209 protein-coding genes and 4 tRNA genes are annotated in these 223390 nt (G+C 68.6%); 88 read left to right on the top strand and 125 right to left on the bottom strand.

Going from position 1 to position 223390, the window contains the following annotated elements:
• Nucleotides 1-185 precede the first annotated feature (185 nt).
• Genes LHU95_RS02140 through LHU95_RS02125 form a run of 4 tightly spaced genes read left to right on the top strand, consistent with a single transcriptional unit; the run spans nucleotide 186 to nucleotide 6335 of the window.
• Complete coding sequence (locus LHU95_RS02140) at nucleotides 186-836, top strand: efflux RND transporter periplasmic adaptor subunit (protein ID WP_248709732.1); 651 nt, start codon at nucleotides 186-188, stop codon at nucleotides 834-836.
• On the top strand, nucleotides 823-1293 hold the full coding sequence (locus LHU95_RS02135; RefSeq protein ID WP_248709731.1) for a hypothetical protein: 471 nt from the start codon (nucleotides 823-825) through the stop codon (nucleotides 1291-1293). The genes LHU95_RS02140 and LHU95_RS02135 overlap by 14 nt, the downstream gene beginning before the upstream one ends.
• 3 nt (nucleotides 1294-1296) lie before the next feature.
• Nucleotides 1297-5556, top strand: a complete 4260-nt coding sequence (locus tag LHU95_RS02130; RefSeq protein ID WP_248709730.1) for a CusA/CzcA family heavy metal efflux RND transporter — start codon at nucleotides 1297-1299, stop codon at nucleotides 5554-5556.
• A 5-nt stretch (nucleotides 5557-5561) separates the two neighbouring features.
• The gene (locus tag LHU95_RS02125) at nucleotides 5562-6335 is read left to right on the top strand and encodes a hypothetical protein (RefSeq protein WP_248709729.1); all 774 of its coding nucleotides are present in this window, start codon (nucleotides 5562-5564) and stop codon (nucleotides 6333-6335) included.
• Nucleotides 6336-6425: 90 nt separating this feature from the next.
• Here LHU95_RS02125 and LHU95_RS02120 read toward each other — a convergent pair whose 3' ends face one another.
• The 12 genes from LHU95_RS02120 to LHU95_RS02065 all read right to left on the bottom strand — a co-directional run bounded on the left by LHU95_RS02120 (nucleotide 6426) and on the right by LHU95_RS02065 (nucleotide 18796).
• Nucleotides 6426-7409 carry an amino acid ABC transporter substrate-binding protein gene (locus tag LHU95_RS02120; RefSeq protein ID WP_248709728.1) on the bottom strand — a complete coding sequence of 328 codons (984 nt, stop codon included), beginning with the start codon at nucleotides 7407-7409 and terminating at the stop codon, nucleotides 6426-6428.
• A 159-nt stretch (nucleotides 7410-7568) separates the two neighbouring features.
• Nucleotides 7569-8396 carry a DMT family transporter gene (locus tag LHU95_RS02115; RefSeq protein WP_248711634.1) on the bottom strand — a complete coding sequence of 276 codons (828 nt, stop codon included), beginning with the start codon at nucleotides 8394-8396 and terminating at the stop codon, nucleotides 7569-7571.
• A 5-nt stretch (nucleotides 8397-8401) separates the two neighbouring features.
• Entirely contained in the window at nucleotides 8402-8788 is a 387-nt protein-coding gene (locus LHU95_RS02110; RefSeq protein ID WP_248709727.1) for a carboxymuconolactone decarboxylase family protein, read from the bottom strand.
• Nucleotides 8785-9420: a YciI family protein gene (locus tag LHU95_RS02105; protein ID WP_248709726.1), complete on the bottom strand. Its 636-nt coding sequence runs from the start codon at nucleotides 9418-9420 to the stop codon at nucleotides 8785-8787. Before LHU95_RS02105 ends, LHU95_RS02110 begins: the two co-directional genes overlap by 4 nt.
• A gap of 126 nt (nucleotides 9421-9546) precedes the next feature.
• Entirely contained in the window at nucleotides 9547-10323 is a 777-nt protein-coding gene (locus LHU95_RS02100; protein ID WP_248709725.1) for an ATP-binding cassette domain-containing protein, read from the bottom strand.
• Entirely contained in the window at nucleotides 10320-11105 is a 786-nt protein-coding gene (locus tag LHU95_RS02095) for an ABC transporter permease (RefSeq protein WP_248709724.1), read from the bottom strand. Before LHU95_RS02095 ends, LHU95_RS02100 begins: the two co-directional genes overlap by 4 nt.
• On the bottom strand, nucleotides 11102-12142 hold the full coding sequence (gene alr / locus LHU95_RS02090) for an alanine racemase (protein WP_248709723.1): 1041 nt from the start codon (nucleotides 12140-12142) through the stop codon (nucleotides 11102-11104). The genes LHU95_RS02095 and alr overlap by 4 nt, the downstream gene beginning before the upstream one ends.
• Nucleotides 12143-13648 carry a replicative DNA helicase gene (locus tag LHU95_RS02085; RefSeq protein ID WP_248709722.1) on the bottom strand — a complete coding sequence of 502 codons (1506 nt, stop codon included), beginning with the start codon at nucleotides 13646-13648 and terminating at the stop codon, nucleotides 12143-12145. It lies immediately after the preceding gene.
• A gap of 107 nt (nucleotides 13649-13755) precedes the next feature.
• Nucleotides 13756-15969, bottom strand: a complete 2214-nt coding sequence (locus LHU95_RS02080; RefSeq protein WP_248709721.1) for a tetratricopeptide repeat protein — start codon at nucleotides 15967-15969, stop codon at nucleotides 13756-13758.
• Between the two features lie 90 nt (nucleotides 15970-16059).
• Complete coding sequence (locus LHU95_RS02075; RefSeq protein ID WP_248709720.1) at nucleotides 16060-17055, bottom strand: GDP-mannose 4,6-dehydratase; 996 nt, start codon at nucleotides 17053-17055, stop codon at nucleotides 16060-16062.
• Between the two features lie 158 nt (nucleotides 17056-17213).
• Nucleotides 17214-18047: a cytochrome c oxidase subunit 3 gene (locus LHU95_RS02070; protein WP_248709719.1), complete on the bottom strand. Its 834-nt coding sequence runs from the start codon at nucleotides 18045-18047 to the stop codon at nucleotides 17214-17216.
• A gap of 149 nt (nucleotides 18048-18196) precedes the next feature.
• On the bottom strand, nucleotides 18197-18796 hold the full coding sequence (locus LHU95_RS02065; protein WP_248709718.1) for a cytochrome c oxidase assembly protein: 600 nt from the start codon (nucleotides 18794-18796) through the stop codon (nucleotides 18197-18199).
• A gap of 133 nt (nucleotides 18797-18929) precedes the next feature.
• Here LHU95_RS02065 and fliF point away from each other — a divergent pair, with 133 nt between their 5' ends.
• The 8 genes from fliF to LHU95_RS02025 are packed head-to-tail and all read left to right on the top strand — an operon-like array spanning nucleotide 18930 to nucleotide 27980.
• A complete protein-coding gene (fliF, locus tag LHU95_RS02060; protein WP_248709717.1) occupies nucleotides 18930-20627 on the top strand; it encodes a flagellar basal-body MS-ring/collar protein FliF in 1698 nt (565 codons plus the stop codon).
• Nucleotides 20624-21628: a flagellar motor switch protein FliG gene (gene fliG / locus LHU95_RS02055; RefSeq protein ID WP_283094284.1), complete on the top strand. Its 1005-nt coding sequence runs from the start codon at nucleotides 20624-20626 to the stop codon at nucleotides 21626-21628. The genes fliF and fliG overlap by 4 nt, the downstream gene beginning before the upstream one ends.
• A gap of 24 nt (nucleotides 21629-21652) precedes the next feature.
• Nucleotides 21653-21979: a flagellar motor switch protein FliN gene (fliN, locus tag LHU95_RS02050; protein ID WP_248709716.1), complete on the top strand. Its 327-nt coding sequence runs from the start codon at nucleotides 21653-21655 to the stop codon at nucleotides 21977-21979.
• The gene (locus LHU95_RS02045; RefSeq protein WP_248709715.1) at nucleotides 21976-23364 is read left to right on the top strand and encodes a sigma-54 dependent transcriptional regulator; all 1389 of its coding nucleotides are present in this window, start codon (nucleotides 21976-21978) and stop codon (nucleotides 23362-23364) included. Before fliN ends, LHU95_RS02045 begins: the two co-directional genes overlap by 4 nt.
• A complete protein-coding gene (gene flhA, locus LHU95_RS02040; protein ID WP_248709714.1) occupies nucleotides 23361-25421 on the top strand; it encodes a flagellar biosynthesis protein FlhA in 2061 nt (686 codons plus the stop codon). The genes LHU95_RS02045 and flhA overlap by 4 nt, the downstream gene beginning before the upstream one ends.
• Before the next feature lie 3 nt (nucleotides 25422-25424).
• Entirely contained in the window at nucleotides 25425-26351 is a 927-nt protein-coding gene (locus LHU95_RS02035) for a GTPase (RefSeq protein ID WP_248709713.1), read from the top strand.
• On the top strand, nucleotides 26348-27097 hold the full coding sequence (locus LHU95_RS02030) for a P-loop NTPase (RefSeq protein ID WP_248709712.1): 750 nt from the start codon (nucleotides 26348-26350) through the stop codon (nucleotides 27095-27097). The genes LHU95_RS02035 and LHU95_RS02030 overlap by 4 nt, the downstream gene beginning before the upstream one ends.
• 19 nt (nucleotides 27098-27116) lie before the next feature.
• Nucleotides 27117-27980: a methyltransferase domain-containing protein gene (locus tag LHU95_RS02025; RefSeq protein ID WP_248709711.1), complete on the top strand. Its 864-nt coding sequence runs from the start codon at nucleotides 27117-27119 to the stop codon at nucleotides 27978-27980.
• Between the two features lie 80 nt (nucleotides 27981-28060).
• Here LHU95_RS02025 and LHU95_RS23320 read toward each other — a convergent pair whose 3' ends face one another.
• From LHU95_RS23320 to LHU95_RS01995, 5 genes are all read right to left on the bottom strand, one after another.
• Nucleotides 28061-28987 carry an energy transducer TonB gene (locus tag LHU95_RS23320; RefSeq protein ID WP_283094283.1) on the bottom strand — a complete coding sequence of 309 codons (927 nt, stop codon included), beginning with the start codon at nucleotides 28985-28987 and terminating at the stop codon, nucleotides 28061-28063.
• Nucleotides 28984-29871 carry a cation diffusion facilitator family transporter gene (locus tag LHU95_RS02010; protein WP_248709710.1) on the bottom strand — a complete coding sequence of 296 codons (888 nt, stop codon included), beginning with the start codon at nucleotides 29869-29871 and terminating at the stop codon, nucleotides 28984-28986. Before LHU95_RS02010 ends, LHU95_RS23320 begins: the two co-directional genes overlap by 4 nt.
• 123 nt (nucleotides 29872-29994) lie before the next feature.
• Nucleotides 29995-30939, bottom strand: coding sequence for a hypothetical protein (locus LHU95_RS02005; protein WP_248709709.1), 945 nt, complete (start codon nucleotides 30937-30939; stop codon nucleotides 29995-29997).
• 2 nt (nucleotides 30940-30941) lie between these two features.
• On the bottom strand, nucleotides 30942-34439 hold the full coding sequence (gene metH / locus LHU95_RS02000; RefSeq protein WP_248709708.1) for a methionine synthase: 3498 nt from the start codon (nucleotides 34437-34439) through the stop codon (nucleotides 30942-30944).
• 20 nt (nucleotides 34440-34459) lie between these two features.
• Nucleotides 34460-35398, bottom strand: a complete 939-nt coding sequence (locus LHU95_RS01995) for a metalloregulator ArsR/SmtB family transcription factor (protein ID WP_248709707.1) — start codon at nucleotides 35396-35398, stop codon at nucleotides 34460-34462.
• A gap of 39 nt (nucleotides 35399-35437) precedes the next feature.
• On the opposite strand from LHU95_RS01995, the gene LHU95_RS01990 reads away from it, so the two are divergent.
• The 3 genes from LHU95_RS01990 to LHU95_RS01980 all read left to right on the top strand — a co-directional run bounded on the left by LHU95_RS01990 (nucleotide 35438) and on the right by LHU95_RS01980 (nucleotide 38169).
• Entirely contained in the window at nucleotides 35438-35821 is a 384-nt protein-coding gene (locus LHU95_RS01990) for a hypothetical protein (RefSeq protein WP_248709706.1), read from the top strand.
• 96 nt (nucleotides 35822-35917) lie between these two features.
• On the top strand, nucleotides 35918-36904 hold the full coding sequence (locus tag LHU95_RS01985) for a tripartite tricarboxylate transporter substrate-binding protein (RefSeq protein WP_248709705.1): 987 nt from the start codon (nucleotides 35918-35920) through the stop codon (nucleotides 36902-36904).
• Nucleotides 36905-36960: 56 nt separating this feature from the next.
• On the top strand, nucleotides 36961-38169 hold the full coding sequence (locus LHU95_RS01980) for an aminotransferase class V-fold PLP-dependent enzyme (protein WP_248709704.1): 1209 nt from the start codon (nucleotides 36961-36963) through the stop codon (nucleotides 38167-38169).
• A gap of 323 nt (nucleotides 38170-38492) precedes the next feature.
• Here LHU95_RS01980 and LHU95_RS01975 read toward each other — a convergent pair whose 3' ends face one another.
• Together LHU95_RS01975 and LHU95_RS01970 are read right to left on the bottom strand one after the other, a co-directional pair.
• Entirely contained in the window at nucleotides 38493-38798 is a 306-nt protein-coding gene (locus LHU95_RS01975) for a hypothetical protein (RefSeq protein WP_248709703.1), read from the bottom strand.
• A complete protein-coding gene (locus LHU95_RS01970; protein WP_248709702.1) occupies nucleotides 38795-39790 on the bottom strand; it encodes a sodium-dependent bicarbonate transport family permease in 996 nt (331 codons plus the stop codon). Before LHU95_RS01970 ends, LHU95_RS01975 begins: the two co-directional genes overlap by 4 nt.
• 141 nt (nucleotides 39791-39931) lie before the next feature.
• On the opposite strand from LHU95_RS01970, the gene LHU95_RS01965 reads away from it, so the two are divergent.
• Nucleotides 39932-40309, top strand: coding sequence for a hypothetical protein (locus LHU95_RS01965; protein WP_248709701.1), 378 nt, complete (start codon nucleotides 39932-39934; stop codon nucleotides 40307-40309).
• A gap of 15 nt (nucleotides 40310-40324) precedes the next feature.
• On the opposite strand, the gene LHU95_RS01960 is transcribed toward LHU95_RS01965, so the two are convergent.
• The 5 genes from LHU95_RS01960 to LHU95_RS01940 form a co-directional block, all read right to left on the bottom strand.
• Nucleotides 40325-43186: a glycosyltransferase family 25 protein gene (locus LHU95_RS01960; RefSeq protein ID WP_248709700.1), complete on the bottom strand. Its 2862-nt coding sequence runs from the start codon at nucleotides 43184-43186 to the stop codon at nucleotides 40325-40327.
• Entirely contained in the window at nucleotides 43183-44841 is a 1659-nt protein-coding gene (locus tag LHU95_RS01955; protein WP_248709699.1) for a glycosyltransferase family 2 protein, read from the bottom strand. The genes LHU95_RS01960 and LHU95_RS01955 overlap by 4 nt, the downstream gene beginning before the upstream one ends.
• A gap of 39 nt (nucleotides 44842-44880) precedes the next feature.
• Complete coding sequence (locus tag LHU95_RS01950; RefSeq protein ID WP_248709698.1) at nucleotides 44881-45870, bottom strand: alginate lyase family protein; 990 nt, start codon at nucleotides 45868-45870, stop codon at nucleotides 44881-44883.
• A 553-nt stretch (nucleotides 45871-46423) separates the two neighbouring features.
• Entirely contained in the window at nucleotides 46424-47050 is a 627-nt protein-coding gene (locus LHU95_RS01945) for an ABC transporter substrate-binding protein (protein WP_248709697.1), read from the bottom strand.
• 11 nt (nucleotides 47051-47061) lie between these two features.
• Nucleotides 47062-47874, bottom strand: coding sequence for a VacJ family lipoprotein (locus LHU95_RS01940; RefSeq protein ID WP_248709696.1), 813 nt, complete (start codon nucleotides 47872-47874; stop codon nucleotides 47062-47064).
• A gap of 183 nt (nucleotides 47875-48057) precedes the next feature.
• On the opposite strand from LHU95_RS01940, the gene metF reads away from it, so the two are divergent.
• Nucleotides 48058-48993, top strand: a complete 936-nt coding sequence (gene metF, locus LHU95_RS01935) for a methylenetetrahydrofolate reductase [NAD(P)H] (RefSeq protein ID WP_248709695.1) — start codon at nucleotides 48058-48060, stop codon at nucleotides 48991-48993.
• 356 nt (nucleotides 48994-49349) lie between these two features.
• Here the strand turns inward: metF and LHU95_RS01930 are convergent, their stop codons facing one another.
• From LHU95_RS01930 to pdxA, 3 genes are all read right to left on the bottom strand, one after another.
• Entirely contained in the window at nucleotides 49350-49490 is a 141-nt protein-coding gene (locus LHU95_RS01930) for a hypothetical protein (protein WP_248709694.1), read from the bottom strand.
• A gap of 91 nt (nucleotides 49491-49581) precedes the next feature.
• A complete protein-coding gene (locus tag LHU95_RS01925) occupies nucleotides 49582-50301 on the bottom strand; it encodes a pyridoxine 5'-phosphate synthase (protein WP_248709693.1) in 720 nt (239 codons plus the stop codon).
• Nucleotides 50301-51263, bottom strand: a complete 963-nt coding sequence (pdxA, locus tag LHU95_RS01920; protein WP_248709692.1) for a 4-hydroxythreonine-4-phosphate dehydrogenase PdxA — start codon at nucleotides 51261-51263, stop codon at nucleotides 50301-50303. The genes LHU95_RS01925 and pdxA overlap by 1 nt, the downstream gene beginning before the upstream one ends.
• Before the next feature lie 135 nt (nucleotides 51264-51398).
• On the opposite strand from pdxA, the gene LHU95_RS01915 reads away from it, so the two are divergent.
• The gene (locus LHU95_RS01915) at nucleotides 51399-52130 is read left to right on the top strand and encodes a sulfite exporter TauE/SafE family protein (protein ID WP_248709691.1); all 732 of its coding nucleotides are present in this window, start codon (nucleotides 51399-51401) and stop codon (nucleotides 52128-52130) included.
• Between the two features lie 81 nt (nucleotides 52131-52211).
• Nucleotides 52212-53795, top strand: a complete 1584-nt coding sequence (locus LHU95_RS01910) for a hypothetical protein (protein WP_248709690.1) — start codon at nucleotides 52212-52214, stop codon at nucleotides 53793-53795.
• Between the two features lie 29 nt (nucleotides 53796-53824).
• On the opposite strand, the gene LHU95_RS01905 is transcribed toward LHU95_RS01910, so the two are convergent.
• Nucleotides 53825-54625, bottom strand: a complete 801-nt coding sequence (locus LHU95_RS01905; RefSeq protein WP_248709689.1) for a DUF2189 domain-containing protein — start codon at nucleotides 54623-54625, stop codon at nucleotides 53825-53827.
• 158 nt (nucleotides 54626-54783) lie between these two features.
• Between LHU95_RS01905 and ccoN the strand changes: the two genes are divergently transcribed.
• The 11 genes from ccoN to LHU95_RS01850 all read left to right on the top strand — a co-directional run bounded on the left by ccoN (nucleotide 54784) and on the right by LHU95_RS01850 (nucleotide 64261).
• A complete protein-coding gene (gene ccoN, locus LHU95_RS01900; protein ID WP_248709688.1) occupies nucleotides 54784-56280 on the top strand; it encodes a cytochrome-c oxidase, cbb3-type subunit I in 1497 nt (498 codons plus the stop codon).
• Nucleotides 56281-56291: 11 nt separating this feature from the next.
• Nucleotides 56292-57023 (top strand): cytochrome-c oxidase, cbb3-type subunit II, encoded by a 732-nt coding sequence (gene ccoO / locus LHU95_RS01895; RefSeq protein ID WP_248709687.1) that lies wholly within the window; start codon nucleotides 56292-56294, stop codon nucleotides 57021-57023.
• Nucleotides 57024-57035: 12 nt separating this feature from the next.
• Nucleotides 57036-57194, top strand: coding sequence for a cbb3-type cytochrome c oxidase subunit 3 (locus LHU95_RS01890; protein WP_248709686.1), 159 nt, complete (start codon nucleotides 57036-57038; stop codon nucleotides 57192-57194).
• A gap of 3 nt (nucleotides 57195-57197) precedes the next feature.
• Nucleotides 57198-58067, top strand: a complete 870-nt coding sequence (ccoP, locus tag LHU95_RS01885; protein ID WP_248709685.1) for a cytochrome-c oxidase, cbb3-type subunit III — start codon at nucleotides 57198-57200, stop codon at nucleotides 58065-58067.
• Between the two features lie 8 nt (nucleotides 58068-58075).
• On the top strand, nucleotides 58076-59557 hold the full coding sequence (ccoG, locus tag LHU95_RS01880; protein WP_248709684.1) for a cytochrome c oxidase accessory protein CcoG: 1482 nt from the start codon (nucleotides 58076-58078) through the stop codon (nucleotides 59555-59557).
• Complete coding sequence (locus LHU95_RS01875; protein WP_248709683.1) at nucleotides 59554-60024, top strand: FixH family protein; 471 nt, start codon at nucleotides 59554-59556, stop codon at nucleotides 60022-60024. The genes ccoG and LHU95_RS01875 overlap by 4 nt, the downstream gene beginning before the upstream one ends.
• Complete coding sequence (locus tag LHU95_RS01870; protein WP_248709682.1) at nucleotides 60021-62336, top strand: copper-translocating P-type ATPase; 2316 nt, start codon at nucleotides 60021-60023, stop codon at nucleotides 62334-62336. Before LHU95_RS01875 ends, LHU95_RS01870 begins: the two co-directional genes overlap by 4 nt.
• The gene (gene ccoS / locus LHU95_RS01865) at nucleotides 62336-62491 is read left to right on the top strand and encodes a cbb3-type cytochrome oxidase assembly protein CcoS (protein WP_248709681.1); all 156 of its coding nucleotides are present in this window, start codon (nucleotides 62336-62338) and stop codon (nucleotides 62489-62491) included. Before LHU95_RS01870 ends, ccoS begins: the two co-directional genes overlap by 1 nt.
• A gap of 2 nt (nucleotides 62492-62493) precedes the next feature.
• Nucleotides 62494-62679: a hypothetical protein gene (locus LHU95_RS01860; RefSeq protein ID WP_248709680.1), complete on the top strand. Its 186-nt coding sequence runs from the start codon at nucleotides 62494-62496 to the stop codon at nucleotides 62677-62679.
• A 311-nt stretch (nucleotides 62680-62990) separates the two neighbouring features.
• Entirely contained in the window at nucleotides 62991-63194 is a 204-nt protein-coding gene (locus LHU95_RS01855) for a cold-shock protein (RefSeq protein WP_248709679.1), read from the top strand.
• 332 nt (nucleotides 63195-63526) lie between these two features.
• The gene (locus LHU95_RS01850; RefSeq protein ID WP_248709678.1) at nucleotides 63527-64261 is read left to right on the top strand and encodes a VIT1/CCC1 transporter family protein; all 735 of its coding nucleotides are present in this window, start codon (nucleotides 63527-63529) and stop codon (nucleotides 64259-64261) included.
• Nucleotides 64262-64368: 107 nt separating this feature from the next.
• Here the strand turns inward: LHU95_RS01850 and LHU95_RS01845 are convergent, their stop codons facing one another.
• On the bottom strand, nucleotides 64369-64626 hold the full coding sequence (locus tag LHU95_RS01845; protein WP_248709677.1) for a hypothetical protein: 258 nt from the start codon (nucleotides 64624-64626) through the stop codon (nucleotides 64369-64371).
• Here LHU95_RS01845 and LHU95_RS01840 point away from each other — a divergent pair.
• Nucleotides 64625-66622 carry an EAL domain-containing protein gene (locus tag LHU95_RS01840; protein WP_248709676.1) on the top strand — a complete coding sequence of 666 codons (1998 nt, stop codon included), beginning with the start codon at nucleotides 64625-64627 and terminating at the stop codon, nucleotides 66620-66622. The two genes, LHU95_RS01845 and LHU95_RS01840, sit on opposite strands and share 2 nt — an antisense overlap.
• Nucleotides 66623-66807: 185 nt before the next feature.
• Here LHU95_RS01840 and LHU95_RS01835 read toward each other — a convergent pair whose 3' ends face one another.
• The gene (locus LHU95_RS01835; RefSeq protein WP_248709675.1) at nucleotides 66808-66993 is read right to left on the bottom strand and encodes a DUF4169 family protein; all 186 of its coding nucleotides are present in this window, start codon (nucleotides 66991-66993) and stop codon (nucleotides 66808-66810) included.
• A gap of 133 nt (nucleotides 66994-67126) precedes the next feature.
• Here LHU95_RS01835 and LHU95_RS01830 point away from each other — a divergent pair, with 133 nt between their 5' ends.
• The gene (locus LHU95_RS01830) at nucleotides 67127-67786 is read left to right on the top strand and encodes a dienelactone hydrolase family protein (RefSeq protein ID WP_248709674.1); all 660 of its coding nucleotides are present in this window, start codon (nucleotides 67127-67129) and stop codon (nucleotides 67784-67786) included.
• Nucleotides 67787-67850: 64 nt separating this feature from the next.
• Here LHU95_RS01830 and LHU95_RS01825 read toward each other — a convergent pair whose 3' ends face one another.
• A complete protein-coding gene (locus tag LHU95_RS01825) occupies nucleotides 67851-69122 on the bottom strand; it encodes an MFS transporter (protein ID WP_248709673.1) in 1272 nt (423 codons plus the stop codon).
• Nucleotides 69123-69209: 87 nt separating this feature from the next.
• On the opposite strand from LHU95_RS01825, the gene LHU95_RS01820 reads away from it, so the two are divergent.
• On the top strand, nucleotides 69210-70037 hold the full coding sequence (locus tag LHU95_RS01820) for a sulfotransferase family 2 domain-containing protein (RefSeq protein ID WP_248709672.1): 828 nt from the start codon (nucleotides 69210-69212) through the stop codon (nucleotides 70035-70037).
• On the opposite strand, the gene LHU95_RS01815 is transcribed toward LHU95_RS01820, so the two are convergent.
• Nucleotides 70003-74643, bottom strand: coding sequence for an NAD-glutamate dehydrogenase domain-containing protein (locus tag LHU95_RS01815; RefSeq protein ID WP_283094282.1), 4641 nt, complete (start codon nucleotides 74641-74643; stop codon nucleotides 70003-70005). The genes LHU95_RS01820 and LHU95_RS01815 overlap by 35 nt on opposite strands.
• A 111-nt stretch (nucleotides 74644-74754) precedes the next feature.
• Here LHU95_RS01815 and LHU95_RS01810 point away from each other — a divergent pair, with 111 nt between their 5' ends.
• The 3 genes from LHU95_RS01810 to LHU95_RS01800 are packed head-to-tail and all read left to right on the top strand — an operon-like array spanning nucleotide 74755 to nucleotide 77518.
• On the top strand, nucleotides 74755-75969 hold the full coding sequence (locus LHU95_RS01810; protein WP_248709671.1) for a cupin domain-containing protein: 1215 nt from the start codon (nucleotides 74755-74757) through the stop codon (nucleotides 75967-75969).
• Nucleotides 75966-76394 (top strand): OmpA family protein, encoded by a 429-nt coding sequence (locus tag LHU95_RS01805; protein WP_248709670.1) that lies wholly within the window; start codon nucleotides 75966-75968, stop codon nucleotides 76392-76394. The genes LHU95_RS01810 and LHU95_RS01805 overlap by 4 nt, the downstream gene beginning before the upstream one ends.
• A gap of 8 nt (nucleotides 76395-76402) precedes the next feature.
• Nucleotides 76403-77518 carry a hypothetical protein gene (locus LHU95_RS01800; protein ID WP_248709669.1) on the top strand — a complete coding sequence of 372 codons (1116 nt, stop codon included), beginning with the start codon at nucleotides 76403-76405 and terminating at the stop codon, nucleotides 77516-77518.
• A 31-nt stretch (nucleotides 77519-77549) separates the two neighbouring features.
• Here LHU95_RS01800 and LHU95_RS01795 read toward each other — a convergent pair.
• Both LHU95_RS01795 and LHU95_RS01790 read right to left on the bottom strand, forming a co-directional pair.
• Nucleotides 77550-77632, bottom strand: a tRNA-Leu gene (locus LHU95_RS01795).
• A 103-nt stretch (nucleotides 77633-77735) separates the two neighbouring features.
• Nucleotides 77736-79052 carry an NtaA/DmoA family FMN-dependent monooxygenase gene (locus LHU95_RS01790; protein WP_248709668.1) on the bottom strand — a complete coding sequence of 439 codons (1317 nt, stop codon included), beginning with the start codon at nucleotides 79050-79052 and terminating at the stop codon, nucleotides 77736-77738.
• A gap of 338 nt (nucleotides 79053-79390) precedes the next feature.
• Between LHU95_RS01790 and LHU95_RS01785 the strand changes: the two genes are divergently transcribed.
• The 6 genes from LHU95_RS01785 to LHU95_RS01760 are packed head-to-tail and all read left to right on the top strand — an operon-like array spanning nucleotide 79391 to nucleotide 84957.
• On the top strand, nucleotides 79391-80497 hold the full coding sequence (locus tag LHU95_RS01785) for an extracellular solute-binding protein (RefSeq protein WP_248709667.1): 1107 nt from the start codon (nucleotides 79391-79393) through the stop codon (nucleotides 80495-80497).
• Between the two features lie 7 nt (nucleotides 80498-80504).
• Nucleotides 80505-81443, top strand: a complete 939-nt coding sequence (locus LHU95_RS01780; RefSeq protein WP_248709666.1) for a glyoxylate/hydroxypyruvate reductase A — start codon at nucleotides 80505-80507, stop codon at nucleotides 81441-81443.
• Nucleotides 81443-82213, top strand: coding sequence for a class II aldolase/adducin family protein (locus tag LHU95_RS01775; protein WP_248709665.1), 771 nt, complete (start codon nucleotides 81443-81445; stop codon nucleotides 82211-82213). Before LHU95_RS01780 ends, LHU95_RS01775 begins: the two co-directional genes overlap by 1 nt.
• A complete protein-coding gene (locus tag LHU95_RS01770; protein WP_248709664.1) occupies nucleotides 82210-83334 on the top strand; it encodes an ABC transporter ATP-binding protein in 1125 nt (374 codons plus the stop codon). The genes LHU95_RS01775 and LHU95_RS01770 overlap by 4 nt, the downstream gene beginning before the upstream one ends.
• Nucleotides 83331-84161 (top strand): ABC transporter permease, encoded by an 831-nt coding sequence (locus tag LHU95_RS01765; RefSeq protein ID WP_248709663.1) that lies wholly within the window; start codon nucleotides 83331-83333, stop codon nucleotides 84159-84161. Before LHU95_RS01770 ends, LHU95_RS01765 begins: the two co-directional genes overlap by 4 nt.
• A gap of 4 nt (nucleotides 84162-84165) precedes the next feature.
• Entirely contained in the window at nucleotides 84166-84957 is a 792-nt protein-coding gene (locus tag LHU95_RS01760; RefSeq protein WP_248709662.1) for an ABC transporter permease, read from the top strand.
• 81 nt (nucleotides 84958-85038) lie between these two features.
• Here the strand turns inward: LHU95_RS01760 and LHU95_RS01755 are convergent, their stop codons facing one another.
• The 15 genes from LHU95_RS01755 to proB form a co-directional block, all read right to left on the bottom strand.
• On the bottom strand, nucleotides 85039-86241 hold the full coding sequence (locus LHU95_RS01755) for a TIGR00180 family glycosyltransferase (RefSeq protein WP_248709661.1): 1203 nt from the start codon (nucleotides 86239-86241) through the stop codon (nucleotides 85039-85041).
• Nucleotides 86238-87317 (bottom strand): class I SAM-dependent methyltransferase, encoded by a 1080-nt coding sequence (locus LHU95_RS01750; RefSeq protein ID WP_248709660.1) that lies wholly within the window; start codon nucleotides 87315-87317, stop codon nucleotides 86238-86240. The genes LHU95_RS01755 and LHU95_RS01750 overlap by 4 nt, the downstream gene beginning before the upstream one ends.
• Nucleotides 87318-87573: 256 nt before the next feature.
• On the bottom strand, nucleotides 87574-88227 hold the full coding sequence (locus tag LHU95_RS01745; protein ID WP_248709659.1) for a hypothetical protein: 654 nt from the start codon (nucleotides 88225-88227) through the stop codon (nucleotides 87574-87576).
• Nucleotides 88228-88364: 137 nt separating this feature from the next.
• A complete protein-coding gene (locus tag LHU95_RS01740; RefSeq protein ID WP_248709658.1) occupies nucleotides 88365-89258 on the bottom strand; it encodes an NAD-dependent epimerase/dehydratase family protein in 894 nt (297 codons plus the stop codon).
• 3 nt (nucleotides 89259-89261) lie between these two features.
• Entirely contained in the window at nucleotides 89262-90017 is a 756-nt protein-coding gene (locus LHU95_RS01735; protein ID WP_248709657.1) for a CmcI family methyltransferase, read from the bottom strand.
• Nucleotides 90014-90556 carry a dTDP-4-dehydrorhamnose 3,5-epimerase gene (gene rfbC, locus LHU95_RS01730; RefSeq protein WP_248709656.1) on the bottom strand — a complete coding sequence of 181 codons (543 nt, stop codon included), beginning with the start codon at nucleotides 90554-90556 and terminating at the stop codon, nucleotides 90014-90016. Before rfbC ends, LHU95_RS01735 begins: the two co-directional genes overlap by 4 nt.
• On the bottom strand, nucleotides 90556-91779 hold the full coding sequence (locus LHU95_RS01725; RefSeq protein WP_248709655.1) for a class I SAM-dependent methyltransferase: 1224 nt from the start codon (nucleotides 91777-91779) through the stop codon (nucleotides 90556-90558). Before LHU95_RS01725 ends, rfbC begins: the two co-directional genes overlap by 1 nt.
• A complete protein-coding gene (gene rfbG / locus LHU95_RS01720; protein ID WP_248709654.1) occupies nucleotides 91776-92831 on the bottom strand; it encodes a CDP-glucose 4,6-dehydratase in 1056 nt (351 codons plus the stop codon). The genes LHU95_RS01725 and rfbG overlap by 4 nt, the downstream gene beginning before the upstream one ends.
• A 1-nt stretch (nucleotide 92832) precedes the next feature.
• The gene (gene rfbF / locus LHU95_RS01715; RefSeq protein WP_248709653.1) at nucleotides 92833-93606 is read right to left on the bottom strand and encodes a glucose-1-phosphate cytidylyltransferase; all 774 of its coding nucleotides are present in this window, start codon (nucleotides 93604-93606) and stop codon (nucleotides 92833-92835) included.
• A gap of 97 nt (nucleotides 93607-93703) precedes the next feature.
• Nucleotides 93704-94891 carry a glycosyltransferase gene (locus LHU95_RS01710; RefSeq protein WP_248709652.1) on the bottom strand — a complete coding sequence of 396 codons (1188 nt, stop codon included), beginning with the start codon at nucleotides 94889-94891 and terminating at the stop codon, nucleotides 93704-93706.
• Entirely contained in the window at nucleotides 94888-95910 is a 1023-nt protein-coding gene (locus tag LHU95_RS01705) for a glycosyltransferase family A protein (RefSeq protein WP_248709651.1), read from the bottom strand. The genes LHU95_RS01710 and LHU95_RS01705 overlap by 4 nt, the downstream gene beginning before the upstream one ends.
• Nucleotides 95911-96481: 571 nt before the next feature.
• Complete coding sequence (locus LHU95_RS01700; RefSeq protein WP_248709650.1) at nucleotides 96482-96919, bottom strand: hypothetical protein; 438 nt, start codon at nucleotides 96917-96919, stop codon at nucleotides 96482-96484.
• Nucleotides 96920-96934: 15 nt separating this feature from the next.
• Entirely contained in the window at nucleotides 96935-97102 is a 168-nt protein-coding gene (locus LHU95_RS01695; RefSeq protein WP_248709649.1) for a hypothetical protein, read from the bottom strand.
• A 183-nt stretch (nucleotides 97103-97285) separates the two neighbouring features.
• The gene (locus LHU95_RS01690; RefSeq protein ID WP_248709648.1) at nucleotides 97286-98077 is read right to left on the bottom strand and encodes an undecaprenyl-diphosphate phosphatase; all 792 of its coding nucleotides are present in this window, start codon (nucleotides 98075-98077) and stop codon (nucleotides 97286-97288) included.
• A gap of 34 nt (nucleotides 98078-98111) precedes the next feature.
• Nucleotides 98112-99245: a glutamate 5-kinase gene (gene proB, locus LHU95_RS01685; protein ID WP_248709647.1), complete on the bottom strand. Its 1134-nt coding sequence runs from the start codon at nucleotides 99243-99245 to the stop codon at nucleotides 98112-98114.
• Between the two features lie 81 nt (nucleotides 99246-99326).
• On the opposite strand from proB, the gene LHU95_RS01680 reads away from it, so the two are divergent.
• Both LHU95_RS01680 and LHU95_RS01675 read left to right on the top strand, forming a co-directional pair.
• A complete protein-coding gene (locus LHU95_RS01680; RefSeq protein WP_248709646.1) occupies nucleotides 99327-99953 on the top strand; it encodes a YjbF family lipoprotein in 627 nt (208 codons plus the stop codon).
• 114 nt (nucleotides 99954-100067) lie between these two features.
• Complete coding sequence (locus LHU95_RS01675) at nucleotides 100068-100556, top strand: CHAP domain-containing protein (protein ID WP_248709645.1); 489 nt, start codon at nucleotides 100068-100070, stop codon at nucleotides 100554-100556.
• Between the two features lie 500 nt (nucleotides 100557-101056).
• Here the strand turns inward: LHU95_RS01675 and LHU95_RS01670 are convergent.
• The 8 genes from LHU95_RS01670 to LHU95_RS01635 all read right to left on the bottom strand — a co-directional run bounded on the left by LHU95_RS01670 (nucleotide 101057) and on the right by LHU95_RS01635 (nucleotide 109340).
• Nucleotides 101057-101133 (bottom strand) — tRNA-Met (locus tag LHU95_RS01670).
• A gap of 293 nt (nucleotides 101134-101426) precedes the next feature.
• Nucleotides 101427-102407: a tetraacyldisaccharide 4'-kinase gene (gene lpxK, locus LHU95_RS01665; RefSeq protein WP_248711631.1), complete on the bottom strand. Its 981-nt coding sequence runs from the start codon at nucleotides 102405-102407 to the stop codon at nucleotides 101427-101429.
• Nucleotides 102408-102467: 60 nt separating this feature from the next.
• The gene (locus LHU95_RS01660; protein WP_248709644.1) at nucleotides 102468-103733 is read right to left on the bottom strand and encodes a 3-deoxy-D-manno-octulosonic acid transferase; all 1266 of its coding nucleotides are present in this window, start codon (nucleotides 103731-103733) and stop codon (nucleotides 102468-102470) included.
• A complete protein-coding gene (locus tag LHU95_RS01655; RefSeq protein WP_248709643.1) occupies nucleotides 103730-104413 on the bottom strand; it encodes a lysophospholipid acyltransferase family protein in 684 nt (227 codons plus the stop codon). Before LHU95_RS01655 ends, LHU95_RS01660 begins: the two co-directional genes overlap by 4 nt.
• Before the next feature lie 66 nt (nucleotides 104414-104479).
• Nucleotides 104480-105472, bottom strand: coding sequence for a glycosyltransferase family 1 protein (locus LHU95_RS01650; protein ID WP_248709642.1), 993 nt, complete (start codon nucleotides 105470-105472; stop codon nucleotides 104480-104482).
• On the bottom strand, nucleotides 105472-106263 hold the full coding sequence (locus LHU95_RS01645; protein ID WP_248709641.1) for a UDP-2,3-diacylglucosamine diphosphatase: 792 nt from the start codon (nucleotides 106261-106263) through the stop codon (nucleotides 105472-105474). The genes LHU95_RS01650 and LHU95_RS01645 overlap by 1 nt, the downstream gene beginning before the upstream one ends.
• 274 nt (nucleotides 106264-106537) lie before the next feature.
• Entirely contained in the window at nucleotides 106538-107788 is a 1251-nt protein-coding gene (gene fahA, locus LHU95_RS01640) for a fumarylacetoacetase (protein WP_248709640.1), read from the bottom strand.
• Nucleotides 107789-108278: 490 nt separating this feature from the next.
• The gene (locus LHU95_RS01635) at nucleotides 108279-109340 is read right to left on the bottom strand and encodes a hypothetical protein (RefSeq protein ID WP_248709639.1); all 1062 of its coding nucleotides are present in this window, start codon (nucleotides 109338-109340) and stop codon (nucleotides 108279-108281) included.
• A 192-nt stretch (nucleotides 109341-109532) separates the two neighbouring features.
• Here LHU95_RS01635 and LHU95_RS01630 point away from each other — a divergent pair, with 192 nt between their 5' ends.
• Complete coding sequence (locus LHU95_RS01630; protein WP_248709638.1) at nucleotides 109533-109949, top strand: DUF1622 domain-containing protein; 417 nt, start codon at nucleotides 109533-109535, stop codon at nucleotides 109947-109949.
• Here LHU95_RS01630 and LHU95_RS01625 read toward each other — a convergent pair.
• Nucleotides 109891-111126, bottom strand: a complete 1236-nt coding sequence (locus tag LHU95_RS01625; RefSeq protein WP_248709637.1) for an amidohydrolase family protein — start codon at nucleotides 111124-111126, stop codon at nucleotides 109891-109893. The genes LHU95_RS01630 and LHU95_RS01625 overlap by 59 nt on opposite strands.
• A 77-nt stretch (nucleotides 111127-111203) precedes the next feature.
• Here LHU95_RS01625 and LHU95_RS01620 point away from each other — a divergent pair, with 77 nt between their 5' ends.
• The 3 genes from LHU95_RS01620 (at nucleotide 111204) to LHU95_RS01610 (ending at nucleotide 113687) form a co-directional block, all read left to right on the top strand.
• The gene (locus tag LHU95_RS01620) at nucleotides 111204-112184 is read left to right on the top strand and encodes a tripartite tricarboxylate transporter substrate binding protein (RefSeq protein ID WP_248709636.1); all 981 of its coding nucleotides are present in this window, start codon (nucleotides 111204-111206) and stop codon (nucleotides 112182-112184) included.
• Nucleotides 112185-112520: 336 nt separating this feature from the next.
• Nucleotides 112521-113162, top strand: a complete 642-nt coding sequence (locus LHU95_RS01615) for a TetR family transcriptional regulator (RefSeq protein ID WP_248709635.1) — start codon at nucleotides 112521-112523, stop codon at nucleotides 113160-113162.
• Nucleotides 113163-113264: 102 nt separating this feature from the next.
• A complete protein-coding gene (locus LHU95_RS01610) occupies nucleotides 113265-113687 on the top strand; it encodes a phasin family protein (protein WP_248709634.1) in 423 nt (140 codons plus the stop codon).
• Between the two features lie 21 nt (nucleotides 113688-113708).
• Here LHU95_RS01610 and LHU95_RS01605 read toward each other — a convergent pair whose 3' ends face one another.
• The 7 genes from LHU95_RS01605 to LHU95_RS01575 form a co-directional block, all read right to left on the bottom strand.
• Nucleotides 113709-114875, bottom strand: a complete 1167-nt coding sequence (locus LHU95_RS01605) for a M20 aminoacylase family protein (RefSeq protein WP_248709633.1) — start codon at nucleotides 114873-114875, stop codon at nucleotides 113709-113711.
• 7 nt (nucleotides 114876-114882) lie between these two features.
• Nucleotides 114883-115086: a DUF2783 domain-containing protein gene (locus LHU95_RS01600; protein ID WP_248709632.1), complete on the bottom strand. Its 204-nt coding sequence runs from the start codon at nucleotides 115084-115086 to the stop codon at nucleotides 114883-114885.
• On the bottom strand, nucleotides 115083-116678 hold the full coding sequence (locus LHU95_RS01595; RefSeq protein ID WP_248709631.1) for an FAD-dependent oxidoreductase: 1596 nt from the start codon (nucleotides 116676-116678) through the stop codon (nucleotides 115083-115085). The genes LHU95_RS01600 and LHU95_RS01595 overlap by 4 nt, the downstream gene beginning before the upstream one ends.
• A 15-nt stretch (nucleotides 116679-116693) precedes the next feature.
• Complete coding sequence (locus LHU95_RS01590; RefSeq protein WP_248709630.1) at nucleotides 116694-117668, bottom strand: MBL fold metallo-hydrolase; 975 nt, start codon at nucleotides 117666-117668, stop codon at nucleotides 116694-116696.
• Between the two features lie 213 nt (nucleotides 117669-117881).
• The gene (gene tldD / locus LHU95_RS01585; RefSeq protein WP_248709629.1) at nucleotides 117882-119357 is read right to left on the bottom strand and encodes a metalloprotease TldD; all 1476 of its coding nucleotides are present in this window, start codon (nucleotides 119355-119357) and stop codon (nucleotides 117882-117884) included.
• Nucleotides 119358-119368: 11 nt separating this feature from the next.
• Nucleotides 119369-124258: a PAS-domain containing protein gene (locus LHU95_RS01580; RefSeq protein WP_248709628.1), complete on the bottom strand. Its 4890-nt coding sequence runs from the start codon at nucleotides 124256-124258 to the stop codon at nucleotides 119369-119371.
• A 2-nt stretch (nucleotides 124259-124260) separates the two neighbouring features.
• A complete protein-coding gene (locus LHU95_RS01575) occupies nucleotides 124261-125385 on the bottom strand; it encodes a COX15/CtaA family protein (protein WP_248709627.1) in 1125 nt (374 codons plus the stop codon).
• Between the two features lie 80 nt (nucleotides 125386-125465).
• Here LHU95_RS01575 and LHU95_RS01570 point away from each other — a divergent pair, with 80 nt between their 5' ends.
• Nucleotides 125466-126173, top strand: coding sequence for a glycosyltransferase family 2 protein (locus LHU95_RS01570; protein WP_248709626.1), 708 nt, complete (start codon nucleotides 125466-125468; stop codon nucleotides 126171-126173).
• A gap of 164 nt (nucleotides 126174-126337) precedes the next feature.
• Nucleotides 126338-127009, top strand: a complete 672-nt coding sequence (locus LHU95_RS01565) for a VTT domain-containing protein (RefSeq protein WP_248709625.1) — start codon at nucleotides 126338-126340, stop codon at nucleotides 127007-127009.
• An 86-nt stretch (nucleotides 127010-127095) separates the two neighbouring features.
• Here the strand turns inward: LHU95_RS01565 and LHU95_RS01560 are convergent, their stop codons facing one another.
• A complete protein-coding gene (locus tag LHU95_RS01560) occupies nucleotides 127096-127491 on the bottom strand; it encodes a BLUF domain-containing protein (RefSeq protein ID WP_248709624.1) in 396 nt (131 codons plus the stop codon).
• Nucleotides 127492-127553: 62 nt separating this feature from the next.
• Nucleotides 127554-128405, bottom strand: a complete 852-nt coding sequence (locus LHU95_RS01555; RefSeq protein ID WP_248709623.1) for a transglutaminase-like domain-containing protein — start codon at nucleotides 128403-128405, stop codon at nucleotides 127554-127556.
• 111 nt (nucleotides 128406-128516) lie between these two features.
• Here LHU95_RS01555 and LHU95_RS01550 point away from each other — a divergent pair, with 111 nt between their 5' ends.
• Both LHU95_RS01550 and LHU95_RS01545 read left to right on the top strand, forming a co-directional pair.
• Nucleotides 128517-129131 carry a MarR family transcriptional regulator gene (locus tag LHU95_RS01550; protein WP_248709622.1) on the top strand — a complete coding sequence of 205 codons (615 nt, stop codon included), beginning with the start codon at nucleotides 128517-128519 and terminating at the stop codon, nucleotides 129129-129131.
• Nucleotides 129035-129997, top strand: coding sequence for a tripartite tricarboxylate transporter substrate binding protein (locus LHU95_RS01545; protein WP_248709621.1), 963 nt, complete (start codon nucleotides 129035-129037; stop codon nucleotides 129995-129997). Before LHU95_RS01550 ends, LHU95_RS01545 begins: the two co-directional genes overlap by 97 nt.
• A gap of 33 nt (nucleotides 129998-130030) precedes the next feature.
• Here the strand turns inward: LHU95_RS01545 and LHU95_RS01540 are convergent, their stop codons facing one another.
• Nucleotides 130031-131605, bottom strand: coding sequence for an ABC transporter substrate-binding protein (locus LHU95_RS01540; protein WP_248709620.1), 1575 nt, complete (start codon nucleotides 131603-131605; stop codon nucleotides 130031-130033).
• Nucleotides 131606-132100: 495 nt separating this feature from the next.
• Here LHU95_RS01540 and LHU95_RS01535 point away from each other — a divergent pair, with 495 nt between their 5' ends.
• From LHU95_RS01535 to LHU95_RS01520, 4 genes are all read left to right on the top strand, one after another.
• Complete coding sequence (locus LHU95_RS01535; protein ID WP_248709619.1) at nucleotides 132101-133240, top strand: hypothetical protein; 1140 nt, start codon at nucleotides 132101-132103, stop codon at nucleotides 133238-133240.
• Nucleotides 133240-133677 (top strand): MarR family winged helix-turn-helix transcriptional regulator, encoded by a 438-nt coding sequence (locus LHU95_RS01530; protein ID WP_248709618.1) that lies wholly within the window; start codon nucleotides 133240-133242, stop codon nucleotides 133675-133677. Before LHU95_RS01535 ends, LHU95_RS01530 begins: the two co-directional genes overlap by 1 nt.
• A 69-nt stretch (nucleotides 133678-133746) precedes the next feature.
• A complete protein-coding gene (locus LHU95_RS01525) occupies nucleotides 133747-134298 on the top strand; it encodes a TRAP transporter small permease (RefSeq protein WP_248709617.1) in 552 nt (183 codons plus the stop codon).
• Between the two features lie 199 nt (nucleotides 134299-134497).
• A complete protein-coding gene (locus LHU95_RS01520; RefSeq protein ID WP_248709616.1) occupies nucleotides 134498-135778 on the top strand; it encodes a TRAP transporter large permease in 1281 nt (426 codons plus the stop codon).
• On the opposite strand, the gene LHU95_RS01515 is transcribed toward LHU95_RS01520, so the two are convergent.
• The 4 genes from LHU95_RS01515 to secB all read right to left on the bottom strand — a co-directional run bounded on the left by LHU95_RS01515 (nucleotide 135693) and on the right by secB (nucleotide 140065).
• Nucleotides 135693-136886: a glycosyltransferase gene (locus LHU95_RS01515; RefSeq protein WP_248709615.1), complete on the bottom strand. Its 1194-nt coding sequence runs from the start codon at nucleotides 136884-136886 to the stop codon at nucleotides 135693-135695. The two genes, LHU95_RS01520 and LHU95_RS01515, sit on opposite strands and share 86 nt — an antisense overlap.
• Nucleotides 136883-138130 (bottom strand): glycosyltransferase family 4 protein, encoded by a 1248-nt coding sequence (locus LHU95_RS01510; protein ID WP_248709614.1) that lies wholly within the window; start codon nucleotides 138128-138130, stop codon nucleotides 136883-136885. Before LHU95_RS01510 ends, LHU95_RS01515 begins: the two co-directional genes overlap by 4 nt.
• Before the next feature lie 9 nt (nucleotides 138131-138139).
• The gene (locus tag LHU95_RS01505; protein WP_248709613.1) at nucleotides 138140-139216 is read right to left on the bottom strand and encodes a DegT/DnrJ/EryC1/StrS family aminotransferase; all 1077 of its coding nucleotides are present in this window, start codon (nucleotides 139214-139216) and stop codon (nucleotides 138140-138142) included.
• Nucleotides 139217-139585: 369 nt separating this feature from the next.
• Nucleotides 139586-140065: a protein-export chaperone SecB gene (secB, locus tag LHU95_RS01500; RefSeq protein WP_248709612.1), complete on the bottom strand. Its 480-nt coding sequence runs from the start codon at nucleotides 140063-140065 to the stop codon at nucleotides 139586-139588.
• On the opposite strand from secB, the gene LHU95_RS01495 reads away from it, so the two are divergent.
• Nucleotides 139995-140786 carry a DUF2889 domain-containing protein gene (locus LHU95_RS01495; RefSeq protein WP_248709611.1) on the top strand — a complete coding sequence of 264 codons (792 nt, stop codon included), beginning with the start codon at nucleotides 139995-139997 and terminating at the stop codon, nucleotides 140784-140786. The genes secB and LHU95_RS01495 overlap by 71 nt on opposite strands.
• A 70-nt stretch (nucleotides 140787-140856) precedes the next feature.
• On the opposite strand, the gene LHU95_RS01490 is transcribed toward LHU95_RS01495, so the two are convergent.
• The 8 genes from LHU95_RS01490 to LHU95_RS01455 form a co-directional block, all read right to left on the bottom strand.
• Entirely contained in the window at nucleotides 140857-144000 is a 3144-nt protein-coding gene (locus LHU95_RS01490; RefSeq protein WP_248709610.1) for a multidrug efflux RND transporter permease subunit, read from the bottom strand.
• Between the two features lie 6 nt (nucleotides 144001-144006).
• Nucleotides 144007-145191 (bottom strand): efflux RND transporter periplasmic adaptor subunit, encoded by a 1185-nt coding sequence (locus LHU95_RS01485; protein ID WP_248709609.1) that lies wholly within the window; start codon nucleotides 145189-145191, stop codon nucleotides 144007-144009.
• A gap of 111 nt (nucleotides 145192-145302) precedes the next feature.
• A complete protein-coding gene (locus tag LHU95_RS01480; RefSeq protein ID WP_248709608.1) occupies nucleotides 145303-147060 on the bottom strand; it encodes a polysaccharide biosynthesis/export family protein in 1758 nt (585 codons plus the stop codon).
• Nucleotides 147050-148132 carry a capsule biosynthesis protein gene (locus tag LHU95_RS01475; RefSeq protein ID WP_248709607.1) on the bottom strand — a complete coding sequence of 361 codons (1083 nt, stop codon included), beginning with the start codon at nucleotides 148130-148132 and terminating at the stop codon, nucleotides 147050-147052. The genes LHU95_RS01480 and LHU95_RS01475 overlap by 11 nt, the downstream gene beginning before the upstream one ends.
• A 178-nt stretch (nucleotides 148133-148310) precedes the next feature.
• Nucleotides 148311-148958: an ABC transporter ATP-binding protein gene (locus tag LHU95_RS01470; protein ID WP_248709606.1), complete on the bottom strand. Its 648-nt coding sequence runs from the start codon at nucleotides 148956-148958 to the stop codon at nucleotides 148311-148313.
• Nucleotides 148959-148966: 8 nt separating this feature from the next.
• A complete protein-coding gene (locus LHU95_RS01465) occupies nucleotides 148967-149770 on the bottom strand; it encodes an ABC transporter permease (protein WP_248709605.1) in 804 nt (267 codons plus the stop codon).
• A gap of 559 nt (nucleotides 149771-150329) precedes the next feature.
• Complete coding sequence (locus LHU95_RS01460; RefSeq protein ID WP_248709604.1) at nucleotides 150330-151682, bottom strand: tetratricopeptide repeat protein; 1353 nt, start codon at nucleotides 151680-151682, stop codon at nucleotides 150330-150332.
• A gap of 2 nt (nucleotides 151683-151684) precedes the next feature.
• Nucleotides 151685-152821 carry a CoA transferase gene (locus LHU95_RS01455; protein WP_248709603.1) on the bottom strand — a complete coding sequence of 379 codons (1137 nt, stop codon included), beginning with the start codon at nucleotides 152819-152821 and terminating at the stop codon, nucleotides 151685-151687.
• Between the two features lie 60 nt (nucleotides 152822-152881).
• Between LHU95_RS01455 and LHU95_RS01450 the strand changes: the two genes are divergently transcribed.
• Together LHU95_RS01450 and LHU95_RS01445 are read left to right on the top strand one after the other, a co-directional pair.
• The gene (locus LHU95_RS01450; RefSeq protein WP_248709602.1) at nucleotides 152882-153826 is read left to right on the top strand and encodes a tripartite tricarboxylate transporter substrate binding protein; all 945 of its coding nucleotides are present in this window, start codon (nucleotides 152882-152884) and stop codon (nucleotides 153824-153826) included.
• Nucleotides 153826-154803, top strand: coding sequence for an NADPH:quinone oxidoreductase family protein (locus LHU95_RS01445; protein ID WP_248709601.1), 978 nt, complete (start codon nucleotides 153826-153828; stop codon nucleotides 154801-154803). Before LHU95_RS01450 ends, LHU95_RS01445 begins: the two co-directional genes overlap by 1 nt.
• Nucleotides 154804-154844: 41 nt before the next feature.
• On the opposite strand, the gene LHU95_RS01440 is transcribed toward LHU95_RS01445, so the two are convergent.
• From LHU95_RS01440 to LHU95_RS01430, 3 genes are all read right to left on the bottom strand, one after another.
• Nucleotides 154845-155252, bottom strand: a complete 408-nt coding sequence (locus LHU95_RS01440; protein WP_248709600.1) for an ATP-binding protein — start codon at nucleotides 155250-155252, stop codon at nucleotides 154845-154847.
• Complete coding sequence (locus tag LHU95_RS01435; protein WP_248709599.1) at nucleotides 155249-155587, bottom strand: STAS domain-containing protein; 339 nt, start codon at nucleotides 155585-155587, stop codon at nucleotides 155249-155251. Before LHU95_RS01435 ends, LHU95_RS01440 begins: the two co-directional genes overlap by 4 nt.
• Before the next feature lie 275 nt (nucleotides 155588-155862).
• Nucleotides 155863-155937 (bottom strand) — tRNA-Val (locus LHU95_RS01430).
• A gap of 83 nt (nucleotides 155938-156020) precedes the next feature.
• Between LHU95_RS01430 and LHU95_RS01425 the strand changes: the two genes are divergently transcribed.
• Entirely contained in the window at nucleotides 156021-156779 is a 759-nt protein-coding gene (locus tag LHU95_RS01425) for a DUF3108 domain-containing protein (protein ID WP_248709598.1), read from the top strand.
• On the opposite strand, the gene gph is transcribed toward LHU95_RS01425, so the two are convergent.
• Nucleotides 156768-157463 (bottom strand): phosphoglycolate phosphatase, encoded by a 696-nt coding sequence (gene gph / locus LHU95_RS01420; protein ID WP_248709597.1) that lies wholly within the window; start codon nucleotides 157461-157463, stop codon nucleotides 156768-156770. The two genes, LHU95_RS01425 and gph, sit on opposite strands and share 12 nt — an antisense overlap.
• Before the next feature lie 19 nt (nucleotides 157464-157482).
• Here gph and glmU point away from each other — a divergent pair, with 19 nt between their 5' ends.
• Nucleotides 157483-158778 (top strand): bifunctional UDP-N-acetylglucosamine diphosphorylase/glucosamine-1-phosphate N-acetyltransferase GlmU, encoded by a 1296-nt coding sequence (gene glmU / locus LHU95_RS01415; protein ID WP_248709596.1) that lies wholly within the window; start codon nucleotides 157483-157485, stop codon nucleotides 158776-158778.
• A gap of 18 nt (nucleotides 158779-158796) precedes the next feature.
• Here glmU and LHU95_RS01410 read toward each other — a convergent pair whose 3' ends face one another.
• Complete coding sequence (locus tag LHU95_RS01410) at nucleotides 158797-159165, bottom strand: hypothetical protein (RefSeq protein ID WP_248709595.1); 369 nt, start codon at nucleotides 159163-159165, stop codon at nucleotides 158797-158799.
• A gap of 277 nt (nucleotides 159166-159442) precedes the next feature.
• On the opposite strand from LHU95_RS01410, the gene LHU95_RS01405 reads away from it, so the two are divergent.
• Nucleotides 159443-160819: a transglycosylase SLT domain-containing protein gene (locus LHU95_RS01405; protein WP_248709594.1), complete on the top strand. Its 1377-nt coding sequence runs from the start codon at nucleotides 159443-159445 to the stop codon at nucleotides 160817-160819.
• Nucleotides 160820-161094: 275 nt separating this feature from the next.
• On the opposite strand, the gene LHU95_RS01400 is transcribed toward LHU95_RS01405, so the two are convergent.
• From LHU95_RS01400 to LHU95_RS01370, 7 genes are all read right to left on the bottom strand, one after another.
• Nucleotides 161095-161424 (bottom strand): thiosulfate oxidation carrier complex protein SoxZ, encoded by a 330-nt coding sequence (locus LHU95_RS01400; RefSeq protein ID WP_248709593.1) that lies wholly within the window; start codon nucleotides 161422-161424, stop codon nucleotides 161095-161097.
• Entirely contained in the window at nucleotides 161421-161849 is a 429-nt protein-coding gene (locus LHU95_RS01395; protein ID WP_248709592.1) for a thiosulfate oxidation carrier protein SoxY, read from the bottom strand. Before LHU95_RS01395 ends, LHU95_RS01400 begins: the two co-directional genes overlap by 4 nt.
• Complete coding sequence (locus LHU95_RS01390; RefSeq protein WP_248709591.1) at nucleotides 161846-163114, bottom strand: NAD(P)/FAD-dependent oxidoreductase; 1269 nt, start codon at nucleotides 163112-163114, stop codon at nucleotides 161846-161848. The genes LHU95_RS01395 and LHU95_RS01390 overlap by 4 nt, the downstream gene beginning before the upstream one ends.
• 11 nt (nucleotides 163115-163125) lie before the next feature.
• The gene (locus LHU95_RS01385; protein ID WP_248709590.1) at nucleotides 163126-163422 is read right to left on the bottom strand and encodes a c-type cytochrome; all 297 of its coding nucleotides are present in this window, start codon (nucleotides 163420-163422) and stop codon (nucleotides 163126-163128) included.
• A 74-nt stretch (nucleotides 163423-163496) separates the two neighbouring features.
• The gene (locus tag LHU95_RS01380; RefSeq protein ID WP_248709589.1) at nucleotides 163497-164648 is read right to left on the bottom strand and encodes a YeeE/YedE family protein; all 1152 of its coding nucleotides are present in this window, start codon (nucleotides 164646-164648) and stop codon (nucleotides 163497-163499) included.
• Nucleotides 164649-164692: 44 nt separating this feature from the next.
• The gene (locus tag LHU95_RS01375; protein WP_248709588.1) at nucleotides 164693-166057 is read right to left on the bottom strand and encodes a cytochrome P450; all 1365 of its coding nucleotides are present in this window, start codon (nucleotides 166055-166057) and stop codon (nucleotides 164693-164695) included.
• A gap of 134 nt (nucleotides 166058-166191) precedes the next feature.
• Complete coding sequence (locus LHU95_RS01370) at nucleotides 166192-166944, bottom strand: hypothetical protein (RefSeq protein ID WP_248709587.1); 753 nt, start codon at nucleotides 166942-166944, stop codon at nucleotides 166192-166194.
• Between the two features lie 103 nt (nucleotides 166945-167047).
• Between LHU95_RS01370 and LHU95_RS01365 the strand changes: the two genes are divergently transcribed.
• The 3 genes from LHU95_RS01365 (at nucleotide 167048) to LHU95_RS01355 (ending at nucleotide 169075) form a co-directional block, all read left to right on the top strand.
• Entirely contained in the window at nucleotides 167048-167923 is an 876-nt protein-coding gene (locus LHU95_RS01365; RefSeq protein WP_248709586.1) for a polysaccharide deacetylase, read from the top strand.
• Nucleotides 167924-167946: 23 nt separating this feature from the next.
• Complete coding sequence (locus LHU95_RS01360) at nucleotides 167947-168297, top strand: hypothetical protein (protein WP_248709585.1); 351 nt, start codon at nucleotides 167947-167949, stop codon at nucleotides 168295-168297.
• A 373-nt stretch (nucleotides 168298-168670) separates the two neighbouring features.
• Entirely contained in the window at nucleotides 168671-169075 is a 405-nt protein-coding gene (locus LHU95_RS01355; protein WP_248709584.1) for a hypothetical protein, read from the top strand.
• 7 nt (nucleotides 169076-169082) lie between these two features.
• Here LHU95_RS01355 and LHU95_RS01350 read toward each other — a convergent pair whose 3' ends face one another.
• Nucleotides 169083-170888, bottom strand: coding sequence for an ABC-F family ATP-binding cassette domain-containing protein (locus LHU95_RS01350; protein WP_248711630.1), 1806 nt, complete (start codon nucleotides 170886-170888; stop codon nucleotides 169083-169085).
• 90 nt (nucleotides 170889-170978) lie between these two features.
• On the opposite strand from LHU95_RS01350, the gene LHU95_RS01345 reads away from it, so the two are divergent.
• The 5 genes from LHU95_RS01345 (at nucleotide 170979) to LHU95_RS01325 (ending at nucleotide 176083) form a co-directional block, all read left to right on the top strand.
• Nucleotides 170979-172154, top strand: coding sequence for a TMEM43 family protein (locus LHU95_RS01345; RefSeq protein ID WP_248709583.1), 1176 nt, complete (start codon nucleotides 170979-170981; stop codon nucleotides 172152-172154).
• Nucleotides 172151-172891 carry an SDR family oxidoreductase gene (locus LHU95_RS01340; protein WP_248709582.1) on the top strand — a complete coding sequence of 247 codons (741 nt, stop codon included), beginning with the start codon at nucleotides 172151-172153 and terminating at the stop codon, nucleotides 172889-172891. The genes LHU95_RS01345 and LHU95_RS01340 overlap by 4 nt, the downstream gene beginning before the upstream one ends.
• Before the next feature lie 112 nt (nucleotides 172892-173003).
• On the top strand, nucleotides 173004-173681 hold the full coding sequence (locus tag LHU95_RS23315) for an OmpA family protein (protein WP_283094281.1): 678 nt from the start codon (nucleotides 173004-173006) through the stop codon (nucleotides 173679-173681).
• Between the two features lie 74 nt (nucleotides 173682-173755).
• Complete coding sequence (locus tag LHU95_RS01330; RefSeq protein ID WP_248709580.1) at nucleotides 173756-174646, top strand: hypothetical protein; 891 nt, start codon at nucleotides 173756-173758, stop codon at nucleotides 174644-174646.
• Nucleotides 174647-174754: 108 nt separating this feature from the next.
• A complete protein-coding gene (locus LHU95_RS01325) occupies nucleotides 174755-176083 on the top strand; it encodes a glycosyltransferase family 61 protein (protein ID WP_248709579.1) in 1329 nt (442 codons plus the stop codon).
• Between the two features lie 87 nt (nucleotides 176084-176170).
• On the opposite strand, the gene LHU95_RS01320 is transcribed toward LHU95_RS01325, so the two are convergent.
• The 3 genes from LHU95_RS01320 to LHU95_RS01310 all read right to left on the bottom strand — a co-directional run bounded on the left by LHU95_RS01320 (nucleotide 176171) and on the right by LHU95_RS01310 (nucleotide 180400).
• A complete protein-coding gene (locus tag LHU95_RS01320) occupies nucleotides 176171-177943 on the bottom strand; it encodes a serine/threonine-protein kinase (protein ID WP_248709578.1) in 1773 nt (590 codons plus the stop codon).
• 176 nt (nucleotides 177944-178119) lie between these two features.
• Nucleotides 178120-179517, bottom strand: a complete 1398-nt coding sequence (locus LHU95_RS01315; RefSeq protein WP_248709577.1) for a serine/threonine-protein kinase — start codon at nucleotides 179515-179517, stop codon at nucleotides 178120-178122.
• Nucleotides 179518-179524: 7 nt separating this feature from the next.
• Nucleotides 179525-180400, bottom strand: coding sequence for a DUF3365 domain-containing protein (locus LHU95_RS01310; protein ID WP_248709576.1), 876 nt, complete (start codon nucleotides 180398-180400; stop codon nucleotides 179525-179527).
• Between the two features lie 142 nt (nucleotides 180401-180542).
• Between LHU95_RS01310 and LHU95_RS01305 the strand changes: the two genes are divergently transcribed.
• From LHU95_RS01305 to LHU95_RS01290, 4 genes are all read left to right on the top strand, one after another.
• Nucleotides 180543-181367: an SH3 domain-containing protein gene (locus LHU95_RS01305; protein ID WP_248709575.1), complete on the top strand. Its 825-nt coding sequence runs from the start codon at nucleotides 180543-180545 to the stop codon at nucleotides 181365-181367.
• Between the two features lie 9 nt (nucleotides 181368-181376).
• A complete protein-coding gene (locus LHU95_RS01300; protein WP_248709574.1) occupies nucleotides 181377-182060 on the top strand; it encodes a response regulator transcription factor in 684 nt (227 codons plus the stop codon).
• Nucleotides 182057-183382, top strand: coding sequence for a HAMP domain-containing sensor histidine kinase (locus LHU95_RS01295; protein ID WP_248709573.1), 1326 nt, complete (start codon nucleotides 182057-182059; stop codon nucleotides 183380-183382). The genes LHU95_RS01300 and LHU95_RS01295 overlap by 4 nt, the downstream gene beginning before the upstream one ends.
• A 176-nt stretch (nucleotides 183383-183558) precedes the next feature.
• Nucleotides 183559-185061, top strand: coding sequence for a DegQ family serine endoprotease (locus tag LHU95_RS01290; RefSeq protein WP_248709572.1), 1503 nt, complete (start codon nucleotides 183559-183561; stop codon nucleotides 185059-185061).
• 385 nt (nucleotides 185062-185446) lie between these two features.
• On the opposite strand, the gene LHU95_RS01285 is transcribed toward LHU95_RS01290, so the two are convergent.
• On the bottom strand, nucleotides 185447-186055 hold the full coding sequence (locus LHU95_RS01285) for a hypothetical protein (protein ID WP_248709571.1): 609 nt from the start codon (nucleotides 186053-186055) through the stop codon (nucleotides 185447-185449).
• 136 nt (nucleotides 186056-186191) lie between these two features.
• Here LHU95_RS01285 and LHU95_RS01280 point away from each other — a divergent pair, with 136 nt between their 5' ends.
• Nucleotides 186192-187358 (top strand): acyl-CoA dehydrogenase family protein, encoded by a 1167-nt coding sequence (locus LHU95_RS01280; protein WP_248709570.1) that lies wholly within the window; start codon nucleotides 186192-186194, stop codon nucleotides 187356-187358.
• A 28-nt stretch (nucleotides 187359-187386) separates the two neighbouring features.
• Here LHU95_RS01280 and LHU95_RS01275 read toward each other — a convergent pair whose 3' ends face one another.
• Genes LHU95_RS01275 through LHU95_RS01245 form a run of 7 tightly spaced genes read right to left on the bottom strand, consistent with a single transcriptional unit; the run spans nucleotide 187387 to nucleotide 195216 of the window.
• Complete coding sequence (locus tag LHU95_RS01275; protein ID WP_248709569.1) at nucleotides 187387-188397, bottom strand: hypothetical protein; 1011 nt, start codon at nucleotides 188395-188397, stop codon at nucleotides 187387-187389.
• Between the two features lie 7 nt (nucleotides 188398-188404).
• Nucleotides 188405-189724 carry a TRAP transporter large permease gene (locus tag LHU95_RS01270; protein ID WP_248709568.1) on the bottom strand — a complete coding sequence of 440 codons (1320 nt, stop codon included), beginning with the start codon at nucleotides 189722-189724 and terminating at the stop codon, nucleotides 188405-188407.
• Nucleotides 189717-190271: a TRAP transporter small permease gene (locus LHU95_RS01265; RefSeq protein ID WP_248709567.1), complete on the bottom strand. Its 555-nt coding sequence runs from the start codon at nucleotides 190269-190271 to the stop codon at nucleotides 189717-189719. The genes LHU95_RS01270 and LHU95_RS01265 overlap by 8 nt, the downstream gene beginning before the upstream one ends.
• Nucleotides 190272-190291: 20 nt before the next feature.
• Nucleotides 190292-191377, bottom strand: coding sequence for a C4-dicarboxylate TRAP transporter substrate-binding protein (locus tag LHU95_RS01260; protein ID WP_248709566.1), 1086 nt, complete (start codon nucleotides 191375-191377; stop codon nucleotides 190292-190294).
• 49 nt (nucleotides 191378-191426) lie between these two features.
• A complete protein-coding gene (locus LHU95_RS01255; protein ID WP_248709565.1) occupies nucleotides 191427-193823 on the bottom strand; it encodes a xanthine dehydrogenase family protein molybdopterin-binding subunit in 2397 nt (798 codons plus the stop codon).
• Nucleotides 193820-194353 (bottom strand): (2Fe-2S)-binding protein, encoded by a 534-nt coding sequence (locus LHU95_RS01250; RefSeq protein ID WP_248709564.1) that lies wholly within the window; start codon nucleotides 194351-194353, stop codon nucleotides 193820-193822. Before LHU95_RS01250 ends, LHU95_RS01255 begins: the two co-directional genes overlap by 4 nt.
• Nucleotides 194350-195216 (bottom strand): xanthine dehydrogenase family protein subunit M, encoded by an 867-nt coding sequence (locus LHU95_RS01245; RefSeq protein WP_248709563.1) that lies wholly within the window; start codon nucleotides 195214-195216, stop codon nucleotides 194350-194352. Before LHU95_RS01245 ends, LHU95_RS01250 begins: the two co-directional genes overlap by 4 nt.
• A gap of 82 nt (nucleotides 195217-195298) precedes the next feature.
• On the opposite strand from LHU95_RS01245, the gene LHU95_RS01240 reads away from it, so the two are divergent.
• Nucleotides 195299-195925: a TetR/AcrR family transcriptional regulator gene (locus LHU95_RS01240; protein ID WP_248709562.1), complete on the top strand. Its 627-nt coding sequence runs from the start codon at nucleotides 195299-195301 to the stop codon at nucleotides 195923-195925.
• A 48-nt stretch (nucleotides 195926-195973) separates the two neighbouring features.
• Here LHU95_RS01240 and LHU95_RS01235 read toward each other — a convergent pair whose 3' ends face one another.
• The 8 genes from LHU95_RS01235 to LHU95_RS01200 form a co-directional block, all read right to left on the bottom strand.
• Entirely contained in the window at nucleotides 195974-196240 is a 267-nt protein-coding gene (locus tag LHU95_RS01235) for a chaperone modulator CbpM (RefSeq protein WP_248709561.1), read from the bottom strand.
• Nucleotides 196237-197157: a DnaJ C-terminal domain-containing protein gene (locus LHU95_RS01230; RefSeq protein WP_248709560.1), complete on the bottom strand. Its 921-nt coding sequence runs from the start codon at nucleotides 197155-197157 to the stop codon at nucleotides 196237-196239. The genes LHU95_RS01235 and LHU95_RS01230 overlap by 4 nt, the downstream gene beginning before the upstream one ends.
• 27 nt (nucleotides 197158-197184) lie before the next feature.
• Nucleotides 197185-197679 (bottom strand): DUF1178 family protein, encoded by a 495-nt coding sequence (locus LHU95_RS01225; RefSeq protein WP_248709559.1) that lies wholly within the window; start codon nucleotides 197677-197679, stop codon nucleotides 197185-197187.
• Nucleotides 197680-197785: 106 nt separating this feature from the next.
• Nucleotides 197786-198043: a glutaredoxin 3 gene (grxC, locus tag LHU95_RS01220; RefSeq protein WP_248709558.1), complete on the bottom strand. Its 258-nt coding sequence runs from the start codon at nucleotides 198041-198043 to the stop codon at nucleotides 197786-197788.
• A gap of 40 nt (nucleotides 198044-198083) precedes the next feature.
• Entirely contained in the window at nucleotides 198084-198290 is a 207-nt protein-coding gene (locus LHU95_RS01215; RefSeq protein ID WP_248709557.1) for a hypothetical protein, read from the bottom strand.
• Nucleotides 198291-198374: 84 nt separating this feature from the next.
• Nucleotides 198375-199109, bottom strand: a complete 735-nt coding sequence (locus LHU95_RS01210; protein WP_248709556.1) for a ComF family protein — start codon at nucleotides 199107-199109, stop codon at nucleotides 198375-198377.
• Between the two features lie 80 nt (nucleotides 199110-199189).
• Complete coding sequence (locus LHU95_RS01205; RefSeq protein ID WP_248709555.1) at nucleotides 199190-200740, bottom strand: rhodanese-like domain-containing protein; 1551 nt, start codon at nucleotides 200738-200740, stop codon at nucleotides 199190-199192.
• Nucleotides 200740-201354 (bottom strand): cysteine dioxygenase family protein, encoded by a 615-nt coding sequence (locus tag LHU95_RS01200; protein WP_248709554.1) that lies wholly within the window; start codon nucleotides 201352-201354, stop codon nucleotides 200740-200742. Before LHU95_RS01200 ends, LHU95_RS01205 begins: the two co-directional genes overlap by 1 nt.
• 74 nt (nucleotides 201355-201428) lie before the next feature.
• On the opposite strand from LHU95_RS01200, the gene LHU95_RS01195 reads away from it, so the two are divergent.
• The 3 genes from LHU95_RS01195 (at nucleotide 201429) to radC (ending at nucleotide 203954) form a co-directional block, all read left to right on the top strand.
• Nucleotides 201429-202298 (top strand): class I SAM-dependent methyltransferase, encoded by an 870-nt coding sequence (locus LHU95_RS01195; protein WP_248709553.1) that lies wholly within the window; start codon nucleotides 201429-201431, stop codon nucleotides 202296-202298.
• Nucleotides 202299-202361: 63 nt separating this feature from the next.
• Nucleotides 202362-203174 (top strand): type I methionyl aminopeptidase, encoded by an 813-nt coding sequence (gene map / locus LHU95_RS01190; RefSeq protein ID WP_248709552.1) that lies wholly within the window; start codon nucleotides 202362-202364, stop codon nucleotides 203172-203174.
• A 75-nt stretch (nucleotides 203175-203249) separates the two neighbouring features.
• Nucleotides 203250-203954 carry a DNA repair protein RadC gene (radC, locus tag LHU95_RS01185; protein WP_248711629.1) on the top strand — a complete coding sequence of 235 codons (705 nt, stop codon included), beginning with the start codon at nucleotides 203250-203252 and terminating at the stop codon, nucleotides 203952-203954.
• Between the two features lie 19 nt (nucleotides 203955-203973).
• Here radC and LHU95_RS01180 read toward each other — a convergent pair.
• Nucleotides 203974-204049 (bottom strand) — tRNA-Ala (locus LHU95_RS01180).
• A gap of 191 nt (nucleotides 204050-204240) precedes the next feature.
• Here LHU95_RS01180 and LHU95_RS01175 point away from each other — a divergent pair.
• The 3 genes from LHU95_RS01175 to LHU95_RS01165 are packed head-to-tail and all read left to right on the top strand — an operon-like array spanning nucleotide 204241 to nucleotide 205661.
• On the top strand, nucleotides 204241-204552 hold the full coding sequence (locus LHU95_RS01175) for a YggT family protein (RefSeq protein WP_248709551.1): 312 nt from the start codon (nucleotides 204241-204243) through the stop codon (nucleotides 204550-204552).
• A gap of 3 nt (nucleotides 204553-204555) precedes the next feature.
• Entirely contained in the window at nucleotides 204556-205428 is an 873-nt protein-coding gene (gene folD, locus LHU95_RS01170) for a bifunctional methylenetetrahydrofolate dehydrogenase/methenyltetrahydrofolate cyclohydrolase FolD (RefSeq protein WP_248709550.1), read from the top strand.
• Complete coding sequence (locus LHU95_RS01165) at nucleotides 205425-205661, top strand: hypothetical protein (protein WP_248709549.1); 237 nt, start codon at nucleotides 205425-205427, stop codon at nucleotides 205659-205661. The genes folD and LHU95_RS01165 overlap by 4 nt, the downstream gene beginning before the upstream one ends.
• Nucleotides 205662-205756: 95 nt before the next feature.
• On the opposite strand, the gene LHU95_RS01160 is transcribed toward LHU95_RS01165, so the two are convergent.
• Nucleotides 205757-206656: a DUF6282 family protein gene (locus LHU95_RS01160; RefSeq protein WP_248709548.1), complete on the bottom strand. Its 900-nt coding sequence runs from the start codon at nucleotides 206654-206656 to the stop codon at nucleotides 205757-205759.
• 11 nt (nucleotides 206657-206667) lie between these two features.
• Nucleotides 206668-207408 carry an amino acid ABC transporter ATP-binding protein gene (locus tag LHU95_RS01155; RefSeq protein ID WP_248709547.1) on the bottom strand — a complete coding sequence of 247 codons (741 nt, stop codon included), beginning with the start codon at nucleotides 207406-207408 and terminating at the stop codon, nucleotides 206668-206670.
• An 84-nt stretch (nucleotides 207409-207492) separates the two neighbouring features.
• On the opposite strand from LHU95_RS01155, the gene LHU95_RS01150 reads away from it, so the two are divergent.
• From LHU95_RS01150 to LHU95_RS01135, 4 genes are all read left to right on the top strand, one after another.
• Nucleotides 207493-207765, top strand: coding sequence for a (2Fe-2S)-binding protein (locus tag LHU95_RS01150; protein ID WP_248709546.1), 273 nt, complete (start codon nucleotides 207493-207495; stop codon nucleotides 207763-207765).
• Complete coding sequence (locus LHU95_RS01145) at nucleotides 207762-209201, top strand: NAD(P)/FAD-dependent oxidoreductase (RefSeq protein ID WP_248709545.1); 1440 nt, start codon at nucleotides 207762-207764, stop codon at nucleotides 209199-209201. Before LHU95_RS01150 ends, LHU95_RS01145 begins: the two co-directional genes overlap by 4 nt.
• A 62-nt stretch (nucleotides 209202-209263) precedes the next feature.
• Nucleotides 209264-210355 carry an FAD-binding oxidoreductase gene (locus LHU95_RS01140; protein ID WP_248709544.1) on the top strand — a complete coding sequence of 364 codons (1092 nt, stop codon included), beginning with the start codon at nucleotides 209264-209266 and terminating at the stop codon, nucleotides 210353-210355.
• Nucleotides 210352-211272: a dihydrodipicolinate synthase family protein gene (locus tag LHU95_RS01135; RefSeq protein ID WP_248709543.1), complete on the top strand. Its 921-nt coding sequence runs from the start codon at nucleotides 210352-210354 to the stop codon at nucleotides 211270-211272. The genes LHU95_RS01140 and LHU95_RS01135 overlap by 4 nt, the downstream gene beginning before the upstream one ends.
• Here LHU95_RS01135 and LHU95_RS01130 read toward each other — a convergent pair.
• The 4 genes from LHU95_RS01130 to ggt all read right to left on the bottom strand — a co-directional run bounded on the left by LHU95_RS01130 (nucleotide 211247) and on the right by ggt (nucleotide 215390).
• Entirely contained in the window at nucleotides 211247-211951 is a 705-nt protein-coding gene (locus tag LHU95_RS01130) for an ABC transporter permease subunit (RefSeq protein WP_248709542.1), read from the bottom strand. The genes LHU95_RS01135 and LHU95_RS01130 overlap by 26 nt on opposite strands.
• A 10-nt stretch (nucleotides 211952-211961) precedes the next feature.
• Nucleotides 211962-212630, bottom strand: coding sequence for an amino acid ABC transporter permease (locus tag LHU95_RS01125; RefSeq protein WP_248709541.1), 669 nt, complete (start codon nucleotides 212628-212630; stop codon nucleotides 211962-211964).
• Nucleotides 212631-212688: 58 nt separating this feature from the next.
• On the bottom strand, nucleotides 212689-213504 hold the full coding sequence (locus LHU95_RS01120; protein ID WP_248709540.1) for a transporter substrate-binding domain-containing protein: 816 nt from the start codon (nucleotides 213502-213504) through the stop codon (nucleotides 212689-212691).
• Nucleotides 213505-213755: 251 nt separating this feature from the next.
• Nucleotides 213756-215390: a gamma-glutamyltransferase gene (ggt, locus tag LHU95_RS01115; protein ID WP_248709539.1), complete on the bottom strand. Its 1635-nt coding sequence runs from the start codon at nucleotides 215388-215390 to the stop codon at nucleotides 213756-213758.
• Nucleotides 215391-215572: 182 nt separating this feature from the next.
• Between ggt and LHU95_RS01110 the strand changes: the two genes are divergently transcribed.
• A complete protein-coding gene (locus tag LHU95_RS01110; RefSeq protein ID WP_248709538.1) occupies nucleotides 215573-217168 on the top strand; it encodes an ABC transporter substrate-binding protein in 1596 nt (531 codons plus the stop codon).
• 23 nt (nucleotides 217169-217191) lie between these two features.
• Here LHU95_RS01110 and LHU95_RS01105 read toward each other — a convergent pair whose 3' ends face one another.
• The 5 genes from LHU95_RS01105 to LHU95_RS01085 form a co-directional block, all read right to left on the bottom strand.
• A complete protein-coding gene (locus LHU95_RS01105) occupies nucleotides 217192-218166 on the bottom strand; it encodes a tripartite tricarboxylate transporter substrate binding protein (protein ID WP_248709537.1) in 975 nt (324 codons plus the stop codon).
• The gene (locus tag LHU95_RS01100; protein WP_248709536.1) at nucleotides 218163-218651 is read right to left on the bottom strand and encodes a GAF domain-containing protein; all 489 of its coding nucleotides are present in this window, start codon (nucleotides 218649-218651) and stop codon (nucleotides 218163-218165) included. The genes LHU95_RS01105 and LHU95_RS01100 overlap by 4 nt, the downstream gene beginning before the upstream one ends.
• 514 nt (nucleotides 218652-219165) lie before the next feature.
• Nucleotides 219166-219879 carry a 2OG-Fe dioxygenase family protein gene (locus tag LHU95_RS01095; RefSeq protein ID WP_248709535.1) on the bottom strand — a complete coding sequence of 238 codons (714 nt, stop codon included), beginning with the start codon at nucleotides 219877-219879 and terminating at the stop codon, nucleotides 219166-219168.
• On the bottom strand, nucleotides 219876-220637 hold the full coding sequence (locus tag LHU95_RS01090; protein WP_248709534.1) for a (Fe-S)-binding protein: 762 nt from the start codon (nucleotides 220635-220637) through the stop codon (nucleotides 219876-219878). Before LHU95_RS01090 ends, LHU95_RS01095 begins: the two co-directional genes overlap by 4 nt.
• A gap of 69 nt (nucleotides 220638-220706) precedes the next feature.
• The gene (locus LHU95_RS01085) at nucleotides 220707-221375 is read right to left on the bottom strand and encodes a Tim44/TimA family putative adaptor protein (RefSeq protein ID WP_248709533.1); all 669 of its coding nucleotides are present in this window, start codon (nucleotides 221373-221375) and stop codon (nucleotides 220707-220709) included.
• Between the two features lie 124 nt (nucleotides 221376-221499).
• Between LHU95_RS01085 and LHU95_RS01080 the strand changes: the two genes are divergently transcribed.
• A complete protein-coding gene (locus tag LHU95_RS01080; protein ID WP_248709532.1) occupies nucleotides 221500-222054 on the top strand; it encodes a histidine phosphatase family protein in 555 nt (184 codons plus the stop codon).
• 142 nt (nucleotides 222055-222196) lie between these two features.
• Here the strand turns inward: LHU95_RS01080 and LHU95_RS01075 are convergent, their stop codons facing one another.
• Entirely contained in the window at nucleotides 222197-223363 is a 1167-nt protein-coding gene (locus tag LHU95_RS01075; RefSeq protein ID WP_248709531.1) for an alpha-hydroxy acid oxidase, read from the bottom strand.
• Nucleotides 223364-223390: the final 27 nt, after the last annotated feature.

Raw genomic sequence — 223390 nt, 5'->3', positions numbered from 1 at the left:
AAACCTCACCGAAGATGAACCAAATGTCATCCGTCGGCCGGCGCTGGAGATCGCAGGCATGCGACGCGCCCTGACCCATGCTCCGCATGGGCCAAAGGGCCTGTTGAGCCGACTCCCGGATGTTTCCCGGGAACCAGGGCGCTGAGCCGTGCGCTCTCCAGATTTCGCATGTTTGGAGAGTTGTGATGATCGCCGTCATCGCGCGCAGCTTCTGCGCGCCCTTGTTTCTGCTTGCCCTTGCTGTGGCCCAGCCGGGCCTTGCCCAACCGGCGCCATCCCCACCCGCCACGACAGACGTCACCATCCGCCTGGATGACCGGCAGTTCCGCGCCGGCGGCTTCGAGCTTGGGCGGGTGGAGCCGGAGACCGGCCCGTCGGAAATCCTGCTGCCCGCCCAGGTGGTGGTTCCGCCGACTCAATTGCGCATCATCGCCGCCCCCGCCGCCGGGCTGATCGAAAGCCTGTTCGTGGCGCCCGATGAGCGGGTGCGCGCGGGCCAGGCCGTCGCCCGGCTGCGCAGCACGGAGCTGGTGGAAGCGCAGCGCCTGTTCCTGGAAGCAGCGACCGCCCAGGAACTCGCCCAGGAAAAGCTGCGCCGCGATGAGCAGCTGTTCCGCGAACGCGTGATCGCCGAGCGCCGCCTCATCGTCACGCGCGCCGAAGCGACCGGCGCCGCCGCCGCGCTGGATGAGCGCACGCAATTGCTCAACTTGTTCGGCCTCAGTGAACCCGAGGTGACGGAGCTGCGCCGCACCCGCCGCATCCAGCAGGGGCTGACGGTGACCAGCCCGGTCTCCGGCATCGTGCTGGGCCGCGCCGCTGATGACCATTGGTGATCTCAACACGCTCTGGATCAATATCCAGGTGCCGCTCTCCCGCGCGCCGGCGCTGGAGGCGAACGCCCGCGTGCTGGTTCCCGCCCAGGGGGCCGAGGGCTTCGTGCTGCGCATCGGCCGCACCGCCGATGCCGCCACGCAAAGTGTGACCGCAGTGGCCGAGATGAATCGTGGGGCCGAGGGGCTGCGCCCCGGCCAGGCCGTCACGGTCGCGCTCCAGCTGCGCGCCAATGGCATGCCACAATACCGCGTGCCCGCCGGCAGCGTGGTGCGCCACCGCGAGCGAAGCTGGGTCTTCATCCGGACGCCCACGGGCTTCACCGCCCGGCCGGTGACGGTGCTGAACGAGACGGCGCAATTCACCTCGATCCGCGGCGGCCTTGCCCCCACGGACCAGATCGCCACGCGCGGCATCCTGGCGCTGCTGGCCGAGCTCTCCGAAGCGGATGGGGGCTGAACCATGCTCGGCAAACTTCTCGATGCGGCGCTGCGGCAGCGCCTGCTGGTGATCATCGGCGCCCTCGGCCTGGCGCTCTGGGGCTTCCAATCCTACCGCACCCTGCCGATCGACGCCTTCCCCGACGTCGCACCGACGCAGGTGCTCGTCTCCATGCGCGCCCCGGGCCTGACACCGGAGGAGCTGGAACGCCGCGTCACCAACCCGGTCGAAGTCGCGATGCGCGGCATTCCGAACCTGGTCTTCATGCGCTCGGTCACGCGCTTCTCGGTCACGCTGATGACCTTCGAATTCGCCGAGGGCACCGATATCTACTGGGCCCGTGCCCAGGTGAATGAGCGGCTGAACGAGCTGGAGGACCAGCTTCCCTCCGGCGTCTCGGGCGGCCTTGCCCCCATCATCACGCCGCTGGCCGAGATGCTGATGTTCACGCTGGAAGGCGAAAATCTCTCCCCCACCGAGGCGCGCACGCTGATGGACTGGGTGGTGCGGCCGCAACTGCGCGCCGTGCCCGGGGTGGCCGACATCAACGTGCTGGGCGGCTTCGTCCGCACCTATGAGGTGGTGCCCGACCCCGCGGCCATGGCCGCGCGCGGCATCAGCACCGCGATGCTGGAGGAGGCGCTGGAGCGCAACAACCGCAACGACGGCGCGGGCCGCATCCGCGATGGCGAGGAAGCGCTGCTGGTGCGCGCCGAAGGCCGCATCCAGACGCTGGAGGATGTGCGTGCCATCGTGCTGCTGGCGCGGAGTGCCGGCGTGGTGCGCGTGGCCGATGTGGCGGATGTGCGCTTCGGCGCCCTGCCCCGCAACGGCGTCGTGACGCGCGATGGCGAGGGCGAGGCCGTCTGGGGCATCGTGCTGGGGCTGCGTGGCGCCAATGCGCGCTCGGTCGTGGAGGGTGCGCGCGCGCGTTTCCCGGCCATCCAGAGCGCCCTGCCGGAGGGGGTGAACCTCGTCGTGTTCTATGACCGCGCGGATCTCATCGGCAAGGCGGTCTGGACGGTGCAGAAGGTGCTGCTGGAGGCCATCGCGCTGGTGGTGGTGCTGCTGATCCTGTTCCTCGGGAATTGGCGGGCCGCGCTGGTGGTCTCGCTCAGCCTGCCGCTGGCGGTGCTGGTGACCTTTGGCTTGATGCGGCAGTTCGGGCTTTCGGCGAACATCATGTCGCTCGGCGGGCTTGCCATCGCCATCGGCCTGCTGGTGGATTGCGCGGTGGTGGTGGTGGAGAACGCGGCGCATCGCTTCGGCACGCATGCGGTGGCGAAGATGAGCATGGCGCAGCGCCTCCGCTTCACGGCGGAAGCCACGCGGGAGGTGATGGTGCCCCTGGTCTCGGGCGTCATCATCATCATCGCGGTCTTTGTGCCGCTGCTCTCGCTGCAAGGGCTGGAGGGGCGGCTGTTTGGCCCGGTGGCCTTGACCATCGCCTTCGCGCTGATCTCGGCGCTGACCCTGGCGCTGACCGTGGTGCCGGTGATGTGCGCCTTCCTGCTCAAGGGCGGCCACACGCAGGAGCCCTGGCTCGTGCGCAAGCTGCATGCGGGCTACGACCCTTTCCTGGAATGGGCCATGCAGCGGCCCTTCCGCGTCGCGGGGACGGCGGGCATCGGGTTGGTGCTGGCGGCACTCGCCTTCACGCAGATCGGCAGCATCTTCATCCCCGTGATGGATGAAGGCACGCCCGTGGTGACGGTGCGCAAGCACCCGACCATCGGCGTCGAGGAAGCGGCCGAGACGGATCAGCGCATCGCGCGGGAGATCATGGCCCGCGTGCCCGAAATCCGCGGCATCATGGCCCGCGCCGGTGCTGATGAGCTGGGCATCGACCCCGTCGGCCTGAACGAGACGGACATGTTCTTCACCCTGGCGCCGCCCGAAGCCTGGCGGGCCGAGGCCACGGCCGGCGGCACGCCCTGGATCCTGGAGCAGGTGCGCCAGGTGCTGGACGGTTTCCCGGGCACCAGCTTCTCCTTCAGCCAGCCGATCGACATGCGCGTGCAGGAGATGATCATCGGCGCGCGCGGCGATGTGGTCATCAAGGTCTTAGGGCCGGATATCCCCGAGCTGAACCGCATCGGCCGTGAGGTGGCCGAGGCAGTGCGCGGCATCTCCGGCAGCGCCGATGTCTTCGCCTTGCGCAATGAGGGGATGAAATACCTCACCGTCCGCGTGGACCGCCTGGCCGCCGGCCGGCTGGGCCTCAATGCCAGCGATGTGCAGGAGGCGCTGCGCGTCTGGGTGGATGGGCGCGGCGTCGGCACCGTGCTCGAGGGCGACCGCCGCATCCCGCTGCTGCTGCGTGGCGAGGAAGGGCTGCGGCGTTCGGCCGCGGATCTGGCGCGGGTGCAGATCGCCCTGCCCGCCGGCGGCACCGTGCTGCTCAGCCAGGTCGCTGAGATCCGTGAGGAGGAAGGTGCCGTGCAGGTGATCCGCGAGCAGGCCGAACGCTTCGCGACCGTGCTGAGCAATGTGCGTGGCCGCGATATCGGCGGCTTCGTCGCGGAGGCGCAGGCCCGCGTGGCGGAGCGTGTGCAGATCCCGCAGGGCTACCGTCTCGCCTGGGGCGGGCAATTCGAGAACCAGCAGCGCGCCCAGGCGCGGCTGGCCATCGTGGTGCCCATCGCCCTGGGGATGATCTTCCTGCTGCTCTACCTGACCTTCGGCAGTGCGCGGCAGGCGACGCTGGTCTTCTGCAACGTGCCCTTCGCCCTGATCGGCGGGGTCATCGCCCTCTGGGCCTCGGGGGAATTCATCTCGGTGCCGGCTTCGGTCGGGTTCCTGACGTTGATCGGCATCGCCGTGCTCAATGGCGTCGTGCTGATCAGCTACATCAACCGGCTGATCGCCGAGGAAGGCCTCTCGCTGGAGCAGGCCGTGCGCGAAGGTGCCAAGCGCCGGATGACGCCGGTGGTGCTGACGGCGATGATCGCGGCCCTCGCCCTTGTCCCCTTCCTGTTTGCGACCGGCCCGGGCAGCGAGATCCAGCGGCCGCTGGCCATCGTGGTGATTGGCGGGCTGGTGACGGCGACGGTGCTGACGCTGGTGCTGCTGCCCATCCTCTATGAGCGTTTCGCCTTGCCGCGGGTGCGGGCCCTGGCCACGGCCGCCCTGATGGCGGCCCTGCTGATGCCCGGCATGGCCGAGGCCCAGCTCTCGCGCCATCTGGATGCGGCACTGGCGCTCGATGCCGGGCATCGCACGCTGGAAGCGCAGCGTGACGCGGCGGCGGCGCGCGGTGCCACGGCGCGCTCGCCCATCGCGGGATCGCCCGCGCTGGGGGGGTCGCTGCGTTCCGGGACGCGCGGCCCTGGCGAAGTGCGGGAGCTGGACCTCGAATTCGCGGCGCCGATCTGGCTGCCCGGGCAGCGCGGCGCGCTGATGGGCACGGTGGAAACCGCCGTGGCGGAATTCGAGAGCCGCCTGATCCTGCGCCGCCTCGAAGTGGCGGGGCTGCTGCGGGAGGCCTGGTGGGACGCGGCCGAGGCGCGGCGCGCCGCGCAACTGGCGCGCGAGCGTCTGAACACCGCGCGGGAAATCGCACGCGATGTGACGCGGCGCTCTGAGCTGGGCGATATCCCGCCGACCGAGGCGCTGCTGGCGCGAAACGAAACGCTGGGCGCCGAGCTGGCCTTGGCCCAGGCGGACGCAGCAGCCGCACAGACGCTTGCCGCCTATCGCACCCTGACCGGCGGGCTGGAGCCGAACCTGCCTGTGGAAGCCCTGCGACGGGGCGGGCGCCACCCCAGCCTGCTGACGGCCGAGGCTGCCCTGGCCAATGCCGAATCCCGCCAGCGCCTGGTCGGCGCCACCCCGCGTGACAATCCGGAGCTTGGCCTCTTTGGCCGGCAGGAAGCAGGTTCCGGCATGAACGAGACCACCAGCCTGGGCCTGCGCTTCCGCATCCCGCTCGGCACGGAGGGGCGCAATGCGCCACGCCGTGCCGAAGCGGAGAGCGAGGTGACGCGCGCCACCGCGGAATTGGCCCAGGCCCAGCGCGCGGTGGAAGCCGGCACCGCCCGCGCCCAGGCCGCTCTGCGCGCGGCCGAGGCTGCCCAGCGCATCGCGCGCCAGCGCCTCTCCGTCGCGAATGAGCAGGAGGGCATCGCGCTCCGCGCCTTCCGCGCCGGTGAGACCGGCACTTTCGACCTGTTCCGCGTGCGGCAATTGCGCCTGGAAGCGGCGAATGACGAAGGCCAGGCGACCATCGCGGCCAGCCGGGCGCGCTCCCGGGTGAACCAGGCGGCCGGTGTGCTACCGTAGCGCCCATGGATGAGATCAACCCACGCGATACATTGGGCTATCGCTGCATCATGGGCGTGGTCGCCCCCGCGACCAACACGGCGGTCCAGGCCGAGATGGACGGGCTGCGGCCCGGCGGCGCGTCCGGGGGCGTGGTCAATGCCCATGCGCGCATCGCCAACCCCGAGCAGCGCGTCGCGGCGGACGCGGATACGCTGGCGGTCCGCGCCGCCATGGTCTCGGGCCTGATGGGGGCGGTGGACACGCTGGCCCCCTGCCGGCCGGATCATGTGATCCTGGGCGTGATGGTGGAGAATTTCGTCGGCGGCGGCACGGCCGGCGCGGCGCTGATCCGCAATGTGGCGGAGCGCCTGGGCTGCGGCGTCACGGATTATTCCTCCGCGATTCTTGCCGCGCTGGATGCGCTGTTCGGGCGCCCCGTGCGCATCGGATTGCTGACGCCCTTCCTGCCGGTGGGCGATGCCGCCGCGCGCCGGCTTTTCGAGGAAGCCGGGCATGATGTGGTGCGCCTCATCGGGCTGCGCGCGCCAAGCCCCGCCTCGATCGGGCGGATGCCGCTGGACCGGCTGCGCGGGGCGTTGACGGAGCTGAACACGGCCGAGGTGGAGGTGATCATCCAGGTCGGCACCGGGCTGCCCTTTGCGGGCGTGGCGCGGGCCGCGGAGCAGGAGATCGGCAAGCCGGTGCTGGCCAGCAATCCGGTGAGCTATTGGCGCGCGCTGCGCCAATTCGGGATCCAGGACCGGATGCCGCAGGAAGGCCGCCTCTTCACGCTGTAGCCTGGCGGCCCCAACGAAAAGCCCCTCCGGCCTTGCGGGCGGAGGGGCTGTATTCGGCTGGCGCCTTGCGGGGCGCCAGGGGTGGTCAGGTCAACGCATGGGCAGGGCGTACATCAGCCCGCCATTGGTCCAGAGGTTGTTCGGCCCGCGCGGCAGCGCCACCGGCGTGGCTTCGCCCATGGTGCGCTCATAGAGTTCACCATAATTGCCGATGGCGCGGATCACATTATAGGCCCAGGCCGGATCAAGCTTCAGCGCCTGACCCAGTTCCGGTGTCACGCCGAGCAGGCGGCGCGTGTTGGGGTTGGTGCTGGTGCGGCGCATCTGCTCGGCATTGGCGGAGGTGATGCCCTGCTCCTCGGCTTCGATGACGGCGGTGGTGTACCAGCGAACCAGCTCGAACCAGTCATCATCGCCGCGGCGGACATAGGCCGCGTAGGGCTCCTTGCTGAACCGCTCCGGCAGCACTGTCCAGTCGCGCGGGTTCTGCATGGTGGAGCGCACGGCGGCAAGCTGCGAGGCATCGGAGCCGAAGCTGTCGCAACGGCCGGCCTGCAGCGCGGCCGCAGCCTGGTCTGTGCGCTCGAACACCACCGGGCGGAAGGGCACGTTCACGCTGCGGAAGTAATCCGCCGTGACCTGCTCATTGGTGGTGCCCTGGATGAGGCAGATGGTGGCGCCGTTCATCTCACGCACCTGACGCACGCCGAGGCTGTTGCGCACGAGGAAGCCGTGGCCGTCATAGAAATAAGTCGTCACATGGCGCAGGCCGAGCGTGGTGTCGCGCAGCATGGTCTGGGTCGAGGTGCGGAACAGCACGTCAATCTCGCCCGAGCCGAGCGCGGTGAAGCGCGTCGAGGACGACATCGGCACGAAGCGCACCTTGGTGACATCGTTGAAGATCGCAACCGCAAGACCGCGGCAGAGATCCACGTCGAAGCCCTGCCAGGTGCCGCGGCTGTCCGGCAGCGCGAAACCGGCGACGCCGGTGTGGATGCCGCAAACCAGGGTGCCCCGCGCGCGGATCTGATCCAGGGTCGGGCCGGCCTGCGCCGCCGTTCCAAAGAGGGACACGCATGCAGCCAGCAACGCGGCTCGGATGGGCCGATTCCAAATCATGTTTTGCCTACCTCAGCCTTGCTTTTGAGACGCGGATGGTCCGTCGGGAGCGCGCCGGGAGTCAACCGATCTGTTCGCGGGGTGACCGTAATGTAATGTCGTCGTTCCATCGCGTCAGCGCGCGGTGGCGGCCAGCCAGCCGCCCCCCGCCACCAGCAGCAATGCGAGGCCAAGCTGCCAGGTGAAGCCGCCCGCCCCCGCCATGATCAGCAGCAGCGTGGAGGCCACCGGCACCGCATAGGCCAGCGTGCCGAGCAGGCGCGGATCGCCCCGCTTCATGCCGAGGTCCCATAGGAAAAACGCGGCCCCCACCGGGCCCAGGCCGAGCAGCAGCACGGCCAGCGCCTGCCGCGCATCCGGCATCACGCTCGGCTCGAAGGCCAGATGCGCCAGCAGCGCCAGCAGCGCGGCGCCGGCGCAGAAGCCGGCCACCGCCCCGGTCGGCACATCCGCGAGGCGCTTGGCGATGACCGAATACAGCGCCCAGACCAGGGCCGCCGCCAGGGCGCAGAGAAAGCCGAACCACGCCTCAGCGGGGAAGCGGGCGCCACCACCCAGCAGCAGCGCGCAACCGGCAAAGCCCAGCGCCACGCCGGCCAGGCGGCGCGATCCCAGCCGCAGCCCGAGGAGCGGCGCGGAAAGCAGCACGATGAGCAGCGGCCAAAGGTAGTTCAGCAGATTGGCCTCCACCGCCGGCGCATGCGCCAGGGCAGCGAAATACAGCGCGTGATAGCCAAACAGCCCGCCCACGCCATGCGCCCAGACCAGCGGCCTTTGATGCAGCGCCTGCCACTCCCCGCGCAGCGCCACGACCAGTAGGCCGATCGCCGCGGCCACCGCGAAGCTCATCGCCGTCAATTGCAGCGGCGGCAGGCCCTGCGCCAGCGTCGAGAGCAATGCCAGAAATGCCCAGAGCAGCAGCGCGCCGAGGCCCGCCAGCATGGCCGTCACTGGAATTGCGGATCCACCGGAACGCGCAGCGCCTCCGCGAGGCGATTGGTCTCGGCGGCCATGGCGATGACCGCGAGCAGCTCGCCATGCATCGCCGCATCCATCCCCTTGGCCCGCGCCGCCGCCGTGTGCGAGGCGACGCAATACTGGCAGCCGGCCGTCGCACTCACCGCGAGATACAGCATCTCCTTGGTGAGCGGATCGAGCGCGCCGGGCGCCATCACCTCCTGCAGATTGGCCCAGACCCGCGCCAGCGTGGGCGGGTGCACCGCCAAGGCCTTCCAGAAGTTGTTCACATCCGCGACGCCGCGCTTCGCCTTGATGTCGTCGAACACCGCGCGCACCTCGGCCGGGGCTTCGGCATATTCGACCAGGCGGCTCATGCGGGGCGCGGCAGCGGCACGTAGGGCAAGGGCGCGAAGCGCGTCGGGAAGAAGCGCAGATTGTGCCAGACGCCATGCTGCACATAAGGGTCATCCGCCCACCAGGCGCGCGCAGCCGCCTCCGTCGGGTGGCGGGTGATGGCGATGGAGCCGATCATCCCGCCCTTGGGGCCCAGCAGCGCCCCGCCGCAGGCCATGGTGCCATCCTCGGCAAAGCCCTGCACGCGCCGCATATGCGGCTCGCGCACGGCCATGCGGCGTTCGAGGGAATTCTCCGCATCCTCGGCGATGACGACGCAATGCGTCATGGCACTCGGCGCCGGGCCGGAGGGCAAGGGCTGATAGTTCATGGGCGCGATGCGATAGGGCCGCATCTGGTAGCTGAGCCAGACGCCCTCCCGCGCGAAGGGCTCCTCCAGCAGATATTCGCGCGCCCCCACCTCATCCTCGTCATTGAGGATCATGATGGAGCCGGCGGCGCTGCCATCGGCGCGGAACAGCGGCACGGCCAGGTTGAGGCGCCCGGCCGCCGCCCAGGCGGTGATGACCTTGAGGTGGCGTTCACGCACAGCGGCGCGGCGGGCCGGCGCCTCGGCATCCTCACCATCCCAACCCAGAATCACATAGCCCATGCGGAATGCCCCCAGACGCCGATGGCCCGCGCCCGTCAGCTTCACCAGCGCGTGCGGATGCGCGATTCTGAAGGCTGGCCGATCATCCTGCAATGCCGGGCGATGCGCGGCATCCAGGCGGCAGGCTTACCGGCGCAATTCCATCTGGATCGGGCCCTCACGCTCGCCCCGCGCGAATTGATCCACCATGGCATTGCCCGTTTCACCCAGCCGCTCGGCGGCGCCGGTCCAGATGATGCGGCCCTTGTGGATCATCGCGGCGTCATCGCCGATGCGGCGGGCACTCGCCATGTCATGCGTGATGGAAAAGGCGGTGGCGCCCAGGCGCTCCACGCAATCCACGATCAGCCCGTCAATCACCGCACCCATGATGGGATCGAGCCCGGTGGTGGGTTCGTCGAAAAAGATGATGTCCGGCTGCGCGGCCACGGCGCGGGCCAGGGCCACGCGCTTCTGCATGCCGCCCGAAAGCTCCGCGGGCGAAAGATCACCCACGCTGGCCGCCAGCCCCACCTGGGCCAGCACCTCGGCCGCCTTGTCGCGCGCGGCGGCGCGGGTGATGCGCTTCTGCGCCAGCAGCTTGAAGCAGACATTTTCCCAGACCGGCAGGCTGTCGAACAGCGCGCCATTCTGGAACAGCATGCCGATGCGGTCGCGCATCGCCATGCGGTCCCGGCGCGAGAGCTTCGACACATCCTGCCCGTCAATCTCGATCAAGCCCTCATCGGGCGTGATCAGCCCCAGGATGCATTTGATCGTGACCGATTTGCCCGAGCCCGAGCCGCCCAGCAGCACCATGGAATGCCCGGCGCGGACATCGAGGTCCACGCCATCCAGCACGCGCTTGCTGCCGAAGGATTTCGTAAGCCCGCGGAGCCGGATCTTGCTGGTGGTGGCGCTCATCGGGAGAAGAACGCCTCTGTGATCACGTAGTCCAGCGCGAGGATCAGGATGGAGGAGGCGACGACGGCCGAGGTCGTCGCCTGGCCGACACCCTGCGCGCCGCCCTTGCTGTTATAGCCGCACCAGCTGCCCATCAGCGCGATGACGAAGCCAAAGACGGCGGCCTTCACCAGCCCGCTGACCACGTCCATCACCTCCAGCACGTCCCAGGTGTTGTCCAGATAGGTCTGCGCCACGAAGCCGAGCTTCACCGTGCCGATCAGGAAGCCGCCCAGCACGCCCAGGATATTGGCCACGATCACCAGCAGCGGCATGGCCAGAGTGGCCGCCAGGAGGCGCGGCGCCACTAGGTATTTCATCGGGTCGGTGCTGAGCGTGGTCAACGCATCCACTTGGTCGGTCACGCGCATGGTGCCGATCTCGGCCGCCATCGCGGCACCGATGCGCCCGGCCACCATGAGGGCCGCCAGCACCGGCCCCAGTTCTCGGGTGACGGAGAGAACAACGACACTGGCGATGGCGCTTTCCGCATTGAAGCGCGAAAACCCGGTGAAGCTTTGCAGCGCCAGCACCATGCCGGTGAACAGCGCCGTCAGCGCGACCACAGGCAGGGAGAAATACGCGATCTCCACGAAATGCCGCCAGAACTGCCGGGGCTGAAAGGGCGGACGCACCAGATGGGAGACGCCGATGGCCGCGAAGATCGCCACATCCCCCAGCGTGCGGCAGGCCGAGATCAGCCCGCGCCCGAGCAGCGCCATAACGTCAAGAACACGATTCATGCGGGAAGATATTCCCGGCGGTAACGCCGCCCCAGCGAGGTCAGGATTTCATAGCCGATGGTGCCCGCCATCTCCGCCACGGCATCCACATCCTGCCCGGAATGGATCAGCTCCACCCAGCGGCCGGGCCGAAGGCCGGGCAGGTCGGTCACGTCAAAGGTCATGAGGTCCATCGAGACGCGGCCCACCATGGGGAAGCTCTGCCCACGGTAGCGGCCCTGCAGCTTGCCCTCCACCGCGCGGGGAATCCCGTCGGCATAGCCCAGGCCGAGTGTGGCGATGCGGCTGGGGCGGGTGGCCAGCCAGGCGCCGCCATAGCCCACCGTCTGGCCAGCGGGAATGTCACGCAATTGCAGCACCTGCCCCGCAAGGGTGAAAACGGGCTCCATCGGATTGGGCCGGCCGGGTGTGGGGTTGATGCCGTAAAGCGCCGCCCCCGGCCGCGCCAATTCGCTGGCGAAGCGCGGCCCCAGGAAAATGCCCGAGGAATTGGCGATGCTGCGCCGGGCGCGCGGCAAGCGCAGGCACGCCTCATTGAAGCGGGCGAGCTGCGCCGCGTTCAACGGATGGCGCACATCCTCGGCCGCCGCCAGATGGGTCATGACAAAGAGCGTCTCGAGATGCGCGAGCCGGCCCGGATCGCGCGCCAGGGCTTCCAGCTCGTCCACGGGCAGGCCCAGGCGGGACATGCCGCTATCCACATGCAGGATGACCTGCCCCGCATGGGCCTCGATCTGTTCCAGGCTATTGAGCACGGGCGTCAGGCGCGGGTGGCGGCCGGCCCGGAAGCCATCCAGCACGGCAATCATCGGGCCGTCATCCAGCACCTTGCGCAGGGCCTCGCCCTCATCCACCGTGGCGACGAAGAAATGGCGGCAGCCGGCGTCGCGCAGCGCGGTCGCGATGGGCGCGGCGCCCAGCCCATAGGCATTGGCCTTCACCACCGCCGCGACGGCGCCGCCCGCATGGATCTCGCACAGGCGGCGCCAGTTGCGCACCACCGCGCCGCAATCAATCGTCAGGAGGCCATGCGCCATTCAGTCGCCATAGCTTTGCTCATGCGTGGTGTCGAGGTCGCCGAAGCGGGTGAATTCAGCCTCGAAGAAGAGCGGGATGGTGCCGGTGGGGCCATGGCGCTGCTTCGCGATGATCAGATCGGCCTTGCTGTGCGCGCGTTCCATGTCCTGTTGCCACCGCGTCATGGCGTCCTGGAACTTTGAATCATCAGGGAAGTTCGTGATTTTTGGTTCTTTTTGTTTCAAATAATACTCATCGCGATAGATGAAGCTGACGCTGTCCGCATCCTGCTCGATCGAGCCGGATTCACGCAGGTCGCTCAGCTGCGGGCGCTTGTCCTCGCGCTGCTCGACGGCGCGCGAAAGCTGGGACAGCGCCATGACCGGAATGGCGAGTTCCTTGGCGATGGCCTTCAACCCCTGGGTGATCATGCTGATTTCCAGCACGCGCGATTCCGGCCGCGTGCCGGCCGCGGGGCGCATCAGCTGCAGGTAGTCCACCACCAGGAAGCGCAGCCCCTTGGTGCGCTGGATCCGCCGGCAGCGCGTGCGCAACGCCGAGAGCGTGATGGCGGGCGTATCGTCAATCAGGATGGGCAATTGCGACAATTCGCGGCTGACGCCGACGAAATGGTCGAATTCGCGCTGGCTGATCTCGCCGCGCCTGATCCGGTCGCCCTGGATGCGGCTGGCTTCCGAAAGCAGGCGGTTGGCCAGCTGGTCGGCGCTCATTTCCAGCGAAAATATCGCCACCTGGCCTGGCTTGCCGCCGGTTTCCTCGGCTTCCCGCAGGAGGGCCTTGGCGGCGCCGAAGGCGATCTTGGTGGCGAGCGCCGTCTTCCCCATGCCCGGGCGCCCGGCCAGGATCATCAGATCCGAATCATGCAGCCCGCCCATCTTGGCATCGAGGTCCCGCAGGCCCGTCGCAAGGCCCGAGACGCCACCACCGCTTTCCTTCGCCTTGGCCGCCACCTCTACAGCGCGGATCAGCGCGCGTTCGAAGCTGATCGCCCCGCCCTCGCTGGCCTTTTCGGTGGCGAGGTCGAAAAGCTGCTGTTCGGCCGCCTCGATCTGATGCTTGCCCTCCAGCTCGGGCTCGGCGCCGAAGGCGCGGTTCACCACCTGCTCGCCGAGATCAATCAGCTGGCGACGGATGTAGCAATCATGGATCAGCTTGCCGTATTCGCCAGCATTGACGATGCCGACCATCGCACCCAGCAATTGCGCCAGATAGGCGGGGCCGCCCACCTCGGCCAATTCGCCCGTGTGCTCAAACTCGTGGCGCAGGGTCACCGCATCGGCGAGCTGGCCATTTTCCACCCGGCGGCGAATGGCGCTGTAGATGCGGCCATGGATGGCATCCGCGAAATGTTCGGCCTCAAGGAACTCACTGACCCGCTCATAAGCCTTGTTATTGGCCAGAAGCGCGCCGAGCAGGGCCTGCTCCGCCTCCAGGCTGGCCGGCGGCAGGCGGGAGCCGAGGCCGAAAAGGCCCCGGTCGTCTTGCGGCGGATGGATGCTGTTCATGTGGCAATCACCCTAGCCTGGACCGCATGCCGCCGCCATGGTGAAGCCCCTGTGGATAGCGGGGGTCGTTTGCCCCGGCGGCCATGATCCGGCCCGGCGAGGCAGCCTCAGCCGCACCACTCCAGCACGACGCCCGGCGCCTCCGCCCGGCCCTGACGCGCGGCGTCGCGGTGCAGCGCCGCCAGCCAGCCGGCATCCCCCGCGGGCGGCATCTCGACCAATGCGAGCCAACCCGTGGCCGAAGCCGCGCCGGCCGGCAGGATACGCAGACGTGGATCCTGCGCGGCCAGGGCGTGCAGCGTCCGGATCAGCGATTCCGGCCATCCGGGCTCCAGCGTCACCACGCATTCGAAGGCGGCGGCGGTGCCCTCCAGGATACGGCGGATGGTCTGCGTCATGGCCTCCGGCACGGCGAGAATGCTGATGGAGGTGAAGGGGCAGGCCAGTTCCATCAATTCCGGGTCCGCCGGCTCTGCGGGCGGAATGGGCAGGGCCATGAAGGGTGTCTCGAAGCCGATCTCGGCCGTCTGGGGAGTTGCCAGCCGGGCCAGGGCGCGCGGCGGATGAAGCTGCAGCACCCCCGGCGTTTCAAGACGCAGCACCAGATCCAGACCGGCGGCACGCAACAGCCGGCCCTCCGCCTCGGTCAGCTGGAGGTCGAAGCGATGCAGCCTCGGCCGGGCCTCGGCCCTGATCTGCCGCAGCAAGCGTGGCTCCGGCCCATCCGCCACGGAAGCCTGGAGCAGGATGGAGACGTCCAGCCCGGCGGCGGCGTGCGGCGCATGCATCTCCAGCGCCATCCGGATCGGGCCCGCCCCCGCATCGGCCGAGAGGGCGAAGCCGATTTCCGCGCCATCGCCCTCGGCCCGGAGGTAAAGCCCGTATTCGGGCAACTCCCCGGGCGAGCGCTGCTGCGGGGTAATCGGTGTCACGAAAAGGCGCCCACCCATTCCCTGCGGGTCCAGGCTGCGCAGCCTCAGCCCCGGGGCGGGCCAGACCGGATCGGTTCCCGCAGACTCCTCCAGCGGGCCACGCCAATCGCGCAGATCAGGATTGGCGAGGGGGGAAAGCGAAGGTGGTGCGGGGGCGGCCGAAAGCTGCGCCTGCAAGGCGGCCAGCCGCTCCTGCGCGCCCCGGTCCTGCGGGGCCAGCGCCAGCAGGCGGCGCCAATGGGACCGGGCCGCGCGCAACGCGCCGGCGGCCTCGGCGGCCTCGGCCATGTGGCGCAGCGCTTCCTGGTCCTCGGGCCGGGCCTTGCGGGCCAGGGCCCATTCCGCGAGCCCCTCGGCCGAGCGGCCAAGCATGGCGAGGCTGCGCGCGCGCTTGGCCAGCCGCTCGCGAAAGGCCGAATCGCCGGGTCCGATTCCGGCCCAGAACTCCACCGCCTCATCATGGCGGCCCAGCGCCGTGGCGATGCGCGCCAGGATCACGAGGGCGCGGGGATGGCCAGGACTGCGCCGCAACGCCATGCGGGCGAGCCGTTCGGCAGGTTCCATCTCCTGCAACGCCAGATGTACGCGCGCGCGCAGTGACAGCAGGTCAAAATCATCCGGATTCGCCAGGATCCCCGCATCCAGCACGCGGGCCGCCTCGGGATAGTTCCGCTCGCCCTCGGCTTTGCGGGCGGCGGCCAGACATTCCCGCCGGGACAGGCGCGGCGGCGGCGCAACCGGCAGGGGGGATAGCGTGCGCTGCGGCCCGGCCGCGCCCGGCATCACCACTTCGCCAAGCGGCCATTCCCCGAAGGCCGCCGTGCAGCGCAATTCGAGGGTCGCGCCTGCCGGCGGCATCGGCTCAAGCGCCCGCAGATCGAAGGCGAAGCCATGCCTGCCATCGCCGATCCGGGCGCGGGCGAGGTCGGCCCGGGGCAGATCGGCCAGCTGGCGCGCGATGACGCGGCCGCCATGCAGCAATTCAACCAGCACGGCCTGGTCGGGGCGGGCCTGGTCCCAGGCCCAGCCCAGGCATTGTCCGGCCTGCACGCGCTCGGCCCGGCCGCGCAGCATGTGGAGCCGGCGCGGCAGCACGAGGGAGAGCTGGTCCAGCACCAGCATCAGCCCCTCCTGCTCGGCCTGCAGCAGGATGTCATGCGCGGTGCCATCCTGTGCCGCGATGGGCAGGGGAAATTCCAGGCCGCAGCCGCCGCCGGTCAGGCCGGTCAGTTCCAGATCCGGCCGCGGGCGGTCCGCGCGCTGGCGCATGGCCGGCTGGCCATCCAGCAGCAGATGACCGAAAAACCGCTCGGAGGGCCGGTCCGGATCCCAAAGCCAGGCGCGCAGCACGCCTTCGAAAACCCCATCAATCCGTCCGCGCAGAGCCATCAAGCATTCCCTCGCTGGCCGAGGAACTCCCTGGCAGGGGATGGCTGGCAAAAACGTGGAATGGCACCCCCGCCCCCCGGCATGGCAAACCTATCGGGAACGCACAAGTTCAGCGAGCCCCTCCTCAAGGGTGATGCTCGGCTGCCAGCCCAACTCGGCGCGCGCCTTCGTCGAGTCCCCCAAGGCGGTCTGCGCGCCCGGTGCCGCAGGATCGAGTTGGACCAGAAGGCGGCCCGTTGCCTGGCAATGCCCGGCCTCAAGGCGCCCCGCGCCGCGCCAGCCCAGTTCCGTGCCGAAATGGGCGAAGACGCGCCGCACCATCTCCCGCAGGGGATGGACCATGCCGCTGGCCAGGACGAAATCGCCCGGCTGCTCCTGCTGGAGCATCCGCCACATCGCCTCGGCATAGTCGCGCGGATGCCCCCAATCCCGCTTTGCATCGAGATCGGCGAGAAGCACGGGGCCAGCGCTGCCCTCGGCCAAAGCGGCCACACCCTGCAGGATGTACTGGCTGAGCGCGTGCGGCGCGCTCCGGGCGCTGTCATGCGGAAAAAGGATGCCGCTGGAGGCATGCATCCCATGCCTCTCGCGGGCCTGGGCCACCATCCAGCGGGCCTGCAGACGCGCCACGCCCAGCGCCGAATCCGGCCGCGGCGCGGTCGCTTCAGTGACCGGCGCATCACCGCCGCTGCCGAACATCTCATGGCCCGAGGCCTGGAACAGCCGCAGGCGCCCCGTTGCGTCATGCAGGCGGACAGCGTCCAGCAGCCGCTGCGTGCCCAGCGCCACAAGATCAGCCACCTGGTGCGGAATGCTCGACGGGGGCAGGCTCGGCCCGGCCAGGTTGTAAACCTCGTTCGGCTGAGCGCGCTGCAACACGCGCAGCAGGCTGCCCAACTCGGTCAGATCACCCTGATGGAGATGCAGATTTGTGCCTGCGCGAAGGGCCTTGAGGTGATCCGTGCTCGGCAGCGAGATGCGTCGGCTCACCCCATGCACGACATAGCCCCGAGCCAGGAGAAATCGCGCGAGACTGGTGCCGTCCTGACCCGCGATGCCGATGATCAAAGCGACTGGGGCAGTCATCTCAGCTCCCATGGACACTCCTGGCAGGAGCGTCGCTGTAGGAATAGCGGAGGATTTCGGTCATTGCCAGCGCAAGAAAGGCGAGCAGGGAAGGATCTCTCCCCGCCCATGCCCTGGCGATCGGGCGGCCCCCTTAACCCAAGGCCGCCACGCAAGCTTCAGTGATGGGCGATCTCGCCTGCGCCGGCGACATAGATCGACACGAAGAGGAAGAGCCACACCACGTCCACGAAATGCCAGTACCAGGCGGCGGCCTCGAAGCCGAAATGCCGTTCCGGCGTGAATTGCCCGGCCATGGCGCGGAACAGGCAGACAGCCAGGAAAATGGTGCCGACGATGACGTGGAACCCGTGGAAACCCGTCGCCAGGAAGAACACCGAAGGGTAGACGCCGCCGGTAAAGGCGAAGGGCGCCATGCTGTATTCCCAGGCCTGAAGCCCGGTGAAGGCCATGCCGAGCACCACCGTCAGCGCGAGGCCGATGATCAGGTTCTTGCGATCATTCTCCAGCAGCGCGTGATGTGCCCAGGTCACCGTGCAGCCCGAGAGCAGCAGGATCATGGTATTCAGGAAGGGCAGGCCCCAGGGGTCAAAGGTCTTGACGCCAGCCGGCGGCCAGATCGCGGTGGCGGCGCCGGAGACATGGTCCGGATAGAGTGCGAAGTGGAAATAGGCCCAGAAGAAGGCCACGAAGAACATGACCTCGGAGGCGATGAAAAGGATCATGCCGTAACGCAGACCCAGGCGCACCACCGGGGTATGCAGCCCGGCCGTCCGGCTCTCCTTCAGCACATCGCGCCACCAGCCGAACATGCAGACCAGGACGCTGGTGCCACCCAGCGCCAACACCCAGTTTCCGCCGCCATGCGCCAGCACGATGATGCCAAGCAGCATGGTACCGGCGGCGAAAGCGGCCAGGATCGGCCAGAAAGACGGCTCGACCAGGTGGTATGGGTGCTTGTAGGGGCTCGCGCCCTCGGCGTTGCTGGCCATCACTCGTCCTGCGATTGATCCCCCGGGGGCCGAGAGGGCGCCGGGGCGTTGCGGCGCACAATCCCGGAAAACGGCCCCGTGATCAAGGGTGGCCAGCCAGAACCGGGCGATCCGCCATCGGCGTTCAGCGATGGGCCGGCATGGATCCGCTAGCGCGGCCGGCCCACATGCGGCCCCGCATTGGCCAGGGCGCCCGCGCGCTCCGCGTCATTCAGGCTGCGGAAGAAGGTATAATTGATGCTGATGGTGCGGATGCCGCGCGTCGCCGGGTCCTCGGCGATTCGCGGATCCACCCAGAAGGCGAGCGGCATGTCCACCGACTGGCCGGGCTCCAGCGTCTGTTCCTCGAAGCAGAAGCAGGCCGTCTTGTGGAAGTATTTCGCGGCCACATCCGGCGTCACATTATAGGTCGAGATGCCCGTGACCGGCGTCGCGCCCAGGTTGCGCGCCACGTAGAAGGCCAGCGCCTCCTCCCCCACGCGCAACTGCACGGAGGGCTGCTGCGCCTCGAAGCGCCAGGGCAGGTTCGGCTGCGTCTGGGCGTTGAACCGCACCGTGACGGTGGCGGTGCCAGGTGCCACCGGCGCGGCCTGGCCGATCATCGGCGTGCCGCCAAAGCCCGTGGCACGGCAGAACAGGTCATATAGCGGCACGGCGGCGAAGCTGACCCCCACCATCAGCGCGACAAAGCCGAAGGCCGCGAAGCCGATGCGGCGATTTTTCCGGGCGAGGACCTCTTGCGGCGTCATGCCGGTGATCTGGCCCCTCGGGCGGAGGGACGCAAGCCTCTGGCCGGGTGTCGCCGCGTTAAGCCTTTCGCAACGCGGCATGCGGCACTTTCTGCCCAGGGCGCAGGATGGGCCCCCGGGAGATTTGGATGTCTTGTTGCAGCGCGCCGTGCCGGATGGTGCCATGCAGGATCTGATCGCACAGCTGCGCGGGCTGGGCCGGATCCAGATGCTGGCCCTGGCGGGCACGGCCATCGGCGTTCTCGGCCTGATCATCTTCCTGGTGATGCGTGCGGGCACCCCGGCGATGGGCCTGCTGTATGGGGAGCTCGAAAGCCGCGATGCGGGTGCGGTGGTGGCCGCGCTGGAGCGTCAGCGCGTGCCCTACCGGCTGGCGGCGGGCGGCATGCAGGTGCTGGTGCCGGCCGAGGATGTGCCACGGCTGCGCCTTTCCCTCGCCCGCGAGGGGCTGCCGGCCGGCGGCTCCATCGGCAATGAGCTGTTCGACCGCAATGAGAGCCTGACCACCACGCCGTTCCAGCAGGAGATGAACCGCCTGCGCGCCATGGAGGGTGAGCTGGCGCGCAGCATCCGCGGCCTGAGCGGCGTGCGCGCCGCCCGCGTCCATCTGGTACTGCCCCGCCGCGAGGCCTTCTCGCGCGAGCGGGCGGAAGCCCAGGCCAGCGTGCTGCTGACCATGCAGGGCGCGCAGCGCCTGGATCGGGAGGGGGTGCAATCCGTGCTCCACCTCGTCGTCACCGCCGTTCCGGGGCTGCGCGCCCAGAACGTCTCCATCGTGGACAGCCGCGGCGAATTGCTGGCGCGCGGCGGCCAGGCGCTGAGCGGGCCGGCCGGTGCCCAGACCCAGGAGGAGTTGCGCCGCGGCCAGGAAGCCCGCCTCTCCCGCGCTGTCGAGGAAATGCTGGAGCGCGTGCTGGGCCACGGCCGCGTCCGCGCCGAAGTCGCCCTCGACATGGATTTCGACCGGGTGGAAACCCGGGAGGAGCGCTTCGACCCCGAGAACCAGGTGGCCCGCAGCACGCAGTCCAGCAACGAAACCAGCCGCACGCTGGATAGCGCTGCCGTCGGCGTGGCGAACAACCTGCCGGGCGCGGAAGCCGCATCGGGCGGCGGCGGCAACCAGGAGAGCCGCCAGGAGGAGACCTCCAATTTCGAGATCGGCCGCACCATCCGCAACGTCCTGCGCGAGCATCCCGTCACCCGGCGCCTGACCGTCGCCGTCCTGGTGGATGGCGTGACCGAGACGCGCCCCGACGGCTCCGCAACCAGGCGCGAGCGCACGCCCGAGGAGCTGGCCCGCATCGCGGCCCTGGTGCGCAACGCCGTGGGTTTCAGCGAGCCGCGCGGAGACCGGGTCGAAGTCGTTTCCATGCCCTTCGCCGAGCCCGGCGATGGTTCGCGCGAAACCGGGCCGCTCGGCCTGGATATCCCGCCGGCGGTGCTGGCACGGCTGCTGGAAACGGCGGTGATTGGCCTGCTGATCCTGCTGACGCTGCTGCTGGTGGCCCGCCCGGTGGCCCGCAAGCTTTCGCTCTCGCTCAACCCGACGCCCGCCCTGGCGGGCATGGGTGGCGCGGCGCTGGAGGGTGGCGGCGATCAGGCCGCCATCCCGGGTCAGCCCGGCGATCCCAGCCTGCCGGGCGGGGAACGCCCCGCCGGTCTCCTGGCCGGCCAGGATGGCGCCGATGATGAAGCCATGGTCCATCTGGCCCATGTCCAGGGGCAATTGCGGGCCTCCTATATCAGCCGCATCACCTCGCTGGTGGACAGCCACCCGGAAGAGGCGCTGGCGGCCGTGCGCCGCTGGCTGGCGCCGGAGGAAGAGGCGTGAGCGCCCGGACCAAGCTGCGCGGAACGCAGAAGGCCGCGATCCTGATGCTCGCCCTGGGCGAGGAGCATGCCACGCGCTTCTTCGCCCGGCTGCATGAGGATGAAATCCGCGACCTCTCCCACGCCATGTCCCAGCTCGGCTCGGTCTCCGCCGAGACGGTGGCGGCGATCTGCGATGAATTCGCCGCCCAGATCGGCCAGGCGGGCAGCCTCATCGGCTCCTATGAGAACACGGAACGGCTGCTGCTGCGGACCCTGCCGCCCGAAAGGGTGAACCAGATCATGGAGGAAATCCGGGGTCCGGCCGGCCGCACCATCTTCGACAAGCTCGGCAATGTGAATGAGACGGTGCTGGCGAACTACCTGAAGAATGAATACCCGCAGACCGTCGCCGTCGTGCTGACCAAGGTGAAGCCCGATCACGCGGCGCGCGTCCTCTCCCTGCTGCCCGATGGCTTCGCCATGGAGGTCGTGATGCGGATGCTGCGCATCGACAATGTGCAGAAGGAGGCGCTGGAAGGCGTCGAGCGCACGCTCAAGATGGAGTTCATGTCGAACCTCGCACGCTCCACGCGGCGGGACGCGCATGAGATGATGGCCGATATCTTCAACGGCCTGGATCGCCAGGCCGAGAGCCGCATCATGGCCGCGCTGGAAGAGCGCAACTTCGAATCGGCCGAGCGTATCCGCGCGCTGATGTTCACCTTCGATGACCTCAAGCGCCTCGATCCGGCCGGGCTGCAGACGCTGCTGCGCTCGGTCGAGAAGGAACGCCTCACCCTCGCGCTGAAGGGCGCGGCCGAGGAGATGCGGGACCTCTTCTTCCGCAACATGACCGAGCGTGCCGCCAAGCTGCTGCGCGATGACATCACCGCCCTCGGCCCGGTGCGGCTGAAGGATGTGGATGAGGCGCAGGCGGCCGTCGTCGCCGCCGCGAAGGACCTCGCCGCCCAGGGGCAGATCCAGCTTTCGGAGGGCAAGGATGACCAGCTCGTTGAATGACCATGACACTCGGCAGGAGGCCGCATGAGCGACGCCACGGATGATTTCGAACCGGCGACACCCGGCACGCCGCTGGGCGGCGAGCGCGCGGCCAGCCTGCCGCGTGACCTGGAGGCGGTCTATGACATTCCCGTGCAGGTCAGCGCCGTGCTGGGACGTGCCACGATGCAGGTGAGCCAGCTGCTCAAGCTCGGCCGTGGCGCCGTGGTGGAGCTGGACCGCAAGCTGGGCGAGGCGGTGGATATCTACGTCAATAACCGCCTGGTCGCGCGCGGCGAGGTGGTGATGGTGGAGGATAACCGCCTTGGCATCACCATGACGGAAATCGTCAAGGCGGATCGCGGGATATGACGCGGCTGCTGATCATCGGCTCGCTCTCAGGCGAATTGGGGCATGCGGCGCGGATCGCTTGCGCCCGCGGCGCGCAACTGACCCAGGTGGAGGGGGTGACGGCCGGCCTCGAAAGGCTGCGTGGCGCGGGCGCCGACCTGATCCTGGCCGATGCCGCGCATGATCTGCCCTGGCTGCTGGAGCGTCTGGCGGAGGAGCGCATCGCCACCCCCCTTATCGCCTGCGGGCGCAATGCCGATGCCGATGCGGTGCTGCGCGCCATTCGGGCCGGCGCGCGGGAATTCCTGCCGCTGCCGCCCGAGGCCGAGCTGATCGCCGCCATGCTGGAGGCGGTCACGGCGGCGCATGACGCGCCGGTCTGCCGGGATCCGGTGATGCGCGCGCTGCTGGCCCGCGCCGAGCAATTGGCGCGGGCCGAAGCCTCGGTGCTGATCACCGGTGAGAGCGGCACCGGCAAGGAGGTGCTGGCGCGGCACATCCATACGGCGTCCAGGCGCGCGCGCGGCCCCTTCGTGGCCCTCAACTGCGCGGCCCTGCCCGAGGCGCTGCTGGAAAGCGAATTGTTCGGCCATGAGCGCGGCGCCTTCAGTGGCGCGGTCGCCGCGCGCAAGGGAAAATTCGAGCAGGCCGAGCGCGGCACGTTGCTGCTGGACGAGATCGGCGAGATGGAACTGCGCCTGCAATCCAAGCTGCTGCGCGCCATCCAGGAGCGCGAGGTGGACAAGCTCGGCGGCACGCAGCCAGTGAAGGTGGATGTGCGCATCCTGGCTGCTACCAACCGCGACCTGCAGGCCGAAGTGCGCGCCGGGCGCTTCCGCGAGGATCTCTATTTCCGCCTGAATGTGGTGCAGCTGCGCATCCCCCCCCTGCGCGAGCGCAGCGAGGACATCCTCCCGCTCGCCGAGCATTTCGCCGAACGCTACGCGACCGCCAATGGCCTGCCCGCGCGGCGATTGGCGCCCGCCGCCGCCGCGCGGCTCATGGCACACCCCTGGCCCGGCAATGTGCGGGAGTTGGAAAATGCCCTGCACCGCGCCGTGCTGCTCGCCTCCGGGCATGAGATCGGCACGGACGCCATCGAGCTTGGCGGTGGGCCGGAAGCAAGCCCCGAAAGCCTGGCCATCGGGCCAGCGGCGGCACCAGCGCCGCTCCATCCGCCGGCCGCCCATCCCATCGCCGCGCTGGTGGGCCGCCGCATGGAGGAGGTGGAGCGCGAACTCATCCTGGAGACCCTGGGCCGGTGCCTGGGTAATCGCACACGGGCGGCGGAAATCCTGGGCATCTCCATCCGCACGCTGCGCAACAAGCTCGCCGAATATCGCGGCCAGGGCGTGAATGTCCCGCTGGCGCCGGGGCAGCTGCCGGATAGTTGGCGCGTCGCGTGAACAGCCTCAGCATCCCCCCCTGGCTGCGCCATCTGCGCCTCTCCTCCGAGGCTGTGCTGGTGGCGGGCGTCGTGCTGGTCATGATCATCCTGATCGTGCCCTTGCCGGCCGTGCTGCTGGATGCGGCGCTGGCGCTGAACATCGTCGCCTCCGTGCTGATGCTCATGGTGGCGCTGCTGCTGACGCGGCCGCTGGATTTCCAGTCCTTCCCGCAATTGCTGCTGATCACCACGCTGTTCCGGCTGGGCCTCAATGTCGCCACCACGCGCGCCATCCTCGCCAATGGGCATGAGGGGCCACAGGCGGCGGGCGGCGTGATCGCGGCCTTCGGCAATTTCCTGATGAGCGGCGATATCCTGGTGGGGATGATCGTCTTTGCCATCCTGCTCATCGTGAACCACGTCGTCGTCTCCAAGGGTGCTGGCCGCATTGCAGAAGTCGCCGCGCGCTTCCACCTGGACGCCATGCCCGGCAAGCAGATGGCGATCGACGCCGACCTCTCCGCCGGCACGATCGACGAGAACCAGGCACGCCAGCGCCGCCGCGAACTCCAGGAGGAAAGCGGCTTTCACGGCGCCATGGATGGTGCCTCGAAATTCGTGAAGGGCGATGCCATCGCCGGGCTGATTTCCACCTTCATCAATCTGCTGGGCGGCCTGGCCATCGGCATCGGGCGCCACGGGCTGAGCTTCGGCGACGCGGTGGAAACCTATTCCATCCTGACCGTGGGCGATGGGTTGGTGGGCCAGATTCCGGCCCTGCTGGTCAGCGTTGCCGCCGCCATCGTCGTCACCAAGGCGGCGCGGGATGAGCAGGCTGACCAGATCATGGCGCGCGAATTGACCGGCTGGAAGCCGCTCGCCATCGCCTCCGGCTCCTCGGTGGTCATGGGGGCCATGCCGGGCATGCCGATGCTGCCCTTCCTGGCCATCGCCGGCGCCACCGGCGCTGCCGCCTGGTTGCAGCGCAAGGCCAGCCTGGCGGAGCCGGTCCTGCCGGAGGAACCACCCCAGCTGCCGACCGAGCCCGCCGTCTCGGAGGCGCTGCGGATGGATCTGCTGCGGCTCGAACTGGGCTATGGCCTGCTCGCCCTTGCCTCGGGTGAGGCGCCGCGCCTGACCGAGCAGATTCGCGGGCTGCGCCGCTCCATCGCGCAGGAGATGGGCTTCGTCCTGCCCTCCGTCCGCATCCAGGACAATCTGGACCTGGCGCCGGACACCTACATCCTGCGCGTCAAGGAGATCGAGGCCGCGCGCGGCACGCTGCGGCCGCCCCTGCACCTGGCCATCAACCCCGAAGGCGGCCTGCCCGATCTGCCGGGCGAAAAAACCAGCGAGCCGGCCTTTGGGCTCCCGGCGCTCTGGATCGAGGAAACCCTGCGCGAGGAGGCGCTGGCGCGTGGCTGCACCGTGGTGGATTGCGCCGGCGTGCTGGCCACGCATCTGACCGAGGTGGTGCGCGAAAACATGAGCGAGCTGCTCTCCTACAGCGAGACGGTGAAGCTGCTGGATGAACTGCCGCGCGAACAGCAGAAGCTGGTGCAGGATCTGATCCCGAGCCAGGTGAGCATCGGCCTGCTGCAACGCCTGCTCCAGGCTCTCCTGGCCGAGCGCGTCTCCATCCGCGACCTGCCGACCATCCTGGAAGGCCTGCAGGAGGCGGCGGCGGCCAATATGCGTTCGCTCCCGCAAATGCTCGGCATCGTGCGGATGCGGTTGAGCCGGCAACTCTCCGAGGCGTCGCGCGGGGCACAGGGCTATGTGCCCATCATCATGCTCTCGCCCGAATGGGAGGTAGCCTTCACCGAATGCCTGGCCGGTCCGCCCGAGGACCGGCAATTGGCCATGGAGCCCGCCCGCCTGCAGGCCTTCATGCAGCGGCTGCGCGACGTGCTGGATGCGCAGGCGGCACAGGGTGAGCATCCGGCGCTGCTCTGCTCGGGCGCGCTGCGCCCGCATCTGCGCGCCATCGTGGAACGCTTCCGGCCGAGCATGGCCGTGCTCTCCCAGGCGGAGATCCACCCGCGGGTGCGCATCCGCAGCCTGGCCAGCGTCTAGGCCATGCGGCTTCGGGTGTTTCACGCGCGCAACGCGACCCTCGCCCTCTCCGCCGTGCGCGACGCGCTGGGCGAGGATGCGGTGGTGCTCAGCACGCGCCGCGTGGGCGGCGGCGTGGAAGTCACCGCCGCACTCGACCTCGCGGAACCCGAGCTGATCCCGCCGGAGCCGGAGGCGGCGCCGCCTGAGCTGGCGCGGCACAATCTTTCGCCCGGGCTGGGTGAATCCTTCGCGGGGCTGGATCTGGCGGCCGCGCTGGGGGCGCGGCTTGTCTTCGAAGCTCTGCCCGAGGATCGGCCGATCCTGCTGGTCGGCCCGCCCGGCGCCGGCAAGACATTGACCTGCGCCAAGCTCGCCGCCCGCGCGACGATGGCCGGGCAGCCGCCCATCGTCGTCACGGCGGATGGCGCCCGGGCCGGCGCGGTGGAGCAATTGGCCGCCTTCACCCGGCTGCTGCGGCTGACACTCGCCGTGGCCGCCGTGCCGGAAGCCCTGGCCAAGGCCGTGCAAGCGCGTGAGCCCGGCCAGCTGGCCCTGGTGGATGGCTTCGGCTGTGACCCCTTCGACGATGCCCAGGCCGAGCGGCTGCACCGGCTGATCCGCGCCGCCGACGCCACCCCCGTCCTGGTCCTGCCCGCCGGGCTGGATGCCGAGGAAAGTGCGGAGATCGCCCGCGCCTTCCATATGCTCGGCGCCCGGCATCTGCTGCCGACCCGGCTCGACATGGCGCGCCGGCTGGGGGGCGTGCTCTCGGCCGCCTGTGTCGGCCTCGCACTGACCGAGGCGGGCATCGGTCCGCAGGTGGCGCATGGGCTGCAACCGCTTTCCGCTGACTGGCTGGCTGCGCGGCTGGCCCAAGGACGGATGGCGCAAGGGCGGATGGCGCAAGGGCGGATGGCACAGGGCCTGCACCGGGAGAATACCGCATGAATTCCCCAAAGCTGATCGCCTTCGCTTCCGGCAAGGGCGGCGTGGGCAAGACCTGCCTCGCCATCGGCCTCACCCAGGCCCTGGCGGAAGCGGGCAGACGCGTGGCGCTGGTGGATGGCGATCTCGGCCTCGCCAATGTGGATGTGCAGCTGGGTCTCGACCCACCTTGCGATCTGGGCGATGTCCTGGCTGGCCGTTGCCCGGCCGCGGCCGCTCTGCTGCCCCATGCCGGCGGCTTCGCCGTGCTGCCCGGGCGCTCAGGCTCGGCCGCGCTGGCCGGGCTGGATGGCGCGGCGCTGCGCGGCTTCGCCGCCATGCTGCGGGACCTGCCGCTGGATTGGGTGGTGCTTGATCTGGGGGCGGGCATCGGCGCGGCGCAGCGCGGGCTGGCAGCAGCCGCCGATCTGCTCATCGTCGTCGCCACGGAGGAGCCGACCTCGCTCACCGATGCCTATGCCGTGCTGAAGCTGCACCGGCGTGATGCGCCAGAGGGCAAGGCCGGGCTGCTGGTCAATATGGCGGCCCAGCCGGGCCGCGTGCATGCGGCGCTCGACGCGGCCTGCCGCGGCTTCCTTGGCCAGGGGCTGCCCTTGCTCGGCGCGGTGCGGCGCGACCCGCGCGTGCCGGCGGCCATCCGCGCCCAGGCGCCGCTGCTGACGCGCCACCCCAACACCCACGCCGCCGAAGATTTGCGACGCCTGGCGGCGGCGCTGCCCCGCCTGATGGGAGAGCGACAAGCCGCGTGATCTCGCGTAAACGCCGCCCATGTCCACCGAATCCGAACGCCAGGCGCGGCGCGTGCAGCGCTATTACCGCTGGCTTGATGGCCTCTCCTTCTACCGCGAGAGACGGGCGGCGGGGGAGGCGGTTCATCCGGTACACCGCGCGCTGGCCGATCCGGATGGCGGCCCGCCCTCCCCCCTGGTGATCCATCGCCTGATGCTGGAGGGCGTGGCCCTTCCTGACGCGCCGCGCGTGCTCGATGCCGGCTGCGGCTACGGCGCCACCATGCTGGATCTGGCGCCGAAGCTGGGTGGGGACTGGACCGGCCTCACCCTCTCGCCCGAGCAGGCGGCGCGCGGCAATGCGGCCATCGCCGAAGCGGGGCTGAGCGATCGGGTCCGGGTGGTGGTGCGCTCCTATGACGTCCCGCCCGATGGGCCATTTGACCTGATCTACGGCATCGAGAGCCTGATCCACAGCGCCGATCCGGCGGCGACCCTGGCTGGCCTGGCACGGCAATTGGCGCCTGGTGGGCATGTGCTGGTGGTGGATGACATGCCGGAAGCAGCCCTGCCGCCCGAGCCGGCCGGGCGCCTCGCTGAGTTCAAGCGCTTCTGGCGCTGCCCGGTGGCGCCGGAGCGCGCTGGCTGGATCGCAGCCCTGCAGGCATCCGGGCTGGAACTGGTGGCCGAGCAGGATCTGAACCCCCTTCTCCAGGTGCGCGGCATGCCGGCGGTGGCGCCCCGGCTTGCGGAGCTGCGCCGCAAGGCCTGGCTGCCACACCTGCTGGGCCTGGGCGTGCGGGCCGAAGCCGAAATCGGCGGCCTGCTGCTGGAGACGCTGCAAACCGAAGGCTGGGTGCGCTATCGGCTGCTGGTGGCACGGCGCGCGCCCAGCCCGCCTTGAGCGCCGCTGGCCCGAAGCGCGTTTGACCGCAGGGTTGCGTCATCCCCACAGCAGACACGCCCGCCCGATCGCGTGGCGCGTCATTGCAGCCGGAAATGCACCGAGGTGCGAATGGTGCCCGCCACCGCATCGCCATCCCGCATGGCCGGCCGGAAGCGCCAGTCCTGGACAGCCCGGCGCGCCGCCGCGTCCAGCATGGGCGAGCCCGAGCTGCGGGCCACGGTCACGCTGACGACCTTCCCATCCGCACCGATGGCAAGCTCAAGCCCCACCGTGCCCTGCTCACCCCGCAACCGCGCGGCCTCGGGATAGGGCGGGGCCGCGTTCTGGTAGCGTGCGTCGGGCCCCGGCGGGACCACGGCGCCCGTGGCGCGGCCAATGCCGGCGACGCTTTGCGCCGCATTCTGCTCACCCTGGCTGCTGGCCTCACTGGGTGGCTGGCTGCGTGACGCCGGGCGTGGCGGCGGCGCCGGCCTTGGCCGGGGGGGCGGCGGGCGTGGTGGCTCCGGGCGTGGTGGCTCAGGCGGTGGCGGCTCGGGTGGTGGCGGCTCAGGCGGCGGCGGCTCGGGCGGCGGCGGCTCGGGCGGAGCCACGGGGGGCGGCGCCACCTGTAGATCCGGCGTGGGAAGTTCGAGCGGCGCGAGGTCGATCGGCGGGGGAACCGGCGCCTGCGCCATCATCTGCGGCACCGGCGGCGGAACGCTGGGCACCGAAGGGGGCGCCACGGGGGAGGGCGGCTCCGGCGGTGCCTCAGCGGTCGCGGGGGCCGCGACCTCGGGCGGGGCGCCGGGCGCCGCGGGGGCTTCGGCATCACTGACCGCTTCCGCGGCGGCCTGGTCCCAGACGATTTCCACGCCACGTTCGGGCGGCGCATCCTCCGGCGGCGGGCGATGGACCAGCCAGACCAGCCCGGCCAGGGAGGCCCCGTGCAGCAGGAACGAGGCCAGCGCGGCAGCGCTGAAACGCGCGCTCCGCCTGGGAACGGCCCAAGGCTTGCCCGGCGTCACAGAACCAGCACCCCGCTGTGCTTCGCCTTGGTGTCGGGTTCCACATGGATGGTGATGATGGCGCTGCCGAGCTCGGCCTTCAGCGCCGCCTCCACCCGGTCGCAGATCGCATGCGCCTCCACCACGCGCATTTCACCGGGCACCACCAGATGGAACTCGATGAAGGTGGAGCGCCCCGCCTGGCGTGAGCGGATGTCATGCGCCTCGATCGCGCCTTCGGCCTCGGCTGCGACGGTGGCGCGGATGCGGGCCAGAAGCTCGGGCGAGAGCGCCTCATCCATCAGGCCGCCGACACTCTCGCGCACCAGCCGCGCGCCGCTGAACAGGATGTTCACCGCCGTCAGCGCCGCCAGCAGCGGATCCAGCCAGAGCAGCCCCGTGGCGAGCGCCAGCGCAACGCCGATCAGAACGCCAACGGAGGTGACGACATCCGCCAGCAAATGCCGCGCATCAGCCAACAGCGCGGGCGAACGAAGGCGCCGGCCCTGCTTGAACAGCACGGCGCACCAGGCTGCATTCACCGCCGTCGCGGTCATCGCAACGCCGAAGGCGATCAGCGAAAGGACGGGCGTGCGCGGCGCATTCCAGACCGACCAGCATTCGTGCAAAATCACGAAGGCCGCGACCAGGATCAGCGCGCCTTCCAGCACCGCGGAAAAATACTCGGCCTTGTCATGGCCATAGGGGTGGTTCGCATCAGCTGGCTGGGCCGCGTAATGCACCGCTACCAGGGCGGCGATGGCGGCAGCCACATTGACCACGCTTTCCAGCGCATCGGCGAACAGGGCCACGCTGCCGGTCAGCCACCAGGCGACCAGCTTCATCGCCAGGACGGCGAGGGCAATGGCAACACTGCCTGCCGCGAGGGGCACGGCGCGGGTCAAACTCTTCCTCATCGCTGCGGCGGGAGAACACCCTCTAGCCCATTCCGTCCAGCCCGCGAAGCGGCGGGGCCGTGACGGGCAACTCCGCAACTTCCGCCCTCATCCGGCATGGCTGGCGCCGGATCACGGGGGCCCTGCGCGCCGGCCGCGCCCATAGGTCGGGACCGGCCTGGCCGTGACCTCCTCGAGCAATTGCCGAAGGTCCCTGCTCATCAGCGCGATGCGCGCCTCGGTCAGGTCCAGCATGGCATCGCGCCGCTCCAGATCTTCAATGGCGAGGCGCGCCTCGCCGAGAAACAGCGGGTCCAGCTCCGGCTCCCCGTCCAGCAGGCCGGCGGCGCGCCATTCGGCCACGATCTCCTCGGCGATATTGGGCTCGCCCGGCGCATCACGGCGCGTCAGATAGCGCCAGACCGTGGGCGGAAACAGGCTGGATTGGGCAGGCTGCCGATGAATTTCGGCCAGCAGGTTGGTGCGCGTGCGCAAGAGGCCACTGGTGCTGCCGAACAGCAAGGTGCTCGCCACCGCCGCCTCCGCCGAGCCACCGATGATACCCACCGTATCGCCCGCCGCGGCTGCCCCCGCGAGCGAGAGCCCACCGGTCAAGGCGGCGGTGCCAGCGCCGATGAGGATGCCGGCCAGGCCCAGATTGCGCGCGCGCCGCGTCTCATTGCGCTGCAGCTGCCCGCGCAGCTGGTCGGCGCGCTCGCCCTCGCAATCAATCGTCGCGAGTGTCGCCTGGACATCGAGCAAAGCGAGCAGCACGCGGTCCGTCACCGCCTGCCGCGCCAGGATGACCGGCACGCCATTGCCGGGCCGGCGTTCCGTGTCGATGAGCGCCTGCATCCGGCCCAGAACGCCGATGGCCTCGGCCGTCTCGATCGCATCGGCGGAAAATCCGCCGGCCAGCAAGCGGCTGGCTTCGCCAGGGCCGGGCGGCGGCAGGCTTGGCACCGCCTGGCGCAGCCGAGCCGCGCAGAAACTGTCGCTCACATCCACGATCCGGCGCTCCCCCAGCCCGCAGCCCAGAAGCGGCAGCGTGCAGACCAGGAGAAGCGCCGGACGCACCGTCAGACCGAGAAGTACTTCGCGCGCGGATGGTGCAGCACGATGGCGCTGGTGCTCTGCTCCGGATGGAGCTGCCATTCATCGCTGATGTCCACACCGATGCGCTTGGCGTCCAGCAGTTCCAGGATGGGCGCCTGGTCCTCCAGCTTCGGGCAGGCGGGATAGCCGAAGGAATAGCGGCCGCCACGATAGCCCTGGCTCAGCATCTTCTCGATGTCACGCTCATCTTCGGAGGAGAAGCCGAGTTCGGCGCGGATGCGCTTATGCGTCACCTCGGCCAGCGCCTCGGCCATCTCCACCGAGAGCCCGTGCAGGTAGAGGTAATCCTGGTAGCGGTTTTCCTCGAACCATTCGCGCGCCATGTCGGAGGCCTTCTGGCCGACCGTCACCACCTGGAGGCCGATCACGTCACGCTCGGCATCGTCAATGTCGCGCACGAAATCGGCGATGCAGTCGCCATCCTCCTTGGGCTGGCGCGGCATGTTGAAGCGCGCCACCTCCGTCGTCCCGTCCTGCTCGAACAGGATCAGATCATTGCCCTGGCCCGCGCATTTCCAGTAGCCGTAAATCGCCTGCGGCTTGAGGATCTTCTGCTCCTCCGTCAGGGCCAGCATGCGCTTGAGCACGGGGCGCAGCTCCTGCTTGGCCCACCCCAGGAAATCCTCGAGGCTGCGGCCGGCTTTGCGGAAGCCCCACTGGAATTGATACAGGCTGCGCTCATTGATGAAGGGCACCAGCGCCTTGGGGTCCGTCTCGATCACCTTGGCCCCCCAGAAGGGCGGCACGGGAACCGGAAGATTGGCCGTCTCGCGCCGGCGGCGCGTCTGCGCATAGGCCACATCGACGGGCGCGAAGCCGCGCGGATCGGCTGCGCCGAGCGTGCGCTTCTCATTGCGCGTCTTGCCCACGCGCTTGGACTGGATGGTGCCGAGATAGCCCTCGAAATCATTGCCCATCACCTTGTCCATCAGGTGCAGGCCGTCGAAGGCATCCCGCGCATAGACCACCTTGCCGCAGGCATAGGCCTGCACGCAGTCATCCTCCACATAGTTGCGCGTCAGCGCGGCACCGCCGAGCAGCACCGGAATGTCGATCCCCTGGCGGCTCATCTCCTCCAGGTTCTCGCGCATGACGACGGTGGATTTCACCAGCAGGCCGGACATGCCGATGGCATGGGCCTTGTGCTCCTTCGCCGCGGCGACAATGTCGTTCAGCGGCACCTTGATGCCGAGATTGACGACCTTGTAGCCGTTATTGGTGAGAATGATGTCCACCAGGTTCTTGCCGATATCGTGCACATCGCCGCGCACCGTACCGAGCACGATGGTGCCTTTCTCCTGGCCCTCGACGCGCACCATGTGGGGTTCGAGATAGGCCACGGCCGCCTTCATCGTCTCGGCCGATTGGAGCACGAAGGGCAGCTGCATCTTGCCGGCACCGAACAGCTCACCCACCACCTTCATGCCGTCCAGCAGCACGTCATTGATGATGGCGAGTGGCTCCATCCCCTCGGCCATGGCGGCGGCGAGCTCATCATCGAGGCCCTTGCGGTCGCCATCCACGATGCGGTCCTTCAGGCGGCCCTGCACGGTCGCCGCCTTCACCTTGGCGACATTGTCGGCGGCCTTGCGGCCGGAGAACATCTCCAGCAGCACCTGCAACGGGTCATACCCCTCGGTACGGCGGTCATAGATGAGGTCCTCCATGACCTTCACCTCCTCCGCCGGAATCTTGTGCAGCGGCTTGATCTTGGAGACGTGCACGATGGCGCCCGTCATGCCCGCCTTTACCGCGTGATCCAGGAAGACGCTGTTCAGCACATGCCGCGCGGCCGGGTTCAGGCCGAAGGAGATGTTGGAGAGCCCCAGCATGATCTGGATATCCGGGAACTTGTCCCGGATCATCCGGATGCCTTCGAGCGTCCAGAGGCCGAGCTTGCGGTCATCCTCATTGCCGGTCGCGATGGTGAAGGTCAGCGGGTCGATCATCAGGTCGGATTGCGGCAGGCCGTATTTGTTGCAGGCGAAATCCACCAGGCGCTCGGCGATGCGCAGCTTGTCCTCGGCCGTCTTGGCCATGCCGACTTCGTCAATGGTGAGCGCGATGACGGCGGCGCCGAATTTCTTGGCGAGCTTCATGCGGTCATGCGCCGCACCCTCACCTTCCTCGAAATTGATCGAGTTGATGATGGGCTTGCCGCCATGCAGCTTCAGCGAAGCCTCGATGACATTGGTTTCGGTGCTGTCGATCACCAGCGGGCTGTTCACGCTGGAGGTGAAGCGGGTGATCACCTCGCTCATCTCGAACATCTCGTTGCGGCCGACGAAGGCGGTGCAGATGTCCAGGGAGTTCGAGCCCTCGGCCACCTGCTCGCGGCCGATGGCGAGGCAGCCATCCCAGTCATTGGCTTCCTGCACGGCGCGCCATGCCTTGGAGCCATTGGCGTTGCAGCGCTCGCCGATGGAGAAATAGGAATTCTCCTGCCGCAGCGACGTCGCGGAATAGAGTGAGGCGACCGAAGGCACCCAATGATACTTGCGCTTCACCGGCGTCGGCCGGTGCTTCGCCCCGCCCAGGCGACGCAGCATGGCATCCTGGGCCGCGATATGCGGTGTCGAGGTGCCGCAGCAGCCGCCGATCAGGTTGAAGCCGTCTTCCACGACGAAGCGCTCCATCCAGACGGCCATTTCCTCCGCACCCAGCGGATAATGCGTCTTGCCATCCACCAGCTCCGGCAGGCCGGCATTGGGCTGCACGCTGAGCAGGCCGGGCCAGTTCTGGCTGAGCCAGCGCAGATGCTCCGCCATCTCCTGCGGGCCGCTGGCGCAATTCAGCCCCAGCAGCGGCACATCGAGCGAATGGATCACGGCGGCGGCGGCGGCGATGTCAGGCCCCACCAGCAGCGTGCCGGTGGTTTCCACCGTCACCTGCACGAAGATGGGGATGTCGCTCTTGGTCTTGGCCTTGGCAATCTTTGCCGCATTCACGGCGGCCTTGATGTAGAGCGTGTCCTGGTTCGTCTCGGTCAGGATGGCGTCGCAGCCGCCGGCGATCAGGCCAAGGCATTGCTCGGTCAGCGCCTCTTCCAGCGCGTCATAGGTGATATGGCCGAGGCTGGGCAGCTTGGTGCCCGGGCCGATATCGCCCACCACCCAGCGGTGACGGCCATCGGCGAAGCTCTCCGCCGCCTCGCGCGCCAGCTCCACGCCGAGCTTGTTGATCTCGAAGGCACGGTTGCCGAGCTCGAATTCCTCCAGCGTGATCGGGCTGCCGCCGAAGGTATTGGTCAGCACCATGTCGGCGCCCGCCTCGTAATAGCCGCGATGGATCTCGCGAATCAGCTCGGGGCGGGAGAGGGTCAGCACTTCGGTGCAATTCTCCTTGTCCCAGAAGTCCTTGATGATATCGAGGGTAAGCGCCTGCACACGGCTGCCCATGCCGCCATCACACAGCAACACGCGGTCATTCAGGGCATCGAGGAGGTGCGGACGAGCAGCCATGGGTCGGGTTCTTCTTCGGTTCAGGCGTGGGTCAGGGCGTCAGCGGCGAGCTTTTCGGCACGCCAGACGCGGACGGGAAGTCGGCCGGGAATATCCTGCATCGCGGCCATGGCACAGCCGGCCTGGCCAAGCCAGCCGGCCAGTGCCGCATCATCGAAGCCCGGCCAGCGATGGGCGAAACGGGAGAGAATCTCCGCCTGGCCATGCGGCGCGAGATCAGCGACGAGCATCACGCCGCCCGGCCGCAACACGCGGGCGGCCTCGGCCAGGGCGGCGGCGGGATCTTCGGCGTAATGCAGCACCATCTGTAGCGTGACGGCATCGAAGCTGCGATCCGCCAAAGGCAGGCGGTACATGTCGGCCTGGCGGACGGTGCAGCTCTCGGTCAGGCCGCGCTCCGAAAGGCGCGCGCGGGCGAGTGCCAGCATCTCTCGGCTGGCATCCACGCCCAGCGCGCGGCGCGTGCGCGGCGCCAGGATTTCCAGCAGCCGGCCCGTGCCGGTGCCGATATCCAGCAGCGCCTCGATCCGCTCGGGGAGTGCGCGCAGCAGCGCGGCCTCGATGGCCAGGGCATCCAGGTCCAGGGCACGCAGCTCGTCCCAATCCATCCCGTCCCGCTGGAAGGTGTCCGAAGCGGCGCGGGCGCGTTCGGCGGCGATGCGCGCGGCCTGGCGGCGGTCCGATTGCAGCACCGGCTCATCTTCCGGCATGCGGGCCAGGATCACGCGGGCCAGTTCGGCCTGGGCGGGGACCTGGAAATAGGCGTTGGAGCCCTCCGGCAGGCGCTCCAGCAGGCCCGCCTCGGTCAGCAGCTTGAGGTGGCGGGAGAGGCGCGGCTGGGACTGGCCCAGCACGGCGCAAAGCTCCGTCACGCAAAAGGCGCCCCGCGCGCAAAGCGCCAGCAGCCGCAGCCGGGTCGGCTCGGCCGTCGCGCGCAATTGGGAGAGGAGCGAATCCATGGCTTGCAAATGGCATAAAGATATCCTTATGTCTAGCCTATGGCTTGGTCTCTCGACGCCCGCATTCCGGTCTGCCTCCTGCCCGACCCGGCCGCCCTGGCCGGGGCGCTGGCCATGGGCAAGCCGGCCGCGCTGCTCACCGCGGAACACCCCGGGCCTTTGCCGGAGGGTGCGGTCGCCACCGCCTCCTTCACGCCGGCCATCACCACCCACCTGGCCGCCTGCGCGTGCTGCCAGGGGCGCAGCCCGGCCGCCCAGGCGCTGGATCAGCTGTTCCAGGCCCGGGCGCGCGGCCAGAGCAAATGGTTCGACCGCGTCCTGGTCCTGGCGGAGGGCCTGGCGGGCGAAGCCGTGCAGGCCGCATTGCGGGAGGATTCCATGGCTTCGGCACGCTTCCGGCTCGCGGTACCCGTGGCAGGCTGAGGCACCCTTGGCGATGCAGCCCGCCCCCATGGCGGAGAGCTTCGCTGATCGCGCTGGCTGTCCTATAGCTTTCTGCAAAGAAACCGGAGGCCGCCCATGATACGTCATCTCGCGCTTGTCGCATCCTGCCTGCTTGCCGCGCTGTCACCGCTGGCGGCGCAGAGCTTCCCGCAACGCCCCATCACCCTCGCGGTCGGTTTCGCGCCGGGCGGCAGCACGGACATCGTCTCGCGCCTCATCTCCGAGCGGTTCGGCGCCAATCTGGGCCCCGAGGCCCGCGTCGTGGTGGAAAATCGCCCCGGCGCCTCGGGCATCGTGGCGGGTGACTGGCTGCGGCGCCAGGCGCCCGATGGCCATACGCTGATGCTGATCGAAGTCAGCTCCCACGCCATCGCCCCCGCGGCGCTGGTGGGCGGGACGCCCTTTGATCCGCTCGCGGATTTCACGCAGATCGCCATGATCGGCACGGCGCCGATGATCCTGATCGCCTCGCCCAGCTTCCCGGCGGCCAATGCGCAGGAGGCTGTGGCCCGGCTGCGCGCCTCGCGCCCCGAGGAATTCGCCTATGCGACCTCGGGCGTCGGTTCCATCCCGCATCTGGGCGTGGAAATGCTGGCAGCACAGCTGGGGGCGCGCTTCACCCATGTGCCCTATCGCAGCGGCGGCCTGATGCTGACGGCGATCCATCAGGGCGAGGGGCAATTCGGCATCGCGGTGCTGGCCTCGGCCGCCGGCCAGGTGCGGGGCGGGCTGGTACGCGGCCTGGCGGTGACCAGCCGCGAGCGCTTTCCCTCCTTCCCGGAGATTCCCACGCTGAATGAAGCCGCCATGCCCGGCTTCGAGCTGACGACCTGGAACATGATCATCGGCCCGCCCAACATGCCCCCCGCGGTGCTGGCGCAGCTCAATCGCGCGCTGCTCGGCGCGGTCGCCGATGCGCCCCTGCGTGAGCGCCTGCTCCAGGCCGGCGTGCTGCCCTGGGCTGGCGAGAATACGCCCGAGACGACGCGCGCCTTCCTGACCGCCGAGGTGCAGAAATACCGCGAGGTCGTGGCGCGCACGGGAATTCGCCTGGAGCGTTGATGCCAGCGCCTTTACGCCCGATACTGCCCGCAACGACGCTCAGGAAAGCCAGCATAATGGACGGTTCGATCAGCCCCAAGCCCGCACGCCCCATGGCGCGCGGCCGCCTCTTCTTCGCCAATCCGGGGCCGACCAACATCCCCGATTCCGTGCTGGCCGCGACGGCCCGCGCCAGCATTGATTTCAACGATCCGGCGTTCCTCGCCGTCTATGATGCCTGCTTCGAAGGCCTGAAGAAGGTGCTGAAAACCAAGCAGCATCTGTTCATGTACACCGCCTCCGGCCATGGCGCCTGGGAAGCCTCGCTGGTGAACACCCTCAACCCCGGTGATCTCGTGCTGATCCCCGAGACCGGGCATTTCTCGGATAGCTGGGCCAAGATGTGCGGGACGCTCGGCTTCGCCGTGCAGCAGGTCCCCGCAGATTGGCGGCGCGGCGTGGAAATCTCCGCCATCGAGGCGGCACTGGCCGCCGATACCGGCCACAAGATCAAGGCCGTCTGCTGCGTGCACAACGAGACGGCGGCCGGCACGCGCATGCCGCTGGATCAGGTGCGCGCCGCGATGGACCGCGTGGGCCATCCGGCGCTGCTGATGTCGGACACCATCTCCTCCCTCGGCTGCTATGATTTCCGGATGGATGAGTGGGGCGTGGATGTCTGCGTGGGCGGCAGCCAGAAGGGGCTGATGCTGCCCACCGGCTTCAGCTTCACCGGCGCCTCGGAGAAGGCAATGGCGGCGCATCGCGCCAGCACCCATCCGCGCCATTATTTCGACTGGACGGAGATGCTGGCGCGCCGCCAGAAAAGCTTCGTCGGCACCGTGCCCACCACGCTGTTCTATGGCCTGCAGGAAGCGCTGCGGCTGATGCTGGTGGAGGAAGGGCTGGACAATGTCTTCGCCCGCCATGCCCGCCTGGCCCGCGCCGTGCGCGCCTGCGTGCAGCATTGGTCCGGCAATAACGGCCCGCAGCTGTTCTGCCAGAACCCCGAGCGCTGGTCGGACAGCGTGACCGCGGTGCTGATGCCCGAAGGCTTCGATGCCGAACCCGTGCGCAAGATCGCGCTGGAGCGGTTCAACGTCTCCACCGGCGGCGGCCTCGCGAAGCTGTCCGGCAAGGTGTTCCGCATCGGCCATCTGGGTGATCTGAACGAGCCGATGATCATTGGCACGCTGGGCGCCATCGAGATGGCGCTGGGCCTGGCTGGCGTGCCGCATGCCAAGGGCGGCGTGCAGGCGGCGCTGGACAGCCTCGCCGCAGCGTAGCAGGCGGCTGAAAAGGGTTGGATCGCGATAGGGCTTTGCCCTCTCGCGTCGTCTTCGCTTTGCGGCCAACCGCACCAGGAAACCCGTTTCTTGGATCTTCTTGTATACAGATGCACCCCGGCCCTGACGAAGGTGCAGGAAACCGGTTTCCTGCCGGGGAGTTCGAGGGGCTGGCCCCTCGACCCCATCGCCGGGGTTTCCGCAGCAGGCTGGGGCGATTGCGCCGTCTTGGCTTTCGGTGAAGCCACTCCGGTCAAGGAATGTCTTGCGGCGCACGCGCCGATCATCCGCGCCCCGCGCCCGGACGGGGCCGGGCTGCCCTTTCAGAAGTGCTCGGCCCGCAGCACCTGGCAATCCGTGATGTTCACGATGGCCGGGCGCGCGCCGAGCAGTTCCTCCTTCGCTTCGACCACGCGCTCGGCCACGGCCGGGCCGCAGATGCAGATGATCACCACATTATCCAGCACGCCGGAGAGATCCCCGCCGCGCCGCACGCCCTGGCGGCCGCGCCCGGAGAGCACCGGCAGCAAGGTCCAGCCCGTCGCGCCCAGGCGGTCCAGCAGGCCGGTCACCTCCTCGGCGCGGACCGCTTCCACCACGATCTCGATGCGTTTGCGCGAATGCATCATGAGCCTATCCCGGCGAGGCGAATCCAGAGCGGAATGCCGATCAGGATATTGAAGGGGAAGGTGATGGCCACGGATAGGGTCACGTAGATGCCCGCATCGGCGCGTGGCAAAGCGAGCCGCATCGCCGCTGGAACCGCAATATAGCTGGCTGAGCCCGCCAGCACCGCCATCAGCGCCGCACCACCCGGCGAAAGCCCGATCAGCCCCCCCGCGAGAAGCCCAGCGGCTCCGCCGATCAACGGCATGGTCAGCCCGAAGGCGATCAGGATCAGCGGCAGGCCCTTGCCGCTCGCGCGCAATTGCCGCACCGCCATCAGCCCCATTTCCAGCAGGAACAGGCAGAGCGCGCCGGGGAACAGCGCCTCGGTGAAGGGCGCCAATTGCCGGCGCCCGGGCTCACCCGCCAGATAGCCGATGAGGAAGCTGCCCATCAGCAGTACCACCGGCCCGTTCAGCAGCACCTCCCGCGCCAGCTTGCGGGCATTCAGCTTGGGCGAATCGCCCGCCCCACCCAGCCGCGCGAGGAGAATCGCGGTCAGGATGGCCGGTGTTTCCATCACCGCCAGCACGGCCGGCATGAAGCCCTCCTGCGCGACACCCAGCGTCACCAGCGTGCCCGAGGCCGCGGCGAAGGTGACCACGCTGACCGAGCCATAATGCCCCGAGACCGCCGCGGCCGTCTCACGGTCCAGCCGGGAGACCAGGCGCAGCAGCAGGAAGGCCGGCAGCGGCAACAGGAAGGAGAGCAGGACGCCGGTGCCCAGCGCGGCCCAGAGCCCCTCCGCCGCACCCGGCATCGCCAGGGCCGCGCCGCCCTTCAGACCGATCGCCACCATCAGGTAGAGCGAGAGGCTTCGCGCCAGGGCTTCCGGCACGGAAAGCTCGGCCCGCAACGCGCCGGCGCCGAAGCCGAGCGCGAAGAACATGACCGGCGGCGGGATCAGGGTCAGGAAGCTGGACACAGCGCCGCTGTAGCCGGAACGACGCGGCACGGGAACATTCCCCGCCGAAAATTGCGCGTCCGGAAACATCGCCCCACGGAACATGCGGGTGAGCGAGGTTGACCAAATCGTGACGCTGAAGTGAGCATGCGGCCGGGCGTCTGGCGCCCGCGTCCAAACCGGAGGATCCCCATGCCCGAAGCGGGCCTTTCGCTCTCGCCCGAAGCCATGCGCCAGCGTGCCCTGGAAACCCTGGCCTCGCTGGTCGGCGGCACCTTCTGGGAGAAGATGCGCATCGAGGCCGCGGCGCGCATCATCGTCACCGCGCGGCGGGTGGCACTTCTGGCCGCCAGCGATGCGCTGGAAGGCAATCCCCCCCAGGGCCTGATCCTGCCCATCGCCGCGCGCTGGGACGCGACCGCCATGACTGCCATCGAATTCGCGGAAACCCTGCAGACGGCCGAGATCGTCGCCCTCCTGGAGGAGGCGCCCGGCTGGGCGGAGGCGATCTGGGGCGAGCAGACGCGCCTGCCCGATGCGGAAAAGGCGCGGCTGCTGCACCGCCTGTAACCGCCCGCCCGCCCCCTATAATTCGTAATCCGGCAGATGCCAGCGATAGGTCCGTGCCGCCGTGGCCAGGGTGCGGGTTTTCTGGAATTCCGAGCTGCCGATATCACTATCCTCAAGCACCTGGATGGCGGCGTTGGGCGTGACCACGAAGCAGCGCTCGCGAAAGGCCAGGGTCGCCGCCGCGAGGGCGCCGATATCGAAGGGCAGGTCCCGCCGCTTCACCAATTCCAGCAGGAAGGGAAACACCTCGAAGCGCAGCCCCACGGCGTGCGAGCCGATGGCCGCGCCATCGCTGCGGTAGAGATGCCGCCCCGCCGGGGTGATCGCCTCACGGTCCCAGTTGTATTGCAGGGTGCCGAGTTGCAGCACCAGCCAATCGGCCGGCAACTCCGCCCGCGCCGCGGCCAGAAGTGCTGCGAAATCCCGATGGAAGGCCACGTCATCATCCAGGACGAGCAGGGTCTCCACCCCATCCCGGAGGGCACGCTCCAGGATCTCCTGCCAGGTGATGAGGTAGCCCAGCGCGCCGGCGGAGGCGATGGCCTTGCGCTGCGTCCGTGCCTCCTCAAAGGCGATGCGCGCCTGCTGGCTGTCATGGTCGCGGTAGAATTGCCAGGATGACGTCACCGGGCGGACGCCCGTGGGGCGCGGCAGCAGCGGCTGCGCGGCATAGGCCTCGAACTCCGCCGCGACGCCGGGCAGGCGGCCATCCACCGCGGCCACGCGCGTGGCGTGAATGCCGGCCCGGGCCAGGCGATCCTGCATGGCCACCCACCGGTCCGGGCGGCGATCCAGGTTGATCACGCAGACCCGCTGAAAGACGTCATTCACCGCATCGCCGCCGCGCCTTGGCGGCGGGATGGCCCGCCAGCCCACCTTGGCGCGCACCGCGTCGGGTTCCGGCACGGGCTGTGGCGGTGGGCGGTGATCCGGCGCGCAGAACATGGAGGCGCCGAGATCGGGCAGGCTGGGCAGCTTGCCGGAGCCCGAAGCGGATTGCGCCAAGGCAAGGCGCGCCAGCCATTCCGCCAGGGCGTCGGGCTGCTGCGGATCAACATCCCCCGCCGCCAGGAGGAGGGCGGGCGGGGCCAGCACGAGGCAGGGCGCCATGCCGTCCTCATCCGCCGCGGCGCGGCCCACCCGCAGCCGGTCATCCGCGCCGCGATGCGCCAGCAGGGCAGCCCCCGGATAGGCCTCCAGCAGGTCCAGCGCGGCCTTCACCCATTCGCCCCCGGCGAAGCGGATTTCCTCGGTCGCGAGGCAGAGCAGCCGCCCACCCAGACGGCCGGCCAGGTTGATCGCCCGGGCCAGGCGCATCGCCGGCGTGTCCGATGCCTCGGCCAGCAGATGCAACTCCACCGGCAGGCGCAATTCGTCCAGCCAATCGGCCAGCGCGGCATCGCCCGAGAGGTTGCAGAGGATCACCACCCAGTCGGTCTCCGTCCAGGCTTGCGCCTGCCAGGTTTCCAGCGCGGCCTGTGCCGCATCCCGGGTTTCGGCCAGCAGCAGGAAGATGACCTTGGGGCGTGGTGTGGGCTGCAGGGTCAGCGGCCAGGCACGGCGAATCAGCGCGTCCTGCACCAGCGATGAATCAAAGCGCGAGCGCGTGGCCTTGGCCGAGTGATCATAGATGGTGTCGAAGCCACCTTCCTTCTCGTTCTGCCAGGCCAGATGCCGCGGACGTTCGAGGGCGACCATCGGGATGCCGCGCTTCTGGGCCAGGAGCGCCACGTAGATGTCAGCCATGTTGCGATGGCCGAAATCGGCCCAGCGCAGTTTCAGCGTGTCGCTGTGCGCGCAGAAGGCATTGGTGCCCAGCACATGCACGGTGCGGTCGCCACGCAACGGGTTGCCGAAATGGAAGGTGCTGCGCGATGCCGCCGCGTAATAGCCGGCAATCGGCTGGCGCAGCAGCACGCCATGCAACGCGACGAAGGCCTGGTTTCCGTAGCGGCGCAGCCCTTCCACCATCACCCGCGTGAAATGCGGCGCGAAAACGAGGTCATCATCCACGATGATCCGGTAGCCGGGCTCCTCCAGCGCATCCACCCAGCCGAATTTCCCCGCATCGCCCTTGTCGTCCCAATCCTGCGAGCGGCGGAATTCCACGCGCGGGTGGTGCAGGAATTCCGGCACATCGGCATAGCCGTTGAGGAAGACGCGCACGCGGTCGCATTGCGGGAGCAGGCTGGCCACCGCCTCGGCCAGCATCTCCCGCCGATCGGGGATCGAGGCCATGGAAGCGATGACCGGCGCGCCCAGATCATGCCGCAGCCGGGCCTGGTGGCTCCCGGGGTCCAGGGCCAGGGCTTCGATCCGCTGCACGGCGAAGCTGATGCCAGCCTCCGGCGCCAGCGCGATCAGGTAGCCGCGCAGCCTTTGTGTCCGCGCCGGCACATGGATGACATGCTCCGAGGTGCCGGGCGGGCAAGACAGATCAGGGCCCAGGGGGGCGCCGCGCTCATTCACCACGCGCAGGAACAGACCCGGATCGCGCGCCGGATCCGGCAGGCTGAGGGTCACGCGGATGCACAGCAAAGGCGCGCCAGAGGCCGGCCAATACTCCGAGGCAATGCCCGGCGTGCCGCCCCCCTGGCGCAGCTCCACAACCCCGCCTTCCCGCAAGGTGACCGCCTCATGGTCTTTCCAGCCGGTCCAGCTGGTGGCGGTTTCGTCATGGCGCAGCGGCGTCAGCTGGAGCGCCGGGCGGGGGAAGGTGTCACTGGGCGGGACGGCGCTGGGCGGGGCGGGCTGTTCCCCGCCACGCCGCATCAGCGCGCCACCCCAGGCATCGAGCCGGGCTTCCATCTCGGCCAGATGCACCCCGAGCAGCGCGGCCAGCGCGGCCTCGGTCAATGGCCCGCCCTGCCCGGTCATGACAGCGCCGCCGGCAGCTCGATCGCGGCGCGGGAAAACAGCACCACATCCTCCGAACTCAGCGGCAGCTGGGGCAGGACGGCCGCCACGATCTCAGGCAGCAGGCCGATGATGGCGGCGATGGCCGCGCGGTCACTCGCCTCGGGGATCAGCGCCATCACCTTGGCGCGCGGCCCGCCCGGCCCCACGCGGAACACCGGGCCGAAGTGATCGGCCTCCTCGCCCGGCCAGGCGCGGGCAAAGAGCGGCCAGCTCGGCCCGGGGCGAAACTCCAGACGCGGCGCAACGCCGCTCAGCCCCAGCTTGAAGCGCACCGCCGCGCGCGAGGCATCCTCCAGCGGCAGATCGGGGATGGTGAGGTCGAGATGACGGTAATGCGGCGGCTTGGAGCGATATTCATTCACGGTGACGATGAAGCGCCCATCACGCGCGCGGGCCACCGGCTCCTTCGGGCGGATGGTCGTCGCCTCCGAACTGGCCGGAGTGGCGAGTGGCCGGGGCGGCGCCACGCTGACCCGCCCGGCCGGGGGCAGGGGCTTGGCCGGCGGTGGGATGGGGGGTGGCAAGCCGGGCAAGGGCTCGGGTTCTGCGGCTGAGGCCGGGACCGGCTGGAAGGGCAGGCAGCCACCGAGCGCCGCGCGATGGGCGCGCGCCGCCGCAAGCAGGGCATGCCCGGGCGTCGCGCCACGCGGCCAGTCCATCCGGGCGATCAGCCCCTCATCCACCAGCCGCTCGGGCGAGACATAGCGCGTGCTGACGGCGCCGTGCAGCGTCAGATCGGGCGTGTTGCTCAGCACCTCGTGATAATTCCGGTACTCGGCGCTGCCGCCCCAGTAGTTCCGGCGTTCCAGCGCCTCGCGAATCCGCTCCGCCACATGGGGCAGGAATTTGAAATGCAGAATGGCCAGATGGCGGGGCGAGAGGAAATTCGCGTCATAGGGCCAGATATGGTGCGGGTTCGCCATGAACTCGCCGGGCTTCAGGCGAAACAGCGGGTACTTCACCATCTCCGGATTGAAGGCCGGATCGGCGGCGGAAAAGACACGGCGGCGGGGCCCGCCCTTGACCGAGAGCACCTCCCGGTAGCGGCTCTCCACATAGCCGGTGCGGTCATGGAAGGGGTAGCTGTCCAGCAGTCGCTCGCCGGCGCGGTAGCCGGTGTTCAGCAGCGGGCCCTGCGCATACATGTCGAGCAGGAAGCCGCGCACCCGCCAGATGCCGCGCCGCTCCATCTCGGCCGCCAATTCCTCGAAGCCGCGCTGCGCGCTCTCCTCGAAGACGACATGCTCATCCGCATCCACATAAAGGAACCAGCGCTCCAGCCCGTAGCTGGCGATGGCGCGGTTGATCCAGCCCTGCTTGAGCTTCCAGTCAAAGACGCCGGGGCGCTGATAGAGGTCCACATCCGGCTGGGCCGCGAGGTATCCGAGCGAACCATCGGTCGAGCCATTGTCAATGAAACAGAAGCGCCGGATGCCCCCCGCGCGGTAATGCCGCAGAAAATCCGCCAGCCGGTCCCCCTCATTGCGGATCACCGAGATCAGGATGGGTGAGATGCGCGATGGCAGGGGCTGGACGGAGAGGCTCAGCGGCGCCAGCGAAACGCTGGCGAATTCGCGCTTCACCTCCTGCACATAGCCGGGTTCTTCTGCCATCCACCCTTCCTGCATGAGGGGGGGACGGGTTTCAAGACCTCATCGCGCCGGCGCGGTCCGCGCCAGGAGGCTTTGCGTCAGGTCGAGCCGCCCGCCGAGCTGCGGCTGGTTGAAATGCGTGGGCACGGGCGCGCAGCGGCGATACTCCTCCGTCAGCAGGCTGCCCCCCATGGCGGTGGGAATGCGCTGGTTCGGCTGGGCCGGGATTTCCTGGGCGATATTGCCCGCGGCGGCGGCAAAGCGGCGCGGATCGCAAAACCCCTCGCCCACGCGGCGGGCGAGGAGAGCGAGCTTCGCACGCTCCGCCGGGGTGGTGGGCAGGCCGCGCGCCTCACGGAAGCGCTGCGTCATGATGAGGGCAGCCAGGAAATACTGGTGATAGACCAGTGTACGCTGGCCGCGCTCGGCCTCCGTCGCGATCAACCCATCCTCACGGATGGCGGAGAGCGAGCGCTCCCAGGCGCGTTGTTCATGCTGGGCGAGCTGTGCATCGGGGGCCAGGATCAGGAAGCTCGCGGCATTCACCGCCGACCAGGCGTAGAGGTTATCCACCCGCCCACGCCGCGCGAAATCCGCGGTGGTGGCGAGGCTGAGGCGGCGCAGCCATGCCAGGGTGGCGGCTTCGGGCGGCGTGCCACGGGCGTTCAGCTTGAACGCCACGATATTCAGCCCGCGGGCATGGACCGCGCGCTCCACCACGCCATTGAAGTTGGCCGGGGTTTGCAGCAGGGCGCCGGCGGCAGCCCAGCCGCGCAGCAGGCCGAGCGCGCATGCGGGGCCGGGCGCGCCGGCCGCGCCATCGGCGATGCGGCCGAGATCGAGCATGAGGTCCGTCAACGGCTTCAGCATCGCGTCATGCTGGCGCCGGCGCTCGGGGTCCACGATGGAGAAATGCTCGCGATCCGCATACCAGGACACGCCGCCGAGCTGGGCCACGGGCGCATGGGCGGGGCAGGCCGCCGCCTGGCCCGAGGCGTGGCGCGGCACCACGCCCAGCAGGATGGCCGCAACCCTGATCCAGCCCCGCATCCACCGACCCTCCCGCCCCTGTCCCGGGCCAGGATAGGGCCTGATCCGCCCTGGTGGAATCGGGCCGCGTCCGGAGCTGGTGCGGCGAGATCATGGGCGGCGCGGCATCTCATGTGATCCGGCAGGTGGCAGCCTGGCCCAGCACGCCCTCGGAGCGGAGGAAGCCCTGCTGCCTCGGCGCTTGGGCGGGGCAGGCTCGATCGCCGGGACGCGGCAGCCGCCGACGGCGGCGAGGAGGGGCGTGTGTTTGCCCCGTATTGCGCACGCGATCATCGGGCCTGAGGCGCGTCGCCAGGCTTTCCAGCACGTCCGGCTCTTGGAATTGGCCGGTGCGGCGGATCACCAGGAAGAAGTGATCAGGCCCGAAAGGCCGGGCGATCGTGGCTTATGCCTGAGATGGAGCCGGCTTGCGGGTCGGGGGCATGGCGCCGGACCCTGGCGGATCAGGCTGCTGTGCCACGCGGAATATGGGCTGGCACAGCCAGGCACGCCTCCGGGGCGATACGCCCGCCGCGACCAATGCGGGGAGCCATCGAACCCTGGCGGGGAGGCCCTATTGCCGCGCCTGCATCTGCTGCAACTGCCCGCGCATCGCGGTCAGCAGGGCGGCGACCTGGTTGCCGCCGCGCTGGACGACGGCGCTGTATTCGCTGCGCTGCGTGAGCCGCAGAGACGTGCCCTCGGCCACCAGATCCACCACCCGGGGCTGGCCATTCACATCGGCCACGCGCCAATCCAGGTTGAAGGCCTCGGTGCCGGGGCGCTCCACGACGGTGGTCACCAGGACGTCATCCTCGGTGCGCTGCTGGCTGCGCCCGAGCGCGAAGCGCACGCCCTGGTAGTTGCCGAAGCGGCTGGCGAGGCTGCGGACCACGGTTTCCTCAAAGAGGCGGAGATATTCCTGCTGCTCTGCCGGGCTCGCCACGCGCCACCAGCGGCCCAGGATGAAGCGGCCGATACCCTCGATGTCGAGCGCCTGGCGCAGCAGCGTTGCCACCCGCTCCTGACGCTGCGGCGCAGTCAGCGTGGTGCTGTTCACCGCCGCGACGATGGCGTTCCCGGTGGTCTGGATGAAGGTGATGGCGCGGGTCGCATCCATCTGCGCGGCGGCGGGGCGCGGAAGGGCAAGACCCAGCCCCGCCAGAAGGGCGCCGCGACGCCCGATCGAGATCATCTGCATGTTGTCGTCACTCAGCGCGGGGTTTGGGGCGTGGCCGGGGGGAGGGTGACACCGACGCCCACGCCAAAGCCGGTGCTGCCCGCGGCATCGGGTGCCGCCTGGCCGGAATTGCGGATCTCCGCCTCACGCCGCTGACGATAGGCGCTGCGCAGCGTGGAATAGGGATCGAGCGAGGTGGCATACAGCGTATCCAGCACATCCAGCACGCCCTCACGCGCGTCCAGGATGGTCATGCCGGTGCGGACCCAGCGCAGGATTTCCACCACCTCGCCCTGGCCGAACCAGAACCAGGGGCTGGCCACCGCATCAACGCCAGCGCCGGTGAGGTCCCGCACATTGGAAGGCCCGAGGAGCGGCAGAAAGAGATAGGGCCCCTCACCCACGCCCCAGGTGGCCAGGGTCTGGCCGAAATCCTCGCCATGGCCGCGAATGCCGAATTGCCATTCCGCGACATCCACGAGGCCACCCAGCCCCAGCGTGGAATTGATCAGGAAGCGGCTCGCCGTGCGCCCGGCGCGGTCCATATCGCCCTGCAGGAGGTCATTCATCAGGATCGTCGGCGCCCGCAGATTGCCGAGGGCATTGCGAACGCCCTCCCGGACCGGGCCCGGAACCAGGGTGCGATAGGCCACGGCAGCCGGCCGCAGAACAACCGTATCCAGTGCGTTGTTCACTTCGTAGAGGCCGCGGTTCAACGGCTCGAGCGGGTCGTTATTGGCCTCATATTCAGCCAGGGCCTCCGGATCGGAAGCGGGCGGACGCGTCGCGCAGCCGGCGAGGCCGATGACGATCAGAGCGGTAGCCAAAAGAGGGCCGAAGCGCATGGGTGGAACCCGACCTTTCTGAATACGGCCGGTAAAGCCGCAGCGACGCCAGCCTTGCCAAGGCCTTCACGCTTTAAAAGCACAATCAACCCCTGTCCGGCAAGTTGCTGGCGTGTCACGAAAAGTCACCGCCACAATTCAAGCCCCTTGCGAAAACGCGACTCCGACGCCAAAACCACCATCATGGACAACGCTGTGCAGAACACCTTGGAACGCTGGCTCACGGGACCGCGTGTCGGCACCTTGCCGTCACCGAACAGTCTTCCCGCGCCCAAACTCTCCTTTGAATTCTTCCCGCCGAAGAATGAAAAGTTGGAAGCGGACCTCTGGGCCTGCATCCGCCGGCTGGAACCCCTGGCACCGCGCTTCGTCTCCGTCACCTATGGCGCGGGCGGCTCCACCCGGGCCCGCACGCACGACACCGTCTCGAAGCTGGCCAGTGAAACGACGCTGACGCCCGCCGCCCATCTGACCTGCGTGGGCGCCACGCGGGAAGAAGTGGACGAGGTGGCGCGCGAATACTGGGCTGCCGGCGTGCGCAACATCGTGGCCCTGCGGGGCGATCCGCCGGCCGGCGCCAGCCAGTACACGCCGCATCCGGGCGGCTATGCCCAGGCCGAGGACCTCGTTCGTGGCCTGCGCCGCATCGCGGATTTCGACATCAGCGTGGGCGCCTACCCGGAGACGCACCCGGCCGCGCTCTCGGCCGATGCGGATCTGGATTTCTTCAAGCGCAAGATGGATGCGGGCGCCAACCGGGCCATCACGCAGTATTTCTTCGATACCGATGTCTATCTGCGCTTCCTCGACCGCTGCCACGCGGCCGGGATCACCCTGCCCATCGTGCCGGGCATCCTGCCGGTCTCCAATTTCGCGCAGGTGAAGCGCTTCTCCGCCATGTGCGGCGCCTCGGTTCCGGCCTGGCTGGAAAAGCTCTTTGAAGGGCTGGATGATGATGAAGCCACGCGCCGCATGGTGGCCGCGACGGTCGCCGCCGAGCAGGTGCGCATCCTGCAGGCCAATGGCGTGGATGAGTTCCACTTCTACACGCTGAACCGCCCGGACCTGACCTACGCCATCGCCCATATCCTCGGCGCGCGGCCGGTGGCTGCGGCATAGAGCGGCTTCGCCGAAAGGTCAGAGGGCAAACGGCTCCGGCCTTCTGTCTTCGCTTAGTTTCCGGGCCGCCTTGCAATGAGGCGGCTGCTTCGGCAGGTGGCTGAACCGGCCACACCGGACACGGACCGCGCGGATCACGCGGCGGGCACCCCGCATCTCGATGCGTACGCCCGATCCATACGTGAATTCATGGAGCCCGGAAGCAGCGCGTTCTGGCGCCCTGGAGGCGCGAGGGAGGCGCCATTTCGCATCCTCCGCTCTTCCCGCCGGCCTATGGGACGGCGTCCAGCTCGCAAGCCCCTGCCACTGGCGGCGCGGCGGACCGTCAAGGCGAATACAGCGCCGCCCCGCCAGGATCAGAACTTCATCCCGGCCAGCCAGAACACGAAGATCAGAAAGCTGAGGCAAGCCAGGCCCGTGCCCCAATAAGCCAGGGCCGAGGGCGTTTCATCCTCAAAGCGCTGGCGGCGGGCGGCGACGTAATCATTGGTGTTCATGGCCAACTCCTGTTCGGTTCCGGTCGTGCCCCGAACCGTGACAGGGTTCGGGATCTGCACCCCACGGAGCAACCCCCGTGCCAACCCGAATTCAGCCCCGCGCGTCGGCAATCAGCCCCTTCATGCGGGCGATGACGGCGGGAAGCCCCTCGAAGACCGAGGCCGAAATGAGGAAATGACCGATGGAAACCTCGCTGATTTCTGCGATGGCGGCGATGGGCGTGATCGTCTCATAGCTCAGGCCATGGCCGGCATGGCATTGAAGATCAAGGGTTTTCGCGTAGCGCGCCGCTTCCGCCAACCGCGCGGCCAAGGCTGGACGCGCTTCGGCCGACGCATCCGCATAGGTGCCGGTGTGCAGTTCGATCGCCTGGGCGCCCAGTTCGGCGGTTCTTGCAATTTGCAATGCATCCGGCTCCACAAAAAGCGAGACCTCGATGCCAAGCCCGGCCAGGCGGCGGATCGCCTCCGCCAGGAAGGGGCCGGCGCGCAGCACATCCAGCCCGCCTTCGGTGGTGAGTTCGGCGCGCTTCTCGGGGACGATGCAGACTGCTGGCGGGCGCAGCCGCTCGGCCAGGGCCACCATCTCCTCCGTCGCGGCCATCTCGAAGTTCAGGCGGGTCTGCACCTCGGTGGCGACGCGCTCCAGGTCACGGTCCCGGATGTGGCGCCGATCCTCGCGCAGATGCATGGTCACGCCATCGGCACCGGATGCCATGGCGAGGCGCGCCGCCTCCACCGGGCAGGGAAACGCCCCGCCGCGGGCGTTCCGCAGCGTTGCCACATGATCCACATTGACGGAAAGGCGCATCAGACCCGTGTCCTTCGGTGTTCGGCGAGTTGAGCCGCCAGGCGAATCGCCGCGATCAGGCTTTCCGCACTGGCGATGCCCTGCCCCGCGATGTCCAGCGCCGTGCCGTGGTCCGGGCTGGTGCGGATGATGGAGAGGCCGAGCGTCACATTCACGCCGCCCGCCATGTCGAGCGTCTTGATCGGGATCAGCGCCTGGTCGTGATACAGGCAAATGGCGGCGTCATAGGTGGGGCGCGCATGGGCGGTGAACATCGTATCCGGCGGCCAGGGGCCGGTGGCGGCGATGCCCAGGGCCCGCAGCGCCGCCACGGCCGGCGCCACGATGGCCTGGTCCTCCCGGCCGAGCGTGCCGGCCTCGCCCGCATGCGGATTGAGCCCGGCAATGGCGAGGCGCGGTGCGGCGATGCCGAAATCCCGGCGCAGCGCGTCATGCGTGATGCGCGCATGCTCGATGATCAGCGCCGGGGTCAGCCGCGCAATGGCGCGCGCCAGCGGTTCATGCACGGTGACGGGCACGACGCGCAGTTGCGGGCAGGCCAGCATCATGACGGGCGGCACGCCGGTGCCGGCCAGTTCGCCCAGGAATTCCGTATGGCCCGGATGTGCGAAACCGGCGGCGGTGAGGACGGATTTCTGAATGGGATTCGTCACCACGCCATCCACTGCGCCGCTGAGCGCCAGCGCCACCGCCTCGCGGATCGCCGCGATCACGGCCTCGGCCGTCGCGACATTCGGCTGTCCCGGGACGGCCGGCACCGCCAGCTTGCGGTGCAGCACCGGCAGGGCCGCGGCGAAATTCGCCTCATCCGGATGGGCGATGCGCTGGATGGGCGCGCCGGTAAGGCGGTCCGCATCATCCAGCAGCAGGAAGGCCGGCCCCGTCGCGCGCAAGGCGTGCCAAGCCTTCACGGCGATCTCGGCGCCGATGCCGGCGGGCTCCCCCATGGTCAATGCAAGCATCCCTGACCCATAGCAGAGCCGGGCGCGGCGGACGATAGGTGCCGGCCGCCTCGCAGGGCCAAAACCGTCATCCGCGGCAGCATGGGCGCCATCACGGCGATGGCCATGACGGTGCCGGTGGGATAGGAAAATCCGGTGCTTGCCAATTGCCTCCATGACCTGGCCGCGCTGGGGCCGGCCGGCCTTCCGGCGCTGATGGGCGCGTTGTTCCTGGCGGGCTTCGCGGGCGGCCTGACGCATTGCAGCGCCATGTGCGGCCCCTTCGTCCTGGCGCAAGCCGCGGCGACAGCGCCGTCGAGCCTCGGCGGCGGCGTGCTGCGGCGCCTCAGCGGCGGGATGCTGCTGCCCTATCACCTGGGGCGCGGGCTGGGTTACGCGGCACTCGGCACGCTCGCGGGTGGCGCCGGCGCTGTGCTGGCCCAGGCCAGCGGGTTGCGCTGGGTCGCCGCCTTCCTGCTGCTCTGCGCCGCGCTTTTGATGCTGGCACAGGCCTCGGCGCGGTTTTCCGCACTGCTGCCGCGGCTGGCGCTGCCGCGACTGCCGCGCTTCCTCGAAGCGCGGCTGGGCGGCCTGCTGGCGGCCCCTGGCGGCTGGGGCGGTGTGCGGCTGGGCTTGCTGCTCTCGGCCCTGCCCTGCGGCCTGCTCTATGCCGCCCTGGCGGCGGCGGCGGGTGCGGGCAGCGCTTTGGCCGGCGGGCTCGCCATGCTGGCCTTCGTCGCCGGCACCATGCCCGGATTGATCGGTGTCGCGCTGCTCGGCCGGTTTTTCGGCAAGGCGATCGGCCCTTCCTGGCGCGTGCTGGGTGGCTTGCTCTTCCTGCTCAACGCCGCCGTGCTGGCGGGCCTGGCCGTCAACCTCCTGCGCTGAATTCGGGCCGCGGGGCTTTACGCTTGCTTCATGGGGCATCTGCCAAACCCCTCGCTCTGGATCAGTCGAGGCCGCTGCGCGATGAGTACCATCCAACTGACGGGGTCCCTGCCGGACACCATCCGTGAGGATACCCCGTTATGGGAATGGATCGGGCAGCTGCGCCTCAGCATCGACCCGGCGTTGATCCGCTTCGTGGATCTGGAGGGCTTCGGCGCCAATTTCTTCGATGTCGTGCTGGACCGACGCACCGGGCTGATGACCATCACCCCCCTGGCCATGGCGGATTTCGAATGGTTTTCCATCAATAATCTCTCACCGACGATCGGTTTCAGCTTTCGCTTCTTCATGACGGACGGCTCCATCTGGACCAGCCTGAACAGCTATTCCGTGGCGCTGCAGAATGTGGATGACACGCCACCCCAGGGCCTCAGCTTTTCCAGCGGCGGCACGATCGCGGCGGGTGCCGCGGGGGCGAATATCGGCCGCCTTCTCGTCTCCGACCCCGATACCCTGACCGGCTTCACCTTCACGATCCGCGAAGATGATCAATGGATGTTCGAGATCGTGAGCGGCATGCTCAAGCTGCGCTCCGGCATTTCCATCCCCCTCGCCGATGGGCCGGAGCGCCCGATCGTCATCACGGTCTCCGACGGCTTTCAGTCGGCCGCCTTCACGCTGAAGATCGGCCTCACAGCGGCAGGTATCAACAACGGCGGAACCGTGGACCTGATGGAGCTGCACGAAACCGGCGGCGGCTTCCGCTGGACCGGCCAGCGCAACCTGTTCTCGCTGAACAGCTCCGCCGATATCGCCGCCATGCGGGATTACGGCTCGCTGATCCATATCCAGATGCGCGACGGCTCGGCCATCACGGTGGAGCAACCCTCGGTGATCGAGCTTCTGGATGGCTACATCACCTTCTCGGGCGACGGTCTCGCGGGACGCGTCTGGGCGATCTACGAGACCGTGCTCAACCGTGAGCCGCGCCACATGGAAATGGCCGCTGGCGTGGCGCGCCTGGCCGCCGGGGCCACGACATCAACCCTGGTGGGCGAGTTGCTGGGCGGCAGCGAGTTCAACGCCAATTTCGGCGGCCGCAGCAATGCGGGCTTCGCCGAGATGATTTTCCGCAACAGTGTCAATTGGAACGATCAGAACGGCATCAGCCAGCACACCGCCCGGCTGGATCAAGGCCAGAGCCGCGTCACCTTCGCGACCAATTTCGTCAATTGGCGGCTCGATTCCCTGAATCACGCGGATCAAAGGGCCGAGAATGGTGGATTCTTCGTGCCGCGAACCTGGTTGACCGCGCTGGATGCACAACAGCCGGGCGCGCCCGACCCCATCAGTTTCGGCTTCTGGCGGGCAGAGCAGGTCATCACCGGCACAACCCTCTCCGCCCAGGGGGACCTCGTCGTCTACAAGCAAGGCATTCTGGCGGAGCTGGGCAGCATCGGCACCGCCAGCCGGCTGGAACGCCTCTTCAGCGACATGACAGGCGCCCCGGTGGAATCCACCTGGGCGACCAGCTTCGCCCAGGCATTGACAAAAACCGGGACCATTCCCGTGCGGTTCCTGCAGGAATTCGTCAGGGATTATGACCTGGACCACAGCGATACCAGCCTGTTGCCGACGGGCACCACCTTCCAGTCAGGCTGGTAGCCGCATTCCGCTCTTGGCTTCGCAGGCCATCAGCCCACCACCATATCCCGATACGCGTGCCAGGTCGCATGTCCGATCAGGGGCAGCGCGATGACCAGGCCCAGGAAAAACGGCACCAGCGCCAGTCCGATAAAGACCACGATCAGCCCGGCCCAGAGCGCCATGGCGCGCCAGTTCTCCATGACCGCCTGGATCGAGACGGTGACGGCCTCCAGGAAGCTCAGCTCCTGCCGGTCCACCAGCATGGGCACGGACACGGCCGAGGCCGCGAAGGTGACGCAGGCCAGCACGAAGCCAAAGCCCGTGCCGATGATGAGAAAGGGCAGCAGGTCATCGCTGCGCAGCAGCGCGATGGGCAGTTCCGCGAGCGAGGGGGCGAAGTTCAGGCCAAAGAACAGCGCGAAGAGCAGCCCCGCGATCCGTACCCAGAACAGGTGCAGCACCAGCAGCAGAACGCCCATCATGGCGATCTGCGTCGGGTTGCGGCGAAAGGCGCCCATGGCCTCGGCCAGGGTCGTCGCCTGGCCCGCTTCGCGGCGGCGGCTGGTTTCGTAGAGGCCGGCTGCCAGCAGCGGCGCCAGGATGAAGAACCCCGCCGTGGCCGGCAGGATGGCCCAGGCGGTGCCGACTTCGAACATCAGCAGCGCGAAGACCCAGCCGCCCAGCGTCAGCACCGCGCCATAGGCAAGGCTGACGGGCTTGTTGGCCATCATGTCCCGCCAGCCCAGGGTCAGCCAGGTCCAGGGCCGATCCGTCGTGACCCGCCGCACGCGGCTGGCGCGCATCGGTGGTTCGTCGGCTTGCGACGTTGTGGTGGTTTCGCTGCTCATGCCATGCCCTCCCGCTTGGATGCGGCCCGGGCAAGCTAGCACCCCTTTCCGCATTTCGCGCCTTGATCCTGATCAAGGACCATACCCTTCTGGGATGCTTTCATGCGACGATATTGAGGCGAGGCGCCCGTAGCGCCGGCACGAGGAAGGACAAAGACATGGCTCTGGCAAGCGCGGCCCCGGCGGGCGCGATTCCCGTGCGCAGCTCCCCCGAATATGTGGAGGCGCCCATCCGCGCCTTCACCATCGCCACCATGTTCTGGGGTGTGGTCGGCTTTCTGATGGGGGTGCTGATCGCCTCGCAGCTCGCCTTTCCGCTGCTGAACCTCGATCTGGAATGGACCAGCTTCGGCCGGCTGAGGCCCGTGCACACCAGCGCCGTGATCTTCGCCTTCGGCGGCAATGCGCTGATCGGCACCAGCCTCTTCATCGTCCAGCGCACCAGCCGCGCGCGGCTCTTTGGCGGCGAGGAAATGGGCTGGTTCCTGTTCTGGGGCTACCAGTTCTTCATCGTCACGGCCGCCTTGGGCTACGTGCTGGGCGTGACACAGGGCAAGGAATACGCGGAGCCCGAGTGGTTCGTGGACCTGTTCCTGACCGTGGTCTGGGTGATCTACCTCATCGCCTTCGGCGGCACGCTGGTCCGGCGCGAGGAGCCGCATATCTATGTGGCCAACTGGTTCCTGCTCGCCTTCATCATCACCGTCGCGGTTCTGCATATCGGCAACAACATCTCGCTGCCGGTGAGCTGGGGCAACAGCTTCTCCTACTCGGCGCCGGCTGGCGTGCAGGGGGCGATGATCCAGTGGTGGTATGGCCACAACGCGGTGGGCTTTTTCCTGACGGCCGGCTTCCTGGGCATGATGTACTACTTCATCCCCAAGCAGGCTGAGCGGCCGGTCTATTCGTACCGGCTCTCCATCGTGCATTTCTGGTCGGTCATCTTCCTCTATATCTGGGCCGGCCCGCACCACCTCCACTACACCGCGCTGCCCGACTGGGCGCAAACGCTGGGCATGGTGTTCTCGGTGATGCTCTGGATGCCGAGCTGGGGCGGGATGATCAACGGAATCATGACGCTCTCCGGTGCCTGGGACAAGCTGCGCACCAACCCTGGCCTGCGCTTCTCGGTCACCGCCGTCGCCTTCTACGGCATGTCCACCTTCGAGGGGCCGGTGATGTCCATCAAGGCGGTGAACAGCCTCTCCCACTACACCGACTGGACCATCGGCCATGTGCATTCCGGCGCCCTGGGCTGGAACGGCTTCATCACCTTCGGCGCGCTGTACTGGCTCGTCCCGGTGCTGTGGAAGAAGCGCGAGATGTTCAGCGCGCGGCTGATCGAGTGGCATTTCTGGTTGGCCACCCTTGGCATCGTTCTCTACATCACGGCGATGTGGGTCTCGGGCATCATGCAGGGCCTCATGTGGCGCGCCTTCGATGAGCTGGGCTTCCTGCAATACAGCTTCGTCGAGACCGTGGCCGCCATGCACCCCTACTACGTGATCCGCATGACGGGCGGCCTGCTCTATCTGACGGGCGCGCTGCTGATGGCCTGGAACATGTTCAAGACCATCACCAGCGAGGAGCTCCTCGTACCCGCCGTGCCCTCGACCTCCGGGTCGGTCCCTGCCCGCGCCGTTGCAGCCGAGTAAAGGAGGCTCCCATGCTCAAGAAATTCACCCATGGCATGATCGAGCGGAATGTCGTGCTGCTCGGCGTGCTGACGCTCATTACCATCTCCATCGGCGGGCTCGCGCAGGTGGTGCCGCTCTTTACCATCGAGAGCACGATCGAGCGTGTGGAGGGTGTGCGGCCCTACACCCCGCTCGAACTGCTCGGCCGCAACATCTATGTGCGGGAGGGCTGCTACGCCTGCCACAGCCAGATGATCCGTCCCTTCCGTGACGAGGCGGAGCGCTACGGCCATTTCAGCCTGGCGGCCGAAAGCATGTATGACCGCCCCTTCCAATGGGGCAGCAAGCGCACGGGCCCGGACCTCGCGCGCGTAGGCGGCAAATACTCGGATGACTGGCAGGCGGCGCATCTGCGCAGCCCGCGCGCCCTCGTGCCCGAGAGCATCATGCCGCCCTATTCCTTCCTCGACCGGCCGCTGGATTATCGCAACATCCAGCAGCATCTGCGGGCGCAGCGGGCGCTGGGCGTCCCCTATTCCGACGAGATGCTGGCCAATGCCCGCGCCGATCTGGAAGCGCAGGCGCGGCCGGACGCGGATGGCACGGCCTTCTCCTCGCGCTACGCCCGCGCCCGCCAATCGGCCTTCGATGGCAATGCGGCGGTGGTGACGGAGATGGACGCGCTGGTCGCCTATCTGCAGATGCTCGGCACGCTCGTGCAGTTCCGCGACGTGACGCCTGCCCAGCTTCGGCAGCAGTGAGGGGGGCGCGCCATGCTTGAGTTTCAATCCCTCTTCAGCACGCTCTGGGTGATCTGGTTCTTCCTGCTCTTTGGCGGAATCCTGATCTGGACGCTGCGGCCCTCCAAGCGGGCCGAATGGCAACAACGCGGAAGCATGATCTTCCAGGATGACGAGAGCGGGAGGCGCTGAGACATGCCCACGAAGATCGAAAAGGACAGCATCACCGGCCAGATGACCACGGGCCATGAGTGGGACGGCATCAAGGAACTCAACACGCCGATGCCGCGGTGGTGGCTCTACACATTCTATGCCTGCATCGGCTTCGCGCTGGTCTGGGTGGTGCTCTATCCCGCGCTGCCGATCACCGGTGCCACCGGCCTGCTGGGCTGGACCGCGCGCGGCGCCCTGCCGGCGCAACAGGCGGCCGAGCGCGCGCGGATCGAGCCCATGCTGGCCAGGCTGCGCGCAGCCACGCCGGAGCAGATTGCGGCTGACCCCGAATTGCGTGGCTTCGCGCTCGCTGGCGGGCGTGTCGCCTTCGCCAATAACTGCGCGGGCTGTCACGGCGCGGGCGGCCAGGGCGCTGTTGGCGGTTTCCCGAGCCTTGCCGATGACGACTGGATCTATGGCGGCAGTTTCGAGGCGATTCAGCACACCATCCGCCACGGCGTCCGCGCGAATGAGAGCGATGAGCAGCGCGGCATCGCCATGCCGGCCTTCCAGGCGACGGGCATGCTGAACGCCACCCAGGTGAGCGATACGGCGGAATTCGTACTGAGCCTGTCCGGCCGCAGCACTGACGCCGCCGCCGCAACCCGCGGCGAGGCGCTCTACGCCGAGAATTGCGCGAGCTGCCACGCCGAGCGCGGCGAAGGCAATCGTGAACTCGGCGCGCCACGGCTGAATGACCGCATCTGGCTCTATGGCGGCGACAAGGCCGCCGTGATGCGCAGCATCGCCTATAGCCGTGCCGGCGTGATGCCCTCCTGGCAGGGCCGGCTCGACCCCGCGATGATCAACATGCTGACCATCTATGTGCATGCGCTGGGCGGGGGGGAATAGGCCCCGCCATGTCCGTGATCCCGCCCCGCGCACCGGATGTCGAGGAAGCCTCGCTCTACGCCTCGCACCAGAAGGTCTATCCACGCGCGGTGCAGGGCGTGGTGCGGCGCGTGAAATGGGCGGCGCTGATCCTGCTGCTCGGCCTCTATTACCTGGTGCCCTGGCTCCGCTGGGATCGCGGGCCGAATGCACCGGACCAGGCGGTGCTGGTGGATATGGGCCACGCGCGGCTGTTCTTCTTCTGGTTCGAGCTCTGGCCGCAGGAGATCTATTTCCTGACGGGCGTGCTGGTGCTCTGCGCCATCGGGCTCTTTGCCGTCACCTCGCTGTTCGGCCGGGTCTGGTGTGGCTTCACCTGCCCGCAAACCGTCTGGACCGACCTGTTCATGTGGGTGGAGCGCCGGATCGAAGGCGACCGCAACGCCCGCATCAAGCTGGATCACGGCCCGCGTGACCGTGCCTGGTGGCGCGCCAAGGTGATCAAGCACGGCGCCTGGCTGGCTATCGCCATGGCGACCGGCGGCGCATGGATCATGTATTTCAACGACACACCTAGCACGAGCTGGGCCATGCTGACCGGCCAGGCCAGCCTGACGGTCTATGGCTTCTTCGCGCTGTTCACCGCCACGACCTATGTGCTGGCGGGTGCCGCGCGGGAGCAGGTCTGCACCTATATGTGCCCCTGGCCGCGCTTTCAGGGCGCCATGCTCGATGAGAACAGCCTCGTCGTCACCTATCGGGACTGGCGGGGCGAGCCGCGCGGCAAGCCGACCGATCCGGATGCCGGCGATTGCGTGGATTGCAAGGCCTGCGTGCATGTCTGCCCCACCGGCATTGATATCCGCGACGGCCAGCAGCTGGAATGCATCGGCTGCGGCTTGTGCGTGGATGCCTGCGACGACGTGATGAAGCGCCTCAACCGGCCAACCGGGCTCGTCGCCTTCGAGACGCTGAAGAACCTGGCCGCCAGCGAGGCCGCGACCAAGGGCATGGCGCCCGGACCCGCGCGGCTGGAACGCGGCATGTCGGTGCGTGTGGCGCAGAAGATCATCCGGCCGCGCATGCTGGTCTATGTCGGCGTTCTCGGCGCCGCCATCCTGCTGATGATGGGCGCCTGGCTGATGCGGCAGACGCTGACCCTGACCGTGCTGCGGGACCGCGCGCCGCTTTACGTGCAGCTCGCCGATGGCGGGGTGCGCAACGCCTATACCCTGAAGCTGGCCAACAAGCTGCGCGGCGAATTGGCGCTTTCCCTCGTGCTGGAGGGGCCGCAGGGCTTGCGCCTGCTGGTGCAGGATGCGGGCCTGGATGCGCAGGGCCGGCCCGTGCTGACCACGCGTGAGGATGGCATCACGCAATGGCGCGCCCTGATCACCGCACCCGAGGGGCTGCGGCTGCGCGGCAGCACGGCCATCACCTTCCGCCTGCTGGATGCGCAGGGCACCAGCGTGGCCCGCCAGTCCAGCGTCTTCCTGGGGCCCGAGCGATGAAAAGCCAGGCGCATGACCCCAACCGCAGCGGCTGGATCCCCTGGGTCTTCGTCGGCGGGATGCTGGTGGTGATCCTGGTGAACGGCGTGCTGATCTTCTCGGCGCTGTCCACCTTCACCGGCGTCAGCGTCGGCCAGGCCTATGATCGCGGCCGCGACTACAACCGCGTGCTGGAGGAAGCCGCGCGCCAGGATGCGCTGGGCTGGTCGCTCCGCGTGGCGCGGGAGGCGGATCGCCTGGCCATCACCGCCCGTGATCGTGACGGCGCGCCCGTGGCGGGCGTGGTCGAGGCGCATCTGCTGCGGCCGCTCGATGGGCAGCGCGTGGCCCTGCCGGATGCGTCCGGTGCGGGCCGCTTCGTGCTGGACCTGCCCGAATTGCGCGCCGGCCAATGGGAGTTCCGCGGCCTGCTGATTTCTGCCGCAGGTGAGCGCCATGACCTGCGGCAGAGATTCACGCTGCCATGAGCCTGATCGGCCACCCCCGCTGCGCCCATTGCGGCGCACCAAGCACCGCCCGCTTCTGCTGCGTGGGCTGCGAGGGCGCGCATGCGCTGGTGCAGGGCCTGGGGCTGGATGCCTTCTACCAGCGGCGGGAGGGGGCGCTCGGCCTGCTCAAGCCGCTCGATCCGCCGAGCGCCGATTTCGCCAGCCTCGCCCGCAGCGATGCGGCAGGCGGCCAGACGCTGGAGCTGATGGTTTCAGGCCTGACCTGCGGCGCCTGCATCTGGCTGGTGGAACAGGCCCTGGCGGCCGAGCCCGACGTGACCCGCGCCCGCGCCAATCTCTCGACACGACGGCTGACCGTGGCCTGGCGTGGGGCGGCTGAACGCGGCAACGACCTCGCTGCGCTGATCGCCCGGCTGGGCTTTCGCGTCGCTCCCTTCTCGCCCGCCTGCCTGCGCGCCAGCGAGGATGCAGAAGGCCGCGAACTGACCCGGGCGCTGGGAATCGCCAGCTTCGGGGCGATGAATGTGATGCTCGTCTCCGTCGCCGTCTGGGCCGGCGGCGACATGGGCGAGCAGACGCGCCACATGATGCATTGGCTGGCCGCGCTGATCGGCTTGCCGACCATCGCCTATGCCGGGATGCCGCTGTTCCGTTCCGCCTGGCGCGGCCTTCGCATGGGCCGGCTCAACATGGATTGCGCGGTCTCGCTCGGCATTCTGGCCACCGCGGCGATGTCCCTCAGCGAGACCATCCGCAACGGCGCCTTCACCTGGTTTGATGGCGCGACGGCGCTGCTGGCGCTGATGCTCGCCGGCCGCGTGCTGGACCGCGCCGCCCGCCGCCGCGCGCGCCAGAGCGCCGCCGAATTGCTGGCCCTGCAGGAAGGCCCGGTGACCGTGCTGGGCGAGACGCATCCGGTCGCGGTGGAGCGGGTCGTGGCCGGCGCGCAGATCCTGGTCGCGAGCGGGGAGCGCCTGCGGCTGGATGCCGTGCTGGAAGACCCGCAGGCCATGCTCGATACGGCCGCCACCACGGGCGAGAGCCAGCCGCGCCGCTTCGCGGCTGGTGAGGCGCTGGCCGCCGGCGCGATCAACATGGGCGCGCCCTTCATCGCCCGCGTCACCGCCACCGCGCGGGATGGCTCGCTGGCCGCCATGGGGCGGCTGCTGGAACAGGCCGAGCAGGCGCGCGGGCGCTACACCTCGATCGCCGATATCGCGGCGCGCATCTATGTGCCCGTGGCGCATGTCATCGCGCTGCTGACCTTCCTGGGCTGGTGGGGGCTGGCCGGGCTCTCCTGGGAGGCGGCGCTGGTGCCCGCGGTAGCGGCGCTGATCATCACCTGCCCCTGTGGCCTCGCCATCGCCGTGCCGGCCGTGCAGGTGGTGGCCAGCGGCGCGTTGTTCCGGCGTGGCGTGCTGGTCGCCTCGCCCACGGCGCTGGAGCGGCTGGCCTCGGCGGATCATGTGGTGCTGGACAAGACCGGCACCCTGACCGAAGGCCGGCCCCGCCTGCTGCCGGGCGCCTGGACCGAGGCTGATCTGCGCGCCGCGGCCGCGCTGGCCGCCGGCAGCCGGCACCCCCTGGCACGCGCCCTCTCGCGCGCCTGCCCCGAGGTGCAACCCGCCTCCGGATTGCTGGAAGTGCCGGGCGAAGGGCTGCTCCTGGGTGAGACGCGGCTCGGTTCCGCCCGCTTCGTCGGGCACGCGGATGACGCCGGTTTGAGCCTGCATCTGGCCCGCCCAGATGCGGCGCCCATCGCCTTTCGCTTCGCGGATTCGCTGCGGGCGGATGCGCTCGCCGCCATGCGGGAGTTTCAGCTTGCGGGGCTGACCGTCGAGTTGCTCTCGGGCGACGCGCCGGATGTTGTGGGCCGCATCGCGGCTGAAGCCGGCATCACGCATTTCACCGCCCGCGCGACGCCCGAGGCCAAGGCCGCCCGCATCGCCGCCCTGGCGGCCGAAGGGCGGCGCGTGCTGATGGTGGGGGACGGCATCAATGACGCCGCCGCCCTGGCCAGTGCCCATGTCTCGGCCGCACCCGCCGAGGGCACGGATCTGGCCCAGGCGGCGAGTGATTTCATCCTCATGGGGGGCGGCCTGCTGCCGCTGGCCGAGGCGGTGCAGCGCGCGCGATTGGCCCAGCGCGTGGCGGTGCAGAACATCGCGCTGGCCTTCGGCTACAACATCATCGCCGTGCCGGTCGCCATCGCGGGCTTCGCCACGCCGCTGATCGCGGCGCTGGTGATGGCGACCTCCTCGCTGGCGGTGATCACCAATGCGCTGCGGGTGGGCCGTGGCCCCCTTCTGCGCCAATCAGGGCCTCGCTGATGGACACGCTGGTCTGGCTGATCCCGCTGGCGCTGTTCCTGGGTGGCCTCGGCCTCTGGGCCTTCATCTGGGCGCTGCGCTCGGGCCAATACGATGATCTGGATGGCGCAGCCGCGCGCATCCTGTTCGACGACGACCTCAAGAAAGGAGGCTGACCATGCCCATCTCCTCGGGCTTCTTCATGGTGCTTGCGGGCATCTTCGCGCTGATCGGACTGTTCGGCGCCGCCGTGGCGGAGGGCTATCTCTATGCCTATTCGCTGATGCTCATCGGCTTCGGGCTGTTCTATGGCTACGGCATCATCAAGCGCCATTTCGACGCGCAGGATGCGGCAAACCACTGACTTCGCGGCCCTCGCCCGCCGGGCCGCGCGGCCCGGCTTCGGGTTGCAGGGGCTTTGCGCCAAACGCATGGCAGAACGTCTTCCGGATTTATTTGACTTCCCGCGGCTAATCTGCGCTTTTGCTCTCACCTTCGTCTTGCCGTGCCGACCCCAGAAGCTCTTCTCAGACCAACTGGATGTGTACCCGCTGGACAGCGCTCACCCTTGCCGGGAAAGGTTCGGGTGAAGAACGCGCGTCCCGCGAAGTCCGGCTGGAGTGGGTGATATGCGTCGGACATTCCCGCACGCACGAGATTATGGAGAATAAGCGGATGGCTTCAGGCACCGTTAAGTGGTTCAACGCAACCAAGGGCTACGGCTTCATTTCGCCGGCCGGTGGTGGTTCCGATGTGTTCGTGCACATCACGGCCGTTCAGGCCGCTGGCCTTCAGGGCCTCAATGATGGTCAGCAGATTTCCTACGACCTGACGGAAGAGCGCGGCAAGACGTCCGCGGTCAACCTCAAGGCGGGCTGATTTCGGCGGCCCTCCCGGGCTGCTGACAGAGAAGGGCGCCCCTGCAAGGGGGCGCCCTTTTTGTTTGGGAAAGCGCCGCCTCCAGCAGGCGATGCAAGCGGCCCGTCAGCTTCATCCCTCGCCGCATCAGCCGGCGCAGCGGCGATGCATCTCCGCCCTCTCCATCGCCTCCGCGGAGATCCGGCATTGGGGCGGGCACGGGAATGTCTTCGCCCTTTCGCATGCCATCCTCGCCGGGGGCCACCCTTCCGAAGGGAACGGCCCTGACCCGGGAGGGCTTCAGCCGAACGCGGAGGTTTCGCCGCACCCCCTGGATGCGTTAGACAGGTGCCATGGATCAAACCGCCCCGCACCCCTACCGCGACGGCCTGCCGCCCGCCCCGCCCGGCCCGCCGGAGGGCGAGCAGCACGCCCTGCTGAGCCGCGCCGAGGTGCCCTTCCTCACTGGCCTCACCCAGGGGCCGGTCCTGCCGCTTGCCGTCGTCATCGGGATGATGGCGCTCGGGATTTCCGGCCCGGCCCTGCTGGCTGGGGGTATCGCAGCACTTGGCGCGGGCGCGGTGGTCGCCGCCCTCTCCCGCTATTTTGCCGTGCTGGGCGCCACTGAACGCTATGCCGCCGAGCGCGCGCGCGAACTCATCGAGACCGAAACCTATCCCGAGCGTGAGCGCTGGGAGGTGGCGGCCGTGCTGCATCGCTACGGCCTGCGCGGCGACACGCTGGCCCGTGCCGTCGAGGCGATTGCCGCCGACCAGCGCCGCTGGGTGGATTTCATGATGCGCTTCGAGCTCGATCTGATCGAGCCACAACCAGCCCGCGCCGCGCAGGAAGCGGTGGCGCTGGCGGTCGGCCAGGCTCTGGGGGGGCTGCTGCCGCTTCTGCCGCTGATGCTGCTGCCCATGCCCAGCGCGTTCTGGCCGCTGATCATCGCGCTGTGCGCCATGGCACCGGCCGGCTGGCTGCTGGCCCGCGCGGAGGGACAGGTGGCCCCGGGCGGTGCCTTGCGGGCCCTGCTTCTCGCTGGCGCCGGCGCGCTGGCCGCCCTGGCCCTGATCGCCTTGATGTGATTCGCCTTTCGGTGGTGCGCGCAAGAAACGATTAACCCGATCAAGCGAAGCTGGGCTCCGGAAGAGAGTCCCATGCACCATCTGCCGCGCCTGAAGTCGCCGATGCTCTACCTGGGAGTGGCCCTGACCGGGGCGCTCACCTTGTTGATATTCTGGCTCCCGTTCTTGTGGTTGCCAGTCGCATGGTCTCCCATCGCCTGGATGCCCATCGCCTGGTTGCCGATCACCTGGCCGCCGGTCATCTGGTTTCCAGCCTCCGGATGGCCGCTGACACCCTGGCTGATCTTGCTGGTGCCGCCTTTGGCCGCGCTGGGCTGGCACGGCTCCAGATTGCGACGGGAATTGCAGCTCTGGCGCGCTGTCATGGCCGTGACACCCTATCGAACGGCCATCTACGGGGCCGATGACCGGCTGGTCTGGCATAATGGCAAGCCGGGGCAGAGCTGGACGCAACTGGTCAACTCCGCCGGACCCCGCCCGCGCGTGCAGGAGGTGTTGGACGCCCTCCTGCAGCACCTTCCGCCCGCCGAGCGCGCCGCCGAAATGGAGCGCCGCCTGGCCAAGCACCGCAAGGCCAATGGCGAAGCGTTTGAGGTCCTCGCCGCATCCGGCGCCTGGGAACGCATGCGCCAGATGCGCCTGCCAGGCGGTGAGATCGCGACTTTTTCGGTGGATATTTCGGCCGTCAAGCAAGGTGAGCTGGCACTCGCGGAATCCGAGGGTCAGTTGCGAAATCTGCTGGAAATGGCGCCGGTGGGGATCTGGCAGCTGGATGCGCAGGGGCGGACCGTCTTCGCCAACCGCCGGCTGATCCACCTCTTTGGCGCGGAAGCACCTTTGAGCCTCGCGGAGGCCGGGCTTGTGCTGGCCGGTCCCGCCGCGCCGGACGGTCCTTTCGGCTTCGCCACGGAGACCGAGAACGAGGTCCGCCTCAACCTGCCCGGCAAGCCGGAGCAGCGGCTCCTCGTCACGGCCTCGCCCTGGATTTGCTCGGCCCGGGGCGCGCGTGGCTGCGTGCTCTCCATCCTCGATGTCACGCCGCTCCGGGCCGCGCAGGAGCGTATCGAACATCTCGTCGAACGCGATCCGCTGACCGGCCTTGCCAACCGCGCCACCTTTCGCGCGGCGCTGGAGGGCATGGTGCAGGACCCGCAGGGGGGCGTGCTGGTGCTTGTGGATCTCGACCAATTCAAGGCCGCCAATGACCGGCACGGCCATGCCGTCGGCGATGCGTTGCTGATCGAGGCGGCGCGCCGGCTCCAGGAGGCAGTGCGTCCAGCCGATCTGGTGAGCCGCCTTGGCGGCGATGAATACGCCATCCTGGCCTTCGGCGCCTCCGCCGAGCGCGCGCAACCCCTGGCCGATCGCCTGCGCCAGGCCTTGCGGCAGCCGTTGGAGATCGGCGGGCTCGACATGCCACTCTCAGCCAGCCTCGGCGTTGCCTGCGCGCCCGAGCATGGGCTGGACCCCGACGCGCTGCTCCGCGCGGCCGACCTCGCTCTCCTGGAAGCCCGCAGCGCGGGGCGGGACACGGCGGCCCTGTTCCAGCCGGCGCTCCGCGAAAGGGCGGAGCAGCGGGCCGAGCTGCGTGAGGCCTTCGCCGAGGCGCTGGATGGCGGTGAACTGGAACTTCATCTGCAGCCGCAACAGGATCTGGAAACCCAGACCATGATCGGCGCCGAAGCGCTGATCCGGTGGAACAGTGCGCGGCTTGGCCGCTGGGTTTCCCCTGCCGAGCTGATTCCCGCCGCGGCCGAGGCCGGTTTGCTGCTGCAGCTGGACCGCTTTGTGCTGCGCCGTTCGGTGGAGCTTCTGGCCGGTTGGGGCACGCGGCCGGACGCGCCGCGCCATCTGGGGATCAATATTTCGATCTCGACGCTGCACGATCCGGGCTTTGCCCGCGAAGTGGCGGAGGCGCTGAGCGCTGGTGGCGTGGAGCCGGGGCAGCTGGAAATCGAAATCCCGGAGGATCTCGCCATCCGGGACCTGCCTTCCGTCGCGCGGACCCTGGCTGCCCTGCGTGAGATCGGCGTGCCGCTCTCGCTGGATGATTTCGGTGGCGGGCATTCGGGGCTGCCGCATGTGGTGCGGTTGCCGGTGCAGCGCCTCAAGCTGGACCGTTCCATCACCGCGGGCCTGCCGGATGATCCCAAATCCTTTGCCGTGCTGCGCGCCACCATGGCCCTCGCCCGCGGCATGGGGATCGAGGTGATCGGCGAGGGAGTGGAAACCGAGGGCCAGGCCTTCGCCCTGCGCCGGGCCGGCTGCCATATCATCCAGGGCTGGCTGGTCTCGCGCCCCATGGCGCCAGAGGAACTCGTGCCGCCGATCCTGCCGGAAAAGCGGCGCGCCCTGGCCTGAGAAGCCGGCTGGCAACCCGGCAAGGCGCCACCTGCTGCGCATGGCTCTTGAACCATCCCAGCCGGCCGGATGGCTGATGAGGCTGGGGCATCATCCGTTCAAACGGGATCGTTTGGACGGATAAAGATGCCGGAAAATCAATGATCTGGAGGTTGTGTGGTGAGCCCTTGCGAACGGAACAAGCTCTAGGTCCGGGGCTTCTGCTCCGGCGGCTCCATCAGGCTGCCCTCCAGCAGGGCACGCCGTTGCGCCGCCTCGGCTGCGTCCTGCGCTTTTTGCCCGCGGGTGCGGCCAAAGGCCTCGCGGTTGGCCGCGGCCTGGGCGGCCTCGCTCGCCTTGTCCCGGGCGCGGCGCCACTTTCGAAGATTCACAACCTCGCCCATGCTGCGCCTCCCGGATCACGCGCCATCACCATGGCGCATGGACCGGCCTTTGCCGAGGGGATGCGTCACCGCCGCGGTGATCCAATCTCAGCCTCCAACAGCCTGCCCAGGGGTTTCATCCATGCAGATCACACTCACCGCCGCCGATGGCCACAGCCTCGCCGCCTATCGGGCCGGTCCCGCCGATGCCAAGGCGGGCCTCGTCATCGTCCAGGAGATTTTCGGCGTGAACCGCCACATGCGCCGGGTGGCCGACAGCTTCGCCCAGGCTGGCTACGCGGTGATCTGCCCTGCCCTGTTCGACCGCACCGAGCGCGGTGTGGAACTGGGCTACACCAGCGATGATGTGGCCCGCGGCCGCGGCCTGCGCGGCAAGATTGACGAGCATCTCACCCTGCTCGATGTGCTGGCAGCCGCCGGCGCCCTGCCGGCAGGCTTGCCGCGCGGCATCGTCGGCTATTGCTGGGGTGGCAGCGTCGCCTGGCATGGCGCCACGCGCAGCTCGGCCTTTCGCGCCTCGGTCGGCTGGTATGGCGGCGGCATCGCGGCCGCCCGGGAGGAGGCGCCGCGCTGCCCCGTCCAGCTCCATTTCGGCGAGGTGGATGGCTCGATCCCACTCAGCGATGTGGCTGCCATCCAGGCCGCACGGCCCGAGGTCGAGGTCTTCGTCTATCCGGGTGCCGGGCATGGATTCGGCTGCGAGGAACGCGGGAGCTACGTCGCCAAGGATGCCGAGGTGGCCCAAACACGGACGCTCGAATTCTTCGCCAGGCATTTGTGAACAATCTTCGCCCCGGGCGGGAGGCGGCTGCCCGGACTGGGCTTGACCACCGCATCCACCATGCTCAGCCCACACGCTCCTGCCCGCCCTGGGGAGGCGTCCGGGGCAGGCTGGCGAGGATCGCGGCACCGGTGGCCAGCAGCAGAATGACCACGGCCATGCCGGCGCGCTGGCTTTTGGTGAGATCCGTCACCAGCGCCAGGGCGGCGGGGCCGAGGAAGCCCGTGGCCCGTCCCGAGAGGGCGAACAAGCCGAAATAGGCGGCGATCTCGGCCGGTGGCGCCAGCTGCGCCATCAGGCTGCGGCTGGCCGCCTGGGCCGGGCCGAAAAACAGGCCGAGCAGGACGCCAAGCACCCAGAAGGCGGATTTGCTGTCCACCACCAGCATGCCGCCGCCCAGGGCCATCAGCGCCAGCAGCGCGCAAAGGATGGTGGTGCGCGCGCCCAGCCTCTCCTCCACCCAGCCGCCAGCGAAGGCGCCGAGGCCACCCGTGACGTTCAGCGCGATACCAAAAAGCAGGATCTCTTCGAAACCCATGCCAAAGACGCCCGCCGCATAGATCGCCCCAAAGGCAAAGAGCACGTTCAATCCATCGGTGTAGAAAAGCCGCGCCAGCAGGAAGCGCGCGATGACGCGCTGGCGGGGCAGCCCACGCAGCAGCCGCAGCAGCTCCGCAACCCCCTGGGTGGCCGCGATGCCCCAGGGCGTCCGGCTGGCGCTTTTTTCCGGCAGAAAGACCAGCACGGGCCAGGCGAAGATGAGCAACCAGGCCGCGACCAGCAGCGCCGTGGCGCGCACATGCTCGGCCGAATCGCGATCCAGCCCGAAGAATGAGGGGTTGGGCTGCACCAGCAGCGCCAGGCACAGCACGAGGCAAGCCAACCCGCCCGCATAGCCCAACGCCCAGCCAATGCCCGAGAGGCGGCCCAGCCGCTCGCGCGTGGTCGCCTCGGGCAGCATGGCGTTGTAGAAGACCGTGCCGAGTTCGAAGCACAAGGTAGCCAGCGCGACGCAGAGCAGTGCCCAGGCCGCGTAGCCGGGCTCGGGCCGCGCGAACCAGATGCCGGCGGTGAAAAGCGCGGTCAGCAGCGTGCAGATCAGCAGCATCAGCCGGCGCCGGCCGCCCGCATCGGCGATGGCGCCCAGCAGCGGTGAGAGCAGGCCGATGGACAGCCCCACCAGCGCCTGCATCCAGCCCCACATCACCTGGCCGGAGACAGGGTCGGGGGCGATACCCCGGGTGAAATAGGCGGCGATGACGAAGGTGGAGACCACCGTCGGGAAGGCGCTATTGGCCCAATCATAGCTGGCCCAAGCCCATTCGCGGCGCGTCATCGGCTACTCCCTCCCTCGGCCCGCCTGGATTGACCATCGGGCCGGCGCATAGCCACCCTCGTCTCGATTCACGGTGCAGGATGCAGCATGCCAGTTTCACCCAATGGTGAAACCTCACAGCCAAGGCTGGTCTTCCTGCATGTCCCGCGCAGTGGCGGGACGACGCTGCATGAGGCCTTCGCCGCGAAGTTCACGGACTCCGAGATTTGCCGCGAAAGGATGAACCGGCTGGAGCGTGTCGGCAGCGCTGAATTGGGCACATACCACCTCTTTTCAGGCCATTACCGCTTCGAACACCTCGCCCTGATCCCGCCACCGCGCTTGGCCGTCACCGTGCTCCGCGAACCGCGCGCCAGGTTGTTTTCGCTGTATCATCACTGGCGGCGGCATTGGGCGGATCTGGCCAGGGAGGATCGTGGCCTGCGCCACGCACAGCAGCTGGACCTGATCGATTTCCTGCGCTCCCCGGACATCGCGGTGGTGGAGGCCTTTGACAATGCCATGGCCCGCCAATTGGCCGGCGACAGCCGCGCACGAGCGCCCGGCACCTATACCCGCTGGGCCTGGGCGGACCAACGCCCACTGGCCGAAGCGGAGATCGTGGCGGCGGCCTGCCGCAACCTGATGGCCCTGGATGCCATCGGCTTCACGCGCTCGCTCGATGCCCTGCACGGCTTCGTCTGCAGGCGGATGGGATGGCCCCTCCCGCAACCCCTGCCGCGCCGTAACGCGATGATGGAGGCCGCCTGGGGCGTGCACCCGGCAAAGCCGGAGCGGCTGAGTGATGAGGTCGTCGAGGCCCTCAATCACCTCACCCGGCTTGACCGGCAGGTGTGGGATTTCGCTCGCATTCAGGCGGGCGCGGAGGGCCTGTTCCGCCCTACAGCGCCGCCAGCGCCCGCGTGGCCACGGTGACCGAGGCGAAATCGGCCTGGATCGCCGCCTCGCGCACAAGCTTTTGCTGCGCCTCGCTGGCCTCCGCCGGGCCGCCGGCCAGCCGCGCGGCCGCCAGCCTTGCCTGGGTGGCCCGCAAATCCGCCAGCAGCGCCGCCCGTGCACGGTCGCCATAAGGGCCATCGGCCGGCATGCGCCGCGCCGCCTCCGCCAGGGCATCGAGGTGGAAGCCAGCGCCAATTTCGGCCCAGGCCGTCGCCGCCGCTTCCGGCGTGGCCTGGCTCCGGCCCGCCAGCGTGACGATCGAAGGGGCGGCCGCCAGCCGTGGGGCGGCGGCCATGAAGGCAGCGAGATCGGCCGGCAGCGCCGGATCGCCGGCATTGCCTTCCATCGCCGAGAGTGTCAGTGCCGCGATGCCCGCCCCGAGGCTGGCGCGCGCCGAAGCCAGGCCATCACGCGCTGGCAGCAGAAGCTCGACGGCGGCAGCCTCCAGCAACTCGCGCAGGACCCCCTGGGCCGCGAGGCGTGGCTCGGGCAAGGCGGTTTCCGCCGCCTCGAAACGCTCTTCCAGGCCGAAGAGTTCCGAGGCGAGCCAGACAGCGCCCACCACCTCAGCCGGCTCAGCCTCGGCGACCAGCCGCGCGAGGCCCGCGCAGCCCAGCCGGTTGGCCACCATATTGGCGAGAGCCGTCGCGACCAGGTCGCGGCGCAGGCGGTGCCGGGCGACGAAGACCGCGAAACTCTCGGCCTGCAGCGCGGTCGGGAAATAGGCGCGCAGCAGCGGCGCGAAAATCGGCTCATCGGGCAAGGTGGAGGCATGGATCACCTCGCCCAGCCAGAGCTTGGCGAAGGGCAGCAGCGCCACGACCTCCGGCCGGGTCAGCGCATCGCCGGATTTGGCGCGGGCCGCCATGGTAGCCGCATCGGGCAGCCCGGCCTGGGCGCGGTCCAGCAGGCCCTCCGCCTCCAGCCGCGCCATCAGCGCGGCCTGGGCGGGCAGCGCCGCGGCACCGGCGCGGGTCTCCAGCGTGACGGCGACGGATTGCAGCGCATTGTCCCGCAGGACGAGTGCCGCGACCTCATCGGTCATGCTGACCAGGAGTTCGTCGCGCTGGCGGCGGGTCATCACGCCCGAGGCCTCGGCATCGGTCAGCAGGATCTTGATGTTCACCTCATGGTCGGAGGTGCTGACGCCGGCGGAATTGTCCAGCGCGTCGGTGTTGATGCGTCCCCCCACTCCTGATGGGCCCGCGCGGGAAATCTCGATGCGGCCCGCCTGCGTCACGCCGAGGTTGGCGCCTTCCCCCACCACCCGCGCGCGGATGTCGCGGCCATCCACGCGGATCGCGTCATTGGCGCGGTCCCCCGCCTCGGCCTGGGTCTCGGTGCTGGCCTTCACATAGGTGCCGATGCCGCCGAAATAGAGCAGGTCCGTGTCCAGCTTCAGGATGGCTTGCAGAATGGCCGCCGGCTCCGCGCGTTCGGCGTTGATGCCGAGCAGCGCGCGGACCTGGGGGCTCAGCGGGATGGTCTTGAGGTTGCGGGCAAACACCCCACCCCCTGCCGAGATCAGCGCCGCATCGTAATCCGCCCAGGAGGAACGCGGCAGGGCAAAGAGCCGCGCGCGCTCGGCATGGCTGCGCGCCGGATCGGGATCGGGGTCGAGGAAGATGTGCCGGTGGTCGAAGGCAGCGACGAGCTTCGATTGCTTGGAGATCAGCAGCCCATTGCCGAAGACGTCGCCCGACATGTCGCCCACGCCGGCCACCGTGAAGGGCGCATCATGGATGGAGCGGCCGAGGGTTTCGACGAAATGCCGCTCGATCATCACCCAGGCGCCGCGGGCCGTGATGCCCATGATCTTGTGGTCATAGCCCGCCGAACCGCCCGAGGCGAAGGCATCGCCCAGCCAGAAGCCGTATTCGGCGGAGAGCCCGTTGGCGATGTCGCTGAAGGTGGCCGTGCCCTTGTCGGCGGCGGCCACGATATAGGGGTCATCGCCATCGCGGCGGCGGATGCCGGGCGGGGTGACGACCGCGATGCCGTGCAGATTATCGGTCAGGTCCAGCATGCCGCGCACCAGCGTGCGATAGGCGGCGATGCCGGTGGACTGGAAGGCCTCGCGCTCGGTTGGAATGGTCCCTTTGAGCACGAAGCCGCCCTTGGCGCCGGTCGGCACGATCACGACGTTCTTGAGGCGCTGCGCCTTCATCAGGCCCAGGATCTCGGTGCGGAAATCCTCCCGCCGGTCGGACCAGCGAATGCCGCCGCGCGCCACCGGCCCGGCCCGCAGGTGGCAGCCCTCCATGCTGGCATTGTGCACGAAGATTTCCCGCCAGGGACGCGGGTTGGGCATCTCTCCCGCCAGGGCCGAATCCAGCTTGAAGGCGAGATAGGGCTTCGCCTGGTAGAAATTCGTGCGCAGCATGGCATCCAGCAGCCGGCGCATGCGTTGAAGAATCCGGTCGGCATCGGGATCCGCCACCTGGTCCAGCAGCCTGGTCCAGGCAGCGTCGAATGCCGCTTCGTCCTCGGGAACTCCGGGGCCAGGGCCATCGGGGCGGAAACGCGCATGAAACAGCTCCAGCAGCAGCTTCGCCGCCTCAGGCTGCGCCGCCAGCGCGGCCGAGACACTCTCCTGCGCGAAGGGGAAGCCGACCTGCTTCAACCAGCGATACATGGCGCGCAGCAGCCAGCATTCCCGCCAATCCAGGCCGGCGCGCAGGACCAGGCGATTGAAGCCATCCGCCTCCACCTCGCCCGCCAGCAGGGCCTCCAGCGCCTGCAGCAGCGCCTCGGCGCGGTCGGCGTGGAACTCGACGCCCGCATCCAGCGTGAACACATGCAGTGAAACGCGGGCCGCCCCTTGAGGGGTGAGCCGGTGTGGCACTTCCTCGATGGCGCGCAGGTCAAGGCTTTCGAACAGCGGCAAGGCATCGGCCAGGGCAAGCGCATGGCCGGGCACGGCAAGGCGCAGCAGAATGCGGTTGGCCGGGCAGCCGGGCGGTTGCAGCACCGCCGCCTCGATCCGCCCGCTGGCCAGCGCAGCCTCCGCCAGGCTGAGATCGGCCACGGCCTGGCCGGGCGTTTCCGTCTCGCGGTAGCTGGGCGGGAAGGCATCCCGCCAGAGGGTGAGGGCGGCGCTCGCCGCGGCCTCACCGCGTTCTTCCACCAGCACATCGGCGAGTTTGTCCCCGAAGCTGCGCGCGGCCTGGGCCACGGCGGCCTCCAGCGCCGCCTGGTCCGGCGTGACAGGATGCGCGGGGTCCGTGCCGATGATGTAGTGCACCCGGGCCAGCGGCGCGTCGCCAAGCGCGATGTAGAAGGCGGAAAGCCGCCCGCCATGGGCGCGGGCCAGCATGGCGCCCACATGGCTGCGCAGCCGCGTGTCGAAGCCCTCGCGCGGGAGCCAGGCGATGACCGAGACGAAGCGCCCGAAGGGATCGGGCCGGAAGAACAGCGCAGGGCGCGGACGGATCGAGAGATCCAGCGCGATGCGGGCACCCGCCAGGATTTCCGCCTCGCTCGCCTGGAACAATTCATCGCGCGGCCAGGTGTCGAGGATGTTGCGCAACGCGCGGCCATCATGGCTGTAGGGCGAGACGCCGGCGGCCGTGAGAATCCGCTCCACCTTGCCACGCAGCAGCGGGATGGAGCGCGGGTTGCGGTTATAGGCCCCCGCGGCAAACAGGCCGAGGAAGAGCCGCACGCCCGTCACCTGCCCATCGGCATCGTGGATGCGCGTCGCGATCACATCGGCATGCTGCGGCCGGTGGACGGTGCTGCGCATATTGGCCTTGGCCACGCTGATGGCCGCCGGCTCCGCGAAGGCCGCGCGCGCGCGATCGGAGAGCGCGGGCAGGCCCGCGAGCGCGTCGAAGACCGGCAGCGCCGGGTCGGCCAGGAGGCCGAGATTTTCGGCGGGCACCACCTCGGCCCCATCGCCCCGCAGGATCAAATGGCGGTGGCCGAGCAGCACGAAGTTGTCATCCCGCAGCCAGCCCAGGAATTCCTGGGCTTCGGCATCGCCGCCGATCTCGGCATCTGCCTGGTTCAGCAGCCGCATCATGGCCGGAAAGTCCCGCACCGCGATGCCCACATCATGCAGCGCGCGGCGCAGGGCCGCTTCCACCTGGGGCCAGCCGCCCGGCTCCATGCCGGGCAGAAGATGGCCAGCGCTGGCGCCGATGGTGACGCGCATCATGCTGTCGCGGCGCTCTCCCACGCCCAGTTCCATGAGGGCGCCGGCGGCATCGCGCGTCACCGCCATCACCGGATGGAGGAATTCCCGCACCACCCGGCCCTCACGCGTCAGCGCGGCCAGGACGGAATCCACCAGGAAGGGCATGTCATCACAGATGATTTCAGCGACCCCATGCGCCCCACGCCCGGAGGCGGGTGGCATGAGGCGCAGCTTCACCTCGCCCGGGGCGCGATGGGCGGCCAGCGCGGCCAGAGAGGCGGCCGCCTCGCGCAGCGCCTCGGGCGGGCGGGAAGCGAGCTCGGTGACCGGCAGCGCGGCGTAGAGCGCGGGCAGCAGAAGCCTGGCCTCCCGCGGCAGGCCCTGGGCGGCGGAGCGCAGCACTTCCTCACGCACCGGGTCGGTGGGCATCGGGGCTTCGGGCATGGCGTCCTCCTGGTGTCCGGCGTTCTTGTTGGTCGCAGTCTCCGGCTTTCGCGGGCCTTACCGCAAGCGTGGCGTGCGGCTCAGAGCTGGGCTAGCCTCGGATTCATGACAATGACGCTCTCCCAGCTGCTCGCGCCCATGCCGGTCGAGCAGTTCTTTGCCGAATATCACGATAAGCTGCCGCTCCACCTGAAAGGGGACGCAGCGAAATTCGCCGCCGTCTTCTCCTGGCGGCAGATCAACCGGCTGCTGGACATGACGCATGTCTGGTCCAGCCATTCGCTCCAGCTCGTGCTGGATGGCAAGCCCATCCCGGCCGAGCAATATTGCACCCGCGCGACCGGCCGCGACGCCAATGCGCAGCTCCAGCAGCCGGTGACGGAGCGCGTGCGCGAATGGGTCGCCAAGGGGGCCAGCATCGTCATGAATGATGTGGACAGCCTCACACCCGGCCTCGCCTCGGTCAGTGACGCGATCGAGAGCGCGGGCTTGGGCAAGGCGCAGGCGAATGTCTACATCTCCTGGCAGAGCCACAAGGCCTTCCCCGCGCATTACGACACGCATGACGTCTGGGCCGTGCAGGTCGAGGGCGAGAAATACTGGAACATCTGGGAGGGGCGCGCGGAATGGCCGATCAGCCATCCGCTCTGGCGCAGCCAGGACCAGGCGCATCATGAGCAGGCCAAGGGCAAGCTGCGCGCCAAGATCCTGATGAAGCCCGGTGACCTGCTCTACCTGCCGCGCGGCTGGTACCATGACGCGCTGGCCGAAGCCCCCGCGAGCGTGCATGTCGCCTATGGCGCGCATGCGCCCAACGGGATGGATGTGATGAATATCCTGATGGAGCGCGTCCTATACGAGACGAGCTTCCGCCAGCCCCTGCCGCGCCAGGATGGCAGTGCCGCCGCGAAATTCGCGCTGACCCAGCGCGCCGGGCAATTGGGCGCCCGCATCGCCGAGCTCGCCAAGGACCCCAAGGTGATGGGGGTGCTGGAGAAATTCGTGGCGGATTTCCGCTTCCAGCGTGGCGGCAATGACCTGCTCGCCTGGCGCGGCATGGCGCCGCCCGCCAGCGAGGATGGGGGCGAAGCCGCCGCCTGGCGCATCGTCGCCGGTGGTGCGAAGCCGGTCCGGCGCGGCAGCGACTGGGTGCTGAAAACCACCTCCGGCACACTGGCCCTCAGCCCCATCGAGGCGGAGGCAGCGCAATGGCTGTTGGCCAGGCCCGACATCACCGAGGCGGAACTGCGCCGCGCCCATCCCACGGCCGATGCCCCGGCCCTGCTCGCAAAGCTCCGCGACGCGGCGCTGCTGATCGCCACATGATCCGCGCGCTGCTGCTCCTGCTGGCGATGATGGCGCCGGCTGCCGCCCAGCTGCGCGACTTTTCCTGCGTCGGTGCGGAGCGTCTGGAGGGGGACGCGGTCTCCCTTGATTTCCAGCGCGGTGCCGACCGGCTGACGCCGGAAGCCATCGCCGTCCTGGCGCCCCTGGCCGAAAGCGGGAAGGCCGCGCCAGAACGCAATTTCTGTGTGCTCGGCTTCGCCGCCAGCCCAGAGGGTGGCGCGCAGACCGCAAGCCGCCTGGCGGCCCGCCGCGCCCGCGCCGTGGCGCTGCAACTCTCCCAACTCGGCATCGAACGCGACCGCGTTCGCGCCGAGGCACGCACCCGCGGCTTCTCCACCCCAAGGGAGGGACGAGGGGTGGACCGCCGCGCCGGCGCGCGCATCATCCTGCTCCCGCTTTCGTGAGGTTTCACATGTTGCCAGCCCTTCTGGCCCTGCTGCTGCTCGCCGTCCCCGCCATCGCGCAACCCGCCGGCAAGCCGGCACCGCAGGGCCCCGCCACACAGGACCGCAACCTGCTGTTGCGCAACAACTCCCAAAGCGTGGTGCGGGAAATCTACCTCTGGAATCCGCCCGCGCGGGAGCAAGGGCCGGATCGGCTGGGCGCGGATGTGGTGCAGCCGGGGGCCACCCATCGGCTGCGCCTGGGTGTGGGCCCCTGCCAGATGGAATTGCGCGCCGTCTTCGAGGATGGCAGCGCGGAGACCCGCCCCAACATCAACGTCTGCACGCTGCGCGAACTGGTGCTGGATGACCGCAACACCCGCGCCGTGGAGGTGGTGAACAACACCGATGTGGAGTTGACGCAGCTCTTCCTCGCGCGGCCCAACCAGCCTGGTCCGGACCGGCTGGGCGCGGCCACCATCCCCGGCAGCGATACCCTCAATATCCGCCTGCGCGGAGAAACCGAATGCGCCTTCGAGGCGCGCGCCGTGTTTCGCGGCAGCCGCGAGGAAGTGCGGCAGGATGTGAATATCTGCACCACGCCGCGCATCGTCTTCGGCGATGCGACCATCCCCCTGCGGGAGGTGAACATCACCAACCGCACCAGCCGCGTTCTGCGCGAGCTCTATGCTACGGCGGGGCCAGGCGAATGGGGTGGGGATCGGCTTGGCGCCACGGTGCTGAATCCCGGGCAAAGCTTCCTGCTGCGCATCCGCAATGCGGCCTGCCGCGTGCGCATGCGCGCCGTCTTCGCCGACAACCAGGCGGAGGAGCGCCAGGATGTGGAGATTTGCACCGGGGAGGCGGTGATCTTCTCGCCCGCCCGGCGATTGACGCTGGTCCATGCCCATGGCCGGCCCGTGCGCGAGGTCTATCTCTCGGCCGTGCAGGAAGCCGATTGGGGCGAGAACCTGTTGGGCGCACGCCCGATCGCGCTGGGTGAGCGGCGCGAGATCGGCAGTGACAGCGGGTGCCAGGCTGACCTGCGCGTGGTCTTTGACAATGGCAATGCGGAGGAGGCGCGCAACGTCAATATCTGCGAGCGCGCCGAGATCACGCTGCGTCCGGGCTGGGTGGTGGAATAGCGGCCGCCCCTTGGCGACGCCGCCTTGGGCTTGCGGGCGGCGGGACTCGAACCCGCACGGCCTTGCGGCCGAGGGTTTTTAAGACCCTTCCGTCTACCATTCCGGCACGCCCGCGCAGACGGATTGTGCCATGACAGGCCGCGCCGCTCCAGGGGTGGCACCCGGCCGGAGATGCGGGTCGCCAGCTTTCCGGCGCGGCGCAGCCTGAGGGGCTACGCTAGAACTCCAGCAGATTGTCCCGGAACTGATCATGCGCATAGGCACGGCGCACCAGGCCGCGCGCCTGCAGGGCCGGCACCAGCCCATCAGCCACCTCCGCCACGCTGCGCCGGCTGACGTCGTTGAGCGAAAGCAGGAAGCCATCGCCGCCCGCCTCCTGCATCGCTTCCGCCATCTGTCCGGCCACGGCATCCGGCGTGCCGGTCAATTCCACCGAGCCGGGATTCCCGCGATAGCTGAGCATCGCCTCACGCAGGCTGCGCGTGCCGGCGAAACGCTTGAATTCATCAAGGGATTGCTGGTGGCCGTTGGTGGTCAGGTGCATCGTGTTGACCGGCGCATCCATGTCCATCTTGCCGAAATCAATATTCGTGATCTTGCCGAAATGCGCGAGCATCAGCGGCACCTGCGCCTCGGCCCGGGCCTGGCGCTGGCGGCGGCGAAGCTGGGCCTCCTCCATCGTTTCCCCCAGCACGGGACTGACGAGGAAGAGGATCTTGATGTGGTCGGGATTGCGCCCTTGGGCCACAGCATGGGCCCGCACGTCGTCACGATAGGCGCGCATGCCGGCCGCCCCCTTCACGCTCGCCACCACGGTATCGGCATGCAGGGCCGCAAAGCGCTTGCCGCGGGGGCTGCCGCCGGCCTGGGCGATGACCGGGCGGCCCTGCACGCAGGGACCGGAATTGAGTGGGCCGCGCGTGGTGAACCATTTGCCCTTGAAATCCGCAGCATGGACCTTGGTGTGGTCCACCAGGATGCCGCTTGCGGTATCGGCCAGCACCGCGCCCGGCTCCCAGGAATCCCAGAGCGAATTCACGGCGGCCATGTATTCATCCGCCATGTCATAGCGCAGGTCATGGTCGGGCATGCCGGGCAGGCCATAATTCATGGCGGCATAGTCGCTGCTGCCCGTCACCATATTCCAGCCGATCCGCCCGCCGGAGACCTGATCCAGCGTCGCCACCAGCCGCGCCAGCAGATAGGGCGGATAGGCGAAGGTGGAGAGGGTGGGAACAATGCCGATGCGGCTGGTGGCCGCCGTCATCAGCGTGGCGATGACGCTCGGGTCCTGGCGCGGCACGGCGATGCCGTTCTCCAGATAGATCTGGCGCGAGCCGCCGAAACTCTCGCCGATATAGGACGAGTCCTCGATCAGCACGTAGTCGAAGCAGGCGCGTTCCAGCGCGCGGCCGAGGTCGCAGAACAGCTCGGGCACGCGCCAGTCGCGGCCGATGGCGCCGGTCCAGGGCTCGCCCCAGGCCTGCACGGAGGAACCCTGGAGGAACCAGCCAAGATGGAAGGGTTGCGTCATGCGGTCATGTCTTTCACGCGGCAAGGAGGCGCGCCGATACGGCGCGGAGAAACGGATGTTGCGCGGATGACGGGCGTGTTGCGGACCAGCATGCGAGAGTGCGGCAGGCTGCGCAACCAGCCAACCGGCACCGCAGCCCGCTGCATGATGCGGCCAAGCTGTGCAGATTGATCGCGCGGAAGGCGATGTAAGGCCGCGCGGGGGCAAACCGCCGGGAATCGGCGATTGCGGGGCCGGCTGGCGCGTGGTGATCTTGCCGCAGGAAAGCGATGGCTGGCAGCGCCCCGGCGAAGCTGCCCCTCGCCCTCCAGCCACCAGGGCATGTGCAGGAGATGAAGATGCAAAGCTTCCAACAGGATTGCGTCGAGCTGGCATTGCGGAAGTTCCGCGAAGGCCAGGTGGATCGCCGCACGCTGCTGATGGGCCTCGCCGCCCTCGGCGCCGCGGCCCTCGGTGGCCATGACGCGCAAGCCCAGGCTGCGCGGCAGCTTGTGATGGTGAATTGGGGCGGCATCGCCAACCAGGGCTTCGGCCGCTTCTACGGCGAGCCCTTCCAGGCCGCCAATGCCGGCTGGCGCGTGGTGCAGGACAGCACGGGCCCTTCCGCCGGACGCATCCGCTCGATGGTGGAGAGCGGGCGCACCACCTGGGATCTCTGCGATTCCTCGCATACCTCTGCCTACCTGCTGGGCGGCATGAATCTGCTCAATCCCATCGACTACAACATCGTGAAGCGGGACGATGTGATCGCCCCGGTCTTCGCGCTGGAACACGGCGCCGCGCCCTACTCCTTCAGCAATGTGCTGGTCTATGACAGCACCAAATTCCCTGAGGCTCCGACCGGCTGGGCGGATTTCTGGGACCTCCGGAAGTTCCCCGGCACGCGGCTGCTGCGGCGCGATGCGGCGGGCGTGCTTGATGCGGCGCAGATGTCGCTGGGCAAGGACATGGCCAATCTTTATCCGCTCGATGTGCGGGCCAGCCTCGCACGCGTGCGGGAAATCCGCCGCAACCTGGTCTTCTGGAATGGCGGCGCGGAATCCGAGCAGTTCATGCGGACCGGCGAGGCGGTGATGGGCCAGATCTGGCACACCCGCGCCAAGGTGCTGGAGCAGGAAAGCAACGGCCGGTTCAAGTTCATCTGGAACCAGGCGATCCTGCAGCCTGGCATCTTCGTCAGCCCGCGCGGCAATCCGGGCGGGGAGATGGCGCAGCGCTTGCTGGCTTCCATGCTGGCCAGCCCCGAGAATCAGGTGGAGTTGCTGAAGTTCCTCGGCAATGGCCCGACCAACCCGCGCGCCGCCGCCCTGGTGCCCGAGGAGTTCCGCCGCTTCAACCCGACCGAGCCCGCCAATGCGCGCGTGCAGCTGGCGCAGAATGGCCGCTGGTGGGGCGAAAACTACGCCCGCGTGAACGCCGACTATATCGACATGGTCACCGGCTGATCCGCGCGTGATCCTCGTGGTGAAATCCGGCGGCGAAGCAGCCGTCGCGGAGTGGCGCGCTGGTTTCGCGGCCCATGCCCCGCAGCTGGATGTGCGCTGGTGGGATGAACCGGGCCTGGATCCGGCGCGCGTGGAATACGCCGTCGTCTGGGACCCGGAGCCCGGCCGCCTTGCCGGCTTCCCGAAGCTGAAGGCCATCTTCGGCTCGGGCGCCGGCGTGGATCACATCGCCAGTGACCCGCATTTGCCGCCTGGCGTGCCGGTGATCCGCTGCGTGCCGTGGGAAGCCGCGCAGCGCATGGGGGAATTCGTCTGCTGGGCCGTCCTTTCGCTGGCCAAGGAAGCGCGGCGCATGGCGCAGCTCCAGGCCGCGCGGCGCTGGGAAAATGTGGACCCGCCCTTTGCCGCGGCGGCACGCACCGTCGGCATCATGGGCCTGGGCGCCATGGGCGAGCATACGGCGCGCATGCTGCTGGGCCTGGGCATTCCCGTGCGGGGCTGGTCGCGCGGCCGCAAATCCATCCCGGGCGTGGAGAGCTTCGCCGGGGCCGCTGAGCTGGACGCCTTCCTCGCCGGCACGGACGTGCTGGTGTGCCTGCTGCCGGCCACGCCCGAGACGCAGGGTATCATCGCCACCCCCCTGCTGGCGAAGCTGCCGCGCGGTGCCGGGCTGGTGCAGGTGGGGCGCGGCTCGCAGCAGGTGCTGCCCGATATCCTGGCCGCGCTCGATTCCGGGCAGCTCTCCGGCGCAGTGCTGGATGTCTTCGCGCCCGAGCCCCTGCCAGCCGAAAACCCGGCCTGGTCGCATCCGGGCGTCATCGTCACGCCGCACACCGCCAGCCTGCCGACTCGCGCCGAGCGCGCACGCTATATCGCCGACGTCATCGCCATGCTCGAGCGCGGTGAGGCCCCTCCCCATGCCTATGACCCCGCGCGAGGCTATTGATGCCCCTTCCACCACCGCCCATTCGCCCCGACCCGAACCACATCCCGACCGAGCAGGAGGTGCGCGAGGACCTGGCCGCCGCCTATCGGCTGATCGCGCTGTTCGGCATGACGGATCTGGTCTTTACCCATCTCTCGGCGCGGCTGCCTGGCGAGGGGCATCGCTTCCTGGTGAACCCCTACGGCCTGCTGTTCGAGGAGATCACCGCCTCCAGCCTCGTTGTCGTGGATGCCGAGGGCGAGCCCGCGCAGGAAACCGCCTGGCCGGTGAATCCGGCCGGATTCGTCATCCATTCCGCCGTGCATCGCGAGCGCGAGGATGCGATGTGCGTGATGCACACCCATACGCTCGCCGGCATGGCCGTGGCGGCGCAGCAAGGGGCACTTCTGCCGCTGAACCAGATGAGCATGGAATTCGACGGCCGCGTCGCGCTGCATGATTACGAAGGGGTCGCCGCCGATGACAACCTCTCGGAGCGCGAGCGCCTGGTGCAGGATCTGGGCGACAAGCCCTGCATGATCCTGCGCCACCACGGGCTTCTCACGGTGGGCCGCACCGTGCCCGAGGCCTTCTACTGGATGTATTACCTGGAGCAGGCCTGCCGCATCCAGCTCACCGCGCAATCCTCCGGGGCGCCGCTGGCCCTGCCCTCGACGCAGACGGTGCAGCGCACGCGCGCGCAATTCGGCACCGGCCCCACCAAGGGTTGGCTCCCCTGGCAGGCGCTGCGCCGCAAGCTGGACCGCGAGCAGCCGGAATACGTCCATTGAGCGTCACCGCGCGCGGTGCATCGAGCGCAGCCGGCCACGCCCTTGCGCTGCGCGGGCTCACCAAGCGCTATGGCGGCGTCACCGCGGTGGATGACGTCTCGCTGGAGGTTCGCCAGGGCGAGTTCCTGACGCTGCTGGGGCCGAGCGGCTCGGGCAAGACCACCATCCTCATGGCCGTCGCGGGATTTGTGGAGCCAAGCGAGGGCCATGTGCTGCTGGATGGGCAGGACATCACGCCCCTGCCGCCGGAGAAGCGCGATTTCGGCATGGTCTTCCAGGGCTATGCGCTGTTTCCGCATCTGACCGTGGCGGAGAATGTGGCCTTTCCCTTGCGCGTGCGGGGCCAATCCCGCGCCGATCGTGACGGCAAGGTCCGCGCCGCCCTCGATCTCGTGCAGCTGGCCGGCTTCGCCGACCGCCTGCCCCGCCAGCTTTCGGGCGGGCAACAGCAGCGCGTGGCACTGGCCCGCGCGCTGGTGTTCGAGCCTGCCTTGCTGCTGCTGGATGAGCCACTCTCGGCGCTGGACAAGAAGCTGCGCGCTGAATTGCAGGAGGAGCTGAAGGCGCTGCACCGGCGCATCGGCCGCACCTTCCTGAACGTCACGCATGACCAGGAGGAGGCGCTCTCCCTTTCCGACCACATCGCCATCCTGAACCATGGCAAGCTGATCCAGCTGGGCGATCCGGCGGCGCTCTATGAGCGGCCGCGCACACGCTTCGTCGCCGACTTCCTGGGGAAATCCAACTTCCTCGAAGGCATCGCGCGCGGCCCCGATGCGGCGGGCATGCTGCTGGAGGCGGGTGCGGCGCGGCTGCATGTGCGTTTCACCGGGCCGGTCACCATTCCGGCGCATGACGCGCGCGCCCTGCTCTCGCTGCGCCCGGAAAAGCTGCGCGTGCTGGCCGATGGGGAGGGGGAGGAGAACGAGGTGTCCGGCCATATCCGCGCCTGGTCCTATCTCGGCGCTGGCTTCTCGCTGGTGGTGCAGACGGAGCATCTGGGCGAGTTGCGTGTGATCCAGCCCGCCTGGAAATCCGCCATCGCGCCTGCGGAAGGCTTGCCCGTGCGCCTCGGCTGGCCGGCCGATGCGGCCGTGCCCGTTCTGGCGGATGCAACATGAGGCTCACCGGCTGGTGGCTGCTGATCCTGCCCGCCTTGCTGCTGGTGCTGTTCTTCTATGTCGCGCCGATCGTGCAGGTGCTGGCGATCAGTATCTCGGAGCCCGAGCCGGGCTTCGGCAATTATGAACGGCTGCTGACATCGGAGGGCGTGCAGCGCGTGATTCTCACCACGCTGCGCATCTGCCTGATCACGACATTCCTCGCACTGCTGCTGGGCTATGGCATCGCTTATGCGATCACGCTGGCCAGCCCCCGCGCGCGCGGCTTCTGGATGCTGGCGGTGCTGGTGCCGTTGTGGATTTCCGTGCTCGTCAGGGCCTTTGCCTGGGTCACGCTGCTGCGCCGCCAGGGCCTGGTGAACAACACGCTGATGCAGGCCGGTGTGATCACCGAGCCACTGCCCCTGGTCTGGAACGAATTCGGCATCCTGGTCGGCATGGTGCACTACATGGTGCCCTTCGCCGTGCTGCCCATGCTGGCCTCGATGCGCGAGATTGACCCGCGCCTGCTGGCGGCCGCGCGTGGCCTGGGGGCCGCGCGGGCGCAGGTGTTCCGCCAGGTTTTCCTGCCGCTCTCCATGCCCGGCGTGATCGCGGCGGGCGTGCTCGTCTTCATCTTTTCGCTCGGCTTCTACATCACGCCAGCCATCCTGGGCGGCGGCAAGACGCTGATGGTGGCGGAGTGGATTTCGCTGCAGATCCTCGACCTGATCCGCTGGGGCCTGGGCACCATGATGGCGACCGTCCTGGTCCTGGCCATCCTGCTCACGCTGCTGGTCTTTTCACGTGTGGTGGATCTGCGCCGCATGTTCGGCACGGGGGGCTGAGCCGATGCATGGAACGCATGGAGCGGGTCCCTTCGGCCGCGGCCTCGCCTGGGTTACCGCACTGTATCTGGTGCTGCCCATCCTGATCGTGCTGCCGGTGGCACTGACCGATCAGCGCTTCCTCTCACTCCCCAAGGAAGGGCTGAGCCTCCAGCATTTTCACACGGTGCTGACCTCGGCCGAGTGGCTGGGCTCGATCTGGCAATCCTTCACCATCGCGCTGGCGGCCACGGCGCTTTCGGTGGTGGCGGGCACGCTCTGCGCCATAGGCTGCTGGCGCATTTCACGCCGCGCGACGGATCTGGTGCGGCTGTTGATGCTGCTGCCGCTGATCATCCCCTCGATCGTCTATGCCATCGGGCTGTATCGCTATTTCGGGCCGCTCGGATTGCTGGACCGCTTCCTGGGCGTGGTGATCGCGCATGGCGTCACCGGCATTCCCTATGTGGTGATCACGGTATCCACCGCACTCGCCGCCTTTGATCCGCGGCTGGAGCAGGCGGCGCGAGGGATGGGCGCTTCGCTGACGCAGACCCTGCGCTGGGTGATTCTTCCACGCATCGCGCCGGGGATTTTCTCGGGCGCCATCTTCGCCTTCATCCATTCCTGGGATGAATTAGTGATGGTGCTCTTCATCGCGTCACGCGATGTCTTCACGCTGCCACGCCGCATCTGGGACGGCATCAACGAGAACCTCGATCCGGCCATGGCCGCGGTCGCGGTTTTGCTGATCCTGTTCACCCTGCTTCTGCTCCTGGCCGACAGAGCCTTGCGGCGACGCTCCGAGAGCGCGTAGTGGCGGGCCTGTCTGGCGAAAGCCTGAAGCCCCGTGCGTGGCGGGGTTTCCGCCGAGGCCCCCCGCCCGCACGGCCCTCCCTCAATCTGGCGGATAGGCGTCCAGGCTTCGGCAGAGTTGCCTGATCTGAGCCGCGTCAATCTCGACGACGCCCGAGAGCCTCTCGTCGATCAACGAGCCATAGAAGCGGTAGTGCCGCACCTCGGTCGTGCGGACCAGCGGCCAGGCACCGACATGGCCCCGCGCATCAATCGCCCCGGCCGGAAAGGCCGAGGCGATCCAGCAGGCCAGCGGCGTCGCCGCAGGTGGCGGCGCAAAGGAGTTGTTGTGCGCCTCCAGCAGGCTGTTCTGCAGCTTCGGGCTCGACCAGTAGTCGTCAATGCCCATCCCATGGATCTCATGATCCACCGCAACATCCACGACCGCATCGGGGAAATGCCGCGCCAGATAGCGCAGATGGATCACGTCAATCGTCCGCTGCCACACAGCCATCCGCGCCGCATCCGCATCCGGCGTCCAGCGATGCAGTGCCTCCAGCAGCACGCCCCGATACTCGACATAGGCGCCAAGCAGTTCCGGCGCGTCGCGCATGAACCACTCGGTCGGGTGCCAGCGGGTGCGCTTGGCGTCATCGCCCGTCGCATGCTGCCGCGCCATGTAGAATTCAGGCACACGCAGCACCTTGCCCCGCAGCACGGGCAAGGCGCCCGAAAGCAATTCACGGAACATCAGACCGCCAAGCCGGCCCAGGAACCCGTAAACCTCCTGCAGGACGCCTGTCCGGAACACGCCATAGGTCAGCGCCTGGTACGAGGCCATCAACCGGTCCAGCCGGGCAATCGGGTCCGCCGCGTCAATGCTGGGCGAGGCATAGAGCATGGTCGTCAGGTCCATGTTCTGCGCGTCTTGCAGAAAGCCGAACAGGAAGTAGTAGCCATGCGCGCAAACCGCCTCGGGCTCCGCCTCCAGCGCGGCCAGGCTGGCCTGCAGACCCTCCAGCAGCAGCAGGTCATCATCGGCGCACAGGCTGGCATAGGGCGTCTGCGCGCGGCCAATCCCATCGGCGAATTTGTCGAAGGGATGCAGCGTCACCGGGTATTCGATGTACTCCAGGTCCAGCCGCAGATCGGCCAGCGCCGCCTGGTTGGCCGCACGCGCCTCAGGCGCCGAGGAGTCCAGCACCAGCACCTTCGAGCGCAGCCCCTGCGCGTCGAGAAAGCGCAGGTTGCGCGTCAGGTCCGAAGGGCGGTTATAGGTCGGGATGATGAGGGTGTGCAGCGTCATGCCGCGGCCTCGGGCGGTTGCAGCACCGTCAGCCCGGGACGCGCCAGCCGTGCGGCGATGGTGGAGGCGATGGCCGGCGCCAGCCCCACGAACACCGTGGCGCCGGGCGGGATCGCATCGGGTGCGATGATCGGCCGGCCCATGAATTCGCGGCCCTGGCGGCTCGGATCCTCATCCACGTAGAAATCAATGCTGCCGGCCAGCGCCCCGCTCAGCCAGGTCGCCGCGATCGAGGTGCCGAACAGCCCAAAGGGGCGATGCGCGGCAGCCGCGCGCGCCGCCGCCAGCGTACCGGACAGCCAGCCAAGCTGCGCCTCGGCCAGGGCCGGCGGATCACTCTCGGCGGGGGCCGCCGCCTCCAGCGGGTCCCTCAGGCGCGCCAGGACCGACATCTCCTTGCGCACCCAGTCGGTCTCCAGCCGCACGACCTGATAGCCCGCGCGCCCCAGGATCCGCGCCAGCGAGCGCGGCGTGAAATGCGACACATGGTCGGCGATCAGCAGGTCAAAGGGGTTTTCCGACACATCGGGGATCTGGATGAAGACATGCCCGCCGGGGGTGAGGTTGCCGCGCAGCGCAAGCAACGTCTGATAGGGGTCGAGGAAATGCTCCAGCGCATGGATCATCGAGATGAGGTCGTAGCGGCCCTGGAGTTCCTTGACATCGCCCGTCAGCAGCCCGGCGAAGCCCGGGATGTCCTGCATCGCGGCCAGGCTGCGGTCATCGAGCTCGAGGCCAAAGAGCTGCCAGCCCTGGAAGGCGCCGGCCAGGGCGCGCAGGAAGGCGCCATTGCCGCAGCCCAGATCCATGGCGCGCAAGGGCGCGGCGGTGGGCGCGGCGGTGGGGGCCGCGGCAGGCAGCACACCGCTGCCCCGCAGCCGCTCCGCCAGCAATTCCGAGCGCCGGACCGGACGCCCAGTCCGGCTGTCAAACACCATCTGCTCCAGCCCGCCGCCCTGGTAATAGACGTCATACGCCGCATAGATCGCGCCAATCTCGGACTGGAAGGACGCCGTCGCGGGCTTGCGGATCGCACCGCACGCATTGCAGACCTCCACCACCCCACCAGACGCCACAGGCCGGCAATCAGAACTCACCCGAGGCATCGGGCCATAGGCCGAAAGAACGCGAAGCTCAGCAGCACCGCAAACATGGCAGGGGTCAGGCATGGCGAGGGAAAGTCCTGTCAGGGGCGGTTGGCCCGGTTCGATGGTAGGAGAGAGCTGCGGACCACCGGCTGGAGCGGGGTGAACGCTTCGGCCTGCACGGCGTTGCAGTTGCGGCTCAGACAAGCTTCTTTCGCCGGGCAGCCAAGCAAGCCCGGGCGCGCACTCACTTGGCGCGCGGCAGCCAGATCAGGCGCATTAGCCGTCGGTAAAGCAGGAACCGCAGGGTGGTGGCGTTGACGTCAATCTCCTCGGACGGCGTGAGATAGGTGTATTTCCGCGGCCTGGATTGCCCCGCCGTGTCGGATCCATCCTGGGATTGCGACGCTCGGACTGGAAACCGCTCGTGCACCAGGCTTGAATGGCTGTCATGAACGATCCTGGGCAGCGCTTCACGCACCGGCTCCAGCGCGAGCAAGGCCCGCAGACAGCAAATGGCATTCACCTTGGCCGCCTGATGGGCCACCCACACCGGATCTGCCACCCGCGCCGCCGAGATCCACAACCGCATCACACCCGCGGCATCGCTCTCGACCGCGGCCAGGACATGCCACTCTGGCACGGTCTCAGGCTCGCCATTTTCCAGCCAGGCCAGGGTGGCAGGCGCGTCGCCGCGGATCGCGGCTTCGACCAGCACTTCGCGGCGCCAGGTCACGCCACGCTCACGCAGAAGCTCCAGCACGGCAACACGGCCATGCGCAGCAGCCAAGCGCGCCGCCTCAGCATTGGTGCGGGCGTCGGTGAAGGCGGAAGAAGGCAAATGGCGCAGGGCCACGGTGCGCGCATCACGCGCCAACTCAACCAGCATCAATCTACCCATCAATCCGCTCAGGATGCCGCTTCATCCACGTCTGACTCGATGACGTCAACCCGCAAAATCAATCCACTGGCGCGTCTTTCCATGCCATTGGAGTATAATGCGCTGCCGCGGCATCCCAACAGAGCGCGCGCGGCGCCTTACCCGCGCGGTTGGCTCAATCGGCGCAGGCCCTCGCGCCAGGAAATCGCCGATGTGAAGCCGACCTCATGCCGCAGCCGGGACGCATCCGCGATGAGCGACAGCGGATCACCCGGCCGAATCGGCAAGGCGCCAAACCGCAACAGGCCGGGCTCCGCACCGAGGCTCGCGGCGAGTTCCAGCGCCACCTCACGCAGCGCGACCCCCTCACCGGTCCCGATATTCACCGCACCTGTCACGCTGCTCCGGGTCAACGCTGCCAGCGCCGCCCCGACATCGTCGATATGGATGAAATCGCGCCGCTGAATGCCGGAGGTTGTGTCGAAGGCCTCGCCAGCGCGTAGCCGGGCCAGCATCGAGGGAATGAAGCGCTGTTCGCCATCACCCGGGCCATAGGGAAAAAAGAGCCGCGCCCAGGCCGTGGAGAGGCCCATCATTCCAGCGGCGGCGAAGCCTTCCGAAAGCGCCAGCTTGCAGCGGCCATAGGGCGTGGCGGGAGCCAGCGGGCTGCTCACCTCGGTGTAGGTTTCCGCCTCGGTCCAGGCGTATTCGGCGCAACTGCCCACGCCCACGGCGCGCTGCCCACCCAGGGCCAGAAACCGTTCCAGCAGCCGCGCACCGGCGGCGAGCCACAGGAAATTCGCGGGCGACGTCCAGTAGGTGCCGTGCGTGACATCCCAGGCGACGTGAAGAAGATGGCTCGGCCGCAGCTCCGCCAGCAGGTCAGCTACGGCAGTATCGTCCAGCAGGTCGCAGCGATGCATGATGACGCCCGGCGGCCCCGCGCGGCCCGAGGCGCTGGTACCGTGCACTTCGACACCGGCTGCCAGCAGCGCGCGGGCCGCGGCACTGCCGATGAAGCCACTGGCCCCTGTGACGAGTATTTTTCTCATATGTTATTCTCGGATGAGCCATCCATCTGGGTGGTGTGAGCAATCTGGGACGTTCTGGCTTTCATCGAAGGGTCTTGCGGCCTTTGCGGCCTTGAATTCCGGGTGTTCGGCCAGGAATTCGGCGATGGCGCTGCGGGGGTTGTTCCAGTTCCAATCGGCGTCGGTGCGCGGCATGCCCGCCACCAGCTCCATCACCCCGTCCTGCACCAGCAAATGGCAGCCCGGCGTCACCAGCGGCGCATAGGCCGCCAGTTCCCCCGCCACATGCGCCTTGGAGTGGTTGGAATCGAGGATCACCATCACCCGCTCGCCCGGGCGGATCATGCCACGCACCTGCGACACCACCGCCGCATCCGTGCTGCCACCCACCACCAGCTCAATGCGCTTCTTCATCGCATGCGCCTCGATCGCCGCCCGGTTATGCGGGCGGATCTCGATATCAATGCCGATCACGCGGCCATGCCCCAGCGCCTCGAACAGGCTCGCGTAGTAGATCAACGAACCACCATGCGCGACGCCCGTTTCGATGATCACATCCGGCTTCGTGGCGTAGATCGCCTCCTGGATGCGCACCATGTCGTCCGGCAGCTGGATGATCGGCCGCCCCATCCAGGAAAACGCGTAGGAGTATTTGCGAACCCAGCCCAGCCGCACCCACAGATCCGCGAGCTCCGCAAAACTCTCAGGGCCAAACAGGTCGATCGTGCGGCCATCGGCCAGCGTCGCGGTGCGCGCTTCGGTGTCAAAGGTGATCTTCATCGGGCGAGGGCTTTCGTCAATGTCGGCAGGGCCAGATCGCGCTCGGAAATCGCGCTGACCGGCAGCGGCCAGGGAATGGACAGGGTCGGGTCGTCATGGCGGATGCCGGCGGCGGCGCCATCCACATATTCGCAACCCATCAGGTAATGCACCTCCGCATCGTCGGAAAGTGTCTGAAAGCCATGCGCAAAACCCGCCGGCGCATAAAGCCGGTCATGATTCTCGGCACTCAACTCAGCGCCATGCCATTGGCCATAGGTGGCCGAACCCGGCCGCAAATCCACCAGAACATCAAAAATCCGCCCCCGCGTGCAGGAGATGATCTTCACCTCCTCATGCGGCGAAAGCTGGAAATGCAGCCCGCGCAGCGTGCCCGCGCGCCGGTTGAACGAAATATTGTGCTGCGGATATTCGGCATGCAGCCCATGCGCCGCCAGGCTGCGCACACAAAAACTGCGCGCAAACCAGCCGCGCTCATCCGCCCGCGGCTCCAGGCGGATCAGCGCCGCACCGGCCAGGGGCAGGGCCTCGATGCGCATCAGAACAGCTTCAGCCCGGGGATCGCCGTCACCCATTGCGCACCCCAATCCCGCACCCCGGGATTTTGCGCCACCACCTCCTCGGCCACATTCCAGGGCAGGATCACGATGTAGTCGGGCCGCGTCTCATAGAGCTTCTCCGGGCCAAACACCGGCAGCCGGCTGCCAGGCAGCAGCTTGCCCTGCTTGGCCGGGTTCTTGTCCACCACATAGGTGATCAGGTCAGACGCGATGCCGCAGAAATTCAGCAAGGTATTGCCCTTGGCCGCCGCCCCATAGGCCGCCACCGTCTTTCCCCCGGCGCGCGCCTCGCGCAGGAATGCCAGCAGGTCATCGCGAACCTTGGCCACGCGCGGGGCAAAATCATCATAGGCGCCAGGCTGGTCCAGCCCGGCCGCCGCCTCCCGCGCGCGCGTCGCAGCCAGGCCCGGCATCGCCACATGCGACGCCCCCGCATGGCAGACGAACACCCGCAGGCTGCCGCCATGGGTCGGCTGCGGCTCCACGTCAAACACCCGCAGCCCATGCGCCGCCAGCAGCTTCTCGACAAACAGCAGCGACAAATACGAGTAATGCTCGTGGTAGATCGTATCGAACTGCACCAGCGCGATCAGGTTCAGCAGATGCGGAAACTCGATCGTCCAGACACCCTCGGGCTTCAGCAGCAGCGGCACGCCAGACACGAAATCATTGATGTCCGGCACATGCGCCAGAACATTGTTGGAGGCCATCAGATCGGCCGTCATCCCCGCCGCGCGCAGCCGCTCCCCCGTGGCGCGGCCAAAAAACGCGACCTCCGTCGCCACACCGCGCGCCCGCGCCGCCTCGGCCACATTGGCCGCAGGCTCGATGCCCAGCACCGGCACGCCGCGGCCCACGAAATACTGCAGCAGATAGCCGTCATTGGAGGCAATCTCGACCACACGGCTGCCCGCCCCCAGGCCGAACCGCGCGGTCATCGCCGCCGCATAGGCCTCGCAATGCGCCAGCCAGCCCGTCGAGAAGGAGGAGAAATAGGCGTAGTCCGAAAAAATCGCCTCGGCCGGAACCGCATCGGCCACCTGCACCAGGAAACACGCATCGCACACCCGCGCGCAAAGCTCATAGGCCGCGTCAGGCCCAGGCGTGCCCGGCGTCACATAGGAATTGGCCAGGGCCGTATGGCCCAGATCAACCAGCACCCGCGTCAGCGGGGCGGCGCAAAAGCGGCAGCTGTGGCTCATGCCAGGCGATCCTCATAGGCGGCGATCTGCGCCGCGGTGAATGCCGCCATGTCAACGCCAGCATCAAAGGCAGCGTACCATTGGGCGGTCCAGGTGATCGCCTCGGCGGCGGAAAGCCGCGGCCGCCAGGGCAGCAGGCCCGCCGCGCGCCCGGCATTGATGGCCAGCGTCGGCGCCTCCTTCAGATGCACCCCAGGCGCCTGCTCCCAGCCCAGGCCCCGCGCGCCATAGGCCGACTGGAACGCCTCGGCCACCGCACTCACCGTCTCCGGACGCTCATCGGGCGGGCCAAAATTCAGCGTGGGCTCGCGCAGGCCCAGGGCCAGCGCCTCCATGAAATCCAGATAGCCCGCAATCGGCTCCAGCACATGCTGCCAGGGCCGCGTCGCCAAGGGGTAGCGCAGCGAAACCGGCCGCCCCGCCTGCTGCGCACGCCACAAATCCGGCACGATCCGGTCGGCCGACCAATCGCCACCGCCAATCACATTGCCCGCGCGCGCCGTCGCCACCGCACCCAGTTCACCGCCAAAGCTGCGCGCAAAACTGGCCGTCGCGATCTCGCACGCCGCCTTGGAGGCCGAATACGGATCCGAACCACCCAGCCGGTCCGTCTCGATGAAAAACCGGCCGCTGCCGTCATTCTCATAGACCTTGTCGCTGGTCACCACGAGAACCGCCTCAAGGCCCGGGCTGCCCCGCAACGCCTCCAGCACGCGCAGCGTGCCCTGCACATTGATCTCGAAGGTCTCCAGCGGGGCAGCATAGCTGCGCCGCACCAGCGCCTGCGCCGCCATGTGCAACACCAGCTGCGGCCGCACCCGCGCCACCACCGCCGCCAGCCCCGCCGCGTCACGGATATCGCCCAGCACCGATGCCCCGCCATCCACCAGGCCCAGCAGCCGGGACAGGTTCGGCGCGGTTTCCGGCGCCAGCGAATAGCCCGTCACCTCAGCGCCCATGCGCCGCAGCCAGGCCATGCACCAGGCCCCCTTGAAACCCGTATGGCCCGTCAGCAGAACCCGGCGGCCACGCCAAAATGCAGCGTCGGGCATCTCAGGACCAGGTGTTCCAGGGCGCGCGCCCAGCCTGCCAGAGCCCTTCCAGATGGTTCTTGTCCCGCAGCGTGTCCATCGCGTGCCAGAACCCGTCATGCTGATAGGCGCCCAGCCGGCCCGCAGCCGCCAGACCTTGCAGCGGCTCCGATTCCCAGGCCGTCAGATCACCCGGAATCGTCTCCAGCACCGAAGGCTCCAGCGCAAAGAAACCGCCATTGATGTAGCCGCCATCACCCGCCGGCTTTTCCTGGAATTCACGCACCATCCCCTGCTCGATCCGCGTCGAGCCATAGCGGCCAGGCGGCTTGACCGCCGTCAGCGTCGCAGCCGCCCCCAATTCGCGATGCCGCGCCAACAGCTTCTCCAGCGAAATATCCGCCACCCCATCGCCATAGGTCATGCAAAAGGTCTCGCCCGGCGTCAGCAAATGTCCAATCCGCTTGAGCCGCCCGCCCGTCAGGGTCTCCGCACCCGTATCCACGATGGTCACACGCCAGGGCTCGGCCGAATTGCGGTGGTACTCCACCGTATGCGCCGCCAGATCAATCGTCACATCCGAACGATGCAGCACGTAATTCGCGAAGTATTCCTTGATCATATAGCCGCGATAGCCGGCACAAATGATAAAGTCCGTCGCCCCCTGCGAGGCGTAGATCTTCATGATGTGCCACAAAATCGGATAACCGCCGATCTCAATCATCGGCTTGGGACGAAGGTGGCTCTCCTCAGAAATACGCGTGCCAAGCCCGCCAGCCAAAATCACCACCTTCATGCTGCGTCTTCCCAAAACATGCCGGCACCCAACAAAATGACCCAACACACAAAAACGAAAAATAAACCCACACAAGCAGCGCCTGCTAAATCATCAATCAAGACATGTCCATGCCAACCGGGGCCCCAAGGGCGCCCCCAACGGAGGCTGCGGCACCCAAGGCAGGCTGGCGCCACAGCGCCTCATGCGCGGCGACGCAACGGCCAAGATCAAAGCGAGCACGGGTATCAGCGCCCAACTCCCGCCAGGTCAAAGCATCAGAGTTGGCAACCGCCACGATGGCCGTCGCAAAGCCCGCCACATCGCCCGGCGCCACCAGCGCCTCGGCTGGCAGCCCCAGCGCCGGCACATCGCCCACCGCGGTCGCCACCAGACGCCGCCCAGAGGCCAGCGCCTCGATCGCGATCATGGGCAACGCCTCGCCATGGCCCGAACCGAGCAGCACCAGATCCATGGCGGGCAGAATCTCCTCCATATGGTCGAGCGGCGGCAGCAGACGGACCACATCGGCCAGTCCGTGCCGCGCCACCAACCCGGCCAGGGCCGGCGCGTCGGCCACCCCGCGGCCAGCCATCACAACGGCGATCGGCGGCAGCGCCGGGCGGGCACGGGCGATCGCCTCCAGCACCAGCGGAAAATTCTTCTGTGCATCAAAGCGAGCGAAATGGCCGATCACCCAGGCCCGCGGATCAAGCCCGAGCCGCGCGCGGCCGACCGCCCGCAACGCCGGGTCATCGCGAAACCGCGTCGTCTCGATGCCATTGAGGATCGTCACCGAGCGGTCGGGGGCGTAGCCGCGCGCCTCATGCAGGCGCCTCGCACTGTCAGCGCAATAGATCACGCGGGCCGGCACATGCCCCAGCCAGCGCGCGCAGATCTGATCCACGAGGCGCAGCTTGAGTGCCCCAAGACCTGGCGCAAAACTGGTGTTGTGGATGGACCACAGCACCGGCGTGCCAGGGCTGCGCGCCATCGCCGCCAGCAGATTGCCGTAATACAGCCAGCCCTGCACCAGATCGGGCTGCCAGTCACGCTGGATACGGCGTAGCCGCCGCAGCGCGCCGGGCAAGGCCAATGCCAGCCGAGGCCCCACCCGGCCAGGCAGGTTGAGCGACAGGATCTCGGCGCCGGGCGGGCGAAAAAACACCCGGTCAAACAGCACCACCACACGATGCTGGATGTCAGGCGAGGCAGCCTCGATCAGCGATGCCAGCAACCGCTCCGCGCCGCCCTGCTCCAGGCTGGGAATGACATGCAGAACCCGCCGCCGCGCCGTCCCCGTCACCGCAGGGCGCGCTTCAGGCCATAGACAAAAAACCGCGGCCAGGAGAGGCCCATGATCCGGCGGTAGCGCCGCACCAGAAAGCTGCCATAGGCCAGCGCCAGGTCCCATCGCCGCGGCTGCTTGATCAGCACCTTCGCCATCTGCGTGCCAAACACCGCCAAAGCCCCCGGCGCACAACGGAAAATCGCCCGCAAATCATCATTCGGCGGCGTGCACGCCGCATCAATGATCGCCCGCAGCACGCGGGACTGCCGCTCCGGATCGCGCATGCCAGTGCCCGAATAACCGCCCGGGCTCTCGCGGATCACACCAAGCCCCTCCGGCACCACGCAAACACCATGGCGCAGCGCCACCGCGTAATAGGTGAACCAGTCCGAATGCCATTCCTGCGCCGCGATAAAGCCGCCCACCGCCTGCACCGCGTCGCGCCGCGCCACGATGGCGTTGGACGTCATCCACACATAGCCATCGACGAACTCCTCGCGCAGCCGGGTCGCCGGCATGAACTCCGGCAGATGCGCCAAGCCGAACGAGCCAGGCATCATGCGCGACTGGTTGATCACCCGCCCCGTCGTCGTCAGCACCATGTATTCGGAAACGCTCATCCCCGCCTGCGGGTGCCGCGAAAGCGCCGCCATATGCGCCTCGAGAAAGCCGGGATACAGCTCATCATCCGCCGCCGCGCAGACGATGTAGTCGCCCCGCGATTCCTCCAGCAGGCGGTTGATGGTGTATTGCATGCCCCGATTGCGGTCATTGCGCAGCAGCCGCAAATTCGGAAAGCGCGCGGCAAACTCCTCGATCACGGCAACGCTCTCATCCGAGGAGCCATCGTCAATCACCAGAATCTCATCCGCAGGGCGGGTCTGCCCGCACGCGCCACCCAGCGACTGATGCAGATGCTGCGCATGGTTGTAATTCGGAATCAGGATGGAGACCGTCGCCATTGAATTGACCCTTGCATGGCCGTCAAAATATTCACCGCGATGCCTACAAGCCGATGCAACACTTTGCAACACGGTCCTGCCACGCCAAGGCCATTCCCAAACCCGCCAGAATGGACGCGCCGCAGCACCCCAACAGCCCAAGCACCCGCATCCGGCACGCAATCCTGGACCAAAGGCACCGCGCCTGCCGCAACGCATCGCCAGCCCATCCTCCACAATCCGCGTCGGCTTGCCAGGCGACAAGCCCGAGCGGTTGCCCAGGCGGTGGGCTTCGGAGGTCATTCCGCGCCGCGGGATGGTGGAGTGCACATCCCGCTGGATGATCCGCTGACGACGATGAGAGGCGTCTCAAACGGTCCGATGCCATGATTCACGCTGCGCTGGTCGCCCTGATGCTCCGTCGCGTCGCGCATCGCTGATTATTGAACGGACTCTCAGACCACCGCTGCCGTCACTGATGAGCTCGCGTGCTGGTGGAAATTCGGCCGCATCAACGCGCAGCACAGCGGGGCGCGCGGCGACAGGAGGCGCGGCGGGGCTGGCGTCCGAAGTAGTACCGGCTTGGGACGCGGTGGGCCGAACCTCCGCTACATCAGAATGACACGCGGCCACGTGGCCGCACGGCGTTCAACGGGTCCCGAAACTACCGCGCCACAATCGCCATCTCGATCTGGCGCGAGGCTTCACGTCGGTCCCTGCGATACAGCGCCGCGCGTGCCTCACTGATATGAGCCAGGCGCGCGTCGCGCATCGGCTCCGCAGCCACAGAAGGTTCTGTGCTGCGGCTGAGCAGGCGGGTCGCGGCGCGTTCCAGATACTCGTTGGCCTGGCCAAATTGCCCGGCACGCAGCGCGTCCTGCGCCTCCTTCAGCCATTCGCGGCTGGTTTCCGTCTCCAGCGCCGTGGCGTCGCCGCGCCGGCTTTCGCGGTTCTGATGCGGGACCGAGGCTTCGCCCTGGCGTCGCATCTCACGATGCTGTTCGGTGATCCCGTCCTCGCGCGTGTTCCCCTTGTCGGGCTGCGCGAGGGCGGGCGTGGCCAGCAGCAGGACTGCAGTGGCCAGAATGGAGAGGCGTTGCATGTCCCGCTGCCTGCCTCAGTAGCGCTGCAGCACGACGGCCGGCGGGGCGATCACGGTCTGGCTCGGGACCACCACGCGTTCCTGCACCACGACGGGCGAAGCGGGCGGGTTGTTGACGGTGCAGGCCGCGAGCAGCGGGGCGGCAAGCGTCGCGGCGATGGCGGCGAAGTGGGAGAGGCGCATGGGGAATTCCTTGGGAAGGGGCGGCCGCACAACTGCGGTCCCTTCTGCAACGCCGCATGACGGGCCGCGGTTGCCGCGCCGCTTCGCCGAGACCGGGCTAGGCTGGTCCGCCTGGTCCATTGAAGCCGCGCCAGGCGCTGCCCGCGCGCTCCGCCCAGACTGAGCCTCCCATGTCCAGCGCGCTCAGCCCAGGCTGAGCGCGACCAACATCACCACGCCGATGGCAATCCGGTACCAGCCAAAGGGCGTGAAGCCGATGCGCCCAATCACCGCCAGCACCGCCCTCACCGTCACCAACGCCACAAGGAAGGCCGTGACAAAGCCAATGCCGATCTGCGCCATCCCGTCGAACGAGAGCTGGTCCCGCGCCTTCAGCAGGGAATAGGCCGTGGCGGCCAGCATGGTCGGGATCGCCAGGATGAAGCTGAACTCCGCCGCTGTCTTGCGATCCACGCCACAGAGCAGCGCTGTGATGATGGTGGCCCCGGAGCGTGACGTTCCCGGGATCATCGCCAGGGCCTGGCCGAAGCCGATCAGGATGGCGGCCAGCGGCCCGATCTCGGGCACGGAGCGGATGGTGGGAACGCGGATCGTGCGCTCGATCACGATGATCACCACGCCGCCGATGATGAGCGCCACACTCACCACCCAGGGGTTGAACAGCAGCGCCGTAATGGTGCCGTGCAGCGTCGCGCCGATCACCATGGCGGGCAGGAAGGCGAGGGCGATATTCACCGCGAAATAACGCTCCGGCGTGCGCGGCTTCCACATGCCCAGCGCCACATCCAGCAGCTTGCGCCAGAAGACGACGATGACGGCCAGAATGGCGCCCAGCTGGATGGAAATCTCGAAGACCTTGCCCGGCGGCCCTTGGAAACCCAGGAACTCACCGAGCAGGATCAGATGCCCGGTGGAGGAGATGGGCAGGAATTCGGTCAGCCCCTCGACCAGGCCCATGAGGAATGCGTCAAACATCACAGGCTCTCCAGGTAGGACGAACGCCACCGATTCACGCGCCGTCTCCGACGGCACGATCGGAGGCGAGGACCAGATCATCCCGATGGATGATCTCGTCCCGGCCGCGCCAGCCCAGCAGCGCCTCGATCTCGGCGCTGCGGTGGCCGGCGATACGTGCCGCATCCGCCGCATCATAGGCTGACAAGCCGCGCGCCAATTCGCGCCCCGCCTCATCCGTCACACTCACCGGATCCCCGCGCGAGAAATCGCCCGTCACCGCCCGCACCCCGGCCGGCAGCAGCGAGCCGCCGCGCAGCAGCGCGCGCGCCGCCCCGGCATCCACCACCAGTGCGCCATGCGGTTGCAGGCTGCCGCTGATCCAGCGCTTGCGCGCCGTCCGCCCCTCGGGCGAGGCGAGGAACCAGGTGCAGCGCTCACCCGCGGCGAGGCGCGCCAGCGGATGCGGGGCCTGGCCCAGCGCAATGGCCATCGCGCAACCGGCCCCCGTGGCGATCCGCGCCGCAATCAGCTTGGTGCGCATGCCGCCGGAGGAATAGCCCGGCGGCGGCTCACCCCCCATGGCCATGATCTCATCCGTCAGGCGCTCCACCACCGGCAGATGCTGGGCGGCAGGGTCGCGGCGCGGGTCGGCGGTGTAGAGGCCGTCAATGTCGGAAAACAGGATCAGCGCATCCGCCGAGATCATCTCCGCCACGCGTGCCGCGAGGCGATCATTGTCGCCGAAGCGCAATTCGGCGGTCGCTACCGTGTCGTTTTCGTTGATCACCGGCACGCAGCCGAATTCCGCCAGTGTCGCCAATGTGGCGCGGGCATTGAGGTAGCGGCGGCGATCCTCGCTATCCTCGAGCGTCAGCAGCAATTGCGCGGCGCGCAGCCCATGCGCCGAGAGCGCCTGCTCCCAGGCGCCGGCCAGGCGAATCTGCCCGACGGCCGCCGCCGCCTGCTTCTCCTCGAGCTTCAGCGTCTTGCGCGTCAGCCCCAGCGTGCCCCGCGCCAAGGCCACCGCACCCGAGGACACCACCGCCACCTCCACGCCGCGCGCGCGCAGGGCCGCAATGTCGGCGGCGACGGAATCGAGCCAGGCGAGGCGCGGCTCGGCCTTCTCCACCAGCAGGGCGGAGCCGATCTTCACGACGATGCGGCGGGCGTTGTTCAGCGGTGACATGGCGGGTGTCCTCTGCGGGTTTTGCGCCAGGGCGGCAAGTCTCCCCTCGACACAACCCTGGCGTGTTCGCATGATCGCGCCATGCGTGCATTCCTCCTGATGACCCTCCTGGCCCTCGCCGGCTGCGATATCCCGCCCCCCCTGGCCCGCTTCCTGCCGAATGGCGAGCCGAACCGCCTCGCCATCGCCGAGGCTGAAAGCGCCGAGGCCGAGGAAGATGCGGGGGAGGTGCTTCGCCTTGCCCTTGGCCGGCGGCGCGCCACGGCCACCTTGATCCAGCAGCAGGGCACGCGGCGCATGTGGCGCGCGCCGGGCGGGGTGATTGTGGCCACGGATGGCGCGCGCGTGGTCGGCACGGCGGGGCTGCCGCAAATGGTCATGGCGACGCGCTTCGACGGCGTGGACCCGCTGACCGACCCGCGCGCGCTGCTGGCCCGCAGCGCCGAGGCGCGGCGCCTTGTGGATATCTCAGGCGCGCGGCGCGATCCGGCGAGCATGCGCTTCGGCGTCTCCTTTGATTGCCGCCTGCGCGGCGCCGAGACGGAGGATGGCTTCATCCTGATCGAGGAGCGTTGCCGGGTGCCGGGCTTTTCGCCCGTGGTGAACCGCTTCTGGGCGGATCGGGAGACCGGCGCCGTGGGCTATGCGGAGCAATGGATCGGCCCGGGCCTTGGCGCCCTCGCGCTGGATTTCGAACCGGGCCAGTGATCGGCCTTTTTTCCGCACCTGTTCTGCACTAACATCTGAATGTGGTGCCTCGGGGGAGGCGCCTTGGGGGCTTCCGACGTGACGTGCAAGCTGTGGGGCCATGGGTGGCGCTGCTTGACGCTGTTCACGCTGCTGGCAATGGCCGGCTGCGGCACCTCCCGCATGCCCAGGCCACAGGGCGTTCCCCAGGCGGGTGCCAACCTCGAACTCTCCTGCGTGCCCTATGCCCGCGCCCGCTCGGGCATCGAGTTGCGGGGAGATGCCTGGCAGTGGTGGGATGCGGCGGCCGGGCGTTACACCCGCGCCCGGCGGCCCGCGCCCGGCAGCGTGATCGTCATGGCGCGCACCTCACGCCTGCCCTCGGGCCATGTCGCGGTTGTCTCGCGCGTGGTGTCGGCGCGTGAGATTCGGGTGGATCACGCGAATTGGGCAAGTGGTTCGGCCCGCGGGCGCGTGGCGCAGGACCAGCCGGTGCTGGATGTCTCACCCGGCAATGACTGGACGCAGATTCGCGTCTGGTATCCGCGCATCAATGACTACGGCAATACGGTCTTTGCCGCGCATGGCTTCATCCTGCCGCGAATGGACTACGCCGCGCGATAGCCCGGCGCAGGACGCGCGTCTTGCCTGACATGATCAAGCCGGCGCGGCATGACGCAGTTCAATCTGTCCAGGCCGGACCAGTCCTTGTCTATTATAATCTGCAGCGCCTTCGGCTCGCCTGACAGTCTTCGGGGCGCCAAACGCACCACCGCAGCCGCGCATCCCACAGCCTGCCCGGCTCACGACCGATTGAGCCTGCCCGCACGGCACCGCCGCGAAGATCACGGCTTCCAGCATGGTGAGTGGGGGAGGCTGAGCCGGTCGGCCGGGAAGTCGGTCAGGCAGGTCTGCCTGTGGCGCCTGAGGATGGCCGAGGCCAGGGTGCCGTCCCCACGCTGCCGGCGTCATGCAACGCTGGCGGATGATCTGCGCCACGGTGGGTCACAAGGCGAGGGCAGGACCAAATGCCATGCCGCCGTCGCCGTGGGCAGCGGGCGCCACATAAGACACAGCGCCCGGCGCATGGCCGTCCAGGGGCAGGACAAAACAAGCGGAAAACTTGGTAGCGGCGAGCGGACTTGAACCGCTGACCCCGGCATTATGAGTGCCGTGCTCTAACCAGCTGAGCTACGCCGCCATCCAATGAGGCGCGGAGGTAATCGCCACCCCCGCTTCTGTCAACTGAATGGCGCTATTGGGTGCTGCCGGGCTGCCATCCGCCAGGGAATCCGCCTCAAGGCATACGGATGCGGAGCAGAGCGCATCAACACGCCGCGCCCGAGCGGCCATGCCCTGCGCAGGCGAGGCGGAAAGACGCACCGCCCTGGGACAATCAGCGATACGCGCCACCGGCGGCGCTTCGGCCCAACACGCACTGACCTGGAGCTGCATGGCCCGGCGCGCCCATCCGCGTCCGGCCGGCCGTCGTGGTCAGGCGGGCCTCGCCCCCAGCGCGCGGTCCAGCAGCGCTTCGATCTGCGCTGGGTCATCCCAACGCAGGGTCACGCTCACCACCCGCACGCTGCTCTGGAATTCGGGGGGAATGCGCACCCAGTCCTTTCGCGTGGTCACCGGAATGGCGCCCAGCCCCTCGGCCTGGGCCAGCAAGGCACGGATATCGCCGGCATCGAAGGGGTAGTGGTCGGCGAAGCTCTCCGTGCCCGCAACCACCGCACCGCCCAGCCGCAGCGTGGTGAAGAACTTGCGCGGATTGGCGATGCCGCAGAACGCAAAGACATTCTCCCCCGCCAGCTCGGTGATTTCAGGGCCGGGGACGAGGTCCCCGCGCAGCACCGGCAAGTCAGCAGGCAAGAGAGCGAGCGCCCCGGTGTCGTCGCCGCCGATCAGCACCGCCGCGTCGCAGCGGGCGGCGGCGGCAGCCACGCTCTCGCGCAGCGGGCCGGCCGGGATGACATGGCCATTGCCGAAGCCATAGCCGCCATCAATCGTCAGCAGAGTGAGCGTCTTGGCCAGGGTGGGGTTCTGCAGGCCATCATCCATGACGATGGCGCCAGCCCCTTCCGCCACGGCACGCTGGGCGCCGGCGGCACGGTCCGCACTGACCCAGGTGGGGGCCAGGGCCGCCAGCAGCAGCGCTTCATCGCCCACGGCCTCACTGTCGTGCCGGCCTGGTTGCACCTGGACCGGCCCCTTCACCGAGCCGCCATAGCCCCGCAGCAGGAAATGCGCGGCGGTCCCGCGCGCCTGGATGCGGCTGCCGATATCCATGGCCAGTGTGGTCTTGCCCGCGCCCCCTGCCGTGGCGCCACCGCAACAGATCACCGGCACGGGGGCCTGCCAGCCGGGCCGCGTCATGCGCCGGGCCGTTGCCGCCGCATAGATGGCAGCCACGGGTGAGAGCAGCAGGGGCGCAATTCCCCCACGGCGACCCCAGAAATCGGGCGCTCTGATGCTGATCGTTCAACCCTTTCCCAAATTCCTGGCCTTAAACCCCTGGCCCAGGGCCTCGGCTCAAGCCTTCTCCACGGCGCCATCCGGTCCAACCAGGGCCAGCAGCGCTTCCGCCATCCGGCCCGGCAGGTCGGAAGCGCTGGAAACCCAGGCGCCGGCGGCACGGGCCATGGCAGCCGACGCGTCGGGATGGGTTAGCATATCCGCCATGGTCGCCGCCAGCGCGGCCGCATCCTGCACCTGGCGGGCGCCGCCAGCCGCGAGCAGGCCGCCGCTGGCCTCCTGGAAATTCTCCATATGCGGGCCGAAAATCATGGGGCAGCCCAACCGCGCCGCCTCCAGAGGATTTTGCCCGCCATGGGGCACCAGGCTCCCGCCGATGAAGGCGATGTCAGCGGCGCGGTACAGCAGGCCCATCTCCCCCATCGTATCGGCGATGTAGAGCGGCCCCGCATCCGGCCCCTGGCCCAGGCTGCGCCGGGGCGCCTCACCCAGCTCCGCCCCGCGCTCGGGGTGGCGTGGCGCGAGGATGGTGAGCAATTGCGGCCAGGAACCGCGCAGCTCGGCCGCGGCGGCCATGATCTGCGCTTCTTCGCCGGGATGGGTGCTGGCGGCCAGCAGCACGGGCCGCCCGCCGATCGCGCCGCGCAGTTCAGTCAGTGCCGCGGCATCCACCGGCAGCGGCGGGGCGGCGAGCTTCAGATCCCCCGGCGGCGTCAATCCCTGTGCGCCCAGCGCCTGGAGCCGCGCGGCATCCTGGGCGGAGCGCGGCATGATCAGGCGGAAACGCCCCAGCAGATCCCGCGCGAAGCCAGGCGCCCAGCGTCCCCAGCGCGCGGCCGTCCGGTCCGAGATTCGCGCATTCAGCAGCGCGAGCGGAATGCCGCGGCCATGGGTGGCGGCGAGCGTATTGGGCCAAAGCTCGCTCTCCACGAAGCCCGCCGCATCCGGCCGCCAGCCATCGAGGAAGCGCGCCACCCATGCGGGCACATCAAGCGGCGCATAGCGATGCAGGACCCGCCCGCGCAGCGCATCGGGCAGGCGCTGCGGCAGCAGGCGGGCGGAGGTCACGGTGCCGGTGGTCACCAGCATCGTGAGGGCCGGGTCCCGCGCAGCCAGCGCCTCCATCAGCGGGAGGATGGCCAGGCTCTCGCCCACGCTGGCCGCATGCAGCCAGATCAGCCGGCCCGGCGGCCGGGCGGCGCCATGGCCTTCGCGCTCCGCGAGGCGGGCGGGGTCTTCCTTGTCCCGCGCCACGCGGCGGCGGAGATTCCAGCGAAGCGCGGGGGCCGCCAGCCCTGCCAGGTGATGCCAGGCGCCACTCATCGCCGCGGCCGGCCAATCGCCGCATCGGCGGCGTCACAGGCGGCGTCCAGCGCGGCGGTGATGGCGGGCAGCGCGGCCTCCGGCGCATCCCGTGCCACGCTGACGGCCGGACCGGCGACGATCACGCCACGGCCGAAAGGCAGCGGGATTTCCATCCGGTCCCAGCTGCGCAGGCCGATGGTGAAAGCGAGCCGCCCGGCGCAGGGCAGTACAGGCTTGCCGCTGAGGGCCGCCAGTTGCGCCACGCCGGGTGCCGCCTCCCGCCGGGGGCCGCGCGGGCCGTCCGGCGTGATGACCATCATCGCGCCCGTGCGGATCAGCCGCGCCATGGCGAGCATGCCCGCAGCACCCCCCTTGGAGGTGGAGGCATGGACCATGTTCAGCTCGAAGCGCGTCACGATATCCCCGATGAAGCGGCCATCGCGATGCCGCGAGACCAGCACATGGGCCGAGGGGATGCCGGCGCGCGCACGCCCGACACGCCAGAGATGCGGCATCACGGGCAGGTTCTCATGCCAGAAGGCGGCGATGACATTGCCGTGCGCGGCAAAGGCCGCGTCAATCTCCGCGCCGCCGATCAGCTGCCAGCGCGTGGTCCGATAGACCAGCGCGAGGTAAAGCCCCAGGAGTTTGGCGGCGAGGGCCTTGAAGGCCGGGTGGCGCGTCAGCCGGCGCAGCATGCGGGGTTCTCGGGCATATCCTGCGCGGGTCGCATGCCGGCGCGCGCGAGGCAAGGGCCACCCCGCTCAGATCTCGATCAGATGCGCCTTGAAGGCAGCGGCGCATGCCGGCCAGGAGAAGCGCTCCGCCTCGGCCCGGGCCATGGCGCGCGGCACATCCATCGCGGCCAGGCAGGCGCGGCGCAGATCCTCGTCCAGCACGCCGCCCTGGCCCACCACATCGCGCGGGCCCATCACCGGAAAGGCCGCGACGGGCGTGCCGCAGGCCATGGCTTCGAGCAGCACCAGGCCAAATGTATCGGTGCGCGAGGGGAAGACCATCACATCCGCGCCGCGATAGGCATGCGCCAATGCCTCCCCATGGCGCCAGCCCGCGAAATGCACCGAAGGATAGCGAGCCTGGAGCGAGGCACGCTGCGGCCCATCGCCGACCACGACCTTGGTGCCGGGCAGCTGCAGCTCCAGGAAGGCCGCGATGTTCTTCTCGACGGCGACGCGCCCGGCATAGAGGAAGATGGGCCTGGGCAGGCCCGCCCAGGCATCGCGCGCACCTTCCTGGAACAGCCGCAGATCCACGCCGCGCGTCCAGGGCAGGATGCGCCGGAAGCCACGCTGGGCCAGCTCCTGCTGCAGGCTCGGCGTGGCGGCGAAGGTGCCCGCACCCGCATTGTGGAAGCGGCGCAGCAGCGCCCAGATGGGGCCTGGTGGAAGCCGCGTGCGCGCCGCGATGTATTCGGCGAAGCGGGTGTGGAAGCTGGTGGTGAAGCGCCAGCCGCGCCGGATGCAGATGGCCCGCGCGGCGAAGCCCAGCGGCCCTTCGGTGGCGATGTGCAGCGCATCCGGCCGCAGCGCGTCCAGCATGCGGGCCAGCGCGGCGCGCGGCAGGACCGCGAGGCGGATATCGGCATAGCCCGGCATCGCGAAGCTGCGAAACCGATCGGGGCCGATCACCTCCACCTCGTCGCCGAGCGCGATCAATTCCGCCGCCACACGCTCCAGCGTGCGCACGACGCCATTGACCTGCGGGCGCCAGGCATCGGAGATGATGACCAGCTTCATCAGGCGGGAAGCACCTCCCGCATGGGAAGCGGCGCGCGCTGCATCGCGGCCCAGTCCAGCAGCTCGAACCGGCCATCGGCATGCTCGACCAGCGCGGTGCAGCTTTCCACCCAGTCTCCGTCATTCATGTACATGATGCCGTTCACCATGCGCATTTCGGCGTGGTGGATATGGCCGCAGATCACGCCATCCAGCCCGCGGCGCCTGGCTTCGCCGGCCAGCGCCACCTCGAACCGGTCAATCGCCTTCACGGCCTCCTTGACCTGGCGCTTCAACCATTGCGAGAGGGACCAGTAGGGGTAGCCGAATTTGCGCCGGCCCAGGTTGAACCAGCGGTTCAGCACCAGAGCCGTGTCATAGGCCCAGTCGCCCAGATAGGCGAGGAACTTGGCATAGCGGATCACGCCGTCGAATTCATCACCATGGATCACCAGGAACTGGCGGCCATCGGCGCCTTCATGCACGGCCTCACGGCGCAGCTTCACGCCGGCGATTTCCAGGCCCAGCCATTCGCGGAACATCTCGTCATGATTGCCGGGAATATAGGTGACCTGCGTGCCGCGCTCGGCATGGTCGAGCACGGCGCGCATCACCGCGTCGAACTCCTCATGCCAGTACCAGGCCTTGCGCAGGCGCCAGCCGTCAATCACATCGCCCACCAGGTAGAGATGCTCGCACTCCACCCTGGCCAGGAAATCCAGCAGCAAGTCGGAACGCGCGCCGCGCGTGCCCAGATGGATGTCGGAGACGAAGACGCTGCGAAGCTGGAGCTTCGGACCACGTGAGGGCATCAGGGATGCTCCGTGCTGTGCATGGCACGGCACATGCGTGGAAGAACCTCGCATTGCACGTGAATCTTCCATGACCCCCGCGCCCGGCGCATGTCTCGGCTCCGCCACGGAACCGACCGCGAATCGTCAAGCAGGCGATGCTAGGCGTGAAGGTTCGGCTGCATGATCTGGCGTCGTCTGGCGGCCGCGCCAAGGCGCTGGCCCGTCATCACGCCACAGGGCGCAAGCACGCTCCGTGGCAAATGGCCCAGGTCTTCCGCGTGCCAGCCCTCGGTCAGGCTGCGGGCAAAACGCGCCCGCGGCATTCGCCGAAGCCGATGGAGAGGAACCCCGTGCGCCGTGCCTGGGCGCGCAGGATCACCTCATCGCCATCCTCCAGGAAGCGGCGCTCCTCGCCCGAGGCAAGCCGCATCGGCTGGGTGCCGCCCTGTGTCGCTTCCAGCAGGCTCGCATAGCCATCGCGTTCCGGCCCGGAGATGGTGCCCGAACCGAACAAGTCCCCGCTGTTCAGGTTGCACCCGTTGGAGCTGTGATGCGCCACCATCTGCGCCACGGTCCAGTACATGTGCCGCGCGTTGCTGTCGGCGATCCGATGTGGAGCAAGGCCCCGGGCGGCAAGGCCCGGCGTGACCAGCCAGGCCTCCAGCGCGATGTCAAACCCGCCCCTTGCCTGGTCCTCGGCGTCGGTCAGGTAGGGCAAGGGTGCTGGGTCGCCGGGCGGGCGGGGCGGCTGGGCGATGCGGAAGGGCGCCAGCGCCTCGGGCGTCACGATCCATGGGCTGATGCTGGTGGCGAAGCTCTTGCCGAGGAAGGGCCCGAGCGGCTGATACTCCCAGGCCTGGATATCGCGCGCGGACCAGTCATTCAGCAGGCAGAATCCGGCGATATGCGCGGCTGCTTCCGCGATCGGAATGGGCGTGCCCTGCGCATTTCCGGGGCCGATCCAGATGCCGATCTCCAATTCGTAATCCAGCTTTTCGCAAGCGCCGAATTCCGGGCCGCCAGGCCGCGCAAGCTGGCCCCTGGGGCGGCGAAATGCGGTACCCGAGGGGATGATCGAGGAAGCACGACCGTGATAGCCGATGGGGACATGCTTGTAGTTGGGCAGCAGAGGATTGTCCGGCCGGAACAGCTTGCCCGCGGCGGTGGCATGATGGATCCCGACGTAGAAATCCGTGTAGTCCCCGATGCGGCCCGGCACATGCAGCGTGCAGGCCGAAGCGTCGTGCAGCAGCGGCGTCAGCCTGGCCTGCTCGGCGCTGCCCTTCGCCAGGGCGGCGGAGAGCCTGGCCCGCAAGGCCTGCCGCGCCTGGCCCCCCCGGCCGAGCAGCGCGTTCAGGGAGCCATCCTGCGCCTCGCCCTCGAGTTCCAGGATGGCATCGCCGATGGCGACGCCGGCTCGCGGTACGCCCCCGCCAGGTGGCGTGAAGAGGCCAAGCGGCAGATTCTGGATGGGGAAATCCGGATGGCCATTTGCGGAGAGAACCCAGCTCTGCCGCTTGGGGTCGTGCGTTTCGTCGAGCATTTGACTGTGTTCCTCTGGGTTCAGGGACGCTGCCCCCTGGTCTTTTCGTTGTCGGTAAGGCCGCTATGATGCCTGAAGCAGGCCCGACCGTCTGCTTGCGCCGGGCATGCCCGTTCGTTGATCATGGCGCGCACCGGTTCGTCCATCCAGCCGCTGGAGACGCCTTGGATATCGGCCTCCTGGTTCACTGCGGCCCCGGGAAGGCCGGCAGGTGGCTGCCGGGCCGCGGCCTGGCATGCGCCGTTCGATGGCATCAGCGCGGGGCTGCCAATCGCGGGTCAGCCAGTCGCGGGGCTGCCAGTCGCTATCACGGTCACGGTTCGCATGGGGCGCTTCGCCAAGGGCTTCGCAACGCGCCTCGTGCATGGACTCATCCGCAGGTTGGCGCGGCGCTGGACCGTGTCAGTCGCGGGTGTTGACCACCCCGGTGCGATTCCAGGCTTTCGCGCCGCCTTCCCCGATCAGACGAATCCGACCGATCCGGGAAGCATCAGAGCCGCGTCTGGCCCGGCTCGGGTATCGAAGGGCGGGAGCCCCTGGCCTCACCCCGGCAGAAACGAATGGCCAGGGCGCCCATCACGCAGGAAGCAAGGAAGGTCCAGGCGGCCAGCGCCGCCATGCTCCAGAGTGGCGGCAGATCGCCCAACAGCCAAAGCAGCCCGGAGCGCAGCACAAGGCCGGTGCCCAGCACACCCACGGCATTGGCCCAGATGGCGACATCCGCGCCCAGCCCGAAACGGCGGGCGATGGCGCGCAGCAGCATCGCCTGGGCACCCAATGCTGGAACACCGGCGAGGGAGGGAATGGCATCCGCCACCGCCGCCACGGCGGCCCAGGGCAGGATGGCCCGCGACCATAGGCCGATCTCCGGCGGGGCAGGCGGGGCGAGGGAGGCCGCGATCTCGGGTGCCAAGCTGCCGATCGCCGCCTGCAGGGCCGTGAGGCCATAGCCTGGCGGGGGCAAGCGCTGCGCCGGGGCGGTGAAATCCACCGGAACACAGCCCGCGACGAGCCCCTCGAGGCCCTCCCGTTGCGCCTTGAGCGCCGTGGCCAGGGCGGCCGGCACGGCGGGACCCGGCGTCCCGTCCGCGGTATAGGGATAAGGCAGCGGGTGCGGGGCTCCGGCGGGGTAGAGCGCGTGCAGATCGGTCTGCACCAGAAGAATGGGCCATGCCACGCCCTGCGCCCGCAATTGCTTCAGCACCGCGTGCAAACGCTGTGGTTCCGGCTCATTGGCGCGCAACACGGCCAGGATCAGCGCCGGCCCCTGCCCAAGACAGGCAAGGTCCTCGGCCGGATCGTATTCCGGGGCTTCGGCATTCAGGCCCGTGGTGACCAGGAAGCGCAGCCGCGGCGCCTCCGGCGGCCAAGCCAGCGTTTCGGCCGTGGCGGTGGCGGCAGAAAGGTCCCGCCGCAAATCCGAGCGCCAACGATCCAGCAGCGCCGAGACGATGCTGGTCTGGCCCGAAACCGCCGGCCCGAGCAGCCAGATGACGGGGATCCGGGTCGGATCGGCGCTGCGGTGATCCGCATGTCGGGCTTGCGAGTCCATAACCATCCTTTTCCGCGAGACGGACGCGGCCACAGTCGCAAACGCCGGCACGCCCCTGACGTTGCAGGTTGCGGCGAAACCCATCCGGGCGCTTTGCGATGCCGCAATCCTCGGCTTATTGCGGAACCGTTCCTGCACCCGGACAAAACACCTCTAGGATGCGCGCAACCGCGCTTCCCCGGAGTTCGCCCCATGCACCTGATCCATCCACCCGAGGAACTGGAATCCGCCGTGGCCGCCGCTGCCGCCTGGCTGAAGCTGGGCACCGAGGCGCTGAGTGTGGCCATCATTCTCGCTTCCATGGCCATCGCGCTGGCGCGGCTCCTGGCCGGGCTGCTGCGCCGGCCAGCGGGCGATGTGCGCATGGGGCTGGCGCGCGGCCTGTCCCTCGCGCTGGAATTTCAGCTGGCGGCCGATATCGTCGGCACGGCGATCTCGCCCGATTGGGACCAGATCGGCAAGCTGGCCGCCGTGGCGGCGATCCGCACCTTCCTGAACTACTTCCTGCAACGCGAATTGGCGGGCGAGGCAGCGACGGCCAGCGCGCCGTTCACCCCGGCGGATGCAGCTCCGCCCGGGCCCGGGAAAAGCTCCGCCGGCCGCGCTTGAAGCCCATCAGCACGGGCGAGATGCCACGCAGCGCCGCAACAGGGTCCGGCGCGTCCACCACCACGAGATCAGCGGGATTGCCCAAGGCGATGCCATATTGCTTCAGCCGCAGCACGCGGGCGGAATTCGCCGTGAACATGTCCCAGGTCTGGCGCAGCTCCGCCGCATCGCCGCGCTGCACCACATTGGCGTAGAGATTGGCCATGCGGATCAATTGCGCGTCACCGAAGGGCGTGAAGGGATTCTGCACATTGTTGGTGGAGAGGTTGCACAAGGCGCCCTGCGCCATCAGCCGATGCGCATCCACCACCCCGCGCCGGATGTCATGGTCCTGGTCACGCCCCATCAGGAAGAGGTCCGTCGCCGGCAGTACAGCGAGTGAGACGCCGGAATTGGCCATCATCCGGCCGATGCGGTCCTGATGCTCGGGCGTGGCGCTGGCGATCTTCGTGCCATGTCCGAAGGCGACGCGGCCGCCCCAGCCCAGCTTGTCCGTGAGTTCGCAGACCAGCGTCAGGTCCAGGTCATCCGGGTTGAAGCCGCTGTCCAGATGCATGTCCACATCCACGTCGAACTCGCGCGCGAGCTCAAAGATGCGGCGGATCTGGCCATGGCGATCCCGGTCATAATTGGGTGCGGCACCGATCACGGTGGCGCCTGATTTCAGCGCCTCGACCATGAGTTCCTCGGTGCCGGGGCTGTCCAGCAGGCCCTCCTGCGGCATCACGCAGATTTCCAGATCGATCGCCCAGCGATAGGCGTCTACCAGCGCCTTCACGCCATGGAAGCCACGCATGCCCACCATCGGGTCCACCTCGCAATGGGTGCGCATGGTCATGGTGCCGTGGCTGATGGCTCGTTCCAGGGTGGCCCGCGCGCGGGCGTTCACATCCTCGACCGTGAAGGTGTGCTTGATGGCGGAGACGCGCTCCATCGCGCGGTGCGGATTGCGTCCGGGCGCGCAGCCGCAGCGATCAATGATGCCGCTCTTGTCGAGATGGATATGCGTCTCGACGAAGCCGGGGGAGACGAAGCTGCCAGCCGCATCCACCACTTCGCCCGCCGTCATTCCCAAATCAGGGGCGATGGCGGTGATGATGCCGCCCGTGACGCCGATATCCACAAGGCCCTCGGCATCGGCAAGGCGGGCGCGGCGCAGCAGCAGATCGAATTCCATGCGGGACAACTCCAGGTGACTGGCACAAGGCTTGCTGAATTCCGGCAAGCTGACCACCCTTCCTCATGGAGATTCACATGCCCACCCTCACCCGCCGTGCCGCATTGCTGGGCGTGCCTGCGCTGGCGGCCCCGGCCTTCAGCCCCCGCGCCTCGGCCCAGGCCGCCTGGCCGGACCGGCCGATCCGCTGGATCGTGAATTTCCCGCCCGGCGGTGCGGCCGATACCCTTTCGCGCATCCTGGCGCCGGTGGTGAGTGCCAGGCTGGGCCAGCCGGTGGTGGTGGAGAATCGGCCAGGTGCCGGTGGCGCGCTGGGGGCGGATATCCTGGCGAAGGCCCCGGGCGACCGCTTCGTGGTGATGATGTCCTCCGCCGCCTCGCACGGAATCGGGCCAGTGCTGTATCGCAACCCGCCCTACGATGCCCTGCGTGATTTCTCGCATATCCGGCTGGTTGGCACCTTTCCCTCCGTGCTGGCGGTGAACCTCGATTTTCCCGCGCGCAACCTGGCCGAGTACCTCGCCGTGGCACGCCAGCGACCGGTGACCTATGGGTCGGGTGGCAATGGCACGCTGAACCATCTGGTGGGGCAGGTGCTGGCGCGTGCGGCGGGGGTGGAGTTGACCCATGTGCCCTATCGCGGCTCGGCGCCCGCATTGACGGATACGATCGGCGGGCAAATCCCCTCCATCATGGAAAGCCTACCCATCGCGCTGCCGCATCTGCGTGGCGGGCGCCTGCGCGCGCTGGCGACGAGCGAGGCCACGCGCCCCGCCTCGCTGCCTGACGTGCCGACCTTCGCCGAGCAGGGCTTCCCGCAGGTGACCTCCAGCAACTGGTTCGGCTTTTCGGCACCGGCCGGGCTGCCGCCGGACATCATCGCGCGGTGGGACGCCGAAATCGCCCAGGCCCTGGCCGACCCGGCGGTGGTGGAGCGCTTCGGCACCATCGGCGTCCGGCCCGGCGCGGAGGGGCCGGCGGGCTACACGGCGCTGATCACGGGTGAGTTGGACCGATGGCGGGCGGTGATCGCCGCGGGCAACATCACGCCGGATTGATGGGTGGGCTGCGGCGGTGGCGCTGACCCCCTCGGCGCCAGGCCCGTTCCCGGGGCGCCGCTCAGGCGGCAATCCCAACCGGCGCCCCTGCACCTGGACGAGCATTTCCGGATCCCGGCTTGCTGGCTGGAGACCACGGCTTGCGGAGGGCGCAGGGAGCCTGGCCCGCTCTCCCGCCATCGCGCAGGCTGACCGGACTGCCGTCATTTTCATGAAAATCCCAGGCTTTCACCAGCCGCGCCCAGGTGCTGATGTGTGCCCTGCCGTGCCGCCTGAAGGAAAGCCGCCCACCCCGCCCCGCTTGCGCCAAAGCCCGACCGGGCCAATCTTGACGGCATGAGCATTCCCGCCCCCGACCAAGCGATCCTCAGCGCCTTCTGGCGCGTTCTGGCCGGCAGTGGCTGGCATGGCCTGACGCTGCGCGCCGTCGCGGCCGAGGCCGGCCTGCCCCTGGCTGATCTGCGGCGCCACTTCACCTGCCCGCTGGAAATCCTGGGCGCGCATCAGCGCGCAGTGGATGCCGGCGTGCTGGAAGGCACGGTGGAGGATATGAGCAGCACCGCCCGGGACCGACTGTTCGATGTGCTGATGCGCCGGCTGGACGCGCTCCAGCCGGACCGCCCGGGCGTGGTCCGGCTGCTGCATGACCTGCCACGCGCCCCCCTGTTGGCGCTGTGGTTCGCCCGCCGCAATCTCAGCGCCATGGCCTGGATGCTGGAAGCGGCCGGGCTGGATGCCGCGGGGCCCGCCGGTCTGGCGCGGGCGCAGGGCCTGGGTGCCGTCTGGCTCGCCGCCCTTCGCGCCTGGGAAAAAGATGAGAGCGAGGACCTCTCGGCCACCATGGCCGCGCTGGATCGCGCCCTGGACCAGGCCGACCGTGTGGCCCGGTGGTTGCGCTGGGCGCCAGTGGAGGCTTCGGCGTCCGACGCCCCCATGGAGGCCGGCCCTGACGCGGAACCTGCAACGGAAGTGAATTGACCGCGTTACCCCAGGGCGTCTAGGAACCAAGGCGTTCAGGCCGCTGCTCGGACAACTGATCGCTGGGGTCAGTCTCGGCGACGGCATCCGGAGACTCAAATCATGTCAAGCAATGGCTTCAATCCCGAAGAAATGATGCGCGCCTTCACCTCGATGAAGCTGCCCGCCATGCCGGATTTCCAGGCCTTCGCCGATGCGCAGAAGCGCAACCTCGAAGCGCTGACCACCGCCAACAAGCTCGCCATGGAAGGTGCCCAGGCCGTGGGCCGCCGCAACATGGAGATCATTCAGCAGGTGATGGGCGAAATGACCCAGGCCATGCAGAGCATGACCGCGGTCGAGGCCTCGCCCAATGCCAAGGCGGCGCAGCAGGCCGAAATGATGAAGACCGCCTATGAGCGCGCGGTGGCCAACATGCAGGAAATCGCCGAGCTGATTCAGAAGTCCAATGGCGAGGCCGTGGGCGTACTGAACCGCCGCTTCGCCGAGGCACTCGAAGAAGTGAAGGGCATGGTCAAGCCCTGATAAGCCCTGATTGAAGCGCGTCTATTCGACGCGCTTCAACTTGGCTTCGACCACGGCGGCGAGCACACCCGCGCCATAGGGGATGGCGGCGTCGTTGAAGTCGAAGGCGGGGTTGTGCACCTCGGCGCTGTCACCATTGCCGGTGACGATATAGGCGCCGGGGCATTTCTCCAGCATGTAGGCGAAATCCTCACCACCCATGACGGCGGGGAATTCACGCTTCACATGCCCCTCTCCCACCAGGGAAGCGGCCGCATCGCCCAGGGCCAGGGTCTCCGCCGCATCATTGACCAGGGGCGTGGTGATCACGCGGAAATCAAGGGTGGCCGTGCCTCCCAGGCCGGAAGCAACACCCGCGCTGATGGCGCGCATGCGGTCCTCCACCAGCTTCATCACCTGATTGCTGAAGGCGCGCACCGTGCCACCGAGCCGCACCTCGTTCGGGATGACGTTATAGGCGTTGCCCGCGTCGAACCGCGTCACGCTGAGCACCGCGCGTTCGGCCGCCGGCACATTGCGGGCGACGACGGATTGCAGCGCCTGCACGATGGCGGCGCCCATCACGACGGGATCATGCGTCGTCTCGGGCCGCGCGCCATGGCCGCCCTTGCCTGTCACCTGGATGTCGAAGAAGGCGACGCCCGCCATCATCGGGCCGGGCCTTATGCCGTATTGGCCGAGCGGCATGCCCGGGCGGTTGTGCAGGCCAAATACCGCATCGCAGGGAAAGCGCTCGAACAGCCCGTCCTCCAGCATGGCGAGCGCGCCGCCCGCACCTTCTTCGCCCGGCTGGAAGATCAGGTGGACGGTGCCGTCGAAGCGCTTGGTCTCCTGCAGATATTTGGCGGCGGCGAGCAGCATGGTGGTGTGCCCGTCATGCCCGCAGGCATGCATTTTTCCCGGGATGGCGCTGGCATGCGCGAAGCTGTTCGCCTCGGTCATGGCCAGCGCGTCCATGTCGGCGCGCAGGCCGATGCGGCCCTGGCCATTGCCGTTGCGAATGACGCCGACCACGCCGGTCACACCGATACCGCGATGCACCTCGATCCCCATCTCCGTGAGCTTGCTGGCCACGAGGTCGGCGGTGCGATGTTCCTCCAGCCCAAGCTCGGGATGGGCGTGGATGTCACGGCGGATGGTGGTGAACTCATCCTGCCAGGCGGCGATGGTCTCGGTCGGGTTATTCATGGAGGCATTATTCCTCCGGCTTGGCGCCCTGCGCAATCACCAGCGCCTCATGCAGCACTGCCATGTCGCCAATGTGATTGGCCAGCAGCAGAATGAGCTTGGCGTCGAGCTTGCGTGAGGCCGCGGCATCGAGCGTGCGATGCGCCTCCATCAAGGCGGCATAGAAGCCGTCCGGATCGGCGATTCGGGGCGTTGTGCGCAGTTGCTTCATCGGCCGAGCGCCTTGTCCCGCGCGGCGAGGATCGGCTCGGGCGCCGCGGTGGTGAAACGCGCGGCGATATGCTGGTCCGGCCGCAGCAGCACGCATTCGCCGGGTGAGAGCCCATAGCGCGCGGCGGCCAGGCCGGAATGGTCATGCCAGGCGCCGGCCCGCGGCGTATCCGCGATCAGCAGGGTGGTGATGCCCGGCAAGGGCACCGGCACCACCTCCCGCGCCAGCAGGGTGAAACCGCCATCCGCACCGATCTGGCGCAGCAGCCAGCCACGCTGATCGCCGCGCAGCAGCGGTGCGTCAGGGGCCGGCGTGCCGGGCGGGGCCATGCCGGGCGACTGGTCCGGGCCGTTCAGCGGGCTGTCCAGCAGGGTGGTGGGCCTGGAGAGGCGGCCGGAATTCACGAAGGGCCGCGCCAATGCCCAATCCTCGGCCAGTTCCAGCACCGCATCGCGCCAGGCGCGCGCCGCCTCGGTCTTGGGCGTGATGAAATCCGTGCTGCGGCTGGAGTGGAGGATGTTTTCGTCAGCGGCGGGAATCCGCTCGGCTTCGTAGCTGTCCAGCAGCGCTTCCGGCGCATCCCCGCGCAGCACGGCAGCCAGTTTCCAGCATAGATTATCGGCATCCTGCACGCCGCCATTGCCGCCCCGCGCCCCAAAGGGGCTCACCTGATGCGCGGCATCGCCCAGGAAGAAGACGCGGCCATGGCGGAAGCGCTCCATCCGCCGGCAGCGGAAGGTATAGACGCTGACCCATTCCAGATCGAAGGGCACATCCGGGCCGAGCATGTCCGTCACGCGGCGGCGCACACGCTCAGGATCCTTTTCGAGTTCCGGATCCGCATCCCAGCCAAGCTGAAAATCAATCCGCCAGACATCATCGGGCTGCTTGTGCAGCAGCACGGATTGGCCGGGATGGAAGGGCGGGTCGAACCAGAACCAGCGCTCGGTCGGGAAGGGTGCGCTCATCACCACATCGGCGATGAGGAAGCGGTCCCGGAAGACCTGACCGGTGAAGCTGAGGCCGAGGGCTTCGCGGATGAAGCTGCGCGCGCCATCGGCCGCCAGCAGCCAGTCGGCGTGCAGGGTGTATGCGCCCTCCGGTGTCTCGATGGTCAGCAGCGCACCATCGGGATGGGCCGCGATGCCCGTCACGCGTGACTGCCAGCGCAGATCCACAAGCCCGGATTCAACGCAGGCCTCCACCAGCCATTGCTCGGCGTAATACTGCTGGAGATTCACGAAGGCCGGGAATTCATGGCCATCCTCGGGCAGCAGGTTGAAGCTATACGCCTCGCGCGACTGGAAGAAGACGCGGCCCTGGTTCCAGGTGATCCCCTTGGCGAGGAACTTCTCGCCGACGCCAAGCCGCGCGAAGATCTCCAGGCTGCGCTTGGCGAAGCAAATGGCGCGGCTGCCGAAGCTGACCGTGTCATCCTCATCGAGCAGCACCACGCGCAGGCCGCGCCGCGCCAGATCCAGCGCTGCCGTCAGCCCGACCAGCCCGCCGCCCACGATGACAACGGGTGCCCGCTCAGCATCAACGGGATGGGGGCGATATTCATAGCGCGGCTGGGTGTAGGTGCCAGGCAAGTCAGTGCCTCCAACTCAGTTCACTTCGGCCGGCTTCATCGGCGAGGAACCCTCGACCGCGCGCCACATCTCGACATCGCGCTCCGCCGTCCAGATGCGCGGATGGGCGATGCCGCCGGCTTCATCAAAGGCGCGGCTGACATTGAAGGGCATGCAGTGCTCGAAGATCACCCAATGCCCGTATTTCGGCCGCATGGCGCCCATCGCCTCGGCGTAGAGCTGCGTCAGGTTCCAGCCCTTCGCCACCGCTTCCTGCGCGAGGCTGAAAAGATCGCCCGTGAAGCTTTCGGTATCATGCAGGGCCTGCGCCACATCGGCCTTGGTCATCAGCGCCGCGCCACGGCCTGGCACCAGCTTCTCGGCCCCCAGGGCGCGGATGGCGGCGATGGTGGCGGGCCAGTCGGCGAAATGCGCATCGCCGCAATAGGGTGTCGCGCCAAACTCCACCGTATCGCCGGCAAAGAGGACCTTCTCCTTCGGCATCCAGACCACCGTATCGCCCGCCGTATGACTGCGGCCGATATGGATGATCTGGGCTTCCCGCTCCCCCAGCCAGAGGGTCATGCTGCGATGGAAGGTCTCGGTCGGCCAGGTCAGGCCGGGAATGCTCTCCCGGCCGCGAAACAGGCGCGGAAAGCGGCCGATCTCACTGTCCATATCCTGGGCGCCACGCTCCACGATCAGGTTGCGCGTGGCGTCCGAACAGATGATGGAATGCGCCGGATAGCCCGAGGCGCCCAGCACGCGCACCGCGTGATAATGCGACAGCACCACCTGCCGGACCGGCAGCGGCGTGACGGAAGCGATGCGCGCCTGCACATCGGCCGCCATGATCGGCGTCGCCTGGGCGTCCACGACGACGACGCCGTCGGGGCCGATGATCACCCCGGAATTGGGATCACCCTCGGCCGTATAGGCGTAGAGCCCGCCGCCGAGCTCGTCGAAGGAGACGTGTTTCTCGGTGAGATCGGTGGTGGAAGCGAAACTCATGGGGGCGTTGCCTTCTCGTCGCTGGCGCGAGTCTAGAGCATCGGCCGGGCAAACGAAATCATTTGCCGGGATCAAGCTGCGCGCGGCGACGCCATGCCGGCGCCGCGGCCTCCGGCGACCCTATAGGAGGTTGGTTTGACGACTGAATACCGATCCGGCGAACCAGCCTTCCCGGCCGGCGCGGGCGAGAGGGCTGAGCCCCCCGCGCCGCGCTCAGATGGCTGTGCCGCCCACCGTCAGGCCCGTCATCTTCAGCGTGGGCTGCCCCACACCCACGGGCACCCCTTGGCCGTTCTTGCCGCAAGTGCCGATGCCCGGATCCATCGCGCTGTCATGGCCGATCATGCTGACCTTGGTCAGCGCATCGGGCCCGTTGCCGATGAGGGTGGCGCCCTTCACCGGCGCGCCGATGCGGCCATTCTCGATGATGTAGGCCTCGCTCATCGAGAAGACGAACTTGCCCGAGGTGATATCCACCTGGCCGCCACCGAAATTCACCGCATAGATGCCGCGCTTCACGCTCGCGATGATCTCGGCCGGGCTATGGGCGCCACCCAGCATGATGGTGTTGGTCATACGTGGCATGGGGCTGTGGGCGTAGCTCTGGCGCCGGCCGTTGCCCGTGGGGGCCACGCCCATCAGGCGGGCATTCTGCCGGTCCTGGATGAAGCCACGCAGATAGCCATCCTCGATCATCACGGTGCGGCCGGAGGGCGTGCCCTCATCATCCACGGTGAGCGAGCCGCGGCGGTCGGCGATGGTGCCGTCATCCACCACGGTGACACCGGGTGCCGCGATGCGCGTGCCGAGCAATCCGGCGAAGGCGGAGGTCTTCTTGCGGTTGAAATCGCCCTCAAGCCCATGGCCGATCGCCTCATGCAGCAGGATGCCGGGCCAGCCGGGGCCGAGCACCACCTCGGTCTCGCCGGCGGGGGCGGGGATGCTTTGCAGATTGACCAGGGCCTGGCGCAACGCCTCGGCCACGCCCCGCTGCCAACCGCCCTCACCGATCACGCGCGAATAGGCGAAGCGCCCGCCCGCCCCGAAACTGCCCGTCTCCCGCCGGCCATTTTCCTCGACGACGACGGAGATGTTCAACCGCACCAGCGGCCGCAGATCGGCCACGCGCAGGCCATCGGGGCGAAGGATCTGCACCGCCTGCCACTCGCCATGCAGCGAGGCCATGACCTGCGTGACGCGCGGGTCCAGCGCGCGGGCATGGGCGTCAATCTCCATCAGCAGGTCGGTCTTGCCGGCGAAGCTGAGTTCAGCGCCATCGCCCATCAGCGGATTGGTGGCTTCATAGAGTTGCGCGTTGGTCGCCCGCGGGCCGACATCGAGCGTCCCGCTGCGGCCCTGCCGCACGGCGCCGACGGTCGCCGCGGCACGCGCCAGTGCCGCGTCGCTGATCTCCCCCGCATGGGCGTAGCCCGCCGCCTCGCCCTGGATGGCGCGCAGGCCGAAGCCGCGCTGCGTGTCGTAGCTGGCCGAGCGGATGCGGCCATCTTCCAGGCTGATCGCCTCGCTCTCGCGGTATTCGAAAAACAGCTCGCCATCCTCGGCGCCCGCCGTGGCTTCGTGCAGGCGGCGCTCGGCGGCGGCCGGATCGAGCTCGGTGTAGAAAAGCCGGTCGGTGACGGCCAGCGGCGTCTCGCGCGCGGCGAAGTCGAGGGGTGTGTCGAGGGGCATGCGAGTTCCGTTCAGAAGATCAGGCTGGAAGTCGGGAAGGTGATGCGCGCGATGGTGCCGATGCCGGGCGTGCTGTCCAGGCCCAAGGTGCCGCCCTGTGCCTGGGCCAGGGTGCGGCATAGATGCAAACCCAGGCCGGAGCCAGGGAAGCGGCGGGAGAGCGCGCTGTCGAGCTGGGTGAAAGGCTCGAAGACCCGCTCCATATCCTTGGCCTCGATGCCGATGCCGGTATCCTGCACCTCGATCACAAGGCCCTCGGCCGTGCACAGCGCACGCAGGGTGATCGTCCCGCCGGCCTCGGTGAATTTGGTCGCGTTGCTGAGCAGGTTGAGCAGCACCTGGCGCAACCGGCGCGCATCACCGCGCAGCCGGGGCAGATCCTGGGCGATGTCCAGCGTGAGGTTCAGCTTTCCGTCCGAGACCGCCGGGCCGATCATGCGCGCCGCCCCTTCGATCAAGGGTGCGACGGCGACTTCCTCCAGCGCGATCGGCAGGTTGCTCGTTTCGGCGCGGGTGATGTCGAGGATATCGTCAATCAACGAGAGGAGATGCCGGCCGGCCTCCTGGATGGCGGTGGCGAATTCCATCGTCAATTCCTGCGTGGCGCCGCCGCGCAGCACCTCTGAAAAGCCGATCACGGCGTTGAGCGGCGTGCGCAATTCATGGCTCATGGTGGCCAGGAAGCGCGACTTCGCGCGGCTGGCGGCTTCGGCCGCCTCGCGGGCTGCCTCCAGCTCGGTGCGAACCTGCCGGTCCTCGGTGACATCGGTGTAGGTGACCACCCAGCCACCATCGGGCGTCGGGTCCGAGACGACCTCCAGGATGCTGCCATCCGGGCGCGGCCGGAGCGAGCGGATGGGCGCGAAGCGCGGCCGCGTCTTGATCGCTTCGGCCACACGCAGCCCGGCCTCGCCCTCGCCGTATTCACCATGGGCCAGCAGGGCATCCACCATGTCATGCATGTGGGCGCCGGGCGCCAGCGCGTCATCCGGCAGCCCCAGCATCTCGCGCAGCTTGGCGTTGGAGGCCACCAGGCGGGCCTCCTTGTCGAACAGCACGATGCCATGCCGGATATTGCCCAGCATCACGCCCAGGATCTCGGCCCGGCGCTTGGCCTCAGCCTCGGCCCGGGCCAGCGGCGTCACATCCGTGAGAGAGACGACGAAGCCGCCATCCGGCGTGGGGTCGGAGGCGAAGTTCAGCACGCGGCCATCCTGCGCCACACGCTGCGCGCGAAAGGGCTTGCTGCGGTCCAGCTCGATGAGGCTCCTCCGCTCACGCTCGCCGGCCTCACCAGGCCCGAGATTGCCGGTCTTCACCTGGATCGCGAGCAACTCCTCCAGCGTCACGCCGACGCATTCGGGCAGTTGCGGCATGTCCATCAGCGTGACGGCCAGGCTGTTGAAGGCGCGCAGCCGGCGCTCATGGTCGTAGAGCAGCACGCCGGAGCTGTTGTTCTCCAGCATGGTGCGCAGCAGGCCAGCGCGACTTTCGGCCGCGGCCTCCGCCCGCACCAGCGGCGTGATATCGGAGACGGAGATGACGAAGCCCCCATCGGGCGTCGGGTCCGAGGCCACGTCGAAACGCCGGCCATCCGGCAGCGAGCGCTGCATGCGGTGCGGCTTGGTGCGGTCGAGCGCCAGGAAGAACGCCTCCTGCGCCGCGCCGCCATCCTCGCCCGCGTAGAGACCGCGCGCACGCTGCGCTGCCAGGATTTCCGCCTGGGTGGTGCCCGGCTTCGCCAGCAGGTCCGGCACGCCCATCATCTCGCCGCCCAGCGCATTGGCGGCGACCAGGCGATGGCGCGAGTCGTACAGCACGATGCCCTGCCGGCTGTTCTCCAGCATGACCTGCAGGATGCCGGCCCGGCGCTGCGCCTCCTCCTGCGCATCCACCAGGGGTGTGACGTCCGAAATGGAGACGACGAAGCCGCCCTCGGGCGTCGGGTCGGAAGCGACGTCGAACACTTCGCCCGATGTTCGCCGGCGCTGGTACCGGATGGACTTGCTGCGGTCGAGCGCCAGGGCCTCCCTCACGAAGGCCTCCTCGGCGCTGGCCTCATGGAGCTGCTCCAGCGGCGTCTGGCGCCGCATCACCTGCTCATAGGTCTGGCCCAGCATTTCCTCCGGCGAGGAGTAGCCGGCGATGGCCATGCTGATGCGGTTGGTGGCGATGACGCGGTGATCCGGCCCGTAGAGCGTGATCCCGTGGCGCGAGGCATCGAGCGTTGCCGAGAGCGCGGCCGCCTGGGCCTGGGCCTGCTCACGCGCCTGGACGAGTTCGGTCACATCGGAGATGCAGACGATGTAGCCGCCCTCGGGCATCGGGTCGGAACTGATGTCGAGCACCAGGCCATCGCCCCGATGGCGCTGGTAGCGATGCGACAGGCGCCGGTCCACCGCGAGGATCCGCGCCCGCACGGCCTCGACCTCGGCTTCGCTGGCACCCTCGAAGCGATGCTGGCCCGCGACGATATCGGCGTGGGTGAGGCCGATCAGGCTGGCGGAGCCAGCCCTGGCAGCAAGCTGGCCCGCGATGTCATTCGCCGCCACGGCGCGGCCCTCGGCGTCGAACAGCATGATGCCCTGGCGCGCGGCATTGACCGTGGCGCCGAGCACCTCCGCACGGCGCTCCACCTCGCGCTCCGCCACCACGCGGGCGGTGATGTCGGTCAGGGTGAGCACGAAGCCGCCGCCGGGAACCGGGTTGGCCGCGACTTCCAGCTCCTGCCCATTCGGGCGCCGGCGGCGCAACGTCCGCGCTTCAAGCATGTCCCGCGTGCGCAGCCCCTGCAACCATTCCAGACCGGTCATGCCCGGGCCGAATTCGCCGCGGGCATGCTGTTCGGTCACCGTCTCCAGGTAGGTGACGCCGGGCCGCAGCCAGCCCTCCAGGCCCATCAGCGTGGCGCAGAGGGGGTTGGCCGTCAGCAGGCGATGCTGCGCATCGAACAGGGCAATGCCGTGCCGCATATTGTCCAGCATCGCCTGGACCACGGCCGCGCGAGAGGTTGCGGCCGCCTGCGCTTCCGTCAGCGCCGTGATGTCGGTGAAGGAACGCACGCATCCGCCGCCCGGGATGAGATCGGTGCGGACCTCGATGATGGTGCCGTCGGGGCGTTTGCGGGTGTAGCTGCTCTCCCCTTTCCAGGGTTCGGGGGCGCGATTCTTGATCCAGCGCGCGGCTGCCTCACCCTCTCCATGTTCGCCCTGCGCACCTTGGAGGTCGCGCAGCTCGTCGAAATGCGCCCCGGGCTTCAGCTGCTCGGGTGCCAGGCCCGCCAGCCGCGCGCCGAGCGCGTTGCCGGTGCGGACATAGCCATCGCCATCGTAGAGGATGATCCCGTGGCGCATGTGATCCAGCACGGCCTGCAGGGATTCGGCCCGGCTCATCGCTTCGGCTTCCGCCTGCACCTGGGCGGTGACATCGGTGAAGGAGCGCACATAGCCGCCCTCCGGCAGCTTGTCCGTGATGATCTCGATCACCGTGCCGTCGGGATTGGTGCGCCGGTAACGGTCCGGCCCCCGCAGCGGCTCATTGGCCCGCTCGGCGAGGAAGCGGCTGGTGCTCAGGCGGTCACCATGCACGCCGAGTTCCACCTGCATGGCGCGCAGCTCGCGGATGTTCACGCCGCGGGCGAAGGCGTCCGGCGGCAATCCGCAGAAATGCGCGGCCAGGCGGTTCGCCGCCACCACATCGCCGGCCGCATCGAACATCGCCATGCCATGCCGGGTGCTCTCAAGCATGTGGTTGAGCACTTCCGCCCGGTCCCGCGCTTCGGCCTGCGCGGCATGGAGGGCCGTGACATCGGCGACAACCATCGCATGGCCGCCATCGGGCAAGGGCACGCTGCGATGGCTGGTCGCCACGCCATCGGCGCTGCGCCGCTCGAAGCCATGCGCCGTGTTGACATTCGCCAGCCGGCGCGTGACCTCCACCTCCGTATCACAGGGGCCGAATTCCCCGGCGATGGCGCGGCGCGTCAGGATATCCCGCAGGTTTTCACCGAGCTGGACCGGGCTATGCGCCATGATGCGGTTATAGGCGGGGTTCACCTGCCGCAGCACGCGGTCCGGCCCATAGACGGCCACACCCACGGGCAACGCTTCCATCACCGCATCCTGCAGGGCGACGCGGCGGCGAACATCCTGCTCGGCGCGATGGGTCTCCGTGATGTCCATGATCTCGGCCAGCCAGCCGCCATCGGGCATGGGCTGGTTTTCGAAGCGCAGGGTCTGGCCATCCGGCCTGGTGCGCTCATGCCGCCAGGGCTGCGCGACGGAGCGCGTGGTCAGGTCGGTCGTCACGGCGGCGGCGTGGGTGGCATCGAATTCGCCAGCCTCGCGCTGGCGGGCGATGATCTCGGAGACCGGCATGCCGGGTTGCAGCGCATGGGGCGGCAGGCCGAGTAGCCTAGCATAGGCCGGGTTGCTGCGCGCCAGCCGCCGCTCGGCGTCATATTGCGCGACACCATTGTTCAGCCGCGCGAGGACGGCGCCCAGCGCATGCACCTCGCGCTCGGCCATTTCCCGCCCCTGGAGGAATTCGCTCACATCGCTCAGCGTCAGGAGATGCCCGCCTTCCGACAGGGGGATCAGGCGGAACTCGAGGCCTCGCCCCTCGACATCGCGCAGCAGGCGGCGATGCGGGGCGGTGAAATCCAGTTCCAGGATGTCACGCAGCCGCTCCGAGGGGTCACCGGGGCCAAGCGCGCCACGGAAGGCCAGCAACCGCAGGACATCATGGAGTGCGGCGCCATCCTTCAGCGCAGCCGCATCCACGCGCAGCAGCGCGCGCATCTCGTCATTCACGAAGACCAGCGCATCCGCTTCCGAGAAAGCCATCAACGCCACCGGCAAGGCCGCGAGCAGATGGGTCCGGGGCGCGGTGGGCGCGTCCATCGTCACGGCCGCGGTGGGCTACGCAGCGCGTGCCACGCGCAGAGGCCGGCGGCCAGGACACCAACCGCGAGCGCCTGATGCAGCGTGCCGAGCGAGACCGGCACCACATGCAGAAGCGTCACGATGCCCAGCGTGTATTGCGCGCCAATCGCCGCCGCCATGGTCCAGGCCGCACGCCGCGCAAAGCCATCGGGCAGGCGGCGTGCGGCCAGCGCCACGCCGAGGGCCGCCAGCAGCGTCAGGGTTGCCAGCAGGCGATGGTTGAATTGCACGGCGGCGATATTGGCGGTGAGGTTGCGCCAGGCGGGGTCCAGGTCGAGATAGCCGGCGGGGATGAGCTGGCCATCCATCAGCGGGAAGCTGTTATAGGAAAAGCCCGCGCGAATGCCGGCCACGAAGCCCCCCGCGAGCATGGTCAGCGCCGCCAGCCAGAAGGCCGCCACGACCTGTCGCCGGAGCTTGCTCTGCTGCGCATCCTGCATCGGCAAGGGCGCCGGCGCGACCGGCCGCAACAGGCCGAGCGCGGTCCAGAGGATCACGCTGAACAGGAGAAACGCCATCGAGAGATGCAGCACCAGCCGGTAGGGCGAGACGGCGGTGCGGTCCGCCTCGAAGCCCGAGGCGACCATGAACCAGCCGATCGCGCCCTGCATGCCGCCCAGCAGGAACAACAGGGCCAGACGGGGCATGAGGCCGCGCGGGATCGCCCCGCGCGCCCAGAACCAGAGAAACGGCACGAGATAGGCAAGGCCGATCAGCCGCCCCCAGAAGCGATGCGCCCATTCCAGCCAGAAGATGCGCTGGAACCCTTCCAGCCCAAAGCCGGCATTTTGCAGCTGGTATTGCGGGATGGTGCGATAGAGATCGTAGAGCCGCTGCCACTCCGCCTGGCTCAAGGGTGGCAAGGTGCCGGCCAACGGGGCCCATTCCATGATGGAGAGGCCCGAACCGGTGAGGCGCGTGGCCCCGCCGAGCGCCACCATCACCCAGATCAATCCGGCCACGGCCAGCAGCCAGAGGGCGATCGCGCGCGGATTGGCGCGATCCCCGCGGGGGGTGGCGGGCGAGAGGGCGGGAAAGCTGCGCGCGTCGAAGGGCATGGCCAAGACATAGTAGCCTAAACCCATGGTTGTAGCCCACCGCTCGCCTTAAGAATCGCCAATCAGCCGGGCTTGTGGCGCCCGGCCCACACTGGTAACGCCCCTGAATGTCCGCCGCACCGCTGGTTTCGGTCGTCATTCCCGTGCGGAACGAGGCCCCGAACATCGCCCCCCTGGTCGCTGAGATCGAGACGGCGCTTGCCGAAATTCCGCATGAAATCATCTATGTGGATGATGGTTCGACGGATGGGACGCCTGGCGTGCTGGCCGGCCTGCCCGCGGTCCGGCGGCTGCGGCACCGAATGAGCTGCGGCCAGTCGGCCGCGATCATCACGGGGGTAAGGGCAGCGCAGGGCCACTGGATTGCGACGCTGGATGGCGATGGGCAGAACGACCCGGCAGACATCCCGCGCCTCTTGACCCGCGCCGAGGCCGCAGGCGGTGTGGTGATGGTGGCCGGGCATCGGGTCAACCGGCAGGATTCCTGGGTCAAGCGACGCTCCTCGCGGCTGGCGAACGGCATCCGCTCTGCCCTGCTGCGCGATGCGACGCCCGATACCGGCTGTGGCCTCAAGCTTTTCCCGCGCGCATTGTTCCTCGAGATGCCGCATTTCGATCACATGCACCGTTTTCTGCCCGCTCTGGCGCTGCGGGCCGGCGCCACGGTGCTGAGCGAGCCGGTGAACCACCGGCCACGGCTGCGGGGTGCCTCCAACTACGGCACGCTGGACCGGCTGGCGGTGAGCATCTTCGACCTGTTCGGCGTGGCTTGGCTGCAGCGGCGCGGCAAGCGGCCCGAGATCGAAGAGCCGTGACACCCGACCGCGATCGGCCTGGCGCGCTTCCGCCAGGGCGTGGATCGCCGGTCCCGGGGCCCGACCGCGATCGCCCCGGCGCGCTTCCGCCGGGGCGTGAATCGCCGGTCCCGCATTCCGACCGCGATCGGCCCGGCGCGCTTCCGCCAGGGCGTGGATCGCCGGTGAGCACGAAGCCCGCAGGATTGGCGAAGATCCTGCTAATGGTCGCTGGCCTGGCGCTGGGCGGCTTACTGCTGCGCGCCCTGGGCGCCGCGCCCGGGACGGAATGGGTGGATCTCTACATCCGCGACCAGGGGCTGCTGGGCGAGACCCTGTTCCTGCTGGCCGGCGCCCTGGCCACGGCGGTGGGTGTGCCGCGCCAGGCCGTGGCGTTCCTCGCCGGCTATGCCTTTGGCGCCGTGGTCGGCGTGGGCGTTGCCCTGGCGGCGCAATTGCTGGGCTGCGCGTTGGCTTTCTTCTGGGCCGGCGCGGTCGGGCGGGGCTGGGCCGAGCGACGGCTCGCTGGCCGGTTCGGACCCCATTTGCGTCCCGTGGTGGAGACCCTGCGCGAGAATCCTTTCGGCGCGGCTTTGGCGCTGCGGCTTTTCCCCGTGGGAAACAACCTCGCGCTGAACCTGCTGGCAGGCATGTCAGCCATCCCGGCCTGGCCGTTCCTGGCGGCCTCGGCACTGGGCTATCTGCCGCAGACCATGGTGTTTGCGCTGCTCGGCAAGGGGGTGCGGGTGGATGGGATTTGGCAACTGGCGCTTTCGGGCGTTCTGCTGGCGGTCAGTGTCGGGTTGGGGCTTTGGTTGATGCGGCGGCATCGCGCGGGACGCGCGTTGGGGAACTGATCGCGGGACGCGCGTTGGGGAACTGATCGCGGGACGCGCGTCGGGGAGCTGGGCGCGCCACACGCCTCGGCGCGCAAGATGCGCGGTCAACTCCCGCCATGCGCGGCATGGGCCAGGCGCTGGAACAGTGTCTCGTCCTGGAGGGCGCCCGCAGCGGGGCGGCGCGGCTCCGTCTCCACATGGCTCATGGCCCAATCGGCGAAAGCCCGTTCGGGCACGAGGGCACGCTGGATCAATGTCACGTTGCAGTGCCGAGGATCAGCCTGAATGGAACGGAACAGCCAGTCCAGATCCTCGGCCTCGCCCTCCAGGATCTGCGCGAAGCAATCATCCGTGACGACCAGCGCGCCGGTGATGCGAAGATGCGCGTTGCGGATGCGCGCCACGGCCAGCAGCGCCCCAACCTCCTCGGCCACGCGCCAGCGCGGCCCGCGCATGAGGTTGGCGCTGAAATAGGTGAGGCGCGTGAGCGGGCGGAGCATGAAAGGCACGTCCCTGATGAGATGCCAGGGTGCCCGCCGGATGATGAAGAAGAGGTGAAGCCTCAGTTCAGCCGGTTGCGGAGCTCTTCCACCAGGCCGCGGATGCGCGCCGCCGCTTCGCCGCGCGGCTCGATCTCGAGGGCCTTGTCGAGGCTCGCCAAGGCAGCCCCGATGCGCTCCAGCCGATGCTCGATCAGGCCCATCTCGCGCCAGAGCCCGGCATGGCCTGGGGCCACACGCAGCATGTCCCGCGTGGCAGCAAGGCCGCCCTCCAGATCATTGGCCTGCAGTCGGCGCAGCTTGATGTTGTTCTGCAGGCGCAGCAGCACATCACGCTTGGTCATCGGGGCGAGCATGCCGGGCTTGAGCTCCGTCTGTTCGCCGGAGACGCGCTTGATCAGCGCACGCAGCTCAGGCGCCAGCAGCTGCGTGCCGCCGGCGAAGACATCGAGGACGATCTGCCCGCGCGTATGCGGCAGTGCCAGCAGGAAGTGGCCCGGGGTGTTCAGCCCATGCGCCGCCCAGCCCACCGCCTCGGCCGCGTGCAGCCAGAGGATGCCGAGCGCCACGGGGAGGCCCTGCCGGCGCTCCAGCACATGGATGATGTTGGCGTTCACCATGTCGTCATAGGTCTCGGCATCGCCGGTGAAGCCGAATTCCTCATGGATGAGATGGGCCAGCAGGGCGCGCCTGCGGGCGGTATCGCCACCATCGGCAGCGGGGTCGGCATTGGCCAGTTCCACAGCGCGGCGCGCGATCTGGCTGAGCAGCGCCTGGGCACCGCGCCAATCCGCCTCGGGCGCGTCGATCCGCGCGAATCGCAGCGCAACGGCCGCGAGGTCGAGCTCGGCATCGGGCAGCTGCCCGGCGGCGTCGAGGGCGGCGCGGGCGTCATCCTGGGGGGTCGAAGACATGTGAACCTTGTAGCGCAGCCGGGGGGCAAGTCACATCGGCCGCGTGAGATTAGTGCAAAGAATTCTTCGTTTTTCCTTGCAAGCTTCGCTACCGCGAAATATTCTTCGCATATGACTGCAAACCCGGCCCCCCTCCTGCCCGATCTGCACCGCGGCGTGCCGCAGCATCTGGCGCGCCGCTTCGCCCAGATCTGCAATGCCTTCCAGGCCGAGCTGTATCAGCCGCTCGACCTGATGCCCGTGCATGTCGCGCTGCTGGCGCAGATCCGCGCCACACCAGGCATGGACCGCAACTGGCTCGCCGCCGCCACCGGGCATGACGCAACCTCCGCCGGCCAGGCGCTGGAGGCCTTCGTCCGGCGCGGCCTGGTTGCGCGCGGTATCCAGCCCAAGGATCGCCGGGCCGGCGCCTTCACCCTGACACCCCAGGGCGAAGCGCTCTCGGACACCCTGCGCGAGCATACACGCGCCGCGGCGCGCCGCATCCTGGCCCCGCTCTCCCCAGCCGAGGGGCAGACTTTGCTCGGCCTGCTGGCCCGCCTGATCGAAGCGCATGAGGCCCATGCGCGCCCTGGCGCGGGCCGGAAGCCGCCACGCCGCAAGCCCAAAGCCCATGAGGAATCATTGCCATGCAAACCCGCCTCACCCGCCGCTGCTGCCTCCTCCTCCCCGCCGCGATCGGCAGCGCCCGCGCCGCGTCCTGGCCGGAACGCCCGGTCCGGCTGATCACCAGCGGCGCCGCCGGGTCAGGCCTGGACCTCGCGGCCCGGCTTCTGGCGGAGGGGCTGTCCCGCAGGCTCGGCCAGAGCTTCACCGTGGAGAACCGCCCCGGTGCGAACATGCTTCTCGCCGGGGAAGCCCATGCCACCGCACGGCCGGGTGAGGCGCTGCTGCTGGCGCCCAGCACCATCGCCTCCACGGTGCCGTTTACCCAGCCAGGCCGCCTCCCCTTCGACCCCGTGGGCGATCTGCTGCCCGTCGCCATCATGGCCAGCGAATTCCTGTGCCTCGCCGTCCATGCCGCGGTGCCGGCGGCCGGCATGGCGGGCCTCCTGCAACTCGCCGGCGCGCGTCCTGACACACTCAACTGGTATTCGGTTCCGGGCTTCATGGAACTCGCCTTCCGGCTGTTTCAGCGCGAGCGCGGGCTGGAGCTGACGCATGTCGCCTATCGCGGCTCACCGCCTGCTGTGCTCGACCTTGCGGCGGGGCGAATCCAGCTCGGCATCCTGCCGCTCACGCCGCTGCTGGGCGCCATTCGCGAGGGCAAGGTGCGGCCCCTCGCGGTGACGTCCTCGATGCGCGCGCCGGCCCTGCCGGAGGTTCCCGGCATGGCCGAGCTTGGGCTGCCCGCCCTTGCCTATGATCCCTCGACCGCATTGTTCGGCTGGCGCGGGATGGCGGCGGGCCTGCGCGACAGCCTGGCGGAGATGGTGGCGCAAATCACTGCCACGCCCGAGGTTTCGGTCCGGCTCGGTGCCGCCGGCATGCTGGCCCAGGCGGGCCGTGCCGCGGATCTGGCGCGGGTGGTGGACGCGCAGCGGGAGCGGGTGCGGGCCGCGATCAGCGTGCTTGGGCCGCCACAGGGCTGAAGCGGGCCGGCGTGCTGGTTGAGCGAAGGCGGGTCAGCCCCGCCGCAGATTCCAGAGCATCGGGTTGGGCGCCTGCAACACCCCGGTCAGATCGCTCCGGAACGCCGTGCGCAGCCGGAACAGCCCGGTGGGCGCGATCGGCACCGCCTCCCACAGCAATTGCTGCAGGCGCTGGAAGGCCGCCGCCTGGCTCTGCGCATCGGCGGCCAGGGTCCAGGCCTCGACCTGGGCTTCCACCGCCTCATCGGTCGGCCAGCCGGCCCAGGCATTGGCGCCGTTCATGCGGATGGCCCAGCTGACGGCGGGGTTCGCGATGGTGGCCGCCGGGCCGTTGGTGTTGTGCAGATTCCAGCCGCCCTGGGCAGGCGGGGCGCGATTGGCGCGGCGGGCGATGATGCTGGCCCAGTCGCTCTCCACCGATTGGATGTTCACGCCCAGGCGGCGCATCAGATCCACCGTCACGCGGCCCTGCTGGGTGACGGCGGGGAAATCACTCGGGTTGATGTGAATGATCGGCTCCCCGGCGTAGCCGGCTTCGCGCAGGGCGTCGCGGGCGCGCTGCATGGCCGCCTCGCCACGGGGTGCCGCCGGGAATTCCATGGCGCCTGGCAGGCCGCAGGGGAACATCGCGTGGCATTCCTGCCAATCCTGCGGCAAGGCGACGGCGGTCATGAAATCGGGCTGCACCACCACGTCGCGGATGGCGCGGCGCACGCGCACATCGTTGAAGGGCGGGTGCAGGTGATTGAAGCGGATGAAGCCGAGGAAGCCGTTGGGATCATAGATCTGCGTGCGCGTGCCGCGGTCACGGTCCAGCACGGGCACCAGATCGGGCAGGGGGTATTCGATCCAGTCGATTTCACCCGTGCGCAACGCGGCGGCGGCCGTGCCGCCATCCGGAATCCAGATGATCTCCAGCCGGTCGAAATGCACGCGCTTGCCGCCGGAAGCCGCTTCGGCCGGCTCCTCACGCGGGAGATAGGCGTCGTTGCGCGCATAGGCCGCGCGGGAGCCTGCGACATATTCGCCGGGCAGAAAGCGCCAGGGGCCGGAGCCGATCATCGCATCCGGGCCCAGGGCGCGGTCCGGTGGCGTGGTGGCGAAGCGCTCGGGCATCATAAAACAGGGGCTGGCGCCGGGCTTGGCCAGGGCGTCGGGCAGCGCCGGGAAGGGGCGGTTCAGGCGGAACAGGATGGTGTTGTCATCCGGGGCGGAAAGCTCCGCCACGGCGCGCATCAGCACCTGGCCAAAGCCGTCACGCACTGCCCAGCGGCGAATGCTGGCGATGCAGTCCCGCGCGCGCACCGGCTCGCCATCATGGAAGCGCAGGCCTGGGCGCAGCGTGATGGTCCAGCTCAGCCCATCGGCCGAGACGCTGTGCCCTGCCGCCATTTGCGGGTGCGGGCGCAGGGCGCGGTCGGCGCCATAGAGCGTGTCAAAGACGCAATAAGCGTGGGTGGTGACGATGGTGGTCGGGTTGAAGATGGGGTCGAGCACGGCCAGCGCCGCCTGCGGCATGAAGCGCAGCGTCCGGGCACGCGTGGTTTGCGCGGCGGCCGGGGTTGAGACACTGGCGCCAGCGAGGGCCAGGAAACTGCGACGCTCCATCCATCTTCTCCATGCGGCGCGCCTTGGGCGAATGGAGGGCGGGCCCCACGGCGCCATGTGCGCCGGAGGCCTGATGCACCGCTCCCTTCGCCGGTACGAACCGGATCAGGTTCCCCCATGACAGGGATTTGGGGATCGCGGGATGCATCCCGCCTCTCAGCCCGGCAACCTGATCAGCCGTCATGCCCCAGGGGTGACGGAAGCTGACCAGGCACTTGATCAGCCGGCATTCCGCAGGAATGACGAAAGCTGACCAGGCACCTGTTCAGCCGGCATTCCGCGGGAATGACGAAAGCTGACCAGGCACCTGTTCAGCCGGCATTCCGCAGGAATGACGAAAGCTGACCAGGCAAAACTTCAGGGCTCACCCAGGTGTTGCCGTGTGATGGGCTGGGGCGGGGCGGCTGGCAAGCCCTCCCGGGCACGAGAAAAGCAGTTGTATTTCGTTCGAGATGGAACTATTTGGTTAGATATCGAACCAAAAGGATACCTCTCGTGCTCTCTCGTCGCTCCCTTCTCGCCACCCAGGCCGCCGGCCTCTGGCTCTCCCTCGCCGATGGCTGGCTGCGGCCCGTGGCCGCCCAACCTGATGCCACCCCCCTGGCGGGACCTCTGGCCCCCTGGCAGGTCGCCCCGCATGCCGATCCGCGCATCGCCGCCCTGGCCTGGGCCGTGCTGGCGCCCAATCCGCATAATCGCCAGCCCTGGCTGATGCGGCTCATCGGGTCGGACACCATCCTCCTGCATGTGGACCTCGAGCGCCGCCTGCCCGTGACCGATCCGCTGGACCGGCAAATCCTGATCGGCCTGGGGTGCTTCACCGAGCTGCTGCGCCTGGCGGCCGCCCAGCAGGGCATCGCCGCCGAAATCAGCGCCTTCCCGGAAGGTGAGCCCCAGCCGCGGCTGGATACCCGCCCCATCGCGCGCATCACCTTCCGGGGGGCGGCCGCGGCCGATCCGCTGTTTGCCGCGGCCGCGACCCGCCGCTCCGCCAAGCAGCCTTTCGACATGGCGCGCGAGGTGCCGGATGCGGCCCTTACGGCCCTGCGCGCGGCCCTGCTGGAACCCCGGAGCTTCGGCGCCCGAAATGCGGCGGTGGAGGCCATTCGGGACCTGGTCTGGCAGGCCTGGCTGATCGAGGCCGCCACCGAGGCGGCGCATCGCGAAAGCGTGGATCTGATGCGCCTCGGCACGGCCGAGGTCACGGCCCGGCCCGATGGCATTTCCCTGTGGGGGCCCGCGCTGGACCCGATGGTGGCGCGTGGCGAATTGACGCGCGCGGCGATGCTGGCGGGCCAGCCCGGCCACGGCATGATGGTCGGCCAGTACCGCGCCATGCTCGCGGCCACCAACGCCTATGTCTGGCTGACCACGCCGGGGCAATCGCGCGCCGACCAATTCGCCGCCGGGCGGGATTGGCTGCGGCTCAACCTGGCGGCGAACCGGGCGGGGCTGGCGCTGCATCCCGTCAGCCAGGCCTTGCAGGAATATCCCGAGATGGCCGGCCCGCGCGCCGCCCTGCCGGCCCTGCTGGCCGCCGCGGGCGAGGTGCAGATGCTGGGCCGGTTGGGCCATGCCACGCGGCCCACCGGCCCGACGCCACGCTGGCCGGTGGAATCGCGTATCCTCGGCTGATGCCCGATTCGCCTATCTTCGCCCTGCTGAACGAGATCGGCATCATCGAGCAGCTGGCGCGCAACCGCTTCGAGAGGCTGCAGCCCGATGGGCTGCGCCTGCCGCAGTTCACCGTGCTGAACCATCTGGTCCGGCTGGGGGATGGGCGTGGCCCCGCCCAGATCGCCCGTGCCTTCGAGGTGAGCAAGGCGACCATGACCAATACGCTGCAACGGCTGGAAGAACGCGGCTTCATCCGCCTCGACCCCGACCCGGCGGATGCGCGCGGCAAGCGCGTCATGCTGACCGAGGCCGGGCGCGCGCGGCGCGAAGCGGCGATTGCCCTGGTGACGGCTGACCTCGCACCGGTCGCTTCCCATTTGGGCGCTCCGCCGGAGAGCCTGCTGCCGGCCCTCCGCCGCCTGCGCGAGGCCCTGGACCAGGCACGGAACGCATGAAGCGGGATTAAGTCGCCAGCGGGGCGCGATCCGATACACTCCCCCACAAAGCAAGGTTGGGGAAGCGTCTTGGACAAGCCCTTCGAGGGAATCGCGGAAGCGCAGGAGGCCGGCTATGCCGACGATCTGCGCCATTTCTCCTTTCGGAACTATGGCATCGAGGACTGGTTCGGCCTCGGCCTGCTCTGGGTGCTCGGCATCCTCGTCTTCACGCAGTTCTTCAGCCGCTACGTGCTGAATGACAGCGTGGCCTGGACCGAGGAGGTGGCACGCTACCTGCTGATCATCCTGACCTTCATCGGCAGCGCGGGCGCGGTGCGGCGGGGCACGCATATCCGCGTCGAGGCGCTGGAAATGGCGCTACCCATGGGCGCGCGCCGGGTCCTCTGGGCCTTTCAGGATGCATGCCGCCTGGCCTTCTGGGGTTTCGGCGCCTGGATCAGCGTGGACCTCTCCGAGCGGATGGGCGTGATGCCGATGGACAGCCTGGATGCCTCACTCGCCTGGGTTTACTGGCCGGTGGCGGCGGGCTTCATCGCGATGTTCCTGCGCGAGGCATGGTGGGTCTGGCGCCGCTGGCGGCATGGCGATGCGCCGAGCGCGCAGGATGTACTGGCATGACCCGGTTGCGCATGGCCGCTCGAACAGAACAGAGCCTCCGGCGGCTGGGGCCGAGGCCCCAGACCCCTTTCGTGGACCCAAGGCAGATCGCGACTTGGCGGACGAGCGCGAAGGATCGGGGTCTGGGGCCTTTCGGCCCCAGCCGCCGGAGGCCGCTTTTTCATTCCGATGCAAGGCGCTTCGGTCAAGGGGCAGCGCCATGACCGCGACGATCCTGCTGTTCGGCTTCTTCGGCCTGCTGGCGCTGGGGCTTCCCGTCGCCATCGCGCTGGCCGGGGCCTCCATCATCTTCGCGCTGGTGGATGGCTCGATCCCGCTGCTGGCCATCGTGCATCGCATGGTCGGCGGCGTGGATAGTTTCCCGCTGCTCTGCGTGCCCTTCTTCATCTTCGCCGGCATGCTGATGAACTCCTCCGGCATCACCGAGCGCATCTACGACTTCGCCGTGGCCGCCGTCGGCTGGATGCGCGGCGGATTGGGCCAGGTGAATGTCGTGGGTTCCGTGGTGTTCGCGGGCATGAGCGGCACGGCGGTGGGCGATGCGGCGGGGCTGGGGACCATCGAGGTGCGGGCCATGCGCGCGCATGGCTATGACCCGAAATTCGCCGTCGGCATCACGGCGGCGAGCTCGATGCTGGGGCCGCTGCTGCCGCCCTCGCTGCCGCTGGTGATCTATGGCGTCTCGGCCAATGCGAGCATTGGGCAGCTGTTTGCCGCGGGCATCGTGCCCGGACTGCTGCTCGCCTTCTGCCTGATGGTCATGGTCTGGTGGTATGCGCGCCGCTACGGCTACGGCGCGGATGCGAAGTTCCGGCTGTATGAACTTGGCCGTTCGCTGATGCGCGGCCTGCTGCCGCTGCTGACGCCGGTGCTGATCATCGGCGGCATGCGCTTCGGCCTGTTTACACCCACCGAAGGCGCCATCTGCGCCGTGGCCTATGCGCTGTTCCTGGGCGTCATCGTCTATCGCACGCTCGGCTTCCGCGCGATCTGCAAAGTGAGCTTCGAGACGGTGGAGGTGACGGCCACCATCCTGCTCATCGTCGCCGCCTCGGAAATCTTCGGATGGCTGCTGACGACGACGCGCGTCAGCGAACAGGTCGTCGGCTGGGTTCTCGCCATCACGGAGCAGAAATGGCTGATCCTGCTGATCGCCAATGTGTTTCTGCTGCTCGTCGGCCTCGCGATCGAGCCCTTGCCCGCCATTCTCATCCTGGTGCCGATCATGCTGCCCATCATGGAGAGCATCGGCGTGGACCCGGTGCATTTCGGGCTGATCATGGTGCTCAATCTCTGCATCGGGCTGCTGACGCCACCCGTGGGGATCGTGCTGTTCATCCTGGCGCGGGTCGGCGGCATTTCCTTCGAGGATGCGGCGCGCGGCGTCATGCCCTTCATGGTGCCGCTGCTGGGTGTGCTGCTGCTGTGCACCTATGTGCCGGAGATCGTGATGTATCTGCCGACGCGCTGGTATCGCTGAGGCGGGCTTCGCCCAACAGCTCGCGGTAGAGCGCCACCAGCTTCGCCGCCTCTGCCGGCCAGCCCCAGGCGCCGCGCGCGGCCTGCCAGCCGGCATCACCCAGCGCGGCGCGTCGCGCGGGGTCGGTCAGGGTGGCCACGGCGACGGCGATGGCGGCGGGGTCTGTGACATCCACCAGCAGGCCGCAGCCGCTGTCCCGGATGATCTCCGCCACGCCGGGGGCAAAATCCGGCGCGATGACCGGCAGGCCCAGCGCCATGCCGTCAAACAACTTGTGCGGCAGGGCGAGTCGGTGATTCTCCTCGCCCGGCTGAAACAGCACGAGATTGATATCCGCCTCGGCCGCGGCCCGCGCGAGGGCGGCTTCGGCCGGCATCCAGCCGGCGATCTCGATGCGGGGCGCCAGGTGCATCGCTGCGGCGGCGGCGCGGAAGGCGCCTTCGCTGCCATCGGTGAAGCGACCGATGATCAGCAGGCGCGTATCCCCGGGGCTTTGCGCCAGCGCCGCCAGCAGGACGGGCCAGCCGCGCGCCACGCCGATGGCGCCCAGATGCAGCAAGGTGACCGGGCCCGCCCGGTGCCGCCGGCGCGGCAGGCCCTCGGGCACCAGGGCGTGGTTGCGCACCGCCACGCGGCGCCGGGCGCCGGGGAACTCCTCGGCCAGGCCATCCTTCGCCAGCACGACCGCATCGGCCCGGCGGCCCATGCCGCGCATGGCCAGCCGGATCGCGCCGCGCGCCAGCGGCCGCAGCCAGGCCGGCAGCCGCGTATCGAGGCGCGAGGGATAGTGTTCATGCACATCCAGCACGACCTTGGCGCCGCAGCGCCACCCCGCCAGCAGCGCCAGCGCCCAGGCATCCGGCTCTGAGGCATGGATCACGCGCGGCCGCAACGCCACGCACCGGGCATGAAGCGCCCGCCAGCGCCGCCAGCGCGACGGACCGGCCACCGCCTCGACCACCACGCCCGCCACCACGCCGGCCACCGAACCGGCCGGCCCCGGGCAGAGATGCGTGACCGGCCAGCCGGCCGCCACCAGCGCCGCGCCCTCCTTGCGGACCACCCGCATGTCATCGCCCGGATGCGCGGCGGAAAGCAGCACAATCATGCGTCCGCCAGCCTCTTGAGCGGAACCGCCCGCGGCCGCAGCGCGGCCTCGACCACCGCGACGAAGCGCGCGGCGAGGAGGCGCCTGTCATGGCTGCGCTCCGCGAGGCGCCGCGCGGCGAGGCCCATTGCCTCCCGCTGGCCAGGCTGCGCCACGAGGCGCATCAGGGCAGCGGCCAGTCGCGCCGGATCGGCGTGGGTTTCGCCGCAGCCCCCGGCTTCGAGCAGCCGCGCCGCCTCGCCCGGCACGGTGGAGAGCACGGGGCGGCCGGCGGCCAGGTAGTCCATCAGCTTGTTCGGCGCGGTCCATTCCGCAAATTCCGGCACCGGGGCGAGGCAGAGCAGCCCGATCTGGCTGCCCGCCAGAAGCCGCGCCAATTCCCGCTTGGGCATGGGGTCGACGAAGCTGAGGTTGCGCAGGCCCAGCACCCCGGCCTGCCGCATCAGCGCGGGCTTTTCGCTGCCCTCGCCCACCAGCAGGATGCGCAGGCGCCGCTCCCCCGCCGCCTGCAGGCGCGCGGCGGTGTCCAGCAGCAGATGCAGGCCATTGGCGCGCCCATGCGCGCCGGCATAGACGGCCAGCACCTCCTGGCTGGAGGCCTGATGCGGCCGCCAGGGCGCGATCTGTGGCCCAAAGATATCAAGGTCGCAGCCCTGGCCGATGATGTGCAGGCCCTCGGCCCGGGCGCCGCGCGCCAGCGCCGTCTCCCCCATGCCCGCGGTGAGCGCGACCACGCCACTCGCCCCCTGGCAGGCCGCGCGGGCCAGACGCTCCATCCCGGCCAGCAGAGCTGGCGCCCGCAGCCCCATCGCGGCGGGCAATTCCGGCCAGGGATCGCGGATCTCGAACAGGAAGGGCGTGCCCTTGAGGCGCTGCGCGAGGAGCGCGGGGAGTGCTACGGTGAGCGGCGTCGAACTCGCGATCACCAGATCCCAGTCGCGCCGCGCCGCCAGCCAGGATGTGCGCGCGGCATAGCGCAGGAAGGCTGCGCTGCGGGCCGCGAGGCCCATCGCATTGCCACAGCCTATGGCGAATTCCACCACCTCGAAGCCGGCCAGGCGGCCCTGCCTCTGGCCGCGCCGGAACGGCCCCTCAAGCCCGGTGACGGCGCCATGCCATTGGCCGCAGGCCAGGGTCACCGCATGGCCCCGCTGCGCGAGCGCCCTGGCAAAGCCGTGGCTGCGCGTCCCGGTGGTGCCGGCCGGCGTGGAGAAATGCTGGTGCAGGTAGAGGATCCGCGCCAAGGCCCCGCATCACCGCCGGTGCATGGCGCGAATGATGCCAATGACGCGCAGCTGCTCGGCCGCACCCATGCCGCTGCCCGAGGGCAGGCAAAGCCCGCGCTCGAACAACCCCGCCGCGACCGCGCCGCCGATGGCCGGCGCCTCCCGGAAGGCCGGCTGCAGATGCAGCGGCTTCCAGACCGGACGGCTCTCGATGCCCTGTTCGGCCAGGGCCCGCCGCAGCGCCTCGCGATCGACGCCAAAATCGCGCGGGTCCACCTGCATCACGGTGAGCCAGCGTGAGGAGCTGGCCCAGCCGGGCTCGGGCATGAAGCTCAAGCCCGGGATCTGCCCCAGCGCCGTGACGTATCGGGCGAAGATGGCGCGACGGGCGGCCACGCGTTCGGCCAGGCTTGGCAATTGCGCGCGGCCGACCGCCGCCAGCAGCGAGCTCATCGCGTAATTGAAGCCAGTGGTTTCATGCTGGTAGTGGGCCCCCGGCTCCTTGGCTTGTGTCGCCAGGCTGCGCGCGCGGGCAATCAGGCTTGCATCCTCAGAGAGCAGTGCCCCGCCGCCGCCCGCCGTGATGATCTTGTTGCCGTTGAAGCTGAGGGCGACGAGGTTGGCGCCATGGCCGGCGGGCATGCCATGCTGCATGGCCCCCAGGGCGCAGGCGCTGTCCGACAATACGGGGACGCCCCAATTCTCGCAGGCGGCCCGGATCGCGGCCATGTCCGTGGGCTGCCCGTAGAGATCCGCCGGCACCACGCAGCGCGGCAGGCGCCCGCGCCGGGCCGCGGCGGCAAGCTCCTCCCGCAGCAGATGCGGGTCCAGTGTCCAGCTCGCCGGGTCCGCATCGAGGAAGCGCGGCGTGGCGCCCATCTGCACGGCGGGCGCCACCGTGGCCACGAAGGTCAGGCTGGGCGCCCAGACTTCATCCCCCAGCCCGACGCCCAGCAGGCGAAAGCCCATATGCAGCGCCGCCGTGCCGGAAGCCGTGGCCAGTGCATGCGGGAGCCGCATGACGGCGGTCAACTCCTCCTCGAAGGCGGTCAGGCCTGGCCCGGCCGGCGCGAGCCATCCCGATTCGAGGGAAAGGCGCAGCATCTCAAGCTCACCGCCCGCCAGATGGGGCGGTGAGAGATGCAGAGCCGGTGGCGCCCCCGCAATCTCCTGCGGGAAGCGCAGGAGGGGACGGGACGGGCTGGGGAACGCCATCGGCACAGGAGCCATACGGTTAACCTTCGGTTAAGGTCTGGCGTCCATTAAAGCGAGTGAAATTAAATGAATGCAAGCCCTGCGTGTAAATTCTTTGCGAATTTGCAACCCGCAGGGTGCCACACAGCTCCCAGTAAGGGGCCGCGCGGCCCCGATATGCCCTGGTCACGGCGCTGCGCCGCGGCAGCTACGGACCAGTCAGGTTGGGCCGACAGGACCTACCGCAGCTCTAGCCCACCTCGCCCAGGGCTTGCCCGTTCAGGCATTGCCCACGGGCTGGTTGCGGCGATTCTGCCACAGCTGCACGAAATCGATCGGGTTCAGCATCACGGGCGGGAAGCCGCCCTCACGCGTCACATCGGCGAGGATGTTGCGGGCGAAGGGAAAGAGCAGCCGGGGGCATTCCACCAGCAGCACCGGCTCCAGATGCTCCTGCGGCACGGTGATCGTGAAGATGCCGCAATAGGTGAGCTCGGCGATGAAGCAGGGCGTCTCCCCCACCTTCGCATCGGCGCGGATCATCAGCGACACTTCAAAGACGTTCTGGCCTTCCTGGATGGGGCGGGCCTGCACATCCAGCGCCAGGTCCACCCGCGGCTGCTCGCGCAGGGTGGCGAAGATCTCCGGGGCGCCGGGCACCTCGAAGGAAAGATCCTTGGTGAACTGGATGTTGAGCACGATCGGCATGGGCTCCTGGGCGGAGCTTCCGTTTGCGGGGGTGTTGGGCTGGTCGGACATGGGATCGCCTTCGGTCAATGCGGATGGGCGCGGCTACCACGCGGCGGCCAAGGCCGCCAGAGTCGCCGGCAGGCCCGGCCCTGCCTTTGCCCTTTGCGGCAGCGCATCAAAAGCCTATCTCTGGGGCATGCCACTCTCCGCCCCCGCCCCCCGCAAGCTCGAACACCTGCGCGATATCCAGTTGCGCGGCTATGTCCGGGAGGATGGCCTGGTGGATATCGAGGCGCATCTGACGGACACCAAGACCTACGGCTTTCCCTCCGAGCATCGCGGCCAGGTCGGCCCGGGCGATCCGATCCATGGCATGTGGGTGCGCATGACCATCAATGAGGACATGCTGATCGTCGCCTGTGAGGCAGCGTCCGACCATACGCCCTTCGCCGTCTGCCCCGGGGCCACGCCGGCCTTTGCCAATCTGGCGGGGCTGTCCATCGGGCCCGGCTTCAACCGCGCGGTGAATGAGCGCGTCGGCGGCGTGCTGGGCTGCACCCATCTGCGCGAGGTCCTGGCCCAGATGGGCACGGTGGCCTTCCAGACGATGTGGCCGTTGCGGCACCGGCGCCAATCGGCGCAGCGCAAGGCCGAGGCCGAGGGCGCGCCCCGCAAGCGCCCGGCCCTGCTCGGCACCTGCCATGCCTATGCGCCGAACAGCCCCGTCGTGCGCAAGAAGTGGCCGGAATGGAGCGACCTGGCGGAAAAGGTCGAGGAAACGCCGATCTGAGGGGAGCCAGGGGCCCTGCCCCCGATCTGGCCCCCGACCCTGCCAGGAGCCCGGCCTCCGGCACCTTCCTTCAGTGGGCTTTGGCCGGCTCCGCCTTGCCCATGCCGAGCATCCCCTTCAGGCGCTCGCGCAGCGACTGGAACACCACATAGAGCATCGGGATCATGAAGATGCCGAGCAGCGACGCCGCCAGCATCCCGCCAAACACCGGCAGCCCGACGGCCTGGCGGGAGAGGGCGGCAGCGCCCGTCGCCGTCACCAGGGGCACCAGGCCCAGGATGAAGGCGAAGCTCGTCATCATCACCGCGCGGAAGCGCATCTTGGAGCCGAGCACCGCCGCCTCCTGGATGGGCAGGCCTTTCTCGCGCTGCTCCTTGGCGAATTCAATGATCAGGATGCCGTTCTTGGCGGCCAGCGCGATCAGCACGACCAGCCCGATCTGCGCATAGACATTGAGGGGCAGGCCGGCGACGTAGAGCGCCGTGAAGGAACCAAGCCCCCCCACCGCGACCGAGAGCAGCACCGGCACAGGGATCGTCCAGCTCTCATACAGCGCCACCAGAAAGAGATAGGCAAAGAGCAGTGCCAGGGCGATCAGCGCGCCGGTTTGCCCGGCCGCCTGGCGCTCCTGGAAGGCGGTGCCGGTCCAGTCGTAGCTGTAGCCGGAGGGCAGCACGCGATCCGAGATTTGCTCCATGGCCATCATCGCATCGCCCGAGGAAACGCCCGGGCGACCCTGCCCGTTCAGCGTCAGGCTGCGCGTGTTGTTGTAGCGCTGGATAGTCTGCGGCCCGAGCACGATGCGCACATCGGCGAAGGCCCGCAACGGCACCATCTGCCCGCGTGAATTTCGCACCTGCAGGCGCCAGATATCCGGCAGGTCATCACGATCGGCGGCCTCCGCCTGGATATTCACCTGCCAGGTCCGGCCGAACAGATTGAAGTCATTCACGTAGAAGCCGCCCAGCGAGGCCTGCAAGGTGGTGAAGACATCGCTGATGCGCACACCCAGCGCCTGCGCCTTGTCACGATCCACATCGAGGTAGAGCGAGGGCGTGGTGGGCGAGAAGGTGGAGAATACGCCCACCAGCCGCGGATCCTGGTTGGCGGCCACCATCATGCCCATCATGGCGCCGCCCAGTTCCACCGGGTCCCGCCCCTCGAAATCCTGCAGCTGATATTCAAAGCCGCCACCCGTGCCCAGGCCCAGGATCGGCGGCACGTTGAACGCAAAGACATTGGCCACGCGGAATCCGGCACCGAAGCCGAAGACCGAGCGGATCCCGGTGAAGACACTCGCCTCCACCGTCTTGCGGTCCTCGAAGGGCTTCATGCGCGCGACCAGGAAGGCCGAGTTGGACTGCGCGCCGCCATCGATGAAGGAGAAGCCGATGATGGCGAGGATATTCTCGATGGCCGGATTCTGGCGCAGGAACGCCTCGACCTGGATCGCCGCGTCGCGCGTGCGTGCGACGGAGGAGCCTTGCGGCAGCTGGATCTGCACGAAGAAGGCGCCCTGATCCTCCTGCGGGAGAAAGCCCGAGGGCGTGCGGGTGCCCAGGGTGAAAATGCCGAAGGCGAAGGCGCCGGTCAGCAGGATGGAGATCAGGGCAACGCGCACCAGCCGCCCGACCAGCCACGCATAGCCGTCACGCACCTTGTCGATGGCGCGCAGCACATATTTGATCGGCCCGCGCTTGGGCCCTTCATGCCGCAGCACGATGGCGCAAAGCGCCGGCGAAAGGGTCAAGGCATTGATCGCCGAGATGATCATGGCGACGCTGATGGTGACGGCGAATTGCTTGAACAACACGCCCGCCACGCCCGAGATCAGCCCGATCGGCACGAAGACGGAGAGCAGCACCAGCGTGATGGCGATGATCGGCGCCGTGATCTCGCTCATGGCCTTGTTGGTGGCCTCGGCGGGGGTGAGGTCCGGCTCCTCCTCCATCACACGCTCGACGTTCTCCACCACCACGATGGCGTCATCCACCACGATGCCGATGGCGAGCACCATGGCCAGCAGCGAAATCGTATTGGCCGAATAGCCGATGGCGAAGAGCACCGCGAAGGTCCCGATCAGCGAGACCGGCACGGCGATGGTCGGGATGATGGTCGCCCGCAGTGAACCCAGGAACAGATAGACCACGATGACGACGAGGATGAAGGCCTCGATCAGGGTCTTGATCACCTCATACATCGTGTCGGTCACGAAGGTGGAGGTGTCGTAGATGACCGTGCTGCGCATCCCCTCGGGGAAGCGCTGGCTCATCGTGGCGAGCGTGCGGGTGATGAGCTGCGCGACCTGGACCGCATTGGCACCGGGCGAGAGATAGATGCCCATGGTGACACTGGCGCGCCCGTTCAGCCGCGCCTCCACATCCATGCTGGCCGCGCCCAGTTCCACCCGCGCGACATCGCGCACGCGCAGGGTGGAGCCGTCCGGATTGGCGCGGATCACGATGGCACCGAATTCATCGGGCGTGATCAGCCGGCCCTGCGCCTGGATGTTGAACTGGAATTGCTGGTCGTCGCCGACCGGCCGGGCACCGATGCGCCCCGCCGCCGCCTGGATATTCTGCGCCTGGATGGCGGCGATGATCTCCGATGGCGAGACATTGAGGTTGTTCAGCCGGTCCACTTCGAACCAGACGCGCATGGAGTAATCCTGCGCGCCGAACATCTGCACATCGCCCACACCGGGCAGGCGGCGCAGCGTATCCAGCATGTTGATGGTGACGTAGTTCGAGAGAAACAGCGGCGGATGTTCGGGATTGGTCGAGGAGACGCCAATGAATTGCAGAACGGCCGAGGATTGCTTGCGCACGGTGACACCGCTGCGCTGCACTTCGGGCGGCAACCGCGCGAGGATGCCCTGCACGCGGTTGTTCACGTTCACCGTGTTGATGTCCGGGTTCGTGCCGAGCGCGAAGGTGACCGCCAGCGTGTAGCTGCCATCACTGCCCGAATTGGAGCGCATGTAGAGCATGCGGTCCGCGCCGTTCACGGCACTCTCGATCGGCTGCGCGACGGTCGCTTCCACCACGCCGGCGGAGGCGCCCGGGTAGCGCGCCGTCACCTGCACGACGGGCGGTACGATATCCGGGAATTGCGCGACAGGAATGTTGAACATGGCCAGCGCGCCGGCCAGGGTCATCACGATCGAGATGACGATGGCGAAGCGCGGGCGGCGAACGAAGATGGCGGAGAACATGCGCGGTCAGCCCGGCCGGCCGCCGGGGGCGGGCGTGGCCCCGGGCGGGCGGGCCGGGGCGCCGGCCGGGGCGGCATTGACCGGCTGGCCAGGGCGCACGCGCTGGATGCCCTCGGTGATCACGCGCTCACCCGCTTCCAGGCCGCGCTCGATGACGGCGGTCTCGGCCGTGCTGCGCCCCAGGGTGATGTTGCGACGCTGCGCGCGGCTTTCGCCATCCACCACGAACACGAAAAAGCCGCCCTGGTCCTGCGCCACGGCCGAGCGCGGGATGGTAATCGCCTGCACCGGTTCCGCCCCCTCCAGCAGCACCGTCACGAATTGGCCATCCACCAGTTGCCGGGCGCCGATGTCATTCTGCTGCAGGCCGGCACGGATGGGATTGGCGATGCTGGCCCGCACCAGGATGGAGTCCGTATCGCGGCCGATCTGCGTATCAATGAAGTCAATGCGGCCCGGCAGCGGATAGAGCGTGCCGTCCGACTGCCGGATGCGCACGACCACGGCCGCAGCCCCGCCGCGCCCCTCATAACGCGCCCGCAATTCCAGCGAGGTGCGCTGCGCGATGGTAAAGGCGACGCGCATCGGATCCTGGCTGACGATGGTGGCCAGAGCCTCGCTCGCCGGCGTGATGACATTGCCCGGCGTGTAGGTGGAGCGCCCGATGGCCCCGGCGAAAGGGGCGGAGATGCTGGTATAGGCGAGGTTGATCTCCGCCACGCGCACGGCGGCCTGCGCGCCCAGCAGCGTGGCGGAGGAGGTACGCTCCTGCGCCTGGGCGTTGTCCAGTGCCACCTGGGTGCCGGTGCCCGTGGTGCGCAACTCCCGCGCGCGCGCCAGGGCTGTGCGCGCGTTGGTGAGCTGCGCTTCCGCCGAGGCGACATTCGCTTTCGCCTGGTCGAGCTGCGCTTCAAACGGCGCGCGCTCCATGCGGAACAGCAGCTTCCCCTCCTCGACCTCGCTGCCTTCCTGGAACAGCCGCTCCTCGAGGAAGCCAGTGATGCGGGCGCGCAGGTCAACGCGGTTGATCGCTTCGACGCGGCCGATGAACTCGCTGGATTCCGTGACTGGCTGGCGGCGCGCTTCCGTCACCCCGACGGCCGGCGGTGGTCCGCCCGGGCCCATCTGCGCCTGCGCGGGCGCGCCGAGGAGGGCCGCGCCCAGGAAACCAGCCGCGAGAGAAAACCGCATGAAAAAGAGCCTCACTTCAACCTTGACCCTATGTGCACCTGAAGGCGCCACATAGGTCAACCCAAAATTCCGCGGCGCTGCGGCCCGCCGCCAGGCAACCGCAGCGCCCGCCTATTGGAAGACCCGGGCGGCCAGCGCCGCCTGGAACAGCACCTGCATGATATCCGTCGCCATCTGGAGATAGCGCGGATCCAGCCGCGGCAAGGCCACCAGCTCATCGCCGGGCCGGGGCGCCTCACGCGGGTCAAGGATCACCTCGCCGGAGGCGCGTCGGATCATCAGGCTGCGCATGTCGCCGCGCGCGGTGAAGCCGCCCGCTTCGCGGATCAGCTCGGCGACGGTGATGCCAGGCCGCCACAGCACGGCGCGCGTCAGGCTGACCTCACCCGTCACGAAGACGGTTTCGCGCCGCTCGGGGATCACGATGATGTCGTTATCCTCCAGACGGATGCTGTTGCAGCGGCCCCCGTTGAACACGACGACACGCCCTTCGGGTACGGTACGCCGGGCACGCTGGAGATAGGTCGAGATCTGCTGCGCTTCGGCGGTGCGGATGGCGGCCACCCCCTGCGTAGGCGAGACGGCGAGGAACAGCGCCCGCTCCAGCCGGTCCGAGGCCTCGTCCAGGGCGCGGCGCTGCTGGGCGGCCACGCTGGCGCGCAGGATATAGACGCTGCGCGTATCGGCCAGCACCGGATCCACCTCGATATAGTCGAGCGCGTTGCAGAGTTGCGCATCGCGATCCATGACGAGGACCGAGGGCCCGATCCGGCTGCCCTCGACCATGACGCGCACGGTCTGGGCCGGTCGGTCGGTGATGAAGGTGACGATGTCCTGGTCACCCAGGCGCACATTCTGCATCTCGCTCAGCGTGGCATAGCGCGAGAAGGGGCGGCCATCGCGGCTGCCCTGGATGATCGCGTTGGTGGCGCTGGGCAGCGGGCGGGCATATTCGATCAATTCGCGGCCGGTCATGATCTGGCCGGGGACTTCGAACAGGAAGTTGTTGCGCACGGCGCCATCGGCCCCCACCAGCGCGCGCTGCCGGCCGACCAGGATGGTGTCGCCCTCCTGCAGGCGCAACGGCGGCAGCCGCCCATCCAGCAGGAAGCGATACAGATCCACCGCGGCGGCCGTCCGACCGCCGCGCAAGATGGAAATCTCCCGGAAACTGCCGCGGGAAGCGTCCACTCCGCCGGCTCGGACCAGGAAGTCGATCACCGAATCGGCGGCGGTCCCCGCAAAGCGCCCGGGTGTCCGCACGAAGCCGGTGACGAAGATGCCGATGCGCTGGGCTGAGAGGACCGTGGCGTAAACCTGGACCTGCTGGGTATAGAGCCGGCGGACCTGGGCCTCCACCGTGGCCTGGATATCGCCCGAGCGAGTGCCGGAGAGCGGAACGGGGCCGATATTGGGGAGGAAGAAATTGCCCGCGGGGTCAATCACGCCGCTTTGTTCCGCCTCGATCGCGCCCCAGACACGGACGGTCACGCGGTCGCCTGGCGTCAGGATATAATTCGGGTTCACCGCCTCGGAGGAGGCGGAAGCACCCAGCGTGAAAAGCCCCGCGCCAAACACGGCGTTGGGGCGGCCAAGCGCGCGGTTCATCTCGCCCAGCGGAAGGGCGGCCACCGCCCCGGCCTCAGCCTCGGTGGTGCTGCCCAGCCGGTTTGTGCCGGGATTGCCGGGATCGGTCCCCAGGCCGCTGACCGGCGCGCCCCCACCGGGGAGCGTCCCCTGCATGGGGCCAATGCCGCCCGCCGTTGCCCCCGCGGGGCGGGAATTGCCAAACAGTCCCTGCGCCTGCGCCCCGCTGCCCAGGAGCAGCGCGGCGAGGATCATCAGGCGGGTGAGGGAGTTAGCGCGCATGTTCTCTCATTCCGGAAAGGATCAGCCACGCCAGACCGTAGAGGATGGACAGGCTGATGAAGCAATAGAGGCTCGCCCAGTAGGGCAGGGGAAACAGGGAGCGCTCGGCCAGGTTCGGCTCCACGACGCGCAACAGGAAGATGGACTGGCGCGCCGCATCGGCATTCGCGCGGTCAAGCACGACGATGGTGGCCTCCAACTGGGCCTGGGCCAGGGAGACTTCCGCATTGAGGCGGGCGAAGGTCTCGATCAGCTCCGTCACGCCGGTGCCGGAGGCCGCGATCCGGGAGCGTTCCTCGATGGCCTGCGCCTCCAGCCCGCGTATCCGGTTCTGCAGGTTGATGATCTGCGGGCTGTTGGGCCGCGCAAAGCCCTGAAGGGTCTGCAATTCGCTCCGGGCACGGGCGATGTCGCTCTCGATGCCGCTGATGGTATTCACCGCGGCCGAGGCGGAGGCGGCGGGATCCACGGTGCGTTCCTGCTGCCGGAACATGGTCAGCGCCACCCGTGCGTCGGTGACGCGCGTTTCGGCGCGCCGCAGCTCGGTTCGAGCGACGCGAAGCGCCTCTTCGCGAATATTCGTGTTCATCTCGTTCACCAGCTCTTCGCTGAGCTGCATCAGCTTCAGGGAGAGTTGCTGGCTGTCCAGCGGGCGGAAGCTCCAGACCCGCAAATCCGAGATGCCGGTGGTGGGATCCACCGTAACCGAAACCTGCCAGCGATAGAACCAGCGCAGGCGTTCCGCGGTCGGGTTGGCCCACCACAGGCGGGACACCACATCCGCCTCGGGACGGCGGAAGATTTCGACCAGATCCATGGATGCCCGCACGCGACGCACGGCGTCATGTGAGAGCAGGAAATCGCGAACGCTCGCGATATTCTCGGGCGAGGGGATGAAGCCCGCCGAGCCGATGATTTCGCCGCCAACGGAATTCGTCGCGACACGCGGGATCTGTGACCGGACCGTAAAGCGCGCCTCGCTCAGATATTGGGGCGCCGCGATGAAGAAGAAGTAAATCGACACCAGCAGGCTGGGCAGGATGACCCACATGGCGAAGGGATGGGCCCGCATCCACTCACCAGGCGAGGTGCGTAGCGAAGGCCGGCGACCAACCGGCCCCAGCGGACGACCGGAAAGGCGATCGGGCAGCGCTGCGGCCGCGCGCTGTGGCGACGTGCGGCCCAATGGTGGCGTGCTGAGGCCGCCGCGCGGTCCTGCCACCGCCGGCCGGGCGTTCGGGGCGGCCGCGCTAAAGCTGCTCGTATTCGGCGAAAGCTTGGTCCAGATCTTCATGGAATGTCAGCCTCCCTTCGTGGAGGATCGCGGCGTGGGAACACAGGGAACGGACCGTATTGATCTGGTGCGATACCAGAACCAGGGCACTTCGGCCCCGCCGGGCCAAAAGAGCCTGGCGGCAGCGTTCTGCGAAGCGTGCGTCCCCAGCCGCGATCACCTCATCAATCAGGTAGCAGTCGAAATCCACGGCCAGCGAGAGGGCGAATACCAATCGCGCCCGCATGCCAGCTGAATAGGTTTTGACTGGTTCGCGAAACTCCTCGCCGATTTCCGAGAAGTCCTGCACGAAGCCCTCGACCCAATCCAGAGGGCGATCATACAGCCTTGCGATGAAGCGCGCGTTATCCGCCCCAGTCAATGAATTATGGACGGCGGCATCGTAACCCATCGGCCAGGAGATACTCATGCGGCGGTGGACCCGGCCGGAGGTCGGATGCTCCACGCCAGCCAGGATGCGCATCAGGGTGCTCTTTCCTGCACCATTCCGGCCAAGAATGCCGACCGCATCGCCAGGCAGGAACGTCGCATCCACCTGGCGCAGGACCTCACGCGTAATCCCGTTTTTGGTGAAGCTCTTGGAAACGCCCTCCAGTTGCAGCATGGCTGGCCTCAACTCTCCAGATGCGGCTTGGCCGCCTTCAATGCGCAGAGGCCGAGGAAATTGACCATGACAATCCAGGTGATCAAGAAATTGAGGTCATAGACGGCAGGCACCCTGTTGCCGAACTGCCCCTCACGGGTGAACTCCATGATATGGATCAAGGGAGACCAGAGCAGCACCTCCTGGAAGGAACCCGGCAGCCACCACACCATATAGAACATGCCAGAAAATGGAATGCTGAGATAGGTAAACGGATGCACAAGCCGATCGACCAGCTCGGAGCCGACCGCGGTAGCGGAGAGGAAGATCAACCCCGTGCCGTGGGCCAGAAGGGCCATGAAGGCCACCCCAACCGCCATTTGCAGCGGGTTATCCGGCCAATCTCCATAGAACATGCCGATGGCCAACAAAAATACGCAAATGCAAACCATCACGGCCGCACCATCCAACAGAGTGCGCGCCCACATCACGGCCTCGATCGTCACCCGGGAATGATAGAGCAGTTGGAAATTGGAGGAGATACCTCGCGGCGAGCGGCCGACCAGGGTCCGGAACAGATAAAAGAGAATGTACCCAATCAGGAAGAAGGCGAACTTGTTCAACCCACCCGGCATCGAAGCACTGCCACCCACCATGTATTGCCAGATACTGACACCGACGCCGAGCAAGGCCGGCTCCACGAACAGCCATACATAGCCAAGATTCTCTCGCCCGAAGCGGGTGTGAAGCTCGCGCATCATCAGGGCTATGATCACCCGCTGCCGGGCCCGCAGCGCCTGAAAAAAGCCGATTTCCTCCGGTGCGGCCCGCATCGCGCGCCCCGCTACCTGAGGCTGCCGCGCAGCAGGGGGCGAGAGGAGACGAAGGTGCCATCCGCCTCACGACAGGCCACCGCTGACCGCTCGGCACCGCCGAAGCCCAGCAACACTTCGCGGCACTCTCGCCCACTGGCCGCATTATAAGCCCGAACCAGGCGTGCTCTCTCTCCGCCGACAGTGCCCACGGCCCCAGGTTCAGCCGATGCGGCAAACGCTGCGATGGCGTCCGGGGCACGCGGAACGCCAGGCACGGGGTCTGTCGGTGTGGATAGCGTGGCTGGCGTCAGGTTCGGCAGCATGGACCCGACATCCGGCATGTTGAGGCCGCAACCTGGAAGAAGGGCCAGAAGCGCCGCGGCGATGAACCAAGTCTTGCGTCGCAAAGGGGAAAACCCTCTCCTGGAATTCAATTGGGCCGACGATCCGGCCTATCCTTTCTACATGGAGCCGAGCCCTTCAACAAATCGTTATCGGGCTTCCAGCCCTGGGAGCCCTCGGGGCGCGCCACGCGCCGCGAACCGACAGCACGCTCCTGGCTTTGCCGCCTGCGTCGTCAGCCAGCGCGCCGCAGCGCCGAAGCGGCCGCCGCGTAGCCGATGCGCCGCTCCGGCGGCGTGGGCCAGCGGCCGGTCACGCGCTCCAGCAGCATTTCCGCGTCACTGGTGAGGCCAGCCGCCATCGCGCAGTCGAGAAACAGCTGCTCCAGCACATCCTGCTGGGCATGGCTGCCGCCCAGCCGATGCATTTCCCCGATGGCCGGCCGCATCCTGGCCACCGCCGCCGCGGGCTCGCCCCGGGCGCGGAGCAGCAGCGCCTCGCAGCATGGCAGCGCCGCGTCACGCAGGATGCTTGGGTTCTCCCCTGAATTGGCCGCTGCGTCATCTCGCATGCTCTGCAGCATGCGCTCCGCCGCCGCGAAGCGCCCCGTGGCGCAGAGCGCCATCATCCAGTGCGGCAGGGTGAAGGCCGAGAGGCAATCGCCGATCCGCGCCTCGGCCTTCTCGGCCAGTTCTTCCCAGCGGGTGCCGACATCCACGCCCTGGCGCTCCAGCCGGAACAGCATCGATGCCGCGTTCTGGCAGTCAATGTAGAGGTCAGGCTGCATCTGCGTCACCGGGCTTTCCAGGTTGCGAAAGCCCGTGTCGTAGAGGCGCAGAACCTCGGCATGCTCGCCGCGCTCGATATGGAACATCGCCTGATGCCAGAAGATATGGTGCATCAGGTTGTTGCCGCCCTCGAAATGCGGCGAGAGGCCGGTGATCCAAGCGATCCCCTCGGCCCGGCGGCCCTGCATTTCCAGCACATGCGCCACCGCATGCGCCGCCCAGAGATCGGCCGGGTCGCGGCGGATCGCCTCACGCCCCGCATGTTCGGCGATGATCAGGTTGCCCGCCTCCTCATTGGCGAAGGCACGGCAGGCGAGCACGGAGCCATAGCCGGGGATGTCGCCCTCCCAATGCGGCATGATGCCCTCCACAGCGCTGAGCATGGCGGGCGCCTTGCCCATCCAGAAGGCGGCGAAATGGTGGAAGCGGAAGGCGAGGATATCGCGCGGGTGCTCGGCGATGATGCGTTCCCAGATGCTGATGGCGCGGTCCTGCCCGCCCTCCGCCCAGGCGTCCAGGGCAGCGAGGTGCATCTGCTCACGCCCATTGCCGCCCAGGCCGCGGGCATGGTCGAGCGCTGCCTTCGCGGCCGGCACATGGGCCGCCTTGTAGGCCAGCATGGCGAAGCCGGCCTTCATCAGATGTGGCAGCGGTGCCTCAGGGTCCAGCTGCAAGGTGGCTTTCAGGCGCAGTGGCGTGTCCAGCCGGTATTTCAGGAAGCCTTCGACCATGTGATCAAAGGCATGGGCCGCGGCATCCGAAGCGAAAGTGGCGCGGTTGCCTTGCGCGTCATGTGCCATGCTCAAATTCCCCATTCGGCAAAGAGCGCCTCGGTTTCGGCCCCCAGGGCGGGGGCGGGTTCCTCCCAGGCGCCCAGGCCCGGGATGGCCGGAAAGGGCAATGCGCCCAGTTCCGGCTGGTGCAGGAGCGGGGCGGCGCGCACCGCCTTCACATGCGGATCCTCCAGGAATTCCAGCGGCGTGTTCACCCGGTCACACAGCAACCGCGCGGCCTGGAGCAATTCCACCCAATGCGCCGCATCCCGCGTCAGGAACAATTCCCGCAGGATGGCCACCAGCGCGGGCTTGTTGGCGAAGCGCGCCTTGAAATCGGTGAAGCGGGGGTCACTCAGCAGATCCTCGCGGCCGAGCTGCTTGCACAGCGTCACCCATTCCTCCTCGCGGACCAGGGCGAACATCACCCAGGCGCCGTCCTTCGTCGGGTAGCTGCCGGCCGGGACATTGAGCTCGCCCGGCATGCGCCCCAGCAATCCCGCCTCGGCGATCGGCAGCACGAGCAGGGAGGCGGCGGTCTGCATCAGCGAGACATCGAGGTGCCGCCGCCGCCCCGGGCGCCCCGCCGCCGCATCCTGCGCGCGCTCGGCCAGGGCGGCCTGGCAGGCGGCGAAGGCGGAAATGCCGGTGACGATATCCACCACCAGCGTGCCCGTCTTGTGCGGCACGCCATCCGCCCCCGCATTCACCGAAACGAGGCCGGAAAACGCCTGGGCGATGCCATCCGTGCAGGGACGCTCGCGATAGGGGCCGGATTGGCCGAAGCCCGAGACCGAGACGCAGACCGCATCCGGCTTGGCGGCCTCCGGCCCCAGGCCGATCCGTGCCGCGACACCGGGGCGGAACGCCTCGATCAGCACATCCGCCTTGGCGGCCAGTTTCGCCGCCCGCGCGCGGCCCTCATCGGTGGCCAGGTCCAGCACCACGCCACGCTTGCCACGGTTGAAGGCCGTGTGCATCACGCTGTGGCTGCCGGCCCGCGTGGTCAGCCCGCGCGACCAATCGCCCTTGGGCGGCTCCAGCTTGATGACGGTGGCACCGGATTGCGCCAGCAGCATGCCGCAGTAAGGGCCGGCGATGCCCTGCGCGGCATCCAGCACGAAGATCCCCTCGTAAGGCTTCGGCCCGTCTTTGGGTGTGGACATGGTGTTCCTCCGGATTGGGCCTATCATCCTCCAAAATCAACGGCTGGAAAGGGAGGGCAGATGAACGCCACGAGACGGGCCGCTCTGGCGGCCGGCTTGGCCGCGCCGGCCCCATTCATGACGGCGGCGGCACAGGAGCGGCCGGTCCGCTTCATCGTGCCCTATCCGCCCGGCGGGCCGACCGACCTTGTGGCGCGCGTCACCGCGGCCGGCCTGCAGCCCGCCCTGGTCGAAAACCGGCCCGGCGCGGGCGGCTCCATCGGCGCGGGCGAGGTGGCGCGCGCGGCGCCGGATGGAAGCACCTTCCTGGTCAATGCCTCGGCGCATGTCATCGTCCCGCATCTCCAGCGCAACATGCCCTTCGACAGCCTCGCGGATTTCACCCCCATCACCGAGATCGTGAAGGTGCCGCTGATCCTGGTGGTGAATGATGCCGTGCCGGCGCGGGATGTCGCGGAGCTGATCGCCCTGGCGCGGAGCCAGCCGGGGCGGCTGTCCTACGCATCCTCCTCCATCGGCGGCGCGCCGCATCTGGCGGGGGAGCTGTTCAAGCTGATGACCCGCACGGAGATGGTGCATGTGCCCTATCGCGGCTCGGGGCCGGCCTTGCAGGATCTGCTGGGCGGCACGGTGCAGGTGATGTTCGACAGCCTCGCTTCCTCGGCCGGGCATATCCGGGCGGGGCGGCTGCGCGCGCTGGCCGTCACCACCACGGCGCGGCTGCCCGGCCACCCGGAATTGCCGACTGTGGCCGAGACGGTGCCGGGCTATGAGATTTCCACATGGTACGGCATGTGGGCCCCGCCCCGGCTGCCGCCCGCCCTCGCCACGCGCATGCAGCAAGCCGTGGCCCGCGTCCTGGCCACGCCCGAGGCGCAGGCGCGCTTCCTGGCCATGGGGGCGGAGCCCGTCGCCAGCACGCCGGAAGCATTTTCACGCTTCCTCCGCGAGGAATATGATCGCTTCGGCCGGCTGATCCGTGACGCCGACATCAAGGGGGAATGATGCGCGCGCTGATCTGTGAATCCTGGCGGGATTTCGATGCGCTGGAGGTGAAGGACATTGCCCCGCCCGTGATGCGGCCCGGTGCCGTGCGCATCCAGGTGGCGGCGGCGGGCGTCTCCTTTGCGGTGCAGCTGGTGGTGGCAGGGAAATACCAACGCAGGCCGCCGCTGCCCTTCGCCCCTGGCACCGAGGTGGTGGGCACTGTGCTGGAGGGGCCGCTGCCGGTGGGCACGCGCGTCTTCGCCGCACTCGATTGGGGCGGTTTCGCGGAACAATGCGTGGTGGATGCCATCCATGTCGTGCCGATCCCCGATGGCTTGCCGCTGGAGCCGGCCGTGGCCTTCCCGATCAGCTATCCGACCGCCGCCTCGGCCCTGATGTGGCGCGGCCGGGTGCAACCTGGCGACTGGGTGCTGGTGCATGGTGCCGCCGGCGGCGTGGGCCTGGCCGGTGTGGAAATCCTCAAGGCATTGGGTGCCCGCGTCATCGCGCGGGCGGGCCTCGCCAAGCACCCCATGCTGCATGCGCGCGGCGCCGATGCCGTGCTGGACAGCGCCCTGCCCTTCCGCGACGCCGTGCGCGACGTGACGGCCGGTCTGGGCGTGGCCTGCGTGCTGGATACGCTGGGCGGCGATGTCTTCGATGAATCGCTGCGCTGCCTGGCCGATGGCGGCACGCTGGTCACGGTGGGCTATGCGGCCGGGCGCATTCCCACCGTGCCGGCGAATATCCTGTTGCTGAAGAACATCGCCGTCGCCGGGCTGAATTGGGGGACTTATCTTGGCTGGTCGCCGGGCGATGGGCGTGCGGCGCATGCACCACGCGTCCGGGCCCTGTGGGACCAGCTGATGCTCTGGTGGGCGGCGGGCAAGCTGCGCCCGGAGGTACATGCCGGCTATCCGCTCACGCAGTTCCGCGAAGCCATGGCCGAGGTGCGCGAACGCCGTGCCGTGGGCCGCGTGGTGTTGCGGCCCTGACAGCGCGTGGGCGCTTCAGGTCACCTCACCCAGGCCCCTGATCACGCGGCGAATTCCATGACCAGGCGATTGCGCCCAGCCCCGCTTGCATAATCGCAGCGGCTGGAAAAGCCGCGCACCAGCCCAAGGCCGAGACCACCAATGCTGGCATGCTCCAGCGCCGCCGGCGCCTCAGCGGGTGCGAGGCGCGTCGGGTCGAAGGCGATCGCGTCATCCTCCACCGTGACACGCAGCGGCGCCCCCTCGATGCGCACGGTGATGGTGGTCCCGGCTTCGGTCGCTGGCTGCGCATGCATGACGAGATTGGCGACAACCTCCTCCAGGCAGAGCTGGATGGCGTAGAGGCTGCGCGCATCCAGCGCGAGGTCCCGGGCCTGGCGTTCGGCCCATTCGGCGAGGCGTGGCAGCTCGGCGAAATCAGCCCGCAGTTCGATGCTGCGCGGGTTCATCCCAGCGCCAGGGCCTCGGCCTCCACCAGCTCGTGCGCGAGGGGGATGATGGTGGTGGTGCCGCTGGTCACCAGCACCTCCTCGACCATGGGTGTCGGCCGGTAGAGGACCATGCGGCCGGATTTCGAGTGCATGGATTTCGCGCCCATGATCAGCGTCCGCAGTCCCATCGACGCCATGAACTCCACCCCGCCGAGATCCACCACCACGGCCCGGTTGGCCGCGGCCACGGCGGCGAATTGCACGTCAATCCGCATGGCCCCGGTGATGTCCATCCGGCCATTCAGCAGGATGACGGCGACGCCGGAGGGAAGCTGCTCAAACTTGATGTCCATTGGAAATCCCCATCTGCCTGGTCGTGATCCGACGCCGACCTGATCGGAGCTTGCCATAGAAGGAGCTCATGCCCTTGGGGAGTGACAGTTTTGTGGCGCTCGAAGGCGGAAGGGCGCGTGAACCATGGCGGTGCGCCGGCCGTGCTTCATTCCGCCGCGCGGGAGACGGGGGACACGGCGCCGGGCGTTCCGTTGAACGCTGGGCAGACATTCCAGTGGCCGGGGGTGCGGCCTGGCGACTCAATTGAGTGTTCGCAATTGATGCGGGGGCCGGATGGTGGGCGCGACAGGGATTGAACCTGTGGCCCCTGCCGTGTGAAGGCAGTGCTCTACCGCTGAGCTACGCGCCCATCCGAGGGGCTCCGTTTGCGGCGGGATGTCCCTTCTGTCAAGACGCTTGCGCATCCACCCTGGCCGCACCAGATCAGGCCTCATGCTTGGTCGTATCACCCTCGCTCTGTTGCTGCTCGCCGCCCCCGCCTGGGCCGAGAACTGGCGCGCGACCTATGTGATCAGCGCGGCCGGGGTCCATGTGATGGATGCCGAGATCCGCTTCACTTTGGGCCCGGCGGGCACGCCATACAGCCTTGAGACCCGCACCCGCAGCCGCGGCGTGGCCTCATTGTTCATGCGCTCGGAAAGCCAGGCCCGCAGCGAGGGCATCCTGCGCGCCGGGGCGGCATCGCCGCGCCGCTATCAGAGCGATGGCACCTGGCGGGGCATGGCCCGGCGCACCCTCCTGGAATACGGCCCCGACGGAACCGCCCGCGTCACGACGCTGGAACCCGCGCAGGACCTGGAGCGCACGCCCCTGCCCGATGACGCGCGCCGCGGCAATATCGATCCCCTCTCGGCCCTCGTCCTGCTGACCGGCCATGTCCGGGAGACGGCGCGGTGCGATATCCGCACCCGCACCTTTGACGGCCGGCGCCTCGTGCAGTTCGACGTGACGACCGATCCCATCGTGCAGGTGGCGGATCGTGGAATGCTCCGCTGCATCGTCGAAAGCCGCCCGCTGGCTGGCATCGCGATGGACCGCCCTATCGAGGATGCCGCGCGGCCCACGCGCAGCGTCCTGCTGTTCGGCGTGACGCGCCCCGGCGCGCCGGCCATCCCTGTGCGGATTGATATCGCCAGCCGCTGGTGGGGCAATATCCAGGCGAACCTGGTCGAACTCACCTCAGCCGATTAGCGCGGGCAGCGCCGCCGGGCTTGCGGCCTGCAGATCCGCGCCCGCGCCATCGCCATAACCCCAGGCGGCGAAAACGCTGCGCACCCCGGCGCCGCGCGCGGCGCGAATGTCATTCTGGTGGTCGCCGATCATCACCGCATCGCCCGGCGCCACGCCCATGCCTTGCAGGATGCCACGCACATGGCCGGGATCGGGCTTTTTCACCGGCAGGCTGTCACCACCCAGCACCAGCGCGAAATGCGGCGCGAGGCCCAGCGCATCCAGCAGCGCCCGCGTCGCCGCGATCGGCTTGTTGGTGCAGATGGCATGCTGCCAACCTTGCTGCGTGAGGGCCTCCAGCGTGGCGACCATGCCGGGGTAGGGGCGGGTCAGCACGGCGGAATTCGCCTCCAGATCAGCAAGGAAGCCAGGCAGGAGATGCTCCTCAAAGGCGACACCGCGGGCGGTAAAGGCCTTGTCGAGCAGGGCGCGCGCCCCATCGCCGATCATCGCCGCCACGTCGGGCAGCGCGAAGGGGGCGAGGCCCCGGGCCAGCATCAGCCGGTTCACGGCAGCGGAGAGATCGGGCGCGCTGTCCACCAGAGTGCCGTCGAGGTCGAAGATCGCAAGGCGCATGGGCTGCTGGTAGCGCCGCCCCCGATGGGCCGCAACCGGCCGCCCGCCGGGCTTGCGGTGCGGGGGCACGGACGGCTACGCCTTGTGCATGCGCGCAGCCATCATCCTCGCGGCGGGTCAGGGCACCCGCATGCAGTCCGCCATGCCCAAGGTGATGCATCGCATCGCCGGGCGGCCCATGATCAACCACCTCATCGCCGCCTGCGAGGCGGTGTTCGAGCGGATCATCATCGTCGCCGGCCCCGGCATGCCGGAATTGCAGCAGGCCGTTCAACCCCATGCGAGCGTGGTGCAGGCCGAAAGGCTGGGCACCGGCCATGCCGCCCGCATGGCCGCCCCCCTGCTGGAAGGCTTCACCGGCGATGTCGCCGTGCTCTACGGCGACAATCCCCTGATCTCCGCCGCGACGCTGGAGCGCCTGGTGGCGGCGCGTGGCAGCGCCGATCTCGCCATGCTGGCGATGCGCCCGTCGGACCCGGCCAGATATGGCCGCGTGGTGCAAAGCGCGTCGGGTGACGTGGAACGCATCGTCGAATGGGCCGATGCGACCGAGGCGGAGCGCGCCATCGCCTTGTGCAATGCGGGCGTGGTCTGCGCCGCCTGGCCTGATCTCTCGCGCTGGCTGGCCGGCTTGCGGAATGACAACCGCCAGGGCGAATTCTACCTGACCGACGTGCTGGGCGCGGCCCATGCCGAAGGCCGCCGCAACCGCGCCGTGGAAGCGCCCGAGGCGGAGCTGCGCGGCATCAACAGCCGCGTCGAACTCGCCGCCGCCGAGGCCGAGATCCAGGCCCGGCTTCGGCTGCGGGCCATGCTGGGCGGCGCCACGCTGACCCTGCCCGAGACGGTATGCCTCGCCTGGGACACGCGATTGGGCCGTGATGTGGTCGTGGAGCCGCATGTGGTCTTCGCCCCCGGCGTGACCGTGGAGGAGGGGGTGCAGATCCGCGCCTTTTCCCATCTCGAGCAATGCGTCATCCGCAAGGGCGCGATCATCGGCCCCTATGCCCGGCTCCGCCCGGGCACCGATGTGGGCGAGGCCGCGCATGTCGGCAATTTCGTGGAGCTGAAGGCGGCGACGATGGGGGCGGGTGCCAAGGCCAACCACCTCAGCTACCTTGGGGATGTCAGCATCGGCGCCGGCTCGAATATCGGCGCGGGCACCATCACCTGCAATTATGATGGCGTGAACAAGCACCGCACCGAGATCGGCGCCGGCGCCTTCATCGGCAGCGACACGGCCCTGGTGGCCCCGGTCCGCGTGGGGGACCGCGCGCTGGTGGCGGCGGGCTCCGTGGTCACGCAGGATGTGCCGGATGACGCGCTGGCCATTGCTCGCGGGCGGCAGGTGAACAAGCCCGGCCGTGGCTTCAGGGGAAAATAGCCTGCGCCGGCCAGCGGGTCAGGCCCCGCCGGAATCTCGCGCCAGTGTGGGGCTGGCACCCGGCATCAGCCGCACCCGCTGGCCTGGCCGCAACCAGGCCTCGGCGGGTTGGACCAGCGCCACATCGCGCCCGCCAGCCTCCAGCCGGATGATGACCTCCATCGCGCCCGCGCCTGACGCCCCGCGTCCGCCCTGGGCCACGCGCAGCACCTGCGCCACCACCCGCGCCCTTTCCCCCACCGGGTCCGCGCCCAAGGCGCGAGCACCCAGGATGATGCCCCGCTCGCTGGAGGGTTCCGCCGGCAGGGGGGCTGCTTCCACCGCGGCCGGCGTCTCCGGGCTTGGCCCGCCGCAGCCCGCCAGAACGGCGCCCAGCAGCAGGGCCATGTATCGGGCGGCAGGTGGGCGGTGGAGGGCGACTGGTCGCGAGGATTGCATGGATCCTTTTAGGCGGAATGCAGGGCCGGCAACAACGCTGTCCCTCGCACGCCGCCACAGGAAAGACTTCTTTGCTTGATCTGAACGGTCGGGCGGCGGTATGTCTGTGCCGCTCATCGCCGCTTGCGGTCAGGGCTATCGCTGCTGCGTTCCTCGCCATGGGGGTGGTTCGGAGCGCAACTTCCGCAGTGAATTCAGGGGGAGTTTCCACAGGATGGCCCATTTGATGGCTGGCAGATACGTTCGATTGGCGCGCCCCTTGGCCGCGGTCACCGCACTTTGCCTCTTGGCGGCCTGTGCCCAAACTCCCACTGCGCCGACCCGTTCCTCCGGAATTTCCCGCGGCAGCTACGATCCGCCCGGCCCGCCGAGTGACCCCTGGGGCCCCTGGATCCGCGAAGCCTCCCGCCGCTTTGACGTGCCGGATCGCTGGATCCGCGAAGTGATGCGCCAGGAATCCGGTGGCCGCGCCGGCGCCACCTCCCCCGTCGGTGCGATGGGGTTGATGCAGGTGATGCCCGGCACCTACCGCGAATTGCAGCGCCGCCACGATCTGGGGGATGACCCCTACCACCCCTATGACAATCTGATGGCCGGGACCGCCTATCTGCGCCAGATGTATGAGCTTTACGGCTCACCTGCCTTCCTGGCCGCCTATAATGCCGGGCCGCGCCGGCTGGAGAACTACCTCTACAACAACCAGGGCCTGCCGACCGAGACGCGCAACTACGTGGCCCGTGTCGGCCCCCGCGTGATCACCAGCAGCCCGGTCCGCCGCGCGCCGGCCGAGATTTATGCCGCTGGCGAAATTCCGTTGAACGTGCCGCCCGGCCCCCGCCGCATGGACCCGGCCACCCGCACAGCCCTGGCCGAGCAGCGCGCCATCCGCGAGCAGAATGCCCAATATGCCGCCCTGCCCCCGGCCGAGCCGAGTGCGGCGCCGGTCCGCATGGCCTCGGCCGCCGCACCCGCCGTCACCGCCAGCGGTGGCAGCTTCCTCGCCCGGGGCGGTGTGGTCGCGATGGAGCCGATCCCCGATGGCTCGACGCCGGAAGGCGCCGCCCGCCTGGCGGAGAGCACCAATCGGGCCGCAGCACCCGAGGGCGAAGTGATGAGTGACGGGCGGATCATCGTGGCCCGCATGGACCCCATTCCCGATGGCTCGACGCCAGAGGGCGCGGCACGCCTCGCGGAAATCGGCAATCGCCCTGCCTCGGCGCCGCAATTGGTGGCAAGCCGCCCCTCCGTGGCGGCACAGCCCGTGGCGAGCCCCTCCGCGGCGGGGCAAGGGCGCAGCTTCGGCCTGATCAGCACGGCCCAGGCCGGCACCCTGCCCGCTGGCTTCCGCCCAGCGCCCGCCAGCGCCCCCGGCGGCTGGGGGGTGCAGGTCGGTGCCTTCAGTTCGCCGGATCTGGCGCGGCAGGCGGCTCAGTCGGCGCAAAGCAGCATTGGCGGCCGCGCGCAGGTGACGCCCGTCCAGGTTGGCCGCGCCACGCTGTTCCGCGCAAGGGTGACGGGCCTGAGCCAGACCAGCGCACAGCAAGCCTGTGACCGGCTGCGGGCCCGCAATGGCTGCAACACGCTCTCGCCCACGGCGCTCTGACGGCATTCGCCGGTCGAGGCGCATGGCAAGCGGGGCCGCGCCAGGCGGGGCGTGGCCGGATGTGGTTGATCTCGCTTCGTGGCCGGTTTTCGTGGGTCACTGCCGGTTCGGGCAGTTCCGCCTGAGTTGACGGCGGTCCGGGGACCGGTGATGAGGCGCTCGCGGGCCATGGTGACCTGGGGCGTGGCGCCGGGTCGGCCAACCTCGCCCGGAATGGCGAGGCGAAACGCTGCCGCGCGAAGCCCTTGGCCGATGGCCCAGCCGGGCCAAACCTCTCAGGCCACGGTGATCCGGTGCGCGGCGCGCGCCGTCCGGCCGGCTTCATCGGTCCAGATGAACTCCAGCTCGGCATGGCGTTCCACCCGCAGGAAGAAGACGTGGAACGGGTTGGTGGCAGTGCCGTTGCGCAGATCGGCCTCCAGCAGCGGCTCCCCGTTCATGCGGATGGTCATGCGCGACAGCATGTCGCGCGGGATGCTGCGCCCGCCCTCCTGACGCAACCCGGTTTCCATCGGGTGCTCCATCAGGGTGCGGATCTCCACCACCTCGCCCAGGCGGGCGGTGCGGGGTGCGCGGATGCGTGGGGTGGCCAATGGGGCGCTCATGTCAGGCAGCCGCCCGTGCCCACGCGGATTTCGGCCGCCGCGCGCAGCACAGTGCCGTCATTCATGCGTGCCAACACGATCAGCGCCTGCTTCTCGGCCAGGCGAATGCGTGTCTGGATTTCCGCCCGGGCCAGCGCCGGCGCGAGGCGGAAGGAGGCGATCCCCGGGGTCGGGTTGCGGGTGGCAAAGAGGTGGATGGCCGTGACGTGGCGGGTGACGCTCTGCGGGCTGTCCACCAGCACGGTCACCGGCACCTGGCCACCATTTTCAGCAACGGCCGGCACGCGCAGCGTGATTCCACCCTCCTGCGGCGTCGCATCGCCGATTTCGGCGCGGATGGCGGCATGCAGCGCATCCTCGCTCGCCAGCGCCGCGAAGGGCAGCAGGGCCAGGCCGAGCGTGGCGCGGCGGGAGATGGCCCTCATGCGAACATGTCCCGCGTGATGCTCTCATACCAGGCATCGGCATGGAGGGCTTCCAGCCGGCGCTGCTCGGGCAGGTTGCCGCGGGGCGAGATGCCGCCGGAATTGGGCACTTCCGCGATGGCGGTCCCCTCCGCATTGGGGCGGAACACGCCCACGATGGAGATGCCGTAATCCTCGCCCACATGGGAATAGCAGGTGTTGAAATACACCGCCTCGGGCGGCGCCTCGCCCCGCAGGGCGGCCGCGATCGAGGCCACCGCCTGCTTGGCCGTGCTGTTGGCGACATAGCCGGATTTGGGCATCGGGCCAGGGATATTGGCATCCCCCACCACATGCACGCCCGGCGCCAGGCGCGATTCGAAGGTCCTGGGGTTGACCGGCGCCCAGCCGGAATTGTCGGTCAGCCCCGCTTCGATGGCGATGCGCGCGGCCGATTGCGGCGGGATGACATTGGCGACGGCGACGCGGTGCTGCGTGCCGAATTCGGTTTCCAGCACGCGCCCCCGTGCATCCACGCGGGTGACGCGGCCATCGCGATTGCCCGGCACCCATTCGATCATGCCCGGATAGAGCGCGGCCCAGCCATCCTGGAACAGCCCCTGCTTGCTGAAGGCCTCCTTGGCGTCCAGCGCCAGGATCTTGGAGCGCGGCTTATGGCGCTTGAGGTAGCTCGCGATCATGCTGATCCGCTCATAGGGGCCGGGCGGGCAGCGGAAGGGATTGGCGGGGATGGCGAGGCCGACCACGCCGCCATCGGGCATCTCCTCCAGCTGGCGCCGCAGCAGCAGGGTCTGCGCGCCATCGCCGGGCACCCAGGCATGCGGCATGTGTTCGGCCGCGGCCTCGTCATATCCCTCCAGCGCGCCCCAGCGCAGGGCGATACCGGGTGAGAGGATCAGCCGGTCATAGGCCAGGGTCTCGCCGCCGGCGAGGCGCACCTGGCGCTGGCCCGCGTCAATCCCGGCCGCCCAGTCATGCACCACGCGGACGCCGCGCGCGCGCAGGCCGTCATACCCATGGGTGATCTGGCCGATCTGCCGTGCGCCCGCGAGAACAAGATTGCCATAGGGGCAGGTCACGAAGCGCGTCTTCGGCTCGATCAGCGTGACATCGAGCCAGGGGTGATGCCGGCGGGCGAAACTCGCCGCCGTGGCACCGCCGAAGCCGCCGCCGATGATGAGCAGCCTGGCCTGGGTCTGGGCGCGCAGCACGGCGGGGGCGGCCAAGGGGGCCGCCAGAAGGGCACGGCGCGGAAAGGCGGGCATGGCGGTTTCCTTCAACGCGGCTGCTGGGCGAAATAGGCGGCCGAAGCGATGATTTCCGCCTCGGTATAGCCACGCGCCACGCGGCCCATGATGGTCGCCGGGCGCTCATTGGCGCGGAAGGCGTTCATCTGGGCGATGAGTTCCGCGCGGTCCCGCCCGGCGAGGCCCGGGACACTGCCAATGCCCACCCCATTCGGCCCGTGGCAGCCGACACAGCCCTGCGCGGCCAAGGGCGCCTGGCCGCGCGCCACCGGGGCGAACAGCGCTGACAGAAGCAGGCTGCTCAGGAGAATGGGCGCGGGCCGCATGGCGTGTCCTTCAGCTTGGGCATGGCCAGCTGAGATAAATACACGTCACACAAACGTCAATTACTATTTGCACGCTAATGGCGCGCAATTTCCAGATGAAAGGCCGGACGCAACGTAATTCCTACAGCATTCCCGATCAATGCTGGGATAATCCAGACCCAGCCATGCAGGCTACCGGAGAGAATACCGCCCAGAAAGGCGCTGATATTGCAGCCGAAGGCCAGCACAGCCCCATAGCCCAGCAGCAACCCGCCCAGCAGCGAGGCCAGGGCCGGCCGGGGGCGCGGCCAGCCCCACGCGCCCCGCCGCCCCGCCAGCCCGGCCGCAAGGAAGGCGCCCGCCATGAGGCCGAGATCCATCACTGTCATCCGGTCCGCCAGCAGGGGGCGCAGCAGCGCCTCGGTGCGGGTCGGGTCCTCCCAATAGGGCCAGAAGGCCGGTTCATCCCAGCCCAGTGCGGCGATGGCGCGGGAGCCCCAGAGCGGAAAAGCCGCCGTGATGGCCCAGGGCCGCCCAGCCAGCAGCAGCGTGGCGAAGCCCAACGCCGCCAGGCCGACCGCCCCCCAAAGCGGCGGCCAGGGAAAGCGAAACAGCCCCGCCCCCCGCCATGCCAGCGGCTCCGCCAGGCCATGCCGGCGGCGTTCCACCCACAGCGCCGCGGCCCAGGCGAGGCCAAGCATGCCCAGGCTGATGACCAGGGCCGGCCAGGCACCGAATGCCTGCAGCAAGGAGATGGGCGCCAGGGCCGGCCACTCCATCCAGCGCTCGGCGTCATAGGCGGCGAAGGTGGCGCCGGCGATGAAGGTGGCCAGCGTGACCCACATCCGCGCGCCCTGTCCGCCCGCCGCCGTGGTGAGCGTGCCGGAGGCGCAGCCCCCGCCCAGCTGCATCCCGATGCCAAACAGGAAGGCGCCCAGCAGCAGCCCCCACCCCACGGGAAACACGAAGCCCCGCACCGGCTGGCCGAACAGTGCCCCCGCCTCGATCACCGGCAGGCTGAGGCAGCAGGCCAGGCCGAGCAGCACCAGCTGCGCCCGCAGTCCGGCCCCGCGCCGCTCGGCCAGCAGGCGGCGAAAGGCCCCGGCGAAGCTGAAGCTCGACTGGAACAGCGTCAGCCCCAAGGCTGCACCGACCAGCCAGAGGGCCGCCATCCGCCCGCCCTGCGCCTGCCAGAGCCAGGCCGCGCCGCCGGTCAGCAGAAGCAGCCCCGGCCAGGATCGCATCATCGGTCTCGCTCCTTGCGCCATGGCGGCGGAGATGGGGGGTGGCGCTATGCGGGAGAAGGTTGGCGCCGCGCCACCGTCAGGGGCATGCCGCCCTTGGGGCGCAGCGTCAGCCGGGCACGCGGCACCGGTGCCGTATCCTGGGCCAGGGTGAAATCCAGGCGAGGCAGCAGAACCGCCAGGAAGACCATCATCTCGGCCATGGCGAAGGAGGCGCCGGCGCAGACCCGCGGCCCGATGCTGAAGGGCAGGTAGCCGAATTGCGGCGGCTTCTGCGGCGCCTCGGGCAGGAAGCGCTGCGGCCGGAAGGCGTGCGGCGCCTCCCAGAGATGGGAGTTGCGGTGCAGCAGCCAGGGCATGGCCATCACCGTCTCCCCCGCCTGGACCTGGATTCCCGCGATGCGTTCCGCGCGGGCCGCCTCCCGCGAGAGATAGGGCACGGGCGGATAGAGGCGCATCGCCTCCTGGATCACCGCCTTGGTGAAGGGCAGCGCGTTGAGATCGGCCACCTCGGGCGCGCGGCCGCCCAGCACCGCCGCGTGCTCGGCCCGCAGGCGCTCCCTTGTCGGGGCGTGGCGCGCGATGAGGTAGAGCGCCCAGGTCAGCACATTGGCCGAAGTCTCGCTGCCCGCCAGCAGCAGCATCGCCACCTCGTTGATGAGTTGCGTGGGGTCCAGCAGGGCCTGCCCATGCTCGCCCAGCGCCGCCCGCAACCCGCCGAACAGCCCGCCGGGATTGGGGCCGGCCGCGGCGATGCTGGCCGCGCAGATGGCGCGGATATCGCGCGCATGCTTGCGGGCGGTGCGCCATTGCCAGCCGGTCAGGCGTTCGGGCAGGCCAAAGACATGGGCGAAATCCACGGCGAGGACAGCGCCCTCATAGGCGGTGAAGCTACGGGCCAGCCGGGCGGCATCTTCCGGTTTCGCGGCCTCGCCGAACAGGGCGCGCATCACGGCAAGGGCGGTGGCGGCGGCAAATCCCGCCGCGACATCCACGCGGCCATTCCAGGCGGCGGCCAGCTCCTCGGCGCCGCGCACAAAGACCGGATGAAAGCCGGCTGTGCGGGAGGGGTGCAGCAGCTTGGCCATCAGCGCCCGGCGGGTCAGCCAGATCTCCCCGCTGTTGAGGAACATGCTGTCCCCGATCACGGGTTCCAGCGCTTGGCGGAAATGCCGGCTCTTTGCCTCGAATTCGGCGCGGCCGGTGATGAAGACCCGGCGTACCATCTCGGGCTCGTTGACGATCAGCACGCGCTGGGAGATGGCGCTGAAGGGCATCATCCGATGGCGGAAGGCGGTCTCGGGGAAGAGGCTGAGCAGGTCCGTGGCCGAGGCGCGCAGCGCGCGCAGCCCACGCGGGAAGCGCGGCGGGGCGGCCGGGCGCGGGGGGATGAAGTCTTCGGTGGTGGTCATCAAGCTGCCTTGTGGGTGCGGCGTCTTGTGGTCAAGCCACGCCGAGGGCGTCAAGCGGAGACCCCGCCGCGCCGCTGGGATTCGAACCCGCGGACCATTTGGCGGGGTGGATCAGGCCCACCTCGCGGAGCGGGTCATGACAAGCCTTGCAGAGCTTCAAGCTCATCTGCCAGCGGCCCCTCGATCATCGCCTGGATCCCGGCCAGTGCCGCCGCGCCATCGGCGCCGTCCATGACGCGGTGGTCGAAGACGAAGAATACATCCACGGCGCCATCCGCGCCGATCGGCCCATAGGAGAGAAACACCGGCAGGATGCTGACACTGTCCTGGATGGTGGCACCCTGCTCACCCAGCGAGGAGACGCTGAAGCTGCCGGCATAGCGCGCCAGCGGTGCGGCGAAGCCAAGCGCCACGCGCATCATCAGCCGGCGCAGCGGCCAGGGCTGCGCCACGAAGCGCAGCATCCGGCGGAAGCATTTGGCGGCCTCGGGCGGGGCGCTCTTGGCCTCCTCCAGCAGGGCGGCCAATTCGTGCAGCGGTTGGGCATGCGGCTGCACGAAGCGGGCCAGGGTCAGGGTGGGCTCACCCAGATGCTCGCGTTCGACCATGACGCAGCCGATGGCGTGATCCAGCCGCAGCAGGCGCTGCCAGGGCAAGGTCGCATGGAGCTGGCGCAGCGCCGGGCGCCCCTGGGCGGTCAGGGCGAAGGCCTTGGCGAAGATCGCGGTCCAGGGTGGCCGCGGGCGGGGCAGGGCGGCGCGCGCGGCCATCGCCCGGGGCAGGCGCAACCGGGCGGTCATCACGCAACGCGGCACACGCAGCGCGGCCCAGGACAGGTCGGCCACCATCCGCCGCCCTGGTGAGAGCGCCACCCATTGCCCGTCCATTCAGCCTCCCGCGTCACTGCGCCGGATGCTTGGGCGAATATGCCGGGCTGCGCAAGCGGCCGGCGCCTCGCTACCATGCGCGCGAATCCAGCAGGAGCGCCCCATGGCCAAGGACATCATCTGCGCTTTCAGCGTGCATTGTGACGCCGTCGCCGGCTGGCTGGGCAGCTATATGGGCGATGACAGTCCGGGCGATATCAGCCGCGGCGTCTTCGCGGCCGAAGTGGGGATGCCGCGCATCCTGAAGCTGTTCGAGCGGTTCGGCCTCAAGCAAAGCTTCTTCATCCCCGGCCACACCATCGAGAGCTGGCCGCACATCACGGACATGGTGGCCAAGGCCGGGCATGAGATCGGCCTGCATGGCTACAGCCACGAAAACCCCCTGGCACTGAGCCGCCTGCAGGAGGAAGCGATCTTCGACAAGTGCATCGGCCTGATCGAGAAGCATTGGGGCCGCAAGCCCGCCGGCTATGTCGCCCCCTGGTGGGAGGTGAGCGCCACCAGCATCGAGATCCTGATCGAGCGCGGCATCGCCTATGACCACTCCCTCATGCATGACGATGCGCAGCCCTACTACGTCCGCACCGGCGATGCCTGGACGCCGATCGACTATACCCAGCCGGCCGAGAGCTGGATGAAGCCCTTCACCAAGGGCACCGAGACGAGTCTCGTGGAAATTCCGGCCAGCTGGTACCTGGATGACCTGCCGCCGATGATGTTCATCAAGAAATTCCCGAACAGCCATGGCTATGTCAGCCCGCATGCGCTCGAACAGATCTGGCGGGATCACTTCGACTTCATCTATCGCGAATATGATTATGCCGTGGTGCCGATGACCATCCATCCCGATGTCTCCGGCCGGCCACAGGTGCTGCTGATGCTTGAACGCCTGATCAGCCATATGCAGCGCCAGCCTGGCGTGCGCTTCCTGCCACTCGAGGAGGTGGTGCGCGATTTCAAGCGCCGCTCCCCGCGTTGAAACCCTTGCCCCGGAGACCCGCCATGCGCAGCCCGAGCCTTTTGACCGCCCCCCTGGTTGCCCTGCTGGCGGCCGCTTGCGCCGCGCCGGTCGCCGCACCACCCCCCGCCCCGCTGCCGACGCCGATCACGACCTCCATCCCCATCGCGCCGCGCCTGCTGCCTGGCCAGGCCCCGCCCGCCCCCGAGGCCATCGCGCAGCAGCAACTGCAGCGCGGCATGCGGGCCGATCAACAGATGGACCGGCTGAACGCACTGGACCCGCGGCGCCCGCAGCAGACTGGCGAGGGGGATGTCACTTCACCGGATCTGAGGGGCGATCCGTCCCTGCCGGTGATGCCGGGCGGAGTATCGCCGGTCTTCCGGGGGATCTAGAGCATCATCCATTCAAACGGAATCGTTTGGACGGATAAAGATGCTCGAAAATCAATGGGCTAGAGGTTGTGTCGTGAGCCCTTGCGAACGGCAAAAGCTCTAGCGGGCGGCGCGCCGGAACACGCCCGAGGGGCCATCCCGGCAGGAGGCTGAGCTTCCTGCGGCTCCGATCCATGCGTGCTTCGCCATGGGCCGCGAAGGCCCGGCCCGCGCTGTTTCATGCGGTGAGCGCGACAGGGGGCATTTCGCTTGCCTCCTGCGCTCGGCGGTCTCTGCGGGCTTGCGACGCGCGGGCCATCCCGTCGGGGCAGCCTGGCCCTTGCTAAGGCGGTTTGGGCTATGTTCTGCTGGTGGAAATCAGGAGATGTTCGGGATGAAAGCCGCATTCATGGCACTCGGCCTTGGCGTTTCGCTGCTGGGCGCATGCGCCAGCGAACCGCCCGGGGCGGCCTTGCCAGCAGGGGCCCAGGGCTCTCCACTCGATGCGGGCGGACGGGCGCTTGGCCCCTTCCAGGGCCCGGCCTTCAGCGTGGGCCAATCCCTCTCCATCCCGGGTTGTCTTGTGGTGTTCCGCTCCGGCGCGGATTTTCCGCTCTCCTTGCAGACACCCGGCGCGCAGGTGGCGATCGGCGGGGATTGCCCGGCTTCCTTCTGGCAGGCCACCGCGGCCAGCGCTGAGGATCTGGGGCTGCGGGGCCGCGTCAATATCCAGGGGATCGGCGCCTGCCTGCTGCCGCAAGGGCCATCACGCCCTGGCTCGGCGCCGGGCTGCTATTGAGCCGCGCTCAACCCTTGATCTCCTCGCGCAGCATTTCCAGCCGCAGCCATTCCTCCTCGGCGGTGGCCAGCGCGGCCTCCCGCTCGGCGAGGGCCGCCGTGCGGCTGGCGAAGCCCTTCGGGTCACGCGTGTAGAGGCCCGGATCAGCCAGCCAGTTGCGCAGGACGGCGACTTCCTTTTGCAGCTTCTCCATGGCGCCGGGCAGGGTGGCCAGCGCGTGCTGGTCCTTGAAGCTCATCTTGCGTGAGGCGCCGCTATTGGCCGCCGCACGCGCCATCTGGCCCTCGCGCTGGGGCTTGGCCGCGCTGCGCGCCGCCACCCCGTCACCGCGCTGGGCCAGCATGTCGGAATAGCCGCCCGCGTAATCCTGCCAGCGGCCATCCCCCTCGGACATGATGATGCCGGTGCAGACGCGGTCCAGGAAATCGCGGTCATGGCTGACCAGCAGCACCGTGCCGGCATATTCGGCCAGCATGTCCTCGAGCAGATCGAGCGTTTCCAGATCCAGGTCGTTCGTCGGCTCATCCAGCACCAGCAGGTTGGAGGGCGCGGCCAGCGCGCGCGCCAGCAACAGCCGCCCCCGCTCTCCGCCGGAAAGCTTGCTGACCGGCGTGCGCGCCTGTTCGGGGATGAACAGGAAATCCTGCATGTAGCCGATGACATGGCGCGGCTTGCCCGCCACCCAGACCTGGTCGCCACTGCCATCGGTGAGCGTGTCGGCCAGGGTGCGGTTGGGGTCGAGTGTCGCGCGCAGCTGATCCAGCGCCGCCATGGCGATATTGCTGCCGAGCTTCACCGTGCCGGCATCCGGCGCCAGCTTGCCGATCAGGATGTTCAGCAGCGTCGTCTTGCCCGCGCCATTGGCGCCGACGATGCCGATGCGGTCCCCCTTGATGATGCGCGTGGAGAAGTTCCGCAGGATGGGCTGCTCGCCCCAGGATTTCTCCACGCCCTCCGCGGTGATGACCAATTGGCCGGAGGAGGACGCCTCGGCCGCCTGCATCAGCACCGTGCCGGTTGGCTTGATCCGTTCGCGCCGCGCCTGGCGCAGCGCCTGCAATTCGCCCACGCGGCGCATGTTGCGCTTGCGCCGGCCGGAGACGCCGTGCCGCAGCCAATGCTCCTCCCGGACGATCTGCCGGCCGAGCTTGTGCGCCGCCTGCTCCTCCAGTTCGAGCTGCTCCTCGCGCCAGGCCTCGAATTCGCCGAAGCCGCGATCCAGCCGGCGCGTGGCACCACGATCCAGCCAGAGCGTGGCGCGCGAAAGGCGCGAGAGAAAGCGCCGGTCATGGCTGATCAGCACGAGCGCGCCGCGCAGGCCAGCCAGCGCGCCTTCCAGCCACTCGATGGCGGGCAGGTCGAGGTGGTTCGTCGGCTCGTCCAGCAGCAGGATGTCGGGCTCGGGCGCCAGGGTGCGGGCCAGCGCCGCGCGGCGGGCCTCGCCGCCGGAAAGCCGCTCGGTGCCCTCCTGGCCGGTGAGGCCGAGGCCTTCCATCAGGGCGCGGGCGCGATAGGGGTCATCGGAGGGGCCGAGGCCCGACATCACGTAATCCTCCACCGTGGCATGGGCGGAGAGGTCGGGCTCCTGCGGCAGATAGCGCATCGTGGCCCCGGGCTGGAGGAAGCGCGTGCCGCCCTCTGCCTCCAGCTCGCCGGCGGCGATGCGCAGCAGGGTGGATTTGCCGCTGCCATTGCGGCCGACCAGCGCCAGGCGCTCGCCGGGGGAGACCGAAAGCCCGGCGCCGGAGAGGATGGGCGAATTGCCCAGGGTGAAGCGAATGCTGTCGAGCAGGAGAAGCGGGGGTGCGGCCATGCCGGGGGCGATGGCCCGGCCGGCCGGCAAGGTCAAGGCTGGACATGCGGCCGCGTCGGGCTTTCCATGCTCCCGGCAAGGAGCGATGCCATGTCCGACAATTCCAACGATCCTGGTGATGGCGCCTGGGGCACGGCCGGTGACAGCTTCACCGAGACCACCACGCAATCCTGGTTCTCGCGCATCGGCAGCGCGCTGACCGGCATTCTGGTCGGGTTGGTGCTGCTGCCTCTGGCCGGCTGGGGGCTGTTCTGGAATGAGGGCCGCGCGGTGCAGACCGCGCGCTCCCTCGCCGAAGGTGCCGGCCTCGTGCAGAGCGTGGCGGCCGAGCGCCCGGACCCCGCGAATGAGGGGCGCCTCGTGCATATCTCGGGCGCCGTACGCGCCGAGAAGCCTCCTGGCGATCCGGAGCTGAACATCGCCGCCCCGCCCGGCACGCTGCGCCTGCTGCGCCAGGTGGAGATGTATCAATGGCAGGAGCAGACGAGCAGCGAGACGCGCACCAAGCTCGGCGGCGGTACCGAGACCGTGACCACCTATAATTACCGCCGGGTCTGGCATGAGGGGCGACTGGATTCGAGCCGCTTCCGCCAGCCCGACGGCCACCAGAATCCACAGCCGCGCCACAGCTCCCGCGCCTTCAACGCGCCGAATGTGATGATCGGCGGGTTTCGCCTCAGCGATGCGCAGGTCAGCGGGCTTTCCGGCGGTGAGGCCTTCGTGCCGCCCGGCGCCAATGCGGATGGCGCGATCTTCATCGGTGGCAGCGCCGATGCGCCCCGGGTGGGTGATCTGCGCATCACTTGGCGCGCGGTGAAGCCCGAGGCGCTCTCCGTCATCGCGGCGCAGCTGGGCGATGGCTTCGGCCCCTATGCCACCCGTGCTGGGGATCGCCTGTTCCGGCTGGATCAGGGGCGCGTGCCAGCGGCCGCCATGATCCAGGCAGCCCAGGATGAGAATGCGATGCTCACCTGGATCCTGCGGCTTGTGGGGGTGGTGGTGATCTTCATCGGCTGGTCGCTGATCTTCAATCCGCTCAAGGTGCTGGCGGATGTCGTGCCTTTCATCGGCAGCATCGTCGGGTTTGGTACGGGCCTGATTTCCGCCATTCTCACCATGATCGTCGCACCCACCATCATCGCCATCGCCTGGCTGTTCTACCGGCCCTTGGTGGGGGTGCTGATCCTGGCCATCGGCCTGGCCATCGCCTTCGGACTGACACGGCTGCGCCGCGCCCGGCCAGCCATACAAGGAAAACCTGCATGAGCTTCGACTTTACCGGCAAGCGCGTCATCGTCTGCGGCGGCAGCAAGGGCATTGGCCGCAGCGTGGCCCTGGGCTTCGCCGCCGCCGGCGCCGCCGTCTCCATCTGCGCCCGCGGGGCCGAGGCCCTGGCCGCGACCAAGGCCGAGCTCGGCGCCAAGGCTCACGCCGCGAGCTGCGACCTGGGCGATGGCGCGGCGGTGAAGGCCTATATCGCCGCGGCCATCGCGGCACTCGGCGGCTGCGACGTGCTGGTCAACAACGCGAGCGGCTTCGGCATGACCGACACCGAGGAAGGCTGGGCCGCCAGCCTGAATGTGGATGTGCTGGCCACCTTCCGCGCGACCGCCGCCGCCCTGCCGGCGCTGAAGGCCGCCCAGGGCAACATCGTCAACCTCTCCTCGATCTCCGGCTACGGCCCTTCGGTGCGCGGTCCGGCCTATGCGGCGGTCAAGGCGCTGCTGATCAACTACACGCAGTCCCAGGCGGCCAGCTACGCGCCGGACCGCGTGCGCGTGAATGGCGTGGCGCCCGGCTCCATCGAATTCCCCGGCGGCAGCTGGGAGAAGCGGCGGACCGAAAATCCGGATCTGTTCAACCGCACCCTCGCCTCCATTCCCTTTGGCCGCATGGGCACGCCGGAAGAGGTCGCCAATGTGGTGCTCTTCCTCGCCTCGCCCCTGGCGGCCTGGGTGACGGGGCATACGGTGGTGGTGGATGGCGGCCAGCTGCTGAGCTGAGCCTCTCACTGTTTCGCCAGAAGCTGCGGCTGCTGGCCTTGTGTGTGATAGCGTGACGTTCAGGACAGGGGCGGCCCCCGAACCGTCGCCCCCACCCAAAGGGAGGCCGATCATGACCCGAAACCTTTTGCTCGCGGGGGCAGCGCTGCTCAGCCTCGCCGGGCCGGCGGCGCTGGCGCAATCCGCCGCGGATAACGAAACGCGTGACCTGATCGAGCGCTTGCGGCCGGTCGAGCAACAGACGCGCGGGATCCGCATGCCCGCCGCGGATGCCGGGACGGTCGCGCCCCCCGCTGCGGGTGGTCCCGTTCTGGTGCCGGCGGTGCCGGACACGGCGGCGGCGCCTCCGCCCGGCATGGCTGCGCCCGTGGCTGATCCGCCTGCCGCCGCGGCTTCCGCCCCGCCCAGCGTGGCGAAGGACACCACGGCCCCGCCCGGCGCCGCCGCGGTCTCGATCACGGTGATCTTCGCCACAGGCTCCCAGGCCATCACGCCCCAGGCCGGCGCCGCGCTCACGGCCCTGGGCCGGGCGCTGATTTCGCCCGAATTGCGGCCCTTCCGCTTCCGCATCGAGGGCCATACCGACACGGTGGGGGATGCGGGGCTGAACATGGCCCTCTCCCAGAGGCGGGCCGAATCGGTGCGGAATTATCTGCTTAAGGCCTTCCCCATCGCGCCGTCCCGCCTGGTCGCGGTCGGCTTTGGCGAAGACCAGCTCCTGGTGCCGACGGGCGACAACACGCCCGAGCCGCGCAACCGGCGCGTCCAGGTGGTCAATCTCGGCGGTTAGGGCAGCGGATGGTGGCTGACGAGGACGCAACGGTTCGGCTGGTCAGGCCGGCGCCTGCGGCCCCCTCGCCGCCGGTGAAGCGCCGCCTTGCGCTTGGGCTGGGTGCTGTGGGCGCCGTGCTGGCCGCCGGGGGCGGAGTGGCCTGGTGGTGGGTGGCGGCACGGCCGAGCCCTAGCCCCCCTCACGTCGCGCCACCGCCAGTCGCGACCGGCCCCGCGCTGGCCCCGCCCTTGCTGGATTTCGCCGGGCTGCTGGCGCATCGCGCGGCGGTCCCCACGGCGTTGCGCTGGGCGGCCAATCCGCTGGTCTGGGTGCTTGATTTCCCCTCGCTGGAATTGCAGGGCCAAGCGATGAACCGGGCCGCCGCCCTGATCGAAAAGGCCCAGACCCCGCGCGACCGCGTGCTGAGCGATGCCGAATTGGCCGCGGCCGTCGCGGCGGATCAGCGCAGCACGGCCGATTGGTATTTCGGGCACAATTACCGCGCCTCGGACCTCACCCGCATGTTTGACCTGGCGGCACGGCAGGGCCTGCGCCTCAATCCCCTCGAAGCATGGCTGCGCGACCAGGTGGAATTGGCCGGCCGGGTGGATCGCGGGCGAGAGACGGCCTTCATCACCATCCCCGCCATTGGCGCCCATGTGGATGCGCAGATGCGCAGCTCCGTGCTGCGGCACGAACTCTCGCACGGCCAATTCTTCACCTTGCCCTTCTTCGCAGCTCATGTGATGCGGATCTGGGAAAGCGGCTTCACCGAGGCTGAGCGCAGCGCCTTTCGCCGTTTCCTGGGAGCGGAGGGCTATGACACGGGGCAGGCGGAGGTGATGGCCAATGAGGCGATGGCCTATTTGCTGTACACGCCCGATCGTCGCTTCTTTGACCCGGCGCGGGACCTCGGCTGGTCCGACGCGCAGGCCGAGCGCTTGCGCGCCCTGCTGCGCGAGGCTGCCCCGGAGGCGCCGTGACCGGGGCGATCCTGGCCGCATGCTGCGCCCGAACCGCCCAGGATCACGCGATGCGCCAGGCTTCCGCGCAAAGCTGTTGAGCCGACCGGGATTGAGGCAAAGTGCCGCATGAGCTCCACCGACGTTCCAGCCCCTCCGAGCGATCTGACCGCGGCGGAACTGGCCGATCTGGAGCGTTCGGTGGATGTCGTCTTCGCTGCGCCGATCTGGCTGCGGCGCGAGCACGAGAAATTGCTGCGGCTGGCGAAGCACGATTGCCACGCATCCGTCGCCGCGTTGCTTGAGGCCCGATTTGTGGAACGGAACGGCCTGCCGGATCTCGGTGCCGGCCTGTTTCCGTCCGTTGCGAATGTCGAACAGATCGGGCGAAAGACCGAAGTCTTCGCCGCGCGGCTTGAGCAATATCCTGAGGCGATGATCCTCTCGGCGGAGGCTCCGGCTGCCATCGCGCTGGTGTCCGGGATCCGCCGCCCCGCCCCCTCGATCGACGCAATCGCGCTGGAATCGGGGGAGTTTTTCCATGCCGGCTGGCAGAAGCTCGGCATCACCTATGCCTTGCGAGACGGCATCCCGCATATCGTCCCCGAATTGTCAGCCCGCCACCACGAGGGGATCTACGCGCGGGGTGGACGCCGTGCCTGGACCGGAGCCGCCTTTAAGGGGGCCGCCCTGAAGGCGGATACTCTCGCGGTGATTTGCGACGCCTTTCCGGACCCGAATTATTGCCACTGGCTGCTGGATTGGATGCCGCGATTTCGTGTGATCCAGGCCATCGAGCCGGATGTCTCGAAACTATCCGTCTTTTTGTCGGTTCCGCCGCGGAAATTCCAAATTGATTTTTTGAACTCACTGGGAATTTCCCCGGACAGGATCCTGGTCGGGCAGAAAGACGGCGGCTTTTCTGAAAATCTGGTGTCAGCGCGCCGGATCATCGGATCTTCGCTGACCAACAGATCCTTTCGGCATGGCCTGCATGGCGGCGGGCAATGGGCGTCGAACTTCCTGCGCCAAGCTTTCTCCGTCGAAGCGAGGAAGCCTAGCTTGAACATCATCATCAAACGAAAGAAGGATCGCAATCTCGTCTTTGATGCAATCACGGCAAAAATACTGGATGATTCCGGCTATCAAGATGTATATCTTGAGGATTTGGATATCAACAAGCAGGTCGAAATCTTTTCAAATTCAGCCTCTGTCATTGCGCCCCATGGCGCAGGTCTTGCAAATATTGTCTTCTGCCAGCCAGGAACAAAAATTCTGGAGATTTTCCCTGTCGGGCATTCAACCGCCGCTTATTTCTTTGCAGCTCACGCGTCGAATCTCGCATATTTCTGCGCGGTCGGATCGCGCCCAGGCGATCAAACCAAACCCAATCCCTATGAATATGACATCCAGGTTCCATCCGAAATCATGGAGAATTTTCTCTCCCACACGCCTTAGCAGAGTGCGAGTTTCACATCCTGTGTGAGACTGGGCTTCGCAACAGTGGCTCTCCGGCGATCTGGATCGCCCTGCCTCAGAGCCAGCTCACTTCGCCGCCGTCTCAATGACCATCGGCCGCACAAACACCCGCCGTCCCGCCTGTCGCGCCGCGCCCAAAGCCTCGGTCAGGGCGGTCAGATAGGCCTCCTGGCTTTCCACCAGGGGCCGCGTGGCGCTGAACAGCGGCCCTTCGCTCGCCAGGACCAGCAGGAGGTCCGTGCCAAACGGCTCGCTCACCTCCCAGCCGGGAAATCCGGCGCGTGGGTCACCCAGACGCACGGTCGCGCCAGGGGGGTGGGTGGCGGAAGGCACCAGATGCGCCACTTCGCCCGACTGCATGAAATAGGCGACATAGAGGTGGGTCGGCCATTCCGGCAGCGCCACGTCAAAACGCAGCAACTCGCCTTCGCGCAGCGGCGCCTGGCCCAGCAGGGTGATGCGCGGCGCATCGCCGGGCGCCGCAAGCACCGGCCGCACACGCTCCAGCGCCGGGCAATAGGGGCCCTCGAACCCCTGCAGCGCGAGGGTTGTCGCCGCGGCCGGAATGGCCCGGGCTTCGAGCACGCCGCGCAGCACGGCATCCTCGCCGCGGCGCAGAACCCCCTCCAGCACCAGGCCCGTCTCGCTCGCGGCGCTCGCGATCAGCCCGCAGGCGGGTGCCGCGGCCGCGGCCTGCGCGGCGGCCAGGAAATCCGCGCGCGACAGCACGCGCAGGGCCGGCGGTATCACCCGCCCCTCGGACGCCCCGGCCTGCTGGTCGGCGGTGGCTTGCGAGGCATTGCCCGGGGGCGGCGCGGCGCGGTCACCCAGCATGAGGAATGCCGCCCCGGCCGCCACCGCGAGCGCCACCCCGCCGCCGATCAGCGCCAGGGGCGGCCCCTTGCGCGCAGCAGCCCCGGCTTCGGCATGCCGGGCTTCCGCCGCGGGGGCGGGCCGGGCGGCCGGCGGTGGGCGGGCCATCTGGGTCGCGTCGTCATCCCCGCGGGCCGCATCCGTGGCGGCTGGTCCCGCCGCCAGGCGAATCGCCTCCGCGAAGGCGCTGGCGCTGGCGAAGCGATCTTCCGGCCGCTTCGCCATGGCCTTGGCGATCACGGCATCGAACCCGCGCGGCGCCGTCACCGCCAGGGCGGAGGGGGGTGTGGGCTCGGTATGCAGTGCCTTGTGCATCACGGCGGAATAGCCGCCCTCGAAGGGCTTCTCGCCGGTCAGCAATTGATAGAGCAGCACGCCGGCCGCCCAGATATCCGCGCGCGCATCCACCGTCTCGCCGCGCAATTGCTCGGGCGCCATATAGGCGGGCGTGCCCATGACGGTGCCGATCTGCGTCATCGAGGAATTCTCGATCCGCGCGATGCCGAAATCGGCGATCTTCACCTGCCCCTCGGCGGTCAGCATGAGATTGGCGGGCTTGATGTCCCGATGCACCACGCCACGCTTGTGGCTGTAGTCCAGGCCAGCGAGCATCTGCTCCATCACGCGCAAGGTCTCGGCCAGGGGCAGGCGCTCACCCCGGTCCAGCATCTGCTTCAGCGTGCCGCCCTTCACCAGCTCCATCGCGATCCAGGCGCGCTCGGCATCCTCGCCATAATCATAGACGGCGACGATATTGGGATGGTTCAGCCGCCCGGCGGCCTGGGCCTCGCGCTTGAACCGGGCCAGGCCTTCCTCGCCTTCCGCGTCATGGGCGTCGGGCTTGGGGATGATCTTCAGGGCCGCGCGCCGCTCGATCACCGGATCGAATGCATCCAGCACGGTGCCCATGGCCCCCGCGCCAAGCCGGCCGCGAATTTCATATTTGCCGATCATCTCGACAGTCATGGCCCGCCTGATCTCCTGCCTGGGCTCCATCCGGTCCGCAGAGGCGCAGCACGAAGTGTCCAGCACGCTGTTTTCGGGCATCCGGACCGGCTCAGACGAGGCCGTTTGAAGCGGTGACGCACCAAGGCCAGACTACAGACGATTGAGACGGATGCCAGCGGCCATTGCACCGCCGTTCACATCAGGGCCACGAGCTTCTTGCGCAGCGCGACCGCCTCCTGGCCGGCCGCGTGCGCGCAGAGCAGATCCACGAATTCCTCGGTGGTCGTCGCCTGTGCCGCCGCCTTGCCCACCAGAAGCCGTGCGATCGGACCGACGACGAAGGCCAGCTCGGCGCTGGCGGCCTCGATCTGCTTCGCGGACAAGCCCCCGCTCCCGGTGACTGGGCTTGCGGTCGTGGGGTTGCCGCTGGGCGCCGCGCGCTCCGGCTGGGACTGCGGCGGGCTGCGCACCGAAGCAGGCTGCGTCAAAGGGGGTTGCGCCAAAGGAGACTGGGCCAAAGGTGGCGGCGCGAGCGGACGCGGCGCCTGGGCGCTGGGCGACGGCGGCGATTGTCCGCGCAAGGCCGCCAGGCGGCGCATCGGGTCCGTGCCGGATGGAGCGATGGCCGGTGGCGCAATGACGGGCGGCGCGGGACGCGGCTCGGCGGCGGGGGGCGGGGCTGCCCAGGGGGCGGCGCCCGATGCCCTGGTGGGCGCCACCGCGGGAACCTCCGGCACCGGCGTTGCCATGCCCGGTCGCGCATCCTGCCGCACGGCCAGCGCCTCACGCAGCGCATCGGCAAAGGCGGTGGCGTCGGCGAAGCGCTCCTCGGGGTTCTTGGCGAGGCCCTGGCGCAACACCTCGCCAAGCGGTGTGCCCGCCAGCTGGCCCAGATCGGCCGGCGCCGGCCCGGTCAGTCGCATCAGCGTGTCGGTCATGTTGTTGCCGGCGAAGGGCGCGCGGCCGAACAGGATCTCGTAAAGAATGGCCGCAACGGAAAACAGGTCGGTGCGGGGATCCACCTCGCGGCCCAGCGCCTGTTCGGGTGACATGTAGGAAGGGGTGCCGACCACGCCGCCCACCTGGGTCAGCTCCCCGCCGCCGAATTTCGCGATGCCGAAATCGGTGATTTTCACCTGGTCACGCGGGGTGATCATGATGTTGCCGGGCTTGATGTCCCGATGGATCACGCCCAGCGCATGGGCGGCCTTCAGCCCCTCCAGGACGCTCAGCATGGCGTGGGTCAGGCCGGGAGCGGCCACCAGGCGCGCCTGCGGGTCACCGCGCAGGATGGCCGAGAGGGTGCGGCCAGGGACATGCTCCATCACGATGTAGGGCATCGCGTCGTGATCCGCGAAATCATAGACCGCGACGATATTGGGGTGGGCGCAGCGGGCGGCCGCCCGCACCTCCAGCCGGAAGCGCTCCAGGAATTCGACACGCTCGGCCGGTTCCAGCAGGTCGGCGCGGATCACCTTCACCGCGACCATCCGGTCAATCAGCGGGTCCACCGCCAGAAAGACCTTGCCCATGGCGCCAGAGCCCAGCTCCTCGAAGGCCTCATAGCGCCCGAAACGGCCGAGTTCCGTCATGCGCGGCTCATGACGAGAGCATCTTCACGGCCTGGTCCAGGCTGCGCCGCATGCGGGTGAAGGCGCGGCCCAGCTCGGCCACCTCATCGCGGCCCTTGGCCTCGAAATCGCCGGCCGGCACATCCTGGCCCAGGCTGACCGCGGTGGCCGCGGCGGTGATGCGCGTCATCGGCCGAAGGATGACCAGGTGAAGCAGCAGGTTCAGCACCAGCATCAGCCCGACGAAGATCGCAAGGAGAATGGCCATCGCGCTGTGCAGGTTGACCTCGGCGTTGCGCAGCGGGAGCGCCATGGGGACAGTGACCAGCTGCGCGCCGATCGTCTCGTTCAGCTGCCAGCCAAAACCCGCCGTCCGGCCATAGATCTGCACCATGCGCGGCGGCGCGCGCTCGGGCGTGGAGTGGCAGGTCAGGCAGGCCGCGTCGCGGATGGTGACGGGGCGCGCCAGGGTCAGCACCTGGCCATTGGGCGTGGCACGCTCACCCATCAATTCGGTCAGGCCCGGCTCGCGGCGGAAGGCGTTGATGAATTCGGCCTCCCAGGGGGCGGCGAGGTCATTCGGGTTGGTCGGGTTCAGCGCGGCTTCCTTGTAGGAGTATTCGGGGAAATCGGCCTGCACGCGGCGTAGATTCACCTGGGCGGCGTAGGAGGGGATCATCATCGCCGTGATCACATTCGGGTCACCGCGGGTGATGGCGGGCGCCACCTCGCGCGAGGTGTAGTCGCGCACGGCATTGGCGGCGCTGAGCATGATGCGCGCGTTTTCCACCGCCTGGATGCGCGCCGAAGTGGCGAATTGCCGGTCAAGGAACAGCCAGGCCGCCGCGAAGCCGATGGCAAAGACCAACAGGAGTCCCAGGTTGAACTTGGTACGAATACCCATGGCCGCATTGTCCCCCAGCCGGCGTGTCACGCAAGTCAGGGCCCGGCGGGGCGGGAGCCTAGGGCAATTTTCCATTCACCGGAATCTCCCCGTTCCGGCCGGCGTTGCGTCCAGGCCACGAAGGCGTCACCTTGAGGACCACATGCATTTTTCTCCGAAGACCAACCGCCGGCTTTGGCCGGCTGGACTGTTCGCTCTCCTGACGGCCTGCGCCGCGCCGCCGGGCGGTGGCCTCGCCGGGGATCCACAGGATTCCTGCGGCCCGCAGGTCGTCGTCTTCGTCAATGCCGGGGATCTCTTCGCCGAGCCGCCCCGCCGCACCCAGCCCCCCACCGCCGAGGAGCTGGCAGCGGAACTGACCCGGGAGAATGCGGCGCTGGAGCGGCTGCAGATCGCCTTCGACGCGCTGCTCTATTGCCGCTGGACCGAGGTGCGGGTGATCCGCGCCGATGCCACTTCCGGGCGCTTCCCGCCGGCGGAATTGCCCCAGCGCCTGACCGCGGCGGAGGGCCGCCTTCGGCAGGATCTGGCGCGCGCCAGCCAGGCGCGGGACCGCATGCAAGCGCGCAATGCGCGGATCGAGGCGGCGGTCGAGGCCGTCTCACCAGGGACGCGCGCGGCCATTGCCGGGCAGCAGGCCGCGGGCCGCCCACGCGCCGTCGCCTCGGCGCCGATCGTCCTGCGGGTCAGGCCCGATGCGTCCGGCCCCGTGGTGGGCCGCCTGCCCGCCGGGACGGAGGTCAGCCTGCAGCCGGCCCCTGGCGGCTTCGTGCTGGCCGAGGGCGGTGGGCAGCGCGGCTATGCGCCCAACAATGCCTTCACCTTGCTGCCCGCCGTGCCCGTGGTCACGGGCCCGGACCGGCTGCGCAGCCTGGCCGCGACCAACCTGGCCCGCCGCGAGGGCTTCATCGAAAGCGTCGCACTGGCCAATCGCTCGGGCTTGCAGCGCTTCGAACCGGCTTCCTGAACCGGGCCCATGCGCATCCTCCTGATCGAGGACGATGAATCCACCGCCGCCTATATCGCCAAGGGGCTGCGGGAGGAGGGGCATGTGGTGGACCACGCCGCCAATGGCCGGGACGGGCTGTTCCTGGCCATGGGCGAGCCCTTCGACATCATCGTGACCGACCGCATGCTGCCCGGCCCGGATGGGCTCTCGATCATCCGGGCCCTGCGCATGGCGAAGATCGCCACACCCATCCTGGTGCTGACCGCGCTGGGCGAGGTGGAGAAGCGCGTCGAAGGGCTGGAGGCGGGTGCGGATGACTACCTGGCCAAGCCCTTCGCCTTCGCTGAATTGCGCGCGCGCATCCGTGCCCTGGCCCGCCGCCCCGCTGGCCCCCCGGCCGAGCAATCCACGCTGAGCCTGGGTGATGTGCGGATGGATCTGCTGACGCGCGTCGCCACGCGTGGCGCCCGCAAGCTCGATCTCATGCCCACCGAATGGCGGCTGCTGGAATATCTGCTGCGCCACGCCGGCGAGGTCGTCACGCGCACCATGCTGCTGGAGAAGGTCTGGGATTTCAGCTTCGACCCGACCACCAATGTGGTGGATGTCCATGTCAGCCGGCTGCGCCGCAAGCTGGATGCGCCGGGCGAGCCGCCGATGATCCGCACCGTGCGCGGCGCGGGCTACGCCTTGCAGGCGCCGGAAGGATGATCCGCCGCAGCAGCTTCGCGCTGCGTGCCGCCACCGCATCGGCCGTGGTGATGCTGGTGCTCTCGCTGCTGGGCTCTGGCTGGGGCTGGTTGCGGGCGGAGGCCGCCTTGCGCCAACAGCTCGACCTTGCCATCGCGGCCGAGGCGGATGGCTTCCTGCGCGAATACGAGGAATTCGGCCTGCGTGGCCTGGCTGTCGCAGTGGAGGCCTATGCCCGGCGGCGCGGGCCGCTTTTCGTGGCGCTGCTGGCCCCTGATGGGCGGCCCATCGCCGGGCGCCTTCCGGCCGCGCCACCCGCGCTGCGTGGCTTCGCGAACCTGCCCGGCACCGGCGAACGGCCGAGCCTGCGCGTGCTGGGCGGGCATCTGCCCGGGGGGGCCACGCTGCTGGTCGCGGCGGATTTGACGCCGGTGGACCAGGCCGCCTCCGCCCTGGCCTGGACGCCGCCGATCGCCGGCGGGGCCGCGGCGCTGCTGGCGCTGCTGCTCGGCTTCATCGCGGCGGCGCGGATGGAGCGGCGGCTGGCCGGAGCCGCCGGCGCGGCACTGGGCGTGATGGAAGGCGATTTGACGCGCCGCCTCCCGCTCTCCGGCCGGGGTGATGAGTTTGACCGGCTGACCGCCACCTTCAACGCGCTGCTGGGCCGGATCGAGGCGCTGATGCTGGCGCAGCGCCAGGTGACGGATGACATCGCGCATGACCTGCGCAGCCCGCTCTCCCGCCTGCGGCAATTGCTGGAAGGTGCGCTGGCCGAACCGCGCGATCCCGAGCGTGACGCCGAGATGCTGGAGCATGCCCTGCTGGAGCTGGATTCGGTGCTGGCCAGCTTCGCCGCCCTCCTGCGCATCGCCCGCGCCGAAAGCGGCGTCCTGCGCGAGGGGTTTTCCGCGATGGACCTCTCGGCGCTGGTCACGGCCTGCGGCGAGGCGATGGCGCCCGTGGCGGAGGAGGCTGGCCATGTCCTCAACACCGCCATCGCGCCGGGCGTGACGCTGCGGGGCGACGCGGCGCTGCTTCGCCAGGCCGTGGTGAATCTGATCGAGAACGCGATCCTGCATGGCGGGCCAAACATCATGCTCCAGCTGCGCCCCGGCCCGGTGATCGAGGTGGAGGATGACGGGCCGGGCATTCCACAGAGCGAGCTTGCGGCCGTGATCCGCCGGTTCCATCGGCTGGACCGCAGCCGCTCGACGCCCGGCACCGGGCTCGGCCTGGCATTGGTGGCAGCGGCGGCGAAAGCGCATGGCGGCGCGCTGCGGCTGGGTGCGGGCACCGGCGGCCGCGGTTTGCGCGCGCAGCTGGACCTGACGCCCGGCCCATAGGGCTGCCATCAGGCATCAGCCCGCGCGCATCCCTGCTCCAGCCCCGGCGGCTGCATGCCGATGCGAGACGCTCTCTGACAACTTTGTCATGGTCCTTCCCGAATGCCTCCAGCCTTGGCCGGGCAGGGTGCCTCCAGCAGCGGGACAGGGGTCCCGCCTCTCAATTGGAGATCACCATGAGCCCAACCAACTCCCGCCGCATGCGTGCCGGCTTCGCCGCCGTGCTGATGGCCGGCACCGCGCTGGGTGGCCTCGCCTTCTGGCAGGGCCATCCGGCCAATGCCCAGGCCAATGCCATCAACCCGCCCGCCATCAGCCAGCCCGCCTTGAGCTTGCCGGGCTTCGCCGATCTCACCGCGCGCGTCCGCCCCGCCGTCGTCACCATCACGACGACCGAGCGTGCGACGCAGGTGAGCACGCGCTCGCCCTTCCCGCCCGGCAGCGAGCAGGATCAGCAATTCCAGCGCCATTTCGGCCAGCAGCAGGGCGAGCAGCCGCAGCGCCGCCCCGGCAATGCGCTGGGCTCAGGCTTCCTGGTGGATGCGCAGGGCCATGTGGTGACCAACAACCATGTCGTGCGCAATGCCAGCACCGTGAAGGTGAAGCTGGATGACGGGCGTGAGCTGACCGCCCGCGTCGTCGGCCGGGATGAACGCACCGATATCGCCCTGCTCAAGATCGAGGCGGGCCAGCCGCTGCCATTCCTCGCGCTGGGCGACAGCAACAGCGCCCGCCCGGGTGACTGGGTGGTGGCCGTGGGCAATCCCTTCGGCCTGGGTGGCACGGTCACGGCCGGCATCGTCTCGGCGCGCGGCCGCGATATCGGCCAGGGCCCTTATGACGACTTCATCCAGATCGACGCCTCCATCAACAGCGGCAATTCGGGCGGCCCGCTCTTTGGCCTGGATGGCAGCGTGATCGGCGTCAACACGGCGATCTTCTCGCCCAGCGGCGGTTCGGTCGGCATCGGCTTCGCCATTCCCTCGAACATGGTCCGCCAGGTGGTGGCGCAGATCCAGGCCAATGGCCGGGTGGAGCGTGGCTTCCTGGGCGCCTCCACACAGCCGCTGACGCCGGCCCTCGCGCGGTCGTTGCGCATGGCCAAGCCGGAAGGCGCCCTGGTCGGCCAGGTCGAGCCCGACAGCCCCGCAGCGCGCGGTGGCCTGCGCGCAGGCGATGTGGTGACCCGGGTGGGTGAGACGAGCGTGGCCAACCCGCGTGACCTGGCGCGCGCCATCGGCGATGCGCGTCCCGGCAGCGAAGTGCGTCTCTCCGTGCAGCGCGAAGGTGCGGCACAGGAACTGCGCGTGACGCTGGCCGAGCTGCGGGACGGGCAGGCGGCCTCCGGCAAGCCCGCAGCCGAGCCGGAAAGCCGCGGGGGGCCCGTGGGCGTCGCGCTGGCGCCGATCACGCCCCAGGCACGGCAGCAGCTCAACCTGCCGGCCAATGCCAATGGCGCCGTGATCGCGGCCATTCGCCCCGACAGCCCGGCGGCCGAGGCCGGCCTGCGCGAGGGGGACGTCATCATCGGCGTCGCCGGGCGTGACGTGGCCGATGTGCAGGCGACGGTGGGCGCCATCCGCGAAGCCGTCCGCACGCCGGGTGCCGCCATCGCGCTGCGCATCCTGCGCGAAGGCCGCAGCGCCTTTGTCGCGGTGGAAATGCCTGCCCAGGGGTGAGACACGCCCTTTGAGCATGGCCTGACGAGCGAGGCCTGAACAACAGGGCCAGCTCATTCCGCGCGGCGCTCAGCTCCCCCCTTCTTGGCGAGCGTCGCGCTTGAGGCAGGTCCCTCCCCCGGGGGCCTGCCTCTTTTTCTGACGATGAGTGGCGGGTTGAACGCCCACCCGAGTTGCGCCGGGGCGGGCCAGCCCGGGCCTGGCGCTTTGGCTTTGCCCGCCGAGGCAGCCCCGCATGCCGTCATTCCAGGGGCTTGCCCGCGATATGGGGCATCCGCATCGCGCCGCATCGGCTTCGGCCTATGGGTCTGTCTCAGACCCCTCGCGTGTGTTCAAACTCGGGTGGAATGGAAAGCGCAGGCCGGCCGCGCAGCCTCGGCGCGCTTCAGGTGACAAGGGTCCAGGGGCTGGCGCGGAGCCAGTCCCGCAATGTCCCGGGCATGGCATGCGCGCCGTCGAGGCCAATGAAGAACGGCTTTTCCCGCAAGGGGAAGGTGAGTTGGTAGGTGATGATGACCGCCTCCGAGCAGGTGACCGTCTTGATCACCTCCTTCCCCTTCACCTTGAAGTTTTCCGGCGTGCCCTTGTTGGCCAGGTAGCGGTCACGGTATTTCTGCAGCCGGCCAAAAGCCTCCGGACCAAATTCGGATGAGCCGATCAGCAGGCGAATAGCGCGATACGCCCCGTAGGTAGCACCTGCGGCGATGGCGTCGGCCACGCGCTGAAGCTCTTCCTTGCGGGCGGTGACTTCGGCAGCGCTGAGCGTGCCCCAGGGCGGCCGGAAGACCAGGGTGCCGGGCGTGTTGGACATGCTGGGAAGGGCAACGCCCTTCTTCTGGTCGAACTGGTCGTTCGAGGATTTGTGGAAGTCGCCGGACATCTGCGCGTGGATGATGTGGCTGGCGCTATAGGCCATGCCGATGTGGCCGACGCCACTGCTGAAATACAGGACGTCGCCAGTCTCGATCTCCGGCACGGCAACCTCCCAAATCATCGCTTGCGCTCACAAGCGTGGCAGGACCCTAGGCTCGGGTTTCAACCTTGCCAAGCAGGACATCCAGGCGCCCCCTCGCCGTTGACCCTCCGCACGCCACGCCGCATCTTCCGCCCAACCGGGAGGGGCAGGCCAGATGGACTTCACACTCAGCGCCGAACAGCAGGCCATCCGGGAGCAAGTGGCCCGCATCTGCGCCGATTTCGACGATGAATACTGGCTGGCGCGGGACCGCGACGGCGTCTTCCCGCATGATTTCCACGCCGCCATGGCGCAGGGCGGCTGGCTCGGCATCGCCATGCCGGAGGCCTATGGCGGCGGTGGCCTCGGCATTCTCGAAGCCGCGATCATGATGGAAACCATCGCCGCCTCGGGCGCCTGCATGAGTGGCGCCTCGGCGATCCATATGAACATCTTCGGCCTCAATCCTGTCGTCGTCTTCGGCAGCGAGGCGCAGAAGGCGCGCTTCCTGCCGCCGCTGATCGCCGGTGCGGACAAGCCCTGCTTCGCCGTGACGGAGCCTGATGTCGGCCTCAACACCACCGCGTTGAAGACCCGCGCGGAGCGGCACGGCGACCGCTACGTGATCCATGGCCAGAAGATGTGGATTTCCACCGCCCAGGTCGCCAACAAGATGCTGCTGCTGGCACGCACCACGCCGCTGGATGAGGTGCGCCGCAAAACCGATGGGTTGACGCTGTTCTACACGGAGATTGACCGCAAGACCGTCGAGATCCGCATGATCGAGAAGATGGGCCGCCATGCGGTGGACTCCAACATGATCTTCTTCGACGGCTTCGAGATTCCGGTGGAGGACCGCATCGGCGAGGAAGGCCGCGGCTTCCACGCCATCCTGCACGGCATGAACCCCGAGCGCATCCTGATCGCGGCCGAGGCCGTGGGCATCGGCCGCGCCGCGCTGCGCCGTGCCTCGAACTACGCGAAGGAACGCCGGGTCTTCGGCCGCAGCATCGGGCAGAACCAGGCGATCCAGCATCCGCTGGCGCATAGCTGGGCGCAGCTCGAAGCCGCCGAGCTGATGGTGCATAAATCGGCCGCGCTCTACGATGCTGGGCAGGAATGCGGCGCCGAGGCGAATGCGGCGAAATACCTGGCGGGTGAGGCCGGTTTCCGCGCGGCCGAAACCGCCGTGATGACGCATGGCGGGATGGGCTACGCGCAGGAATATCATGTGGAGCGCTATCTGCGGGAAAGCCTGATCCCGCGCATCGCGCCCGTCTCGCGCGAGCTCATTCTCAGCTACATCGCAGAGAGGGTTCTGGGGCAGGCGAAGTCCTACTGAGCGGGCAGGGTGAATGCCTGAGTGGCTTTCACCCGCTTCGCGCAGCTTCGACATTCCAGCGCAGAACGCCATCGGCGGCGCTGAAGATGCAGCGCGCGTCGCGATCCAGTGCCAGTATGGCGCCGCCATGCAACTCGGACCAGGCCCGTATCACCGCGGGGTGAAGCGTCAGGCCGCGCAGCAGCGCGGCATCCGGCTGGGTCAGCATGTTGCCCTCCAGCTGCGCCACATCGCCCTGTGCTGCCGCCAGTGCTTGCAGGAAGGGCAGGACGCCCTGCCCTGCGACGCCCAGCGCCAAGGCCGTCTTGTGGGCGTGCTGCATTGCCACCAGCCGCGCGGCCAGCCCCAACAGCGCGCCCGCCGCTTCGCCACCCCAGAGCGCCTCGGCCGCCTGCATCGCGCTGCGCGCGTATTCCATCGCGTAGCCCCGCTTGGCCTTGGCCAGGCGCTCGGGGGACCAGGCGGCGGGCAGCATTGGCGCGGCGGCCGGGTCGAAGTGGGGCATGCGCTCCTCCCGCGTGAAGCGCAGGCGCTCATCCTCGCGGAGATCATGGGCGTATTCGAGGTAGTAGCCCTCCAACCCGGGATCTCCCTCCACTGTCTGCCCGGTACAGACGAAGCCGAGACGCGGACAATCCAGCGAGACGCCGTTCTGTGCGTGCCAGCCGCGCAGCATGGCCGCATTCACCGCGGGCGGGATGCCGCAGATCGCCGTGCCCTGCCAGATCCAGCGCGGCGGCGGATAGCGGATCCAGGCTTTTCTCGAACTCTCCTCGTGATACTCGACACCGACACCGCCAATCGCATTGGACAGGTAGTGGTAGCGGGCGGCGGCGATGGCGGGCGGCAGGCCGGTCAGGCCAAGCTTCGCGAGGCCCGGCAGGAAGCGCGCCTGCTGTTGCTGGCGGAAGACGCGAAAGACCAGCGCCACCGCGTCATCCGGGCCGCGCCGCGACAAGGTGGTGAGGATGATCCCGATGAACCAGGCGTGGTACCACTCCCCTGCCGCCTCCATCGCCTCGGGGGCCGGTGCCGCCATAGGGCGGCTACCGGACCAGCGCGGTCGAAAGCACCGGGAAGAGCGCGATGAAGATCAGCGCGATCCCCATCACCACGATGAAGGGCATGGCACCGGCGAAGATGGTCTCAATGCTCACCTTGGGGTCGGCCAGCGTCGCCTTCACGGTGAAGACCGAGATGCCGAAGGGGGGAGTGAGCAACCCCATCTCCACCGCGATGATGGTGACGATGCCGAAGTGGATCAGGTCAAACCCCATGGCCGTCGCGATGGGTGCGCCGATCGGCACCATGATCAGCAGGATCGAGGTGCTGTCGAGGATCATGCCCATCAGCAGGATCACGATGACGAAGGCCAGCAGGAAGCCGTAGGAACCAAGCCCCAGATGCTCGACGAAATCGCCGATGGCATTGGGGACGCCGGCCATGGACAGCATGCGGGAATACAGCCCCGCCGCGATCAGCAGAAAGAGGATGGCGGCCGAAACCAGCCCCGTCTCGCGCAGCACGCGCCAGAACTTTGCCGCATCCAGTCGGCGGCGCACCAGCGCGATGAGCAGGGCGCCCGCCGCACCCACGGCACCGGCTTCGGTCGGCGTGAAGAAGCCCGTGTAGAGCCCACCCAGGATGAGTGCCACGAGCGAGAGGATGGGTACGGATTTGCCCAGCATTTCCACCGTGCCCATCACGGGCTCGTCGCGCGCGGCGGGGCTTTCCAGATGGTCCATGATGCGGTGCGGCGCGAAGGTGGCGTAGCCCCAGATCATCACCACGAAGCCGATGGCGATGATGATGCCGGGGATGACGCCGGCGATGAACATGGCGCCGATCGAAACCTCCGCCAGCACGCCATAGACGATCATCAGCAGCGAGGGCGGGATCAGCATGCCCAGGATGCTGCTGCCCGCCACGGTCCCGGCCGCGAAGCGCATGGTGTAGCCGTGCCGCACCATCTCCGGCACCGCGACCTTGGTGAAGACGGCGGCCGAGGCGATGGAGACGCCCGTCACCGCGGCAAACACCGCATTGGCGCCGACGGTCGCGATGCCAAGGCCACCCTTCACCCGCCGCAGCATGTTCTGCGCGACATCGAAGGTGTCCTTGCCGACATCGGAGATGCTCACCAGCAACCCCATCAGCACAAAGAGCGGGATGGTGGCGAAGAGATAATCCTGGATGCCGGAATAGGTCGCCAGCGCGGTGAAGCGGAAGGCCAGATCGGGATTGTCGCGGATCAGCCAGACGCCGATGGCGCCGGTGGAAATCAGCGTGATGCCGATGGGCAGGCCGATGATGATCAGCGCCACCATCACGCCGATCAGCGTGAAGCCGAGGGTCACATCATCCATGGCGGGGCATGATCCGACGTATTTCGTGGAGGAAGAGAACGAGATAGGCGAGGCAACCGGCGCCACCACCCAGCACGATCAGCCCACGGAAGGGCCAGGTGGGCACGGTGAAAAGCCCCTGCACGCCAAAAAACTCCCGCAAATTCATCGAGGTCCACATGCCCGGCCAGGCGGCCTGAGCCACAAAGAACATCACCGCGGCCCCGATGAGGTAGAACAGCGCCTCCATCGCGCGGCCGAGGCCCGGCGCCCAGCGCAGCACGCGCTCGATCAGGAAATCCGCCCGCGTCATGCGCCGGTGATAGATGGTGGAGCCGATCTGCAGGAAGACGATGCCCACCACCGAATGCGCCGCGATCTCCGCCACACCGGTGATGGGCGCGCTGAGAAAGGAGCGTCCGATCACATCGGCGCAGATCAGCAGCATCAGCCCGAAGGTCCAGATGGTGCCGATGGCCGCCAGGCCATCGAGCAGCATGCGGACCGGATCAAAGGGCTGTGGCGCGGCGGCGGCGTCGAGCGCCGCCATGTCAATGTCATCGGCCATGGCGGCGCGCTCCGGTGCGGTTACGCAGTCAGTTCACGGTCCCAGTCGCGGCCGGGCGTCTGGCCCGCCGCGCGGATCGCCGCGAAATAGGCATTCAGCACCTCGCGCGAGGCCGGGCCGGAGCTGTCGGCCCAGGTGCGCGCGATATTGGGCAGGCCACGGATCCAGCGCGCACGCTCGGCCTCGGGCAGGGTGGTGATCACCGCACCCTGGCGCACCATCTCCGCCTCGGCCACGGCGATGCGCGCCGAGACGTCACGGATATGCGCCTGCGTCGTGATCTTGCCGACCTCCGTCATGGCGCGGCGCACCGGCTCCGGCCACCGTTCGAAGCGCTGCCGGTTGGCGGCAATGCCCCCCACATACATCGCCCCCACATCGCATTTCGTGATGTAGCGCGCGACCTCATGCACACGCGTCGGCAGGATGCCCACGAAGAAGGAGAGTGCCCCTTCGGACACGCCGGTCTGGATGTCGGTGTAATAGGTGGTGAGCGCACCATCCACCGGCGTCGCACCCGTGCCGGTCAGCCAGTTCGCGCTGGTGCCGGGGGCGGAGATCTTGCGGTTGCGCAGATCATCCAGCGTGCGGACCGGGAAGTTGGACCAGATGTGATAGGTGTCCGTGATGTAGGAGCTGAGCGGGACCATGTTCAGCCCGTTCCAGTTCGCCCGGATGGCCGGCACATTGGCGTTCATGCTCTCAAAGGCGTTGGCGACCACGGCGTGGTCACCGGTCGCGAAGGGCGTGAAATAGGTGACGTTCTGGAGCGGCATGGTGCTGCCCTCCCAGAGCGTGCCGACGTATCCAATATCGGTGATGTTGTCGCGCACCGCCTCCATCGTATCCTGGAAGCGATAGAGCGTGCCGCCATAGGATTCGCGCCAGTTGATGCGGTGCGTGTTCCCGTTGTCGCGCAGGAACTTGTCCATCTCCGGCTGGAAGACGTTCTTCATCATCGCCACCCAGAAATTGGCGACGGGATGGCTGGAGGCGATGGTGATGTTCAGCGCGGTCTGCGCCTGGCTATGAATGGAAAACAGCGGCAGGGCGGAGGCGCCCATGAGCAGGCTTCGCCGAGCTGTCGTGTGTTTCGCGTTGGTCATCCTTGGAACTCCCTTGTCTTCGCGCCTTGGCGGCGCTGTGCGAGTGATCTTACGCGATGGCGCCGAGCGCGCGAAGGATGCGTTCGGGCGTGAAGGGTTGTTCATGCACGCGGGCCTTCAAGGGCCGCAGTGCGTCGTTGATGGCGTTCATGATGGCCCCTGGCGCGCCGGCCGTGCCGGCCTCACCCGCGCCCTTGGCGCCCAACAGGGATTCGCGCGTCGGTGTCTCCACATGGCCCACATGCATCTCCGGCATTTCGGCGGACATGGGCACGAGGTAATCGGCCAGCGTGGTGGTCAGCAGATTGCCCTGCTCGTCATAGATGCAGTTCTCGTAGAGCGCGCCGCCAATGCCCTGGACGATGCCGCCGCGCACCTGCTCATCCACCAGCATCGGGTTGATCACGCGGCCGCAATCCTCGACGCACCAATGCTCCAGCAGCTTCACCAAGCCGGTTGCCGGGTCCACCTCCACCCAGCTCGCCTGGATGCCGTTGGTGAAGGCGAAGGGGTATTCCTTGGTGATGAAGTGGCGCGTCTGCACCAGCTCACGCTGCAGATCGCGGGGCAGGGTGTCGCCGCGGAAATAGACGATGCGGCCCAGCTCATGCAGCGTCATCCGCTCGGCCCCTGTGGCCTTGTCGGTGATGCTGCCCATGGCGATGTCGAGGCTCTCGGGCGTGGCCTGCAGCATGGCGCCGGCGACTTCGAGGATCTGCTGCTTCAGCGCGATGGCCGATTGCAACGCGGCCTCACCGCCAATCCCTGCACCCCGGCAGGCCCAGGTGCCGCCGCCATAGGGGGTGGTCTGCGTATCCCCCGTGATGATCTTCACGCGGTTCACCGCGACACCCACACCATGCGCCACGATCTGCGCGAGGATCGCTTCCGTGCCCTGCCCCTGCTCCGTCACACCGGAAGAAGCAACGATGGAACCATCCGGGTCCATCCGCACCGTGCAGCCATCCTGCGCCGAAATCCGGGCGCCACCGATGCCGTACATGAAGGGCGAGGGGTTGGTCAGCTCGATGAAGGCAGCAAAGCCCAGGCCGCGATAGACGCCGCGCGCGCGGGCCTCCGCCTGGTCGGCCCGGATGCGCTCCACCGGGACCATCTCCAGCAGCTTCGCGAGCGAGGCATGGTGCGACAGCCCCTCGAAGCGCATCCCGGCGGGCGAGGTGAAGGGATAGGCGTCGTCGCGGATCAGGTTGCGGCGGCGAATTTCGATCGGGTCCATGCCGAGCGCTTCGGCGGCCAGGTCCATCAGGCCCTCGGTCACGGCGGTGGCGATGGGATGGCCGACGGCTCGGTACTGGCAGGTCGGTGCCTTGTTCTGCAGTACCACCGTCGTCGTGCAGCGGTAATTCTTGAAGTCGTAGGGTCCGCCGCACAGGTTCACCACCTGGTTCCCCTCCATCGCGCTGGTGCGCGGATAGACGGAATAGGGGCCGATGCCGGTCAGGTCATCCACATCGAAGGCCAGCACGCGCCCTTCGGCGTCCACGGCTAGCCGCGCCGTGATGCGGTGGTCGCGCGCATGGATGTCACTGGCGAAGGCCTCGAAGCGGTCGGCGATGAACTTCACCGGGCGGCCCAGGATGCGCGCCATGGCGGCGACGGCGACCTCATCCGGATAGACATGCACCTTGATGCCGAAGCTGCCGCCGACATCCTTGCAGATGACGCGAACGTCGCCTTCAGCCAGTCGTAACTGTTTCGCAAAAACACCCTGCATCATGTGCGGCGCCTGGGTGGAGTGGTGCACGGTGAGCGTGCCATCGGCGCGGTTGTAGTCGGCGATGATGGAGCGTGGTTCCAGCGTGACGCCGGTGTGGCGGCCAGTGACGAAGCGGGCCTCCACCACCTTGTGCGCCTGCGCGAAGGCGCCAGCAATATCGCCGGTTTCCGCCGTGCGGGTGAAGACCAGGTTATCGCCCAGCTCGGGATGGATGATGACCGCGCCGGCGGCCAGCGCCGTCTCCATGTCGGTCTGCGCGGGCAGTGGCTCGAACTCCACCTGCAATGCGGCGACGCCATCCTCGGCGGCGGCGCGGGTATCGGCCACGACCGCCACGATGGGCTCCCCCTGCCAGGTGGCGCGAGTGAGCGGCAGCGGATGCTGCGGCGCGGATTTCATGCCCTTCAGGTGATCCAGCGTGGCCACCCAGGGGTCACACACCTCGGCCAGATCGGCGCCGGTGAAGACGCGCACCACGCCGGGCACCTGCCGTGCGGCGCTGCTGTCCACGCTCAGGATTCGCGCATGGGCGTAGGGGCTGCGCAGGAAGGCCGCGTGCAGCATGCGCGGCAGCACCACGTCATCCGTGTAGGTCGCGCGGCCCTGCACCAGCTTGGGCGCATTGGGCCGCGGCACCGAGCGGCCGATATAGGAATTCGGCAAATCCTCGCGCGAGAGGCCGATGGAGGCGGGCGTGATTTCGTTCATCGTGTTGCCTCCGATGACCGCGGCGCCGGCGCGGTGCCGCGACCCAAATCGGCAACCGGATGCCTCGCCTTCAGCGTATCTTCCACAGCGTCCACGATGGCCTGGTAGCCGGTGCAGCGGCAGTAATTGCCCGAGAGATGCTCGCGGATTTCAGCGCGCGAGGGCGTGCCCCGCCCCGCTTCCCTTTCATGCGCCAGGAGATCGGCCGCCGTCATGATCATCCCTGGCGTGCAGAAGCCGCATTGCGCCGCGTTGCGCGCGACGAAATTGGCCTGGAGATCAGCCACCTCGCCACTGTCGGAAAGCCCCTCGATGGTGACGACATCGGCGCCATCGAGCGAGGCGGCGAGCACGAGGCAACCGCGCACGATCTCGCCGTCCAACCGCACTGTGCAGGCGCCGCAGACGCCGTGTTCGCAGCCCGCATGGCTGCCGGTGAGGCCGAGGTCGAGCCGGAGGAAATCAATCAGATGCCGACGCGGTTCGACTTCGCGCGTCACACGCTCGCCATTCACGGTCAGGGTGATCATGCGGCCATCTCCTTGGGGGCCAGGAAACTGCCCAGCACCCGGGCGGTCAGTACGCGGGCCAGGTGGCGCTTCATGTCCGGCGGGCCGTGCAGATCCTGCGGTGGGTCAAGATCCTCGCCCAGCGCTTCCTGGGCAGCGGCGATGCTGCCCGCATCCAGCGGGCGGCCCTCCAGCGCGGCCGAGGCATGGGCAGCCAGCACCGGGCCATTGCCGACGCCAAAATACACCAGGCGCGGCGCCACCACGCAGCCAGCCTCCAGCCGCAGGGCCGCAGCCAGGCCGGCCATGGCGTAGTCGCCCGAGCGGCGGGCGATCTCCTGGATGGCGCTGTGCCGCGCGGCCAGCGGGATTTCCACGCCAGCGATGATCTCGCCCGGATGCAGCGCGGTTTGCAGCAGGTCGGTGAAGAAATCGCGCGCCGGGATGCGCCGCTCCCCGGCGGCGGACGCCGTGACGACCACCGCATCCAGCGCCACGATGCAGGCCGGCAATTCGGCGGCCGGGTCGGCATAGGCGAGGCTGCCGCCGATCGTGCCGCGGTTGCGGATGGCCGGATGGGCGATGAGGGGCACGGCCTCGGTCAGCAACGGCGCATGGGCGCGGACCAAGGCATCGCGCCCCAATTCCGCGTGGCGCGTCAGGGCGCCGATGCGCAATGCGCCACCCGTCACGGACACCCCGCGCAGTTCAGGGATGCGGATGATGTCCACCAGCACGCTCGGCTCCGACAGCCGAAAGGCCAGCGTGGCAAGCAGGGTCTGCCCGCCCGCGATGATTTGCGCCGAAGCTCCGTGCTGCGCGAGCGCCGACCACAGGTCTGGCAGACTCGTGGCGCGGAGGTAGCCCATGGCTGGCCACTTCATGAACGTTTCCCTGGTCTTGGTCTTGTTGATCAAATGATCACCAGACCCCATCATGTGTCAAGCCACGCTGGATGATGCCAGGATGCGCGGCGACAACCCGGAGGAACGCCCCGTGGAGGGCAGCATCACGCGCCGCCGCCTCGACGCGCCCGCCCGGCGGGAGGAGATCATTCGCGCCGCCGCCGGCTACTTCGCGGAGGTCGGCTTTGGCGGCTCAACCCGCGATCTGGCGAAGCGTGCGGGCGTCACGCAGGCGCTGCTCTACAAGTATTTCGCGAGCAAGGCCGAACTGCGCGAGGCGGTGTTCGAGCACGTCTATCTGGGCCGCATCGCGCCGCATTGGCTCGAGGATCTGCGGGATCGCAGCTTGCCGCTGCGCGCCCGGCTTTGCCGCTTCTATGGCGAATACACCCAGGCCATCTTCACCTATGAGTGGATGCGCATCTTCATGTGGGCCGGCCTCGACGGTGACGCGCTGAATCGCCGCTACCTTGAGCATCTCAGCGAATTGCTGCTGGCCCCCATGCGCGAGGAGGTGGCCGCCGAGGCTGCCGGCCGCTGGGCGCCGCAGGCCGAAGACCTCTGGAACCTGCATGGCGGCATCATCTATCTCGGCATCCGGCGCTTCATCTACCACCTGCCCGTGCCCGAGGATGTGACGCCGGTGATCGAAGCGGCGGTGGATCGCTTCCTGCACAAACTCGCCTGATCCGGGTGCCTCAAATTCAATAATCGGGCCGCGGCGCCGGCCCGCCGGTCAGGGTTCCACGCCCATCGCCCGCAGCCTTCGCCGCAACTCATAGAGCTGGTCCAGCAGCGAGAGCACCACGGGCAGCGCTTCCTCATTCACCGCCATCTCGTCACGCAATTCGAGGATGAGGCGCACACGCTCGACATCCAGCTCGGTGAACACCAGGTCGCCCGCCGCACGGTCCGGGCGCACATGGCCCTCCGCGATCCAGCCCTGCAGATCTTCCAGGCGGAGCGTGGAGAAACGCGCGCAGAGGATATCGAGCGTGATCATGCCGATGCCTCCAGCCCGGCGCGGGGGTCTTGCGGATGTTCCGGCTTCCAGTCGCGCAGGAAGGCTTTCAGCGCTTCATCCGCCGTGCCGATCACGATGCGCAGCGTCAGGAACAAATCCCCCGCTTCACGCTTGCCATGTGCCGCGATGCCCTTGCCACGAAGCCTGATCTGCCGGCCCGCATCACTGCCTGCCGGCAGAGTGACGCGCAGCGGGCCGCCGGGGGTGGGGACCAGGACGGGCCCACCGAGAACCGCCTCCTGCACGCTCACCGGCAATTCCAGGTGCAGGTCCATGCCTTCCCGCCGGCACAGCTTGTCGGAGGCGACATCCAGCTCGATCAGCGCATCGCCGGCCGGCCCGCCATTGCGCCCCGGGCCGCCCTGGCCGCGCAGCCGCAGGACCTGGCCGCTCTCGACCCCGGGGGGGATCTTCACGCTGAGGCTGCGGCCATCGGGCAAGGTGAGCGTTTCGGTGGCGCCCGCCACGGCGTGCAGGAACGGCACAGCCAGGCGGTACGATTCATCACGGCCACGGCGGGGGCCGGTCTCGGCACGGCGGCGCTGCTCGAAGATATCGGCGAAGAGGTCCTCGAAGACCTCCGCCTCCGGGCGCTGGCCGTAGCGCGCGCCATATTTCTCGCCCTGGGGTTGCTCCGCCTGGTGGCGATAGCCGCCGGCCGGGCGTTGCTCCTGGCCTTCGGCATCAATTTCGCCGCGGTCGAAGCGGGCGCGCTTCTCCGGGTCGCTCAGCAGGTCATTGGCGGCGGAGACGGCCTTGAAGCGGGCCTCGGCCTCGGGCTTGCCAGGGTTCAGGTCGGGGTGGTGCTTGCGCGCCAGCTTGCGATAGGCAGCCTTGATCGCTTCGGGCGAGGCATCGCGTGCGATGCCCAGAGTCTTGTAGGGGTCTTCGGCCATGGATGGCTCCTTCAGGACGCCATTCTATCACCCATCGGCGCGCGGGACCCAGGGGAGGCGCGCCACCTCGATGCCGTCCTCGCGCAGGGCCTCGGTTTCCGATTCCGTCGCTTCGCCGTAGATGCCGCGGGGCTCGGCCTCGCCTTCATGGATTCGGCGGGCTTCCTTGGCGAAATCCTTGCCCATGTTCTCGCAGCTTTTCTCCACCTCGCTGCGCATGCGCTGCAACAGGGCGACGATCTGCGCGGGCATGGGGCCGGCAGCCAGGCGCGGGGCCTCGGTATCGGGTTCGGGCGGCTTGGGCGGGGATGCGGGCAATTCGGCCGGCGGTGCCTCAGCCCGGCCCTTCACGCCGCGCGCCTTCTTGATGGCCGGCGCCATGAGCGCCTTGGTGACGTGGGTATCGCCGCACACCGGGCATTCCAGCAGGCCGGCGGCCGCCATGCGCTCATGGGCGGCGCCGTCCTTGAACCAGGTCTCGAATTTATGGCCGTTCTGGCAGCGAAGCGAAAAGCGGATCATCCCGGAAAACCTTTGCCGGCCCTGAGGTGATCGGGCCGTGACGCTGAGTCGTCACATGGGAAGCGGCAGGCGGATTGCGAGGGGCTGCCCGCCCGGAGGTGGCCCCTCAGCCCGCCAGCATCGCTTCGAGCTTGCCCGCGCGGTCGAGTGCCACGAGGTCATCGGAGCCACCGATGGCCTGACCATTGATGAAAATCTGCGGCACGCTCGTCCGCCCGCCCGAGCGGGCGATGGCGTCCTTGCGGGCCTGGCTGCCATGCGGCGCGTCGAATTCCTCGAAGGTGGCACCCCGTTTGGTCAGGAGCGCCCTTGCGCGATCGCAATAGGGGCAGAAGGCGGTGGTGTAGATCTCGATCTGGGCCATCTGCGCAATACGCCGTGACCCGGCGCCGCCGTCAAGCGGATCAGGGGCCGATGGTGGAAAGCACCACGGCGCCGATGCCAAGGACCATGGCGAGCAGGCCGGTCAGGGCAAAGAAAAAGCCCTGCCATTCCGCACCATCCATGCCAAAGAGTGGGCTGTTCTGCGTGGTAGGCCTCGTGCTGTCCACGTCGAAACGGTGGCTGAGACGGCCGCCGAGACCACCCATGGGATTTCCGTCGAAGGGCATGGCCCCTGCTCCATTCTGTTGCGGTGGCAGAATGCGGGGTCTGAGTTGCGGAAAGATTAACGCCGGCAAGCGGAATTACATCGCTCAGCGCGGCCTTTCGATTCGCGGATCCGGCACGCGCGCCGCGGCCAGGACCATCACCTGGGCAGCACCGCCGCCGAGCAGGATGCGCGCACAGGCATCCGCCGTGGCGCCGCTGGTCAGGACATCGTCAACCAGCAGGACGCGCCGGCCGCGCAGCTGCGCGGCGGCCCCTGGTGCCAGGGCAAAGGCGCCCTCCAGCATGGCTTCCCGTTCCCGCGCACTGAATTCGCCCAGCGGCGCCGTGGCGCGTTGCCGGCGCAGCAGCATGGGTGCGTGCCGCTTGCCGGAGAGCCGCGCCAGCCGGGCCGCCAGCAAGGCGGCCTGATTGTGGCGCCTGCGGAACAGGCGCCACCGATGCAACGGCACCGGAACCAGAAGATCGGCCGCCCGCAGCAATTCCGCGCCCGCCCGCGCCATGTGGCGGGCCAGCGGTGCGGCGAGTTCCGTCCGATCCCGATGCTTGAAGGGCAGGATCAGGGCCTTTGCGCCCTCATCATAGCGCAGCGCCGCGCGGGCCGCGGTGAAGGCGGGGGGCGCGGTGACGCAGGCCTCGCACCACAGCGTCTCCAGATGCGGAATGCCCGCCCCGCCATGCGGGAAGGGCACGCCGCAGCGGTCGCAAAGCGGCGCGGTCACGAAGGCGAGGCGGGTGAAGCAGGCAGGGCATTGGCCGCCCTGTATGCCCACCGGCGCCTCGCAGGTGAGGCAGGTGGGCGGCAGCAAGGCGTCGAGCATGCCGCCGCCCAATCTTTTGAAAAGGCTGCGCGGCCGATTCAGACCTTCATGCGAAGCCGCACTTCGGTCATCGGGCGCGGTTACCAGGCGCCGAACCGCGCATCGCCGTCGCGCGCCACCTCGTGCACCAGATCAATCTCCCAGGAGAGATAGGCGTGCATGGCGGCCTCGATGCCGGAGTTGCGGTCATAAGGGCGCAGATACCAGTCCACGCAGGCCTCATCCGGCGGGGTCGTGCGGTCGCTCACCACCGGCAGCCCGGCCTTGCGCCAAGCGGCCAGCCCGCCTTCCAGAACACGCGCGCCGGGAATTTCAGCCGCCGCCAGATGGGCGAGCCAGGGGTCGGGGGACACCACCACCACCGGGCCCGAAAGTGGCGGCAACCGGCCGCGCACCGCCCAGATGGAGCCGGGGATGTGGCCGGCCCGGTGATGCATGGAGAGAGCCAGATTCACCACTGTCACCCCGGTTTCGGCGGCCAGCGCCTGCGGAGCCACGGTCGGCATCTGCGGGACCTCGGGCGCCACCGGCTTCCAGGGGCCGGTCTCCAGCGGGCCGTCCAGGGCGCCTTGCACCACATAGACTTCCCAGCCGCCCATCTGGCGCAGCCAGGCGCCGGACATCCGCGCGCGCACCGTGTCGTCATCGGCCAGGATCACGCGGGCGCCGCGCACGGCGATCCATTGATCCGTCGCCTGCACCAGCTGACCGCCGGGGGCATGGCGAAAGCCATGGATACGGCCGGCCGTGTACTCATCGGCCGCGCGCACATCGAGGCCGTATGTGGTGCGGCTGTCATCGGCCAGCATGGCAAGGGCGGCCGTGCGGCTGATCAGCTTCACGCCATTCTCGGCAGCGAAGGAGCTGGCGCGTTGCAGCGCGAGTGCGGCACTGGCCGGCGTCCCGGCCGGGTAGCTGCGGGTAACGCCACGTTCACACTGAAAGCCCGCCAATTCCCAGCCCATGGTGCCGTTGCGCAACGCCACGATCCGGTTGGGAACGCCGGCGCGACGCAGGCTTTCGGCGCCCATGATGCTGCGTGTGCGGCCGGCGCAATTGATCACGATGGTGGTCCCGGCCTTGGGCACCAGGTCACCGATGCGATAGGCCAATTCGCCACCCGGCACATTCAGCGCGCCCGGGATGGTCATCTTCACGAATTCATCCATGGGCCGGCTGTCCAGGATGACCATGTCCTGCCCGGAATCCTTCATGGCCTGCAATTCGGCCGGGTCCACGCTTTCCGTGCCGTAATGATGCTCGGCCCATTCGCCGAAGGCCTTGGAGGGCACATGCACGCCGGTAAAGACCACATAGCCCGCCGCCGCCCAGGCCGGCGTGCCGCCCTGCAGCACATGCACATCCGTGTAGCCAATGGAGCTGAGCCAGGCCGCAAGCTTGGCCGCATGGCCCTCGCCGCCATCCACGCAGACCACGCGGGTGGCCTGGCGGGGCAGCAGCGCGCGGGCACGCAATTCCTTTTTGGACAAGGGGCAGGGCACCGCCCAGAACAGGTGCCCATGGCCGAACTCGCCCTCCTCACGCGCATCGAGGATGGCGAGCTCCGAACCCGCGGAAATCCAAGCCTTGAGCGTGGCCGGCGTGATGCCAACCGAAGTGACGGAGGACATCAGGCCTTCGTGCTCGCCGAGGGCTTCATGAAGTTCTTGTTGTAGTAGGAGACCTCGCCCGTCTTGTCGTCGAAGGCGCGGCGGCCATCCAGCTTCTCCAGCGCCAGCCCATACATGTGCAGATGCCGCGTGGGACGGGTGCCGGTGGTGTGGATGGAGTGGATATCCTCGGGCATCAGGCAGATGCCACGGCCGGGCTCCACCATGATCTCCTCGCGCACGCGCATCTCGCAGCGCTCGGGGTTGGCGCCGTCATCCAGGCGCTCATAGACCTTGTTCAGCTCCTGCCCATCCACGGCGACGACGACGGCCCAGGTGGTGTGGTCATGCGGCTTGGTTTCGTTGCCCGGGTTCAGCGCGTTGAGGTAGAGGGCAAAACGGTTGTTGTCCTCCTCGCGCAGGAGGTAGCGGTTGCTGCCCTTCTCGCCATTCGGCGGGGACGGGAATTCGGCGCTCGGGAATAGATGTTCCTGCGCGGCCAGGCTCATCAGCTCGGCCTTGATGGCTTCCAGCGCCGGGCGGGTGACGCCCATGCTGCTTTCGATCTCGCGTACGCGGCCGACGGCGGCGGCCACGGCGGCGGTGCGGGCTGCTTTCACATCCATGTTGTTCATCTGCGTTCTCCCTTGCGGACCCTGGAACGATAGTCCCGCTTGCGCCGAAGCACCACCGGTCGCAGATGGAAAGGGTGGAAACCGCCCCCGATATCTTCGACCGCCGGCTGCTCGCCCTTCGGCGGGAGCGCGCGGCTGTGCATGTGCGTCAGGTCGCGCCCATCCTGGAGGCCGCGGCCGCCCTCCTGCTGGACCGGCTGGATGACACCACGCGGCGCTTTTCCCGCGCCCTGGATGTGGGGGGGCGGGGCGCGGTGGCACCGGCACTCTCCGCGCGGGGAATTCCCTTCGTGGTTTCCATGGACCTGGCGCCAGCCATGGCGCGTCAGGCGGGGGGGCTGGCCATCGCCGGTGATGAGGAATGGCTGCCATTCGCGGCGGGCAGCTTTGACCTGATCCTCGCCAATCTCAGTCTGCATGCGGTGAATGACCTGCCGGGCGCCTTGATCCAGCTGCGCCGGGCGCTCAGTCCGGATGGGCTGTTCCTGGCCTCCCTGCCCGGCTTCGGCACGCTGCAAGGCCTGCGCGAGGCGCTGGCGGCGGCCGAGGCGGAAACCCGCGGCGGCGTCTCACCTCGCATCGCCCCATTTCCGGAATTGCGGGACCTGGCGGGGTTGTTGCAGCGCGCGGGCTTTGCGCTGCCCGTGGCGGATCAGGACCGGCTGCCGCTGGAATATCGCACGCCGATGGGCCTGGTGGCCGATCTGCGCGCGGCGGGCGAGGGCAACGTGATCCGCGCGGCGGACCGCCGCACCCCGCCCAGAGCGCTGTTTCCCTTGGCCTTTGCCGCACTCGATCTGCGCATGGAGCTGCGGCTCCTGATCATGACGGGCTGGGCGCCGCATGACAGCCAGCAAAAGCCCGCGCGCCCCGGCAGCGCCAATGCCAGGCTGGCGGAGGCGCTGGGAACCCGGGAATACAAGGCCGGCGAGAATGCGGGTTGAACCTTCCGCGCCCCGCGCGCATCTTAGTTCCATCACAGATTGAGCACCGGTCGGCCCCGAAAGATGGAAAATTCAGGCGGCGAATCCCGCCGCATCACGCGTCACACGCCAGAGGATTTCGCCGGGGCACGCCGCGCGGGCGCCCTGGCCGCTGCCTGCCTGGACATGATCACCACCCATGTCCGCCCTGGTGTCACCACCGGCGCGCTGGACAAGCTCTGCCACGATTTCATGCTGTCCGGCGGCGCCGTGCCTGCCACGCTCGGCTACCGGGGCTATACCAAATCCTCCTGCATCTCGATCAACCACGTGGTGTGCCATGGCATTCCGGGGGAGCGGACCATCGCCGAGGGCGATATCCTGAACATCGACGTGACGGCCCTGCTCGATGGCTGGCACGGCGATACCAGCCGCATGTATGCGGTCGGTGAGATCAGCACCAAGGCGCGGCTGCTGATGGATGTGACCTATGAGGCGATGATGCGCGGGATCGCGGCCGCCAAACCTGGCAACAGCTTCGGCGATATCGGCCATGCCATCCAGAGCTACGCCGAGAAGCATCGCTTTTCCATCGTCCGGGATTTCTGCGGCCATGGCATTGGCCGGAAATTCCACGAGCCGCCCAATGTGCTGCATTTTGGCCGTCCGGGCGAAGGCCCGAAGCTGGCGCCGGGCATGTTCTTCACCATCGAGCCCATGGTGAATGCGGGCCGGCCCGAGGTGAAGATCCTCGACGATGGCTGGACCGCCGTGACGCGTGACCGCAGCCTCTCGGCGCAATTCGAACATATGATCGGCATCACCGAGACGGGCTGCGAGATTTTCACCCTCAGCCCGGCAAGCCTGCACAAACCGCCCTATGCCATTGCCGGCTGAGCGGCGCCCAGCGGCCTTCATGTGCCAGGCGGGGTGGCCTTGAGCCGCAAGCGCGGGCTGGCCGAGGCAGGTGGCTTGTTTGATCCAGCGCCGGTGGCCGCCACCACGGCTTCGGGCGCGGAGGGCCACCGCGCCCGCATGCGCCAGAAGCTGATCGAGGCGGGACCGGCCGCACTGCTCGACCATGAACTCATTGAAATGATATTGTTTATCGCCTTGCCGCGGCGGGATACCAAGCCCATCGCCCGCGCGCTGCTGGACCGCTTCGGCAGCTTCGCCGATGCGCTGAGCGCCCCCACGCAGGAGCTCCGGCAGATTGAGGGGCTGGGCGATGCCGGAATTGCGGCGCTCCGCACCGTCCAGGCGGCGGCGCTGCGCCTCAGTGAGGCGCCGTTGAAAAACCAGCAGGTGCTGAACAATTGGGACCGCCTGATGGACTACCTCACCGCCCGCCTGGCGCGGGAGCGGGTGGAGCAGTTCCGCGTGCTGTTCCTGGATGCCAAAAATCGCCTGATCGCCGATGAGGCCCAGGCGCGCGGTACGGTGAACCACACGCCGGTCTATCCGCGGGAGGTGGTGAAGCGCGCCCTGGAGCTGCATGCGACCGCGCTCATCCTGGTGCACAACCACCCCTCGGGCGACCCGACCCCCAGCCGCGCCGATATCGAAATGACGGCGGAGGTGAAGCAGGCGGCAGCCGCGCTGGGCATCACCCTGCATGACCACCTGATCATCGGGCGCGACCGGCCCCTCTCCTTCCGGCGCGAGGGATTGCTGTAAGGGGCAACAGGCGGCGGGATGGTGGAGCTGAGGGGAATCGAACCCCTGACCTCGTCATTGCGAACGACGCGCTCTACCAACTGAGCTACAGCCCCGCACCACGCATCCCGGCACTCTCGCGCCAGGGCACCGAGGCGTCACGCCCCGATAGCGGGGCGCGTCATGCGGGATGGGGCCGGGGGTGTCAAGCGGCACCGCGTGAAGCATCCGCCATCCCCCTTGCCGGCATCGCGCCCTTCCGCGACAAGGGAAGCCCCATGCCGCCACCTTCGGAGCGCCGACGCCCATGATCCTCGACGCGTTTTTCTTCCTGATCCAGGCGGGGCTCACCCTGTTCTTCTGGGCCATCCTGATCGCCTCCATTCTGTCGTTGCTGATCGGTTTCAACGTGCTGGACACGCGCAACCGCATGGTCTGGAATATTTCGGATTTCTTCTACCGCGTGACCGAACCCGCCATGCGGCCCGTCCGCAACCGGCTGCCCAATCTGGGCGGGATTGATCTCTCGCCGCTGGTTGTCCTGCTGCTGGTGCAGGCCTGCATGCTGCTGGTCAGCGCGATCAAGCGCTACATGATCAGCTTCGGGCTGTATTTCTGAGCCATGGCCATGATTCTCGACGGCAAGGCGCTGGCTGAACGGCTGCGCGGTCACCTCGCCAGCCGCATCGCGACGCTGGATTTCAAGCCTGGCCTGGTTGTCCTGCGCGTGGGGGAGGATCCGGCCAGCGGCGTCTATGTGCGCAACAAGGACAAGGCGGCGCTCCAGGCGGGCTTCGCTTCGCGCACGCGGCACCTGCCCGAAAGCACGACCGAGGCTGCACTGCTGGCCGAGATCGCGGCGCTGAACGCGGACCCGGCGGTGGATGGCATTCTGGTCCAGCTGCCCCTGCCCGCGCATATCCGCGCCGATGCCGCCATCGCGGCGGTGGACCCGGCCAAGGATGTGGACGGCTTCCACCCCATCAATGCCGGCCGCCTGGCCTCCGGCCTGCCTGGGCTCGTTCCCTGCACGCCGCGTGGCGCCATGCATCTGCTGGCCGAGGCGAAGGCTCAGCTGCGTGGCGCCCGCGCCGTGGTGGTGGGGCGCAGCCAGATCGTCGGCAGGCCCATGGCGCAATTGCTGCTGGCGGCGGATTGCACCGTCACCATCGCCCATTCCCGCACGCAGGACCTGCCCGGGGAATGCCGCCGCGCGGATATCCTCATCGCCGCCGTGGGCCGCCCGGAGATGATCCGCGGCGATTGGGTGCGGGAGGGCGCGATCGTGATTGATGTCGGCATCAACCGACTGCCGGACGGCAAGCTGGTGGGCGACGTCGCCTATGCCGAGGCGCTGCCGCGCGCCGCCGCCATTACGCCGGTGCCGGGTGGCGTGGGCCCCATGACCATCGCCTGCCTGCTGGAAAACACGCTGGAAGCAGCACTGGCGCGGCGTGGGGTTGCCACCATGGGCGCGCCCGCGAAGCTGCCATGATCCTGCACCGGAGCTTGCAGGTGCTGGGCGGCCTGGCCCTGCTCTCCTGCCTGCATCTGGCCTGGGGCGCCACGCCCTGGGGTGGTGAGGGCTGGTCCCGCGCGCGGATGCTGTATGCCGGTGCCGGGGGTGTTTCCTCCCTCGCGCTGATCGCGATTGGCGGCCTGGGCATCACGCTGCGCCGCCAGCAGGAGACGCTGGCACGGATCGAGGCTGCCCTGCGAAGAGGTTAGCGGGCTGCTGGAAAAGCCCAGGTAACGAGAGGGCTTTGCTCTGCCGCTGCGCAATGGGCACGGGCTGCAAGGCTCTGAGCAGGGCGCCACCGCCGCTATAGTGCGATGTTGAAAAGCCGTGCCGGATTGTCCCGCGTCATCCGCCGCAGTTCGGTCTCGGTGAAGCCCTCGCTGGCCAGCAGCAACAGGAACTCCCGCAAGGCCTCGACCGGCGGCGGCAGGATGGCGAGGCCCGCATCGGAAGAGAGCACCGCCCGCGCACTAGCGGCGCGAATGCGCGTCGCCATCTCCTGCACGGTGCAGGCGCCGGCGATCCGGTGCTTCTCGGCATCGGCATGGGTCAGGCCGACCTGGGTCGCGTGCGTCAGCAGGAAAAACGAGAACTCGACATGCGCGCCAAGCGCCGCCAACGCCGCAACCTCATCCGGCGCATAGCCCGCGCCATGCGCGCGCAGCCGCGTGACGCCACGGCGGGCCGCTTCCTCGGCGAGCGCCACGGCCTCATATCCGGCGACATGGCCGCAATCGAAGGCCGCCTCATGCGCGGCGCAAAGCTCCATGATGGCGGGCACCGGCTCGGGCACGCGGCCATGACGGGGGATGTGGAAGGTCGTCTCCAGGAAAGCGGGGCTGCGGCCTTCCTGCTCGGCGACGAAGCGGGTGTGATGCGTGGGCAGGCTGATGAAGCGCGCCCCCTGCCCCGCGCCATAACCGTAGCCCAGGGCGGTCCGCGCGGCCTCCAGCGTCACGCCGCCGGCCGCGGGCTGCATGATCAACCCGCCGAAAGCCTCACAGCCGAGATGGCCCAATTCCGCATTGGCCAAGGCCGCGAAGCCCGAGCTGTTCTGGAAGTTGCACATGATGCCCAGGCCGCGCATGCCCGCCGCCGCCGCCTGGCGCACCGCCTCGAACACATGGACCGAGCGCGCATTGAGATGCGGCGCGCAATGCACATGCCCGTCAATGGCACCGCGCAGCCAATCCGTCCCGGGCATGCTCCAGCCCATCAGTGGCGCAGGATCTTGGCGGTGAATTCGCGCAGGCGTTGGGTTTGCGGCGCGTCGAAAATCCGCGCGGGCGGCCCCACCTCGACAATGCGGCCCTGATCCATGAACACCACCAGGCTCGCGACCTCACGGATGAAGGCCATCTCGTGGCTGACGATGAGCATGGTCATCCCCTCGTCGCGCAGGGTGCGGATGGTGTCCAGCACCTCGGTCACCAATTCGGGGTCGAGCGCGCTGGTCACCTCGTCCAGCAGCAGGATATCGGGGCGCAGCGCGAGGGCGCGGGCAATCGCCACGCGCTGCTGCTGCCCGCCCGACAATTCATCCGGATAGGCGTCGAGCTTCGCGCCGAGGCCGACCTTGGCGAGCAGGGCACGCGCCTCGGCCTGGACCTCCGTGCCTGCGCGCCGCTTCACCAGCCTGGGCGCGATTTCGACATTGCGCAGCGCCGTCATGTTCTGGAACAGGTTGTATTGCTGGAACACGATGGCCAGCCGGTCCCGTGCCGCACGAAGCGAGGCCTTGTTGGCATAATCCACCAACTCCCCCCCGATGGTGACCCGCCCGGCATGCGGGCGCAGCAGCCCGACCAGGGCGCGCAACAGGGAGGATTTGCCCGAGCCCGAAGGGCCGATCAGCCCCACCACCTCACCGCGCGCGATGCTGAGCGTGACATCCGTCAGCACATCGGGCTTGCCGGGATAGCCGGCGGAAACCCCGTCAAGGGCAAGGAAGGTCAAGCGGCGCGTCTCCCTGGGCGGTCGCCGGTAACTCTCCGGGCCGGCGGGTGGCGGCGTCAAGCGGGGGTGGATAGGATTGGTGGCGTGACATCCTCGCTTCGCATCGCGGGCATTGCCCGGCCGGCCGACATCGCCTTCACCTTCCAGGGGGAGCGCATCACCGCCCCGGCAGGCGAGAGCCTGGCCGCCGCGCTGCTGGCCGCTGGCATCCGCCACCTTGGCGATGGGCCGAACGCGCCGCGCGCCGCCTTCTGCATGATGGGCGTCTGCCAGCAATGCCTGGTGCGGCTGGAGGGACAATTGGTGCAGGCCTGCCTGACGCCGGTGCGGGACGGCATGCGGGTCACGCCCGCATGAGCAGCCCCTATGACATGGCGGTGCTCGGCGCCGGCCCGGCCGGAATGGCCGCCGCCACCCTGGCCGCCCAGCATGGCGCGCGCGTCGTGCTGCTGGAGGAAAGCGAGGCCCCCGGTGGGCAGGTGCATCGCGCGGCACCCCCCGGCTACACCATGCCCCAGGATGCCGATCGCCGCGCCGGGGATGCGCTGCGCAGCGCCCTGACGGCGAGCGGCGCCGAGCAGCGCATGGGCGTGCGCATCTGGGGGGTGGGCGGCGGCCCGCTCGTGCAGAGTGGCGCCGCCCCCGTGCCCTTCCGGCTGGATGGGCTCAGCGCCGGCGGGCAACCCTTCGACCTGGCGGCGCGCAGCCTGCTGCTCTGCACCGGCACGCAGGAGCGCATCATCCCCTTCCCGGGCTGGACGCTGCCGGGCGTGATCGGCCTGGCGGCCGCCACCATCCTGTTGAAGGCGCAAGGTGTGCTGCCTGGACGGCGCGTGGTGGTGGCCGGTGCCGGGCCGCTGCTCTATGCGGTCGCCGCCAAGCTTCTGGCGCATGGGGCCGAGGTCGCGGCCGTGGTGGATCTGGCGACACCGGGTGAATGGTTGCGCGCCCTGCCCGCGCTGGCCGCAAGGCCGGATCTGCTGGCGCGGGGCGCTGCCTGGCGTGCGCAGCTGGTTCTGAAAGGCGTCACCGTGCATCACGCCGCCCGCATCACGGACGCCGAAGGGGATGACGTGCTGCGCGCCGTGAGCGTGCAATCCCTGGCAGGCGGACCGACGGTGCGGATCGAGGCGGATGCGCTGTGCATTGGCCATGGCCTGGTCCCCGCGACGGAAGCGACCCGCGCCTTCCGCGCGGCGCATCACTATCAGCCCGGGATGGGCGGCTGGGTGCCAGTGCTGGACGCGGATTTTCGCAGCTCGGTGGCGGCGCTTTTCGTCGCTGGCGATGGCGCGGGCCTGCGTGGCGCGGCGGCGGCGCCGGCCTCAGGGCGCATCGCGGCCCTCGCGGCCCTGCGCGACCTTGGCCTGCTGTCGGAGGATGCGCATCGGGCGGCACGCGCGCCCCATGCCGCCGCCTTTGCGCGGGCGGCGCGGGCGGGCGGGGCCATGGCGCGCATGATGGCGCTGCGCCCCGAACTCGTCGCCGCCATCCCGCCTGACACCATGATCTGCCGCTGTGAGGGCGTGACCCGCGCCGCCATCGAGGCGGCGCTGGATGAAGGCGCGCTGACGATGAACCAGCTTAAGCAATTCACCCGCTGCGGCATGGGCCCCTGCCAGGGCCGGCTCTGTGGCGAGGCGGCGGCCGAATTGCTGGCGCGCCGCGTTGGCGGGCGGGAGGCGGCGGGCTTCGCCACCGGCCGCCTGCCCTTGCGCCCGGTGCCGATGGACGCGCTGCTCGGCGATTTCGACTATGCCGACATCCCCGTGCCAGCGGCGGCGCCCATATGACTGGGGTCAAGGGGGCAAGCCCCCTTGCGGGGTCCAGGGGCAGCGCCCCTGGCCGATACGACGTGGCCGTCATCGGTGCCGGTGTGATGGGCTGCTCCACCGCCCTGCACCTGGCCCGTGCCGGCATGAAGGTGCTGCTGCTGGATCGTGGCCCGATCTGCCGCGAGGCTTCGGGCGTGAATGCCGGCACGCTGACGATGCAGATGACGCGCGCCGCCCTCATCCCCTACGCGCTGCGCGCCTATGAGATGTGGCTGCGCATGGGCGATTGGTGCGATGGCGGGCATGTGCTCGGCACCGCCTGCCCCGGGCTTTCCGTCGCCTTCACCGAGCAGGAAGCGGCCATGCTGGAGGAGCGCGCGCGCATCCGAAGGCAGGCCGGCGCGCCGATCGAAATCGTCTCCGGCGTGCGGGCGCGCGAGATCGAGCCGGGCCTGTCGGAGAAGGCGCTGATCGCCGGGCATTGCCCGATGGATGGCTTCGCCAGCGCCTATCTCACCGGCCGCGCCTTCCGCCCGGCGCTGCTCAATGCGGGCGTGGATCTGCGCGAGGATTGCGCGGTGCGCGGCATTGATGCGGGTTTCACGCTGGACACGGCGCAAGGCCGGCTGGATGCGGCCCGCGTGGTGCTCTCGGGCGGCGTCTGGCTGGAGGAGATGGCCGGCTGGCTCGGGGTGACCCTGCCGATCAAGACGCTGATCAACCAGCTCGTCGTCACCGAGCGGATGGCGCCGGTGATGCGCACCGTGCTGGGCGTGGCCTCCGGACTGCTCTCCTTGAAGCAATACGCCAATGGCACGGTGCTGATCGGCGGCGGCTGGCAGGGGATTGGCGACCGCACGCGCGGCGGCATCGCGGTGAAGCCCGAGAGCTTCCTCGGCAATGTGCGCCTGGCCGCCCATGCCGTGCCGGCGCTGCGCGAGGCGCGGGTGGTGCGCGCCTGGCTTGGCCTGGAATCCGAGACGGCGGATGCGTTGCCCGCCATCGGGCCCATCCCCGGCGTGCCGGATGCCTGGATCATCGGCTGCGTGCATTCGGGCTACACCAGCGGGCCTTATATGGGGCGCATCCTGGCCCAGGCCATTCTGGGCGAGGCGCCGGAACTTCCCCTCTTCCCCATCGACCGCCTTCTGGCGCAGGAGAAAGCCGCGTGAATTTCCACGGCATCTACCCCTCCACCGTGCTGCCCATGCATCCGGATTTCGCACCGGATTGGGAGGCCTATGCCAAGCACACCGCGCATTGCGTGCTGCGCCCGGGCATCGCGGGCGTGCTGATGAATGGCCATGCTGGCGAGAATTTCGTCATGTCCCGCGCCGAGAAGAAGCGCGCGGTGGAAGTGACGGTCGCGACCGTGGGCGCGAGCCGCATCGTCGTCGCCGGCGTCAACGCCGAGAGCAGCCTGGAAGCCGCCGAGGAAGCGCGCGAGGCCCGCGCCGCCGGCGCGCATGCCATCATGGTCTTCCTGCCCAATGCCTTCGCCATGGCCCACACCACCGAGATGGCGCTGCTGCATCACCGCACCATCATGGCGGCCGTGCCCGGCATGCCGCTCTGGCTGTTCCAGGCGCATCACCGCGCGGGCCATATGGGCTTCACGCCCGAGACGCTGGACGCGCTGCTCGACATTCCCGAGGTGGTCGGCATCAAGGAAGGCGCGTGGGAGGTGGATGCCTATGACGCGCTGCGCCGCCGCGTGAAGGCCAGGCGCCCCGATGTGGCGGTCTGCGCCAGTGGCGATGAGCATCTGCTCGCCTGCTATGTGCATGGATCGGATGGCAGCCTGGTCTCGCTCGCTGATCTCATGCCGGATGAAATCGTGGCACTGGATGCCGCGATCCGCGCGGGTGACCTCACCGCCGCGCGCGCCTTGCATGAGCGGCTGGAACCTCTGGCCGAGGCGATCTATGGCGCGCCTCCGGGCGGGCGGGCCACGGCGCGGCTGAAATTCTGCCTGGCGGAAATGGGCGTGATCCCCTGCCCTGCCGTGCGGCCACCGCAACCCCCCGTGCTGGGCGCGGAGGCCGCGATGTTGCGCCTGGCCCTCAGGGAGTCAGGCGTGCTGGCCTGAGCGTCAGACGCCGTTCGGCCCAACGGCCGAGCGAAGCGAGCGCCCAGCTCACGCAGAAATACAGCACCAGCGCCGTGCCATAGGTGAGCAGGGCCGAGAAGCCGCGCTGCGTGAGCATCTTGGCGGCAAAGGTGATCTCGATGAAGCCGATCTGGCTGACCAGCGACGTTTCCTTCACCATGCTCAGCACATGGACGATGGAAGGCGGCAGGATCACGCGCCAGGATTGCGGCAGGATGATCCGCCGCAGCGTCGTGAGCGCGGGCATGTTCATGGTGAGTGCCGCTTCCCATTGCGTGGGCCGCACCGTCTCGAACCCCGCGCGTATGTTTTCGGCGGCGAGCGCGCTCATCCGCAACGCGACCGCGGTGACGGCGACAGCCCAGAGCGGAGCCTCCAGCCGGGCGAATTGCGAGAGGAAGAAGACCAGCAGCAACAGCACCAGGAAGGGAATCCGGCGGAAGGTCTCGACCCAGAGGATGGCCAGCACGCGCACCGGCGCAAAGCCCATGAGCTGCGGCAGGCGCAGCATGGCCAGCGCGAAACCCGCCGCATAGCCCATTGCGCAGCCGGCGACCGATGCAACCAGTGTGTTCACCACGGCGAGCGCGAGGAAGCGCAGATTCCACCAGGTGAAGAAACGCGGCGCCTCGGCGAGGATGATGTCCCAGGCACTCATGGCGGGTCGCTCAAAACACTTTCGCCTTCACCCGGAACAGCCACCGCCCAACCAGCCAGAGCAGCGTCGAGGCGATGATGGTGAGCACGATGTACATCACCGCCACCACCGAGAAGATTTCGACCGAGCGAAAGGAAATCGCATTGGCGTTCAGCGCGCGGCCGGTCAATTCCTCGACACCGAAGATCGCCGCCATCGAAGTGCCCAGCGTCATGATGATGTAGTGGCTGGACAGTGCCGGATAAAGTGCCCGCACCACATGCGGGGCGATCACGTACCAGATGGTCTGCAAGCGCGAAAAGCCCAAGGTTTCCGCCGCATCCAGCTCGGCCTGCGGCACGGAGGTAAAGCCCGCACGCTCGATCTCCGTGAGGTAGGCGCCGGCGTTCAACGTCATGCCGATCAGGACGGCGGTGATGGGGGAAAGGATGATTCCGGCCTCGGGCAGGGCGAAGAACAGAAAGAAAATCTGCACAAGCTGCGGCGTGTAGGTGAAGAAACGCACATAGGCCGTGACCGCGGCGCGCAGCGGCCAGGCGCCATAGGTCAGGGCGGCTGCGCCGAACAGCCCGATCAGCAGGCCACCGGCGAAAGCGAGACCGGCGATCCACAGCGCCATCAGCGCGCCCAGCAGGAAATCGGGCAGATACTGGAGGATCTGTCCGTATTGCAGCGTCATGCCGGCGACGCCGATTCAGCGCTCCGCGCCTTCGGCGCTACGACCATCGAGGGCGGGCTCAGAACATCGGGTTGAAGGGGATCGGCGTGGTCATCGGCGTGCCGAAATACTTCTCCCAGGTGGTGTTCACGAAGCCCGAGCGGTGCATCTCGAACAGCACCACATTCAGCACATCCCGCAGCGAGGAATTGCCCTTCTGTACGCCGATGCCGACCCAGAAGCTGGCCAGCACCTGGTCCAAAATCTTCCACTGCACCGGGAAGTTGCGCATCGGGATGACGACGCTTTCGGCCACATCCACCATGGCATCGGCGCGGCCCTGGGCCAGGGCACGGAAGCAGTCGGGGTAGTTGTCCAGCAGCGTGACCTGGGCCTGGGCGGCATTGGCCTGGATCCAGGGAATGCCCACCGTGCCGCGCACCTGCACCAGCCGCACGGCGCGGTTGTTCAGATCAGCCGGCGTGTTGATGGGCACCGCGGTGCCGGTGGCCTTGGTCAGCACCACCATGGATTGCGTGTGCAGCGGCACGGTGTAGTCGATCACCAGCGCGCGCTCGACCGTGCGGGTGATGGAGCCCAGCACGATATCGATGCGGTCGGCCTGCAGGAAAGGGATACGGTCCGGGCTGCCGACCTGCACGATCTCCAGCTCGACATTCATCCGCCGGGCGATCTCGCGCGCGATGTCGGCGTCGAAGCCGTCAATCTGGTTGCGTTCGTTGAACAGGCCCATCGGCGGCAAGGTCGGGTTGATGCCGGCGCGCAACCGGCGCGAGGAGAGCACCTCAGCCAGGGGGCGGGCCTCTGCGAGGGCGGGCAGGGCCGTGGCGGCGGCAGCCAGGGCAAAGAGGTGGCGGCGATCAAAGGCGGACATGCGAAACTCCCAATGGCGCGCTGGCGCTCTCTCCCGGACGCGGCTTCTGCGGCCACTGCCAAAGGCTATGCCGGGTTCACGCGCAGGCGCAAGGCGCCCTGAGGATGCTGCGGCACCGGACGGCGCGCGCATGAGCGGCGGGCAGGCGGCGGAGACTTTCCGCGCCGCGCGCAGCGGTGTCAGCCAGGCAAGACCGGCACGAAGCAATCTGCCATCATGCAGCGCTGCCAGGCGACGGGCCGCGTGCTGCCTTACGCGATCACCGCCACATAGCCATCGCGCTGCGGGTCCGCCCCACCCTCCAGCCGGCCATCCCACAAGGTCACGCCATGCGGTGCCGCGAAGGGATAGCTGTGGAAGTTGCGGCGCGTGCCATAGCCCATCGCCTGCAAGGCTTTTTCCACCCCGCGCGGGATGCGGTTGGAGAGATCGATCTCATCCGTGGTCGCGGCAAAGCGCGGCGCCATCACAGCCTCCTGCATGCTCATGCCCCAATCGAGGACGTTCAGCAGCACCTGCAGGATGGAGGTGCCGATCCAGGCACCACCGGGCGAACTGACCGTCATCACCGGCCTGCCATCCTCGAAGACGATGCTCGGCGCCATGGCCGAAAACCGCTTCTTGCCGGGCGCGATGGAGCCTGCCTTGCCCGGACGCGGATCATACCAGTTCATGGCGCCGTTCAGCATGAAGCCGGTGCCGGGCGGAATCACGCCCGAGGGCGTGGCGAGCGTATGCGTGACGGAGACCACCATCCCCTCCATATCCACGCTGGAGATAGTGGTCGTGTTGGCCGCATCGGCCAACACGCGGGTCAGGGGCGTTTTCTCGCCGCTGCGGATCCGCGCCGCCATGGCATCGGCATAGGCATCCGAGAGCAGGAGATCGAGTGGCGGCGTCACGAAGGCGGGGTCGCCGATATGTTCCTCCCGGTCGCGGCCGGCGATCTTCATCGCCTCGGCCACGACGCGAATATATTCGGGGCTGTTGTGGCCCATGGCCACCAGGTCGAAGCGCTCCAGGATGCGCAGCATCTCCGCCACCACCACCCCGCCCGAGGGCGGCGGCGGCACCGCGACCTCGCGCCCGCGATAGGTGATCCGCAACGGCTCCAGCCGGCGTGGTTGGAAACCCGCCAGATCCGCGGCCGAGAGCAGCCCGCCATGCGCCTGCATATCCGCCACGATGCGGCGCGCCAGCGCGCCGGTGTAGAAATCCTCGGCCCCTTCACGCGCGATGTGGCGCAGCGTCCCGGCCAGTGCCGGATTGCGCACCAGGTCGCCCTGGCGCTTGGGCGTGCCGTCGGGGCGCATGTAGAGGGCACGGCCCTCCTCGGTGAAGGCCAGCTTCTCGCTGTAGCTCAGCCGGCCATAGGCGGCCTCGTTCATGGTGAAGACGGTGTGGACATGCGGCCGGATGATCCAGCCTTCCTCGGCGAAACCGATGGCCGGGCCGAACAGCTCGGCCCAGGGCAGCCGGCCGAATTCGGCATGGGCCATGGCGAAGGTGCGGAGGATCCCCGGCGTGGTGACGGCCAGGTGCCCGCGCTCATTCAGGAAATCCCGCACGACATAGCCAAATCCGTCGCTGCATTCGCGCAGGAAGGCCTTTTCCCACATCTCGGGCGTGCAGGCGGCGGGGCAGGTGGAGAGGCCATCGAACACCACCTGCCGGCCGGTTTTGGGATCATGCAGATGCAGCACCCCAAGCCCGCCCAGGCCGCACATCATCGGGTCCACCACGCCCTGGGTCAGCGCGCAGGCGATCAGTGCATCCAGCGCATTGCCGCCGGCGCGCAGGATGGCCGCACCCGCCTCCACGGCTTCTGGCTGGGGGGCGACGATCACCGCACGCGGCTCGGGCAATTGGCGGGGCGGTCTGGGCATGGCGGGCCTCCTGGAGCGGCGCATGGGCGGCGTCGAGGGGTGCCGCCCCTCCCGGAGCCCGGCCGGAAGCGCAGGTTCCTGCACCTCCGGCAAAAAGCCTAGCCCCCGGGCAGGGGGCCGATTTCGCTTGAGGTCCGGTTCGGCGGGACGCAGCATCCCCCTCCATCGCCGGAGAGCTGCCCATGACACCCACCAATATTCCGCGCCGGGTGCTCGGGGGCGCAGGATTGCTGGCGGCCTTGCGCCCGGGCCGGGGCATGGCCCAGGCCGCGCCGCTGCGCATCGGCGCGCTGACCGACCCCTCGATGGACCCGCATTTCCTCTATCTCACGACCAACATGGCCTATTCCCAGCACCTGTTCGATGCGCTCTCGGTGAAGGATGAGAATTCCCTGGCCCTGCCGGGCCTCACCGAAAGCTGGCGCCCGCTGGATGAGCGGCGCTGGGAATTCACCCTGCGGCGCGGCGTGAAATTCCATGATGGCAGTGACCTGACGGCAGCCGATGTGAAATTCAGCATCGAGCGCGTGCCCAATATCCCAGCCAATCCCAGCCCCTACACGCCCAATCTGCGCGGCATCACCGCGGTGGAGATCCTCGACGACCATCGCCTGCGCTTCACCACCGCGGGGCCCGTTCCCGTGCTCTACGGCACGCTGGGCGCGATCTACATCGTCTCCCATCGCGCGGCGGCGGGCGCCATGCCGGCGGATTTCCGCTCCGGCCGCGCCGCCATCGGCACCGGACCCTATCGCTTCGGCGAATATCTTCCGGCCCAGCGCCTGGAGCTCACCCGGTGGGAGGGGTATTGGGGTCCCAAGCCCGCCTTTGCCCGCGTGCAATTCCGCTTCATCCCCAATGGCGGCGCCCGCCTCGCGGCGCTGCTGGCCCATGAAGTGGATGTGGCGGATTTCCTGCCGCCGGAGCTGCTGAATTCCCTGCGCGGCAACCCGCAGGTGCAAATCCTCTCCCGCCCCTCGGACCGGGTGATCTACCTGGTGCCTGACGTGGCGCGCGAAGTCTCGCCCTTCATCCGCGGCCGCGACGGACAGCCCCTGGCAACCAATCCGCTGAAGGATGTGCGCGTGCGCCGCGCCCTCTCGCTGGCCATCAACCGGGACGGGCTGGCGCGGCAGGTGATGGATGGGCTGGCCGACCCGATCGGGCAGATCGTCCCGCGCGGCTATGGCGGCTATGATGATGGCCTGGCGCCCGATCCGTTCGACCCCGAGCGCGCCCGCCGCCTGCTGGCCGAAGCGGGCTACCCGAACGGCTTCCAGCTCACCCTGCACGGGCCCAATGACCGCTATGTGAATGACGCCCGCGTGCTGCAGGCGGTGGGCGCCATGTTCACCCGCATCGGCATCGAGACGCGGGTGGAGGTGATGCCGCGCAACATGTATTTCGGCCGCGCCAATCCGCCCCGGATGGAGTTCAGCCTTTCGCTCATCGGCTGGGGCAGCGCGGGTGAGGGCGAGTCCGGCTATGGCCTGGCCACGCTGCTGCACAGCCGCCAGCCGGAGCGCGGCCTGGGCGGCATCAACAATGGCGGCTACGCGAATGCGGCCTTCGACGCGGCGCTGCAGACCGCCCTGGCCCGCTTCAGCATGGCCGAGCGCCATGCCGCCCTGCAAAGCGCCATGCGCATCGCCATGGAGGATGTGGCGGTGATCCCGCTCTATGTGCAGCACTCGGCCATCGCGGTGCGCCGGGGCATCAACTATCTGGTCCGCGACGACGAAAAGACGATCGCGATGCAGGCCAGCCCGGCCGGCTGATCCGTGCCGCGCGGGGTGTAGCCCTATTCCACGCGGATCCCCCGCCGGCGGATGAAGGCCGCCATCTCCGTGCTCTCGGCCCGCGCGCGGTCCTGGATGGATTGCGCCGTGCCGGAAATCGGCTCCAGCACCACATCACGCAGGCGCTGGGTGATGGTGGGGCTGTCCACCACCGCGCGCGTCGCGGCGTTGATCCGCTCGATCATCGGGGTGGCCATGCCGGCCGGGCCGACAAAGGCATACCAGCCAGGCATGGTGACATCGGCGAGGCCGGTTTCCCGCAGCGTCGGCACTCGCGGCAAGGCGGGCGAGCGTTCGGCGCCCAGCGTCGCCAAGGCGAGGACCTGGCCGGACTGGATGGCTGGAATCGTGCTGCCCAGCGGGTTGAGCATGCTGTCCGTATCCCCCGCGATCACGCTGGTCAGCGCCGGGGCGGAGCCGGCGAAGGGCACATGCGTCATGCGGATGCCGGCGCGGTCCGCCACCATCTCCATCGCCAGATGGGTGGAGTTGCCGATGCCCGCGCTGCCGAAGGTGATGCGCTCCGGCTGCGCCCGGGCGCGCTCCACCAGCTGCGCCATGCTGGTGATCCCGCTGCGGCGGCCGGCCACGATGACAAAGGGCGTATCGGCGATGGGCGCGATCCAGGAGAAGTCCCGCCAGGGATCATAGGGCAGGCTGGGATAGAGCACCGGGTTGAAGGCGAAGATGGACACGCCACCCAGCAGCACGGCCGAGCCATCCGCGCGCGACTGGCGCAGCGCATTGATGGCGACGATGCCATTGGCGCCAGGCCGGTTCTCGATCACCACGGGGCGCCCCAATTCGCGCCCCAACGGCTCCTGCAGGAGGCGCGCCAGGATATCCGTGGCGCCACCCGGCGGTTGCGGAATGATGACGCGCAGCGGCCCGACCTCCTGGGCCCGGGGCGGGGCCCGAAGCGGGCCAGGGAGGACCAGGCTGGCGGACAGCGCCAACGCGGCGCGGCGGGTGATCATGCGTCCGTCCCTTCCAGGATCCATTGCAGCGGCGCCACGGCGAGTGCCGCGAAGACCCGCAGCAGCGGGAGCTGCGCGTCGGTGTAATGGCCCGCCGCATGCAGCAGGTTCAGCGCGCCCAGCGTATGGCCGTTCCATCGGATCGGCATGTTCACGCAGGATTCGCAGCCCAGGGAGAGGATCAACTCATGATCCGGGAAGGCCTGGATGATGTCGGCCCGGTCGCGGCAGAAGCGCGGCTCACCGGCCAGGACCACGCGGCGGTAATACTCGCTGCCGCGCTGCACGGGCTTGTAGCCGCCGACCGGGTATTCCACCGGCCGGCTGGAATGGAAGCGGCGGTTCAGCCCGCGCGCCTCATCCAGCACCAGCACCGTAAACAGGCGATGGCCGACCATGCTGGCCAGTGCGGCATCCATCGCGGCCAGCCCCACCTCCGGCTGCCCGGGCGAGGCGAGGGCGCGGGCCAGGTCGTCCAGGGTCATGGCCTTGACCGGATGGGCTGCATGCTCGGCTCCCTCTGCGGCGCTGGCCTCGCGGGGCCGCACTATCTTCGAGGGCAGCATGGGCCGGGCCTGGGGAAAAGGAAACGGCCGGGTGCGTCGGTGGCGATCGGGAAAAGAAGCGGGCCGGTTGGATCACTCCAACCGGCCCGAGGCCCGAGCGGGCCAGTCTGGCTTCGGCTTGCCGGGAATTAGCCTCCACCGCATGCCGCCTGCGGAAACCCTCTCGGGCAGCATGACGACGGCGGGATGTTGCGGCCTGACTTCCTGCCGGCGGATGGGAGAATGATGAAGTCGGAGCAATCGCGACTGGGGCACTCGGAAAGCCGCGCCGCTGGGATATCCCCTTGAAGTCATGCATTTTCTTCCGGTTCCCGCAACGATCCCGCGCAACCGCAAGCCTGGCATCAATCGGGATGGTCGCCTGCTGGACCGCCGCCGCCGAGAAGAGCGGCAACACCCGCGGCATGAGGTCCGGGCGCCGGCGAAAAATAATTCAGCCGGCACCCCGCCCGAGGCGCTTCCAGGTCAGCACCAGCACATCCCGGCTCGACGGCAGGGCCGCATTGGCGGGCTCGACGGGTGTCACGCCATGCATCACCCGATGATCGTCGAGGATGGCAAGGTCCAGCATGCCATCCAGCGTGAAGCGCGCGCGCTCCATCCCGGCATCATCCGTGACCAGCGTCTCGCCGCCCTGAAGGTTGGTGCGTGCCAGCATGGCGATGAGCACGACATCCACGCCGTCATGATGCACGCCCTCGGGCGTCGGCAGGCCCGGCGTGCCGGGGGCGGCCTCGACGCGGAACTGGTGCATCTCGACGAACCAGGGCGTATCCGGGTGCAGCGCATCGGCCACGCCCCGGCCCAGCGCGAGCAGGCCGCCACAGACCGGGTTGCGCGCCACAGCGTCCTCGACGGGCGCGAACCAGCGATCCACTCCGCCATTGAGCTTGTTGTGAACCGAGGCCTGGAAATGCGGTCGGTGCAGCCCGCGGTCATGGCCAGGGCGGCCGGGCAGGGCGAGGAAATTGGCCAGCCGCCGCCGGCGGTAGCGGCCGCCATCAGCCATGAAGCCATCCATCTCCAGGCGCTGCCAGCTGGACGCGAAATCATTCAGCGCCTGCCCGGATGCGCCGAGCAGCGCCCGGGTCGCGTCAGAAGGCAGGCGCGCAAAGCCCTGCGCGACGACTTCGGCCAGGGCACTCATGATGCATCGCCGATCGGCGCGGCCTCGGTCATGCCGGCCAGAACCTCGGCCACGTGGCGGACGCGAATCCCGCTGCCTTCCCGCTTCAGCCGGCCGGCCATGTTCAACAGGCAGCCGAGATCACCGGCCAGCAGCGTATCGGCGCCGGTTGCCGTGATGTCGCGCACCTTGTCACTCACCATGCGGGTGGAGATCTCGGGGTATTTCACGCAGAAGGTGCCGCCGAAGCCGCAGCAGATCTCGGGCTCGGCCAGTTCCTGGATGGCCAGGCCCTGCACCGTTTCCAGCAGGCGGCGCGGCTGGGCCTTGATGCCCAGTTCGCGCAGGCCGGCACAGGAATCATGATAGGTGATGGTGCCGTCATAGCTGGCTTCGACGCGGGAGAGCTTGAGCACATCGGTCAGGAAGGAAACCAGCTCATGCGTCTTGGCGGCCAGCGCCTCGGCCCGGCCGCGCGCCTCGGGGTCGCTCTCGGCAAAGAGGCTCGGGTAGTGGTGGGCGATCATGCCCGCGCAGGAGCCGGAGGGCGCCACGACATAGTCATAGGGCAGGAAGGCCTCGATCACCTGGCGGGCGATGTCCTGCGCGCTGGCGCGGTCGCCGGAATTGAAAGCAGGCTGGCCGCAGCAGGTCTGGCTGAGCGGAACCACCACCTCGCAGCCGGCATCCTCCAGCAGCTTGATCGCGGAGAAGCCCACCGAAGGCCGGTAGAGATCCACGAGGCAGGTCACGAAAAGGGCGATACGGGGTTTGGCCATGGCGTGAGGCTAGCGGCGTTTCGCGCCCGCGGGAAATTTCCCCACGCGCGTATCAGCCATGCGGCCGGCTCAGCCGCTGCGCGTCGCGGTCAGCTTCCAGGTCGGGTCCTTGGCCGTGAGGTCCCGCTGGAAGGTCCAGATATCAATCACCTCGGTGATGGCGTCCGAGCCCGCGACGATCTCGCCACCGCGGCCCGTCGTCATGTTCACCTGATCGGAGACGAAGCGCACCGTCACATCGGCCACGGTATCGCGCAGCTCCGCACCCTCCAGCCCGATATCGTGCATCGAGCGGATTTCGGTGCGCTGGCTCTCACCGGCCGTTTCGCGGCCAGCGACCGCCTGCTCGAAGCCGGAATAGGTCTCGTCCGAGAGCAGGGCGCGCAGGGTCTGGCGGTCACCCTGGGCGAAGGCGGCCACGATCATGCGGAAAGCGCCTTCGGCGCCATCCAGGAAAGCATTGGGCTCAAAGCTGCGGTCCAGCGCGGCGATCTGCGTGAGCACCTGGCCCACAGGGCTTTGCGGCGCGGGCAGGTTGCGGCGGGAGCCGGCGCCGCGGGCAGGTGCCACATCCTCGGCCACGCCCTCGACCCGGGCGGCGCGCGCTTCGGGCATCCCGGGCGTCTGCGGCGGGCGCTCATAGCCCTGGCGCTTGCCGAGAACGCTCCGCAGGCGCAGCACCAGAAAGGCCGCGACCATGGCAAAGAGAATCAGATCAATCGGGAAACCGCCCTGCATTGGGACCTCCAGTAGCCCTCTTACTTAGTCACGGGATGGACCAGCCGCAACGCCCCTGTCACGGAATCTCCTGAAACAAGGGCCGCGCTTGCGGCAGGGCGAGCCTCCCGCTACCCACGAATGCATGATCTTCCTGCGCCACGGACAAAGTGAATTCAACCTGCATTTCACAGCGACCCGCCGTGATCCAGGCATCATCGACCCCAAATTGACGCCCCTCGGCCATGAGCAGGCGGCCAACGCCGCGGTGGCATTGGCCAGGCGGGACATCCGCCGGATCATCGTCTCGCCCTATACCCGCGCCCTGGAGACGGCGGCCCCGGTGGCCCGGGCGCTTGGCCTCCCGCTCAGCGTGACGCCCACCGTGCGCGAGCGCTATGCCTTCAGCTGCGACGTGGGATCGCCCGTCAGTCACCTGCGCGCAGCCTGGCCCGAGGTGGGCTTTCACGCGATCGAGGAAATCTGGTGGCCCGCCATCGAGGAACCCGCCGAGCAGGTGGAGGCACGGGCACGGCTGTTCCGCGCCGAAATGGCCGCACTGGCGGATTGGGCCCATACGCTGGTCGTCTCGCATTGGGGCTTCATTCTCGCCTTCACCGGGCAATCGGTGATGAATGGCGACATGATCGAAGCCGACCCGACGGCCGGGCACCCGGAAAACGTGATCTGGAAGCATTGAGCCAGCCAGGCGGGAATTCACCGGGAAAACCCACCGCGCCTGGTCCAGGCAGGATACCGGAAGCCGGGCCGTTCGCGCCGGCTTGCCACGCCCGCGCTAAACGCGCCGAGGGTCACTTCACGCTGACGGTGATCCCCCGCTCTTAGCCCGCGCTCAAGCGGATCAGGCATTCGGGCGTCAATTCCGCCAGCGAGTTGACCCCCAGCAAGGCCATGTTGCGTTCCAGCTCGCCCAGCAGCAGCGCGATGGCGCGGTCCACGCCCGGCTGCCCCGCCACCGCCGCCGCATGCAGCATGGGCCGGCCGACAAAGACGAAATGCGCGCCCAGCGCCAGCGCCTTCATCACATCCGTCCCGCGCCGGATGCCGCCATCCAGCATCACCGCCATGCCCTGGGAGGCGGCGGCGATGTCGGGCAGGACCCGCAGGGGAGAGGCGGTGCCGTCCAGCTGCCGCCCGCCGTGATTGCTGACGATGATGCCATCCGCCCCCTCGCTCGCGGCGCGGGCCGCGTCCTCGGGGTGCATCACGCCCTTCACGATCAGCCAGCCCGGCCAGCGGCGGCGGATCAGCGCCAGATGCTCCCAGTTCAGATGGTCCCGCGCGGTGAAGTCGCGCAGCACATTGCTGGCGAGGATGGGGGCACCCCGCTCGGCGAAGCTGTTCTCGAAATGCGGCATGCCATGCAGGCGCCAGGTCTTCAGGAAGGTGTTCAGCGACCAACCGGGATGGGTGACGCCGTCCAGGGCCAGGCGCAGCGAAGGGCGCAGCGGCGTGGAAAACCCGTTGCGCACATTGTTCTCGCGATTGGGCAGCACGGCGGTATCCACCGTCAGCAGCAGCGTGCCGAAGCCGGCCGTCGCCACGCGGTCCACCAGGGCTTCAACCCGCGTCGCATCGCCCGGCAGATAGGCCTGGAACCAGGTATCGGGGTTGGCGGCGATCACCTCCTCCATGCGGATCAGCGAGGAGCCGGAGAGGATCATCGGCACATTGGCGGCGCGCGCCGCCTCGGTCAGCACGATATCGCCGCGATAGGCCGCCAGCGCCGAAAGCCCCATGGGCGCGATGCCAAAGGGGGCGGCCCATTCCCGGTTGAAGATGGTGGCCTTGGTGCTGCGCCGCGAGACATCGCGCAGCACGCGGGGCACGAAGCCGTATTCGGTGAAGGCCCGCGCGCTGTCGGCCAGTGCCGCGTTGCGCTCGGTGGCGCCGGCGACATAGCCGAAGACCGGCCGCGGCAGATGGCGGCGGGACATGACCTCGAAATCATCAAGGCAAAGGGCGCGCTGGGCGATGCGAATGCTCATCCCGCAAATTTGTACCGGTTCAGGGGC

This window comes from Sediminicoccus sp. KRV36 (genome assembly GCF_023243115.1).
Classification (GTDB): Bacteria; Pseudomonadota; Alphaproteobacteria; order Acetobacterales; family Acetobacteraceae; genus Roseococcus.
This window is presented reverse-complemented; position numbering and strand designations above follow the sequence as displayed.

Excerpts from the sequence above, each read along its gene's own strand:
- LHU95_RS01395 (WP_248709592.1), bottom strand. The coding sequence starts at position 161,849 with ATGAGGGCCATCTCCCGCCGCGCCACGCTCGGCCTGGCCCTGCTGCCC.
- LHU95_RS01580 (WP_248709628.1), bottom strand. The coding sequence starts at position 124,258 with ATGGACGCGCCCACCGCGCCCCGGACCCATCTGCTCGCGGCCTTGCCG.
- LHU95_RS01305 (WP_248709575.1), top strand. The coding sequence starts at position 180,543 with ATGCATTTTTCTCCGAAGACCAACCGCCGGCTTTGGCCGGCTGGACTG.
- LHU95_RS01635 (WP_248709639.1), bottom strand. The coding sequence starts at position 109,340 with ATGGACTCGCAAGCCCGACATGCGGATCACCGCAGCGCCGATCCGACC.
- LHU95_RS01240 (WP_248709562.1), top strand. The coding sequence starts at position 195,299 with ATGCGCGGCGACAACCCGGAGGAACGCCCCGTGGAGGGCAGCATCACG.
- LHU95_RS01625 (WP_248709637.1), bottom strand. The coding sequence starts at position 111,126 with ATGGAATTCGATCTGCTGCTGCGCCGCGCCCGCCTTGCCGATGCCGAG.
- LHU95_RS01165 (WP_248709549.1), top strand. The coding sequence starts at position 205,425 with ATGATCCTGCACCGGAGCTTGCAGGTGCTGGGCGGCCTGGCCCTGCTC.
- LHU95_RS01175 (WP_248709551.1), top strand. The coding sequence starts at position 204,241 with ATGATCCTCGACGCGTTTTTCTTCCTGATCCAGGCGGGGCTCACCCTG.
- LHU95_RS01945 (WP_248709697.1), bottom strand. The coding sequence starts at position 47,050 with ATGCAGATGATCTCGATCGGGCGTCGCGGCGCCCTTCTGGCGGGGCTG.
- LHU95_RS01505 (WP_248709613.1), bottom strand. The coding sequence starts at position 139,216 with ATGCTGCGCCTTTCCCTCGAATCGGGATGGCTCGCGCCGGCCGGGCCA.
- alr (WP_248709723.1), bottom strand. The coding sequence starts at position 12,142 with ATGGCGCATGGCCTCCTGACGATTGATTGCGGCGCGGTGGTGCGCAAC.
- metH (WP_248709708.1), bottom strand. The coding sequence starts at position 34,439 with ATGGCTGCTCGTCCGCACCTCCTCGATGCCCTGAATGACCGCGTGTTG.
- LHU95_RS01260 (WP_248709566.1), bottom strand. The coding sequence starts at position 191,377 with ATGACCAACGCGAAACACACGACAGCTCGGCGAAGCCTGCTCATGGGC.
- LHU95_RS01740 (WP_248709658.1), bottom strand. The coding sequence starts at position 89,258 with ATGAGAAAAATACTCGTCACAGGGGCCAGTGGCTTCATCGGCAGTGCC.
- LHU95_RS01120 (WP_248709540.1), bottom strand. The coding sequence starts at position 213,504 with ATGTCCGCCTTTGATCGCCGCCACCTCTTTGCCCTGGCTGCCGCCGCC.
- LHU95_RS01940 (WP_248709696.1), bottom strand. The coding sequence starts at position 47,874 with ATGCGCTTCGGCCCTCTTTTGGCTACCGCTCTGATCGTCATCGGCCTC.
- LHU95_RS01105 (WP_248709537.1), bottom strand. The coding sequence starts at position 218,166 with ATGATCACCCGCCGCGCCGCGTTGGCGCTGTCCGCCAGCCTGGTCCTC.
- LHU95_RS02035 (WP_248709713.1), top strand. The coding sequence starts at position 25,425 with ATGCGGCTTCGGGTGTTTCACGCGCGCAACGCGACCCTCGCCCTCTCC.
- LHU95_RS02070 (WP_248709719.1), bottom strand. The coding sequence starts at position 18,047 with ATGGCCAGCAACGCCGAGGGCGCGAGCCCCTACAAGCACCCATACCAC.
- LHU95_RS01125 (WP_248709541.1), bottom strand. The coding sequence starts at position 212,630 with ATGACGCTGCAATACGGACAGATCCTCCAGTATCTGCCCGATTTCCTG.
- LHU95_RS01855 (WP_248709679.1), top strand. The coding sequence starts at position 62,991 with ATGGCTTCAGGCACCGTTAAGTGGTTCAACGCAACCAAGGGCTACGGC.
- LHU95_RS01785 (WP_248709667.1), top strand. The coding sequence starts at position 79,391 with ATGCAAAGCTTCCAACAGGATTGCGTCGAGCTGGCATTGCGGAAGTTC.
- LHU95_RS02075 (WP_248709720.1), bottom strand. The coding sequence starts at position 17,055 with ATGACTGCCCCAGTCGCTTTGATCATCGGCATCGCGGGTCAGGACGGC.
- pdxA (WP_248709692.1), bottom strand. The coding sequence starts at position 51,263 with ATGCTTGCATTGACCATGGGGGAGCCCGCCGGCATCGGCGCCGAGATC.
- LHU95_RS01365 (WP_248709586.1), top strand. The coding sequence starts at position 167,048 with ATGGCCAAGGACATCATCTGCGCTTTCAGCGTGCATTGTGACGCCGTC.
- LHU95_RS01370 (WP_248709587.1), bottom strand. The coding sequence starts at position 166,944 with ATGGACGGGCAATGGGTGGCGCTCTCACCAGGGCGGCGGATGGTGGCC.
- LHU95_RS01840 (WP_248709676.1), top strand. The coding sequence starts at position 64,625 with ATGGCCGTGACACCCTATCGAACGGCCATCTACGGGGCCGATGACCGG.
- LHU95_RS01475 (WP_248709607.1), bottom strand. The coding sequence starts at position 148,132 with ATGCGGGCCCATCCCTTCGCCATGTGGGTCATCCTGCCCAGCCTGCTG.
- LHU95_RS01995 (WP_248709707.1), bottom strand. The coding sequence starts at position 35,398 with ATGGATTCGCTCCTCTCCCAATTGCGCGCGACGGCCGAGCCGACCCGG.
- LHU95_RS01410 (WP_248709595.1), bottom strand. The coding sequence starts at position 159,165 with ATGGCCCTGCTGCTGGGCGCCGTTCTGGCGGGCTGCGGCGGGCCAAGC.
- LHU95_RS01875 (WP_248709683.1), top strand. The coding sequence starts at position 59,554 with ATGAAAAGCCAGGCGCATGACCCCAACCGCAGCGGCTGGATCCCCTGG.
- LHU95_RS01520 (WP_248709616.1), top strand. The coding sequence starts at position 134,498 with ATGACCGCGACGATCCTGCTGTTCGGCTTCTTCGGCCTGCTGGCGCTG.
- LHU95_RS01280 (WP_248709570.1), top strand. The coding sequence starts at position 186,192 with ATGGACTTCACACTCAGCGCCGAACAGCAGGCCATCCGGGAGCAAGTG.
- LHU95_RS01130 (WP_248709542.1), bottom strand. The coding sequence starts at position 211,951 with ATGAGTGCCTGGGACATCATCCTCGCCGAGGCGCCGCGTTTCTTCACC.
- LHU95_RS01380 (WP_248709589.1), bottom strand. The coding sequence starts at position 164,648 with ATGATGCGATCCTGGCCGGGGCTGCTTCTGCTGACCGGCGGCGCGGCC.
- LHU95_RS23315 (WP_283094281.1), top strand. The coding sequence starts at position 173,004 with ATGACCCGAAACCTTTTGCTCGCGGGGGCAGCGCTGCTCAGCCTCGCC.
- LHU95_RS02065 (WP_248709718.1), bottom strand. The coding sequence starts at position 18,796 with ATGACGCCGCAAGAGGTCCTCGCCCGGAAAAATCGCCGCATCGGCTTC.
- LHU95_RS01100 (WP_248709536.1), bottom strand. The coding sequence starts at position 218,651 with ATGACCCTGGACGACCTGGCCCGCGCCCTCGCCTCGCCCGGGCAGCCG.
- LHU95_RS01285 (WP_248709571.1), bottom strand. The coding sequence starts at position 186,055 with ATGATTTGGGAGGTTGCCGTGCCGGAGATCGAGACTGGCGACGTCCTG.
- ccoG (WP_248709684.1), top strand. The coding sequence starts at position 58,076 with ATGTCCGTGATCCCGCCCCGCGCACCGGATGTCGAGGAAGCCTCGCTC.
- LHU95_RS01340 (WP_248709582.1), top strand. The coding sequence starts at position 172,151 with ATGAGCTTCGACTTTACCGGCAAGCGCGTCATCGTCTGCGGCGGCAGC.
- LHU95_RS01850 (WP_248709678.1), top strand. The coding sequence starts at position 63,527 with ATGGATCAAACCGCCCCGCACCCCTACCGCGACGGCCTGCCGCCCGCC.
- LHU95_RS01485 (WP_248709609.1), bottom strand. The coding sequence starts at position 145,191 with ATGCGGTTTTCTCTCGCGGCTGGTTTCCTGGGCGCGGCCCTCCTCGGC.
- LHU95_RS01200 (WP_248709554.1), bottom strand. The coding sequence starts at position 201,354 with ATGAACAACATGGATGTGAAAGCAGCCCGCACCGCCGCCGTGGCCGCC.
- LHU95_RS01870 (WP_248709682.1), top strand. The coding sequence starts at position 60,021 with ATGAGCCTGATCGGCCACCCCCGCTGCGCCCATTGCGGCGCACCAAGC.
- LHU95_RS01950 (WP_248709698.1), bottom strand. The coding sequence starts at position 45,870 with ATGCGGGGCTGGATCAGGGTTGCGGCCATCCTGCTGGGCGTGGTGCCG.
- LHU95_RS01615 (WP_248709635.1), top strand. The coding sequence starts at position 112,521 with ATGAGCATTCCCGCCCCCGACCAAGCGATCCTCAGCGCCTTCTGGCGC.
- LHU95_RS01360 (WP_248709585.1), top strand. The coding sequence starts at position 167,947 with ATGCGCAGCCCGAGCCTTTTGACCGCCCCCCTGGTTGCCCTGCTGGCG.
- grxC (WP_248709558.1), bottom strand. The coding sequence starts at position 198,043 with ATGGCCCAGATCGAGATCTACACCACCGCCTTCTGCCCCTATTGCGAT.
- proB (WP_248709647.1), bottom strand. The coding sequence starts at position 99,245 with ATGTCACCGCTGAACAACGCCCGCCGCATCGTCGTGAAGATCGGCTCC.
- LHU95_RS01390 (WP_248709591.1), bottom strand. The coding sequence starts at position 163,114 with ATGCCCGCCTTTCCGCGCCGTGCCCTTCTGGCGGCCCCCTTGGCCGCC.
- LHU95_RS01315 (WP_248709577.1), bottom strand. The coding sequence starts at position 179,517 with ATGACGGAACTCGGCCGTTTCGGGCGCTATGAGGCCTTCGAGGAGCTG.
- LHU95_RS01270 (WP_248709568.1), bottom strand. The coding sequence starts at position 189,724 with ATGGATGATGTGACCCTCGGCTTCACGCTGATCGGCGTGATGGTGGCG.
- rfbF (WP_248709653.1), bottom strand. The coding sequence starts at position 93,606 with ATGAAGGTGGTGATTTTGGCTGGCGGGCTTGGCACGCGTATTTCTGAG.
- LHU95_RS02110 (WP_248709727.1), bottom strand. The coding sequence starts at position 8,788 with ATGAGCCGCCTGGTCGAATATGCCGAAGCCCCGGCCGAGGTGCGCGCG.
- LHU95_RS02025 (WP_248709711.1), top strand. The coding sequence starts at position 27,117 with ATGTCCACCGAATCCGAACGCCAGGCGCGGCGCGTGCAGCGCTATTAC.
- map (WP_248709552.1), top strand. The coding sequence starts at position 202,362 with ATGGAAAATTCAGGCGGCGAATCCCGCCGCATCACGCGTCACACGCCA.
- LHU95_RS01620 (WP_248709636.1), top strand. The coding sequence starts at position 111,204 with ATGCCCACCCTCACCCGCCGTGCCGCATTGCTGGGCGTGCCTGCGCTG.
- LHU95_RS01990 (WP_248709706.1), top strand. The coding sequence starts at position 35,438 with ATGGCTTGGTCTCTCGACGCCCGCATTCCGGTCTGCCTCCTGCCCGAC.
- LHU95_RS01355 (WP_248709584.1), top strand. The coding sequence starts at position 168,671 with ATGAAAGCCGCATTCATGGCACTCGGCCTTGGCGTTTCGCTGCTGGGC.
- LHU95_RS02130 (WP_248709730.1), top strand. The coding sequence starts at position 1,297 with ATGCTCGGCAAACTTCTCGATGCGGCGCTGCGGCAGCGCCTGCTGGTG.
- rfbC (WP_248709656.1), bottom strand. The coding sequence starts at position 90,556 with ATGCGCATCGAGGCCCTGCCCCTGGCCGGTGCGGCGCTGATCCGCCTG.
- LHU95_RS01265 (WP_248709567.1), bottom strand. The coding sequence starts at position 190,271 with ATGGCCGATGACATTGACATGGCGGCGCTCGACGCCGCCGCCGCGCCA.
- LHU95_RS01760 (WP_248709662.1), top strand. The coding sequence starts at position 84,166 with ATGCATGGAACGCATGGAGCGGGTCCCTTCGGCCGCGGCCTCGCCTGG.
- LHU95_RS01460 (WP_248709604.1), bottom strand. The coding sequence starts at position 151,682 with ATGGCACATGACGCGCAAGGCAACCGCGCCACTTTCGCTTCGGATGCC.
- LHU95_RS01610 (WP_248709634.1), top strand. The coding sequence starts at position 113,265 with ATGTCAAGCAATGGCTTCAATCCCGAAGAAATGATGCGCGCCTTCACC.
- LHU95_RS01775 (WP_248709665.1), top strand. The coding sequence starts at position 81,443 with ATGCCCCTTCCACCACCGCCCATTCGCCCCGACCCGAACCACATCCCG.
- LHU95_RS02140 (WP_248709732.1), top strand. The coding sequence starts at position 186 with ATGATCGCCGTCATCGCGCGCAGCTTCTGCGCGCCCTTGTTTCTGCTT.
- LHU95_RS01755 (WP_248709661.1), bottom strand. The coding sequence starts at position 86,241 with ATGACGCTGCACACCCTCATCATCCCGACCTATAACCGCCCTTCGGAC.
- LHU95_RS02030 (WP_248709712.1), top strand. The coding sequence starts at position 26,348 with ATGAATTCCCCAAAGCTGATCGCCTTCGCTTCCGGCAAGGGCGGCGTG.
- LHU95_RS01960 (WP_248709700.1), bottom strand. The coding sequence starts at position 43,186 with ATGACCGGGCAGGGCGGGCCATTGACCGAGGCCGCGCTGGCCGCGCTG.
- LHU95_RS01605 (WP_248709633.1), bottom strand. The coding sequence starts at position 114,875 with ATGAATAACCCGACCGAGACCATCGCCGCCTGGCAGGATGAGTTCACC.
- LHU95_RS01110 (WP_248709538.1), top strand. The coding sequence starts at position 215,573 with ATGACACCCACCAATATTCCGCGCCGGGTGCTCGGGGGCGCAGGATTG.
- folD (WP_248709550.1), top strand. The coding sequence starts at position 204,556 with ATGGCCATGATTCTCGACGGCAAGGCGCTGGCTGAACGGCTGCGCGGT.
- LHU95_RS01300 (WP_248709574.1), top strand. The coding sequence starts at position 181,377 with ATGCGCATCCTCCTGATCGAGGACGATGAATCCACCGCCGCCTATATC.
- LHU95_RS01095 (WP_248709535.1), bottom strand. The coding sequence starts at position 219,879 with ATGAGTGCCCTGGCCGAAGTCGTCGCGCAGGGCTTTGCGCGCCTGCCT.
- LHU95_RS01890 (WP_248709686.1), top strand. The coding sequence starts at position 57,036 with ATGCTTGAGTTTCAATCCCTCTTCAGCACGCTCTGGGTGATCTGGTTC.
- LHU95_RS01145 (WP_248709545.1), top strand. The coding sequence starts at position 207,762 with ATGAGCAGCCCCTATGACATGGCGGTGCTCGGCGCCGGCCCGGCCGGA.
- LHU95_RS01570 (WP_248709626.1), top strand. The coding sequence starts at position 125,466 with ATGTCCGCCGCACCGCTGGTTTCGGTCGTCATTCCCGTGCGGAACGAG.
- LHU95_RS02125 (WP_248709729.1), top strand. The coding sequence starts at position 5,562 with ATGGATGAGATCAACCCACGCGATACATTGGGCTATCGCTGCATCATG.
- LHU95_RS01805 (WP_248709670.1), top strand. The coding sequence starts at position 75,966 with ATGATCCGCGCGCTGCTGCTCCTGCTGGCGATGATGGCGCCGGCTGCC.
- secB (WP_248709612.1), bottom strand. The coding sequence starts at position 140,065 with ATGTCCGACCAGCCCAACACCCCCGCAAACGGAAGCTCCGCCCAGGAG.
- LHU95_RS01980 (WP_248709704.1), top strand. The coding sequence starts at position 36,961 with ATGGACGGTTCGATCAGCCCCAAGCCCGCACGCCCCATGGCGCGCGGC.
- LHU95_RS01690 (WP_248709648.1), bottom strand. The coding sequence starts at position 98,077 with ATGTTTGACGCATTCCTCATGGGCCTGGTCGAGGGGCTGACCGAATTC.
- LHU95_RS01090 (WP_248709534.1), bottom strand. The coding sequence starts at position 220,637 with ATGGCCAAACCCCGTATCGCCCTTTTCGTGACCTGCCTCGTGGATCTC.
- LHU95_RS02045 (WP_248709715.1), top strand. The coding sequence starts at position 21,976 with ATGACGCGGCTGCTGATCATCGGCTCGCTCTCAGGCGAATTGGGGCAT.
- fahA (WP_248709640.1), bottom strand. The coding sequence starts at position 107,788 with ATGCTCGACGAAACGCACGACCCCAAGCGGCAGAGCTGGGTTCTCTCC.
- LHU95_RS01695 (WP_248709649.1), bottom strand. The coding sequence starts at position 97,102 with ATGCGCCTCTCCCACTTCGCCGCCATCGCCGCGACGCTTGCCGCCCCG.
- LHU95_RS02080 (WP_248709721.1), bottom strand. The coding sequence starts at position 15,969 with ATGGCTCTGCGCGGACGGATTGATGGGGTTTTCGAAGGCGTGCTGCGC.
- LHU95_RS01925 (WP_248709693.1), bottom strand. The coding sequence starts at position 50,301 with ATGCGCCTTTCCGTCAATGTGGATCATGTGGCAACGCTGCGGAACGCC.
- LHU95_RS01600 (WP_248709632.1), bottom strand. The coding sequence starts at position 115,086 with ATGAAGCAACTGCGCACAACGCCCCGAATCGCCGATCCGGACGGCTTC.
- LHU95_RS01210 (WP_248709556.1), bottom strand. The coding sequence starts at position 199,109 with ATGCTCGACGCCTTGCTGCCGCCCACCTGCCTCACCTGCGAGGCGCCG.
- LHU95_RS01450 (WP_248709602.1), top strand. The coding sequence starts at position 152,882 with ATGAACGCCACGAGACGGGCCGCTCTGGCGGCCGGCTTGGCCGCGCCG.
- LHU95_RS01735 (WP_248709657.1), bottom strand. The coding sequence starts at position 90,017 with ATGAAGATCACCTTTGACACCGAAGCGCGCACCGCGACGCTGGCCGAT.
- LHU95_RS01955 (WP_248709699.1), bottom strand. The coding sequence starts at position 44,841 with ATGGCAGAAGAACCCGGCTATGTGCAGGAGGTGAAGCGCGAATTCGCC.
- LHU95_RS01630 (WP_248709638.1), top strand. The coding sequence starts at position 109,533 with ATGCACCTGATCCATCCACCCGAGGAACTGGAATCCGCCGTGGCCGCC.
- LHU95_RS01425 (WP_248709598.1), top strand. The coding sequence starts at position 156,021 with ATGCTTGGTCGTATCACCCTCGCTCTGTTGCTGCTCGCCGCCCCCGCC.
- LHU95_RS01075 (WP_248709531.1), bottom strand. The coding sequence starts at position 223,363 with ATGAGCATTCGCATCGCCCAGCGCGCCCTTTGCCTTGATGATTTCGAG.
- LHU95_RS01295 (WP_248709573.1), top strand. The coding sequence starts at position 182,057 with ATGATCCGCCGCAGCAGCTTCGCGCTGCGTGCCGCCACCGCATCGGCC.
- LHU95_RS01480 (WP_248709608.1), bottom strand. The coding sequence starts at position 147,060 with ATGCGCGCTAACTCCCTCACCCGCCTGATGATCCTCGCCGCGCTGCTC.
- LHU95_RS01905 (WP_248709689.1), bottom strand. The coding sequence starts at position 54,625 with ATGAGCAGCGAAACCACCACAACGTCGCAAGCCGACGAACCACCGATG.
- LHU95_RS01435 (WP_248709599.1), bottom strand. The coding sequence starts at position 155,587 with ATGGACATCAAGTTTGAGCAGCTTCCCTCCGGCGTCGCCGTCATCCTG.
- fliN (WP_248709716.1), top strand. The coding sequence starts at position 21,653 with ATGAGCGACGCCACGGATGATTTCGAACCGGCGACACCCGGCACGCCG.
- LHU95_RS01830 (WP_248709674.1), top strand. The coding sequence starts at position 67,127 with ATGCAGATCACACTCACCGCCGCCGATGGCCACAGCCTCGCCGCCTAT.
- LHU95_RS01385 (WP_248709590.1), bottom strand. The coding sequence starts at position 163,422 with ATGCGGCCCGCGCCCATTCTCCTGAGCAGCCTGCTTCTGTCAGCGCTG.
- LHU95_RS01400 (WP_248709593.1), bottom strand. The coding sequence starts at position 161,424 with ATGAGCGCCCCATTGGCCACCCCACGCATCCGCGCACCCCGCACCGCC.
- LHU95_RS01310 (WP_248709576.1), bottom strand. The coding sequence starts at position 180,400 with ATGGGTATTCGTACCAAGTTCAACCTGGGACTCCTGTTGGTCTTTGCC.
- LHU95_RS01815 (WP_283094282.1), bottom strand. The coding sequence starts at position 74,643 with ATGCCCGAAGCCCCGATGCCCACCGACCCGGTGCGTGAGGAAGTGCTG.
- LHU95_RS01575 (WP_248709627.1), bottom strand. The coding sequence starts at position 125,385 with ATGGGTTTAGGCTACTATGTCTTGGCCATGCCCTTCGACGCGCGCAGC.
- tldD (WP_248709629.1), bottom strand. The coding sequence starts at position 119,357 with ATGCCCCTCGACACACCCCTCGACTTCGCCGCGCGCGAGACGCCGCTG.
- LHU95_RS01495 (WP_248709611.1), top strand. The coding sequence starts at position 139,995 with ATGTTGAGCACGATCGGCATGGGCTCCTGGGCGGAGCTTCCGTTTGCG.
- LHU95_RS01490 (WP_248709610.1), bottom strand. The coding sequence starts at position 144,000 with ATGTTCTCCGCCATCTTCGTTCGCCGCCCGCGCTTCGCCATCGTCATC.
- LHU95_RS01860 (WP_248709680.1), top strand. The coding sequence starts at position 62,494 with ATGCCCATCTCCTCGGGCTTCTTCATGGTGCTTGCGGGCATCTTCGCG.
- LHU95_RS01985 (WP_248709705.1), top strand. The coding sequence starts at position 35,918 with ATGATACGTCATCTCGCGCTTGTCGCATCCTGCCTGCTTGCCGCGCTG.
- LHU95_RS01645 (WP_248709641.1), bottom strand. The coding sequence starts at position 106,263 with ATGCCCTCACGTGGTCCGAAGCTCCAGCTTCGCAGCGTCTTCGTCTCC.
- LHU95_RS01680 (WP_248709646.1), top strand. The coding sequence starts at position 99,327 with ATGCGTGCATTCCTCCTGATGACCCTCCTGGCCCTCGCCGGCTGCGAT.
- LHU95_RS01250 (WP_248709564.1), bottom strand. The coding sequence starts at position 194,353 with ATGATCACCCTGACCGTGAATGGCGAGCGTGTGACGCGCGAAGTCGAA.
- LHU95_RS01215 (WP_248709557.1), bottom strand. The coding sequence starts at position 198,290 with ATGCCCTTCGACGGAAATCCCATGGGTGGTCTCGGCGGCCGTCTCAGC.
- LHU95_RS01650 (WP_248709642.1), bottom strand. The coding sequence starts at position 105,472 with ATGAAGCTGGTCATCATCTCCGATGCCTGGCGCCCGCAGGTCAATGGC.
- LHU95_RS01550 (WP_248709622.1), top strand. The coding sequence starts at position 128,517 with ATGACTGCAAACCCGGCCCCCCTCCTGCCCGATCTGCACCGCGGCGTG.
- LHU95_RS01320 (WP_248709578.1), bottom strand. The coding sequence starts at position 177,943 with ATGACTGTCGAGATGATCGGCAAATATGAAATTCGCGGCCGGCTTGGC.
- LHU95_RS01345 (WP_248709583.1), top strand. The coding sequence starts at position 170,979 with ATGTCCGACAATTCCAACGATCCTGGTGATGGCGCCTGGGGCACGGCC.
- LHU95_RS01470 (WP_248709606.1), bottom strand. The coding sequence starts at position 148,958 with ATGCTGCAACTGGAGGGCGTTTCCAAGAGCTTCACCAAAAACGGGATT.
- LHU95_RS01530 (WP_248709618.1), top strand. The coding sequence starts at position 133,240 with ATGCCCGATTCGCCTATCTTCGCCCTGCTGAACGAGATCGGCATCATC.
- ccoS (WP_248709681.1), top strand. The coding sequence starts at position 62,336 with ATGGACACGCTGGTCTGGCTGATCCCGCTGGCGCTGTTCCTGGGTGGC.
- ccoO (WP_248709687.1), top strand. The coding sequence starts at position 56,292 with ATGCTCAAGAAATTCACCCATGGCATGATCGAGCGGAATGTCGTGCTG.
- LHU95_RS02135 (WP_248709731.1), top strand. The coding sequence starts at position 823 with ATGACCATTGGTGATCTCAACACGCTCTGGATCAATATCCAGGTGCCG.
- LHU95_RS01765 (WP_248709663.1), top strand. The coding sequence starts at position 83,331 with ATGAGGCTCACCGGCTGGTGGCTGCTGATCCTGCCCGCCTTGCTGCTG.
- glmU (WP_248709596.1), top strand. The coding sequence starts at position 157,483 with ATGCGCGCAGCCATCATCCTCGCGGCGGGTCAGGGCACCCGCATGCAG.
- LHU95_RS01725 (WP_248709655.1), bottom strand. The coding sequence starts at position 91,779 with ATGAGCCACAGCTGCCGCTTTTGCGCCGCCCCGCTGACGCGGGTGCTG.
- LHU95_RS01700 (WP_248709650.1), bottom strand. The coding sequence starts at position 96,919 with ATGCAACGCCTCTCCATTCTGGCCACTGCAGTCCTGCTGCTGGCCACG.
- LHU95_RS01965 (WP_248709701.1), top strand. The coding sequence starts at position 39,932 with ATGCCCGAAGCGGGCCTTTCGCTCTCGCCCGAAGCCATGCGCCAGCGT.
- LHU95_RS01080 (WP_248709532.1), top strand. The coding sequence starts at position 221,500 with ATGATCTTCCTGCGCCACGGACAAAGTGAATTCAACCTGCATTTCACA.
- LHU95_RS01845 (WP_248709677.1), bottom strand. The coding sequence starts at position 64,626 with ATGACAGCGCGCCAGAGCTGCAATTCCCGTCGCAATCTGGAGCCGTGC.
- LHU95_RS01545 (WP_248709621.1), top strand. The coding sequence starts at position 129,035 with ATGCAAACCCGCCTCACCCGCCGCTGCTGCCTCCTCCTCCCCGCCGCG.
- LHU95_RS01230 (WP_248709560.1), bottom strand. The coding sequence starts at position 197,157 with ATGGCCGAAGACCCCTACAAGACTCTGGGCATCGCACGCGATGCCTCG.
- LHU95_RS01975 (WP_248709703.1), bottom strand. The coding sequence starts at position 38,798 with ATGATGCATTCGCGCAAACGCATCGAGATCGTGGTGGAAGCGGTCCGC.
- ccoN (WP_248709688.1), top strand. The coding sequence starts at position 54,784 with ATGGCTCTGGCAAGCGCGGCCCCGGCGGGCGCGATTCCCGTGCGCAGC.
- LHU95_RS01455 (WP_248709603.1), bottom strand. The coding sequence starts at position 152,821 with ATGTCCACACCCAAAGACGGGCCGAAGCCTTACGAGGGGATCTTCGTG.
- LHU95_RS02085 (WP_248709722.1), bottom strand. The coding sequence starts at position 13,648 with ATGAACAGCATCCATCCGCCGCAAGACGACCGGGGCCTTTTCGGCCTC.
- LHU95_RS01910 (WP_248709690.1), top strand. The coding sequence starts at position 52,212 with ATGAGTACCATCCAACTGACGGGGTCCCTGCCGGACACCATCCGTGAG.
- LHU95_RS01235 (WP_248709561.1), bottom strand. The coding sequence starts at position 196,240 with ATGATCACGCTCGATATCCTCTGCGCGCGTTTCTCCACGCTCCGCCTG.
- LHU95_RS01515 (WP_248709615.1), bottom strand. The coding sequence starts at position 136,886 with ATGATTGTGCTGCTTTCCGCCGCGCATCCGGGCGATGACATGCGGGTG.
- LHU95_RS01820 (WP_248709672.1), top strand. The coding sequence starts at position 69,210 with ATGCCAGTTTCACCCAATGGTGAAACCTCACAGCCAAGGCTGGTCTTC.
- LHU95_RS01325 (WP_248709579.1), top strand. The coding sequence starts at position 174,755 with ATGAGCTCCACCGACGTTCCAGCCCCTCCGAGCGATCTGACCGCGGCG.
- LHU95_RS01405 (WP_248709594.1), top strand. The coding sequence starts at position 159,443 with ATGGCTGGCAGATACGTTCGATTGGCGCGCCCCTTGGCCGCGGTCACC.
- LHU95_RS01790 (WP_248709668.1), bottom strand. The coding sequence starts at position 79,052 with ATGACGCAACCCTTCCATCTTGGCTGGTTCCTCCAGGGTTCCTCCGTG.
- LHU95_RS01275 (WP_248709569.1), bottom strand. The coding sequence starts at position 188,397 with ATGGCGGCACCGGCCCCCGAGGCGATGGAGGCGGCAGGGGAGTGGTAC.
- LHU95_RS01660 (WP_248709644.1), bottom strand. The coding sequence starts at position 103,733 with ATGAGTGGCGCCTGGCATCACCTGGCAGGGCTGGCGGCCCCCGCGCTT.
- LHU95_RS01160 (WP_248709548.1), bottom strand. The coding sequence starts at position 206,656 with ATGCCCGGGACGGATTGGCTGCGCGGTGCCATTGACGGGCATGTGCAT.
- metF (WP_248709695.1), top strand. The coding sequence starts at position 48,058 with ATGGACAACGCTGTGCAGAACACCTTGGAACGCTGGCTCACGGGACCG.
- LHU95_RS01540 (WP_248709620.1), bottom strand. The coding sequence starts at position 131,605 with ATGGAGCGTCGCAGTTTCCTGGCCCTCGCTGGCGCCAGTGTCTCAACC.
- LHU95_RS01350 (WP_248711630.1), bottom strand. The coding sequence starts at position 170,888 with ATGGCCGCACCCCCGCTTCTCCTGCTCGACAGCATTCGCTTCACCCTG.
- LHU95_RS02105 (WP_248709726.1), bottom strand. The coding sequence starts at position 9,420 with ATGGGCTATGTGATTCTGGGTTGGGATGGTGAGGATGCCGAGGCGCCG.
- ccoP (WP_248709685.1), top strand. The coding sequence starts at position 57,198 with ATGCCCACGAAGATCGAAAAGGACAGCATCACCGGCCAGATGACCACG.
- LHU95_RS01290 (WP_248709572.1), top strand. The coding sequence starts at position 183,559 with ATGAGCCCAACCAACTCCCGCCGCATGCGTGCCGGCTTCGCCGCCGTG.
- LHU95_RS01465 (WP_248709605.1), bottom strand. The coding sequence starts at position 149,770 with ATGCGGGCCGCACCGGAGGAAATCGGCTTTTTTCAGGCGCTGCGGGCC.
- LHU95_RS01800 (WP_248709669.1), top strand. The coding sequence starts at position 76,403 with ATGTTGCCAGCCCTTCTGGCCCTGCTGCTGCTCGCCGTCCCCGCCATC.
- LHU95_RS01245 (WP_248709563.1), bottom strand. The coding sequence starts at position 195,216 with ATGAAGTGGCCAGCCATGGGCTACCTCCGCGCCACGAGTCTGCCAGAC.
- LHU95_RS01555 (WP_248709623.1), bottom strand. The coding sequence starts at position 128,405 with ATGTCTTCGACCCCCCAGGATGACGCCCGCGCCGCCCTCGACGCCGCC.
- ggt (WP_248709539.1), bottom strand. The coding sequence starts at position 215,390 with ATGCCCAGACCGCCCCGCCAATTGCCCGAGCCGCGTGCGGTGATCGTC.
- LHU95_RS02115 (WP_248711634.1), bottom strand. The coding sequence starts at position 8,396 with ATGCTGGCGGGCCTCGGCGCGCTGCTGCTCTGGGCATTTCTGGCATTG.
- LHU95_RS01440 (WP_248709600.1), bottom strand. The coding sequence starts at position 155,252 with ATGAACCCGCGCAGCATCGAACTGCGGGCTGATTTCGCCGAGCTGCCA.
- rfbG (WP_248709654.1), bottom strand. The coding sequence starts at position 92,831 with ATGCCCGACGCTGCATTTTGGCGTGGCCGCCGGGTTCTGCTGACGGGC.
- LHU95_RS01255 (WP_248709565.1), bottom strand. The coding sequence starts at position 193,823 with ATGAACGAAATCACGCCCGCCTCCATCGGCCTCTCGCGCGAGGATTTG.
- LHU95_RS01560 (WP_248709624.1), bottom strand. The coding sequence starts at position 127,491 with ATGCTCCGCCCGCTCACGCGCCTCACCTATTTCAGCGCCAACCTCATG.
- LHU95_RS01205 (WP_248709555.1), bottom strand. The coding sequence starts at position 200,740 with ATGTCCTCCGTCACTTCGGTTGGCATCACGCCGGCCACGCTCAAGGCT.
- LHU95_RS01745 (WP_248709659.1), bottom strand. The coding sequence starts at position 88,227 with ATGGGTAGATTGATGCTGGTTGAGTTGGCGCGTGATGCGCGCACCGTG.
- LHU95_RS01930 (WP_248709694.1), bottom strand. The coding sequence starts at position 49,490 with ATGAACACCAATGATTACGTCGCCGCCCGCCGCCAGCGCTTTGAGGAT.
- LHU95_RS01085 (WP_248709533.1), bottom strand. The coding sequence starts at position 221,375 with ATGCAGGGCGGTTTCCCGATTGATCTGATTCTCTTTGCCATGGTCGCG.
- LHU95_RS01225 (WP_248709559.1), bottom strand. The coding sequence starts at position 197,679 with ATGATCCGCTTTTCGCTTCGCTGCCAGAACGGCCATAAATTCGAGACC.
- LHU95_RS02100 (WP_248709725.1), bottom strand. The coding sequence starts at position 10,323 with ATGAGCGCCACCACCAGCAAGATCCGGCTCCGCGGGCTTACGAAATCC.
- LHU95_RS01825 (WP_248709673.1), bottom strand. The coding sequence starts at position 69,122 with ATGACGCGCCGCGAATGGGCTTGGGCCAGCTATGATTGGGCCAATAGC.
- LHU95_RS01590 (WP_248709630.1), bottom strand. The coding sequence starts at position 117,668 with ATGAGTTTCGCTTCCACCACCGATCTCACCGAGAAACACGTCTCCTTC.
- LHU95_RS02095 (WP_248709724.1), bottom strand. The coding sequence starts at position 11,105 with ATGAATCGTGTTCTTGACGTTATGGCGCTGCTCGGGCGCGGGCTGATC.
- LHU95_RS01375 (WP_248709588.1), bottom strand. The coding sequence starts at position 166,057 with ATGACCACCACCGAAGACTTCATCCCCCCGCGCCCGGCCGCCCCGCCG.
- LHU95_RS01655 (WP_248709643.1), bottom strand. The coding sequence starts at position 104,413 with ATGCTGCGCCGGCTGACGCGCCACCCGGCCTTCAAGGCCCTCGCCGCC.
- LHU95_RS01445 (WP_248709601.1), top strand. The coding sequence starts at position 153,826 with ATGCGCGCGCTGATCTGTGAATCCTGGCGGGATTTCGATGCGCTGGAG.
- LHU95_RS01810 (WP_248709671.1), top strand. The coding sequence starts at position 74,755 with ATGACGCTCTCCCAGCTGCTCGCGCCCATGCCGGTCGAGCAGTTCTTT.